Source organism: Niabella pedocola (assembly GCF_021044425.1).
Classification (GTDB): domain Bacteria; phylum Bacteroidota; class Bacteroidia; order Chitinophagales; family Chitinophagaceae; genus Niabella; species Niabella pedocola.
In genome coordinates, this window is sequence record NZ_JAJNEC010000005.1 from 807,399 (window position 1) to 1,038,084 (window position 230,686).

The window sequence follows — 230,686 nt, forward strand, 5'->3', positions numbered from 1 at the left end:
TTTACCTTTATGACGCTCCTGCACAAACCATTTACTTTGCGGCGTCTCCGGACAACGCCACACAAAACTACCTGTATAAGATCTCCCTCAGCAGCGGAAAGGCAAGCCGGGTAACCCCCGCCAACCTGAGTGGTACCAATAAATACACCATTTCACCCAATGGAAAAATTGCCCTCCTGAACCATAGCAGCGCCACTGAACTGGCCAACGGGGCCGTTGTAAGTCTTCCCGATCACCGGGAACTGGTGCAAGCCAAACGGACTATGACCGTTAACTCCGGCGATCCCAGGGCAGAATTTTTTAAGATCAAAACAGCCGACGGTGTGGAGCTGGATGGGTGGATGGTAAAACCCGTTCCGTTTGATCCTGCCAAAAAATACCCGGTCGTATTCTATGTATACGGGGAACCGGCATCCCAAACCGTGCTGGACAATTTTGGCGCCGGAAGAAACTTTCTTTATAACGGTAATATGGCCCGTGACGGCTATGTATATATTTCACTGGAAAACCGGGGCGCACCTGCTCCCAAAGGAAGTCAGTGGCGTAAGGCCATCTACCGCAATATCGGCCGTATCAATATCCGCGACCAGGCCATGGGAGCCAGAGAAATTTTAAAATGGAACTTTATCGACTCCAGCCGTGTAGCCGTATGGGGTTGGAGCGGCGGTGGTTCTTCTACCTTGAACCTGCTGTTCCAGTACCCGGAGATCTATAAAACCGGTATTGCCATTGCAGCCGTTACCAACCAGCTGCTGTACGATAATATTTACCAGGAGCGGTATATGGGGGTACCCGTTACCAGCAATGAAGATTTTGTAAAGGGCTCCCCCATCACCTATGCAAAAAACCTACGAGGCAATCTCCTTTACATTCATGGCACCGGTGATGACAATGTGCACTACCAGAACGCAGAGCTGTTGATCAACGAGCTCATCCGGCAGGGCAAACAGTTTCAGCTCATGAGCTATCCCAACCGCACCCATTCCATATCGGAAGGAGACGGTACCAGCGAGCATCTTTCGGCGCTTTATACCAATTATTTAAAATTGCATTGTCCGCCCGGGGGCCGGTAAGGGAAAAGTGGGCTGCATCAAGGGGATCTGGGTGACTTGTGGGACATGGCGCCGTATTCAAGCTTATTGGCCCTTGGTGCCTTAATGCCTTTGCGGCAAACACCGCACCACGTCACTGCTTCTTTGCGCCGTTTCGGGATTAAAGATCTTGGTGTTTCTTAGTACCCTGGAACCTTTGTGGTTAATTGCCAGGAAGATAAGGGAATGTCCAATATTCATGTTCCCATTGCGCCCCTTGCGGATCCATTGCGTTCATTGCGGTTAAAGCGAAGACCGGGCAGAAGCTTTAACGTTGGTCTTTGACAACTTGCATACACACTTGTATGCAAGTCCTGACCTTTTTTAACGGTTACTCATTTTATAAGCTAAATTTACCAGGACCAATAAGAGGAATGTTAATGCCACAAAGACATAAAGTCGCGAAGATGCACGAAGGGGTAGTACAGCTTTAAAAATCTTAGTGTTTCTTCGTGCCCTGGAGCCTTAGTGGTTAATTGCCAGAAAGATAAGGGAATGTCCAATATTCATGTTCCCATTGCGCCCCTTGCGGATCCATTGCGTTCATTGCGGTTAAAGCGAAGACCGGGCAGAAGCTTTAACGTTGGTCTTTGACAACGCACATACATACGTGTATACAAGTACAGATCCTTTTTTACGGTTACTCATTTTATAAGCCAAATTTACCAGGACCAATAAGAGGAATGTTAATGCCACAAAGACATAAAGTCGCGAAGATGCACGAAGGGGTAGTACAACTTTAAAAATCTTAGTGTTTCTTCGTGCCCGGGGCCTAGTCGTTAATTGCCACAAAGCATTTCCTGCCAGGAACTGAAGCATAATGGAATTATGTCTGACCGAACCGATGCTGATAGTCATTAAAAGTTGAGGATTTATTCGTCAGCCAGCATGCCCCTCCTGTTGCCGGTTCGGCTTTTGTCGTTTAGTTTCTGTAATTCATTTTTTGTAATCCAAAGTTCATGTCCAATTGTGTCGGTTATGTCGTTGTATCTAATTAGGTCGCCAAGTATTTTTGAATTGTCAAACTTTGCCGCTTTAATTACCGCAAACTTGTAAAAATGGTCTCCGGACCTGCCAGGTTGAACGTTGTCAAAATAAATAGTATCCTCAACAACTCTAAATGTTCCCTTGATTTCTGAAACACCAAAGCAGCCAATTCTTTCTCTGAAAGTAAAGTCGTCTTTAAGTTTAAGAGTTGTCAGGCAGTTTGCTGAACCTTCCCTTTCCGCGACCAGTACGTCATTACCTTCAAGCTTATCAAAGTCAACAAGTCCCAAAGGTTTGAAATATATCAATAGTAAAACGGTTGTCAATAGTCCGATTACCAGGAGCCGCTTTTTCTGTCTGAATTTTTCTTTGATTAAAAGATAGAGTTGCCGCAACAGCGCTATTGTAAGTCCTAAATACACGGCTACTAATAACAGAAACGCGGGAAAGGCAAATAGTCCAAGTTTGCCTTCCCAATAGTAGTTCGTGTTAACTAACAGAAAGAAAACAATTGTCGTTATAATTAATCCTCTATTTTTCAATGTGGTGTAAAATGCGGTTTAAGCTGACCGTTAACTCTTAAATATACGAAATTTTTATTCGCAAATTTTGCGTAAAACAAACTACATTGACGAAGTAAACCAATCGTCAACCGAACAACCCTGTATTATTGTCTTATATGAAAGCAGGTTTCTAGCTGTTGTGGTGCCGATATATTTTATAAGCTACATTTACCAGCACCAATAACGCTTCGTAAAACATTACCAAATTTCCTTTATATACTTCCGTACCTCCCTTATAGGTAATTACCGCATCCAGCATATCCAGCAGTTCCGTTTGAGCATAGGACCCGCGGAAAGTTTTACAGAATTGGTGAATGACCTGCTGCGGGTTTTTCTTTTCCCCGGCAGTCAGCAAAACCGGGGTATTCATTTTAGCGATCATTTTCCGCGCGTCTTTTGACAGCCCTTTTTGATGCTTTCGTTTTCTGCCCGCGTTTTTTTGTTCATTCAAGACATGGAAGGCCTCTATGAGCCGGAACAGCTGTTGAATAAAATCCATCAGGTCTTCCCGCGCTCCACCTTCGTCATACGCGCTATTATCGTTACATAAGGCCTGGCGTTGCCAGCATTGCAGTTCCTGCTTCAGCTCATCCGGGTGATAGGTATCAAAGACTTCCCATAGGATGCGCAACGGCCGTTTACCGGCCTGGCTCAAAAAGTGCCAGGGCTTGTAAAAACGTTTTCTGTTGGTGGTGCCGGTTTCCATAAATTGGGTGTTTTTATTGGAAAGTATTTTGTAGTTCAGGTTGCAACGGAGCATTTATTAATCGTTTTCCGGCATCGGATACTATTTCATGAACGCGCCGGATCTTGCCGGTAAGGATTAATAACTCTTCATCCGTAATTTTATAATCGTCTTTATACCGGGTGTCTATATAGGCTTTTTGCAAAAGATTAAACAGGCGCTTGTCCCGCTCCGTTTGCCGGGAAAATATTTCCGGCAGTTGATGCGCCACCAGGCTGCCATAGCGCAGCAGCCGGTCAATGCTGTGGGTATTGGCATGGTAGCCGGTTCCCGTCATCAGCAGCGCCCGCAACGCCTGTTCCGCCGATTGATGCAGCATAAAAGCAGCCATCTTGTGCTGCTTGCGCACGCGGTACAGTTCCGCCCCTGCCAAAAACTCTTTGGCTTTTAATAACCCCTCCTGCCATTGCTTAGCAGCCTCTTTATTGTTGATAGATGCTTTGATCTCCGGGAAATCCTCCCGGCAAATGCGCCCCGCATCAAACAGCACGGGGGCGTGTTGCCATACGGACAGGGCAAAGGGCAGACCGGCTTGCAGCCACTCCACAAAAGTGGGTGTAGCCAATACAAGTGTAGTAACCGGCAGGATGTTGCTGCAATGGTTTTCTATCTTATCCTGCCACTCGTGCAATTCCTTGTTGGCAAGGTTGGACAGCAAAATGAGGAGTGTACAATCAGACAATTGCTTGCAAGCAGGAGCCGATTGGTTAAATATACTCTCGCATCTGTTGCGGTGCAGTGTAGCGCCCAGCAAGAAGATCATGTCCGGGTCAGCAATTTTTACAATTACATCCGTAAGCTGTTGCTGGTAGAGGGCAATGGCCTCCCCGTTGGTAAAGGGCTTCATCGTAACTCCGTTTTAATTGGCTGACGCCTGGTTTTCCGAAACCATTTTTTAAACCACCAGTTTTGGTGTTGATCCCGCCATTGAGCGTAGCGGCCTACCATTTTACCGTTGCTTTCGCGTGGAAACAGCAGGCCAACGGCATCCATTTCCTTAAAAATTTCCCGGATGTCGGCTTCTGTATAATGCTCCTGCCCGTAACCATGTGCAATAAAATAATTGATGAGGTGTTCTTTTGCAGCATCCCGCCCCTCCCGGTTCCAGCAGCCGCAGGAAAGGTTATCCATAAAATCGATCAGTATCGTTTTAGGTGTAACATCTGCCAGTCGGCAAAGCAGTAAAAATTGATACGGTAGGGTAAATTGAACGTTAGCAAAGCGCTCCCAGGCCCCGGTTTGCCATTTTAGCTCGGGCTTGGGCTTGCGCCGTTTTTGTTTTCGGTTAGGTGTTTTTTGCATGGCGGAAAGCATTTAAAGGTGAAGAATATGCATACAGACCAACCGGCGGCGCATAAAAAAGACGTGGGTTGGTCCTTACCGTGCTGACGGGCTGCGACACCCTGACTACGTATAAGAACGCCCACGCCATAACGTGAGCGATTTACCTTATTTCCCGTAGTCGTTGAAAGGTCGCAGTTTTCAGCACGAGAATAAAGCAAACACGCTTATAGCTTTTTATAATTGTATTTGCAAAATAAGTGTTATCCGTTTATCCTGAAAGAAGAATTAAGTTATCAGTATACATAAATAAAATATTTAAAATGATCAAATATCAATCATAAAGATACAATGTTTGCTCTTAAAGAATAAATAATATTACAATATGAATAAATATCTCTGAAATTCAATAATGTAAGGTTTATTAGATTTGTTGTCACAGTCTAAATATTATAACTTAATGAACAAATCAACGAGCTTAAAGAACAACAAATTACCCATTTTGATAAATAGATTAGCTATTGTTTTAAAAGAAGAAAGAAGATCAAACAGATGGTTAGCTTCAGAAATTGGATTCACAGAAACTACGGTTTCGAAGTGGGTGAATAATGCCAAGCAACCTAACGTTTTTGTGTTTTATCTAATTGCTCTGATTTTGAGAAGAGATTTAAAAGATTTGTTTGTTTCATCGGAAGAAATAAGTGACAAGGAACGTGTAAGCCAAGTCAAAATACTTATGGGAATGGTTGAAAAAGGAAAACGGACGGGAAAGGATAAAAAGTAAAATAAAGATAACGGCCTACTGAAAAAAATATAACCCTAACTAAAACTAAGCTCAATGATTGCCAGTTTATATATTCAAAGCCATGAATATTTGATTGATACACCACAAACGATAAATTTCGGGGGCAAGTATTTATATGGCTATCATCCAGATGGCAAAAAATTAATTGTTTCGCGAAAGCCCAATCCAAAATTTATACCTGGTTTTTTCAAAATATCTCCCAGCAAATGTGAAGTGCAATTGCTCAGTGCCATTGTAGGGAAAAATGGTGTTGGTAAATCATCTATACTGGATTCAATCAGATCTGTTTTTGCAGATAATTCACATGCGATGCCCCTTAAGAAAATTACAATTTTGGTTGAAATCGAAGGTGAGACTAAATATATTACTTCTGAATATTCACAAATATTTTTAAAAGAGAATAGCAATAAAAATCTCTTGCCACTAGAAGAAGCAAATAAAACAGATTTTCAAACTATTTATTATTCACCGCATTTTGATTTAAAATATAATCCAAATTTTGATGATCCGGATAGCTATGATATTTCTTTAGACGCCTATACTAAAAAAGATCTAAGTGAAACTGAAAATAAGGGAGCTAACGAACATGGCGTCATGTATGATTTGCATGAAGAATTAGTGTATAAAAATGCTTTGCGACAAATTGAGTTCTTAAATTCTAATGAATTTGAAAAAAGTAGTTTTAGAGAAATATTTGATATTCCAGAATATAAAACAGGCATACTTTACATCCGGGATTTGGAGATTCCGTCTTTTCACAATACTCCGTATAATTTCAGGAATTTGTTGAGAAAAATATTAGATCGACTCGATAGTGAAGTAAAAGACTGGCTACGTACTTATCGCGACAACCCAGAAAAAAACAATAATAAAAGACAGTTAGATGTCGACAAATTTCAGCTTGAACGGTTTGTTTTGAAAGCTTTTATTTCTGTTGTTATCAATCAAATGGAGAGAGGGAATGATTGGTTGAATGAGGGATATTTTAAGAAAAATCTAGATGAGGAGAATATCAATAAACTATCAGCAAAGGAATTGTTCTTCCATTTTATAGAAAATTCATACCTGCAAGTGGGAATAAATGAAAAAAAAATATCTGAGGCTGAAGTAATTCAAAATTTATATACTAAAATAGTAGCGCTCATTGCTAATGAGAAAGATCATGACAATTTATCTGCAAAGAGTATTAGGCTAAATCTTGAAGATCTAAAAGAAGTGTTGACCTTTCATAGAAAGGCAATCACTAATATAATTCAATATTATCCAGCCTTAGACGGGATCTTGCCTAAAGGAAATTTCATTACAGGCTTTCTGGACTTTCGCCCAACAGATAGAAACATGAGTTCTGGCGAAACTGCTTTTCTTAACTTCTTTTCTAAATTATATGAGTTTATTCAAAATAATCTTATAGGGGAGCGTAAAGCATTTGAGGACAAAAACAATTACATTTTATTATTGGATGAAGCCGATCTTGGCTTCCATCCGGCGTGGAAAAGAAAATATATAACTGCACTCCTTAAAACCCTTCCTTACTTTTTTGAATCATTAAATGTCTTACCTAAACTTCAAATTATTATAACTACACACGATCCAATAACGTTGTCGGATATACCAGTAAACAATGTTGCATTTCTACACAAAAAAGGGAAGCACTTGGCTGTAAATGATGATGAAAATAAAATTCAAAGAACTTTTGGTGCCAACATTACAGATTTATTGGCGGACTCATTTTTCATAGAGGATGGTTTAATTGGACATTTTGCAAAATATAAGATTGAAGAGGTTATTACCTGGATAAAAAAGGAACAAGTAAAACAGCAACGTAATAGTAATTATCAGCCAAGCGAGAATGATCTCAAAAAAATGAAGACTACGATTAACTTGATCGATGAAAGAATTGTGAAAATAAAGCTGGCAGAAATGTTAACTGAGGTTTTCTCCGATAACATCTATTATAATAACGTGATCGATTCAGAAATTGAATATTTACAACGAAGGAAAAAATAATATGCAATACATAGATCTTACTCGTCCCAATATTATAGCTGCAAAAGATGTGCATTTTAGTTTCATGAGCTACATAATAAAGAAGAAACTCTTAGGAACAGGATATAGCGGGCTTCCACCAAAGTCTAATATGAATCAAATAAATAAGGTTTCTGGGGTTAAAGCAAGTATCCATAATTTTTTGATCAAAGATGATAATCTGAGAGATGTGCTAATTGGTTCGCCAGACGTGCTTGAAAAGATTAAGGATAAATTTAGTTCAAGGGGAGAAAAAAAGTCACTTAATCTTTTACTTAACTACGACTCGTGGTGTGTAACAAAATCAGATTCAACGTATAGATTTTACAACGCATATAATTTGGCTGAGAACCTGGACATTCCTACATGCATTTACTGTAACCGAATTTACACAAAAACTGTCACTTCTGAATTGGGGAAGAAAGTGACACGACCAACATTTGACCATTGGTTTCCCCAAAGCGAATATCCTTTATTAGCTTTATCATTTCATAATTTGATTCCGAGTTGTTCTGTTTGTAATAGTGGAGTTAAGGGAAGTGCCACCTTTAGTCTGAATACTCATTTTCACCCATATTATAAGTATCCTGGTGCCACTTTTGATTACAAGTTTAGTTATACACTCAACGCTTTAAGAAAGTATCAGTTTAGAATAAAAACTCCGAATAGTTTTTCAGAAAACTCTGTAAAAGCGTTCGCTCTTGAAGATATCTTTAAAGCACATGAGGACGAAATTTCTGATTTGATTAGAATAAAAGAGACTTATTCTGATAGATATATTCAAATTCTTGAAGATAGTGTTTTAAAAACGGTGCGAGTAAGCAAAAAGGAAGTTTATCGTTTGGCGTTTGGCGTTCACTTCCATGAAAAAGATTTTGACCGGCGCCCGTTAAGTAAAATGAAAAAAGATATTCTAACAGAATTAGGTGTTATATAATAAACATCAACAAAGAATTTGATATGATAGAATCAAATACTCACTTTCTATTACAACTAAGGTAGTCCTGAAAACGAATAGTCATATTCAAACTGCTCACCATCTACTCTATTTCAAAAAATCTACTTTTGAAGCCAGGGAACAAAATGTTACATAAATTGATTCCGGTAGAAGTAGACACTACACCTGCTTTCTATGTGAGAAATGTATCCTAAATGTAAGTACCCCCTTTTTCAGACAGCTATAAGTGTTAACCGATTTATGGGCATATTCAATCTATCGTACTTAATCCGGATCCTTAAAATCCCTTCGCCTCTCTTGCGTGATACGCTCTCTTTCGCCGACGATCTTCTTTTCAAAGAAGTGCTTATGCTCAGTATAGGCGCTTTGTCGTGGAAGACTGTTGATCATTGTTATTATTTGCTCATAAAACTTAATACGGTCAAGTAATTGGGGCACCCAACTGCCAATAGTACTACTAGTCCGGTAAAAATGGATCCGACTGACAAAATTCACATCTTTATTGAGTATCAAAAACCCTTTTAAGTGTTCAATAAAATCATTTCGGTAACTTTCAAAGACAAGTGTTAACAGAATTTGAATCATTCCGTTATTTTGAGCATAAAATTCGATCAGCTTTGATAAGGTTGCCTTTACTTTTTGAGTGGTTGCTTCGGGAAATGATTCTCGAAATGCAAACAGATTTTCGATATCACTAGTCTGAATATACACAGTATCCTTCTTAACAGCTACTTCCGCCATGATCTCCTCTATAACTTCCTGGTAGTTGTCCAGCTCCCAGACAGAATTCAGTGTCAGTCTATCGAAAGCTAAGGTTGCGGTATAATCAAAACCAATTTTACCGGACTTTAATGATCGAATCAAGAACTTCCAATCATACGATAAAAGTAACCCAAGCTCTTTCCCATTGTGATCATAATGTTGAACATAGCGCTTTTGACAGATGTAGATATCTTCGAGTAGCTGCATATGCTTACTAAAATGCACAATATTCTTCCTGCAAAAATCACGACCAAGATCCCAGGACATCTCTCCCCGTCTTGAGTAAACGATCTGGCTGAGATAGGTGATAATATTATGACCTTTTAATTTTCTTTGTCTGGGGTTATTCTTTTGAAGTTGCTCGAAAGAGAGTTGAAACTTTAAATAGGCGCTCATATCAAAACAGACAGACTGAGTAGTATCTGTTTGGAGTACAACAATCACACTCTCTAAGAGTTGAGTAAAAATATCTGGTTCCGCCACTGCGGAAGCCAGTTGCATGATCCAGGCATCCCGGTCTGCCAACTCACTATCCCGGATCAAGGCAAGTAATTTTCTAGCAGAAATCAACCGCTCCTGTAGAGAATACTGAAGCATTTGCTTATCCAACTTAAAGGATAGATCTTTTTTGAAATAGAGTTCTACTGCCTTTTTATAATGGGTCTTATTGATACCGCCTATAATTCCATACATATCTGACATCCCACGGTCAAGACTCCAATTTGATCCATTCTCCTGCAACGCCAATACTTCACTTACTCTCAGTATCCACATCTTTATCTCGAGCCATGTTTTGCTTTTAAGCGTACGTTTCAAATGACTCCATCTATATTTATTCTGCTTTTCAACGCTAATGTCCCTATCATATGGCTTACCATTTAAAAGGGCATGAATCATTAATACTTCAGATTGCTCAAATCGTTTGCTACCTCTAAGACCACTAACGTTTTTTTGTTTCAATCGTTCTTTGAGATCCATAACCCAAACGCAGCGATTAAATTGGAGTTCAGATAATTTTTTTAATATCAGGTTAAAAAAAGGAACCATTGCCCGATAAACTTCAGAATCCATGTCCCCACCGGGATAGACCAACACTTTCATGAGATCAGTAGCCAGAATTTTGTCCACATCAAAATGCTTAACACCAATTTTTAGCAGGCGTTCTCTTAAAGCCAATAACTCAGGTGTATTTGCCATTTTGAAATCCACCCAAGAAAGATGGATGCCTTTAGAGGCGCTATCATCCTTAAATTGCCATTTCAGCAATTTTGTAGCAACTACCAAAGCGACACCCGCTACAATCTGTTGTTGAAGCTCGCTATCGGCCGGGTCTTCCAATACGTCGAGCAACAAATTTTGGCGCCGGTAATCAGCAAATTCCGCTTCGGTAGCTCGGAAACTAAACAGTTCTTTTATCGCATACAAAAAGTAAGGCATTAATGCGGAGTCCTTCGCTACTAATTCGATAGCAAGCTCAATTGAGGCTTTGAGTGATTCATTCGGATGACACCAGAATGGAACCAGTAGCTCCAAATAAGGTTGAGGATTTTGGTGAACATTCTGCTCCATCCTAAAAGATAACTTGTGAACACCCTTAGATTCCTGTGCATTGATCCAGTCCTGAATAAACACCAGGGTTTCGTTTCTCCTGTAAAACCAGAACATTGAGTAAAATTCGTAGATGTCAGCGCTCTCGCTTAATTGCTGTCGAAGGTAGTCCAGGTGCGGCATACTAAGCTTTTGAATAAGCTCATCGCCAAAAGTGTTATTCACATCGATTAGGGCATGCTGTCCCTCACGGGCATATTGACTAAAGAAAGTAGTCATCCATTTACCTAAATCGATTAGCCCGCGACCACCCTCTAGGAAACATCTATAAAATGCGAAAGTCCCCAAAGGTTGATCTTGAGGCTTTGCAAGGTCGTTTTCAAAAAGATTGATCATTTCTGAGGAGTGAAGTTTTTCCAACATACTCCATAAGTCATTCTTTTCAATACCGAACTGTTCCTTTAATGTATTATGAATGTCGTCATCACGTTTTTCCAGTCGTTGGAAAAACCAGACGATAGCAATGGCTTGAATAGCGAGTGGTTCCTTGATCCAATGCAAATCACCAGCAGCTTTATTAAAATACTTCTGATAAAGTAGTACAGGGTTGTCCAAGAACTTTTGGGATCCACCCCTCTCTACTGCTTGAGTCGCCATCATCGCCAGGCGGGCGTTGCCTTTGGCTAACTCAACAACCCTCCGTTTAAAAGTATAAGACCTTTTCAACCAGGGTTGATCATTAGTTATGATCGTTTCTATATCTCCATCCTTCATTTCATTAACCGTCATACGCTGCCACTGTATTTCAGCATCTTCAAGGGTTTCTGTTACTTTTCCACTTGCATAATCCCTCGCTGTTACTATTACTTTGATGGTATTGATCCTTGGACGTTTTATATAGGAAAGAATAGACGACAAATCATCGATAGATCGATTTATATCATCTAGTAAAACGACATAACTACAAGTGCCTGAAAAAATGGAGTTCAAGTCATCATAGATGGGTATAGCGGAGGACTGGATCACAAGTGGGCAAAATCCTTCCTCTCGCATATTTTCCAGCAATTGAACCGCCAGCTTTGACTTGCCTACCCCTGATGGACCATAGATTGCCAGTACATCTGTCCGTGTCAGTAAATTTAGGCAAGTTTTTAATTCGTCCTTTCTAGCGACGAAGGAATTGATCAGTGACGGCTGATAACCTTGAGTCGATTTTGATAAATAATGTGGCAGGTCATAGATATCCGCTTTCAGCACTTGAATACCAAGGTAACATCCGAGCAATGTAGGATGCCGCTCAAGTTTGAGTGGTAGATTATCTATATTCAAGATCTCAAGCTCAATGGTTTTGCTGAAGCTCTTAGCATACAGAACCAGTTTTTTATGTTCAGCCACCGTGATCTTGCTGGTACAGGCGAGAATAATCCTCTTAATATTGCGTGCTTCAATGCCAGTAACTTTTTGATCAAAACAATGACAAATATCTCCTTTAAGTTTGTTAAAGAAAGTAATGCCAGTAGGCAATTTTTCCTTCGTAGTAGATTCAACAAAAATGTACCTATCGCCGTCTATAAAGAATGCATCTGGCCCACCTTTGCGGGTCTTATCCTTACCAACTACTAGCCCTGGAGCGCCCATAAACTTGTAGCCTTCCATATATAAGAGATAGGAGATCAACCTTTCAAACGTCGCTTGGTTAACTGCGGCTAACGCCGATTGGATGTGAATTGTATAGTTCATATTCGTATGCAAATTAATGAATAATGTCTTGATTATGCAGCTAGAAGCTTGCATTTTAAAGAGTTCCAAACTTGTTTACCAATTAATCCAATAGGCTGTTGGATTATTACCTCGGTTTCTATGTCAATTAAATCAACCACAAGCTTTACCGTCATTTCCATTTCTTCCGGCTCACTTTCAGCAATCATCAATTCAAGCGCCACTAGGGTTATCAGCGATCCGGTGGGAGCCAATGACTAGAATTATCTTGAGAGTATAAATTCAACCTTTCCAAACTACCGAGAAAAACTCAGGAATAATCGGTTTCTATAACTGGTCCCAGGTATTGCCGACCGACAAAAAGCAAATACTTTCCCCAGTTCTAGTATACCGCATACTGCCCCCTACCGATACAGCAACGATATACGAAGGATACAGCCAGGATATAGCCAGGATACAGAAACGATATACAAAGGATATACAAACGATACAGAAAGGATACAGAAAATAGGCGTTTTGCGGTCACAAGGGATCAGAAGGGGTCAGAAGAGATCAGGAAGGATCATAAGGGATCATAAGGGGTCAAAAGGGATCAAAAGGGATCAATAGGGATCAAAAAAATAAAACAGCCCTTTAATACCCCAATTTTATGTAAGCAAACATTCTTTTATTCATTTTTAAAAATTAAAACTATGGGAAGAGTCACCAATTCCATTTTAAGCGGCACCTCCGGCCGCACCGGGCGTATTATTATCGCCAACGTTCATGGTGTGGAAATAAGCCGCATCCGGCCTTTGAAGCGCAACACGATTACCGAACCGCAAATCGCTCACCGGGACCTGTTTCGCTTTGCAGTAGCCTTTTTAGGCCTGTACAAGTCCTTTGCACGCCTGTTCTTTGGCAAGCGCAAAGGGCTGGTAACACCCTATAACCAGGCACAGGCCAATGTAATGGAAAGCATCAGGCTTGGCAGCGGCGATGTAGTCATCAACTACAACAAAGTGCTTATTTCGAAGGGTACCCTGCTGGACATGATTCCCGGCAGTATCAGTGCAGGGGCGGCACAGGCCATTACGGTTACCTGGACCAATAATGCACCGCCGGCCAGCACTAATGAAAGCGACCTGTGCACCGTTTTTGTTTACGTGCCATCGCGCAGGGACGGACAGCTTTTTAGCGGGGTAGCAGCGCGCCTGGCAGGCACTGCTACGGTAAACCTGCTGCCCCTTTACGCAGGCGAGGAAGTGCATGTATGGGCGACCTTTACCGACGAGGGAGCCACTGAGGCCTGTAATTCCAAATACATGGGCTCCGTAACACTTACCTGATTCTTTTTTGAAAAAAAACCGTTGCCGGGGGTATTGTATATACCTCCGGCATTTTGCTGTATATCCATGCCCGGGTTAAAAACAATGATCACTTTACAAATTAAATAGGGCGCATTTCAATTTTTCGCTTTGACAAACTTTTTTTTAATCGTCATTTCGAGTTTTTAATTTACGTTGTAAAATCAATGAGCCTATGACATCATATTCTTTCGTCACCCTGACCGGAGTGGAAGGGTCTCTTATGCACGGACAGTCTGACATCAAAGAGATGCCTCGGCTCCACTTTGCTGCACCCGGCATGACGAAAGTATAATCGGTGTTCAATGTATAATTTAATCTGTCATTGGCAAGCGAGGCGGGAAATCTCACTCTTAAAGAAGAAGATTTCTCTCCCGCCGGGCGGGATCGAAATGACGATTGCGAAAATTTGAAATATATCCAACTAAACATATAACATTTTATTATAATTAAAAGTATGTATATTCATAGTAATGTTTCCTTTTGCTGATCGATGAATACCGTATCATTTATAAACAGAACGGAAACGCGGTGCGCCTGCTGGTTATTTGATCAACATGCTTTCACCATTTGCAGTGCCATCCTTATGGCCGGTGAAACAGTTTATTGAAGGAGCAGTACAACACGCACCCTGTAACTACCATGCCGGAACTGAAATGAGCAAACCGGCTTTCGCGGAAAGCCCTTTTATAACCCTTTCAAACATCCAACATGGCAACCAAGGTAAATCTGTCCGTACATCAATTAGAGCTGCTGCAAAAAAAGTATGAGGCGTCTGATGCCTTTGAGCTCGTTAACAATAAAGCAATGATGCGTATGTCGCATATTTCTAAAAGCACGCTCTACCGGCTACGCACAGAAATGAATATACCCTATGTTAGAGTAGGCCGGCAAATCTTTTATATACGGGGAATGGTGATACGGCAGTTGTTGCTGCAACATGACGCGCTACCCTCAAAGCGGTCGTAGTTACGGGAGGAACGAACCACGAAGACAGGAAGGCACCAAGAAACACAAAGAACAAAATCACCTTAGTGTTGCTTCGCGGATCTGCTGTCAGCGTCCCTTACAGGAGACGCCGACAGGAAGCAGGAAGAATAAAATCAACCTTACTGCTGCTTCGCGCCTTTGTGCCTTTGTGGCAAACACTCCGCCGCGTCTCTACCTCTTTGCGCCGTTGCGAGAAAACAAACCACAAGGACAGGAAGGCACTAAGAAACACAAAGAACAAAATCACCTTAGTGCTGCTTCGCGAATCTGCTGTCAGCGTCCCTTACAGCAGACGTCGACAGGAAGCAAAAAAATAAAATTGACCTTAGTGCTGCTTCGCGCCTTAGTGCCTTTGTGGCAAATACTCCGCCGCGTCTCTGCCTCTTTGCGCCGTTGCGAGAAAACGAACCACAAGGACAGGAAGCCACCAAGAAACACAAAGAACAAAATCACCTTAGCGTTGCTTCGCGAATCCTCTGTCAGCGCCCCTTACAGCAGACGCCGACAGGAAGCAAAAAAATAAAATCAACCTTAGTGCTGCTTCGCGCCTTAGTGCCTTTGTGGCAAACACTCCGCCGCGTCTCTGCTTCTTTGCGCCGTTGCGAGAAAAACGAACCACGAAGACGGGAAGGCAACAAGAAACACAAAGAACAAAATCACCTTAGTGTTGCTTCGCGGATCTGCTGTCAGCGTCCCTTCCAGGAGACGCCGACAGGAAGCAGGCTACGCATAGAAATGAATATACCCTATGTTAGAGTAGGCCGGCAAATCTTTTATATACGGGGACTGGTGATACGGCAGTTGTTGCTGCAACATGATGCGCTACCCACAAAGCGGTTGTAGTTCCGGGAGGAACGAACCACGAAGACAGGAAGGCACCAAGAAACACAAAGAATAAAATCAACCTTAGTGTTGCTTCGCGCCTTTGTGCCTTTGTGGCAAATACTCCGCCGCGTCTCTGCCTCTTTGCGCCGTTGCGAGAAAACGAACCACAAGGACAGGAAGACACCAAGAAACACAAAGAACAAAATCACCTTAGCGTTGCTTCGCGGATCTTCTGTCAGCGTCCCTTACAGGAGACGCCGACAGGAAGCACAATCACCTTAGTGCTGCTTCGCGTCTTTGTGCCTTTGTGGCCAATGACACACAACATTGCTCCGTATGAAAACTATTGACGAATGTCATTAATTTCTAAAATACAGCTGAATAGTTTTGCATCCTAAAATAAAACAAGATGAAAAAAATATTCAGTTATGCCGGTTATGGTTTTGTTTGTATTTCTGCATTAAGCCTTGCATGGGTCGCGGCAATGGCGTGGTACAATCCGCAGGCGGTTATGGACCTGGTGCATGTAACGCTGAACAATACCGATGCATTAAGTTCCATCAGGGGCGTATATGGCGGTGTGGGTTTTTCGGTGATCGCCGTATTGATCTACACCATGCGCAGGAACCTGCCTCTTGCATTGCTTTTCCTGAGCCTGTTCTGGCTGCTGTATGCATTGTCAAGGCTTGTTACAATCTGGGCCGACGGATCCCTGGGCAGCTTTGGCAGCAACTGGCTCACCATCGAAACTACATTTGGTATGATAGCGCTGGTGCTTTACCTGGGCAACAGGAAGCGGTCTCAAAAGACCGTTACAACATAGTGTCATCAGAACTGCCTCGGATCCGCATCAACGAACAGCCACACTCCATTCCCGGGCTGAAATCCATCCGGCATGCCCCAGCGCATACTGTCGTCCTGAGGATGTCATCCCGGACTTGTTCCGGGATCTATTCCTGTTTCAGGACCTGAAAAGACAGACATAACATCAATTCCGGGCGCAGCAATTTTTGAGACGTCCTGTTTTCTACCGCGTTTTGTTAAAATCCTTATAAATGATGCCTGTGCTAAAGATGCCGGACCTGCAGGCCCGGCATCTTTGTTAACTTCATGCTTCCAATTATGCTGAACCCCTAAATGCGCTTATGTATGAAATACCCGATTCTATTTAGCCTGGTATTATTTGTACTGTCCTGTAACATACCGGATCCCGCTCCTGCGGATCTGAATAACCGCCCTTCTGCTAAAGACACCCTGCACTTTTTTTCAAAAAATGTGAATGATTCTTTCACTGTTTACATAAATCTTCCGGCCGGCTACCGCTCAGACAGCAGCAAACATTTTCCGGTGGTGTATCTGCTCGATGCGAATCTCTATTTTGATATCATGGCCACCGTACTTAACAACTATACGGCAGTAGGACTTACACCGCCGGTGATACTGGCGGGCATCGGTTACAAAAACTTTCAGACGATGGACTCGCTCCGCAACAGGGATTATACATTTCCCACGGCAATTCCTGAATACGAAATGCCCGTGAGCGGCGGGGCACCGCAATTTATGGCTTTTATCAACAACGAACTGGCTCCGGCACTCGACCGGCAATTCCGGACAGACACATTACAACAAACACTGATGGGCCACTCACTGGGCGGCTATTTTACCTGTTATGCGTTGCAGCAGCGGCTGGCCGGCAAACAGCAGCGCTTCAGGAATTATATTGCAGCAAGTCCCTCTTTACATTACAACAACTACTTCCTGCTGAATGAGTTTAAAAAAGAGGTTCCGGTACACCACGACAGTCTTAATGTTTACATAACTTTTGGCGGCCTGGAAAAACAGGATAGCCTTTGCCGCCAACTTTCCTTATTACTTCCATCAGGCATCACAAAAAAGATCGACACCTATTCTGCCCTGGATCATATGGATACACAACTGCCGTCTTTTATTAAAGGGCTTCAATGGCAGGCAGCACCCGGGCAGCCGTAAAAAAAAATGTCCGCCCCTGAACGGCGGACATTTAAAATGAACAGTTCGTAGTTTAATAATCATCGTTGAGCGCAAACACTGGCTTGCGGTACATCCAGTCGCCCCCGGTAAAATCCGGAAATTCTACGGTTTGATGCCCCAGTGCGATCGATTGCTCGCTCAGCGGAGTGATGGCACTCCAGGTAGCGGCATCATACACATCCATCTGCGTAGGCTCCTTCCGTTTTGCAGACTCAATAAACGAATGGATCACAAAGAAGTCCATGCCACCATGACCGGCACCTTCCGCATCCTTGCCATATTTTTTCCACAATGGGTGATCGTATTTATCCAGCCACTCCTGGGCTTTATCCCAGGTATGTGGTTTTGATACCCCTTCCACATAAATGCCGCTGTTTACATCCATCCACAGGCCCTTGGTACCCTGAACCCGGAAGCCCAGTGAATAAGGACGCGGCAGGTTGGTATCATGCTGCAGGATCACGGTTTCGCCGTTTACACAACTGATTTGCGTGGTTACGATATCACCCAGTTTAAAATTCACTTTTGCATTCTTATGGGTAGGCCCGCCTACATCTACAATGTACTCATGCAGGCCGCGGGATTTTGTAGAAAATGCGTTGAGCGATACAAAACGGTTTCCGCGGTTGATATTGATATACTGGGCTACAGGCCCGATACCATGGGTGGGATAAAGATCCCCGTTACGCCACACGGAATGATCGGTACGCCACCGGGCTTCGGAATAGCCGTCGGTATGGCCAAATTCTGCCCCCCTTCCATAAGGCGTTTTACCATCATTGAATTTTACCCCGCGCAGATCATGCTGATAGCCTCCCTGCAAATGCACCAGCTCTCCAAATACGTTCTGGCGTACCATGTTCAGCACCGCCAGCACATCCCGGCGGTAGCAAACATTTTCCAGCATCATTACATGCCCGTTATACCGTTCGGCTGCACGTACCACATCCCAATGGTCCTGTAACGAAATACCGAGGATCACTTCCGTGCCAACATATTTGATACCCGATTCCAGGGCGCCAATGATCATGGGTTTATGCAATTCCCAGGGCGTTGCGATCACCACCGCTTCAATCCCCTTTTTTGCATACATATTTTTCCAGTCTTCCGGTCCGTTCGAATAGTATACCGGTGCTTTTTTGCCTGCTTTTGAAAACTTTTCTTTGGCAGCTTCTATGCAACGCGGGTCGATATCACAAACACCCACCACTTCCACATCATCGCGCTTTAATAAAAGATCCAGGTGCCAGATACCGCGTGCACCAACGCCCACGATCGCTACTTTTAATTTGGAAGCCGCCGTGGGTTTAAACACGGTTTCTGATGGCAGAATGGCAACCGAAGCCATTGCCAGCCCGGCGCTTTTTACAAAGTCTTTACGTTTCATCCGTATGTTATTTTTATGCCCGCCCCGCTGCCGCGGAGTCGAACGGGTTTTATATAATGCCTCGTCTTTATCGGCCGGGATACGGCCTGTTGCAATCATCGGGATCCGGCAACCAGGCACCTAAGATAGCCTGAATCACACAGATCAAAAAGGATCCGTACCTGTTTTTAAAGAGCAACCGTTTGCGCAGGATTCCGCTCCTGTTTTAACGGACAGGGCGTATCCAGTAGCTATAGGCATAGGTGCCCGGGGTGATCCAGTATTGCCTTAACGGCATGGCGCCCCAGCTGTCGATGCCCTGCAGCCCCAGCTGTTTCAGATCCATATGCATAAAGATCCTGCCGGCCGTTTCCAACTCACCGGAGTGAAATTGTTTCTTCTCCGGTGCGGGATCGAGCTGCTCCAGGCTATACGGCAATGCCGAAGCGGAAAGCACGCTGTCGGCCAGCTCAAACCGTACACCAAGCCCTTTGCCATTCAGCATACTGATCCAGCGAACATCGGTTTTGTTACCGCTTTCCTGCGGGCGGGCGTAGGAGAAGTACTGCTGGTCGATGGTTTGACTGTAGGTACCGATATTGCTGGCGGTATGACGATCCCAATAATTTTCCCAGGGACCGCGGCCATACCACCGGATCTTCGAAAATTCTTTTTCCAGCTCCAGGTCATTTCCAACCCGCATAACCGTTTTGTAATCGCCGGCCTTCAGTGTGTAATTATTTTTCACCAGGATGTTCCCGTCGCCATATACCGTAAACACCTGTTCCGTTGTTGCCGTTCCGCCTAAAATAGTTGCGGTAAAGGCAACCCGGTATTCACTCTTACTTACCTGCTCCGTTGTTGCCTGAACACCGGTTGCCGATTCGTAAGCATTGCGCCAGTTACGGAGCGACCGGTTTAAACCGGCACCAATATCGTTATCCGTAGGTGCCCGGTAAAATGCGGGGCGGGGACCTTTTGCAATTACGCGGGTGCCTTTTAAAGCATACTGCTCCAGGGTTCCCTTTGCCAGGTCAAACTCAACAGTAAAGCCGCTGCCCTTTAGCACCAGGTAATTCCCATCTTTTGTTGCCGTAACAGCCGCAGATGTTCCCTGGTAGTTGTAGGGCACCGGCGTTCCGTTATAAGCAAACTGTTCTGCAGCAACCTCATAATTTTTCTCCAGGAAGGGTTCTTCCTTCTTCAACCGGTAAAACACGTTGAGCAAATATTCTTTTCCTGCTTTGGGTTTTAATTTCACCGGCAATACCAGCTGTGCTTTTGATTGTGGTGCCACATTCAGCCCGGCAAGCGTACCCTTTGCCGCTACAGCGCCGTCTTCGGTAATTTCCCAGTCGAGCTGCACGTTAGAAAGATCTTTGAAGAAAAATCCATTGGTCACTTCAATTTCATTATTTCCCTTGTACGCGGTTTTAATATTCTGATGAACTTTCTTGATCTCAACGGCCATCGGTGTAAGGTTGCGGTAGGCTGTTACTACACCTTTTACACAAAAATCATTGTCGCTGAAGTTTTCATTTACCGGGCCACTCAGCGGAAAATCGCCGCCATAGGCAAGGATGCGTTTGCCGTTCTTTACGGTATCGATACCCTGATCGATCCATTCCCAGATATAACCGCCCTGGGTACCGGGGGTAGATTCGATCGTATCCCAGTACTCTTTAAAGTTGCCAAGACTGTTGCCCATGATATGTGCATACTCACTCATAATATAGGGCCGTCCATCCTTGGAATTTTTCTGCCAGGCCACCCCGTTGGGCGACGGATACTGCGGGCAGATGACATCCGTATTGTAATCATATTCTGCACGCTCGTATTGCACCGGGCGACTGTCTTTCTTTTTCAGCCAGTCGTACCCTTCATACATATTAATTCCGTTACCGGCTTCATTTCCGAGCGACCAGGTAATGATGGATGGATGATTTTTATCGCGCTCATACATGCGCTGGATCCGCGCCAGGTGCGGCATGCGCCATTGTTTATCATTAGCAAACGTATACTCCAGATCATAGTACCGGCCATGTGATTCGATGTTTGCTTCATCAATTACGTACAACCCGTATTCATCGCAAAGCTCCAGCCAGTAAGGGTCCGGCGGATAGTGTGAATGCCGTACCGCATTTACGTTCAGCTTTTTCATCATCTCCATATCCTTCCGCATATCGGCCCTTGTTAATGTATGACCCGTGCGGGCGTTGTGCTCATGCCGGTTTACGCCTTTGAAGAATACCCGCTTGCCGTTTACCAGGAAATCGCGTCCCTTGATTTCGATGGTACGGAAGCCCACCCGAGCGGGCACCACTTCCAGTATTTCGCCCTGTTTATTTTTGAGCGTCACCAACAAGGTGTACAGATTCGGTGTTTCAGCCGTCCAGGATTTTACGCCGGGTATGGTTGTTTTAAACGACACATCCGTTTTATAACGCCCCAGCACCGTAAATGCAGGCAGGGTTTCGCGGAATACCGGTTTCCCGTTGTCATCTACGAGCTCCAGCTCCACGGTGGCGGTATCTTTTTTTGAATGCAGGGTTTTCTTATCGGTTTTATAGCTGTTCACTTCTCCCTGAAACGTAAAAACGCCGTCTTTATAGTTGTTCTCCAATGTAGACCCGATCTTGAAATCCCGGAGGTCCAGCAGCGGTGTTGCGTAGAGATACACTTCCCGCTCAATGCCCGAAATCCGCCACATATCCTGGCACTCCAGGTAACTGCCGTCGCTCCAGCGGTATACTTCCAGCGCCACCAGGTTTTCGCCCGGTTTTACATATTTGGTGATGTCAAATTCGGCGGAGAGCTTGCTGTCTTCGCTATACCCTACTTTCTGTCCGTTTACCCAGATAAAAAAAGCCGACTTCACGGCGCCGAGGTGAATGAATACCTGGCGGCCATCCCAGTCCTGGGGAATGATCACTTTCTTGCGATACGAGCCTACGGGGTTATTATCTTCCGGGATATCAAACGGCGGGTTTAACCGGCTGCCGGTCTTTGCCCTGCCCGTAAATTCATAGGGATGATTTACATAAATCGGCAGCCCGTAGCCATTTACCTCCCAGTTGGCCGGCACCGGAAAGTTGTTCCATTTGCTATCGTCAAAATCTGTTTTGTAAAAATCCTTCGGACGTTTATTGGGGTCCTGCACCCAGTTGAAACGCCAGTTCCCGTTTAAGGAGATGAAGTACTTTGACCGTTCTTTTTCCCTTTTTTCAGCCAGGTCTTTTGTTTCAAAGGCAAAGGCGTTTGCCCGCATGGGCATCCGGTTTACCGAAACCACTTCCGGCGTTTGCAATTCAGAGGGAAGGGTTTGCCCGCATACAAAACCCGCAAGCAACAAGCTTCCCGTTAATGATAGTATCTGCTTCTTCATATTTATAAACAAGTATTGGTATCTCCGAAGGCGCTAATTTAGAGAAAGCAGGCAACATCCGGGTCTATTTGAGGCAATTTATACATGAACGGCAGGAGCCAGATTCATCATTTCGGAGCAGGCATAAATGACCAGAACCCTTTACCATCGGGCATTACAGACCGGGGGAGTCAAAAACCGGGGCATCGCGCAATCGATTGTGCAAGCAGTGGTAAAGGTTAACCGCAAGGGGCAAGGTGCAGCAAAGATTAAACGCAAGGGAGGCAAGGTTTTTCGCAAAGTGCGCGAAGGAATTGTAATATCAGTGCCTCCTGTTCTGTTGCGGTCCTCGCGGATGCTTTGCGCACATTGCGGTAAAAAACAAACCGCAAGGGGGCGCAAGGTTTTTCGCAAAGCACGCCAGGGATTTAATAACAACGCTTCCAATAGCAATCGTTGCGCCCCTCGCGGATTCCTTGCGACCATTGCGGTAAAAAAACAAACCGCGAGGGGCGCAAGGTTTTTCGCAAGGTACGCCAGGGATTTAATAACAGGTCTTCCAATGACAATCATTGCGATCCTTGCGGATGCTTTGCGCACATTGCGGTAAAAAAACAAACCGCAAGGGGCACAAGGTCTTTCGCAAGGTACGCAAGGGATTTAATAAGAACTCTTCTACTGACAATCGTTGCGGTCCTCGCGGATTCCTTGCGGCCATTGCGGTAAAAAACAAACCGCGAGGAATGCCGGGATAACAGTATCGGAAAATGCCAGGGGCCATACAATAAAAAAGGAATGACCATAACGGTCATTCCTTTACAAATCTTAGGGTTCAAAAAATATCGTACGCTATTTCTTTTCAGGTTGTAATACAGCCGTTACCACATTACCACTCGAAAAGATCTTCTTTGCCGCCGCTTGTACGGATGCCGGCGTTAACGCGTTGATATATTTTGCCGCATTCAGAAAGCGGTCCGGGTCTTTTTTCTCCAGTTTGGCGGCAAGCAGGTATTCGAGCCAGGAGCCGTTTTGCTCCATCGCTACTTTATTCTGCTCCAGCCATTGCTGCTTTACCTTATCCAGGTTCTCTTTAGTAGGACCTTTTGCCTCGATATTTTTAATTTCAGCATTCATGGCCTTTAACAGGGTATCTACTTTTGAGGGGCCTGTTGGCAGCTGTGTAAAAAAGCTATAATGTGCATAGGGCAACCGCTCAACGCTTACGGATGTACCACCGCCATAAATGCCCTGTATCTTTTCCCGGAGCTCCTCAATTACGCGGATATTCAACACCTCGCTTACCGCGCGCATATTCAAAGCCAGGTCCGGGTTATACACCAGGTCTCCGCTCACCAGGGAAAGGATCAGGCTTTTTTCGGCTTCCCCTTTATACACGGTAAGATCTACTTTGCCTTTTACCGGACGGACACCATTGTCTTTAAACGCAAATTTTCGTTTTGTAGCCGGCAGCCCCCCGATATAGGTTTCTACCAGCGGCTTTAACACGGCCTCATCAATGCTCCCTACAAAAGCGAACTGCATACCGCTGGCATCTCCAAAATGTTCCCTGTAGATCTGGAGCGCTCGGTTCATATTAATCTGGTCGAAGTATTCCGGGCGCGGCACGGCCACCGGTGCCAGCGGATTATTCCTGTAAAGGGTCTTGAACAAGGTGTCTACAAAAACGGTTTGGGGGTCGGAAAGCGCATACGCTATGCCCGCTTTATTTTTCTGTATAAAAGACCGGAACAAGGCGGTATCCACTCTGGGCGCCGTTGCTTTAAGGTATAACAGCTGCAGCATGGTTTCCAGGTCTTTTACACTCGAACTTCCGGAAAATCCGTCGGTAAGTCCGCCCAGTGACGGACTGGCCGATGCCGTTTTACCTGCCAGTGCTTTTTGCAGGTCGGTTGGAGAAAAGCTTCCGTATCCCATTGCCCCGGCCACACTCAGCGCATATTGGGCATTGAATTTATCCGCCACACCATAACCATTGGTACCTCCGTAACGGCGGGCACCCATCCGGATCTCGTCGTCTTTAAAATCCGTCTTCTTAAACGTTACCGTGGTTCCGTTGCTCAGCTCCCAGGTTTTGGTACCCAGTTTGGGGTCTGTTGTTTCCTTCAGGATCTTTCCGGGTTTGGGCCGGCTGGGGAGCAGGTCCGTTGCCACCAGCTTCTCTTCATCGGCACGGATATCGGTTCTTGCAATTACATTGTCCGTGGCACGCACCAGGTCCGCCGCCAGCGGCAATTCCGCAGATACGGGACCGGTAAGGGTAATAAAATAATTGGATTGCTGTTGCAGGCCCTGCGCAAAGGCATTTACTTCTTTCAAAGTGATTTGCGGCAGCAGCTCCCGGGTATACTCCCGTTCTTTTGAAATACCGGGGATGGGTTCACTCGTAAGAAAATTCCGGATATATTCATCCACATAATTGGCAGATTCCGTTTTTTCCCGTTCGTTATAGGCTTTGTCCATCCCTGCTTCAATCGTCTTTTTTACCCGGTCCAGTTCCGCCTGGGTAAAACCAAAACGCTTGGCTTTCTCAATTGCTTCTACCAGGGTTTCGAGCCCTTTCTTTGCATCTGCCGCAGTGGCTACTCCCGCCCCGGCATTGAACTGGTCGTAATTACGGGCATAGCTTCCAAAATAAGAATACCCATATAAAAAAGGAGGATTTGCCTGCTGCGTCAGATCACGCAGCCGCTGGTTCAGCATGCTGGAAAAAATGTTCTTAACCAGGTCCTGCCCGTATTCCCCAACGGTTTGGGCTTCTTTAGATGGAAAAGCGCTGTAAGCAATACCAACGGTATAGTTGGTGGCTTCTTTGTCGGTAACGACCATGCCTTCATTTACGGTATAGGGCTTTACATCCGCATAGGTTCTGGTACGCTGTGCTGCCGGGTTCACCAGACCCTCAAAATGTTTTTTGACCAACGCCGCTGCTGTGGCCGGCTCCACATCACCCACCACCACCACCGCCATCAGGTCCGGGCGATACCAATCCTTATAAAATTTACGGATCAGGTCCGGGTTATAGCTCCGGATGATGGAATCCAGTCCAATGGGCAGGCGGTTTGCATACCGGCTTCCGGCAAACAACCGGGGATAGATCTGGCGGAACATACGATCATCTGCCCCCTTGCCCAACCGGCTCTCTTCCAGGATCACATTCCGCTCTTCGTTGATATCATCTGTATTATAGGTAACATTATGCGCCCAGTCTTCCAGTATCTGAAATCCCTTTTCAAGGTTCCCGGGTTTATCGGTTGGAATGGGCAGCATATAAACGGTTTCATCAAAGGAGGTATAGGCATTCAGATCGTTTCCAAAGCCTACCCCGATGCTTTGCAGGAAACTTACGATATCATTCTTTTTAAAATTGCGGGTACCGTTAAAGGCCATATGTTCTGCCATATGTGCCAGCCCCTGCTGGTTGTCGTCTTCCAGGATAGAGCCTGCATTGAGCACCAGCCGCAGCTCCACTTTTTGCTCGGGTTTTTTATTCTGCCGGATATAGTAGGTGAGCCCGTTGGCTAATTTCCCGATGGTTATTTTTGAGTCTACCGGGATGGAGTCGGTCAGTTTTAACTGGGCAGTCAGGCCAAGGCCAGCTGATAAAAGAAACAATAGTGCTATGCCCCTTACCAGGATCGGTTTTTGTTTCATATAACGTCTTCGCGTTTTAAAATAAAAAGATTAAAAATAAACAGTTGTTAGCAAAAATAAGCAATGGATCGGTTCGTGTGCTATGTATCCATTCCTTTTACCACGATCACGATTTCCCCTTTTACCGTTTTTTGAGAGAAATAGGCAGCTACTTCGGCAAGGGTTCCCCTCTGGGTTTCTTCATACAGTTTGGTGAGCTCCCTGCTCACGCTGCATTCCCGGTCGGCACCAAAATACCCGGCCAGGTCATTTAGTGTTTTTACCAGCCGCATGGGCGATTCATAAAAAATCAGGGTACGTTCTTCCGTTTTCAGGCTTTCCAGCAAACTATGGCGGCCTTTTTTCAGGGGAAGAAATCCTTCAAAACAAAACCGGTTGGTGGGCAGCCCGCTGTTGACCAGGGCGGGAACAAATGCCGTTGCGCCCGGCAATGATTCTACTTTTACCCCCGCTTTTATACAGGCCCTTACCAGCAAAAAAGCCGGGTCGGAAATACCCGGGGTACCGGCATCCGTAACCAGGGCCATCCTGCGCCCCGCCACCAGCTGGTCTACCAGGTGAGCGGTTATTTTATGCTCATTATGCTGATGATACGGTGTAAGCGGCTTGCTGACCTGGTAGTGATTCAGCAAATGACCGGTATTGCGGGTATCCTCCGCAAGGATCACATCCACCTCCTTCAGCACCTCCAACGCCCGGAGCGTGATGTCCTTTAAATTACCGATGGGTGTGGGAACGAGGTAGAGCATCCGCGAATGTAAAATGCGAAATATAAAATTAAAAATGTAAAACAGGCGGCCGGGATTTCAGGAACCAGATCCTCCCCCGAAGTTGCGGGGCTGGATTCTCGATTCTCAATTCTCGATTCTGGATTCTCAATTCCCGATTCCCGACTACAGCACCGTTACCTCAAAGTATTCCATTACGGCGTTGGCCAGCAGTTTTTTAGCAGCTTCTTCGCCAATACGTTGTGCATCCTCTTTTGAGGCTGCATCCACCTGTAAGGTGATGTTTTTTCCAACGCGAACATCTGTAACAGCCCCAAGACCCAGGTTTTCCAATCCACCCAAAACAGCTTTACCCTGAGGATCTAATAATTCTTTTAACGGCATGATCACCACCTGTACTGTATAACTCATACGTTTTCTTTATTGCGCTTGTATGTATTTAAATATATTATGCGTGCCCCTGAAGCCCCTGAGGGGCTTTGTCGTGCCGGAAGTTATCCTTTCAGCATGAAAATCAGTCCTTGCGGTCTGGCTTAAAAATCAAAGATACAATAACATAGGCTACAAATACCACCGGAACGGCCATCCATTTAAAAAAGACGGCCGAAAGAACGGCAATCAGTACCAGCAATAGCTTATCCGTATTGGCTTTCAGGGTATAGGCCTTAAACTTAAGGCTGATGATGGGCAGGTTGCTCACCATTAAACCACTCACCACCAGGATCACGGCATACACTGCAACCGGGTTAAATACCCATGCATTGACGGCCGGCGTTCCGTAATAAGCAATCACGGGTAATGAAGCTACAGCAAGCCCGGCGGCCGGCGTTGGGATGCCTTTAAAATAGTACCGCTGCTCTTTATCCAGGTTGAACTTAGCCAGCCGCCAAACCGCCGCACAGGGAAAAATCAGGGCCGGCAGCAGCCACCACTGGTTAACCCCGGTGTTACCGGCCCAGCCCGTTTCCAGCAACCGGTACAGGATCATACCCGGTGCCACGCCGAAGCTTACGGCATCGGCCAGCGAATCCAACTGCTCCCCCATTGCTGAAGTCGCTTTAAATAAGCGGGCTACAAAGCCATCCAGGAAGTCTACAATCGCCGCGAGCAACAGGAAAAAGCTGCCCACAATCATTCCCGTAGTGGGGCCCTTGTCGCCGGTAGCAAAAAAAAGGGTCTCCGGCTGCAGGATGGCTTTTATGGCCAAACAGCCAAATACCAGGTTTAACAGCGTAAATAAATTAGGGATTTGTTTCATACTATTCAGGTTAACCGGGCCGCCAGCTGATCGTTTATCTTTTTATACAAATGATAGGGTTTATATACCCTCCAGTTATGAATCTCCATCAGCTCGATGAACTGGTTCAGCTTGGCCTGTTTAAAATCATACTGGGTTTGCGAAGGCATGTTCAGGCAAACGATCCAGCCTTCGGCATCGCTTAACTCTTCATGCAGTTCCTCATAATAATCCCGGTCGCCACTATGAAAATTCAGTACATTCTCGGCAATCAGGATGAATTTATAAATGCCTTCATTCATGAACACTTCCAGCACATCCCGCTTAAGGGTCATAATATCGTTTTCCACCGCATCATTCCACTCGCCGATCAGTTCCATAATGGCATATCCTTCTTCATAGTCGGCCATCAGTACCTTCAGGTACAGGGTACGGCTTCCGAAATAATCCCATTGCGGATGGATATAATAATTGTATACAGCGTCCTTATATTCGAACTGGGAATGTTCCACCCCGTAAAAAGGAGAACGTTCGTCTTCTTCACTCAGGTAAATATGCTGCCAGTTGTAGTAGGGTTCTATATCGTGCACAATACAAAATTACTGATTTTACCACAGAAACACGGAAGCCCGGAAGGTTTTACGTCGCCGGATTAATGCTTTAACCATGCATCAGGTAGGCTTTAAACGCCGCATAATCCGGTGCCATGGCGATGGCCTGTTTGGGTTGATGCATCAGTTCCTGCAATGCCGCGGGAATTTCAACATCCGCACCGGTGGCCTGTTTTACGGCATCGGGAAATTTTACAGGATGCGCGGTTTCCAGGATCAGTCCTTTTGCTGCCGGGTGCGCCTGCTGGTAATCTTCCAGGGCCTTATAAGCTACCGCTCCGTGCGGATCCAGGGTATACCCCGTTTCGCGATATACGTTTCCGATGGTAGCGATGGTATCTGCGTCGGAAATGCTTACGGCCGAAAGACGATCTTTCAATTTGGGAAACTGCTGGCCGAACAGTTCCATAATGCGTACAAAATTGCTGGGATCACCTACATCCATGGCATTGGAAAGCGTAGCCACCGCTTTCTGAGGTTTCCAGTTTTCGGTTTGCAGAAATGCAGGCACTACGTCATTGGCGTTGCAGGCAGCAATAAAATGCCCCAGGGGTAAGCCCGTTTCCCTGGCCAGCAACCCGGCGCAGATATTTCCAAAATTGCCGCTGGGCACCACCACTACCGGGGGAACGGATTTATCCTGCCATTGTTTATAGGCAAAGAAATAATAAAATTGCTGGGGCAGCCAGCGCGCCACGTTAATGGAGTTGGCCGAGGTAAGAAACCGTTTGGCATGTACCTCCGCATCTGTGAAGGCTTGTTTCACCATCCGCTGGCAATCGTCAAAACTGCCGGCCACTTCAAGTGCGGTAATGTTCTTCCCCATAGCCGTCAACTGCTTTTCCTGCACCGGGCTTACCCGGCCCTGCGGGTACAGGATCACCACGTTTACCCCTTCCACTCCATAAAAACCGCTGGCAACCGCACCACCGGTATCACCCGATGTAGCCACCAGCACCGTCACCTCTTTTTGCTGGTCTTTTAAAAAATACCCCAGGCAACGGCTCATAAAACGGGCACCCACATCCTTAAACGCCAACGTAGGACCGTGAAATAATTCCAGAGCTGCTATGTCAGCAGTAACCGGTTGCAGGGGAAAGGGAAAATTGACCGTTTGTGTTACGATATCAAACAATACAGCCTCCGGGATGGCATCGCCCACATAAGGGCGAATGACCCGGAAGGCCAGTTCTGCTTCGGAAAGCGTATCTATATTTTTTACCAGGTCTGCTTCCAGCTGTGGCAGTCTTTCGGGAAAATACAATCCCTTATCCGGAGCCTGTCCCATGATGGCGGCTTCTTTAAAGCTAACGTTTGGCGACTGGCGGTTTAAGCTATAGTATTGCATGCGATTTTAGAAATTAGATATGAGATTCAGATTTCAGATATGAGATTTCAGCTTCCAGATATGAGATTTCAAATATGAGATGCGCTGATGCGGATTACGGATTCAGATCGACGATTCACGATTGCCCGTTGACCATTGACCATTGACTATTGACTATTGACCACTCATCACCTCCGCTCCCCTGTTATTAATCGTCGTTACGTACACATAATGATCGATACCGATGCCGGAATAAATTGCCTTCATAATACCGGCTACATCCTGTGCCACCGCTTCCGTTTCACTCAGCATAAAGATCGACGGACCCGAACCGGAGATGCCTCCGCCGAGGGCCCCGGCTTCCTTGCACTGGCGTTTTACCTCATCAAAACCGGGAATTAGAATACTCCTTACCGGTTCAATAATCACATCCTCCAGCGAACGGCTGATCAGCGCTTTGTCGTTCCGCATAAAACCCGCCACCAGCCCGGCAATATTTCCCCATTGCTTAATCGCATCCTTTAGCAATACCTTTTGTTTCAGGATCTGCCGGGCGTCGGCCGTACGTACTTCTATCTGGGGATGGACCACGGTTACAAATAATTCCGGCGCAGCCAACGGTACAATGTCCATCGGATGAATGGAACGGATCAGCGTGATACCGCCCAGGATACAGGGCGTAATATTATCGGCATGTTTTACCCCGCTGGCCAGCTTTTCGCCAATCATGGCCAGTTGTACCAGTTCATCTGTGGTAAAACGGTTTCCCAGCAACAGGTTGGCGCCAACAGCGGCACCGGCGGCGCTGGCCGCACTGGATCCCAACCCGCTGCCCGGCTTGATCCGTTTTTCAATGGTTACTTCAAAACCTACATCTCCGCCGGCCTTTTCCATGGCGGCCAGCAGCACCACTCCCGCTACATTCTGCTCGGGATCGGTAGGTAAACCAAAATGATCTTTATTATGTATGATCACACGCGGCTCGTTAAGCAGCCGGAACTCCATGATATCATACGGATCATTTAGAGCGAGCCCCAGGATATCAAACCCACAAACGAGGTTGGCCACGGTACCGGGTGATTTTATTTTTACTTGTTTCATTGGGAGAAGTTGTTAGTGAGATGTTGTTAGTGAGCAGTGAATAATCAATGGTGAATAGTCAAATGACGCATCGTTCATCATTGCGCCGTTGCATCCTTTTGAAATTTCAACGGCATGGATTCCTATTCATTTACCGCACGCATAATATCGGCAAACACCCCGCTGGCGGTTACGTCTGCACCGGCACCGGCACCCTTTACTACCAGGGGTTGTTCGGGATAACGGGCGGTGTAAAACAGCACTACATTATCTTTCCCGTATAAATGATAGAGATCGTTTTCCGGTTTTACATGTTGCAGTCCAACAGCAGCCTTTCCTTCATTAAACGTGGCCACAAATTTCAGTTTGCTGTTTGCTGCCTGGGCGGCGCTCAGCAAATTTTTAAAATGGGCTTCTTCCTTCTCCATGGCTTTATAAAATGCGTCCACCGATCCTTCCATACAGGAAGCGGGCATAAAGGAATGGTTGGTAATATCATCCATTTCCATTTCATAGCCGGCTTCCCTTGCCAGGATGAGGATCTTGCGCATAACATCGGTACCGCTCAGGTCCAGGCGCGGATCGGGCTCTGTATACCCTTCCTCCTGGGCCTGTTTTACCACCGCTGCAAACGGGCGGGAGCCGTCGTAATGGTTAAACACAAAATTCAACGTACCACTCAGCACCGCTTCAATGCGTTTGATTTCATCACCGCTGCGGCGCAGGTCGTTTAAGGTACCAATTACCGGAAGCGCTGCACCCACATTGGTTTCAAACAGGAACCGGGCATTGAATACATGGGCCAGCTCCTTGAGTTTCTTATATTCTGAAAAAGAGGAGGCAGCAGCAATTTTGTTACAGGCCACCACGGAGATACTCTTCTGCAGCATCTTATCATATACCCGCGCCACTTCTTTATTGGCCGTAACATCAACAAAAATAGAATTCCGCATGTTCCGCTTAATTACCTCGCTTGCAAACTCGGTTATAGATGCGGGCTCACCACCGGCCAGGGATTCCTTCCAGCTGCTTAGGGAAATGCCCCGCTCTTTAAAGATCATCTTACGGCTGTTGCTGATGCCCACTACGCTTACATTCAGCTTCAGATGCTGGATAAGGAAGGCATGCTGCTGTTTTAATTGTTCCATCAGCTTGGCACCCACATTCCCCAGCCCTACTATAAACAGATTGAGCTGCTTCTGGATGGTTTCAAAAAATTCTTCGTGCAATACGTTGATGGCCTTACGCACATCATCGGTAGCAATCACTGTACTGATATTTTTTTCTGATGAGCCCTGGGCAATTGCACGGATATTGATCCCGTTGCGGCCCAGTGCCCCAAACATCCGGCCGCTGACCCCCGGAAGGCTTTTCATATTTTCACCCACCAGTGCAACAATGGAAAGATGGGTTTCTGCCTTCAGCGGCTCCACTTTATTGAGTGCGATCTCATCTGCAAAGGTTTTGTCGACTACCTTTTTGGCAGCCGGAAGGTACTTCTGATCAATGGCCACACATATAGAATGCTCGGAAGAGCTTTGCGTGATCAGCACCACATTGATCCGCTCCTTGCTCAGGGCTTCAAACAGGCGTTTGGAGAAGCCCGGGATACCGATCATACCACTGCCTTCAAGACTCAGCAATGCAATATTGTTTACACTGGAAATACCGCTTACAATATGCTCCCTTACCACCTTGGTATCCTTGGTTTTTCCGCCAACAACGGTTCCGGCCATTTCGGGGGCAAAGGTATTTTTTATATACAGCGGAATATTTTTATTCATCACCGGCTGTATGGTGGGCGGATACAACACTTTGGCACCAAAATGCGAAAGTTCCATGGCCTCACTGTATGAGATATGCTCAATTACTTTGGCATTTGCGGCCAGGCGCGGATCGGCCGTCATCATCCCGTTTACGTCCTTCCATACCTGGAGCGACTCCGCATCGATGGCCGCTGCAATCAGCGCGGCGGTGTAATCGGACCCGCCTCTTCCAAGGGTAGTAGTGATGCCTTGTTCATCGGCGCCAATAAACCCGGGGATCAGGAATACATTGCTTTTATTTTCTTTAAAGTATTTTTTTATTTCCTTCTCAGTAGCTTCAAGATGTACTTCTGCATGCGTATAATCGCTGTTGGTGAAAATGAACTGGCGGGCGTCCTTCCACTGTACAAATAACCCCAGGTGTTTAAATGCGTCTGCAATGATCTGCGAAGAAAGCCATTCGCCATAGGCGGCCAAACGGTCCTGGTTCTTGGGCGTAATCTCTCTTAACAGAAAAATACCGTTACAGATCTCCTCTATTTCATTCATCGTCTTTTTTACCAGGCTCAATAAAGAGCTTTGGGAGGCGATGGGAATAAGCTCTTTGATGGTTTCGAAATGCCGTTGCTCGATGGTTGCCACTTTTATCCGGAAATCCTCATTTCCTTCGGAGGCTTCCTTACCCGCCATTAAAAGTAGATCCGTAATACCGCCTAAAGCGGATACAACAACAACGATGGAATTTTTCTTTGCGGCATTGTCAACGATGGCCGCAACTTTTTTTATATTTTCAGCATTGGCTACAGAAGAGCCCCCAAACTTAAAGACCTGCATGAATTCGATTTAGTGATAATATGAAATAAGGAGTAAAACCCGGAAGGAAAACGGCAGAATGCCCGATGGATGATATAGCAGCGTACAACCCTCAAGGGGTTGTGGTAATAATGGTGGTTGTAGTTCCGTGGCCGAAACTTACAGCAGATTTAATATTTTGAAAATTGTACTGCATTTTGTTAGATACCACCGCAAGATAAGGAAGAATTATTAAAACAATACCAACCCTTCCGATTTTTTTTTGAAATATGTCTTTCCATGGCATTCCGTTAGCCATTTTTTTTTAGCTGCCGCAGATCCGCTGATGGCGCCTGTGATGCCCGCTGATTTAACAGCTTCCGGTTCACTTCCGGGGTTCAGATTTCGCGGATTAAATAGTCTGCGCATATCCGTAAAAACAAAAGATTTGATCACAATATCCTTTCGACAATCTGCCAGATTAACAATCCATAAACAAAACTTTGTTTTCATTTGCAACGGAACGGAGCCATCAAACGTCTTAATTTTCAGATAATTTGATGGCAGCCATTCTTTCTGAATAAGCATTATGATGTATTAAATGCGGACCTCACACAATTTAAATTGTAGCGCATTTTTTTGATTCAGGCATTCATTTTGTTATTATAGAAAGAGGCACCCTAAACTAACCGGTATTTAAAAGAATCAATTATGACGAATAGAGTATTTTATTGGCCCGTTGGGGCCGTTTTGATGGCATTGTTTTTTTCGGGATGTGTGAGCAATAAAAAGTTCACCACCCTGCAAACAGATTACCGGAACCTGAACGAGCGGTACCAGGCCAGCCAGGTGGATCTGGCCGAAAGCAAGGCTCGGGTTAAAAGTCTTGAAGAGCAGCTGGCACAGGAACGCGCCAACAATGCCTCTCTTAAAAAAGCACTGGCAGCATTACAGGCCACGCTGGATAATAGTATCAACCAGAATACGCAGGGCAATGTCAACATCTCCAAACTCGTAGATGAAATCAATGCCTCCAATAAATACATCCAGCATCTGGTAAATGCCAAAAACAAGAGTGATTCCCTGCTGATCGTATTAACCAATAACCTTACCCGTTCTTTAAGCCGGGACGAACTCCAGGATGTGGACGTAAAAGTGTTGAAAGGTGTGGTATACATCTCGCTTGCAGACAACATGCTGTATAAATCGGGCAGTTATGAAATTTCTGATCGTGCAGGAGATATTCTCAGCAAGATCGCCAAGATCATCCAGGATTACAAAGATTATGAGGTGCTGGTGGAAGGGAATACCGATAATGTCCCCATCAACCGCCCCAATATCCGCAACAACTGGGACCTGAGTTCCTTAAGGGCCGCATCTGTGGTGATGGCGCTGCAAACACAATACGGTATCGATCCCAAGCGTCTCACCGCCGGTGGACGCGGAGAGTATAATCCGGTAGCGGATAACAACACCGAGGATGGTAAATCCAAGAACCGCAGAACACAGATCATTATCACTCCGAAACTGGATCAGTTTATGGAATTGATCGACAAGGCTCCGGATAAAAGCAAAGACACTACACAAGCGGCAACGCCGTCTATGTAAAAACGAAGGATCTATTTTAAAAGCCCGGTGCGATTTAAGAATCGCACCGGGCTTTTTTTTCAACAATTGTCTTTCCGTCCGCTGCAGATCAGTATCTTTCTTTCCTTTCAGCGTCTCCTGAAAGGGACGCTGAAAGCGCTATCATTATGATTTCTAATAGTTATCCGGTTCAGATGATAACGATGCATTAGACTTTTCCTTCCCGCAACGTCCCCTGCGGGAGACGTCACGGGAAAGAGCATTCGGCCGCTGCAGGTCTTAAAACCTGGCGGAGCTCAATTCCTTTTCCTTTCAGCGTCTCCTGAAAGGGACGCTGAACGTGCTGTCATTACGATTTCTATGGCTATTCCGTTCAGATGATTATAACGATACATTAGACTTTTCCTTCCCGCAACGTCCCCTGCGGGAGACGTCACGGGAAAGCGCATTGGCGGAGCTCAATTCCAAAGCATGGTTTATATCAACATGTCTCCTTTTCCTTTCAGCGTCTCCTGAAAGGGACGCTGAAAGTGCTATCATTACGATTTCTAATAGTTATCCGGTTCAGATGACTATAACGATGCGTTAAACGTTTCCTTTCAGCGTCTCCTGAAAAGGACGCTGAAAGCGCTATCATTACGATTTCTAATAGTTTTCCGGTTCAGATGATTTTTCCTTTTAGCGTCTCCTGAAAGGGACGCTGAAAGCGCTATCATTACGATTTTTATGGCTATCCGGTTCAGATGATTATAACGATGCATTAGACTTTTCCTTCCCGCAACATCCCCTACGGGAGACCTCATGGGAAAGAGCATCCGGCCGCTGCAGGTCTTAAAACCTGGCGGGAGCTCAATTCCTTTTCCTTTCAGCGCCTCCTGAAAGGAACGCTGAACGTGCTATCATTACGATTTTTATGGCGATCCGGTTCAGATGATTATAACGGATGCGTTAGACTTTTCTTTCCCGCAACGTCCCCTGCGGGAGACGTCACGGGAAAGCGCATTGGCGGAGCTCAATTCCAAAGCATGGTTTATATCAACATGTCTCTTTTTCCTTTCAGCGTCTCCTGAAAGGGACGCTGAAAGTGCTATCATTACGATTTCTAATAGTTTTCCGGTTCAGATGATTATAACGATGCATTAGACTTTTCCTTCCGCAACATCCGCTACGGGCGACGTTACGGCAAAGAGCATTCGGCCGCTGCAGGTTAAAAACCAGACAAGGTTGAAATTCCCAACCGACGGTTTATATCAGCGGCGTTTTACCGGAGTTCCGGTAATAGTCGATTTTTGAAACAAACATTGCCGCCATTTTCCCGGCCCTCCATTTGGCCTCATCCGCCTTCGATCCCTGGAAGCAAGCATCGATGGTTTGCCTCCAGATCCCTAACCAGGTATCAAAATGCTGCTGCGTTACCGGCAGCTTGGCATGCGGAGGAAAGGGACTTCCGAAATACGTATGATTGTCCAGCAGCACGGTTTCCCAAAACCGGTACATCTTTTCCAGATGCTGCGGCCACTGGTCGCGGATGACGGCATCAAATATAGGCCCGATCTGTCCGTTTTCGCGAACCGATGTGTAAAACCGGTCAACCAGCAGCCGTATATCCGCTATTGTTGTAATATCGTTTTTCTGTTCTGTCATTGTTGATCATTGAAAGAGACGTGATCGCATCTTAGGTATTGCTGCCTGCAAAAACATGAACCATATCTACAGTGATAGGTTGTAGGATGTTGATGAACCGGATTAAAAACATTGCTAAAACCATAATCCCATCAAACCCCGTTCACATCCTTGCGCCGTAACACGTTCTTCGCTTCCCCTTTACTGAATTAATTATTCATAAAGAAGTCGCTCCGTTTCAGAAAGGTTTCATTACGGTCGAGCTTGTCGATGAACGCGCCCAACTTTGCATGCTCCAGCATAGCCTGTACTTCCTTCCGTACTTTTTTGAACTTAAAATGGATCGGACAGGGATTGGTTTCCGAGCATTGTTTCAACCCCAGGCCACATCCCAGGAACAACTGATCACCATCCACGGCTGTTACAATATCTGCCAGGGACAGGTTCAGCGATGCCTTTTCCAGGTAAAATCCGCCGGCAGGTCCTTTCATGGATGCTACCAGCCCTTTGCGGCTGAGTTCCTGGAGGATCTTGGCAATAAAATGCTCCGGAGCATCAATGCCTGTGGCGATCTGTTTAAATCCTACACGGCCTCCGTTGCGGGTGTGCTGCGCAATGTAGATCATCCCCCGTATTGCATATTCGCAGGTCTTTGAAAACATGTGACTGCAAAATTATCGCATTCTAATAAAAGATAAAAATATCTTTTATTATTTTTTGTACCTTTAAGCAGCCGGTAATATCACATTCCGGATGAAGATTGGCCGGCAGACGTTTTGCTGCCGCATAAAATAGAAAAATGCGTACCACCATTGCCATCAAAAGGATATATGCTCCCCCGTCCAAAAGCGACGGGCTGCGTATATTGGTGGATCGCCTCTGGCCGCGTGGCATCAAAAAAGAAAATGCAGCTGTTGATGAATGGCAGAAGGAACTCGCACCCTCCACTGACTTACGGAAATGGTTCAATCATGATCCAGCAAAATGGGCGGGGTTTCAAAAAAAGTACAAAGAAGAATTAAGGCAAAACCCGGCACTGGAAGCGTTTTTAAAGCACCATACCGGCGTGCAGAAGATCACCCTGTTATTTGGGGCACGGGATGAGGAGCATAACCAGGCGGTGGTGTTGCGGGAAGTGTTGGAGCAACGCTGAGCAGCACTGGCACTATTTATTGCTCTTGCTTGCTTGGGGAAACATGCAGACCGGGGAGACCATGGAATTGTTCCGGCGCTCAGATTTAACGTTACCGGTATACCCGCCGTCGCGGGTTGAATTTCGCTTCAAGCTTACAAGAGTTATAACCAACGCAGAATGCTAACGGCTGAAGACTGATAACTGAAAGCCTGCCACCTACTGAATTATTAATAGCCAGCCTTTATTCTTTGCAACAGGTATTTTTTCTCCCACCTTAAAGTTCCGGGCTTCCTGGAATTTTTTCACTGCCGGCGCTGTTATTGCCGCTTTTGCGGGATCGATGCCCAATTGTTTCCAATCGATATTCAGGGAAACTTCTGTATCGGCTCCATCCCAGCTGGCGATGGACACCAGCGCTTTACCATTCTTTTTGTACACCGTAGCCTTTACTTTTGCATTGTCGGTTTTTACCGGGTTATTACGCACCCAATACCCGACCATTTGCGCGCCCTGTATTCCAAAATCATCCCAAAGCTTCCAGATGCCGGTAGGATCTGCATTTTCCGTCCAGGGAATGCGACAGGTCATGCCGTATACCATTCCTCGCCAGGCATTGCCCCCGTCCTGCAACATCTCGCCCATCAGTCCGAAGGGAATCCCGCTTACTTCTGTTAAAAAGAAATCGGGACTGTTATTTTCATAATCGAAATATTCGCCAAACCAAAGCCGGTTCAGATAAGGGAAATGCTCCATATAAAGATTGGCGCTGTTGATAAAGCCGTCGCTCTTGTTGTACTGATTGGCCGAATGCAGGTCAATAATACCGGGATGCCCGTTGGCCGTTAGCACTCTTTTGATCCGCTTCATGGTAATGCGGTCAAAGGCCACATCATCCAGGTAAATGCCATCAATACCCACATTTTTCGTAAGCCAGTTCATCCCTTCTACATAATAATTGTGCCAGCGGCTCATACCACTGTTAATAATAGCGGCATCCTTTACTTCCGGAACAAACCAGGCAGCTATATAATCCGATCCCACATGTTCCTGCAGCCAGCGGAATCCGCCGCCTTTGCCCGGTGAGTACACTTCATGCCCCAGGCTTCGCAATGGAAACAGTTCATATGCATGGTTCGACAACTCCCGTACGGTATTGTATATTTTTACTTTTAATCCGTTCTGATGCGCCTGGTCGATATAGCTTTTCATTTTCTGCCATTCAATAAACGGATAATTGATCCAGGGATTGATGGCATTGCCATGATGGATATTTACAACCGTGGCGCCAATATCTTTTATTTTGCTGATGCTGTCATAGCGGTGATAGAAACGAGTAGCCCACTGAAAATCGGTATTCAGCTGGTGAAAAGGTGTGATCAGCAGGTTGAAATTAAAGTAGAGGACATCTCCTTTTTTCATACTGCGGGCACCGGTATAATTATCCGCCAGGATCGACTTCCCTTTTTGTGCGATGATGATTCCGCCTTTGTTTTCATTGCCCCATGAAGCCGGCAGCAACAAGGGTTTTTGTAAATAGAAATTGGTATTCAGCGGGCGTACATAATGCTCATCCCTGAGGGTATATTGCAAGCCGGCATTGACGGCACCTACCCAAACCCCATCCTGGTTTTTATGGGCTACATCCCATTTCCAGGAAAGACTGTCCGGGCGGGCCCGGCCCTTTTCTCCCAACCCCATCAGGTACAAGGATGCTTCCGGGGTAAACGGAATGTGCAGGGTAATATTTTTAAAATCCACATCCTGCAGCGCGGTTACCTTTACCTTGTATGAAAGGAAGCCGTCAAACTCCAGGGAGGCAGCCACATCCATTTGAAGCAGCGGATGTTTATTGGTGGTTTTCCAGGCAATGGTGCCGGGCGACTGTTCCGTATACTGCAGCATCCCGTTTTCAAATTTCAGGTCTTTACCATCGGAGCCGGTAAAATGAAAGTGGATGGGCTCGGTGATGATATTGTTCGGGGCCGCCTTTACACCCGTCATTTCTTCTGTAAAAAAGGTTTGGAGTTGCGCCGGAAAGCCAGAGGGGTCCACCGTTACGCGTCGTCCCAGCAGATCAATGGCATTATTCTTTAACACCAATGGTGTATAAGGGGCTATAACAGTATTCTCCTGTGCCAGGGAGGAATTCAGCCATTTTAAACGGGTCTGGTTCCAGGGAGCACCGGTATTCCCCTCTTTGGCCAGCGCCGGCAATACGGTTAGCTGCACCGGCACCTGGGTAGCTGCGGCACCTGCGGCAAGCACCTCCACGGTTCCTTTGTAAATGCCTGGCTTCGCATCGGCTGGGATATCTACTAAACACCAAAGGGGCTGCAGACTGTCCCGGGTTACATGTACGCTTTTTGTAAACCACTTCCCGGTATAATCCACGCCTTCGGTATTGATACAACTCATTCCGGAAGCCGGGATACGGTTTCCCTTTCCATCTTTCAGATCAGAGAAACGCAGTTTCACCTGATCCAGGTCCTTCAGCGCGTATACCGCCAGCTGAAAAGAATAATTTTCACCCCGCATTCCTTCGCCCTTAAACGTTTTTACCGCACCCCGCTGCACCCAGCGGTAAGGCAGCTCTGCGAACATCTTAACCGGGTATTGCCGGTCTTCGGGAAACACCACATAATCCGTCCGCTGATATTTAGCCAGCAGTGCGCGGGTTTCGGCGGCGGTAGCGGTAACCTCCATGGGGTAAAAACTGTTAAAGGCATCACTCGACTCGATGGCTACTACGGGTGCATTTACGGAAAGCCGGGCGGGAAGGGTATTGAGCCAGGTGTCTGCCGCAGTATTTTCCGGCTTCAGATAGGTTACCGTAGGATAGTTGGGAGACCCGGAATTTTTAGAAACGAGGTAATACAGGTAGTACTGGCCTTTGCCGGAAACCGGCTCAAAAAGAACCGTGCCTTTTTCATTGCTGACCGCTGCTACTTTTACATTGGTAATTTTTGCACCGGTCCGGGCATCCTGTACGATGATCCTTTTCGACGCGGGGTCTGCATCCCTTCTTCTCCACACTACCTCCGCTTTGGCTATGTTGCCGGATCCGTTAAACTGTACCACCACGCGGTGATCGCCCAGTGAATCGGTGTTCCAGCTACTGCTTCCGGATCTGTATTTAACCGGTTGAGCATTCAGCATATTTACAACAAGAACCGTCAGTATTAAAAGTACATATTTCATTTGCGTGACTTTGGTCAAACAAATCTAAAAAAAATGCCGTACCACCCACCGTTCTTTTTTGCGCAACCGATTGTATAGAAGCCACGGAGGTACTGGATGTTTATAATGCAGGCCACAAAGGCACAAAAACTCAAAGAGACACGAATCGCTTTTTGCAGTTATTTTTCAGGGAGCAGCGACGGGCTTCTTTATTGATATAATCGTTTGTAGGGAAGCCACTGAAGCATTGGTTTATAATACAGGCCGCAAAGGCGCCAGGCCTCAAAGAACTACAAAGAAATTCCTTCGTGTCTCTTCGAGCCTTCGCGCCTTCGTGGCATCCTCGCTTATTTTTTATTTACAAAATCCCGCAGGTAAGAGCAGCGTGTAAGGGTTTCCTTGTAAAACCGGGTACCACCATATTCTTTTTGATATTGCGCAAAAAGCGGATTTTTTTTGAATGCCTGGTAATAGGCTTTTACTTTTTGCTCGTACAGGTCATAGTTGTAATTAAAATCCTCGTATTGCGGTTTGCGTAACTCCTTCTGACGGCACCGGGCGGCCATAAACAGGCATTTTGCCCTCAGTTCTGCATCCGCCGCAAGTTGCCCGGCTTTTTCAAAATAGTTTTTAGCCTTAAAGCAGCCGTAATAATCTTTTTCAAATGCACCGGCTTTTGAAGGAACCAGGTAGCCATCGGAACCGCTTCTGAAATAGGTTGCCAGCTCCCATGCATAGCCATAATACGTGATATTATAGTAGCCAAGGCCCAACTGGTACAGCGCCTCCGCATCCCCCTGCTTCGCAAGCAGGGCTTTCATCTTCCGGGCGTAAGCGAGTTTTGTGGTGGTTACCTTATCTCCCGGCAACCGTTCCTCCCGGTCATACAACAGTTCCTTAAACGGATCTTTTTCAATGAGCTTATTCTCTTCCTTTTCGAACCAGCCGATGGCCTTGTCATAATCATAAGTTCGCAGGTATGCGGTACCGATATAGTCTGCCACATCCTTGCGGTCGAGCGTATTAATACCCAGGAGGAACGATTCAAAAGACGAGAACCCTTTACCGGTAAGAAACCCGTATAAAGCCGTTGCCTGCGGAATGCTAAAAGAATCCCGCACATAATTAATGGCGGTTGGGTATACCCAGTTGGTTTTATCGGCCGCTCCATATGCCAGCATCATCCGGTTTACATCGTTCTGCGCCGCATAACGTGCTGCCAATACATCAATCATTACATTTTTAAAAAAGCTGGTCCACTGGTCCTGCTCGGGATCGCTTTCCGAACGTTGTTGCGCGCCGTTTGCTTTTTTCCAAAGCCATTGCAGGGAGGGCAGTATCTTTTGCTCCGCGGCCGCATCCATGCGTGTACTTTCATTAATGGCCACCAGCAGGTTTGTCAGCATCCACTGGTCGTCCAGCCTCGGGGAACGCTTCATTTTTTTTGCCGCTGCCAGGAAACGGTTGGCATTCTTATAATCCTTCAGCATACAGGAAATATAAGCCGCGCCGATCGGGTACAACGCCTGCTCCCCGTATTGCCTATTACCCGAAAGGTCCTCCAGTATTTTTACAAAGGCATTTAAAGTTACTGTTTCTGCTTCCGGTAAAGTTCCCGGCGTGGCAAAGATACCGCTCTGTTTGGCAGGGGGCAGGCTCATTCCAAACCCATGCAGAAAGGCCATTTCAATCTTATTGATTTCGCGCACCACCAGCGTAGGCATGATATCCATACCGGGATTGAGCCGGTGGATCTCTGCCAACGTGGCCACATCCGGGTCGTCGTTCCCCAAACTGTACAGGGCCAGCATACCCGCTTTTTCCTGGTTGTTTTTACAAAGTGTGAGATACGCGCTCCTGAACCGGTCATCTCTTGGTACCGCCCATGCGAAGCTGTTAAAGTTTGCGATCTTCTTTATATTGGTTGCATTAAAAGCCTGGGAAAAGATATATGCCGCTTCCGGTTTTCGGTCAAGCTGGTAAAACGCGCCTGCCTTTAATCCCAGGCTCATTAGTTGCAGTACACCCGGCGTTGGGTTGCCGCTTACCAGCTCATCATAGTACCGTACCGCATCCGCATACTGATGATTGTAATGCGCCAGTCGCACTACCTGGTAACCATATTTCAATTGAAATAAGGGTGATTTTGCCGCTTTGTATAACTGCAATCCATTTTTTAGTAACCCGTTCATCTTTATACTATCCCTGGGGGTGGCATCCCAGCTGTTGTACTCCTTGGTAACATAAGGTTCCACCTGCTTTGCGTACATCAGGTACCCCAGCGCCTCCAGGTCTTTATGCTCCAGGAAAAAACGGGTCATTCCGTTGTTCTTCACCGAATCCGGTACAGCCAGGGGTTTTCCGTTTTCGAGGTGATAATACAAATTGACCAGGTCTTTCCGGTCGAATTGCATCACAAATGCATGGGCATCTTTTTGTGTGGCCTGCTCCTTTGTAAACAGGCTCCACTCCTTTACCAGGGCTTCAGCAGTAGTGGGCCATTCTTCATCATCTCTTAAAAACTGCAGATCGGCAAAATAGAAGGGTGCATATACCGGTGTTTCCGCCGCATATTTGTTAAAAAAAGATGTAAATGAACTATAGGCGTCCTCTACATCTGCGCAGCTAAAAATATTATTGGGAATGGCAAGGAATATACAGCTAATACAGGCTGTTATAGATGCTTTCCATTTCATAAAGTGAATATTTATTTAAAGTTACAGAATCCAGGTGATACAGGGCTACCCTTAAGCGGCTGTTGGGCAGCCTTTCAGACAGCAATGCGCCCACCTTTTTTACGGCAGAAATATCGCTGTGCTCCGGTCTTAAAAACTGACCGGCTTTTACCAGCCGTCCCTCCAGCATCGTATCCTTCTGCACCGAAAAGCCCGAACCGGTCCGTTTAAAGGCCGGTGTATGTTCCAACACCGCAGTGGTATTGCGGATGAGGCCTGCAAACCGCCCCTTATCGAAAATAACGATCCATGAAAAAAGTGGCAGGCCGGCATCCAGCGGCAGCGGATATGTTGAAAGGCGTTGAATATAGCGCTGAAATTCCTGTACATCGATGATCGAATTTTTTACATGCTCCTGTTGCAGATCACCCATATTATAACACATCAGCAGCCCTCTGTTAACCGGGGGCACACCCGAGGATTGTTTGTATTTTACCTGGTGCAACCGGATCGTGGCAGAAAGGGCGCGTTGGCTGTTTGCGGCTTTAACCGCCCGGAGCAATTGAAAATACCGGTCGCGGGTTGTTTCAGACCAGTCACAATCGAGCTGCAGTTCCGGGTAAGCGCCAAACCCGTTTTGTGCTGCAAGTTTATCCGCCAACCCGGTAATATTTTTGGCCAGTTGTGCTACCTGTGCGCTGTCCTGCTCATAAAAGCATTCGTTGGTAATAAATACAACGGGTATGATCTTTTTCTGCAATAACCAGGTGCTGTCTTTTACCAGCAGCTTGGCTGCAGGCTCGGGCATTTTTTTAACCGCGTTCCAAACCACATCAAACAGCCGGATATAAAGCGTGGTAACCCCCAGGCTGTCGGCACGCCGCTTCTCATAAGCCGTGGGCGCAAACACGGTTTTCCAGTAATAAAAGGCATGTTCTGTTTCCCGGGGTTTACGGTTGCCCTTACAGCCGGCAACACAAAGCACCAGCATGAAAACAAAAATTGCGGTTGATCGCTGCATTCAATTTCCAATTGCCGCAAATGTACCAGAAGTTTGGGATTTGAGAATCGAGATATGAGATTTCAGATATGAGAGATGGGATGTGTTTTGTGTTCTGAAGACGCCGCACTGATTTCCGGGTCCTCCATCTGGTTTCTCAAATCTGTATTCTCGCATCTAAGCCGATCTTTCCATTTATAACCAATAATCGCCATTTGCTGATTTTCGGCAGAAACCGCAGTTTAATTAATTAGTTTTGCGGTATGTTTTCGGGTAAACGTCGATACTGGTGGTTTCAGTTCATCGGATGGAGTGGTCTCTTTCTGATCCATTTGTTCTTTGCCTGGTTCTACGGCAAGTTTGATACACCGCAGGACCGAAGCCTGTTTTTTACAAGAGCCTTTAGCTTTGTGGTTATCGGTGTACTGCTAACGCACCTGATGCGCCTGTTTATCCTAAGGCTGCACCTGCTGGAACATAACTGGGGATTGCAGTTGCTGAACTTTCTCTTGCTCTCGATCATTACGGCCTCCCTCTGTGGTATCATCGAACAACAGGTTTACAAACAATTTGCGCTGTTTACCCAACGGGAAATTGATGTGCTGAAACGCAGGGGGATCTGGCTGGTTTCGTTTAACAACATGATCTCCTGGTTCATTTACATGTTTATCTGGAATGCCATTTATATTATTTACCACTATGCCCGGGATTACCAGCAGCAGCAGATCGATACCCTCCGCTTAAAATCGCTGGTGCGGGAGCTGGAGCTTAAGACCATTAAATCCAATATTAATCCGCATTTTATTTTCAACGCCTTAAACAGCATCCGGGCATTGGTAGATGAGAATCCCGGAAGGGCCCGCGAAGCGATCACCGAACTGAGCAATATCCTGCGCAGCAGCATTACCATGCATAAAACAGAGTCGGTGGCATTAAAAAATGAACTGGCCATTATCGAAGACTACCTTGCCCTGGAACAGGTACGCTTCGAAGACCGGCTGGCGGTGAGTTACCAGATCGACAGCCAGGCACTGGAAAAACAGATTCCGCCCATGATGCTGCAGATGCTGGTAGAAAACGCCATCAAACACGGTATCAGCCGGGAACTGCAGGGCGGCTCCGTATCCATTGCCGCCCGGTTAAAAAACAACCTGATTGAACTTTGTGTATGCAATACCGGCAAGCTTACCGGGGAAAAAGACGGCACCGGTTTTGGACTGAACAGCATCCGCGACCGGCTGAAGCTGCTTTACCCGGGTAAAAGTGGTTTTGAGATCCGGCAATTGAATGCCGAAACCGTTGAGGCAAGGATCGAACTGCCCGCATAAAAATAAACAGATCAAACAAAGCGCATGAAACATATACGCACTATCATTATAGACGACGAGCGGCTGGCCCGTTCAGAACTGAAAAAGCTGCTTCAGGGCTTTCCGGGCATTGCCATTATTGATGAAGCGGGGAACGCAGAAGAAGGTATGCGGAAGATCAATGCCCAGCAACCGGATCTTATTTTTCTCGATATCCAGATGCCGGGCCAATCAGGTTTTGAAATGCTGGAAACGCTGGAATACACACCACTCGTGATCTTTACCACGGCGTATGACGAATACGCATTAAAGGCCTTCCAGGTAAATGCGTTGGATTACCTGTTAAAACCCATCGACTCCAAGCGGCTGGAAGACACCATCAAAAAGCTCAACCTGCCGGATTATGAAGAAAGTGAAGCCGCTTCATTTACAAATCACGATGTGCTGAATGAGCACAGCCAGGTGTTTGTAAAGGATGGTGATCGCTGCTGGTTTGTAAAGCTCAGCGATATCCGTCTTTTTGAAAGCGTAGGTAATTATGCAAAAGTTTTTTTTGGTCCCAATAAACCACTGATCTTAAAATCGCTCAATGCGCTGGAAGAACGGCTGGATCCCAAAGCCTTTTTCCGGGCTAACCGGAAACATATCATTAACCTGCGCATGATCGAAAAAATTGAGCCATATTTTAATAACGGATTACTGATCGAGTTAAAAGACGGGGAAAAGATCGAAGTCAGCCGCCGGCAGGCAGTGCGTTTTAAGGAGATGATGAGTCTGTAAACGGTTTCAGGTTTGATGTTTCAGGTTCAAGGTTAGATTATCGTTCCATACATGTAGTGCTGTTTTCTATTCACCATTAACCATTGACTATTCACCACTGCCCTTCACTTTGTTCAATGCGGAACGCTAAAAGCTGACTGCTGATACCTGAAGGCTAATAACTACCGGCTTAAACCGCTTCCCGCTTTACCGAATGCACGGCATCGCTGATCTCCTTGATAAGTGACGGGGCTTTTTCGATGGCATTGCCCACTACGATCACGTCTGCACCGGCTTTACAATTCAGATAGGCTTTTTCCGGATCAGTGATACCGCCACCTACGATCAGGGGTACCTCAATATTCTGAGCCACCGCGCGGATCATCGATTCGGTGATAGGAATACGGGCACCGCTTCCGGCATCCATGTAAATCAGCCGCATCCCCAGCATTTCCCCCGCCATGGCCGTACAAACTGCAATATCATTTTTATCGGAGGGAACAGGCGCCGCATTGCTGATATAGGAAACGGTGGTAGGCGCTCCGCCATCTACCACAATATACCCGGTAGGCATCACTTCCAGTCCGCTCCGCTTTACAAAAGGCGCCGAAACCACATGCTGTCCGATCAACAGCTCGGGGTTTCTGCCGGAGATCAGTGAAAGATACAACAGTGCATCTGCAAACGGACTCACCTGTGAAGGGCTGCCGGGAAACAATACCACCGGGATACGGGTGCGTGATTTGATCTTCTCGATCACTTCATCCAGATGTGCAGAAAGCATCAGGCTTCCACCCACAAAAAAATAATCCACCCCGGCGGCTTCCGAAAGGTTTATCAGGCTTTGCAATGAAGAAGGCTCTACAGCATCCGGGTCTAGCAATACTGCAAAGGATTTTTGTGCGTTCAGCTTTTTTTCCACCAAGCCGCTATAAATATTCATCTTCATCAGGAAGGGAGGTTTCCTGCAAAAATGCAAAAGTTTTTCCAAAAAAAGCCAACGGGCTGCCGAAACACTGAATAGAAATGACCTATGAAGCCGCAAAGCATCCAATTTAGTGCTAAAATCGCAAAACACAGGCGCAGGTAAGCCAAATGCAACGGCCTGTTATGCATTTCTGTCCGATCCTGCATCTTAAGGATACTGGAACCAAATGATTGCAAATTTTAAACATATGATGAAACGATTCCTGACATGCATGGTACTATTATCGCTGATCACCGGCACCGTTACCGGCCAGAAAAAAGACATCCGGCACCTGGTACGGGCTGTAGTTGAAAAAGCCGTGCCGCCAGAATTCGCCTATTTTCACCTGGTGGATTCCAGCTTTATATCCCGCTATTCGACGGCTTATTTTGATCCGCTGGAATTTAAGACCTTCTACAAAGAAAATCCGCGTTTTGTCCTCGAAGCATTCAAGGCGGCAAATGCCAGAGCGAAAAAAATATATTGGGGGAAATTTAAAATTCCCAGGGCCAGGATCAACCCTTATGAAAACATACCTCATTATGAAGGCCAGTTTTCTGTTGTCACGCTGCTCCCCTGGAGTACACCCGACACCGTGCTGGAAGCAAAACGCCGCAATAACAAATATCCGGGGGTCATTTTAAAAATAAAAGAAACCTGGACGGAAGCCCAGCAAAAAGAGGCCATACAAAAAGAACGGGAACGCTATGCCAACAGTCTGCAACCGGAGGATAAAAAATATTTTGCCATTTCCTCCCCCATTTTTTCAAAAGACCGGCGTTATGTGATCATTGAGGTACGAACCGCCCTCGAGGGCTGGTGCCAGGTATACAAAAAAATAAAAGGCAAATGGGTTTACCAGGTCACGCTATCACACTGGATGGCGTAGCGCGGACGTAGTGACCAGCGTTCAGCAATCAGCTTTCAGCTTTCAGCATTTAGCATTCAGCATTTAGCGCTCAGCCTCAACCGGCATTTTCTCAAGATACTGTTCCAGTTCCCCCGGCTCTTTTATAACGATGATCTTTTCCCAGGGATCTTCATACAGGAAGCCTTCTTCATACATTTTCCGGATATGCATTAACAGGTGCGTATAATAATCATTTGTGTTGAGCACAAAGAGTACCTTATCATGGATGGCCAGGTTGTTCCAGGTGATCATTTCGAAAAACTCATCCAGGGTACCGTAACCTCCCGGCAGGATAACAGCCGCATCGCAAAGCTCGTACATCTTTCGCTTGCGGGTATGCATATCCCCTACTATTTCCAGCTGGGTGAGCCCCTTATGCGACCGCTCCCGGTCGGCCAACAGCTGCGGAATCACCCCGATGGCGGTTCCGCCACCAGCCAGTACCGCATTGGCAATAGTACCCATTAATCCTACATTTCCTCCACCGTAAACAAGCGTTAAACCGCGTGCCGCCATAATGGCTCCCAATTCCGCTGTATGTGCTGTAAACAGTGGATCCCGGCCTTCTTTTGACCCGCAAAAAACCGCAAGCGATTTTATCCCCATGATTCCCTACTTTTATTGCAAAAGGAACTCAAATTTTCCTATCTTCAAAAATTATTTTACTTGACAACCATCGTTTAATACAAACATAATATGTCTGCAGGTTTTTTATTTTCGATTGTAATCGCCTACTTTATATTGCTGCTGGTGGTGGCCTGGAAAACCAGCAAAAACAGCAACAATGAATCCTTCTTTATCGGCAACCGCAACAGTAACTGGATGCTGGTGGCCTTTGGTATGATCGGCACTTCACTAAGCGGCGTTACGTTTGTAAGCGTACCCGGTGCTGTAGGCAAGGACGGGTTTGGCTATATGCAGGTGGTGTTGGGTTATATGATCGGGTACCTGTTAATCGCTTATGTATTGCTGCCTTTATATTACCGGTTAAAACTGACCTCCATTTACGGGTATTTAAAAACCCGCATGGGCATGCTTTCCTATAAGACCGGCGCCTGGTTCTTTATCATCTCGCGCCTGGTAGGTGCCACGGCAAGGTTGTACCTGGTTGTACACATCCTGCAGATCACCATTCTCGACAGCTTTGGGATTCCTTTTTGGGTATCTACACTCATCATTCTTGTAATGATCATCCTGTATACTTTTGAAGGCGGCGTAAAAACCATTGTATGGACCGATACGCTGCAAACCACCTGTATGCTGCTGGGATTGATCATCTGTACCATTTACCTGCTCAACCATATGAATATGGGCGTGGGCGAAAGCCTGGAAGCCATGCGCAGCAGCGGGCTCTCACAAATATTTAAAACCGATCCATCGAAGAACGACTTCTTTATTAAACAGATCCTGGCCGGTGCCTTCATTACCCTGAGTATGACGGGCATTGACCAGGAAATGATGCAAAAAAGTATTTCGGTTACCAACCTGAAAGATTCGCAGAAGAACATGGTGTCACTGGCCTTTATCATGGTAGTGGTGATCGGGTTATTCCTGTACCTGGGTGGACTGCTGCACCTGTTTGCGGGTCAGGAACATTTGGCGGCCAAGGGAGATGCCCTGTTCCCGGATGTAGCGGTAAACCATATGCCGCCCTATATTTCCGTTATTTTTATCGTGGCATTGATATCGGCACTGTTTCCCAGTGCAGACGGGGCCATGACGGCACTTACTTCCTCTTTTTGCATCGATATCGCCGGATTGCAGCGACGCACCGATATGAATGAAACGCAAAAAAAACGCTTCCGCCAAAAAGTGCACCTGCTGGTGGCGTTTACATTCCTGCTGCTGGTAATGATGTTTTACTGGATCAATGACAACAGCATGATCGGCATTATCCTGAAACTGGCCGGGTATACCTATGGTCCGCTGCTGGGACTGTTTGCCTTTGGTATTTTCACCAAACGCCGTCCGCAAGACCGCCTGGTGCCTTATGTATGTTTTATTGCGCCCATTATCTGCTTTTTTATCGACCGGTACCAGCAGTCGATTTTCGGAGATTTCAAAATCGGGCTGGAACTGATCATCATTAATGCGGCATTAACGTTTATAGGACTGTTGATCATTTCAAAGCCCGTTTCAGATCTTTCGCAACTGGAACAGGATTCTGTTCATTAATAACGAGCAGCAAAAATGGAACTATTACCCGTTGATTTAGAGCAATTTGCTATCAACTTTTCTACCCCGCCCGATCCGTTACGGCAGGAAGTGGAGCTGTTCACTCAACAGCATCATGCCGAACCGCATATGCTGAGCGGCCCGGTTCAGGGAAAGTTGCTGGAAATGATCAGTTATATGATCCGTCCGCGGCGCATCCTGGAAATCGGCACTTTTACCGGCTACAGCGCCCTGTGTCTTGCAGAAGGGCTAACAAACGACGGTGAGTTGCATACCATTGAGTTCCGGGAAGAAACAGCAGCTATCGCCCACAATTTTTTCCGGAAATCAGCGTTATATCCAAGAATAAAACTGCATGTAGGTAACGCGCTGAATATCATTCCTACATTGAACGAAACCTGGGATCTGGTTTTTATTGACGCCGATAAGCCGGGTTATATGGACTATTTTAAGCTCGTTTTACCAGCAGTTAAAAAAAATGGCTTTATCTTAGCAGATAATATTTTTTTCCACGGACAGGTTTTTACCGAAAATCCCAGGGGAAAAAGCGCAAAAGCCATCAAGGCGTTTAACGATTTTGTTCAACATAGAGCAGATATTGACAAACTGGTTCTGACCATTAGAGACGGACTATATTTATTACGAAAATTGTAATTGTTATTGATGATAAGGAAATTGTTTTTGGCAACCGCCCTTTTTATAACGATGACTGCTACTGCCCAACAATCAGAAAAAGTTGTGGCCTATATTCAACAATACAGAGGCATTGCCATTAAGGAAATGCAACGGACCGGTGTTCCGGCGGCTATCAAGCTGGCCCAGGCCATACTGGAATCCAATGCAGGCGACGGAGACCTGGCGTTGCGCTCCAACAATCATTTTGGCATCAAATGCAAAACCGGCTATACCGGCCCTTATGTGTTGCATGATGATGACCGTCCGCAGGAGCGTTTTATAAAATACGAACAGCCCGAAGCTTCGTTCCAGGATCATTCTGATTTTTTAAAGGGCCGCGACCGGTATGCATTTCTTTTTCAGCTGGACCCTACCGACTATAAAGCATGGGCGAATGGTTTAAAGAAAGCAGGATATGCTACCAATCCTAAATATCCGCAACTCCTGATCGGTTTAATTGAGCGCTATAACCTGGAAGATTACACGTTGATCGCAATGGGTAAAAAAGAAATGCCGCAGGAGCTTACAGCATCCTTTGCGGTGGCAAAAGAAGAGCCCGAAGTGATCCCGGCCAAAAAGGTCAAACAGTACCCGCAGGGTGATTTTGTGATCAACCAGACCAAAGTAATTTTCGCAAAGCAAGGCACAGCGTTTGATGCCATTGCTGCCCGCTACAATATTCCCCTGAACCGTCTTTTTCTGTACAACGATCTGCAGGAAAACCAACCTCCCCAAAGCGATGCCCTGGTATTTTTACAACTGAAGCGCACCGAAAGTCCTAAAGCATTTCACGAAGTAGCTGCCGGAGAAACGCTTTATGAAATTGCACAGGAAGAAGGCGTTCGGCTGGAGTCGCTTCTGAAATACAATAATCTCACGAAATTTGCTTCCCCGGCAATCGGGTCTAAGCTATATTTGCAGGATATGGGTGCCGGAAAAAATTCCGTAGCACAAAATCCTTAAAATATGGCAGATATTACGGTACACGATAAACGCTTTTCGGTTTACCTGTCAGAAACAGCATTGCAAAAAAGAATTAAGGAACTGGCAGATGCCGTTAACGCAGATTATGCAGGGGAGAAAGTATACTTCCTGGCGATCCTGAACGGATCGTTTATGTTTGCGGCCGACTTTTTCAAATACCTGACCATCGACAGCGAGATCTGTTTTATTAAACTTGCCTCTTATAAAGGATTAAAATCTTCAGGCGCCGTTACCACCGCTATCGGGCTGGAGGAAGATCTGCACGGAAAACATGTGGTTATCCTTGAAGACATCATTGACACCGGCAAAACACTGCACTATTTTTTGCCACAGCTCCAACACCAGCAACCCCGCTCCCTGAAGATCGTTGCCCTCCTGCATAAAGCAGAAATGACCACATATGAAGTGCCGATCGATTATACGGGCTTCGTGATCCCCAACAAATTTGTGGTAGGCTATGGACTGGATTATGACGGGCTGGGCCGCAATTACAAGGATATTTACCAGCTGGCAGAAGGATCGTAAGTTTTTTTCCCCGCAGCGGCGCAAAGAAACGGCGAACGCGGTGCTTATTCTTCGTCTTTACCTATTTTTAGCCAATGCAATAGTTGCCCTGATCTTATTTATGTACACGGCTGCTCACCCTTTCGTATTCATCCCTTCCTTGCTCGGGATCTATCAGATTAAGGGATGGTTGTCCTACCCACATGCCCATCGCAATTGAGCATTTGATATAATAGGATCTGCCAAATTGTATCGTAAGCGGAACGATGGCCTTTGCCTCCGTTTTAGCCCATATTTTTTGTTTTCCCTCCTTGTATACCCGCAATTCATAACGGGAGTTATTTACGGCCCGCCATACCACGGAATCATCAAGGTTGATATTATACCCGACAGCCGATCCTGTGAAATTTTTTGGCCGGTAAAAATAAATCGTAGCATAGGTAGCCGTATCAGCGCCCGGGGCCGGAGGGGCAATCGTTGCAGCAGACACCGCCTGGCGTAAAGAATCGACGCCCTCAATAAATAAGATATTCCCTTTGATCCGGTAACAGCTGCTCCAAAGATCCGGTTGCTTCAGCTCCGTGATCTGTATCGCATTCCCACCTGCCTTCCTCGCTTTTTCCTGGGCTTTTTCAATCACCCGCTGGTACTGACAGTCTGTGGTAAACCCCCTTATCCCCAATCTTGAATGCCCCAATGGTTTTTGCTGTTGAAGGAATGCTTTTATTTACCTCGAATACCAGTATTTCGCCTGCGGTGTCCTTCACCTGCCAGACAACTCCGGCATTTAATGTTGTGGATAATACAGGCCCAACTAGCAGCAGCGTTATCAGCAAGCGCAATTTTGAGAGATCGATTCTCATAGTGTTCCGTTTTTTATATTTTAAATAGGTTGTGCTAATATACACCAATCACTCCACAAGTCTAAAAAATCAAACCCAAAGAAACGTTCCAGGATGTTTGTATCCTTCGCGCTTCTTTGGGTCTTTGTGTATTTGTGGCGGTACTGCCGTTATTTTTTCTGAGCCTGCTGCATCGGATTGGAGCCGGTACTTTGTCCGCGTGCGGCGCCGGTTTTTTGTGCAAAGGCTTTAAATCTTGTTGGTGCAGGCATTTGGTTCCATACGTTGTTGCTTTCATCGATATCGGCCGTTTCGCGGAACGGATCCAGCCGGATACCGGTGACCGCCTTGTTTTTTACAAAAACCTTGCTGGCCGTGTTTTCATTATGCCTCCAGATCTGGGCCGGAATCCGGTCGATCTGCCGGGTACCGTCGCTGAAGGTCCACTCAATAATGATCGGCATTACCATTCCGCCTTTATTGGAAAAATCCAGCTCATAAAAGTACTTGCCGGCAAACTGCTGTTTGGCGTCCGGGGTCAGCGCCTCCACACCCGGGGCCTGTTCAACCGTGAATGTTTTTGTTGAATCATATGGTTCCTGTCCCCGGGCGTACCGCCAGTAAAAATCACGCGCACCGGTATCCTCATCGGTATAAAAGGCAATCTTCCGGTCTTCCCGGTTGCGGATCTTCGAAAGATCATCAAACTCCGGTACCATTGGTGCATCTATTTTCCTCGTAACACTTTTTGCGGGTGGTATCATTCCGTTCACCTCTGCCGTTGCCACTTTTACAGAATCCAGGGAAATATCTACCGGGTTGATCCCGTAGAACCAACCTCTCCAGAACCAATCCAGGTCTTCTCCGCTGGCATCTTCCATCGTACGGAAAAGATCCGCCGGTGTGGGGTGCTTAAAGGCCCAGCGGCGGGCGTATTCTTTAAAGGCAAAATCAAAAAGATTCCGTCCCATGATCGTTTCTCTTAAAATATTTAAGCCGGTAGCCGGCTTTGCATACGCATTGGGTCCAAACTGCACGATATTTTCCGAGTTGGTCATAATCGGTTCCAGCTGGCTTTTAGGCAGTTTCATATAATCTACAATGGTCCAGGCGGGTCCGCGTTTGGAGGGAAATTTATTATCCCACAATTCCTCCGTAAGGTATTGCACAAAGGTATTCAGCCCTTCATCCATCCAGGTCCATTGCCGCTCATCGCTGTTTACAATCATCGGGAAGAAATTATGTCCTACTTCATGGATCACCACACCCAGCATCCCGTTCTTGGTAGCTTCGCTGTAGGTGCCGTCTTTTTCGGTGCGGCCATAATTAAAGCAGATCATCGGGTATTCCATTCCATTAGCGGCTTCCACACTTTGTGCAACCGGGTAAGGATACGGGATCGTAAATGCAGAGTACGTTTTGATGGTATGCGCCACCGCCCTGGTTGAAAATTTCCGGTACAGTCCATAGGCCTCCTTACCGTAAAAGCTCATGCACATTATTTTTTTACCATTGACCAGCTGTGGCATCCCGTCCCAGATATATTTCCGGGAAGAGGTCCAGGCAAAGTCGCGCACATTATCGGCTTTGAAATGCCAGGTTTTTGTTTTCGTGCTCTTGTTTTTTTCTGCTGCCGTTGCCTCCTCCAGGGTAACGATCTCCACCGGCTCCTTGGCGTTGGTTGCCTTCTGATACCGTGCCAGCTGCGCAGGGGTTAATACCTGGGCATAGTTCTGACATTCACCAGTGCTTCCCACAATATGGTCAGCCGGTACGGTCATCTGCACATCAAAATTGCCGAAGGTAAGTGCAAATTCACCCCTGCCGGTAAACTGATGGTTCTGCCATCCCTGGAAATCGCTGTACACGCATACCCGGGGATACCACTGGGTAATGGTATAAAGGCTGTTACCGTCTTCGGGAAAAAGCTCATATCCGCCCCGTCCGCCCAGTGTAACGCGATCTGGGATCTTATAGGACCAGTCGATCTTAAACTGGAAGCGCTGACCGGGTTTCAACGGTGTAAGCAAATCTACCCGCATCATGGTTTTATTAATGGTATACGGAAGCGCTTTACCACTTATATCGGTGATGGATCGGATCTTGTGGCCAAAACCATTATCCGGTCCGTTTTGATCTTCCATTTTTGCCAGGGTGCGGTCCGTCATCATGGCCGGCATTACATTCTGATCCTGGTAATTGGCATTGTCCTTATTGCTGTGCTCGTTCTCATCCAGCTGCAGCCATATATAGGTAAGCACATCCGGGGAATTATTAAAATAATTCAGGGTTTCACTACCGGTGAGTTTCTGCCCGTTCTCATCCAGGGTACACCGGATCACATAGTCGCAGCGCTGCTGCCAGTATTTGGGGCCCGGCGCACCGCTGGCCGTTCGGTATTCGTTGGGTGTGGGAAGAATCGTTCCCAGCTGCTCAAATTTATTTCCATGATTGCTGGCAGGATTGTTTTGAATATCCTGGGCATAACCCGTAACCGTAAGCAAACAGGCTACCACAAGTAAAAATTGTCTCATCAATGTTCTTTATGATAATGAAGGGATCCGCTCCAGCGCCATCTTTAATGAAAGCACGAACACTGCGGCAGATACCACGAAAATATAGATTCTTTGGGGAATTTTGATACCGCCCACCACCAGCTTTGTGATCAGCAGGATCGCCAGCACCACGATCACCTGCCCGGCCTCCAGCCCGAGGTTAAAGCCCAGGAGCCCCGTTCCAACGGATTCGTCACTGGCCAGCATCATCCGGATGGTATTGGCAAAGCCCAGCCCGTGGATCAGCCCAAAGAACAGTGCCAGGAAATAATTGGTACGGATCTGCCGGAATTGATTCCGGCGCAGCACATTCCAAAGGGCGGTGCAAACGATGGTAACCGGGATGAGGAATTCGACCCAGGAGGACGGGACCCGGATGAGATCAAATACGCTGAGCGCCAACGTTAAGGAATGCCCGATAGTAAAAGCCGTTACCAGGATCAGCACCTGCTTCCATTCTTTAAAGGTATAGATCACCGCCAGTGCGAGGATAAACAACTGGTGATCCAGCGCATCCAGGCTGATGATGTGCCGCCACCCTTCTACAAAATAAAACCAAAAACTGCTCATACGGTTTCTTTTTCCGTGGAGAAAGCGCCTGCCAGTGATTCACCGGTCGGTTCCGGTCATCTCCTTGGTGCACTCCTGCTTCCCCTGATTGTTGCGTTAATAAAAATACGGGCGCTCCTTGTTTGATGCCAACCATCAAATATAATTTACCGCCTTCATATAATATACCGTTATTTGTATCAATGGCGTGTAACCACTATAAAAGGAGCCTGCCTGTATGGCTGTTGGTATGTTTTTTACTATCCGGGTTTTCCCGGCCGGCATGGCATCCGTTTCATGTAAGTGCCTCCGAAATGGAGTATAACAGCAAAACGCAAAAGCTGGAGATCAGCACAAAAATTTTTACCGATGATTTTGAGTCCGTGCTCGCCCGCATTTATAAAACCCCGGTAGATTTCAGCAACAAATCCCGGAAGTCCGCACTGGATGAACTGGTTACAAAATACATCACAACCCACTTAAGTATCCGCAGTAACGGGCAGCTGCAGCGTTTAAAATTTTTTGGATGGGAAGTGGATCATGAAGCCGTTTATATTTATACCACGGCCGATGCCGCCGCTCTCAATCCCCGTAATATTACGGTGGAGAACACCATCCTCTATGAGCTGTTCCAGGACCAGATGAATATTGTGCATTTCATAGTAAATGGCACCCGTAAAAGCAGCAAACTGGCCTACCCGGAACGGAAGTTGCAGTTTAGTTTTTAGGGGATGAATTGAGAATCCAGAATCCAGAATCCAGAATTGAGAATTGAGCGTTTAGCTATCAGCTGAAGGCTGAACGCCGAAAGCTAAACGCTGAAGGCCGATTGCTGCCAGCTGATGGCTATTTGCCAAAAGCGTGGTACATTTGGGTTCTAAGTACGGTACATGAATGTAACACGCAATTCCGGTTTGTGGATGGCCCTCCTGGGCGGTATTTTGTTGTGGGCGGGCTGGCCTTCGTCTCCCCTTACCTTATTGCTTTTTGTGGCCTGGGTTCCATTGCTGTACCTGGCTGACACAACCGGTTCCTGGAAAAAGTTCTTCGGATGGTCGTATATAACCCTGCTTTTGTGGAATGTGCTTACCACCTGGTGGGTGGCAAAGGCCAGTGTTCCCGGCGGCATCGGCGCCTTCCTGGCCAATAGCCTGATCATGTGCCTTCCCTGGCTGGCGTACTTTTTTACCCGGGCTCATTTCAACCGGTTTCTTTCAGGGGTGGCCCTCATTGTATACTGGATGACCTTTGAGTGGATCCACCTCAACTGGGATCTGAGCTGGCCCTGGCTCACACTGGGGAATGCATTTGCCCTGCATCCCAACTGGGTGCAATGGTACGAATATACCGGCGCAGCTGGTGGTAGCCTCTGGATCCTGCTCAGCAATGTGCTGGTATACCACGTATTGCTCCGTTACCGGGAAGAGGGCCGGAGCACGGGCTATTTTAAGCTGGCCGCGGCCTGGGTACTTACATTGGGTACTCCAATTATACTTTCCGTATTTGTAAAGCAGCAGTTAACACTCCTCCATAATAAATACAATGTGGTTGTAGTGCAGCCCAACTATGATCCCTGGGATACCAAATTTGCTGCCGGCAAAGAGGAAATGCAGCTGCAGGAATTAATCAGCCTGTCGCAAAAACAGATCGATGCCGAAACCGCGCTGGTCGTATGGCCGGAAACAGCCATTCCTTATACGGTGCTGGAAGACCAGCTCCGGGAGAATCTTTTTCTTAAACCCCTGTGGGGCTTCCTGCAGCGCAACCCGCATGTAAACCTGCTGACCGGACTGGAAGGCCGCCGCTTGTTTCCTACGCGGGTGAGCCGGTTTGCTCAAAAGCTGCCGGACGGTGGTTTTGTAGAAGGTTATAACAGTGCCGCGCTTTTCGACAGCACATCGGTGCAGATCTATCACAAATCCAAACTTGTACCAGGACCGGAGGTATTGCCGGCATTTTTAAGTTTCATGGGGCCGGTATTTGAAAAATTCGGAGGCACCATGGGAGGCTATGCCCGCGATACTACGGAACGGGTATTGCATACCACCAATCATACATTTAACATTACCCCTGCCGTTTGTTATGAAAGTATTTATGGCGGTTATCTTTCCCGGTTTAACCGGAAAGACGCCGATCTTATCTGCATCGTTACCAACGACGGGTGGTGGGGCGATACGCAGGGGTACCGCCAGCATATGCAATACGCGCGCCTCCGGGCCATCGAAAGCCGGAAATGGGTAGCCCGCAGTGCCAACACAGGCATCAGCTGTTTTATTGATCCCTATGGTAATATTGCGCAGCAGCTATCCTGGAACAAACAAGGCACCCTCAAACAGACGCTTGCGGCATTTGTTTCGGAAACCTTTTACACCCGTTATGGCGACTGGCTTTTTTGCGCTGCCGCGGTATCAGCGCTGGCATTTTTACTGATCCTCCTTTATAAGGTAATCCTTTACAAAAAACGTCCACTTAAAAAATCTTCCTGATGGGTACAAAAACAATCAATATCAATAACAGCATTGTCCACTATACCGTTGAAGGTGTGGGACGCCCGGTGTTGCTGTTGCATGGCTTTGGCGAAGACAGCACCGTTTGGGAAAACCAGGTGGAGTACCTGCGGCACAATTACCAGGTGATTGTACCGGATATTCCCGGTAGCGGACAGTCGGAACTGATCAGCGACGTCAGCATGGAAGGCATTGCGGAGGTGATCAACCGTGTTGTGGAAGCGGAGGAGCTGGAATCCATCGTATTGATCGGCCACAGCATGGGAGGATATGCTACATTGGCATTTGCAGAACAATACCCGCATTTGCTGGATGGCTTCGGTTTGTTTCATTCTACCGCAGCAGCCGATACGGAGGAGAAAAAGGAAACCCGGCGCAAGGGCATTGCCTTTATCGAAAAGCACGGGGCCAATGAATTTTTGAAAACCACCATTCCCAATCTGTTTTCGGCGCATACAAAAGAAACGCATCCGGATCTGATCGAACGCTTTACGGCCAGTCTTCCTGTTTTCTCAAAGCCGGCCCTGAAAAGTTACTATGAAGCCATGATCAAACGCCCGGAACGGATCGACCTGTTTTCAAAAACCGACCTGCCGGTATTATTTATTATCGGGGAACAGGACACGGTGATTTCCTTTGAAGACATTTTAAAGCAAGCTTCAATGCCCCGGGTCTCCTATATTCATGTGTTGCATCAGTCTGGCCATATGGGTATGCTGGAGGAATCCGCAAAAGCAAATGCCGCCATTGAAGAATTTTTGATGGAACTGAAATAAGTGAATAGTGAACCAATGTCGTTTTCTCAAAGCCGCAGATGCACAGATCTGGTATCGGCTTTAACTACAACAATGTTACAGAAAAGTGCTGCAGGTGCAATCAGCGTATCTGCAGCAATCATAAAAATTGCTTAAGAAACGGCATTGAATAGTGAGCAGTGAATGGCATACAGGAGGGTGCGGGAGCTGTTTGATACCCCTATCAAAAGCATGGATAAACCAATTAAAATGAATAAAACCGTTTTTATAACAGGCGCAACAGCCGGATTCGGCCAAGCCTGCGCCAGGAAATTTGCAGCAAACAACTATAATGTGATCATCACCGGAAGAAGACAGGACCGGCTGGAACAACTGGCGGAAGTATTGACCCGCACCTATTCCGTTGCCGTATTACCGCTGGTGTTTGATGTACGTAACCGGGAACAGGTATCAGCAGCTGTAGACGGCCTGCCCGAAACATGGAAACAGATAGACGTGCTGGTAAATAATGCCGGACTTGCGGCCGGCAAGGACGATTTCGACCAGGCGAGCCTGGATGACTGGGATACCATGGTGGATACCAATATCAAGGGATTCGCCTATGTGGCCCAGGCCGTTTCCCGGCTGATGGTTGCCCGTAAAAGAGGACATATCATCAACCTGGGTTCCGTGGCGGCCAAGCAGGTATATGCACAGGGCAATATGTACTGTGCCACCAAACACGCGGTGGATGCGCTTTCCCAGGGCATGCGGATCGACCTGCTGCCCTATCATATTAAGGTAACTGCTATTCACCCGGGTGCAGCCAACACAGAATTCTCAACCGTTCGTTTCAAAGGCGACCGTATTGCTGCAGACAAAGTGTATGAAGGACTGATTCCACTGATCGCTGAAGATATTGCTGAAACCATTTTTTATTGTGCCACCCTTCCGGAGCATGTTTGCATCAACGACCTGGTGATTACCTGCACCCAGCAGGCGGATTGTTTTTACTATGACCGGGAGTAGGACTTGAGAATTGAGCAATCAGCCTTTAGCTTTCAGCATCGTTTATACATCCTGAGACCTGAAACTTGAAACCTGAAACTTAAAATAGTACCTTTGCTGAATAAATATTCATACTATTGGCAATCAAATTTGGTGTAGCAGGAAGCGGCAGCTGGGCCACAGCACTGGTAAAGATATTAACCGATAACGGGCACAAGGTTAACTGGTGTTTGCGCAGTGAAACCGCTATTGGCTTTATCAAACAGCGGCATCACAATCCCAAACATCTTACGGCAGCGGTACTCAATACCAAGCTGCTGCATTTATCAACCGACCTGAAGGCCGTTATAGAACGCTCAGAGGTATTGATCCTCGCCATGCCTTCTGCTTATGTGGCCGAAAGTCTGCAAGAGTTATCCCCCGCTGCTTTTAAAAACAAAAAGATCCTTTCTGCTATTAAAGGCATTCTTCCCGGTGACAATATTTTACTCAACGAATACCTGGAACGCCATTTTGATATCTCTTTAAAAAATTATTTCGCGGTGCTGGGCCCCTGTCATGCAGAAGAAGTAGCTGCAGAAAAGCTCTCCTATCTTACCTTTTCGGGTGTTGACGAACCCATGGCGGCTAAAATTGCGGAACATTTTCAGTCGCCCTTTATCAATACCGTTGTCAATACCGATATACTGGGGGTACAATACGCCGCAGTATTAAAGAATATTTACGCCTTGGGCGCCGGTATCGCACACGGACTGGATTACGGCGACAATTTCCAGAGTGTATATATCGCCAACAGTGCCGATGAAATGGCCGGTTTCCTGAGGAAGTTTGGCGCGGAACACATCGTGGTAGGTGAGCATACCGACCTGGATGAACCCGGGAAAAAATACGCTAACTACTCTGCATCTGTGTACCTGGGGGATCTGCTGGTAACCTGTTATTCGTTGCATAGCCGCAACCGTACGTTTGGCAATATGATCGGCAAAGGCTATAGTGTACAGGCGGCGCAACTGGAACTGCGTATGGTAGCAGAAGGCTATAACGCTGCTAAATGCATTTACAACACCAATAAATCGCTGAAGGCGGAAATGCCGATCGCTGAAACGATCTACCACATTCTCTGGGAGGGCTTACCCCCTGCAAAAGGGTTCGAAAAAATTGAAGGCTTCCTTATCTGACCGGCCTGCTACTAAAACACTGAGTTGCAGAACAGGGGCGCTAACGGCCAAACCGCTTCCGGCGCGCGTTTAACCCTGTCCCGAATCAATCACCGTGTTTCAGCAACGCGCCGCCACCTGGGGTCTTGGCTAACTGCGCTATTTTCATTATATTAGCCATGATTCAATTTTGTTATTTAATGTTTGCTTATGTCTATAACAGTATTTCCAAACGGTTTTGACTCCTGGCAGAAAACGCATTTTGAAGTGGTGGAAGCACTTTGTTACCTGCGGGATATTGAAGAGCCTCAGCTACAGAAAAGCTTCAGCGAAATGCTCAACCGGAGCGCCACCGACTCCATGTACCAGCTTGCACGGGAGCTGACGGATAAATTTGAAGAAGCCACGAAGGGCCAGCTTCGCGACCGGACCCTTTTTGAAGAAATCGAAGAGTTTGTAGCACGGGAAATAAAAGAACGGGCAGGCCAGTAAAATGCAATCTATCCAATAAGGAATACAGCAATAAAATGGGTTTGTTCTAAAATTTACTATTTGCATTTCCCAAAAAAATAAGCCCCGGCAGATAACTACCGGGGCCACAACTATAAACTATACACCCAAACTCCACCTGCCGTTGGCAGGATTTGAATTTTCACAGGAATCAGTCGGGTTTTTTACCATCCAGGAAGGTGTTAATGGTATTGATCTGACCCTGATTTTTATCATCGGAGCTTATTTCAAACTTACTGTAGTAGCTTTCGATATGATTAGAATTATCCTGTAATTCCATATTACGGCGTATGTATGCAGGAACGGTTTCATATTCATTGTTGGGATCACTTCCGTTTACATTGAACGAAAGATTCCGCAATTTTTGCAGCCGTTCTACCTGCTTTCTTTTTTGCAGCTGCATTTCTTCTTCCTGGCTTAACTGAGGTTGTTGCTGTACCGGCAGTTCCCGCTCAATATTGCTTTGGGGCATCTTTACCTCCTCCTTTGCCAGATCTACCTTCTCTACCAGTTCCATTTTTTCTTCGGGCACCGGATCGGGTACCGGCGCTTTCGCTACGGCCTCTTCCCGTTTTTGCTCTGCATAAATATTGGAAGGTTTTTCAAGATAGCTGCGTACGCCTACGCCGGCAGAAAGATCCTGTTCGTTGATTACCGGTTCTTCCATCACCCGGTTTTCTGCAGGCACCGAAGGTGAGTAAAAAGCCTCTTCTTCTGCAGCCACCACTTCTACAACTACTTCCGGAACAACTTCAGGCTCTGGCTCCGCATGCACACCAATCTTTTCATTATCCTCAGTAGACAGGCTATAGTGTACGGTAGCTGTTTCCTTGCCGTAGCCGAGGTCTGCCATATCTTCCAGGGTTGGCATCGGCGCATCCACAAATACCGGCTCGTCGATCAGCTTGGGCATCATCGGATCTACCTGCAATCCCAGGCTTTTTTCTGCTTCTTTCAGTTCGTGCTCGATCACTTCCGGCTTCTCAACCTTTGCTTCTATTTTTGGTGCTGTATTTTGCTGCGGTGTCAGGGTCATTACAATTTTGCCCTCATCCTGCTCTTCTTTTTTCAATACCGGCTTTACAAAGGGATCTTTATTTTCAAAACCGGTGGCAATAAGCGTAATACCGATTTCATCACCCAGTGAATTATCATAACCTAATCCAAGGATCACATCGGTATTTTCTCCGGCCTGGCTTAATAAATGCGCCTGGATCACTTCTACTTCATCCATGGTAAATTCCGAATCGCCTTCAGCAGAATTGATATTGATCAGGATCCACTTAGCCCCGCGGATATCATTATCGTTCAGCAACGGTGAATTCAGTGCCTCTTCAATGGCACGCTGGGCGCGGTTTTCACCGGAAGACGTAGCGCTACCCAGTATGGCCACACCACCGTTTTTCATTACCGTGCATACATCCGCAAAATCCACGTTGATCTGGCCGGTGCTGTTAATTACATCTGTGATACATTTAGCAGCCGTAGCCAGTACATTGTCTGCCTTCTCGAATGCTTCCCGCATTTTCAGGTTTCCAAACTGATGACGCAGCTTATCGTTGCTGATCACCAGCAGGGTATCTACATACTGTTTCAGGATCTTGATTCCTTCTTCGGCCTGTTTGTGCCGTTTTTTACCTTCATAGGCAAAGGGCATGGTAACAATACCCACGGTGAGCACGCCCAGATCCTTGCAGATCTTTGCAATGATGGGAGCGCCCCCGGTTCCGGTACCACCGCCCATACCTGCGGTAATAAATGCCATCTTGGTGTTTACTTCAACAATACGTTTGATCTCCTCCAGCGACTCTTCGGTAGCCTGGCGGCCGATTTCCGGGTTGGCGCCGGCACCCAGTCCGGATGTCAGCTGGGGTCCCAGCTGGATGCGGTTCGGGATCTGGCTGTTGGAAAGCGCCTGAGCATCGGTATTACAAATGATAAAGTTTACTCCATCGATGTTTTGACTGAACATATGATTAACAGCGTTGCCGCCGCCACCGCCCACTCCAATCACTTTAATGATGGAGGATTGTTCTTTAGGTAAATCAAAATGTATCATCTTTTAAAAATTTGTGGTTTCCCTTCCATGAAAACCTGTTTTGTAAATGGGTTAATTATAGTTGTTGTTAATATGTAGTGTTTACAGGTGGCCGTCTTCTTCCTCTTTAAAAATGTCGATGATGCCATTTTTAAATTTGTCCCAGAAATTTTTCAACGGCTGTCTTTTTTCAACCGAAGCGGTCGTATTGTCTTCCGCAACCAGTACCTCTTCCTGTACCGCTACCGGAACACTGGTTCTGATCAGATCCTGGGGAACAGGAATATTGATGAAACTTTTTTCAAACACCTTACGGTTGTTTTCAAAATCATCATATCCTTTCAGGATCAGGCCCAAACAGGTAGAGTAGGTTGGTTTGGCCAACTCTTCGATATGTCCTGCTGCCAGGTGCTCATTCGGCAGACCGATCCTGGCCGGCAGTCCGGTTACATATTCGGTAAGCTGGATCAGGTGCCGTAACTGAGAGCCGCCGCCGGTAAGTACGATGCCGCCGTTCAGATGCCGGTTATCCATACCGATCTGTTTCAGGTGATAGGTTACAAAATCCAGGATCTCGCTCATACGGGCCTGGATGATATTGGCCAGGTTCTTCACGCTGATCTCTTTTGCCGGCATACCGCGTAAACCGGGTATGGTAATATAGGCATTGGCTTTTGCTTCATTGGCCAGGGCACTTCCGAACTGCGTTTTCATTTGCTCTGCCTGGCTTTTTAATACCCCTAAACCGGTTTTGATATCATTGGTGATATTTTCCCCGGCAAAAGGAATAACCGCCGTATGCCGTAATACGCCATCCGCAAATACGGCCAGGTCGGTAGTACCGCCTCCGATATCCACAATGGCTACTCCTGCTTCCAGGTCTTCCTGTCCCATTACCGCTGCTGCAGAAGCCAATGGCTGCAATACGAGGTCCTTGGTATACAACCCTGCTTTTTCCACACTGCGGTTAATATTACGGATCGCATTTTTATCACCGGTGATGATATGAAAATTAGCACCCAGCTTTACACCGCTGTATCCGATCGGGCGTACGATATTGGGCATGTTGTCAATGGTATACTCCTGAGGAATTACATCAATGATCTGGTCGCCCGCGGGAATATAGGTTTTGTATTGCTTACTGATCAGCAGGTCTACTTCTGCCTGGGTGATCTCTTCCTCTTCACTTTCCCGAACAATATCGCCACGTGTCTGAAGGCTTTTTATATGATGCCCGGCAATACCCACATACACTTCGCCAATGTTCAGGTTTGGATTTAACGATAAACAATTTTCAAGTGCCAGTTTAATCGCCTTGATCGTTTCGTCGATATTCAATACCTGGCCATGCTTTACTCCATTGGAGTTTGCCTTGCCAAATCCAAGAATCTCCAGTTTTCCGAATTCGTTTTTACGTCCGGCAATAACAGCAATCTTGGTGGTTCCAATGTCCAGTCCTACGATAATGGGTTGTTCAGGATTCATATATTTCGTTTTTAGTTGTTCTTTTTAATGGGTGTTTTCTTTGTAGCCGTTTTCTTTTCTGTTGTCGTTTTCTTTGAAGGGGCCGGCTTTTTTGCATCCCTGGAAACTGTTTTTTTACTATCCGCGGGTTTTGTCAGCGGTTTTTTAGCCGTTTCTTTTTTTACCGGTTGTTTCGCTACGGCCTTTGCCACGGGTTTGGAAGCGGCCGGGTTTTTATGTACGCCATTCGTTGTTACAGGCCGGGCAACCGGTTTTTTTTCCCCTGTGGTCCGTTTTGTTTCCGGTTTCGTAACGGCCGTATGTTTCACCGGCTCCTTTTTTACCGGCGCTACGGCTTTTGCCGTAAGCGCTGCAGCTGCTGCCGGCTCCGGCTTTTCACCCGCCGGAAGCAGGTCCAGTGTATCCATATCTACTTCACCGGCCAGTCTTTCGTAAGGCAGCTTTGCGTCGGCCGCGGTATCGGGTTCCACCAGCGATGCACCCGGTACTACCTGAGCCACTTCGATCAGGTCATTGGCCTTGCGCGACTGCTGCAACAACTCCTCAATATTTTTCCGCAATTGCAGGGAATCCAGCTTTGAATAATCGCCTTTGATACCTACCACCTGACCATTGTATTGCACATCAATCCGTTTGTACTTGTCAAAACCGGTACGTTTTAATACCTGGTCATAAAACAGGTACAGCCGGTGGAATTTAGACGCGATATCGCTGCCGTCTCCCAGATCAACCCGGTGATTTCCAACTACCGGTACCATTTCCATATTCCAGCAATCCGCTCCGCATTTCCGGATATCAATCTGCGAGACCTGGGAAACCCAGAATGAATCGCTGCTGATAAATGATGCCGCCGTAATCATATTTTCCAATAACGCGCTGTCTGCTGCATGCATGATGCGGGCATTGGGGTAACCGGTAAACACGGGAACGTCCAGTGAAATCTTGTCAGAGAGCGGAATCTGTTTCCCGGCTTCATCGATATAAAAGGATTGACCGCCGTTGGTAAATACGCGGGCCAGCGGCTTCCGTTCTGTTACATTCACCCGGAGGATATCTTTATTGTCAAAATACAACTCGGCATTGTATACCCAGGAGCTCTGTTCCAGCAGGTCTTCTATACGTGGCAGGTTAAACGCCGTTTTACGTTGTCCTTTTACTTCCCCGCCCGATGCTTCCTTAAGGAGCTTTACGATCTGTGCTTCGGAGGTAAACAAACTTCCCCCGCCCTGTGCTCCGCGGATACGGATCTCGTATCCTTTACAGCTGCTTCCGTCCTGTGCCCGCATGGCGGCTGCAATGAGTGTAAACATACCAGCCCCTACACCCAGCCACATGAGTGTCAGCAACATTCTTTTTATCGCTCTTTTCCTGCCCACTTTATTTTAATAAACGGTCTTTTATTGGTCCTACTAATTTATCAATATCACCGGCGCCTGCGGTAACGATCACTTCTCCGAATTCTTTTTCCCGGTGCTGCGCAACATCATCTCCGATCCACGTTAACAATGCTTCCTTTGTCATCAATACAGGATCCCCCCCGTCCATCAACTCAGCAATAGTATTGCTTTCAATTCCGGGTATTGGTTGTTCCCGCGCAGGATAAACCGGCAATAAAATTGCCTTGTTTACCATGCTCAAAACAGCAGCAAAATCCTGGGCAAAATCCTTTGTACGGCTGTACAAATGCGGCTGGAAAATTAACGTACATTTCTTTTGAGGAAACAGGGTTTTTACACTATTTATCAACGCCTTCAGCTCTTCCGGATGATGTGCATAATCATCTATAAATACCAGGTCTTTTTGTTTAATCATATATTCAAAACGGCGCTTTACCCCTTTGAAAGAAGCAACGGCTGCTTTAATTTTTTCTGCATCGATATTCAAAGAGCTTGCCACAGCAACAGCGGCCACCATATTCTCAATATTGTGCATACCGCCCATGTTCAACTGAAGGCCTTCAATCTGCTGCGTGGGCAGTACAATATCAAACACATACCCACCGTCCTGTATCCGGATGTTGGCGGCATAAATATTAGCGCTGTCGTTCTGCAAACTATACTGCCACATCCGTTCTGCTTTCAGCTCCCGGCCGATACCCAGTTTCCGGATCAGCAACCCGCCCCTTTTTAACCGCTGCGCAAAATCGGCAAATGCCTGCCGTACCTGCTCCTCGGTTCCATAGATATCCAGGTGATCCGGATCAACAGCGGTTACCACCGCTACATCCGGACTGAGTTTTAAAAAACTACGATCATATTCATCCGCTTCAATCACACAAACGTCTTTCTCACTGCTCCAGAAATTGGTGTTATAATTGGCAGAGATCCCTCCCAGGAAGGCATTGCATCCATAGCCGCTGTCGCGCAGCAAGTGAGCGATCATGGTAGTGGTGGTGGTTTTACCGTGCGTACCCGCCACACAGATGTTAAAAGAACTTTCCGTAATCTGTTGCAACACCTCACTCCGCTTCATTACCGCGTATCCCTCCGCTCTGTAATAATCCAGTTCCTGGTGACCGGCGGGTATGGCCGGTGTATATACCACCCAGTCCGCATCCTTGGGCGCCAGTGTAAGGTTATCTTCATAATGAACCGGCATCCCTTCTGCCACCAGTGCCTTTGTTAACGCCGTTTCTGTTTTATCATACCCGCTTACTGCGATCCCCCTTGAGTGAAAATAACGTGCCAGGGCGCTCATCCCAATTCCCCCGATCCCGATAAAGTAGACCCGTTTTAAATCCCCTATTTTTTTTATCTGCACGTTATATTGTTTTTAAAATTTCGTTCGCAACCCGCTTATCCGCATCCGTAACAGACAGTCCGGCCAGCGTTTCGCTCATGTAACGGCGCGTTGCCGCATCCTTCGCCAGTGCAATCACCTTTTCAACCACCTGGTCTTTTGCATCACTATCTTTAACCATCCAGGCCGCGCCTTTATTGACCAGCTGCAGGGCATTTACGGTTTGATGATCCTCCGAGGCAAAGGGGTACGGTACAAAAATGACCGGCTTTTTTGCCACGCAGATCTCCGCCACCGTCATCGCTCCGGCCCTTGCCACGATCATATCCGCAGCAGCATAGGCGTACTGCATTTCCGTAATGAAGGGGTTGGCCCATACTTCCCGGTGTTCCACCGCAATTTCCATGGCCTCCTTCGAGAGGGTCTTTCCTGTTTGCCAGATGACCTGCAAACCGGCTTTAAGCAGATCCTCAATATGCGCGATCACCGCCTCATTGATGGAACGCGCGCCCAGGCTGCCGCCCACCACCAGTACGGTTAACTTATCCGGCGAAAGCGAAAAATACTGCAGTGCCTGCTCCCGGCCTGTATTCATGGCCCCAATGGCCTGCCGTACCGGGTTGCCGGTTACAAGGATTTTTTCCGCCGGGAAAAACCGCTCCATCCCATCGGTTGCCGTAAATACTTTTGTAGCATTTTTGCCCAGCATGATATTGGCTTTTCCGGCAAAGGAATTCGATTCATGTATGAAGGTGGGAATGCCCTTCGACTGTGCATATCGCAGCACCGGGAATGTGGAATATCCCCCTACTCCAATCACCGCATCCGGCCGGAAGGATTGAAAGATCTTCCGCACCTGGAAAAAACTTTTTATCAGTTTAAAAGGAAGGGTAATATTTTTTATCAAAGAGCTGCGGTTAAAACCCGCGATATCCAAACCTTTAATTTCATAGCCGGCCTCCGGTACTTTCTCCATTTCCATTTTTCCCCGGGCTCCTACAAACAGGATCTGTATCGACGGATCCCGTTGTTGAAGCGCATGGGCAATGGCAATGGCAGGAAAGATATGTCCTCCCGTTCCACCACCTGCTATGATCATTTTTTTACTCATCTGTTTTTTCAGCAATAGCCACCTCTACCACTTCTGCCGGTTCTTCCGCTTCTTCTGTTACCAGTTGCGGCTGCTCCATACTTTCCACGTTGCGGGAAACGCTCAGGATAATTCCGATAGCCAAACAGGTAAAGAGAAAACTGGATCCGCCCATACTCACCAGTGGCAGCGTAACGCCCGTTACCGGGAAAAGATTTACGGTTACCGCCATATTGGCCACCGCCTGGATGGCCAGGGTAAAGCTCAGTCCCAGCGCGAGAAATGCCCCAAAAGCAAACGGACATCTTTTAAAGATCCGGATGCAGCGGTAGAGAAATACGATATATATAAAAAGAATAAATGCACCGCCTATCAACCCATATTCTTCAATGATAATAGCGAAAATAAAATCATTATATGCCTGCGGAAGATAATCCCTCGTAGTGCTGTTACCCGGCCCCACGCCTACAAAACCGCCTTTTGCAATTGCGATCTTTGCCTGGTTCACCTGGTACATTTCATCATTGTCGGCTTCTTTACCGCCATAGATGAAATTCTCCACCCGCCCGATCCAGGTATCTACCCGGGTGGTCAATCCTCCCGTGGCTTTTTTCACCGCCAGTGTTGCCTCCGTGGTATCAATATCTTTCCCGCTTTTATGCCGTACCACGGCCGCCATAACCAGCATGATCAGGGGTATTAATGCCACACCCGCCACCAGCAAGAGATGTTTTACGCTTACGCGGCCAATGAACAACAGCATCATACAACTGGCACCCAGCAACAACGCTGTAGACAAATTAGCAGGCGCAATCAGCAAACAGGTAATCCCAATGGGAAGGATCACGGGCAAAAAGCCCTTCTTAAAATTCTTGATCACCTGTTGCTTCCGGCTCAGCAGGCGCGCCAGGTACATAAACAGCGCCAGTTTTGCCAGGTCGGAGGTTTGCATGGTCATATTGATAAGCGGCACCCGGATCCACCGGCTTCCCTCGTTCATTTTTACACCAAAGAACAGGGTATAGGCCAGCAACGGAATACTGAGTATAAACAGGATACGGGCTACTTTGGAATAGATCGTATAATTAACCCGGTGAGCAAAATAAACCACGGCAAAGCCCAGCAGAATAAAGATCACCTGCTTGAACAGGTATACTTCCGTATTCCCTTTATATTTTTTATAGGCCAAAGAGCCGGTAGCGCTGTAAACGGTGAGCAGGGATACCAGCGTCAGCAACACCACCAGTGCCCAGATCACTTTATCGCCCCGGGCATGCTGATCCAGCCCGCCTTTCCAGCGGCTGGTTTTTATGCGCTCTTCTCCTGTTTCTATTTCTGCTGTTGCTGCCATTTTCCGGATATACTTTTACAATTCAATTACCGCACGCTTAAACTGAGTACCGCGGTCTTCATAATTTTTAAACAGGTCAAAGCTGGCACAGGCCGGGCTCAGCAATACCACATCTCCTTTTTCTGCATGCGCAAATGCAGCGCCCACGGCCTCTGCTGCACTGGCGGTATCCACGATCACCGATACGCTGTTCTTAAACGCCTCATGGATTTTTGTATTGTCCAGGCCCAAACAAATAATGGCTTTTACCTTTTCCTTAACCATATCTTCCATCAGCGAATAATCGTTCCCCTTGTCTACACCGCCAAGGATCAGCACCGTGGGCTTTTCCATACTTTCCAGTGCATACCAGGTAGAGTTTACATTGGTGGCCTTGCTGTCGTTAATAAACTCAACGCCTCTGATGGTAGCCACATGCTCCATACGGTGCTCCAGGTTCTGAAACGTTTGAACCGCTTCACGGATCTTCTCCTTGCGGATGTCCATCGTTGCCGCTGTAACGGACGCTGCCATAGTGTTATACTGGTTGTGTTTACCTTTTAGTGTAAAGTCATAAATACTCATGTTCATGAAATCCTCGCCCGTTCTTACATACATATCGCCATCCTTGATAAAAGCCGCGTTATTTTCTCTTTCCATGCTAATCGGTAGTTGAATTGATTGAATATTGAATTTGTCTATTGATTCCTTGGTTACAGGGTCGTCTGCATTGTATATAAAATAATCCGTTGGCAATTGGTTCTTTACAATGCGGAACTTGCTCTTTATATAATTTTCGAATTTGTATTCGTAGCGATCCAGATGATCTTCTGTAAGATTCGTCAGCACGGCGATATGAGGCCGGAAGCGGTCAATATCATCCAGCTGAAAGCTGCTCACCTCCACCACGTATACCGGTTTGGGGTCTGTGGCCACCTGCTTTGCAAAGGAGGTTCCGATATTGCCCACCAGCGCTGCATCCAAACCTCCCACCACACAAATATGATGGATCAACGACGTGGTAGTGGTTTTGCCGTTGCTCCCCGTGATGGCAATGATCCGGCTGTTACCTGCAAAACGGTAGGCCAGCTCAATTTCGCTGATCACCGGTATTTGTTGCGCCCGTATCTTCTTTACCAGTTCATTCTTTTCAGGGATTCCGGGGCTTTTTACAATTTCATTTGCTTCCAGGATCTTTGCTTCCGTATGTCCCTCCTCCTCCCATTCAATGCCCGCCTGCTGAAGTTCGCTGCGATACATTTCCTTCAAAGAACCGCCGTCTGATAAGAAAACGGAATACCCCTGCTGTTTTGCCAGCAAGGCCGCGCCCACGCCACTTTCACCGCCTCCCAATATCACCAATCGCTTTTCCATTCCTTATCTCAGCTTTAAGGTTACAATACATATCACCACCAGCAGGATCTGCAGAATCCAGAACCGTGTTACGATCTTGGATTCATGATATCCTCTTTTCTGAAAATGATGGTGCAACGGACTCATCAAAAAGATCCGCCGTCCTTCCCCGTATTTTCTCTTGGTATATTTAAAATATGTTACCTGTAAGGTTACACTCAGGAGCTCTACAAAAAACACCCCGCAGAATATAGGGATCAACAGTTCCTTGTGCACAATGATCGCGATGGAGGCAATAATGCCTCCAAGGGTTAAGCTCCCCGTATCGCCCATAAACACCTGGGCGGGGTAAGAATTATACCATAGAAATCCCACACAGGCCCCGATCATTGCCGCCAGGAAAATTGACAATTCACCCAGGTTGGGAATGTACATGATATTGAGGTAATCGGCAAAATTGAAGTTACCGCTGGCATAGGCAAAGATCCCCAGCATCACCCCGATCAGGGCAGAGGTACCCGTGGCCAGCCCATCGAGTCCGTCGGTGATATTGGCCCCGTTTGACACGGCGGTAATAATAAACACTACGATCAGGATGTACAATACCCATGCGTACTGCTTCAGTGCTTTTGGCAGGAAAATAGAATAATCCAGCTCGTGGTTTTTTACAAAGGGAATGGTAGTGATCGGTGCCTTGGTGGCAACGAAATGCTTGGTACGGTTATTCACCGTTTTGGTAATCACTTCCGTTTCCGCGGCGTTGGGCGTACCAATGTATTCGCGCCAGATCTTTACGTTACTGTTAAAGTACAGTACCGAGCCTACCGTAATGCCCAATACCACCTGCCCGAAGATTTTAAACCATCCGGCCAGTCCGTCCTTATCCTGTTTTTTATACGCCTCTCCTTTTTCACGGGCAATGCGTTTTGCGCGGAGTTTCAGGTAATCATCCAGGAAGCCGATGGCGCCAAGCCAAACGGTGGCAAACAGCATCAGCAGGATATATACTGTATTTAACCGTGCAAAAAGCAAAGTGGGCACCAGGATCCCCAGGATGATGATGATCCCCCCCATTGTGGGTGTCCCCTTTTTTGCCTGCTCACCCGCCAGGCCCAGATCTCTTACCGCTTCACCTACCAGTTTGGCGCGCAGAATATTGATGAGCCGCTTACCAAATATTAAAGTGATCGTAAGCGCCAGCAATACGGCCATCATCACCCGGAACGTAATAAATTCCATAAGGTTACGGCCGGGAAAATTAATACCGTTCTGCTTAAACCACTCAAATAGATGATACAACATAATTATTGAATATGAAAATGTGCCGATTTGAAAATGAGCCTTCCTTTATATACTTCCACCCAACGCCAAATCCCAACCCTTACACGATTAAACCTTTGAACACTTTTATTTCCCCAACAACTCAAACACTTCCCGCAATACCTCGCGGTCATCGAAATGATTCCGTACGCCTTTTACCTCCTGGTACGTTTCATGTCCCTTGCCGGCCACCAACACGATATCGGATGGGTTGGCAAGACTGAGAGCTGTTTTAATTGCCTCCCTTCTGTCTGTAATCGACAGGCATTTTCTTCTGCTGCCCGCCGGCACCCCGGCCTCCATATCTTTTATAATTTCCTGCGGATCTTCATTCCTCGGGTTATCGCTGGTAAAGATGATCTTATCACTGTACTCACACGCAACCTCTGCCATCACCGGCCGTTTTGTTTTATCCCGGTTACCGCCGCAGCCTACCACGGTGATGATCTGTTCAAAACCCTTTCTCAATTTTTTAATGGTAGCCAGCACATTCAGCAATGCATCCGGCGTATGCGCATAGTCTACGATACCGATCACATTTTCATTCGGAGATATCAGGTATTCGAATCTTCCTGCTGCACCGTTCAACACACTCAATGCCTGCAGCACCATCACTTTTTCCTCACCCAGGCAAACCGCTGCACCGTACACCGCCAGCAGGTTGTAGGCATTAAACTCTCCAATTAAACGGAAATGCACTTCCTGTTCGTCTACCATCATATGCAGGCCCATGATATTATTATCCAGGATCTTTCCTTTGAAATCGCTGGTGGTCTTTAAGGAGTAGGTCTTGATCGCCGCGCGGGTATTCTGCACCATTACCATTCCCCGCCGGTCATCCATATTGGTTAAGGCAAATGCTTCCTTTGGCAGGTGATCAAAAAAAGCTTTCTTAACGCGGATATACTCATCAAATGTTTTATGATAATCGAGATGGTCGTGCGTAATATTGCTGAAGATGGCACCGGTGAACTGTAAACCGGCTATCCGGTGTTGGTGAATGGCATGTGAGCTCACTTCCATAAATGCATAGCTGCAGCCTTCATCCGCCATCTGCGCCAGCAGGCGGTTCAGACTTACCGCATCCGGCGTGGTGTGGGTAGCCTCCAATGTTGCTTCACCAATGCGGTTCTGTACCGTGCTGATCAGGCCGCATGTATAGCCCAGGCTGCTGAACAATTGATACAGGAGGGTTGCAATAGTGGTTTTGCCGTTGGTACCCGTTACGCCTACCAGCTTTAACCGGGTGGAGGGCTGACCGTAAAAATGATGCGCCATGATACCGGCCGCAGCCGCCGTGTCGGCTACCTGCACATACACCACATCTTCTTTTCTGCTTTCCGGAAGGGTTTCGCATACCACGGCTACCGCTCCGTTTTGAATCGCATTGTCAATGAACTGGTGCCCGTTTACTCCGCCTTTCACGGCCACAAAAACAGCACCGGGCTTTATATTACGGGAATCAATTGTCACGGCATTGATCTCAACCGCCGTACTTCCCTGTACCGCCAGCAATTGGGTCTTATATAAAATATCCTGTAACTGCACGTAACTGATTTATGCCAGATTTAAAATCACTGCCTGTCCTTTTGCAAAAGCGGCCCCGGGCGCAATAGATTGTCCCTGCACCTTTCCGCTTCCCTGCACTTTTATGCGTAGCCCCATGGGCTCCAGTAAACTGATCGCATCCCGGAGTCCCATTCCCTTTACACTGGGCATTACATTTGCCCGTACGGTATTACCGGTAATCACCGGCTTAAACTTTTTGGCGTACATGGTTGCCCACTGGTTTGCCTGCAGCGAATCCACAAACGGAATGTTCAGCATTCCCAGCACATTCTTTATCGCTGTGGCACTGCCCGCATAAAAGTAGCTGGTGCTATCTTTGGCGCCTTCATAGCTTTTTGGGGTTTTACGCTCCACATACATAGAGTACACTTTTGTAGCAATTTCCCGGAACACCGGCGCGCCGATCTGGCCGCCATAGTGCAGTGCCGCTCCGGGGGCTGTTCGCACCACCACGATACAGGTATACTGAGGACGATCAGCGGGGAAATACCCCACAAATGAAGCCTGGTATACATTATTGCCATACTTGATGGCTCCGTCTGAAACGTGCGCCGTACCAGTTTTTCCGGCCACTTTGAACGGCATATCCTTAAACGGTACGCGTCCTGTACCTTCGGTGATGGCCATTTCGAGGCTTTCCCGGGCAGCCTTTAATGTAGATGTTTTGGCAATGGATTCTATCATTACTTCCGGTTGAATATTTTCCACCACTACTCCCTGGTTGCGGATGCTGCTTACCAGGTAAGGCCGCATCATTTTGCCGCCGTTTGCCACGGCATTGTATAAGGTTAGCGTTTGCAGGGGACTTACGTTCAGTGCATAGCCAAAACTCATGGTGAGCATGTTCATCAACCCGCCATGATCCTTTTCAAGCGGCGCCATCCGCGGCTTGGGTACATGTGCCAGATCGATTGGTGAACGCTGGGCCATATGATATTTCCTCAGGTATTCGCCAAATTCAGAAGGATTGCTTCCAAAAGCCTTCAGGGCAATTTTAGCAAGCCCTACATTAGAACTGTGCGCCACGCATTCCTCTATAGAGAGCACGGGTTTGGGCGAGCGCTCCGCATCCGTAACCATACGTGGCCCTACCTGCATCCTGCCGGCCATGCCCACTTCCACCAGGTCGTTTGGCTTCGAAGTACCTTTATCCAGTGCTGCCAGCAGGGTCACCATTTTAATGGTGGAGCCCGGCTCCGTTACCCGCAAGGCATAATTATCATTCTCCCAGTAAGTGGTATCGCCCCGGTTACGGCCCAGGTTTGCAATGGCCTTTATTTTACCGGTGCCTGTTTCCATTACGATGGCGGTGCCATATTCGGCGCGGGTAGACTGCAACATCCGCAGCAGTGCGGTTTCTGTAATATCCTGCATGTTTACATCCAGCGTGGTGTAAATGTCTTTACCGTTTTCCGGTTCCACCTGGAACCCTTCCACCGGTACGGCTCCGCCGGAAATATACCGCACCACCCGTTGCCCGTTCTGCCCGTTGAGCAGGCTATCGTAGCTCATTTCCAGTCCCACGTTCATCTTCTTTACCTTGCCGTTACTGTTCACATATTCACGGCTCAGCCCAATGGTGCGGTTGGCCAGCAATCCAAAGGGAGCAATACGCCTGCTGGATTCCTCTACCACAATGCCGCTCTTATTTTTACCCAGCCGGATAAGCGGAAAATTGCGCAGCGCTTTAAACTCTTCAAACGAGATCTTCTTTTTTAACGCATAGTAACGGCTGCCTTTTTGATACGCCTCATCAAACTCCTTCCGGTATTGCTTCACTGTTTTATCCTTAAAATAATCGGCCATTGCCATCGCAAATGAGTCGATATTTTCCTTATACACTTTGCCGTTCTTCAAACGCAGCCCCTCTGCCATAAAATCCATATACACATCAAACTGCGGCAGGGAGGTGCTCAGCATCTGTCCGTCTTCACTAAAAATGGTTCCTCGGTCCGCATTGATCTCCACAATTTTCTGGTGCATGCTGTCGCCCATGCTTCTCCAGTGCTCGCCCTGTACGCGCTGGATAACGGTAGCCCGTCCCAGTACCAGTACACAAAGCAGCACGATCCCTATAAAACAGAGATACACTCTCCACAATATGTCTTTCTTGATCTCCACTGCCTCTTTAATATTTACGTGCGGTTTGCATATATTGTTCCAATGAGTCCTTTAATACATAAGGCGATTCCTGCAGTTCATTCAATCCCAGCGGCTGTAATGCTTTTGCCAGTTCACTGGGCTTACTGCGAAACATCACTTCACTTTTCAGGCTTTTGTACTCCCACTGTAACTCCTTCACCTCTTTTGCGGTTGCATTTATCTTGCGTACTGTTTTATCGGCCATATGCCCGTTATAAATGTAGATCACCGCCAAAAAAGCCAGGTAAAACAGGAAGGGAACCTGTTTTACAATGGACTGGTAGTTGAGTACTTTTTTCCAGTTCCACCTGAACTCTTTTTCTTTTTTCTCTGTCACTTTTTATTTTTTCTGCTTTTGTACTTCTATCGTCTTCCTTGTGTCACTCCCTTCAGCGCCGGGTCAGGAATCAGCAGTCAGAATCCAGACTTAAGATTTGAGAATCCAGATAAATCTCAAGTCTCGTTTCTCAAATCTGAATTCTCAAATCTCAAGTCTCAAGTCTGAATTCTCAAATTCAACCATCAAACCCGTTCTGCTACCCGTAGCTTGGCACTTCTTGATCTTGTATTCCTTTTCAACTCTTCTTCACCTGCGGTGACCGGCTTGCGGGTAATAACCGTAAATACTTTTTCCACCGTGTGCTGCACAAAGGGATTGTCGTCCTTTTCTTCAAAACTGCCTTCCCTGAAGAACTGTTTCACCAGCCGGTCTTCCAGCGAATGAAAGGTGATCACTGCAATACGTCCGCCGGGCTGCACTACCTCCTTGGCCTGTTCCAGTAATGCTTTCAGTGCCTCCAGCTCCTGGTTCACTTCAATGCGCAATGCCTGAAAAACCTGTGCGAAATACTTATTCGGATTACCTTTTACAACCGGCCGCAAGGCATTTTTAAATGCATCGATGGTTTTTAAAGACACGCGGTCCCTGGTTTCTACGATGGTTTTTGCAAGCGTTTTTGCATTGGTCACCTCTCCATATTTTTCAAACAACTTGTGCAATTGCAGTTCCGTATAGGTTTGCAGGATGTCGAAGGCCGTTACCGGCTGCCGGCGATCCATACGCATATCCATGTCTGCATTAAACCGGATACTGAATCCCCGCGTGGCCTCATCAAACTGATGGCTGCTTACCCCCAGGTCAGCCAGGATCCCGTCTACCTTTTGGATGCCATGCAACCGGAGAAAACGTTTCAGGTGACGGAAATTTTGGGGGATAAACAACACCCGCTCATCGCGGGGCAGGTTGTCTGCAGCATCGGCGTCCTGGTCAAACGCTATCAGCCGGCCATGCGCTCCCAATTGGGTTAAGATAGCGGCCGAATGTCCGCCCCCGCCAAACGTAGCATCCACGTAAACCCCGTCCGGCCGGATATTTAAGGCAGCAATGGTTTCATGAAGCAGTACCGGTACGTGGTACCCTTCCGGCTGAGCAGCTGCGGGGTCAACAAGTTTTTCTTTTTGTTTATCCTTTGCCATAACTGATCAACCTTTAAACTTTTAAATAGCTCCGTTAAAATGTTCCTGCTACAATCCGCCCATAACCTGACTGGCCAGGTCGCTGAATGCATCCGGTGAAAATGAATCAAAGAACTCCTTGTATTTAGTGGTATTCCAGATCTCCATCCGGTTACCTGCCGGTACCAGTACAATATCCTTTTCAAGCGCTGCATATTCTTTTAAACTGGCCGGTAATAACAATCTTCCGGCGGTATCGGGTTCCACAAGGGTAGCTCCATTTAAAAAATAGCGTTTGAACGCACGTACTTTAGGATCAAAATCATTCAACCCGTTTATTTTTTCCGCCAGCGGACTCCAGGTGCTCAGCGGGTAAAGGCTTAAGCATTTTTCAAACCCCCGGTTTATGACAAAGCGGTCCGCATCCTCCGGCTGCAGCTGTTTTCTAAAACCTGCTGGCAGAAGGAAGCGCCCTTTTGAGTCTACTGTTGCCTCGAATTCGCCGAGAAAACCTGTCATAAACCGGGATACTTTAAACTTTTACAAAACTTAACACAAAATAACACTTTTTCCCACTTATTGACCAAATTTAGCGCCACTTCATTTATCCACAAATTGGAACAGGCTGAAACGCAGTACTGTATTAGCTTTCATCGATTTTAACAAGTGTTCGGAAGTTTTTCATGTGGATATACTGTGCAAATATGTGCATAACTGCCATAAACCGCTCTAAAAAATGTGCAAAAAGGCTGGCCGATTCAGAATCCGCCCTTCCTTCCAACTCAATATCAATTGGTTATTCAAGGTTCCTCGGAAAGAAGACAACTGCAAAGGTTATCCACATTTTGTTAAAAACCGCGTTTTTTCGGGTCAGGAGGCAGCTGCTGGTCTTTGGTAACGGGTAGCCGGGTTCGGTTTTCTAATGAATCTATGCAAAATGCCCGGTCCTCTGACCATCCCCTAATCCCCGGTGATCTTCAAAATGAGCGCATGATGGGACAATGCTTCCCGGCATTTCCTAAATACGGCCGGCAGGCCGGTGCGGTAGCGTACAGATCCGCCCTCCGGCAACCCGGAAACGCATGCAAATCACTGAATTCGTCGTACTTTTGCCGACTAATGCAAGTACAATCCATGAAAGAATATAAGAGAACGTTAATTACAGCAGCCCTGCCATATGCCAACGGACCCGTGCACATCGGACACCTGGCGGGATGCTATATACCGGCCGATATTTATGCGCGTTATCTGAGAGCACAGAAGAAAGATGTAAAATTGATCGGGGGCAGTGATGAACATGGCGTGCCCATCACCATCCGGGCGATGAAGGAAGGGGTAAGTCCGCAGGACATCGTAGATAAATATCATGCGCAGATCAAAGAAAGCTTTGAGCAGATGGGCATTTCATTCGATATTTACTCCCGTACCTCCAACCCGGTTCACCATCAGACGGCTTCCGACTTTTTTAAGGTACTTTATGATAAAGGACTTTTTGAAGAGCGGGAAACAGAACAATACTACGATGAAAAGACCCAGACTTTTTTAGCAGACCGTTATATTACCGGCACCTGCCCGGTATGTGGTAATCCCGGTGCATTTGGCGATCAGTGCGAAAAATGCGGCAGCAGCCTGTCGCCGGAGCAATTGATCAACCCACGCAGCACGCTGAGTGACGCCATCCCGGTTAAGAAAAAAACCAGGCACTGGTACTTCCCCCTGCAGAACTATGAAGCCTGGCTGAAAGAATGGATCCTGGAAGACCATAAAGAGTGGAAAGCCAATGTATACGGCCAATGCAAAAGCTGGCTGGATAACGGGTTGCAACCCCGCGCCATGACCCGCGACAGCAACTGGGGCATTAAAGTACCTCTGCCGGATGCGGAGGGAAAGGTATTATATGTATGGTTCGATGCTCCTATCGGCTATATTTCTGCTACCAAAGAACTCACCGACCAGTGGGCCGACTACTGGTGCCAGGAAGATACCCGCCTTATTCATTTTATCGGGAAGGACAATATCGTGTTTCATTGCATCATCTTTCCTGCTATGTTAAAAGCGCATGGTAATTTTGTACTGCCGGATAATGTGCCGGCCAATGAGTTTTTAAACATCGAAGGCCAGAAAGTATCTACCAGCCGCAACTGGGCCGTTTGGGTACACGAATATGTAAAAGACTTCCCCGGCTGCGAAGATGCCCTGCGTTATGTGCTTTGCAGCAACGCACCGGAAACCAAAGACAACGACTTTACCTGGAAAGATTTCCAGGATCGCATCAATAATGAACTGGTATCTATTTTCGGAAACTTCGTAAACCGCACATTTGTGCTGATGCATAAATTGTGCGGCGGAAAGGTGCCCAAGCTCCATACAGAACTGCTGGACGATGCAGATAAAACCCTGATATCCGACATCCAGCAGGCCGAAGCCAAAGTGCAGACCGCCCTGGAAAACTTCCGCTTCCGCGATGCACTGTTTGAGGTGATTGACCTGAGCCGCAAAGGCAATAAGTATATGCAGGAAAAAGAGCCCTGGATCCTGGCCAAGCAAATGACTGCGGAAAACCCGGAAAGCGCCGTATTGCAGCAGCGGATCGATAACTGTTTGCATCTCTGCCTGCAGCTCACCGCAAACCTGGCGATCCTGATCAACCCCTTCCTTCCAGCAACAGCCAGGAAAATGCTGCACATGATGAAGGTGGTAGAACGGATGCTGGATTGGGAAAATGCCGGCAAAATCAACCTGCTGAGTGTGGGTTATACCTTAAGAGCGCCTGAATTATTGTTCCGTAAAATTGAAGATGCAGAAATAGAAGCGCAACTGCAGAAGCTGCGGGCGGGAAGCGAGCAGCCGGCGGTCAGCGGTCAGCAGTCAGCGGATTCCGAATCTCAAATCTCAAATCTCAAATCTCAAATAACGTTTGATGATTTTGCAAAGATCGATCTGCGTACCGGTACCATTGTCAGCGCCGAAAAAGTTCCAAAAGCAGATAAACTATTAAAGCTTGAGATTGACCTGGGTTTTGAAAAGCGTACCATTGTTTCGGGCATCGCCCTGCATTTTGCGCCGGAGGAATTGCCGGGTAAAAAAGTAGTGGTGGTCGCCAACCTGGCTCCCCGCAAAATGAGAGGCATTGAGAGCAATGGAATGATCCTGATGGCAGAAGATGCAGCGGGCAAACTCGTATTTGTTGCAGCTGATGAAAAAGCACCCAACGGGGTCGCTATCAGCTAAAAAATAAAGCTGCCGGAGCATAGGAATTTCAGTACACCTGTGCCCCGGCGGCTTATTCTAAGGAGCTACCTGCCGATAAAACGCAACTGCCCGTATCTTTCCTCCATATCTGCAACCCGCCCCCACGCATCCCTGTACGTTCCCGATTGCCACCGCTACATTCCCGAAAACATTGTTAATACATTGATATTTATACGTTTATTTAGTGGGCACATTCCGCATTTTTCACTATTTTTAAGTATAAACCAACAACATTGTGAAAACCAGGATTCGTCTGAAAGACCTACCACGTCTGAACCTTCGGTTCAGAAGAAGGCGACACCGCTTCTGGCTTATTGTTCTTGGTATTATTGCAACGGTAATAACAGCATTTAACTTTTGGTTTATTGATCATGCAGAAACGGCGCTGGAACAGATCGTGGAGCGGCAATCCAAAGGCCGGCTAAAGCTTAAGGTTGATAAGTTTAAATTTAACTGGATCAAAAACAGGATCGAGCTGCAGAACGCCCTTTTTTACTCAACCGACAGTACTGCAAAGTCGCTTTATACGGTTAACACCAAACGCATTACCATAAAGGCCCGCGGTTTCCTGCCCCTGTTATTCAGAAAGCAGATCCTGATCGATTCCATTCATCTTTATGCGCCGGCGGTAACCATCACCCGGCTGAACCCGCGCGTTCGGAAAGCCGACCGGAACAGAGGCTCACCGGCCAACAGCGCCGATGAAAAGTTTTCAGTAGCGCTGGAAATGGGGAAAGTATCCAACTCGATCAATGATGCCATTAATGAACTGAAGATCAACCGATTTATTTTAACCGACGGCAGTCTTTCACTGATTGATAATACCCGCCCCCAGGAAACGCCCTTCCTCGTGAACAAGATCGATATGCGGCTGGATGGTTTGCAGGTAGACAGTACCACGGCTCGAAAAAACAACAATTCGGGCGAAAAGATTCCGTTTACTGATGAGATCTATATCCGCTCACATGATCAGAACATTATTTTTCCCGGTAACCGGTACATGCTGAGCTTTAAGAATTTTAAATTCACCCTGCAGGATCAGCGCGTGGAGTTCGACAGCTGCACGATCCGCGGTACAAAAGATGACAGCTCCAAAACAGCCTTTAAGATCTACTTCGACAAATTAAGGCTTACCAATATCAACTTCGATACCCTGTACCATGAAGAAGTGGTACAGGCGGATTCCGTGTACAGCGCCAATCCCGATATCTTCCTGGATATCGACAGTGATCAGAAGATTTCGCGGCGGAATAATAAAAAAATACAAAAGATCGACGACCTTTTGCAACAACTGTTTGGAGATGTAATGCTGAACTATGTGGTTGTTCAAAATGGCGGTATCAACATCAATACCATCCGTAAGGGAAAGGTAAACACCTTCGCCTCCAATCATAACAATTTTGAATTGCAGGGGCTGATGATCCGGCAGGGAAATGAGCAGGTAGTGAAGGTAGATAAATTCCTGATGACCCTGCACAACTACGAAACCCGGCTGCAGGACGGAAGATATGCGCTGGCATTTGACAGCGTTCAATTCTTTAATGACGCCATCAACCTTACCAAGTTTTCTTTTAAAGAGTACAAGGGTAAAAAGATCATCAATAACGTACAGATGCCCCGCTTTGAGCTGAGAGGTCTTTCCTGGGAAGCACTATTGTATGATAACTTTTTCAGTGCCAACAGTGCGTTATTCCTGAATCCTGATATCGAGTACTCGCTTGCACCCCAGAAAACCAAAAAAGAAAAAAGTATTTTTCAAACACTGAGCAATATCGGTTCAATAATGAACCTGAACGCGCTGGGTATTCAGAACGGGAATATCCGGCTTAATCTCGGAAAAAACGCCACCTTACGTTTATCCGATGCCAATCTTTCGGTAATGCCGGATGAGCTGACGGCCTCCCGCAAGGTAAAGCATATCCGCCATTCCATAAAGGTGTTCAATTTCAGCAAGGGGTTGTTTCAGAAAGACGGGCTATCGGTGACCCTTAACCAGGCAGCGCTGGACAACAGGCAAGGCATTAAGGCTGCCAGTATTGTGGCGCGTGGCAATGGTATTCATGCCGATGTAAACAATGCCCGCATCGAAGACATTGTGCTGGATAGCTCCAACCAGCGCCTTTCCGTCTTTGGCATCCAGTGGCAAAGTGCCGACGTGCGTGTCAACAACCCTTCGTCTTCCGGGAAAACGCCTGCAAAAAAAGCGCTGAATAATTTCCTGATCAAAAACCTGGAGGGGAAAAACACGGCGCTGCAGTTTCATGATAACGGCAAAGATATCCGCTCCTATTTCCAATCGCTTGTTATAAAAGAGCTCCGTAAAAACAAACGCTCCGATATTGTTGTGGACGGGCTTGCCCTGACGGGGCGCGATTTTTTAATGACAGCACCGGAGCAGCGCATCGCAATTGAAAAGATCATATTAAATGATGCTGCGGGCAGCGTTCTCAATAATTTTATTTTTGAAAAAACAACCGGCACCGATTCCATTCATATAAAAATTCCACAGGTAGCTTTTATTCCTTATATCAACCAGATCATCAATGGTAACCTGCAACTACAAAAGATCGTACTTACGGATCCGGATATTACTGCTCATTTTGGGAAAAAAGACAGCAGCCAGGCCGCCGCTCAAAACCGGCCGCAGATCCGGCTGGGAGAAGTACTGCTGCAGCGCCCCAAACTGGAACTACGTTTTGTGAGTAAAAAAAATGAAGCCCAAACCATCCGCTGGGACGGTGTGCCTGAAAACAGTTACCTGCGCATCCGCGACCTTGTATCTACCCACCACCAGTTACTTGCGGTCAAAAACCTGCGGGCCTACCTCACCAATTTTGAGTTTTTAAATAATAGCAACGGGAAGCGCTTTGCAACAAATTATAACAAACTCAATATCGAACTGGATCAACTGAAAGCCGGCAAGAATGGAGACGACAAGCTGGACTGGAGCACACTGCTCAGTGTGCATTCCATGGACAAACTGGTATTTGACAGCCTGGGGAAAAAGAACGCAATCCTGCGGCTGGATACCGGCGAGATCCGCAATGTAGCCCTCAACTCCCGCGAGCTCCGGAACATCGGGGATGTGCTGAAAGCAAGTGACCATCTGTATATCGGTAATGCTACCGGCAGCTATGCCACGGAAAAGAATCATCTCCGCTGGTATAATTTTCAGTTTAAAGACGGATTCTTTAAAACCGATTCATTAAGTCTTACCCCAGTGCAAAGCATCGAAGATTATAGAAAAGCCAAGGCGTTTAATGAAGATTATCTGCAGCTGCAAACCGGCACCGTCAGCGGCGGCCGCTTTGACACCTATGCGTTTGGCAGCGAAAGCATGCTTAAGATCGGCCGGCTTCATGCAGATGCCGTACGGCTGCTTTCCTTTAAGGATAAAACACAACCCGATACAGCAAAAAAATATAAGGGGTTGCCGGTAGCGCAGATCCTGAACATACCCATCAAAATCAATATTGATACCGTAGGTCTTTCGCGGGGATATGTGGAATACTGGGAAATCAACCCGGTTACCAACCGGCTGGGGATTATTCCCGTGCACGACCTGAATGCACAGTTATACCCCGTACGTAATTATGACCTCGGGCCATCCGACAGCCTTTACATTGATGCACGGGCCCAGGTGATCGGCGCGATGGATACCCGCCTGGCCGTACAAGAATCCTATACGGACAGCCTGGGACGTTTTCGCATGCAGTTACAAACCGGTCCGCTGGACCTGAAAAAATGGAACCAGGCCCTGCTTCCGCTGGTAAGCGCAGAAGTGCTAAACGGGCAGCTCGACAGTCTGAGCATGAGCGGTATTGGGAATGAAGATTATTCCACCGGAACAATGCAGATGTATTATCATGGACTAAAACTACGCCTGGTGAACAGGGACGACCCAACCCAGCAAAGCTTTAAAAACCGGCTGATCAGCTGGCTGGCCAATGCATTGATCCTGCGGAAGAACAACCGGGGTAAGCATTCACGGCTTTTCTTTGAGCGGCTTAAGGATAAATCCCCCATCAACTTCCTCATCAAATCATCCCTGGAAGGCATCAAATCCAGCATCGGTGTGCCCGGGGTAAAGGGACGGGAACGGAGGTATATGCGAAAGATGCGGCATCGGTAGTGGAGATTTGAGAATCGAGGGTCGAGATTTGAGAAGTCAGCATTGCAGCTTCAAAACGCCCGGCGGAAATATAAAGCGGGATGCCCCGGCTATAACTTCATAGTCTTCTTCCTATGCACATACAGCATCAACATTCAAACACCATCGAACCTCGGCCTGGAATAAATACAGCAGCGTTTAGCATTCTGCGACGAGATTTCAGAATCGAGATTTGAGACGTCAGCATTGAACTTCAAAACGCTGCTCAACCTGAAACCTCAAACCCTGAACCTGAAACAAAAACTTATCGCTTCCGCTTCACCTGCGCGATCAATGCGGCAACCGAAGGCCGTTGCAACAGTCCGGGCTCTACTTCTACGATCTTCTTCAGCTGACGGGGTGCTTTCCGCAAACCTTCTTCCAGCTCAATGAGCGCCTGCTTCGACCGGCCCAAACCAAAATAGAATAACGCCTTATAATAATGGAACAACGGTTTATCAGCACCGATCTTTAAGATCGCCTGCTGAACCTGATCCAGTCCCTGTTCAAATTGCTCGGCTTTATAAAGGCCAATGATCAGCGCCTCCCAACCCATCAGTTGCTTTGGACGCAACCGTACTACATTTAAAAAATACTGTAGTGCTTCTTTATCCAATCCCAGCGCCAGCTTGCTCTGTCCCATCAGCAACAAGTATTCCGGGTGGTTGTTTTTGATCTTTAAGGCCGCTTCCAGCTGGCGGATACACAGTTCAAATTTATCCTCTTTATAATAGGTAAGCGCAATCTTATACAACAACGCCCCCTTATCATCATTCAGATGCGATGCTTTGCGGAAATAAAACCGGGCCTGGGCATAATTCTTCAGCTTCTCATAACAATAGCCGATCGCCTCATAGATCACATCCTCCGGTTTGGCCAGCTCCAGCACCCGCTCCAGGTACTCGATGGCATCCTTGTATTTCCGGAGCCGGATATAGGCATCCCCGATATTCCGGTAAGCATAGTCAAATTTTTCATCAATAACGATGGCATATTTATAGGCATCGATGGCCTTTTCATAAAGCTTGATACCCTGATAGGCGGCGCCAAGGTTAAACCAGGCCAGCTCAGAATAAGGAAATTCATTGATGATCTTCTGATGCAGCTCAATACTTTCGGCATTCCTTCCGGTATAATCCGTCCAGAAGCAGATCTTGTAAAGCGCCTCTTCGTTTGCCGGTTCCAGCTCCAGGATCCATTTCAGGCAGTCAAACACTTTATCGAAGCTTTCGTAATCATCGTATACATCAGCCAGTTCAAAAAGCAATTCGATCTTTTCATCGCCTTCGAACAGGTTCAGGGCTTCTTCCAGCAGGACCACCGCCTCTTCCTGCCGGTCCAGCGCCAGCAGCGCCTCCGTTTTCAGGATATAGATGTCGATATTATTCCCGTCAAAAATGGAAGCCTTATCCAGTAATTCGAGGGCGATATCATATGCCCGGTTATTTAAAACGAGATCGGCCTTCTTTATCAGTAAACCCGCAGAATAAGGAAACTGCTCAATGGCTGTTTCTGTGGCCTGCAGGGCCTTCTTAAACGCCTCCCTGGATTCAAAATAATTGATGATCCGTTCAAACTCTTCTTCTTCAAGGTAGGATGCGGATTGACCATTCTTCAGATTTTCATAGCGTTGTAATAATTCTTCTATGTCCTCCTTCCGCTCCTCGCTCTGATGCGAAAACTCTCTCATATCTGCTCTTTTTATCTATTATCAAAACCACAAAATCCACTAATTTGTTTCAATATAGCAAAATATTGCTATTCCTGCCGGTAATAAGTTTTCCTCCGGTGTGTAAAACTTTCTTATAAGAGGCTTCGGAGCAGCTTTCTGTTGCATGTAGCTTAAAAATCTGAAAACCAACATCTAAAACCCAAAAAATCAGAAAAACCGGATTGAAATTTTCTAAAATCCCGGTGAAAGGGGTATTTATTGTTCATATAACGGGAATAGAGGTTAAAAAAAAATTAAAATTTTCAAATCTTACAATTATATTATACCTTTGTATCAGTTTAAATCTTTAAAAAGAACAAAATGTTGAAAACCTTCTTACTCACTGTGCTCTTTGTCCTGGCTGTAGGGGGTGTTTCGTTTGCGACTGAAAATACCGTTACAGATGTGGATCATGGTAAAGACAAACCTAAAAACGGCTATGTGGCGGAGAATAAATTTGAAAAGGAACTTTCTTCTTTTTCCCTGAGGTCTGAATATCAGTACCGTGGGGACCGGGTGCTGACAAACACAAATACTACAAACGGCAATTATATCAACCTGAACACGTCTATTTCTTATCAGAAAGGAACCAATACCTATATTGTTCCTTACAAAAAGAAAGTGATCCTGAACCGGTTTACCTTTAACCCCAACGAACCACTGCGGAATCTCTACAGATAGTTCCAACAGGCAAAAGATATTCCATCGCTCCCAAACCGGGAGCGATTTTTTTGGAAGGCCGGTAAGTTATTCATGGTATTTACCTGGGAAACTGGCGCCCGTTGCGGTTTTTATTTAACCGCAATGAATGCGAGGGATACGCTAGGGACGCGGAGGGGCTCAGTAAATACTCATTTTTACCAGGAAGCCTTTGCACCTCTTTCGGTTTATTTGACCACAAAGCAGCTTTTATTTCCGGGATTCCCGCAGATACTTTTTCCGGATCAGCTCCTGTACATTCACACCGGACAATTTGCTTTCCAGCCAGCTGATCACATCCAGGTAAGCAAAGGCCCGGGCCTCCAGCCGGTTACTCTGGTATTTTTTTAGTTTCCCCAGTAGTTTTTCAAATTCCGGACGGATGGTTCTTGCGTTAAACTTGAATGCATTTCGCAGGAAGCGGAACATTTCTTCTTCCACCTTACTCAGGTTTTCCATCTTGGCCATATACCGGTAAACCGATTTAATCAGGTATTCCAGCAGATCGAAATTGCCCAGTTCGTAATGAGCAATCAGGTGCAGCAACCGCGAATAACATTGGAGATCGGTTCGCAGATCATCTTTCTGATGAATGATCCGGTTTAAATAATCGATGGTCATTTTATTGTTGCCGCTTCCAAAATATAAACAGGCGATCTTGTAATAGAATACCATTACCCGGTGCCGGTCCAGGTACCGCCCGTGTTCCACCAGCATCTCTTCCAGGTATGGCACCATCTTCAATCCCTTGTGGAACGTGCCTTCCAGGAAGTGCAGGTTAATCACCGCGGTGTACAGGTATACATAGCCGTTGATGCGGTTATTATTATTGTCCTGCACCAGCGGCGTTTGTACAAAATGTTTGAATTTTTTAATACAGGCCGCCAGTCCATCCCGGTTCATCAGGTCAAAATGTGCGCTCATCAGGTTATGCACGCCTTTGATGTACATGGTTGTTTCCATGGTGATCATATGCGGCTCGGCTTCAAAGGCATCCACCCATTTCTGACAATACCGGTAAAACATCAGGAAGTCCAGCTTTATAAAAGCATACCAGGCATAGCTCTGGTAATAATACTGCTTCTCATAAAAGCCGTCCAGCTGCGTTGCATTTTTGGGGAGGCTTTTTTCAAAAAAAAGCTTTACTGTTTTTACATCATTTTCATTGCGTGCATGTCCGTTCTGAATATACCAGCTGTAAAGCTGCAGGGCCAGGTTCGACAGGCTGTTGATGTGGGCGATCTTTTCCACGATCGCATCGGCCTCTTCGGCCAGTTCATCGGCTCGGTTCTGAATGCTTCGGGTAATGTAAAGCCCCTCGATCTTCTTTTCAAAAAACAACGCCTGCTGCAGGTAGGTAAGCTGGTGCCAGGTACGGGCAAATTCCTTGGTCTTATCCAACACTTTCAGGGTTTGCAGGTACAGGCCCTTGTTAAAAAGGATGCGCGCACTGTCCATCATTTCCCGCAGTTGCATATCCGCATTCTTATCTTCCCGTATAATGCGCAAACTGCCCAGTATCTGCTTGTACAACAGGGCCTTGGTATTGGAAAGCTGCTGCTTGCTTACGGTAGGCACCCGTTTCAGCAGCAGTTTTTCATCGTACTCGGTCAGTTTGTCTAGGGCATTAAACAGCTGCATGCTTTTCAGCGATTCTGCGCCCGAATTGCGCCCCGCAAAAAGCTTGAGATTCCGTTTTTCTGATTTTTCCAGTGATTTTATCAGTTGAAATAATGCGTCTGTCGACCTACTGGGCATCGTAATTTACTCCTTCTTTTAATATTGATTATCAACAAATTACAATTCATCAATTCCCTTTATTCAATGTAAGTAGTTCCACAAATTGGTTTCGGGGTTTTATAATATGAAGTTATTTTTAAGAATATTACAAGAAACCTCTTTCCGATGTTGCGGATCGGGTATTGAAAATAACAATTCTAAATTAAATAAACGAATTATGGCGGATAACAAGGTTTTTATTTTTGACACTACCTTAAGAGATGGTGAGCAGGTTCCCGGTTGTAAACTGAATACCGAAGAAAAAATCAAACTGGCGCTGAAACTTGAAGCTCTTGGCGTAGACGTTATTGAAGCCGGTTTTCCCATTTCCAGCCCGGGCGATTTTGCTTCGGTGGAGGAGATCTCAAAAGTGGTGAAAAACGCTACGGTATGCGGTCTTACCCGTGCCGTACAGAAAGACATTGAAGTAGCCGCTGCAGCGCTGAAGCCTGCCGTACGTCCCCGGATCCATACCGGTATCGGATCCTCTGATAATCATATAAAATACAAGTTCAATACCACCCGTGAAAATATTATCGAGCGGGCCATTGCCGCGGTAAAGCTCGCCCGGAACCTGGTTCCGGATGTGGAGTTCTTTGCTGAGGACGCCGGCCGTGCCGACCTGCAGTTCCTGGCCCAGCTGGTTGAAGCCGTGATCGGCGCCGGAGCAACCGTAGTAAACATCCCGGACACAACAGGCTCCTGCCTGCCACACCAGTACGCAGAAAAATTCAGCTACCTGCTGAATCATGTTTCCAATGCCGACAAGGCCATTTTCTCCTGCCATTGCCACAATGACCTGGGACTGGCCACCGCTAATTCCATCGCAGGCGCCATCGCCGGTGCCCGCCAGATCGAATGTACCATCAACGGTATCGGCGAACGGGCCGGTAATACCTCTCTGGAAGAAGTAGTGATGGCTATAAAGAAACATCCTGAACTCGATCTGTACACCGGTGTAGATACCACTCAGTTGCTGCCCATGAGTCATCTGGTGGCAGAAACTATGCGGATGGTCGTCCAGCCGAATAAAGCGGTCGTCGGAGACAATGCCTTCTCCCATTCATCGGGTATCCACCAGGATGGCTTTTTGAAAGAAGCCACCACCTACGAAATCATTGCCCCGCATGAAGTGGGTGCGGACACCTCCCGGATTGTGCTTACCGCACGCAGTGGCCGCAGTGCATTGGCATACCGGTTTAAAAATCTCGGATACGAGTTTGACCGTAACCAGGTAGATGAATTATATCAGCAATTCCTGAATGTAGCCGATGCCAAAAAGGAAGTAGGCGACAATGATCTTAAAGAAATGGCGGAAAAAGTAAAAACCACCGCTTAGTTTTTAAAGTCCGGTTACCGAACCTTACCCGGAAAATAGCAATGGAAGCGCACTGTAGCATCATATTAAAAAATGTAACGGTTAAACAAGCCGGCAAGCTTTTACTGGATCGCATCAGCTTTACATTAAAAGCGGATGAGCACCTTGCTATTTTTGGCGCCAGCGGCAGCGGAAAATCACTGCTGGCCAAGGCCCTTAAAGGTATATTACCGTACACCGGTACCATTGAATATAAAAAAGGAGCGCAAAACCAGCAACCGGTGATCGCTTATGTACCGGCAATGTATCCGCTCCGCAGCCAGCCGCATACGGCCGGCCATTATTATCAGCAACGGTACACCAGCACTTCTAACGAAGCCGTAACGGTTTCCGAATCCTTGCTGCATAAGGGGGATGCAACGGCGGTATTCCAATGGCTCGAAACCTTCCAGCTCACCCATCGCAGCCATACCCCGCTAACCCGTCTTTCGAGTGGCGAACTAAAAAAGGTGCAACTGATCGGTCACCTGCTTACCCGCCCCGGCATACTGATCCTCGACCGCGTGTTTACCGGGCTGGATGCCAGAAGCCGCAAAGTGCTGCATGCCGTGCTGAACCAGCTGGCCGCCGGCGGCACCCGTATCATTCTGATTACAGACAGCCATGAGCTGCCGGTATGCATTACCCATTTTGCGGAGATGTCTGAAGGAGCGCTGGTCAATTACGCGCCTGTTGAGCAGCTCGGTTTTATGAAATCCATGCCATCCCGCCGGGAGGCACCACTTCCCGAGCTCAAAAAAGCGTATCATATCGGACCGCTTATTTCAATGAAGCAGGTAAGCATCCGACATGGCAATACCACCGTGCTTAATAATATCAACTGGCAGGTCAATAACGGGGAGTGCTGGCTTATCAAAGGCTGCAACGGGGCCGGCAAATCGGCCTTGCTTAGTCTGATCAACGGAGACCATCCCCAGGCCTATGCCCAGCAGATCAGTTTATTTGGAAAACGGAGAGGAAGCGGCGAAAGTATCTGGGACATTAAGCGCCGGATCGGTTTTGTGGCTCCGGACCTGCAACAGTTTTTTGACCCAGGCATTACCCCGGCCCAGGTGGTGGGTTCCGGCTTTTTTGATGCCTTCGGCCTGTTTGGAAAACTGGATGAAGCGCAAACCCGTAAAGTAACCGCCTGGCTTCGTTTTTTCTCCCTGCAGGATAAGGCGGATCTCCCCTTCCGGTCGCTTTCCGGAGGCGAGCAACGGCTGGTGCTGATTGCCCGGGCCCTGATCAAAGACCCGTTACTGCTGGCGCTGGATGAGCCCTGCCAGGGTTTAGACAACAGCCAGTCGCGCATGGTGCTCCGGCTGCTGGAACGCATTCATTCCGAAACCGGCATGAGCTTTATTTTCATCAGTCATTATGAAGATGAAGTTCCTGCCTGCATCAAGCATGTTATTGAACTGGAGCAAGGCATTCCTACCCTTTATAAAAAGGCGATGCCCTCCACTATTGCTAAATCAACGAATCAACCATTGACCCTCGGGGTATCATAAAATGAAAAAGGAGATCACGATCATCAAAGAGGCAGGAGCAGCAGGAGAAGTAGCTGCACAAGCGGTAAAAGTGCTGAATGCCGTTGCGGAACAATATGATCATTACTTTAACCTGAATCCGGTTGCAGCAGCTATCGGGCAGCCGGCCGGCGACGCCACGTTGTTTAGTGGTATTGCTACCCAGCGTGCCATTGAAAAGGAGCTGCCCGTAATGGTAACGGTACAGCCGGTTACGGTTTATACTTCTTTGCAACATCTGTCGCCCCTGAAGCCCAAACACAGCGAAGGCCTCAACCTGTTGTTATACCAGGTACAAACGGCAGACCTGCACCATCAGGGCCGCATTATCCAGTCGGCACTACAACAGGCAGCCAACCGTAAAAAACAGATTACGGTTGTTGCAGATCCGGAAGATCCGGAACAGGCATCCTGGCGCGCAGCCCTGGAAAAGGCGGGGAAAGAGTACAAGGATATCCGGGTAGAACAGATAGCCGTACAGGAAGCCTGGGATCGCATGCTGCAGCAGCCTTCCGGATTTGACACCATCATTACCCATAAGGCGGCCGGGGATTACCTGTTTAGCCAGGCGGCGGCAATTACCGGTGCACGGTTCATGATCCCTTCGGTTCGGGTAGCCGGGCCGATGCCCTTTTTTGGTCCGGCCTATGCCTTTGACCAGCACGAGGAAAGTGCGCGGAATGTATCTAACCCGGTGGGCGCCATCCTTTCGATTGCCATGATGATGGATTATTTCAACCTGCACGAGGAGGCGCTTATTATACGGACGGCCGTTAACTGGACCCTGCTGCACGGGTTTGTAGCAAAAGATATGGACGCGGTGAATAATTATTCAACCAGCACCATCGGCGATCTGATCAGCGACTTTATCCGCGGCACGATACCCGGTTTTGCAAAAGGAGAAAATATGGCGTTGCAAAAATCAACGATCATTTAACCCGGCTTTGTAGTTCTTTTCATAGCAAAATACTTTCTTCCCCAGGGGAGAAAAATTTTGATCACAACAAATGAGGCTTTATATTCGCATAAAGCTCCTTCGTTTTATGATCAGCTATAATAATAACAATGTTTCTTTCTTCCACAATATTATTGTGGTAAATGTCATTGTCATTAGCTGCCGCTACGAAGGAGGGTTGATTGTATAAAACAAACGAATTTTAAACAGGACCCGCCTCTTATAAAAGGCGGGTTTTTTATTGAATTAATTATTAAATCTTAAGTAAATCGGCATGACAGAGTTAAACAAGTATTCCAAGACCATTACCCAGGATCCCACGCAGCCCGCGGCGCAGGCGCAGCTTTATGCGCTGGGTCTTACCGAAGCGGATTTAAAGAAAGCCCAGGTTGGGATCGCCAGCATGGGCTACGACGGCAATCCCTGCAACATGCACCTGAACGGCCTTGCCCAGCATGTAAAGGACGCGGTGTGGGAGCAGGACCTGGTAGGTTTAACCTTTCATACCATCGGCGTTAGTGACGGCATGAGCAATGGTACCGACGGAATGCGCTATTCACTTGTTAGCCGGGATGTGATCGCCGACTCGATCGAAACCGTGTGCGGCGCTCAATATTACGACGGACTGATCACCGTGCCCGGATGTGATAAAAATATGCCGGGGTCCATCATTGCTATGAGCCGGCTTAACCGCCCCTCGATCATGGTATACGGTGGCACCATCGCCCCCGGCCATTATAAAGGCCAGGATCTGAACATCGTTTCAGCATTTGAAGCCCTGGGCCAAAAGATTGCCGGACAGCTGGATGAAGCCGACTTTATGGGCATTGTAAAAAACAGCTGCCCCGGAGCAGGTGCCTGCGGCGGTATGTACACGGCCAATACCATGGCTTCTGCCATTGAGGCCATGGGTATGAGCCTTCCCTACTCCAGCAGTAACCCCGCATTAAGTGAAGAAAAAAAGCAGGAATGTGCCGCTGCAGGTAAAGCCATCCGCCTGCTGCTGGAAAAAGATATTAAGCCGAGCGATATCATGACCCGCCAGGCATTTGAAAATGCCATCGTGGTGATCATGGTACTGGGAGGCAGTACCAATGCCGTACTCCACCTGCTGGCCATGGCCCGCAGCATCAACGTATCGCTGACACAGGACGATTTCCAGGCCATCAGCGACCGCATACCGGTACTGGCCGATTTTAAACCCAGCGGTAAATACCTGATGGAAGACCTGCATAACAAAGGCGGTGTTCCAGCCGTAATGAAATACCTGCTGAAAAAAGGGTTGATCGATGGCAGCTGTTTAACGGTTACCGGTAAAACCATCGCCGAAAACCTGGAGAGCGTTCCGGATCTGGATTTCGAAACCCAGGATATTATTCATCCGCTCGAAAGCCCGCTGAAAGCCACCGGACATCTGCAGATCCTTTATGGTAACCTTGCTGAAAAAGGAAGCGTTGCCAAGATCAGTGGAAAAGAAGGCGAAAAATTCACAGGCCCCGCCCGTGTATTCGATGGAGAAAAGAACCTGATCGCCGGTATTTCGAGCGGCAAGGTAAAAGCAGGCGACGTGGTAGTGATCAAAAATGAAGGACCCAAGGGAGCCCCCGGCATGCCGGAAATGCTAAAGCCCACTTCCGCCATCATTGGTGCCGGATTGGGAAAAAGCGTGGCCCTGATCACCGACGGACGCTTCAGCGGCGGAACGCACGGGTTTGTAGTAGGACACGTAACGCCGGAAGCCTTTGAGGGCGGATTGATCGGGTTTGTACAAGATGAAGATATTATTGAAATAGACGCTGCTAACAATACACTTACGCTGAAGGTATCTGAAGCCGAAATTGCCAGGCGTAAAGAGGGCTGGCAGCAGCCGCCGTTAAAAGTGAAGAACGGTGTATTGTATAAATATGCAAAGCTGGTAAAAGACGCATCACAAGGATGTGTAACCGATGAAGATTAACGCGAGCCTGATCAACAAAAGATATCACAAACCGGAGACCGCGCAGCAATAATGGATAAAACATACTTTACAACATTAACAGCATTTAACCGGGCGAGTACCGCCCAGGTAAGCTCCTGGCTGCGCCAGATCAGCGATGTGCAATGGCAGCAACCCGTTGTAAGCAGTTTTAGCAGTATCCATGAAACGGTGTTGCATATGGTAAACGCAGAAAATGCCTGGCTTCAGCGGTTGAAAAATGAAACCGTGATCCGGGTAGACGAAACCTTTACCGGTTCCCGGCATGAACTCCTGGATCTCTGGGAGCAAACATCGCAGCAGCTCAGCGATTGGGTGGCCGGCTTTGATGAAACCCGGCTAAACCTATCCTTCAGTTACCGCCGTTTTAACGGGCAGGAGTATAGGTCCCGCTACTACCAGGTACTGGCACATGTCGTCAACCACGCCACGTACCACCGTGGCCAGATAGTAACCCTGCTGCGGCAGGCAGGCTTTACCGCCATACAATCGACCGACCTCATTGGGTTTTACCGCGAAGAAGTGTAAGGCCGGCTTTAATAACAATCAATCACAAACAAAATCAGGTGTATGGAAACGACCCAGATAAAAGATACAGAACAAAAAAACACAGCCATGGAGGCAAATACAACGATTCAACCCGGCGACACCATTTCCGGTAGTCAAGCGGTATTGGAAGCACTTATTGCAGAAGGGGTAGTCACTATTTTCGGATATCCCGGCGGAGCGATCATGCCCATTTACGATGCATTGTATGATTATAATGATAAGCTTGAACATGTACTGGTTCGCCATGAGCAGGGCGGCATCCACGCCGCTCAGGGGTTTGCCCGCACCAGCGGTAAAACCGGTGTGGTATTTGCCACCAGCGGACCCGGTGCCACCAACCTGGTAACCGGTTTAGCCGATGCGCAGATCGACTCTACGCCCCTGGTTTGTATTACCGGACAGGTTTTTGCCCATTTACTGGGAACGGATGCATTCCAGGAAACCGATGTAATCAATGTAACCATGCCGGTAACCAAGTGGAACTACCAGGTTACGGATGCTCATGAAATTCCGAATGTGCTGGCAAAAGCCTTCCACATTGCCCGCAGCGGCCGCCCCGGACCGGTGTTGGTAGACATCACCAAGAATGCACAACTACAGCAATTTGAATACCCAGGCTACCAGAAGTGCAACCATGTACGCAGCTACCGTCCCAAGCCGATCGTACGTAAAGAATATATTGCAGAAGCCGCAAAACTGATCAACAGCGCGCAAAAGCCGTTTGTGATCTTCGGCCAGGGCGTGATCCTGGGAGGAGCCGAAAACGAATTCAAAGCCTTTATTGAAAAAGGCAACCTGCCGGCCGCATGGACCATCATGGGCGAAAGCGCCCTGCCTACCGATCATCCGCTGGGTGTCGGCATGCTGGGCATGCACGGAAATTACGGGCCGAACGTACTCACCAACGAATGCGATGTGCTTATTGCGATAGGCATGCGGTTTGACGACCGGGTTACCGGCCGCCTGGATAAATATGCCAAGCAGGCCAAAGTGATCCACCTGGATATTGACCCGGCAGAAGTAGATAAAAATGTAAAGACCACGGTACCGGTTTGGGGCGATTGTAAAGAAACCCTACCCCTGCTTACCGCATTGATCGAGCAGAAGGACCATAGCAACTGGTTAAGCGAGTTTGCCAAATATGCTGCAGAAGAAGATAAGGAATGCATTCAGCCGGAAATGCATCCTGAAGGTGATGTAATGTCGATGGCTGAAGTAATGCAAGCCCTGAATGAGCTAACCAAGGGCGACGCAGTAATCGTAACCGATGTAGGTCAGCACCAGATGGTGGCCTGCCGGTATGCAAAATTTACACAAACAAGAAGCAACGTAACCTCCGGCGGATTGGGTACGATGGGCTTTGGTTTGCCTGCGGCGATTGGCGCCAAATACGGAGCGCCGGACCGCACAGTAGTGGCAATCATCGGTGACGGAGGATTTCAGATGACCTTACAGGAACTGGGTACGATCATGCAGTTTGGAGCAGCCGTAAAAATCCTGATCCTGAATAATGAATTCCTGGGAATGGTGCGCCAGTGGCAGCAGTTGTTCCACGACCGGCGCTACTCCTTTGTAAATATTACCAGTCCGGATTTTGTGATGCTGGCAAAATCTTACGGTATCGAAGGGCAAACGATCGATCAGCGGGCAGCGCTGAAGACCGCGCTGAAAACCATGCTGGATCATGACGGAGCTTATTTGCTTGAAGTAAAAGTGGGAAAAGAGAACAACGTATTCCCGATGGTACCGCAGGGCAGCAGCGTAGCCGAGATCCGCTTGAAGTAGTTAAGGATGAATACGCAAAAGAACATGGTAACTGAAATAGCCATATTGAATATTATCCCGGGAACGGAGCCTGCCTTTTTAGCTTCCTTCGAGAAAGCTAAAAGCATCATTTGTTCTATGAAAGGATATTTACAACATGAGTTGCTGAAGTCCGTGGCGGAAACAGATAAATATATATTGATCGTACGCTGGCAAACCCTGGAGGATCATACCGAAGGGTTCAGGAAAAGCACGGCATACCAGGAATGGAAGCAGCTCCTGCATCATTTTTATAACCCCTTCCCGGTTGTGGAGCACTATCAACGAACAGATAAAGCAGCATGACAGACAAGGTAACCATAAATATTCCCGTTCAATATGAGGCGATTGCGTTTAAAACAAAAGCGCTGGGCTTTGACATGCCTTCCGATCTGCAAACCGGAAGCCTGCTAAAAACCCTGGTGGCGTCAAAGCCCGGAGGCCGGATACTGGAACTGGGTACGGGCACCGGACTGGCAACGTCCTGGATACTGAGCGGAATGGACAACCATGCTTCACTGGTTTCTGTTGACAACAATGAGCTCCTGATCAATGTAGCTAAGGAACAACTAAAGGACAACCGGATCGAATTTATATGCGGAGATGGGTACGAATGGATCGCTGCATACAAAGGAGCCTCTTTTGATCTCATATTTGCCGATGCCATGCCAGGGAAATACGATCTTTTTGAAGAAACATTCGCTTTGTTAAAAACCGGGGGCATTTATTTCATTGACGACATGCTGCCCCAGCCAAACTGGCCGGAAGGGCATGCACAACGGGTAGAGGCCTTTATTACCATGCTTGAAAAAAGAACCGACCTCGTGCTTACCCCCTTAAATTGGTCTACCGGCATTATCATCGTTACAAAGACCTCAAATAAAATTTAAACATCAAACGTTAAAATGAAGCAACAATATACCATAACCGTTTACGCAGAAGACCAGATCGGTCTACTGGCCCGCATTACGATTATTTTTTCCCGTCGGAAAATCAATATCGACAGCCTCAATACTTCTTCCTCCGAAATCCCCGGCATTCACCGGTTCAATATTGTGATTGACGAAACAGAAGAAGTGGTAAAAAAATTATGCAAGCAGATCGAAAAACAGGTGGAGGTGCTGAAAGCATACTACAACCTCAACAGCGAGATCATCTGGCAGGAGCTGGCCCTGTATAAAGTGCCTACCAGCCAGGTAACCGATAAAATGATCGTAGAGCGTGTACTGCGGGAACACGGCGCCCGTGTGGTATCCATCAATAATGATTATACGGTTTTTGAATGTACCGGGCATCGCGAAGAAACCGATAAGCTGGTAAAGCTGTTTGAAGAATACGGGCTGATCGAATTTGTGCGCGGAGCAAGGGTGGCCATCATCAAAAGCAGTGAAGGCTTTCATAAAAAGATCAAGGAATTTGAAGCCCGCGAGCCGGGAGAAGAAGTGATCGAGAACGAATTCCTGAATGAGCAGGACTCTGTATTTAGCATGTAACAAATGACGGCAGAGAAAACCATACCCATACTGCGCATCTTTGACTACGCTAAAGCCATTGAGTTTTACGTAGACTGGCTGGGATTCTCCATCGTATGGGAGCACCGTTTTGAGGACAACACACCGGTTTACCTCGAAGTGGAAAAAGACGGCATCACCCTGCATCTCAGTGAACATCATGGGGACGGCACGCCCGGCACGCATGTTTTTGTATGGTGTACCGGTGTAAAAGCATTCCACAGCACGCTCCTCAACAAACAGTATAAATACAACCGCCCGGGTTTGGAAGAAACCTTTTATAACGCCTGGTGCGTTACCGTTATTGATCCTTTTAATAACCAGATATCTTTTAACGAACACATACCGGGCGATAAAAATTAAATAATGTACACACTCAATATTATAGACAGCATCCGGCAAAAAGCCATTGCACTTATAAAAGAAACGCCTCTCGAAGTGCTCAATCAAATACCTGCCGGCTTTAACAACAGCATCATCTGGAATTTTGGCCACCTGGTGGTAAGCGGCTACAGCCTTGTATTTAAAGCTACATCCGTAGACCCGGACTTTCTTATTCCCTTGCAGGACGTTTATAAAAAAGGCACCAAACCCAATGCTCCCGCTACCCAGCAGGAGATCGATGAGCTGATCGGATTGTCGAACACATTCACGCTGGCTGTAAAAGAAGCGCTCGATGCCAACCGTTTTCAGGAAATCACCGAGTATACTACCGCCACGTTCGGATTGCCCGTAACTACCATCGAAGAAATGCTGATCACGGTAGCCGCGCACGACACCCTGCACTGGCAATCGATGCGGGACTATAAACGGATGCTAAATCCGTAAATACTAAATCACAAATCCGAGATCTGAAACCTCAATTCTGAAATCTCGAATCTCGAATCTGAAATCTCAAAATCGTAAATACTAAATATCAAATAACAATGGCAAATTACTTTAACACACTACCCCTGAGAGAGCAGCTAAACCAACTGGGCGTTTGTGAATTCATGAGCAACGATGAGTTTCTGGACGGCGTGGATGCATTAAAAGGAAAAAAGATCGTAATCGTTGGTTGTGGCGCGCAAGGCCTGAACCAGGGTTTAAACTTAAGAGATAGTGGTCTGGATGTTTCTTATGCATTACGCAAAGAAGCCATCGAAGAAAAAAGAGCCAGCTGGAAAAACGCAACCGATAACAACTTTAATGTGGGTACATACGAGGAACTGATCCCCGGTGCAGACCTGGTGATCAACCTGACCCCCGACAAACAACATACCAGCGTTGTAAGCGCCGTGATGCCGTTGATGAAACAGGGTGCTACCCTTTCATATTCGCACGGTTTCAACATCGTTGAAGAAGGCATGCAGATCCGCAAAGATCTTACGGTAATTATGGTGGCTCCCAAAAGCCCCGGAAGCGAGGTGCGGGCCGAATACCTGCGTGGCTTTGGTGTTCCCACCCTTATTGCGGTACACCCCGAAAATGATCCCGAAGGAAAAGGCCTCGAGCAGGCAAAAGCGTACTGCGTAGGTACCGGCGGACATCGTGCCGGTGTGCTGCGGTCCTCTTTTGTAGCAGAAGTAAAATCAGACCTGATGGGTGAGCAAACCATTCTTTGCGGACTGCTGCAAACCGGTTCCATCCTGTCTTTCGACAAAATGATCGAAAAAGGTATCGACCCTGGTTATGCTTCCAAACTGGTACAATATGGTGTGGAAGTAATCACCGAAGCCCTCAAACACGGCGGTGTTACGGGTATGATGGACCGCCTGAGCAACCCGGCAAAGATCAAAGCGTTCCGCATCTCAGAAGAGCTGAAAACCATTATGCGCCCGTTGTTCCAGAAGCATCAGGACGATATCATGAGCGGCGAATTCAGCCGTATTATGATGGAAGACTGGGCCAATGGCGATGCCAACCTGCTGAAATGGAGAGCTGAAACCGGGGAAACCGCTTTTGAAAAAACACCCGCGGGTGATGTAAAGATCGGAGACCAGGAATATTTTGACAACTACACTTTAATGGCAGCCTTTATCAAAGCAGGTGTGGAACTGGCCTTTGAAACCATGGTGGAGGCCGGCATCAAACCAGAGTCTGCGTACTACGAGTCTTTACACGAAACACCGTTAATTGCCAATACCATTGCGCGTAAAAAACTGTTCGAAATGAACCGCGTTATTTCCGATACCGCCGAGTATGGCTGTTACCTGTTCGACCAGGCATGTAAGCCGTTACTGGCCGATTTCATGAAAACCGTAGATACCGACCTCGTGGGTAAGAACTTTAATGAAGGTAAAGATGGCGCAGTAGACAACCAGGAGCTGGTGGAGGTAAATGAAGCACTCCGCTCTCATCCTGTTGAGCAGGTGGGTACTGTACTACGTAAAGCAATGACCGCTATGAAAGCGATCAAAACGGCGTAACAACCGCAACGTTTAACGACCTAAAAAGACCTGCAGGGTTTTCCGCCACAGCGGACGGGTTAAACCTTGCAGGTCTTATTTATTTAAAAAATTTTGAACCTTGACCTTACTTAACATAGAAGACCTGTCCGTACACTATGGCCTCAAAACCGTTCTGCGCCACGTATCGTTTACGGTGCACCAGGGTGAAGGATGGGTGATAAGAGGGGTAAGCGGAAGCGGTAAAACAACCCTTGCAAGGGCCATCGCCGGTCCGGATAAATATACCGGTGGGCTGAACATCAGCTATGACACCCGCAGTAATTTGCCCGCAAAAACACTTTTTGTAGAAAGCTGGTACCGATTTACCAACCTGGAAGGCGACCGGAATTTTTATTACCAGCAACGGTACAATCACCAGCAAAGAAGAGATACCGTTACCATTGCAAGGGAACTGGAACTCTACGGACAAACATATGCGTTAGACCACACCCGGTTACAGGCGCTCATTACGGCACTGGATTATGACCGGGTGCTGGATGAACAGCTTTTTGAGATCTCCAGCGGTGAGCATAAAAAATTACAACTGATCAAGGCCTTGTGGCTGCGCCCGCAGTTGCTGATCATCGACCAGCCTTATACCGGGCTTGATGTAAAATCGCGCGGGCGGCTTAATGAACTGCTGAACGCATATGCCAGAGAGGGCGGCACCCTGATCCTCGTCAGCAATGATACCGAGCTTCCGGCCTGTATCCAGCACTTTGCAGTGATGAAGAATGGTGGCTTTGAGCTGGCAGATGCCGCGCTGGTTTTTGAAGAAAAGACCTTGAAGCCGCTCCCCGAGTTTTTAAAAGAGCCGCCGCAATACACTGCACCAACGCTGATTGATATGAAGCAGGTGCATGTACAATATGGCGACAAGCAGGTATTGAAAGATATCCACTGGCAGGTAAACGCCGGCGAGCGATGGCTGCTCCAGGGCCATAACGGCTCGGGAAAATCTACCCTGCTCAGTTTGATCACCGGCGACCATCCGCAGGCTTATGCCAATGATATCAAATTATTTGGTGTACAGCGCGGAGCCGGAGAAAGTATCTGGGACATCAAAAAAAGGATTGGCCTCATCTCCCCCGAGCTGCACTGGTACTTTGATGCGAACGCGACCGTACTCCAAAGCCTTGCCTCCGGATTCTTTGACAGCAATGGGCTGTACCGCCAGTTGCGTTATATGCAGAAGCAACAGCTAAACGAGCTGCTAAAGTTCCTGGATCTGTACGATGTAAAAGATGAACTCCTGACCACGCTTCCATTGGGCAAACAGCGGCTGGCTTTATTAGGCCGTACCATCATTAAAAATCCACAGCTCCTGGTGCTGGATGAACCCTGCCAGGGGCTGGATCAGCAGCAAACACAATACTTTAATAAGCTGGTTGACGAAATCAGTAAGAATGGCGTTACCATCATTTATGTGGGTCATTTTGAAACACAGCTGCCTGCTTGTATTACGCATAAACTGGTGTTGCAGGATGGCCGGGCGATAGAAAATACCCGGCAATAAAGGCTGTGGGTGTGGGTATCAAAGCATTCAACAGAAAGTGGTTCATTCAAACGTCCATACCGTGCCGATCCGCTGGTGATGTGCGACAAAATCCGCCATCAGGGTTTTGTCAAATGCGGTACCGTCGGCATCCCGCAGCTCACAAAGCATACAGGACATATAGATGAGCCGGATATTATAGTAAACCGAATTGTTCCAGGAATATTTTTCAATGATCGCGCCCTTGTTCTTTGGATCTTTTTTCATTTCTGTTATGCGCACCTGCAGCCATACCGGGAGGTCTTTAGGTGGCGGGTTGCCTTGATCGTTTTTTTTGGAGCAGGCCGCAAAAACAATCAATAAAAGTATTACTAAAACATTTTTTTTCATAACCAGGTGATTTTGATATTCGTTTTAAGACAACCGCGTTTCTAAGTTACAGAAAAAACAGCGCATCCTTATGCTAAAGAACGCAAATAGCCCAATAAGTGCAACAGCCCGTTTCCGGTATAGCTCCGGAAGCTACCTGATGTCAGCGGAATATCCGGCTGCTCGGGGTGATTGCCGGACCGGATATATCAAAAAGCCGCACGGCATTGATATAAGGTAATGCGCCACCGGAGCAATATGCGCCTCAATAGTGTACCTTTACTTACTCATAAAAGCAAGATCGGATATATGCAAGCAACATCGATACATCTCAATTTTTCAGAAGCCGCTGCACGCATTAAAGATGTAGTAACCCATACACCTTTACAGCTCAACATCAACCTTTCCAGGAAATATGCCTGCAACGTCTATTTAAAAAGAGAGGATCTGCAAATCGTTCGCTCCTATAAGTTGCGTGGAGCCTTTAACATGATCCAGGCCCTGAGCCAGGAGGAACTGAAAAAAGGGATTGTTTGCGCCAGTGCCGGCAATCACGCTCAGGGCGTAGCCTACAGCTGCAACCGGCTGAACGTAAAAGGGGTGATCTTTATGCCCAGCATAACGCCCAACCAGAAGATCGAACAAACAAAAATGTTTGGTGATGCGAATATCGAGATCATTTTAACCGGCGATACCTTTGACGATTGTGCCGCAGCAGCGAAGATCTATACAGAAGAAAACGGGATGATCTTTATTCCGCCCTTTGATCACGAGCGCATCATTGAGGGTCAGGGAACCGTAGGCGTGGAAATATGGAATGACCTGAAAAAGATCGATCACATTATTATTCCCAATGGCGGCGGTGGCCTGAGCGCCGGTGTGAGTACCTATATCAAATCGGTAAGTCCGCATACCAAAATCACGGCGGCAGAGCCCGAAGGAGCTCCGTCCATGACCCTGGCATTCAAGAGCGGCGGACCGGTGGAATTAAAAACCATCGACCGTTTTGTAGATGGTGCCGCTGTTAAAAAAGTGGGCCAGCTTACCTATGAGCTTTGTAAGGCCCACCTGGATGAAATACGCCTGGTGCCCGAGGGCAAGATCTGCAGCACCATTTTACAATTGTATAATAAAGATGCCATCGTAGCAGAACCCGCCGGGGCGTTGTCTATTGCCGCGCTGGATTTTATGCAGGAAGAAATTAAAGGTAAGAATGTTGTGTGTATCGTAAGCGGTAGTAACAACGATATCGACCGGATGCAGGAAATAAAAGAGCGCAGCCTGCAATACGAGGGACTGAAACACTATTTTCTTGTAAATTTTGCCCAGCGCCCGGGTGCCTTAAAAGAATTTGTAAATCATGTACTGGGGCCACACGATGATATCACCCGCTTTGAATACATGCAAAAAACCAATAAGGAAAGCGGGCCCGCACTGATCGGGATCGAACTGAAGCACCGGGAAGACTATCATCCCCTGATCCAAAACCTGGAAAGGACGCAGATCGAATTCACCGAACTCAACAAGGATAATACCCTGTTCAGCTACCTCGTATAATCATGACACGCTAAGAGAGAAACTACGGCGTCCATGTATTGTTTGCGATACACGTAGCAACACATGTTGCTGAAGCAAAGGCGCCATTCATCGATACTGGTAGGGGTTGTTATTAGCCATTGATTTCAGCAGCCAAACGGACGCTGATTTTCACTGGCGCTATCAACAGCCACTTACTGTTTCTTCATTTCCTTTAAATTGCCATCCGGATCAAAATCCAGCCGCAGGTCGGAGCGTGCACCCTGGATCTGCAGGTACCAGCCGGCATCGGTCTTATTAAGCCGTTTGATGCGCATACAATTAAAATAGATAAACCCGTTTGTTTTTCCGCCGGGGATGTCTTTTATTTTTTCGTTGGCCACATCATTGATCTTTTTGGCCGTGGCAAAACGGATCCGGCTCAGCGGCATTAAAAAATCCACCTCCTGCTGCAATTGCCCGAAGGTTTTTACCGGTGTGGGCTCCTGCCATTTTCCATTGGCATATACATACTGGTCGATGTTTTCTGTAGTATCCGGGTTCTGGATATTGATCGTAATCCTTCCGCCCTGGAAATCGTAAAAATGGAGCGACTGGTACAACATCAGTTCCTTTCCCCGGAACTGCGGCAGCTGCTCCAATTCCGATTGGATGCGATCGAGCGTGGCCGCATCTTCAAAAATACTCCGGTTGCCGGATTGATCTCCGGAACCCGATCCAACAATGGTAGTAGTGCTACTACTGCTGCTACTGGTACTATGCGACTCCGTTTCCGTATGCATAGCTGCATCGGTTTTTTCCGGGCGGGGATTCCGGGTTTGCTCAAAGCTCCGGTTGATCTGTTCACAGGAACAAAACATCAGCAATGCAGCCATAACCATGAAGGTAGTTGCCAATAATATCGGTTTCATGTTAATCAAGGGGTTGAATTTGATCCGGTTGTTCCGGATCGTATAAAATAGTAAGGGTTTTACCCGGAGCAATATCCGGTATCTTCAGCAAGTCTACCACCTGCTTAAAAGAAGCCTGGTGCATACGGCCGCGGCTTCCCTCAAATTCGATGGTAAACCGCACCTGTGGCTGCTCGTTGATATAAAGCCCGGTTTGCGCGGTATTGATAATGGTTGCCGTGGCCGGTTTCCCATATAAAAGAAGCCTGGAGGCTTTTCGTTTTGTTCCGGCCCATTTCCGGATCACCGTATAAACGACCAGCTCAAGGCCAAGAATAAACGGGATCAGTACAAACGGATGGCCAAAACCCAGGTAGCGCCACCCGTATCCCCGGCTTTCCTGCATATATGAATAGATCAGTAAGCCAGGGGCCAGGGTTAATAAAATCAGCAGCACCAATGTAATCAGGGTCATTACCGGCCGGTTCCACTGAAATCCTTTGCCCTGGATCATTACCGGCGGATCGCCCATATCAGGATCCAGTAGCAGGGACACCGTTTTACCCACGGCAAAACGATTCTGCAACGGTTCTGAGTCTACAATACTAAGGTAGGTTTCCACCTCGGCATCCACCAGGTTCCTGAATGCCACCTTCAGTGTCAGCAGCTCTCCCCTTCCGCCTGCCTGCAGCACCTGCTTTTGAACGACCGATCCGCGGGCATGCCGACCGTTTTGAAGCAGCCGCTCCAGCAGCCGTTTTTTGCGAAACTGTGAAAGAATAAAATTATTAATAAAAAGAATGAGTACGAGTATCCATAAAAAGCAGCCGATACCCAGCCAGGTAAATGCCGCTGTGGCGGACTGATCCGGCGCCGTCATCTTCCATTCACCACCCGCGTAGTGTATGATCAGCGGCAACCCGGCCGTCATAAACAACGTAAACAGCACAAAAAAGAAAAGGAGCAATTGTAGTCCGCCCAGGCCGGTCCGGTTTCTATCTGAAGAAGGCGTCATAGTAATAAATTTAGCTTTTTGCTTTAACAGCATCCTACTATTTGTCAAATTACGGATAAGATACAGTACCGTCAAAAAAAATAAAAAAGAATGTCGTTCCTCCTGACAAACTGTTGTCACTCCCCCATTTTAGCTTTGTATCATTCAATTAAAAAATACAAATATGACAACAGCAACCGCACAAGCCACTGTTATTGGCAAAGAACAATTATTAAAGCACTGGCAGGGACACCGCAACCTGACGCGCAGGGTTATTGAAGCATTCCCCGAGAAAGATCTGTTTGAATTTTCTGTTGCCGGCATGCGTCCTTTTTCAGACCTGGCCATTGAGCTTCTGTCTATTGGCGGGCCTGCATTAAGAGCGATTGTAGACCGGGCAGCTACTCCTTATAGCGAAGAAGGTATTGCTCCCAAAACCAAGGAAGCGCTGCTGAAATTATGGGATGCTGAAACCGAAACCATCAACACCTATTTTGAGCGGATCCCCGAGGAAGATTTTTCGCAAACCTTCAACCTTTTTGGCCAGTACGAGTTTCCCATTTACCAGAATATTTTTTACTTTATCGATAATGAGATTCACCACCGCGGGCAGGGTTATGTTTACCTCCGGGCATTGAACATTCAGCCGCCTTTCTTCTGGGAGCGTTAAGCATAAGAGAACCCGGTGTGTTGGGTTTGGCCTCTTATGTACATTATCATTCCGGAAATAAACACCACAGGTTGCACTGAAGACGGGTTAACGGTCTTCGGTGCTTCTTTGATTTACCCCTTATTGCGCCTTCAGGTTTTCCATCTGCTTTTCTATAATAGAACGGATGCTGTCTTTTAACGATACCGGCTCCAGGATCTTTGCATGATCGCCAAAACCCAAAAACCACCGTGCAAAATCACTTTCGGGGTAGCCACACATAAAAGTCATTTCAATGCCTTCGCTGGTTTCTTTTTCTTCTGTAAACCCATGGTACTGGCGGTTCCATTGCAGGTAAGCAGCAACTTTAGGTTCTACAACGATCCGTACCTTGGTGCGGGGCACTTCTTTTCGCTGGTTCAAAAATTCCTGCAGCTCCGGATGCTCCTTTATAAAAGGCACTGCCGTTTTGACGATCCCCTGGATCCGGTCTGTACGGAAACGCCGGTAGTCTTTCCGCAAATGACAATAGGCCATGATGTACCAGAAATCATTTTCATGAAATACGCCCACCGGCTCTATTTTCCGTATCTCCGGTGTACTGGAGGCTATTTTTTTATACCGGATTTCTACCTGTACTTTCTGGGCAAGACTGTCGAATAACACGGACAAGGCCTCGGGAACTTTTTCGTTAAAAATGCTTTGGGCACTGCGTACCTGTACCTGTGATTCGATACTGGAGATCCAGTCTTTATCCGCCATACGCAATACGGCTTTCATCTTTGCAATAGCCGATGCAAAATGATCGCCCAGCCGTTTATCGATAAATTTTTGCATCAGTTTCTCGGCGGCTACAAAGCTGGACGCTTCCTCCCTTGTAAACATAACTGGTGGCAACCGGTAGCCTTCCACCAGTTCATAGCCGATGCCGGCTTCACTGGCAATGGGCACACCGGCCGTTTGCAGGCTCCGGATATCACGGTAAATGGTACGTAAACTTACATCAAACCGGTCGGCCAGGTCCTGCGCTTTTACGATACGTTTCGACTGCAACTGGATGAGGATGGCCACAATGCGGTCGAATTTATTCATTTGCTCAAAAGACATACTACTATATTCTAAAATGACGAATGAGAATAGCCGAGAATTTTCATTACCTCCGGGCAATGCTGGTTAAAAAAGCGGTGCATTGCAGATGCGGATTCAGGTTTCCTTTCAGCAACCCTATGCGATCGCCAAACAACGTCCAGATTCCACTGCCGGTCAGGCGTGCAAGACCTCGTGTATATGTTTCCGCATATTGTGCACGATCTGCTCCAGCGGCAGGTCATCCGGATCTGTGCCAAAGGGATTTTCTATCGATTCAGCAATCAGCTCCAGCGATGCCAGTACATAAAAGACAAAAGGTACCGCTGCGATCACAAAATATCCCATAGAAAATACAAACCCGATCGGCAGCGTGAATACATATACCACGATAAATTTTTTAATAAACGAACTGTACGAATAGGGAATGGGCGTGTTTTTAATACGCTCGCAGGCGCCGGCCACATCCGTAAGCGACTGCAACTCGTTATTGAGTACGATGAGCTGATCGCCCGATATTTTCCCGGTTTGGTACAGTTCCGTTACATAGCGAAAGATCATGGAAGCCACCTGGTTGGGACCATGCTTTTTTTCCAGATCTAACCCCGGATGCTCCACCGTATCCAGCATGAACGTGGTATAATCCGAGCGCAAAAAACTGAACAGGGTTTGCGAAAACAGCGGGATCGATTTCCGGAAAAAATGCCGGCTTGCTTTATCCTCCCTGGGAAGAAATGCATCCAGCTTGATCGCCAGCGAGCGGCATACATTGGTAAGCGTTCCCCACTGCCTGCGCGCCTCCCACCAACGATCGTAGGCCGTATTGGTACGGAACACGAGCAAGAGGGATAAAGCAAAACCCAGCAGGTTATGCACCATATTAATATTGCGCAGCCAGCTTTTTTCAGACAATTTCAGGTATTCGAGTTCCAGGTAGGCAATGCCCCAGGATAACAGGGCCATCAGCACCAGGTAAGGTACCAGCTTCCGGAAGGTATCCGATTTATGAACAAAGAAAACCGATTTGAACCACTCTTTGGAATTGTAGATTGTCATATGATTATGAAAAACGAAGGATCAGCATGATTAAATGTTAACAATGGAATGTAAAAATAAGGCCTCTGCTTTTCCCTTCCATGTTTTTTGCGGTGAATCTCAAATGATCATAAACCTATCCGGGCAACGGTTTGTACGGCGAAAGCCAGAACCTGCCTGTGGCTGTTGTACCCGTAAAAGCAAATTGGGGATCTTACCCGATCGGGCCTTTTTTCCGGTGCACCATCAGTAACATGCTGCAGCCCAGCAACGCGGCAAGAACTGAAGCTACCAGTATCGCCAGCTTTGCCTCTGCTACCAGCAGCGGGTCGTTAAAGGAAAGCAGGCTGATAAAGATCGACATGGTAAACCCGATGCCCGCCAGCAGCCCCAGCCCCACCATATGCATCCAGCCTGCCTGTCGTGGCAATTTACCGATGCCCAGCCGCACGCCCGCCCAGGTAGATAAAAGAATACCGGCACATTTCCCCGCAATCAGCCCGATGATAATACCCATCCCCAGCGGAGCGGTGAGGCCATTTACCATCGATGCTTCAAACCGGATATTCGTATTCGCCAGTGCAAAAAGCGGTATGATAAAAAAATTCACAGGCTTTGCTAAGGCATGCTCCAGTTTTTCAAGCGGCGACAGGGTCGCATCTGGTGTAGTAGGTAAGGTCATGGCCACCAATACACCGGCAATGGTGGCATGTATCCCCGAATGATGAATAAAATACCAGACAAAAAGTCCCGGCACCAGGTAAAACCAAAGCCCTTTTACTTTCAGCCGGTTAAAGATGATCAGCAGGATCATTACCGCGCCGGCATACAGGAGATAATTAAAATGGATCTCCGAAGAGTAAAACAGCGCAATCACCAGGATGGCGATCAGGTCATCCACGATGGCCAGCGCTGCCAGGAACACTTTCAGGCTACCCGGCACTTTCTTACCCAGCAGGGTAATGGCCGCCAGGGCAAAGGCAATATCTGTAGCCATCGGGATACCCCAGCCGGAAACCGTAGCCGTTCCCTTATTCAACAGCACAAAAATAAGCGCGGGCAATAGGGCGCCTCCAAAAGCAGCAATCACCGGGAGCATGGCCTTACTGGGTGTGGACAGTTCGCCTTCTACCATTTCCCGTTTGATCTCCAACCCTACCAGCAGGAAAAAAATTGCCATCAACCCGTCATTGATCCAGTGCAGGATCGAAAACCGCAAGCCGATGCTGCCGCTTTCCCAGCCCACATACCTGCCCAACCAGTCTTCAAAGGCGCGGCCGGCCGGAAGATTGGCAATCACCAGGGAAAGCAATACACATCCGATCAGGATGATACCGCCAACCGAGTTCGAATTGACATATTTCCGGAAGGTGTCTAAATTGATTCGTTTCAGCATAGCCCTTAAAATTACGGATTGCATTTTAATTCCTTAATTCTCATTTCTTATTTATCATTTCAATCCTAACTTTGAAAGATGTTCGATTTCAGATTACAGGTATTTCATACCGTAGCCCGGCGGTTAAATTTTACGCGTGCCGCAGAAGAGCTGTTTATTTCCCAGCCCGCAGCAACCAAGCATGTGCAGGAGATTGAGCAATATTTTAAAACCAAATTATTTGAACGGCACGGCTCAAAGATCTCCCTGACTGAAGCAGGAAAAATATTGCTGCGTCATACCGAAGAGCTATTCAGCATTTACCGGAAAATGGAACTGGAGCTGCATTCTTTTGCGGCGCAACACAAAGGCACGCTGCGGATCGGCGCCAGCACCACCATTGCCGAATACCTGCTGCCGCCCGCATTGGCCGCTTTTAAAAGCCGGTTCAAAGATATTTCTGTAATCCTCACCAGTGGCAACACCGAGCATATTGAACAATTATTACAAAAAAGTGAGATCGATTTTGGTATGATTGAAGGGCAGCCCAAGAACAGCCTGTTCAAATACACGCCCTTTATAAAAGATGAAATCGTGCTGGTGGCATCCGGGAAAAATCCCATCACTAAAAAGCAAAAGATCTCCTTAAAAGAATTACAGCAACTGCCCATGGCATTGCGGGAACCCGGCTCAGGAACGCTGGAAGTGATCACCAAGCACCTGAAAGCAAAAGGAATCCGGCTTTCGCAGCTCAACCGGGAAATACAGCTGGCCAGTTCAGAGAGCATCAAATCCTATATTTCCAATTCCATGGCCGTTTCCTTTCTTTCCATTCATACCGTGCTGGGCGAGCTTAATAATAATGAACTGGCCATTGTAGATGTACAGGCGCTGGATATTGAGCGTTATTTCCAGTTTGTGCAGTTACACAGCGGGGCAGCCGCCATTCCCGACTATTTTATGAAATTCATCAATCATTACAATTTCAAGTAAACCGCATACGTTCAGGTGGGGTTTCCGTTATACCAACCACGCTGCAGGGAATACATAGGTTTCTTCGCTTAATGCTCCGGCCGGGCATCCCGGGGTGTTATCCGGTTTACACAAATATAAAGTGCCACGGCCACTACCAGCAGGATGATGCCGGTACCGGCCCACAAGGTATTAAAACCATAATCGCTGGCCACTCTTGTGCCCAGGAACGGGGTAATGATAAAAGAGATCGAAACCGCCATTCCGTTTAGTCCCATATAAGAGCCCTTGTTTCCTTTTCCGGACCGCATGGCGGTTATGGCCGACATAAAGGGCAGTACCAGTATTTCCGCCAGGCTTAATACCGTTATGGACAGAACGATGAGCCAAACACTATGACCGGCAATAAGCATGGCATAGGAAACAGCCGTGCCAAGCGCACCCACCAAAAGCGTGGTAGCAGGGGTCAGTTTTTTTTCAGCAAGATTTACCAGCAGCATTTCCATTACCACGATCACAAAACCACTGTACCCTAGTATATAGCCGATGGATGTTTGATTAAGGCCTGCTTCATCGCGGTAGAATAAAGGCAGCGTATTGAAGAACTGGAAAAAGCAAAGCGCGAAGATGCCACAGAACACCGAGTATACCACAAACGGTGTATCGCGGTAAGCCGACCGCTCGTGCAATTCACCGGCATCTTTTATGGCTTCTTTCCGTGCACGCTCTTTTTTGCGGAACAGGATGGAACGTTTTCTGAAAAACCGTACGTATACGATACCGGCGGCCAATGCTCCCAACGCGTTTACCGCAAACAGGAAATTGTATGATACGGCAGCAAGGATGCCGCCCAGGGCCGGACCAATGGAAAAGCCCAGGTTGATCGCCATCCGGTTCAGCGAAAAGGCCCGGGTAAGGTTTTCCGGTGCCGCATACTTGGTAATAGCCACGGAATTAGCGGGCCGGAATGATTCGCTGATAACGCTTTGAACAAAGATGATTGCCGCCAGCCCCTGCAACGTGGTAAAGAACGGGATCACGGCAAATAGCGGTGCGCTTAAAAACAAACTGGCCCACTGCACCCTGAATTCGCCGATACGATCCGTAATATATCCGCCCAGCCAGGAGCCCACCACCGAACCGATTCCAAAAAAACTAAGCACAATTCCGGATTCCTTTAAACCAAAATGAAGATGATCCGTCATATATACTCCCAGGAAAGGCAGCACCATCGAGCCGGATCGGTTGATGAGCATCACCACCGCAAGCATCCAGGCTTCCTTTGACAGGCCTTTGAAAGAATTGATATAGATGCGCAGAATTCCCATAGGATATGAAAAAGCGGCAAAGGTACCGCAAAAAAAGAATAATCCAGTACATTTGAAAATGGGCGCATTCCATTTTCATTACCGCAATAAACCGGAGCAGCGAATATTTTGCAACTGCATGCTGTTATGGCCTTGCAGAACGTTCATTGCACGCAATATCCTGGCGGTAAAACATGAAGCTTTATAAAACGTGCTGCCCCGGTAAACCAGTAGTTGTTATATGCAGACCTCCCATCCCTTCCGGCCCGGATTTGCGCATAAACTGCGCGCCATCGACCGGGTGTACCTGTCGCTTATCGCAGGCAGTATTGCCGCCGCTGCGCTCTACATGCTCCAACTTCCTCCAATGATGACCATCCTTTCCGGCTGGCTGGCATTTTGTATCTGTTACCTCATTCTTTGCTGGCAGGTTATTTATACCACCCCGCTGGAATACATTGTAAAAAGGGCTGCTGTAGAAGACGGAAGCCGGGCGTTTGTTTTTTTATTTATTGTACTGGCCTGTTTTGCCTGTATGGGTGCCGTGTTGAGTATTGTGATCAACTCCAGGGCAAACGCTGCCAGTCATTTTTTATGGCTGCCCCTGTCGGTATCTGCAATGATCGCTTCCTGGTTATTGGTACATACCATTTATACCTTCCATTATGCCCACCTCTATTACCAGGACGGCGCCAAAGGAAGCGGCCTGCATTTCCCGGGAGAGGAAAAACCCGATTACCGCGATTTTGCGTATTATGCCCTTTGCATGGGTTGCACGTTCCAGGTTTCAGATGTAGATACCACCTCAAAAAAACTACGGATGGTGACCATGTATCACGGGCTGATCTCCTTTGCATTAAATACCTTCCTGGTGGCTCTTACCATTAATATCGTTTCGGGATTGGTACATTAGGATTCAGCTGTCAGCTTTTAGCTCAGGTTAAAAAGCCGAATGCCGAGGGCTGAGTGCTAACCGCTGAAGGCCGAATGCTGGCCGCTAATTCTCCTGAGCAGACAGGTTCCGTTTGTCTTTCCGGAAATAGACCGGCTCGGGGATCTCGGAAGGATTAAAGGGATTGAAGAAATAGATACCGGCATCCCGGTAAAGCGGCAACTGTTTTTTCAAGCGCCCGGTAAAGTCTTCGTAATTTTTCAATTCGTCTCTTGTCCAGGCCGCTTCCGCCAATGCGGCAATGCGCGGAAACGTCAGGTAATCCATCCGGGTTGTATTGGGCACCGTTTCTGTCCATAAATTTGCCTGCAGCCCCTGTACCTGTTTTTGGTGCCGGGCATCTACCAGCGCAGACAGGTTAAAGGAATATACATCTTTCAACGGGCTGAAGCCCTTGCCCCATTTGCGGCCCATGCGGTGCGCGCTGTCCTGAACAAAATCGAAATAATACGGCAGGCGCGGACATACCACCACATCATAGCCCCTGTCCAATGCCATTTTCAATTGTGCCGGTTTATCGTGCCGCCACCAGAAAATGATGGTCTTTTCCCTGGGCAGGTTTACTTCGGCCATTTCGTCCCAAACCAGCAGTTTTGCATTCATGCCATATACGGAGTCTGCCATACGTTCCATAAAATAACGTTCCACTGCTTTCAGGTCTTTTAGCGAATGTTGTTCCATTAGCTTCCGGATACCGTCGTTCTTCAGCCATTGATCCGTACCAAAACTTACTTCGTCACCACCAAGATGGATCATCTCAGCGGGGAACAGCATATTCACCTCTCGGAGAATATTGGTCAGGTATCCGTAGGTATGTTCATTGCCCGGATCAAATGTAAAGTCCGGATGCTGCGCATTACCACCACCGCTGTATTGCGGGTAGGCGCGATTGGCTGCCGTTGCATGACCCGGCATATCAATCTCGGGGATCACGGTAATATTGCGTTGCGCCGCATAATGAACCACCTCGGCGATCTGCTGCTGGGTGTAGTAGGCCGCCGGAGCCTCGGGGTTGGTAAAACTTCCGGCCCCGCCGATCAGGGTCAGCCGGGGATATCGCCGGATTTCCAGGCGCCATGCCGGTTCATCGGTCAGGTGCCAGTGAAACCGGTTCAGCTTATAAAAGGCCATCCAGTCCAGCAATTGCAGCACTTTTTCCTTACCCATAAAATGCCGCGATTCATCCAGCATAAACCCGCGCCAGCGATAGCGCGGCGCATCAGTGATCTGCCAGCCATCGATCGCAATATTGCCGTTATTGTTCTTCTGAAGACGAACCAGTTGCAACAGGCTGGAGATGCCGTTGACCACTCCGCCGGCTGAGTTGCCGCTTAACTGTATCTGTTTGTCCGTAATACTAAGCCGGTATCCCTCATCCGCTGCTGCGGCTTTTTTATCCAAAGAAAGAAGAATGGCATTGCCTTGCGGCACCTGGCCGGTTACCGCAAGCGGAAGCAATTCTTTTTTGATGAGCTCCTGCTGGAGATAAACCGCTGCATCTTTCAATAATTCATTTCCAACATAAATCCGGGTGTACTTATTAAGCACGAAGGAGCTGTTGGAGACAGTTGCCTTCACCGGCGCCGGGATCACCGGACAGGGAGTTTGAGCATTCGTTAAAACGACTATTGTCAAAAACAGCAAAGCAGCACATACTTTTTTCATCATAAGGTATTTGACGGAAAGATATGATTTTTAGCAGATCCCCTCATTGCCCGCTGTATATTGCCATTGAGTCATAGAAAAATCAGCGGGCTGCATTTCCATATTTTCAGTGGCAACTACATTTTTGCATCCATTAATTTGCCTGCCTTTTTTGCCGGTGCTCCCAGCTCCATGCGGATTACAAATGCTCTTGAAGATTGAAAGGAGGATGGTAACAGGATATCGTAATAGGTATTTTTATCGAGGTCCAGTCCCATATCCGCAGGTTTTACATCCAGCCTGCCGCCGGTTTCCAACAGCAGTGCCGAAACCGGTACCTGTTTAAAATTCTTTGGAACCGAAATCCGTAGAATATTATTTACCGGCCGGTTGAATACGGTAAGATACAGGGTGCTGTCCTTTTGCGTAAAATACCCGTAGTTGCTGGCCGGGAAACCGGAATGCCGGCTTTCATAAACTGCCGCTGCATTGCGCCGCACCCATGCACCGGTTTCTGCCGCAATCCGGTCTTCTTCCGGTCGCATATGGCCATTGCCATCTGGTCCGAAATTGATCACAAAGTTGCCATTCATAGAGCGGCAGCGCATCAGCATATCCAGCAGGTCATCGGTTGTTTTAGTATAGATCCCCGACCAGTCTTTCATATATCCCCAACCGTTCGGCGGAATGGTCATCACACAATCCCAGTCGTTTCCATCAAGCCATTCATAGCTTCCGGGCATCTTCCGCTCCCATCCCTGCTCATAATCGCCCAGCAGGCGACCGTTACTATCGAAATGCCGTGCACCAAATTCATCATTACGGAATCTTGAACCAATGATCAGCCCCGGGTGTTTGTCGCGCAGTTCTTTCTCCAGTTTATAGGTAAAATCATAGGCGCTTTTCCAGGAAGCGTCCCAGGTTCCGTCGAACCAGAGCCCTTTGATCTGCGGATAGTTGGTCACCAACTCCAGCAGCTGATTGCGGGTATATTGCAAAAACCGGTCGAACCGTTTTTTTTCATCAGCGGTCTTTGGCGTACCGCCCATATAATCCGGGTTATTCCATTCCAGCACCGAAAAATACAGGTAAACATCAATCCCCTCCGCGGTGTAAGCATCTACTACCTGCTTTACAATATCTTTTTTATACGGTGTTTTTGCAATGTTATAATCGGAATATTTTGTAGGCCATAGCGCAAACCCATCGTGATGTTTGGTGGTAAAGATCACATACCGGGCGCCCATATCTTTTGCCTGCTTCGCCCAGCGCTTTGCATCAAAATCTTTTGGATTGAACTGTTTGTATAAATTATCGTAAATATTTTTCCAGTCCTTGGGAGCGGTGGGCCCTCCCCAGGCACGGATCCACTCCGATGCAGCGGCGCCGCCTCTTGCGCTTACTCCGTTCCATTCATTACCGGGAATGGCATACAGGCCCCAGTGAATGAACTGACCCAGGCCATAGCTGCGAAAGGCCTCCATCTGCGGGTCTGTACGGTGTGCCGGCGTAATCGGTCCGTACTGAATCGTTCGTAAACTATCCGGTTTCCGCTTGGGCCCTGTCCATTGTGCATTTACAAACGGTGTAAAAATCATCATCCCCAGAAAAAGAAGCACACTTGCTTTTTTACTATTTTTCATTTGCAATTCTTTTAACCTTTATTTTCAAATTCTCAAATAATCAAATTTTCAAATTCCTATTGTAAAGTCCACGTCATCTTATCCCTCAATACACTACCATTTACCAAACCCGTTGCCTCAATTTCATTCATGCCTTTTTTCAGTAGTACATTTTCAAATACCCAATGTTTTTTATTTACACCATGATGCCCCTTTACTTCCTTTCCGTTTACAAAAAGCCGTACCTGTGCCAGGTTCGAAAAAGCCTGTACGGTGGTGGTGGCCTGGGTACGCATGCTGTCTCTCCTGTTCGCCAGGTAAATCATCGGCTCCGGGTTCCAGTTGGCCTTGTACCAGTAAAACGCGTCCTTCTTCCGTTTACGGTCGAAGCTCACCAGTCCTTTCAGGTTACGGGCGTTCACACCTCCCCGGTTCCACAGCGGCACTGCAAATTCAAAGGTATTCCATAAATAAGAGGCCAGGATATAAGGATGCTTTTCAATAATGGCCCATTGGCGGATATGGGTTTCCGTCTGGTAATTTTCCGGGTAGAATTGCCCGCTTACCGGATTGATCTTCGAAGGGTCCGGCAACGTTTCTGATGACTGATCCATATTGCCGTCAGCGCCGTATTCTGTTAACATCACATTATAGCCCGGATAGTTTTTCTCCAGCCCCGAAGCCCATTTCTCCAGGTCGCCGATCCGTCCCTCATACCAGCCATAATAGCGGTTCATACCCTGTACATCCGCAGCCAGGTTCGCCGGCCGGTTCATTTCACCAAAACCGGAAACCGCCACCGTATACCGGTCCGGATCATCGGTTTTTGCAATATCGTTCAACTCCCTTGTAAGCACCGGCACATGTTCATCCGGTGTTTTTGAATATACCTCGTTATGCATGCCCCAGATATAGATGGAAGGATGATTCCGGTTTTGCCGCACCAGTTCTGTCATTTGCTGTTTTGCATTCTCGCTTTCCTGATAAGAGGTGGTATTTACAAAAGGGATCTCCGCCCAGATCAGCAGGCCCATTTTATCTGCCAGTGCGTACATATCTTCTGCCTGCTGATAATGCGCCAGCCGGATGGTTGTGGCTCCCATTTCCCGGATGATCTTCATATCTTCTTCATGCTGTGCATGCGAAAGCGCGTTCCCGTACTGCCAGCGATCCTGATGCCTTGTAACCCCATACATTGGATATTTAACACCGTTCAGGTACATGCCATCGCCGGCCCTCAGCTCAAACCGGCGAATGCCGAGTGGCTGGGTAACGGCGTCCAGCTCCTGCCCGTTCCGGATGAGGGAGGTGGTCAGGCTATAGAGATACGGATCTTTGATGCCATTCCAAAGATGCGGATTGTTTACCGGGAACACCTGCTCTATGTAGGTGGTGCCCTGGGGACTTATCAGCACATTTTTGCGTGCCTGGGCCACTGTCTTTCCTGCGGCATCTTTTACAACTGTTTGCAGGATCACCGGCTGCGCGTTCATTTCTTTATTCTCCAGTTTTGCCTTCACCTGGATATCTGCTTTTTTTGCCGATACATTTTTTTGTGCAATGTAAATCCCGGGCGATGCATAGTCTGTAACCGTTATATTTACAGGTGCTGTAACGATCATGCTTACCGGCCGGTAGATGCCCCCATAAATGGGAAACAAAAAATGATTCACCGGTATCACATCTTTTCGTGCTTCGTTATTGGTTTTAACAAGGATCTGATTTTCCGCTCCATACTTTACCGAGTTGGTAATTTCAAATGAGAAGGCGGCATAACTTCCTTTGTGTTCAGTAAGGTAACGGCCATTGATATAGATCGTGGCTACGGAACCTACGCCCTCAAAACGCAGAAAGATCCGCTTTCCTTTCAAATCACTTTTAATCAAAAATTTCTTTTTATAAAAAGCGTCTCCTGTATAAAAGTTTTTATCCAGCTGCATATCCGTACGGTTATAGGTATGCGGCACCGCTATTTTTTCCCATTCCTGGTTCATATAGCTGGTATCCTTTCCAAAATCACCCGGACCTTTTTTAAACTCCCAGTTATCATTAAAGCCAACCACCGCCCGGCCGTTCTGTGCAGCCGCTGTAAGAACGGTTCCCCAACACATAACCGCAGCCAACACACTCCAAATACCCCTTTTAAAAAAACGGGCAACATAAGATTTCATTTCCATAATTTATAATAGATACTCCATTTTAAAACTTCCATGACGGACCTCAGGATCCCCTACAGCAAACGAGCGTTTCAGCACGCTTAAGCGTTTGCAAATATACCCCGCCCTCTTCTAAAACCCTGCGCTCCCCGGTTGCTTTCCGCTGCCCTCCCCATCTTTTCCTGCATGCAACCGATTGTCCTTTTTATATTTTACCGGTAGCCCGATATAAAAATTTTGCACCCGGAACTACCGCGATTTTTAAAAAAAGGTCACGCCATGGAAATGGCGCGACGAGAGATTGATTGTTTGTCGAAAATCGTTTGTTTCCAGCACCCTTACCCGGATAAAGACTATTTATATAAGGCCGTTTGTTTTCAAAAAAATAAATGCCACCACTACCACGATCAATACTACAACAGCCGCATTCTTAACAAACGTTGATCTCATATCCGGGTGTGCCTGTGATTTATTTTATAAACTCCGTTTCATACTTCGATAGCCACTCCTTGCTTTCAAACCCCCAGGAAGTAAGCGGATTGAGGCCTACCCAATAAAAAAGATTCGGCGCGATATCGGTATTTGTTGTTAAAAAGTTGTCGGGTGTATTGCAATTCGTAGCGGACAGCAGTGACCATGCCGGTGTAAAATTCATCACCAGGTCTTTGCCGGCAGCCAGCGGACTTTTATTGTGATACACATTCCCCAACGCCTCGTTGCCTGGCCAGTAGCCGATCAGATTGCTATAAAAATCATCCGTGCTGGTGATACCGCTCTTACAGGGGTAACTTTTAATATAGTCTTCAGACACGGCCTTGTTCCAGATACCCAGCTCTATCGCCCGGAACGGCATATTACCGGTAGCAGCGGTTATATTTCCAATGATGAGCGGACTTCCCGGACTCGACAGATCCGGATAAGCGGTCATATCATACGTAGAATCTTTAACCCCGTTTGTATACACGCTGGCGTATCGCTTCCCGTCTGTCTTTGTTTGTACCACCAGCGCAATCGTTACCCATCCGGAATTTACAGCAGGCAACGGCTGCTTGCTATGAAGAAAATATCGGGGCGTGGTTCCTCCTCCGCCCTCGCCGATACAGATCCTGAAATTATTGACGCCATTGGTCATCAGCTCCCATCCCCGGATGTTTGTATAAGGATGACTTACTTTGGAAACCAGCACGGAATTCCCCGAAAAATTACCGGTACGCATCACCTTTACCATCATGGTAAACTCGCCTCCGCCCACGGCAGGAATATCATATCCCATACCTGTAATACTTGCAGCCGGAAGAACGGCCTGTGTAGCAATCGCCGTATGATTTACAGCGTTTGTTAACGCCGGCGCTATAAATTGCTTTTTTACGAAACTGGGATTATTGTAGATCGTAAAAATTTTTCGCTGAAGGATGGTAGGATCCCCATAACGGTTTCCTTCTCCCCCGTGGTTGGATGTTACAATGATCAGCCAATCTTCCTGCTGATAATTGCTTCTTTTGGCTACGGCATCCAAAAGCTCCTTAATATAACCATCCGCTTTTAATACCGCATTCTTATAAGCAGGCTCATCTGCAGAAAATGCCGAAGCCCGGCCGGCAAGATTAATGCCATTAAAGTTTACCAGCATCAAACCAAGCTTATCATCTGCCAGGTTGCGGAGGGCACTGTCCCGCACGGCTGCATCATCGGCCGCGTTAACTACACTGGCTGCAAATTTTAATCCACGATCTGCAAGTGTGTTCCAGGGAGTAATGGCCACGGTTTTGGGAAGATAGCCCGAAATCAGCAGGCGCTGAAAGAAATTACTGAATACCGGAATTTCTTCATGCTCATCTTCGGGATCAAATCCCGGCGACAGGGTACTATCTGTAATATCGGAAGCCGCTGCCGTTTTACCACTAAGAATATTGGCCCAGGACGGACCGTCGGCTGTTTGTGCATCACCAAAACCTTCCCAGGTATATTTTGCATGTTCGGTAAGACCCATAATAGCGGGCGGTGCAATTTTCTTTACCTCCAGTCCTGCGGCTCCATCCAGTACAATCAGCAACACCTTTCTTTTTTTTGAAAAGGGTTTTTCAACTGCGGTTTCAAATACCGGCGGCGGATCGTTATACTTGGAGCAGGCGGCAATCAATAGCAGTCCACCGGCGAGTATTGTGCCCAAGAAAATGTTCCTATATATTGAGTAATTCATAATGATACCTGTTATGATTCGCGATTAATATTTGAAAGCGCCTAATTCTGCGAAAGCGGAATTATTATTTGTATCGGCCGGCTTGGGCCATGTAAATTTGAAATAGCGGAATGTTTTAGCTGCGGGCAGCTCAATGTACTGTTTGGGGTATGCATCCGTCCGGTTGCCAAAAATCAGCGGATAATTGGACACTACATTTTCCCAGGTGGTGCCGTCCATACTTACGGCAATCGTAACCGACTGCAAATGGTTGTTATAATTAGAACCGCCCGCCTGCCGTTGTACGATGTAAAAGCCATCAGCTGTTACCGGATCCGTACCCGTTTGTACCACGGCATCAAACGGATACAGCGCCGCAGAAGTGCTTCCGTTATTGGGTGCAGGGCCTGTGCTGCTGGTTCCGGAATAGCATCCGTTAAAGCAACTGTGCCAGATCGTATTCAGATCTCCGTCCAGCAGGTTTGCGGGATCATACGCCGCGTTATAGGTACCATTGGTACCGCCGCGAACATTGGTAATACGGGTAACCGTCCAGCCCAGGCTGGGCCCGGGTTTGCCGGCACCGAATTCTATTTTCGGAGCGATGGTTTGGTCGCCACCCGTTCTCGTATAGGGGTTGTACATCCACAAATTGGTTCTTAGCTTGGGGTATCCTTTGGCGGCAATTATGTTTTTGGAGGTTTGACTTACTGTAAGTCCCCATTCGCGCATAAACCGGTACATGTCTGTTTGGGTAAACTCGCAAAGCCGCTCATAGTAAAAATCAACTTTAGACTGTTCGTCAATTGCTGTAAACCGGGCATTGCGGGCCGCTGTACATAAATACGTCATAAACTCATACCCGTATTTTTCGAAGATCTGGGTATAGAAACTCATCTTAGCGTCGTCGGTGGGGTTGGTGGGTGCTGCTGTGCCACCAGGCCATAAAGCGGTACCATCCCATCGTTTGGAAAGCGTATCCTTTTGTACATATGGAAGAGCGGCATTCCAGGAACGCAGTTCATTTGAATGGCGCACATTATTCAGCTGTGCGTTTTTAAAGTTAAACAGGTTATTGCTCACTTCACCATTCCCTCCAAAGGTCCAGGTGCTGTGCATTTGCATGTTATGTCCCAATTCATGAAAAGTACCCCAGTTCTGGGTTTTCACTTCATCCGGTACCACGGCCTGCCGGAAATAGTTCATGGTATTCATTGCCACTACCGGGAAACCGCTGTGCTGGGCACCCACCGAAGGTTGTATGTCATGCACGATCCGCCATTGATTAAAGGGCGCCCGGTTCTTTACGTCCGGGTTGCCTTCTACCAGCCCGTACCAGTTCCAGTATACCTCCTTGATCGTATTGTCCCAAAGCCGCATCAGTTCATCCGGACTGTTGATGGATACCTGTGCCAGCTTGGCTGTTTCAAGGGTAAAAACGATCCGCTTTCCAACCAGTTCAAAAAAAGGAACGGTGGTTTTCCGTACCAGTTCTTTCCATTCTGTATCGGTGGTTTTGCCCAGGAAAAAGCTGGCCGACCTGGCCACACCGCTAAAGGACAGCGGCACTATAGCGCCCGTGGGTTTTGACGGAATGATATAAATAAGCCCGCCATAGAGATTGCGCAAATAGTTCTTACCAGGAAACAGTTGCCTGCGGTTATAGATCAGCGGGTCGCGCTTCAAATCCGGTTTACCGGTAAGATTATCGGTATGCGAACCAATCTGCGCTTCCAGTCCGTAAATCCCCTCGGGCACTTCTACGGTAACCAGTTCTCCGGCCGGCGCCCACACACCGGTGCTCAGCCAGTTACCGGGAGCCACACTGATGCGCAGCGCCGAAGCCGGCACATCTACATAATTCAGATCGATGTTTACCACGTAGTTCTGTAAACGGGGTTCATCGGGACTGATCAAACCTGGAAATACGCTTGCCTGTATATACTTGGATTTATCAACCTTTACCGATGTATCAATGTCCACGTTCAGGGTATCGGGGAAATCGGTACCCGTGTATCCGTTGTCGAACTTTAAACCATAATTTTTATTACATCCGGCCAGCCAGGCGAAAACGAACCCGCAAATTATAAGAAGATAGTAATTATTCTTTTTCATACAGAGATCCTTTTATTCAGTTATTTCGTGGTGTTAAAGAGCGGCAGCCACGGCCTGCTGTCCAGTTGAAGTCCCGTAATATCCGGTACGCCTAACCAGCTGTAAATAAACAGCGGCACATCTACCGGCTGCGGAACATTTTTTTGAATATCGTAGGGAAGGGTTGGACATATGGTAGCCGACGGGGCGAGGGAAGCAGCCGTCCAGCCCAGCGACTGGGGAAATTGTATATCTGTTTTTGAAACACTCTGATCCACAAACCGGTGCAGGTCACGCTCGGCCGATTTCAATCCAAGTCCGGGCCAATAACCGATCAGGTTATTGTAATAGGGACCACCCGGATTTTCCAATGTGCTGCAATAATTGGTTTGGATATACGCATCCGGCAACGCAACGTTATAGAACCGGATATCCGCTACATTGAAGCGGGGCGAAAAACGGCCATAAGATCCGGGTATACCGCCAATGCGAAGCGGCGCTCTTTCGGATCCGTTCTTCCCGGTAATATCTGCCACACCGTTACCGGGCACGCCATTGGTATAAGTACGCATCCACCTTTTGGCGGCACCGTTAACCGCACTGTCCCAAATGCGAATGGTAAACGTGTTCCAGGTATTGAGTTCAAAATCGGAAGAAGAATGCGAAGTCCCCTGTATCCGGAAATCCCAGTTCTTCCGTCCATCGGCATGTAAGATGAGGGTCCAACCGGTAGTTGGACTGGCATTAGCGGTGGCCGCTGATTTTGCCATGATCCCCGGCAAAAAGCCAGAGGTTCCCCTGTTCGTAATAAACACTTTTAACTGGATCGTGAAATTACCGGTAGTACCTAGGTTGTATTTTTCTGCCATGTCGGCATCGATCACTCCCGTAGCCGCTTCAGATCCGATCATGTTGGCGGCACCGGCATCGCCAATTAAATACCCTTCCTGCTGATAATTTTTTATATCGGGTTTGGCAATATAGCGTACGGCAAACTGGTCGCTGGCAAAAAGTACAAAGGCATTCCGTGCCGGCTCCGAAAATACGCTGTTGTCGTATTCCTCCGGGTACAGCGCATATTGCCCTCCCTGGTTAGATGCAATAATGATCAGCCAGTTCTCGGAACTATAGGCCGGGCGGCTGCGCAGTGCCGTTAAGAGTTTGCCCATAAACTGATCAAAAGCCTGCACGGCTTCAACATACCGGGGAGAGCGCGGGCCGTAACCGTATTGCTTTCCCGCATCATAAAGCCCCTGGTATTGTGCCAGCACCACATCCGAAGCGGTATTTTTTAATGCGGTTGCTGCGGCCGATTGTACTTCCGCATCCGAATTCAATTGTTGCTTTTGATCGGCGCCGCCCAGCAGGTTATCCAGTATATAGGCATCGCGTACAAAAGCTGCAGTGCGCAAACCTGCGTTATTCTTTTTAAGTACCTGAAAAAACGGCGGGTACAAGTCCAGCGCGTTATTGCCCGATGCGTTCACCTTATGTTTGCCTACCAGTACCCCGGTCAGCATATCTGCATAGGACGTAGGCAAATAGGAATTGCTATCGGCCACGCTGCTACCGGAGTAGAGCGCTTTGCGACTTAGTGCATACAGATTCGGGTTCTTATCATCCTTTTGAGCTTCCGCTTCCAGCACGGAGCCCACGCCACCGTCCACCATTATATACAACACTTTATTGGCATTCTGGAACTGGTGTGCCGTGGTGTCCGCATCTTCTTTAAACTGCAGCCTGTTGTCAAAATCGCGGTTGCAGGAAACCAGCACCACTCCTCCAAGTAAAACGCCAAGCAGTCCGATTCGTCCGATGCTATTTTTTAAACTCTTCATATCCAAAAATTGTAACGATCAATTGTTAAGTACTAATTTCATGATGCATCCCATTGGCTGTCCCTCAAATGTGTTGATTACACCGCCCAAAAGCACCGCAGGCATACTACCCACGCCGGATTTGGTTTCAACCATATCTCTTATCAGTGCGTTTAATTTTCCGGTAGCATTATATCCACCGGCCAGCGTGCCATCTGTATTCAGCACCAGCAAGCCCTGGCGGGTTATCGTATTGTATTTTTCAAAAGACCCGGTAACCACAATAAGTCCGTTACTTAGCTGCAGCGCCAGTGTGGGTGCCCCGCCACTGAATCCTCCGCTTTTAAAGCCGGTATCCAGGTTGCCGTTTGCATCCAGTACCGCAATTCCTGCTGCATCCTGGTCATTAAATTTGCTGAACTCCCCGGTGATCACTATTTTTTTTGTAGTTGTATTATAACGGATTGAAAAAATGGCTCCGTTTGCCCCGGTGCCGGCCTGAAATGATCCGTCTACTGTTCCGTCTGTATTTAAACGCACGATCCGGTTTGCCTGCTTTCCGCGGAAAGTGGTGAAGGCACCGGTCAATATTAATTTTCCATCCTCCTGCATAAGCCCATCACTCAGGTTACCGTTACCTGCGGGCAAGGGCGTTTTTGCGGTTGTATTGTAACTATAGGCTGAATCCAGATTCCCGTCCGCATCCATACGGACTACCTGGGAATTGGCGATATAATCGAATAGCCTATTGTCCTTGGTGGACCGCTCATAAAAATACGTGCCAAACCCACTGATACCGCCGACAGCCGTAACCTGGTTGTTGTAATAAAACAGTTTTCCAACCCCTCCTAAAAGATTGCCGTTAAAATAAGATACCGTATCACTGGCCATTGTTGGATCGGATACGCCGGGGCTTACATACAGTTCCACGATACGGGTTTTAAGCGAAGCATCCGCATTTAGCCGCACCATTCCATTGATGCCCTTTTTACCGTTATAAGAACTCAGGACACCACCGGCCAGGAAGTCGCCCGAGGGCAGGCGCAGCAAGCTGGATATGGAACCCATATCGGCCGCCGTACCCGTATTTAATGTGCTTCCCAGGCCTCCTGTAGGTGTCATTTGCACCAGATCACGCAACACTTTCCCCTGGAAGGCATAGATATTTCCGGCCAGCATAAAATTGCCATTCGGCAATGGTACGATCTGGTTTACGAGGTTCACAGAACCGCTGTTGCTTCCCGGGTTAAACGTAGGATCCAGGCCCAGCTTTCCTCTTATCATAAAGGCCGGCCCCAGAAACACCTGGCCATCTACCCGCAGTGAAGCACCACCGGAGCTAACATTGTCCGGCAACACGATGGTAATGGTGCTGTCTGTAAAACCGGATATAGCGGCCGGCATACCGTTGGCCATGAACGCAATTTTATCCTTCATTTCCGGCTTCAGTCCCTTAACAGAAAAGGTCATTGATTGCCCGGGTTCTCCATTGGCGGGAACCGGAGGCGTATTTAAAAAATCAATTTCGATCACGTTCTGACCACCGCCATACGGATCGTCATAAATTTCGGAAGACTTATTACAGGATGCAGCAGTTGCCAGGCCTACTGTGAGCAATGCAATATAAAAACAATGTCGCGCCATCAGGGTTGATAATTTTTATGTAGATTAATGATAGTCGATCCCCTTTTCTCTCGCTACCTGTATAAAACGGTAGGGATCGAAGCCAAATGTATGTGTCATGTAACGCAGCCGGTGCACCCGGCCGTTGGTGGGCGCTATATCAGCAGCCGAAACCACGGCATTGACCCAAAAGGAATACGGATGTGCCTGATCCGGCACATAGGAAAGCATCAGCTGCCGGTAGCCCTGGTACTTTAATATGGTGGCCCCGCCCACGCTGTTGGGATCGCCACTGATGGCATCATTAAAAACAACGCCTATATTCATGGGTGTGCTGCTTACCGATTCAAACAATGCACCTTTATATGTATCCAGGGCAAGGGTATCTACCTGCGTATAATCCTTTAATCCCCTGTTGCCCGGGAAAAGATACATTTGTAAAAATTGTTTCCAAACTACCGGGTTGATCTGCTCAAACCGGGTAACGCTATCGGCCCCTACCCGCAGCTGGTAATCATTTACGATATCAAGTATTTTTTTGAAACAGGGGTCGGGTGGCGCAAAAAAAGTGAGCTGCTCTTTACTGAGCGTTTCCTCCAGCCCTGCATATTTTACAATGCGTACCAGTGTATCATAATAAAGTGTATCGGATTTAATATAATCCATAATGGTTCCATTAAACCTGGGATCATTAATACCTGTATCCTGATAGTAACTGTTTTTTTTGCAGGCCGCCAATACGATGGTTGCTAAAACTGCCAGGGTAAATATTCGTTTCATCGTTTTTTATTTCGCTCCGGAAACGCAGTGCGTTGCCGGATTTTATTAAATGCTTCCGTTAATTATTTCCCCAATAAGTGTTCAGGGTCATATAGGGATTATTTACTAATGCCTTTGCATTAATAGGCCAGGTCCACGCCCCTCTTACAAAGTTGCCATACAGAATTGGGCGATCGCAGTATTTGGGATCGTACACCTTGCGGGTGCGCACCATGTCATAATAAGCATGCCCTTCGCCGATCAGCTCCCGGCGCTCTTCCCAGAAAATGGCATCACCCAGTTCATTTTCTACATCGGCGCCTGCATTACCCCCTATAAAGGCATCGGCTCCGGCCCGGGTCCGCACTTCATTCAATAATGTTTTGGCCTTGCTGCTTCCCTTATCGAGGTTCGCCAGTGCCTCTGCCTGTAGCAATAAGGTGCCGGCATATCTGAAAATAATAAAGTAGTTACTTAAAGATGCCGTTGTATTATTTTCTCCAAGCGCCAGGTTAAAGAACTTAAAGCATTGCATGGTTCCATCCTCATTATAGATGTTTTTGTCAAACCACTTTGTTTTGCGGCCATCGGTAACATCGTCCGGATATAGTTTTTTTAAATACCCGTTTGTATAGGTAAGCTCCGACTTGCTGCTGTTTTCATTCAACTGTATATAGGGATAATGCAGCACGGCACCGGTAAACGTACGGCGGATATTGCCCAATACATCGCCATAGTTTACGTTCTGCGGCACCTCAAACAAACCTTCTTCTGAGCGGCCCGCAAATACCAGGGCAATATCAGACAGTGGCAGCAGCCGGTAAGCGCCACTGCTTCTCAGCTCATCGCCCAAACGGTCGGTTTCTTCATAATAACTTTTTGCATTTGCGGGATCGATGCCCGCCAGCCACATATTGAAATACATTTCCAATGCCAGTGCGCTCCCCCGCATGGCTCTTACCGCGCGGTTTGCCGGGTCATCGGGTGTCCAGGGCAGATATTCCTTATAGGCCTCCAGTTCTGCAAGACAGGCTTTTGCCACTTCCACATCTCTGGTACGGGGCAACGGTGCATCGTTATACGCATCGGTATAGTAAGGTACATCGCCAAACAGCCGGATCATAAAGAAGTAGCTTACACATCGCATAAATACGGCTTCTGCCTGGTACCTCTTTACCATTGCGTCTGTAATGGAAGCATCGGATGCTTTTACCGATGGAGCTTTATCAAAAAGGATATTGGCCGACTGAACGACTTTGTAGATCGGGGACCAGTCGCCGATATAATCCCAGGCGCCGTGCAATTGCCAATAAGTGTCTACATTATTCTGTTCTCTTTTGGTGGTCACCAGCGTTTTTATCTGGTTATTGGCCAGCAGGCTGAAATCTCCCCTGGGAGGATACGCGCCGGGCCCCACGGGCATACAGCGCAGGTCTCCGACCATGATAAGCCCCGAACGGATGGCCACCCCTTCCCGGAACAGCCGGTATACCTCCCGGGTAAAGCTTTCCATATCCTGGCGGGTTTTCCAGAAGTTATTCCCGGAAAGACTATCCAGAGAATCTACATTCAAAAACTTTTTACATCCACTGCCCAGCGCGATGAAAAAAACAGCTGCTATTATAAAAATCTTTTTCATTCCTGCCATTTTAAAATTGAATATTCACACCCAGCGTATAACTTCTGCGGTTGGGATAGCCGTCGGACCGGTCCTTACCCAGATCGGTAACCAGTTCCGGATCGGGTCCGCTGTAGTTGGAAAAGGTATACACATTATTCGCCGTAGCATATACCTGGAGCCTCGTCATTTTATAACGGGTTGTAAATGATTTTGGCAGCATGTATGCCAGCGTTACGGTATTAATTTTGAAGTAGGAACCGTCTTCCATAAACAGGGTCTGATCAAACCGGAAGGGGTTATACATGGATGTATACAGGTAATTGTAGGGATTTGGAATGGTGCCATCCGGATTGGCGGGCGACCAGAATCTTGTATCACCTACAGGGATCAGACTGGCATCCTTCTGAATATTAAACGGAGTGCTATAGGCCGCCAAACGCTGTGCCAGGGCGTTATTGAGGATATCGCGCCCATACAGGTAGGACATGGCCACGCTTAAGGACCAACCGCCGTATTTTACCAACGACTGGAGCCCGCCGGAGATCTTGGTTGCCGCACTTCCGGCAATGACACGGTCGTAGGCATTTGAAATATAGTTTCCGTCCAGATCGGTCCAGTAGGGATCACCGGCCTGGAAATAATAAACACCCTTATCTGTCTGCACGCGGTAAGGAAGCCCCGTAGCCGGGTCAACCGGTACATCTTTATCCGATTTAAAAACACCCCTGTAATTATACAGGATGTAGCTCAGGTTGCTGCGCCCCAGCCGGTATACGATATCCTGTGCATTGTCTGCATCCGCTTTTATAATCAGGCGGCTGTTGCCGGGCAGGCCGGTCATTACGTTCTTATTGATCGACCCGTTCATGTTTACATTCCATTGCCATTTGGAGCTGGCCGGCAAAGGCGAAAGCGATAGCGTAAGCTCGTAACCGTAGTTAACCTGATTAAGGCTGTTGACTTTTATTTTGCCATACGCGTTATGGTCTGCCAGCGCATAATCATATATTTCGTTATCTACCTGGTTGTAATAGGTTTCAAACGTTGCGGTATACCGGTTATTCAGAACACCCAGGTCTACACCAAAGTTGTACTTTGTGGTCATCTTAGGCTCCAGGTTGGGGTTGGGGATATAGTCCCACACTGTACCAATGGTATTATTGTTATTATAACGGCCGGTATATAAATATTTACCATTTGCATCAAAAACAGATCCCTGCGGTATGGTGCTTCTTCCCCAGTCGAACCGCACGCCACCCAGGCTTAGCCAGTTGAGGTCCTCCATAAAGCGTTCCTTGTAAAAGTTCCAACGGCCGGCAATGGTAGGGTTCTTTGCAAACGGGCGGTTGGGACCGTTGGAGGAGGTTCCGTTCACACTATAGGTAACGTCTACCATGTATTTATCCTGGTAGTTATAGCTAAGGCTTCCACCATTGGTAAGCAGCCGTTCTCCGGGTGTAAAGTTGTCGATAATACCCCATAAGGCAGCGCCGGCATTGATGCCTGATGGTCCTTCGTACTGATCATTGGGAAACCCGGAGTACATCATGGCCTTGGGATAATAGTTACGTACAGTTATTTCATTAAATACATACGAAGTGATCCGGTGTTTGCCCAGCTCCTTGTTAAACTCCAGCATGGCACGGTTGTTTAACTCCTGCGTCCGGTCGTCGTATACATAAAACTCCGCTACATTATTGTTAATGGCTGCCGGTCTGAAATTACTTTCGCGCCCGGCCTTGTATGAATAACTGAATACATCCCGCGCCGACAGGTCTTTTAAAAACCGGTACCAGATATTCAGGTTCGCCTGCATGCTGTTTGATTTATTTTCATTGCGCGTAGAAAGGTTCCCCAGGGCCGTGGTATTTCCGCCAAAAAAAGAAGGTCGTGGCAGCAGTGAAGAAGCGCTGGTAGCATTTGCCACCCCCGTTTGAGAAACACCGTTCCCGTTTCCTTTCTGTTGTTCACCCAGCGCCGCTGAAAGTGATGTATTCACTTTAAAATTGTCGGTGGGCTGGTAATCGGCATTCATAGACAGGTTGTAGCGCGTAAAACCGGTATTTTTAATGATCCCCTGGTCTTTAGCATATCCCATGTTTACTTTGTAGTTAAACTTCTGGTCGCCTCCCGATGCCGAAATATTGTGCGACATATTGTAGGTAGGTCCGTAAAAAACCGATTGCCAGTTGGTGGAGTTGTTATAGTACGGATTTAAATAGTCGGACAGGGCCGGGTTCATATCAATTTTATCACGCCCGCTGTACAGGCTGGTATCATTTGCCAGTATCTCCTGTATCCGCAGTTCCCGTTCCATGGCACCGCCGATAACTGTTTTTAATTTGGGAACAGCATTCATATAAAACTTCCCCGCATAACTTACGATGGGCACTTTTGATTTTCCTCTTTTGGTATTTACAAGTACCACTCCATAAGCAGCCCTAGAGCCGTACAATGCGGTGGCTGCCGCACTTTTCAGGAAGCTGATCTCCGCAATGTCTTCCGGGGGAATCAATGCCAGGGGGCTGGTGCCCGGACCGCTTTGATCAAACCCGTACTCATACCCTGAGTTTACATCTACCGGTACCCCGTCAATTACAAAAAGCGGCGATGTGGGCGATAAAAATGCATCGTTGCCCGAGCCGGAAACAGAACCGGAAGATAGCCCCCGCAAGTTCATCGTGGTTCTTGCCCCTGGCATACCGGTCGTATTTTGTACATTCACCCCCGCTACCCTTCCCTGCAGCAACTCAGTAAAGTTGGACACCGGTACATTTTGAATATCCTCCCCGCTGATGGTAACGGTAGACCCGGTGGCCGTAATCTTCGAACGCCGCTGAAACCCCTGTACGACTACGCCCTGCATGGCATCGCTGGAAATTTCCATCATTATTTCCAGATCCGATTTGCCCTTTATCGAAACCACTTTATTCTTAAACCCGATATTGGAAAAATGGAGTGCCGTTGCCTTTGCCGGAACAATGGCCGTAAAGTTTCCGTTTTCATCCGTTGCAGCCAGTGCATGGGATGAGTCGGACAAGCTTACGGTTACCCCGATCAAGGGTTGCTTATTGGAATTATCCAGTACTTTGCCGGTGATCCTGCGGGTATCCTGCGCCTGCAGGGTCATACCTGAGATCAATACCAGAAGTATCAAAAGAACATAGCGCATGTTGCTGAAATTCATATCTGCTTAAAAAATTAATCGTTACTAAACTTGGGCGTTTCTTTTTTGAAAGCGAAAATAATTTCCCAGGTTCCGGATGTGTAAATGCCAAAGTCGAACCGCATATTCGCTACCTGCCGTATGCCGCCAAAGCCCAGGCGTTCGTACTCAAATGTTAAATGTGCATAGCTTCCATCTTCATTGGTATAGGCGGTAGGACGTTTTACTAGTGGAATGGGGTAGGCTACATCATATTTCACATAAGTGCTGGTTTGCTGCATATTAAAACCATGCACCAGGGTGGCCCACTTGGTCAGGTTAAATTTTGCAGGGTTAATAAGCTGGTTGTTTGCATCCAAAAAACGGAAGGTCAAAGAAGAACCCGTATTGGAAGCCTTATGAAATGTAATATCGATGTCTCCGGAATTGATGGCGCTTTCAGTAGAATCACCAATCATCCCCGAAACGGATAACGGATGCAGTGCTTCATTGGTAACATTGCCGGTAATGATATCCGCTTTATTGGGTTCATATTCCAGTTCGCGGAAGGGAAGCAACCGCAATCCTTCTACGATTTTACGCCCCCCTTTGTTACTCACTTCCACATCAAATACATAACCCGAATCCGGCTGCGCCCGAACGATATTTGAAGTGGCGCTTTGCCACATGATAAATTCACCGGAATGATCTCTTATTTCAAATACCGGATGCTCCTCCATTTTACGCTTCGCTTCAATTTCGGCCAGCGAGGTTTCCTTTCCGGTATAAGGTTCTGTCCAAACCAGCACGGGGAAAGGCTTTTGCAGCTCCGGGGCAGCTCCCCCATCGTAGGTACGGATATTGAATATCCGGAAATTCAGGGGTTTTGATGAAAATTCGTCTTTAAAATTATTTTGAAACAGGGTGGTTCTTCCCAAAAACGGCTGATACACGGTAGTGGTAAACTGAGAACTCAGGTCGAACGCATCCCTATCGGTAGGAAGGTACTTTTTATAGCAGCCCTGCAGGCCTGCCACAGACAACAGCAGCATGGCCTTTAAACAAAAACGTTTCATGGTATATGTATTTATCTGCACTATTGATTCCATCGTTTGATTACCTGGTCGAAGCCAAATTCATTTGCGTAGGCCAGCACGTGCACCGTGCCGTTGCTGGTTCTGATATTCACCACCTGTGTAGATGCTACATTCCAGTTTGCAGAAAAACCGGAACCGTTTGTATAGGCAAAACTTACATTTACAGGGCCGCCGTTTACAATACCCTGGGCGCCGTCTATTAAACGCTGGGCATGCAGGGAATCGTTGTACCGGAGCGATTTCAGGTATAATCCGTCCACATACAGCATGCTATCCGTAGGATAATTGCCCCGTACGGCGTAGAAATCGACGAGGGTATCCATCTGTGCGCCGCTTACCGTAGCAAGATCCAGCAGCGGTTTGCCGGCTCCGCGCCGTACCACATTTAAATTTTGCAGCGCAACTTTGAAATTATTATTCACGGGCGCAAAAACGGTATAAGCACCTGCCGTATTGTTTAAGCTGTCGCGCATCCAGGAGCTCCGTTCCATTACTTTTAACAAGGAATCAAACACGCCGGGCTTGGATTTCAGGTATTCATAGATGGTACCGTCAAATCTATTTTCCCTGTTGGTAAAATCGTAATATCCATCGGGTTGCTTCTTACAGGAAACACACCAGGCAACGGCCAGGCAAAGACTTATGGCTATTATATATTTCTTTTTCATTTTAATCGGTTTTATCTGCACCCGGCTATTTCCAATACGTGGTTTGCGCAATCAACGGATTCCGGTCGATCACATCCTGGCTCACCGGCCAGTAAATGCCTCCGGTTTGCCGTAACGCATTAAATGCAGGATCATCGTTTTTAATTTGCTTGTACCGTATAAGATCGTACCATGCCCAGGCCTCGCCCATGAGTTCTCTTTGCCGCTCATGAAATACATTTTCGAGGAGATGATCTGTAGTGGTTAAAAGCTTCAGGTTACGGGCGTTTCTCAGGCCGTTGAGCAGATCCAGCGCATCATCCAGCTGCCCCAGCACGGCAAGCGCTTCTGCCTTTAATAATTTGAGTTCTTCCAGCCGGGTAAACACGATCGGAGAACTATAAGTGGTGATTACATTGGTATTTTGACCGGCGGTATTCTGCTGTACCCCTCCTGTACCAATGACTTTTATTTTGCTAAATATGAGCAGGTTTGACGCCGATTTTGAAAAGTAAAAAGAATGCGTCTTCCCCGTACTGTCTACATAAAAACGTTCATCACCGCTCTCATTAAAAATATCAACAACACGGGTGTCCGGAATATACACCAGCGGGTTAGCCCGCGGAATGAGCGGATTAGCCAGCGTGAGGTTCTCAATATGGCCGGTGGGGGTAGACTCGGCATCCGACGCCGAAAAGCCGAGCGAGAAAACCTGGTTCGAATTCTGGTTCAAAAAGAATCCGTCTGAGCGGGTAAGATTGTTGGTTGTGGAAGCATTAATGCCGGACAATCCTGCATTATTGATCACAAAGTCGGCATACACCGAAGCATCCAGGTAGCGGTTATCCCATGCCGCAATATGCGCCAGGTAGGCATATGCTGCATTACGTGTAACCAGGGCTCCGGCCCATTTACTCAGGTCGCCGCCGTAGTATTTCCCGGGAAAATAACCGGCTAAAACATCCCCATACACATAAGGCAAAACCGGTGCCGCTGCCTTCAGTTGTTCTTCTGCATATTTCAGTACGGCCTTGGCCTGTGAGCGCGGCAGCCTGGGGAAAGTGCCATCATAGGACTGGGTTACCAGCGGCACATCGCCCCAGATACGCACCATATAAAAATAAGTGATGCCAATGATCGCTTTCATTTGCGCGATATCGACCTCATTATTCAGTTTCGTATACTGGGGATCCTTTTGCAGCACGGCTCCCGAACGTTCAATAAACAGGTTTGCGGCGTTGATGACGGCATAGAACTTGCGCCAGTTGGAAACTTCATTTAAAAGATTGTAGGACTGTTTGAGCTTTCCGTCGATCACAGCCTGCAGGTCGGGCCGGTTCAGGGCCTTATATACATCCCCTCTCAGTTCCCCGTACAACCAGTTGGCTTCATTTTCGGCCAGCGCCGTACGCAATAAACCGTAGGTTCCTAATAGTGCAGCGCGTGCGTCGTTCAAAGAGGTCCAGGCATTTTCTTCATTAATGAGATTGCTGGCCTCCACATTTAATATTTTTCGGCAGCCGGTACCGGTTAATACTGCAAGCAGTAATACGGTTACCAGGTTTACAATTTTATTTCTAATACGCATGGTCATACTGTTGCTGTTTTTAGAGATCCACTTTTACACCCAGGATAAAGCTTTGGGGCAAACGCAGCCCATACCCGGTATCATATCCGTTGTATTCAATCAGTTCCGGGTCTCGCCCTTTATAAGGGCTAATGGTCAGTAAGTTGGTACCGGTAACATACAGATAGGTCCGTTGCACTTTTTGTGTATGCTGCTTTTTACGCAGCTCATATCCCAGGCTTACCGTTCTTAGTTTGAGGTATGCAGCATTTTCCATGAAAATGCTTTGATTTACCTGGTACGGATGCACATCACTCCACTGGTTATAAATTTCATACATACCGGGGTCTACCTGTTTTTCCCAATAAGTAATTTCCTTCATACTTTCCAGGGTATTGGCATTGTCCCGGTCGATGAATCCATAATAATTAGCAGCTACCTGGTTCATTGCATATTTCTTTAATGCAAAGACCAGTTGAAAGCTGAGGTCAAATTTTTTATACACCAACTGGTTGGTGAAGCCGCCACTGATGCGTGGCAGGTAATTACCGGTTAATACCCGGTCTTTATCATCAATATTATAATCACCGTTTACATCCTGCCACCTGGGATCGCCTGCCTTTTGGGTAATGCCCCGGTACGTCATCGCCTGACCGGTTTGAGGATTTACGGGTACTTCTGCATCTGCATTATAGATACCGTTGTTTTGCAGGATCCAGAACTGATCGACGGGCTTTCCTACTTCCAGCAGGCGGTCGTTTGAAACAAGCGTGTTTCCTTCGGGCAGGGCCTTTAGCTTATTCCTGTTCATTCCCAGGTTCAGGCTACCGTTCCAGGCCAGGGTTTGCGCGTTTCCGATACCCGCGTCGAGCGTAGCTTCTACACCGGTGTTATTGACCACCATCCCCGGCTTCCATTCATACCTGTAGCCCGACTCTGCGGTTACGGCCGCCGGGAATACAATATTTTTATTATCCTTGCTATACCACTCTACCCGCAGGCTTAGGGCGTTTTTCAACACCGCAACGGAAGCTCCTGCATTCAATTGTGTGCTGTATGCCCAGGGGATATCATAACCAACCCATCCATAATTATACGGCCTCGAATACACTCCATAGGAGTTATAGGAACCCAATGCCGGATAATCGGCCCAGCCGGCCTGCGGCTGATACTGCGGGCCTGCACCGATATTCTGATCTAACCGCAGGTTCCCGATCCGTCCCCAGGAAGCAAACAGATCCAGTTGGGAAAAGATCCCGGACTGCAACAAAGGCTGTAAATGATAGGTGGCATCAAAGGCGGAGGAAACAAACCAGCGGCTGTCCGGCTGCATGGCCGAAGCGCCATCACCGCGCACCAGGGCACCGAGGTCCAGGTTCTGTACCGGGTTAAAGTCTGCCTGCCCGTAAAACGACATTACGCGCTGCTGCATTTTATCGGTAAAGCCAAACACATTAAACCCATTCGATTTAAGATATTTGGACGGGTTCTTTTTATCCCCGCTTACCACATTTACTTTAATATAGTCATTGGGGCCGTTATACCCGATACCATAGTTATACCGCTGGATGTCACCTGTGTAACGGATGCCGCCCTTCAGGTTTAATGTACGCCCGCCGGAAAAAGCCTTGCGGTATCCCAATGTATTGTCGAGGATCAGCCGTTGGTTAAATCCAAAATAATTGGAGGCGTAATTGGTACCGTCGAACAGGTTGCTGTTCCAAAACAGGTCCCTGCGGCCTTCATTGTAATCGAACGCAATGCGGGCATCGTAATTAAGGTCTTTTGCCAGTTTCAGGTTTATATTCCAGTATCCCTGGATAGCGGTGGTACCATTTTTATCAATCGTGTTATCATATAATTGCAGGAATGCATTATAATTTGTGAGGTTGGGTGCCAGGGGCTCCCGTGTATTGGGCAAATAGCGCATTTCGGCAAAACGGTCAATAAAACTCCGGTTACGCCCCCGGTCCAGCACACTTGCGTTAACCATACTGGAAAGCGTCAGCCATTTTGTGGGCATCATATTGATAAAGAAGGATCCGGTAAACCGGTCGAACCGTGTGGCATCCTGGCCGGCTACAGAGCGGGTATAGTCGCCAAAAAAGCGAAAGTTCGCCCGCTCGGATCCGCCCGTTAAACTGGCGTTTACCGAATATTGCGGGGTATTTTTATAATACTGATCGGACCAGTTGGAGGGGCCGTAGTAACTGGCATTGGAGGAGTCGCTTAAATAAGCCGGCATAGAAACCAGGTTTGCTGCCGAGCCATATTTGGCATAGAACGGCATCCTGAAATTCTTTTCATACTCCGCGTTAATGGTAGTGATACCAGGCTCCTGAACATAGCCCATATAACTATTGATGCTCACCCTGTTCTCTCCGGCCGAAGCCGTTTTGGTAGTGATGAAGATTGCACCGTTGGAAGCCCAGGGGCCCAGCAGCGCAGCATCTTTATAGTCTTTCACCAGGCGGATCTGCTCAATATTATCCAAACTAAGGGCAGACAGTAAGCTGGTGGCTGGTCCTGCAGGATTTACGGTATAAGATTGTATATTGTATACGAACGGGTTATCCTGTATTAAAGGGATCCCGTTTACATACACAGCCGGTTGTACTTCATATACATCTTTTAAGGAAAGAACCGGTTTGGAAAGCCCTCTTAGATACATAAACTGTCTCCAGCTACCGGGCTCTCCCGTATTTTCCTGTACATAAAGCCCGGCAGCGCTCCCCTTTACATACTGGGGCACGGTGATCAGGGGCATTTTCTGCTGCAGCCCGATGGCTATCGAATCGCCTCTTGAAGCCAGCTCGTAGGCCACCGGTTTTAAAAAATCTTCGTCGTATAACCGGATATCCTGTGCTACAGTGTCCCCAGCGGGAATAGTATCGCCGGGTAACTGATCCGGCAAGGTATCCTGCAACAGGTTACCGGGCAATTTGCTGGCCCAACTGCAGGTTGCTGCCCGGGCACTATTGGCACAAATGCTTCCAAAAGCAAATGCAATGAATAGCAATTTTCTCATTCTTAAAATAGATCGTTTTTGCTTTTAATAACAACCAGTATCGTGGTAATTAAAACATCAGAACAGGCAATGGCAAACCGGGTTGGTTTTGCAATCAAATGGCTCTCTCAGCATTTTTTTTGTTCAATTCTCTACGTGTGCAGCTATTTTCTGCTCTGTTGGGCTAAAGGTGTAACCGTTTTATCATGGATATGGGTGATAATTCCGCCAAAAAGGGGGGAAAAATCGGTTTAGTTTCAGAACTTTTTTTTAACGTTTGATTATCAAATATTTAAGCCGGCGTGTATTAAAAATCAAACGGGATCCTCATACATTTCGCACTCAAAATACCCTTACATTTGTGCTCTGCGCCGGTTCAGGAAGCGATCATACCCTCCAAAATGGTTGCGGATCCGCAAAATGCCTGTTTTCCCGGAATAAAAAACGGAGGAATCCACTGTTTTTGAGGTACAGAATACATGTATTGCCATTATAAATATTATGGTTGGGTCATTGCCCTGTTTTGCTGTTGCACCATTGCGGCCGGGCAACGCGCTTCGTTTACCAGCCTCAACTCCGAACAGGGGCTTTCACAAAATACGGTGCTGAGCATTGCCCAGGATCAGACGGGCTTTATCTGGCTGGGCACCCGGCATGGTCTGAACCGGTACGACGGCTATCGCGTGATGACCTATACCCATAACCCCGCCGACAGTACGTCTATTTCTAATAATTATATTAATGCTATTTCCTATCACCCCGCTTCGGGCCTCTGGATCGGCACCGAAAAGGGGCTGAACAAATTCAATCCGCAGAAAAACCGGTTCGAAAGGATCCGATTAGGTGCCGACTCCGCCGCTTTTTACCCGGTTGTGGACTGGATCCTTAATGACCAGGATAAGATCTGGGTAGGCAGCTTTAAAGGGTTGTATCTCCTTACCGATGTGCGGAACAACCGGTTTACCAGCGCAGTGCAGCTGGGTATTTTAAGTAAAAGCGAAAACAGGCGGGCACGCCGGGTATTTAAAGATTCCCGCGGCTATCTCTGGCTCTGCGGTGATGGCGCACCAGGTGCCCTCCGCATCAATCTGCGATCCGGTAAATACGAAAAAACACTATTTCAGGCCCGGGAAGGTGATCCGGGCAGCATCAGCGATAACTTTGTAACCACCTTTTATGAGGATGCAACGGGCGCCGTATGGGTGGGTACGCTAAACGGACTCAATCGCTTTGATCCCGTATCGGAACGGTTCATCCGTTTTTATTCCAATGCAGCTAATCCTTCTTCTATTGCGCACAACAGCATCCGGGCACTGGAGGGCGATCCGGCGGGCAATGTGTGGGTTGGTACCCAGGACGGTATCAGCATCATGAATCCCTACACTTACGGCTGTACCACCTACCGCTATGATGCCGGCGATCCGCAAAGCCTGAGCCAGAACTCCATACAGAGCCTGTTCCGCGATGCCAGGGGCTCTATGTGGGCCGGTACTTTTTATGGCGGTGTAAATATTGCCTATAATCCCGCCCTGAATGCATCGGCCTGGCAGCAACTGTATTCCTACCCGTCTATCAGCAGCAATATTGTAAGCTCTATAGCCGTTGACAACAACCAGCAGATCTGGGTAGGCACCGAAGGCGGCGGTTTGAATGCCATTAATAATACCACCGGACAGATCCGGGTGTATAAACATGAAGCCGCAGAGGGCCTGGGTTCTAACCTGATCAAAACGGTGTATATCGATCGCGACCAAAACCTCTGGGTGGGTACGCACGGCGGCAAACTCAACCGCTTCGATCCTCAAAGCGGCCGGTTTACCCGTTGCCTGGACGAGATCAGCGCGTTGAATTACCGCCAGGCGGAAATTCCTTCAATACTGGAAGACCGGCAGGGCCTTTTTTGGGTAGGCACCAGCAACGGGTTATTCCTGTTCGACCGGCACGGCACCCAGCTGCAGCTATCGTCCCGGCAGCCGGCATTGCGGTCGCTGGCAGGGCAGTACATTACTTCCCTGCAGGAAGATGCCCAGCAGCAAATATGGATCGGCACACTGAAAGGTGTTTGGCGGTACAGCCACGAAACGGGATCCGTTACCGAAGTCCGTTTTACCCATACAGCCGAACCGCAAAAGATCAATTGCATCACGATGGACAGCCGCGGGCAGATATGGCTGGGTTTGTATTATGGCGGACTGGCGGCCTATGACCCGCAGCAGCACCGCATCTACATCCATCCCATTACCCCGCACCTGCCCAATAACAATGTTGTGGGCATCCTTGCAGACCGCCAGCACAACCTCTGGCTGAGCACCGGGAACGGCCTGGTAAAATATACGCCTTCAAAAAACGCGATCCGTACCTATACGGTAAGCGACGGGCTTCCCGGCAATGAATTTAACAAGGGCGCCTGCCTGAGCACGCCTTCGGGCCACCTGTTCTTTGGCGGTATGAAAGGGTTTATCGGCTTTCAGCCGGAACAGATCCCTGAAAATACGGACCCCGGGGGCCTCGTGTTTACCGGGCTGAAGGTGCTCAACGAAACGGTGTTTGCGGAAGACGCCTCCGGCATTCTCGAAGAGGATATCAACCACACCCGCCAATTGGTACTCCCCTACCGGGATAATACCTTTACCATTGAATTTGCCCTGCTGAATTTTATAAAGCCGGGAAAGAACGTGTATGCCTACAAGCTGCAGGAAGTACATAAAGACTGGATCTCCGCTGCGGCCCCTGTTGCCACCTTTACCAATCTGTCGCCCGGCACCTATACGCTGGCCATTAAAGGAGCCAATAATGATGGAGTGTGGAGCCCGCCCCGCTTTTTAAAAATACGGGTGCTGCCGCCGTTCTGGGCCTCCTGGTGGGCCTACCTGCTATACGCTGCAATTGCGTGCACGTTTTTCTTCTTTATTGCCCGGTTCTTTTACCTGCGTGCGTTGCTGGCCAGGGATCACACCCTGCACGAAATGAAACTGAATTTCTTTACCAATATCTCGCACGAGATCCGCACCCATCTCACCCTGATGCAGGCCCCCATCGAACAGATGGAACAGGAAAACCGGCAATACCCGGGGCTGATACGCCAGCTGCTGCACCTGAAAACAAATGCCCACCGCCTGCTGCAACTGGTAAACGAACTGATGGATTTCCGCAAGGCGGAAACCGCTGAAATGCAATTACACCTTGGGCAACATGACCTGGTCCGTTTTTTGGCCAGCATCCACGAATCCTTTGAAGAATTATCGCTAAAAAAACAGATCCAGCTACAACTGATACATGACCAGCCGGAAATGCTTTTGTACTTCGATGCCGCACAAATGGAAAAGGTGCTGTTCAACCTGCTCAACAATGCCTTTAAATTTACGCCCGAAGGCGGTCGCATAGAGATCTATGCCCAGGATGGCCCCGAAAATGTGATGATCCATATCACTGATAACGGTAAGGGTATTGCACCGGAGTACCTTCATAAGATTTTTGCCAACTATTTCCAGGTTGAAAACCGGCCCGATCAGAATACCGGCTACGGTATTGGCCTGGCCCTTTCAAAATCCATTGTTACACTTCATGATGGAACCCTTACGGCGGCCAGCACGCTTGCCGATAAAACAACCCCGGGATACACCCGCTTTACCATTTCCCTGTTGAAAGGACGTGCACATTTTGCGGATACTAAAATGGAAACAATACCGCCTCCCTATCATGCGCCCTCCGCCTCCGGTATGCCGGCAACCCCGCTGCTGCCAGCCGAACCTGTTGCAGATGGTGACCGCCCGAACCTGGTGGTAGTGGAAGACAATGAATTATTGCGCACGCTGATCAAGGAATCGCTCCAAAGCAACTACAATATACAACTCTGTGAAAACGGCGCCCGGGGCTGGGAAATGGCTACCACCCAGATCCCTGACCTGGTGATCAGTGATGTAATGATGCCGGAACTGGACGGACTGGCCCTTTGCGACCGGCTGAAGAAAGATGACCGCACCAGTCATATCCCTGTGATCCTTTTAACGGCCAAGAGCGCGCAAACCGACCAGATTGCGGGACTGAGTAAAGGCGCCGATGTTTACCTTACCAAACCCTTCAGCGTACAGGTACTGCAGCTTACGGTTAGCAATCTGCTGACGGCCCGCGAAAAAATGCGCCGGAAATTCAGTAATGAGTTTACCATTGCCCCCGCCAATATGGTCATTCAATCGGCCGATAAGGAATTTATTGACAGGCTCGTACATATTATCGAAGAGCATCTCGACAACCCGGATTTTGGAGTAGAGGTACTCTCCGTTAAAATTGCCATGAGCCAATCGGTGCTTTATAAAAAACTGCGGGCCCTTACGGATATGTCGGTCAACGATTTCATAAAATCCATTCGCCTGAAAAAAGCCGCGCAGCTGCTGCTGTTAAAAAGCTATTCAGTAAATGAAATCAGTCTGATGGTAGGTTTCCTGGACCGCAAATATTTTAGCAAGGAATTTAAAAAACAGTTCGGCGTCACGCCGCGGGAATATGCCAAAGATGGCCAAACAGCGCCCTAACAGCGCACCCACATTTCCGGTGCTGCCGTAAACAGCGTCATACTTTGTCGTACAGTTGAAATATATTTGCAGGTGTTCCGTTTATTTAAAAACCGGCAACCCGTCCTGTTATGAAAGAGCGATCTTCCAATCCATGGTTAAAGTACCTGGGACTTACCGCCCAGCTGCTGGTAATGCTTGGTGTAGCTGTTTATGCGGCCATCTGGCTGGATAAAAAACTCGGCGTTTCTCCATTGTTTTTAATCCTGTTACCTTTGCTCGTTTTAGGAACAACCTTTTATCAACTTTACAAAGAAACCACCCGGAAAAAAAATGACTCAGTTTAGTGCAAAAGCCGCTATCAAAACCCCGATCAGGATTATGATCATCCTGTTTGTGATCATCAGCGGCCTTTTTATATTTGGGAAAACCACCCTGCAGCAACAGAATATTGATACTACAGTGGTGCTGGCCGGCAACCTTTTGTTATTCCTGATCAGTTTGCTGAACCTGGTGCGTTCTGCAAACGCTGTCGACAATCCCAACCCGCAGGTATTTGTACGCACTTTTTACAGCGGGTTTGTGATCCGGTTGTTTGCCTGCGCCATTGCTGCCTTTATTTATATTTATACGCAGCAGGGCCGCATCAACAAGGCGGCGCTGTTCATCTGCCTGGGTATTTATATTGTTTACTCGCTAATTGAAACCACCACCCTGAAAAAAATATTCAACAGCAAAAAAAACAATGCCTAAGAAACAGGTTCCAATGGGACAGCTGGCCGCATACCTGCCCGACGATACCTACGAGGCGGTGCTGGCCTACCTGGATCACTACAAGGTACACCTGACCATTGCCAAAAGCCGTTCTTCGGTACTGGGCGATTACCGGCACCGGCTGGCCGCGGAACACCATCGCATCAGCGTAAATGGCAATCTGAATAAATATGCCTTTCTGATCACCCTGCTGCATGAACTGGCCCACCTGGTAACCTTTGAGCAGTTTGGAAATAAGGTAGCTGCTCATGGCCGCGAATGGAAGCAACACTATGGACAATTGCTGGCGCAGTTTCTTCAGAAAAAGGTATTCCCCGTCGATATTGCGGCCGAACTGCAACGCTCCCTGCATAACCCGGGTGCGTCTACCTGCGCAGAGGAAGGCTTGCAGCGGATCCTATACCGATACGACGATCGCAAAAAACATTATTACCTGGTAGAAGAGTTGCCACCGGGCGCCCTGTTTGTACTCCCGGATGGGCGCGTTTTTAAAAAAGGAAAGAAACGGACCAAACGGTTTGAATGTCTTGAAATGAAAACCGGCAAACTGTATTTATTCAGCCCGGTATATGAGGTATATGCGCCGCAGGATTAAGTATGGGATTGAGATACGAGATTTGAGATTTGAGAATCCAGATTTGAGAATCCAGAATCCAGAATTGAGCATTCAGATTTATTCGTCAGGATTTAAGCAGTAAGCTATGAGCTTCTGATGCCGGATTCCCGTTCCTGGTTCCTCAACTCCTGACTCTGAAATCTCGTATCTGGATTCTCGAATCTCGACTCTCGAATCTGGATCCTGTCACTCCACGATCAGCTTTTGTAATTTCTTCCGGTCGCCTACGATCCATACAATATCGCCCCATTCCAGCACGGTAGATGACTCCGGATTCAGGAGCCGGTCTTTTTCTTTTTCAATACCTACTACCAGTCCGTTGGTCCGCTCCCTGAGCCCCGATCCATGTATGGTTTGTCCTCTTAGTTTGGTATGCTCATCTACAAGTACTTTCTGCAACACGATATCATCGATGCTGACATCCTCATCGCTGATCACCTCCCGGGCATCAAAAACGGGTTTAAAAACGGCCAGCTGATCATCCGTAGCCAGGATGCCCACCCGGTCAAAAGGAAGCAGGCGATTCTGCCTTCCCGGCGTATGAATGATCTTTTCTCCTCTTTTTATATAAACGATATTAATGCCAAATTTTTCCCGCCACTGCAGGTCCATCAGCACCCGGCCAATTGCCGTTGCCTGCGGGTTCACTTCCATTTCTACGATATGTGCATCCCAGGCTTCCAGGTTCGTTCGCATTTCGTTGTTCTTTTCCTTCAGGTTGTTCTCCACTGCATTGGCTTCAGCAGCCACCAGCTCGCGTTCATTCAGGTTGCGCATAAACCGCTTCTCCATCCGCTGGTAAAACTTTTGTATCCGGCTGGAAAACAGCACCAGTACCAGTATGGTAATGGGAATGCCCACCAGTAATGCGATCCGTGCCGGCACCAGGGTATTTACAAAGATGGCCATAAACAGGATGCCCATGGCTACCCGTAGCAGTTCTACGATAAAGAGGGGACCGCGGTTGTATTTTTTATCCACCCACAATTCTTTATAGGCCTGGTTCTTGGGCTTACCGGCCATAAAGGCCCAGAAGAAAGGCGCCGCAGCTGCCAGCGAAATCACCAGGGTAATGGCATTGCGCAGGTAACTGTTCTGTACCCGGCTGTCTATAAATGGGTGCAGGAAGTTTTTGCTTACCAGCAATAGGGCCACCAGGATGATGGTATTGGTTACCAGGATCCGCAGATAGGTTTTGAGGACGATCTTCCAGTCGCTCTCCGCCTGGATCTGCTGGGTACTGGAAGAATACCGGTTCAGCCGGTTCACCCATTTCTCCGGCAGCACTTTTACCAATGCATTATAGATCGGTTCCGAAAATTTGATCAGATACGGGGTGGTGAACGTGGTAATGGCGGAAGCCCCCACTGCGATGGGAAAAAGAAATTCGGAGATCACGCCCAGCGAAAGTCCAAGCGTGGCTACGATAAATGCAAATTCACCGATCTGTGCCATGCTCATTCCTACCTGTACCGACTGTTTTAACGGTTGCCCGGAGATCAGGGCACCGATGGTGGTGCTGATCATTTTTCCAAACAGGGTGAGCAGGGTGATCCAGAAGATCGGACCGGCATAAGTGGCCATGGCCTTGGGATCGATCATCATACCTACAGACACAAAGAATACAGCACCAAACAGGTCCTTCACAGGTTTGATCAGGTGCTCTACTTTTTCTGCCAGCGTGGTTTCTGCAATAATGGATCCCATTACAAAAGCACCCAGCTCAGCAGAAAAGCCCACCTGTGTGGCCAGTACCACCATGCCCAGACAAAGTCCCAGGGCCAGTATCAGCAGGGTTTCTTCATCCAGCAGTTTGCGGGCCACCCGTAAAAAGGTGGGCAATAAAAAAATGCCCACAATAAACCACATCCCCAGGAAAAATAACAGCTTTAACACCGTAAAAAGGATCTGGCCGCCTTCAAAGTTCTTGGTAACCGCTACGGTCGACAGCAATACCATCAACAGTATCACCACAATATCTTCTACCACCAGTACCCCGAAAACGATGCGGGCAAATTGTTTGGTCTTTACGCCCAGCTCATCAAAAGCCCGCAGGATAATGGTGGTGGAAGAACTGGCCAGCATCCCGCCCAGGAACAGGCTGTCCATCGTGCTCCAGCCCATCAGCTTCCCTGCAAAATAGCCGCCCACGGTGATAAAGATGATCTCGGTAAATGCCGTAATGGATGCCGTGCCTCCCACCCGCACCAGTTTTTTAAAACTGAATTCCAATCCGAGGCTGAAGAGCAGGAAGATCACCCCGATCTCCGCCAGCGTTTTCACATTCTCCTGATCTACTACGTTGGGTGTAAAAATAAAATGCGGACTCACCAAAAAACCGGCAATGATATAACCCAGCACCAGCGGTTGCTTTATTTTTCGAAACAATAAAGTCACAATGGCTCCGGCCATCAGTATCAATGCCAGGTCTTCGATCAATTTTGGTAAATGCCCCATATATGTATATTACGCGCTTGTGGTTTGCGGAAAATATAAGCATTTTTGGGCAGAAATGGAAAGGTTTAACGAAAAAATAAAGAAGGTATTCGTGATGATCTGACACAACGCATCGTACCCTATCCGATGCATATCACGGGCGGTGCCGCAGATTATAGCTGCAATTATTATATTACCAATGTCCGTTGCACCAGCTTTATATCTCCCTAAAGTGCCCGTAGATCATTCTTCTGCACCGGCCCTTCCTGTGCTGTATGCTTAAAAGCAAAACACTGCTTCTTGAGATCCGATGTCCTTTAAAACAAAAGAGCAACCCGTAGCGGTTGCTCTTTGCCGATCATCGTTTTTTTAGTTTTATTTTTTCAGTTCTTTGATCTTTAAGGAGCGGTAAGACACTTCATCACCATGGTCCTGCAACAGCAAATGTCCCTTGGGTGCCATACCGAAATTGGGCCAGTTCTTATACTTGCTCATGGCCACCAGTTTTAAAAACTCCGGAGAGCCCCGTTCATACTCCACCATTTTCCAGCCGTTGAGCCAGTGTTCTACTTTATTGTTGGGATATACGATCACCATACCCTTATTCCATTCACCGATCGGCTTACGGGCCCGCTTTTCACGGTTGGATGTAATGAGATCGTACAGTGAGGAAAGGGTGCGGTTTCCATCCCGTCCTAATTTTGCATCGGGGTGCACCGCATCATCCAGGATCTGGTACTCCAGCCCGATCGCAGAACCGCTGTTCTTCTCGTGCTCCGTTACAAAATATTTTACGCCGCTGTTGGCCCCTTTTGTGAGTTTAAAATCAAATTCAAGAATAAAGGCGCTGTATTCCTTCTGAGTCACAATATCCCCACCGTTGGCTGATTCTTTTCCCTGGGATGATTGCACCGTTAATACACCATTGTTTACCATCCAGCCCTTCGACGGGAATGCCGGTTTGTATGCACCTCTCCAACCGTTTGTAGTGTTTCCATCAAACAATAACTGGAAGCCGTTTTTCTTTTCCGCCGCAGACAGGTTATTCGGGATTATGTTCACTACAAAAGTTCCATCGAGCGGAGCGGGTTTCAGGCCGGTGGTACGGATGCGGATATTCCGCCAGCGGATCTGCCGTCCTTCATCCTTTTTGTTACCGATACCATGTACCTGCAGGGCTATAAAGCCTTTCGGCGTCAGATCATCTACCAGGTACGCGCAAGGAACCCCGTTCAGCCAGGTACGTATATTATTACCGATGCATTCCAGTTTGATCTTATTCCACTGGCCCTGACGAAATGCTTTTTTTGCACCAGGATTCAAATCCAGCGGATACAGCCAGTCGCGCCGGGCCTCATCATAAATACCGCCGGACCAGGCCCTGGGTGACGGATCAATTTCAAACTGGTAGCCATGTACCCGACCGTTGTTATAATCCGGTTTGCTTTCACTGCGGAATTGCACACCCGAGTTCATCGTACTGTCTACCTTGAATTCCAGCTCCAGCATAAAATCACCATAATCCTGCTCGGTTACCATAAAAGAATTGGGCTGCCCATACACTGTAGTACCTACAATTTCTCCGTTCTCCACGGTATATGTTGCTTTACCATTCAATTGCTTCCAGCCGGTAAAGTCCTTACCGTTGAAAAGATTTTTCCACCCCGAACCCTGGGCAGCAGCAGCAAGCACCAACAGGGCACTTCCGGCAAGCATCATTATTTTTTTCATTGCCTTTGTTTTAAAAGAATACCGGCTAAATTAACAGCTTTCCGCTAAACAGCAGAAATTAACTATTCAAACGTTTTCGTAAATAGCGTTTTGATAAATGGCCTATATTCGTCAATATTACATTCATACAACAATTGCCAGATGAGTACAAACAGAAGAGTTTTTATCCGGAATTCCGGATTGGCTGCAGTTGCAGCGGGCCTCGGCGCCATGGTTCCGCTGGAACTTTTAGCCGCGGTTAAAAAAGCCGTATCGCCCAACGACAAGATCGGTATTGGTGTAATCGGTGTAAAAGGCATGGGATGGTCCGACCTTTCTTCAATGCTGAAAGTACCGGAAACACAATGTGTGGCGCTTTGTGATATTGACGATACCATTATCCGGCAACGGCTTGCGGATCTTGAAAAAATCAGTCCGCTAAAACCTACGGTATATAAAGATTACCGGAAGCTTTTACAAAACAAAGATGTAGATGTAGTAATTGTAGGTACGCCGGACCACTGGCATTGTTTACAAATGATTGATGCCTGTGCCGCCGGTAAAGATGTGTATTGTGAAAAGCCGCTGGCCAATTCTATTTTTGAAGTACAGCTGATGGTGAAAGCCGCGGCAAAATATAACCGCATGGTTCAGGTGGGTCAATGGCAGCGGAGCCAGCAGCATTTTAAAGACGCCATCGCCTATGTGCAATCCGGAAAACTGGGGCGCATTGCTTCTACAAAAACCTGGATGTACCGGGGAGGATCCACGCCGTTACCGGTGGTGCCCAACAGCCCCGTACCCGCAGGTGTTGATTATAACATGTGGCTGGGGCCTGCAAAGAAGCGGCCGTTTAACAAGAACCGTTTCCACTATGAATTCCGCTGGTTCTGGGATTATGCAGGCGGCCTGATGACCGACTGGGGTGTGCACCTGATCGATATGGTACTGATGGGTATGCAGGCCGAAGCACCAAAATCAGTAATGGCAACGGGCGGCAAATTTGTATTTCCGGATGATGCCCGGGAAACCCCCGACCTGCAAACGACCCTGTATGATTTTGGTTCCTTCCAGATGAGCTGGGAACACAACCTGGCAACCGGGGTGGGCCTGTACAATATGCAGCACGGTATTGCCTTCATCGGAGAGAATGGCACTTTGCTCCTGAACCGGGGCGGATGGGAAGTGCGGCCGGAGAAAGACAAGATTGCTGCTGTGGCCTGGACAAAATCGGTAGACAATGGATTGAACCTGCATACGGCAAACTTTATTGACGTGGTAAAATCACGGGAAAAAGCAAACCTGCATTGTCCCGTGGAAGCAGCCGCCACAGTGGCCATAGCCAGTCATATGGGGAATATTGCGGTACGTACCGGACAAAAGATCTATTGGGATAAAACCAGGAACCAGTTCAACACCCCGGCGGCCACGCAACTGGTAAAACCGGTTTATCAAAATGGATGGAAGCTGCCCGCCCTATAGGTTGTATCTTTGTAAAAAGATCTACTTGTGAAATACGTTTTCTGGTTAGGCATGATACTGTTTGTTACAGGTTGTGCAAAACATACGGCTCCGGTCATCGATGCCACCGGCACCACATTAAGCCTCGCGCTTCATGAAAAAAAATCATATGGCAACCTGGCGATTACCGTATCCCGGATACAGGAAAGCCGGTGCCCCATGAATGCCCGTTGCATCCGGGCAGGGGAAGCCATTGCCGACCTTGCGATCAGTGATGATCACAGCAGCACCACGGTTTCGTTGTGTACCGGTGCCGATTGCGGTATGCAAAAAAAAGAAGCCCAGGCTACCGGGATATTGGGCGCCCATCAGTACCAGCTCAGCCTGGTGGATATTGTACCCAATCCTACCAAGACCCTGGAAAAGGGCACGCAGAAAGTAACCTTCTCCATCCGGAAAATAAAATAGTATGCAGGTGCCGGCACCGGTCATATTATTTGATGGCGTATGTAATTTATGCAACCGGGCGGTACTGTTTATCATAAAACATGACCCAAGGGACCGGTTCCGCTTTGCGGCGCTGCAGTCTGCTGCGGGCATACAGCTTACCCAACAGTATGGCATTCCTCAAAGCTATGGTTCTGTCGTGCTGATCGAAAACGGCAGGGCCTATCTCAGGTCTGCCGCAGCATTGAGGATCGCGCGAAGGTTAAACGGGGCCTGGCCGTTGTTATATATATGCATGTTGGTTCCGGCATTTATCCGGGACCGGTTGTACAACTGGGTGGCCCGTAACCGGTATCGCTGGTTTGGCAGCGCCGGTCAATGCATGCGGCCCACGGCCCGGCTACAGGCAAAGTTTCTTGAGTAAAATGAAACGATCGTTCTTTGGGGTACTTCACGCACTTTGTGTTTTAATTTTACTGCGAAGTTTACGCAGCATCCGCAAAGGCCGCAGTAGGAATTGTAATGACAAATATCCTGGCGAACCTCGCGAAAAGCCTGCCGTTCTTTGCGTTTACATTTTTACCACCCGGCACGCTAAGATATCCATCAGCATGTTCCTCAGTGCGTACTTCGCGGCAAAATTAAAACCGGAAGAAGCCGCTCGCTACCGCTATTTCATCGAGGTGAGCCACCAAACATTTCCAAACGGATCCCTTACACCACCGCTGTACCCGTAATCGCGCTGTGCCAGTTCATCAATCACTGTGCACCCGTTGTTTACGGCCTTGCGGATGGTTTCGGCAGCATCCTCCACATAAATAAACAGGTTCGCCGGAGCCGGATCATAGCCTTCCGTTACATCTGCAAACAGGATATTGCAGCCGTTGATCTGTACTTCCGCATGCATGATCTCTTTGCTGTCTGCATCGCGGTAGCTTTTAAATAGCTCCCGGGCATCAAATACCCGCTGTGTAAAACCGATAAAGTCTTCTGCGTGAAGCAGGATCAGGTAAGGCATTAACGGCTGATGCCCTTTTGCTATTTTCATATGATTTGTTTTTACAACAACAACCGTCGTGGTTATTTTGTTGGCCCTTCGAAGAACGATTTTAATGCTACTCGCAGCGGCTCCGGCATGGCGGCCCGTTTCATGGTCCGGGCTTCCATAAAATAAAGCACCACATGGCCCTTTGCCAGCAGCTCATTTTTTTCATTGTAGGCCTCCTGGTGAAAAGTGATCCGGTGTCCTTCCGGAAGTTCATGCAGGTTCGCCGTAACCGTAATAAGGTCGTCATATGTGGCCGGCCGAATATATTTACAGTGCACTTCTATTACGGGCATAATGATACCCGCTGCTTCCATCTGGGCATAGGTAATCCCCAGGTTGCGGATCGATTCGGTACGTGCTACTTCAAAATAATCAATATAATTGCTGTGATAGACCACGCCCATCTTATCCGTGTCTGCATAACGTACGCGAAGCTGTGTTGCGGAAGTAAACATATATACTTATTTGCCGATTGCTTTATCCACGCTGTATTTACCGGGCCCTACCAGCAACAGCACAAGGAATACGGCAAGAAAAATGCCCGCAAGTTCGCCCTGACCGAAGAAATCACCATTATGTGCTACAAATAAAGCAATGCACATGGCGATGATCAGCGGAATGGTTGCCAAACGGGTCAGCAATCCCAGCACAATCAGCAATGCGCAAAAGAATTCAGCAAAGATGGTCATGCTCAGCGATGCTTTTACACCCACGTGAAACGGGTCTGAAAAACCTTTCGCTGCTATTTCCGAAAAACCGGTTAGTTTTTTATATCCATGGTTTATGGCCATTGCACTACCGGCAACCACGCGAAGCACCAGCAATGCCAGGGCTACACCTGAGTCTTTATATTTTGTATTGAGCAATTTCATGCAGATGTTATTAGAAAACAAACATAGGGATTATTTTCTTTTTCTCCTTGCCGATATCGGTCACGGAGCACCACCTTTTTTTAACACATATTACCGGGCAGTGCTCACGGGCCATTAAGCAGAACAAAGCCCGGAACTGGTGATAGCGCATCACCCGAGGTATTTGCACACAGATTTCGAAGCCGTGCATCCATTGTTTATCATTAGGCTTAAACCATTCTATGCCAGGCGGTATCCGCCAGGTCGAAAATAAAAAAGCGCATATGGCCCCAACTATTTCCTGATGCGCAATATGCGGGGTGATTTTCTTTTTCGCACATACGCGGGGAATTGTATATTCGTTCCCGTAAAACAATCCATCATGTTCCCTTTACTGTCCGCCTATTTATACCAGGAAAAAAAATTAACCGTTCCCGGGATCGGTCTTTTTCAGCTGATTCCCGTACATGCTGCTACCGGTTTTGAAACGGTGGAAGCCCCGGGATGGGAGATCCGGTTCACAGAAAACAGGGAGGCTTCAAGCAACGAAAACCCGGATGCATTGTATGCATTCCTGGCCGGGAAAGAACAGATGAGTACGGTAGAAGCATTGGAACAATTTGAGGAATTTGCCCGGAATGTACTGGTTCGGTTAAACGACCAGGAAACGGTTGTCTGGGAAGATGTGGGCACCCTGGAAAAGCCCGATTTCCGCATTGCCTTTATACCGCAAGCAGTTACGCTCTCCCCCTTTACGGGCATCGCTGCCCAGAAAGTGATCCGGGAACATGCCAATGTGCCGCTGCGGGTGGGCGAAAAAGAAACCAGTTCGGAAGCTATTAAAGAAGCGCAGCAAAAAGAACAAGCCGAGCAATCCAGGTCCCGGAAAATCACCTGGATGGTACTGGCAGCAGCCGTCGTGATCGCTGCTGCCTTCTTACTAAAGAACGGATGCAGTCTTCAATCTGCAGGAAACCAGCAAAAAGCATCCATCCAAAAAACGGAGGCTACTTATCAGCAAAACTAGGGGCTTACCGCTTCCCTGCTTTTACGCCTCGCAAAAGCAGGTAGACCCCTACAGGAATGATATTAAAGACCAGTATTACAATAATGCCCAGCACTTTCAGATGCGGGGGCAATACCTTGTCTGCAAGAAGTGCCCGGATACCGAAGGCAACTACAAGCACATACACAATAATCAATATAAGGATACCGCCCTGGTTCATTTTGCAGCCCCTAAAGGTAATGCAACCGGTTTTAAAAGCAATAGCCCACACCAACCCGCGCTCCGTAAACACCGGTTAGCCTGCGAGCATACCCGTTGTCTGTCCAGGTTTTATTATGTTTTCCCGGGTGGATCACCCCCCCGATATAAAACTGACCGTTTAAGCTGCAATGCGAGCTGATGCTTCCCAGCAGTTTTCCGGAAAATGAAAGAGAAGAAGCGCGCAATGTGCTTTCCCCCAGGGATTGCTGCATCCGGCTATACTCCGGCCCAAAACCAAACTGGAGCCGCCGGTCTCCTGGCGAATACAATCTTGGTGCTACCGTAATTCCCCAGCATCTTTCATTGAAACCGATATAAGGAGCCGCCTCAATACCGATCATACGGTTTAGAAACCACCGTTCATAGGAAACATACAACCCGGAAACCAGCGACGGCTCTCTTTTTCCCGTGGTGTATACTTTTGAAAAAGGGTCGCCAAAAAACTGGTGAACCCCATAACCGGCCGAAACAATGGAGTGCGTTTGAGCCAGGTACAGGTTATTTCCTTTCATTGCTTCTGCGGTTAATCTCCGGTATCGTTCCCTCACTCTTAGATAGCGTATTGTTTTGCCATTTTCATAAACAACAGAATCCAAAAGAACGCGGTTCATTTTTTGGGGATGGCCGGTGGTATTCCATGGCCGGTACCGGATATGAACCGCAGAATGGCCCAGGATCTTAACCGGGATGGGCGCCGCTGTTCCTTTTTGATAGATCCGGTCCTGCGCAAGAACGCTGCCATGTATCACCATCACCCATACTAAAGTGAGTAAGATTTTCATAATTGCAATTGTTTCAAGATAAGGACCCGGGTTATTTATCTGCCATCGCGGGCAGGATTATGAAGCAGGCAACTTTTAAAAACGGATCCCCACGCCCAGCCCCGCATTGTAGTATACATTGTCCATATCTTTCCGCCAGCTTTCCGGATGTTTATGGGATGCCAGTCCGCCGATAATACCCCCAACACCTGCATTCGCTGCCAGGCATAAAACCTTGTTTACATTTACTGTTATTTTACCGGTAAACGCCAGCGAAGAGAACCTTGCCTTTTCCTTTACAAATACGCTGGACGCATAATAAAAGGGAATGTTGCTATTATCATTGGTAACCAGGTACTGGGCGACTGCTTTCTTTACAGACAATATATACTGCGGCCCCATACCTACCCGCACCCGGCCCTTGTTTTTAGGATAAAAACGCATGGCAAAGCCAAACCCATATGCGCCGTCATTCAGCCCCACAAATGGCGCCACATCCAGCCCCAAGCGGTTGTTCAGCACCGTACGCTCATATGAAAGCTGAAAAATTGCAGAAGGACGGTTGCGCATATTGGCCGGGGCATTGAGTTCCAGCTCCGGGCTGGCCAGGTCAAAGATCCCACCGGAAGCCACCACCGTATTCGGGCCCAGCTGATCATACTCCTTCAACCGCATCGCTTTTTCACGGCTGATCGGCCGGTGCTGCCGTCCCGTGGAAAAATAATCAGCGGTGCCATTGGAATAAACGATCGAATCTACATATTTCCGTGGATAGGTATATACCGGTCCATCCGGGTTGGAGGGTTTGCGGTACTTTATAAACTCAATATCTACTTCTGTTACCTGGGCCTCTATCATCCCTTTTGCCCGTTTGGTATAGATCCGGTCCTGTGCCTCAGCAGGCAAGAGCGCTATAGCAAACAACAGGACCAATAGTATCTTTCTCATACATTTTTTTTTAGGTTTTAATGACCGGTAATTACATGACCGGGCGCTTAGTTATGAATGGCTCCGATTTTTTGAGGATCCTCGGGGTTGGCGATATTATAAAGAATAAATCCGCCTTTAACATAGGCAATCAGTGTATGATCATAAGGAATCACATCGATAAAATCCGTACCGTCTGACAATACTTTCTTGCTGACCGGTTTGGTTTTATCAGTTACATCGATCACATTCAAACCGTTTGTACCCATACATACGTAAAGGATATTGTTTGTAAGCCCCAGCCCCTGTGGTGCAGGCATCATAAGGGTAGCTACCTGTTTCGGGCTGAGTACATTGATGCCCTGTATATCGTAAATGTTCAGCTGGTTCAGGGTTCCGCCGCAGCCGTTGTTATTGCTGCGCAGGGTTACATAAGCAAAATTTTCGTCTGCTACCACCGGGTCACAGGACCGCAGATGTTGTGCCTGCCCCTGCAGCTGCGGCTTTTTGGGATTGCTGTTATCAAATACAAACATGCCGGTTTGCGAACCAATAAACAGTTTATCCCGGTAGGGGAAAATCGTTTCAATATTCCAGCCTACATTCTGTGTATTCAGCAAGAGCGTTTGCGCCGGATCGGAAATATCATAGGTGTGCAGCTTAGAATGATCCACCAGGTACAGGTAATTGCCGGAGATGGTCATGCGTGCCGTAGACCCGCCTTTACCGGATTCGGAGACGGTCATGGTATCTCCTTTTTTACATCCGGGTACCAGCAATATACAGCTGGTCATTATCATAAGAAATTGTTTCAGTTTCATCTGGAAGTTTTTAATGGGTTAATAAGAGCAGGCAGGATTGATCAGTGTTTTCTTTTGCCAGCCGATCACGATCCCCTTTGACCGGTCGGGGCATTCAAAGGGGCCCCGCTCCGGCGGCAGCGCCGGGGAAGACAGCTGACCAAAAGCCGCCGGCAGCCGCTTAACAACCTGCAGCTTGTTATTCTCAATTTTCAGGATCACCAGGTCGTTCTGGCTATTGGTATAAATCAACCCGTTTTTTACAGCCACTTCCTGTGCACCGCCCGCTTTAATAAAACCCTTCTGTACCGGTGCCGCCGGATCAGCAATATCCGTGATATGAATCCCCTTTCCGGTTTCCACCTGATAAAGCAGATCACCCCACACGTATACTTTTCCTCCGTTTTCAACGGTCCGGGCAGGCTCCAGTGATACCCCCGTCATCTCCGAAAGATCTCCGTAAACCGGTGCATAACCGGTTACTTCATTTTTTCTGTTTGAGCAGGACAATAAAAGCAGTGTGCCCATAAGCATTAATGTTACATTTTTCATGGCTTGGTTTTAATCCGTTTTAATGATCGTTTCAGTTGTTCATATAACCTGGCTACAAACCAGGTTAACCGTTCGTTTAATACCGGTCATCCGTGGGGTATCCGGCTGCAGCTGTTTGTTTAACTCAGCAACGCTGTTGTTTATGAAAACGTGCTCCATTGTAAAAGCGCAACAACAGGCGGTTGTTTTTTTGTATTCATCGGGGTATTGCAACGGAATGCCCGGGCTAAAGTCATAAGCCACCCGTACCAAAAGACAGCCACCGCTGTTTCCGTTAGCGGGGTAATGCATCAATTCAAAAAATGTATACAGGAAAACGTATGTTAAGCAACCGGTACCGCACGGGAGCATTCATTGAAAAAGCGGGCTGCTGCCCGGTATGGCAAAAAAAAGAGGTTGCCCTGTCTTGCAGAACAACCTCCCGTATACGGTACAAAAAGCCTAGATAATATCCATAGCTTTTACAAAAAAAGTAGTCACAAAAGGCAGAACCAGCGTCAGCCAGGGGTTGTGGCTAAAAATCAAGAACAGAAAAAATGCCGTGGAAAGGAAAAACAAGATCCACATTAATCCTTTATTTTTTGATGCTGCTGCCATTTTTTGAAATTTTGCACAAAAATAAGGGAACCTGGCTATATTAAAAAACGATGCGTACATACATTTTTAATTTTTGCGGCTGCAGACCCGGCCGGCGACGTGTTTTTTAAATTTCCTTCGTATAGCTGACCGATTTTCCAGGTATCCGGCAGGTCAGTCGCCTGGTGTAAGGGACCCTTACAGCAACTCGTTCCGGTGCCTTTTAATACAGGCCGGCACAATAATAAAAAAGCACAGGTGTTCACAACAGTCCCGGGAAAACCCGGCGCACCGGCATTCAAAAAAAACAAGCGCTTTTTTTGAATGTGTATCAAATACACATTATCTTTATAAAAAAAGATCAGCGATTATTCAAGAAAACCCCGTTACTTGCCGGTTTCACAGAAAAAAACGTATAATGAAAGTTCAGTTCAATATCAGGTTCCATACAAAGTATGGGGAAAGTTTATGGCTATGCGGTGCAGAAAATACCTGGGGAAACGAACAGGGCGCGAACGGCATCCTGATGAAGTACCTTAATTATGATTACTGGACGCTGGAGCTGGAGCTGGATCCGGAGATCTTTCAACAACCCCTCGCCTATTATTATACGTTTCAAACCGCGGATGGGGAACGGGTACCCGAATACAAGACCACGCGCCGGCTGCAGCTTCCCCTCCAGTTGGAAAATCCGCTGGTTATTTACGATACCTGGATTGCCACCGATGCAATCGAAAATGTATTTTATACCGCTCCATTTGAAGAAGTATTGCTGCCTGCGGCGCCCGCAGCACCGCTTGTGCCGGTAGCGGATGCCAACTACATTTTTATGGTAAAAGCCCCCTTGCTGGAGGCCCACCAGGCGGTTTGCCTGCTGGGCAATACCGATGCCCTTTCCAACTGGAATACGGCAGCCCCGGTGCTGCTGCAACGGACGGGAGCTTACTGGATGGTACAGCTTTCAATAAAACCGGAGCCGCTTTCACTGGAATATAAATACGGTGTTTATGATACCAGCCAGCAACGTCTTATAGCTTACGAGGAAAAGGAAAACCGGGTGCAGGATTGGCCCGCAACGGAAAATGGAACCACTGTTTTACAGGATGGTTTTATCAGATGCGCCAACCATACCTGGCGCGGAGCGGGAATGGCGATTCCTGTATTCAGTCTCAGAACCGAAAACGGGCTGGGAATCGGAGAATTTAACGACCTTAAACAACTGGCCGACTGGGCGCAACAAACCGGTTTGAAGCTGATCCAGATCCTGCCGGTGAACGATACCACCGCCACATTTACCTGGCGCGATTCCTATCCTTATGCAGCCATTTCAGCCTTTGCCCTCAACCCGATCTACCTGAACCTGGAAACGGTAGCGGGAGATAAGGCACAGGACCTGGTGAGCAGCCTCGGTCCGGACAAGGAGCGGCTGAATGCGCTTTCCCAGATCGATTATGAAGCTGTATTGCAGATAAAGATCCAGACCCTTAAAAAATTATTTGACCGGCTGGGCAAGGAACAGCTGCAATCAAAAAGCTATAAGCGCTTCTTTGAAACCAACCGCTACTGGCTGCAGCCCTATGCCGTATTCTGCTACCTGCGGGACCAGTACAAAACGGTAGATTATTCCAAATGGACAGCGAACCGCGCGTATGATCCGGGGGCGGTTGCCGCGCTTTTCCGGAATAATCCCGTGGTTAGTTTTTATTGCTTTTTACAATACCACCTGCACCTGCAGTTAGAAGACGCGGTTGCCCATGCACATAAAAAAGGCATTGTGATCAAAGGTGATATTCCGATTGGTGTATACCGGTATGGCAGCGATACCTGGGTGGCACCGGAACTTTACCATATGGAGCTTCAGGCGGGTGCCCCTCCGGATGATTTTGCTGTGTACGGGCAAAACTGGGGCTTCCCCACTTACAACTGGCCCCGCATGCAGGAAGACCATTTTAGCTGGTGGCGGAACCGGTTTGAGCAAATGAGTCATTATTTTGACGCATTCCGCATTGACCATATCCTTGGCTTTTTCAGAATATGGAGCATTCCCCTGGATGGCGTACAGGGGATCATGGGCTATTTTGACCCCAGCATGGAGCTGAAAGCCGACGAATTTCATGAACGGGGGATCCAGTTCAGCGAAGACCGCTTTTGTACGCCGTTCGTAAACACTATTGTGCTGAACCAGGTATTCGGCAAGCAGGCGGCGCTGGTTAAAAAACAATTCCTGGCAACGGAGAACGGATTTGATTATTTTTTTCTTCCGGATTTTGATACACAACGCAAACTTGAAAATTGGTTCACCTGCAACGGCGATGCGGAGGGACTAAAACCGGGGCTGTTCCAGCTCCTGGCCAATGTACTGCTGCTGAAACAGGAGGCCGGTGGTTTTACCAGTTATCATCCCCGCTTTAGCCTGGATCAAACCCTTTCGTTCCAATCCTTGCCTCATGATCAGCAGGTGAAACTAAAAGCCCTCTATAATGATTACTTTTTCAAAAGGCAGGATGCTTTCTGGAAAAAAGAATCGATGAAAAAACTCCCTGAATTAAAAGCATCGACCAATATGCTGATTTGTGGGGAGGACCTGGGGCTGGTGCCATCCTGTGTTCCGGAGGTAATGCAGGAGCTGGGCATCCTCAGCCTGGAGATTCAGCGGATGCCCAAACAGCCGGGGATCCGTTTCTTCAATCCCGCCCATGCGCCCTATCTTTCCGTAGTGTCTCCGTCAACCCATGATATGAGCACGATCCGTGGCTGGTGGGAAGAAAACCGGGAGCTGACACAAACCTTCTACAATGAAATGCTGCAGCTACAGGGTGAAGCGCCCCGCTATTGTGAAGACTGGATCAACCGGGAAATCATCCGGCAACATCTTGCAGCGCCCGCCATGTGGTGCATTTGCCAGCTGCAGGATTTCCTGGGTATGGATGCACATATCCGGAGAAAAGATCCCGCAGAGGAGCGCATCAACATCCCCGCAGATCCGCATCATTACTGGCGGTACCGTATGCACCTGACGCTTACGGAACTCATCGAAAACAAAGCATTTACCCACCTGCTGAAAACAATGATCGTAAATAGCGGACGGTAGACCGGTGTTTGGTTTCAGGTTTGAGGTTTAAAGTTCGAGGTTCGATTCCGTTCTAAATCCTGATGTGTTCCATCACCGATGCCTGACAGCTGCATACCAAAAGCCGATCGCTGATCCAAAGGAAGAAGTATACCTTTGCGGCATGAACACAGTTACCATCAGACCGGTTGAAGCAGGGGATAACAACAGCCTCGCCCGCATCATCCGCGCGGCATTTTTAGAATTCAGGGCTCCTACAAAAAATACCGTTTTTGAAGATCCGACTACCGACCACCTGTTTGAGTTGTTCCAAACCGCCAATGCCGTGCTATGGGTTGCCGAACTGGATGGTGAGCTGCTGGGCTGCTGCGGTATCTACCCCACCGAAGGGCTGCCGGAAGGCTGCACTGAGCTGGTGAAATTTTATCTTTCCGATGCTGCCAGGGGCAAAGGCGTGGGAAAGGCATTATTCCTGAAAAGCCTGGAATCCGCATCCCGTTTGAATTATAAAGAAGTATACCTCGAAAGCCTGCCCCAGTTTGCCACCGCCGTTGGGATGTATGAAAAAATGGGGTTCCGGAAGCTGGATCATGCGCTGGGCAATTCCGGTCATACCGGTTGCACCATCTGGATGCTGAAAACACTGTAAACCTAACGGTCACCAACAACCACCGTTGTAGTGTATGCATGCCGTTTATGGACGACCAGGGAAGAAATTGCAATTTTTCCGGCATTGTCCTATCTTCACCTGCCAATTGCGTACCCTTGTTTGGCAGTATCCGGAAACCAGTGCTGTTAGCAGGTGGTGGGCGTTGATCAAAAAACGATAAATAACCAATCCGGCCTGACAAGCAATAACCGCTGTTCATAAGCAGTTCCTATTCGTTTGTTAGCGCACGCAATTAACGACATGCGATATGTATAAAAACCAAACGCAACAAGCAATAAAAACCGGTGTACTATTTTGTTTACTTGCAGCGCTTCTTTTGGCGGGTTGTAAAAAAAATGCGGGGGATCTTATTTCCACAGCGGATACCGATGCGCTCCGTACCGAGGGAAAACCGGGGAACCCGCTGGTGCCGGGCATCAACAAACCCCTGGGCACCTGGTGGTGGAGTGTAAACAAAAAAGACTGGGATACCTATTTAAATTTTGCCCAGCAAAACGGGGTTACGGAGATCTATTTCTCTACCGTTGATTTCTCTGAAACAACCGGTGGGTTCATCGAAAAAGCTGCAGGTAAGGGTATCCGGGTATTCCTGCTGGCCGGCAGTTATGTATGGATCTCCGATCGTACAGGTTTTATTAACCTCATGAACAAATACACCCAATATCAAAATACCGCGGTCGGCACCAAACGCTTTGCAGGCATCCACCTGGATGTGGAACCGCACCAGGATCCGACGTTTGCCCAACGCCGCGCCGTTATTATGCAACAGTACATCGATTTTGTTACCTGGGTTACCAGTCAATATTCCGCCGCCGGCAATATCGATTTCGACATCCCTTTCTGGCTGGATGACACCGTGCTGTATAAAGGCCAGAACCGCCTGTTGTACGAAGCGGTGATCAGCGAGGCGACCCGTGTATTTATTATGTCGTACCGCGATACCGCTGCAAAGATGTATGATGTATCAAAAGAAGAGATCGCTTTTGCCTCGTCCTTAAACAAACAGCTCTTCCTGGGAGCAGAAACCGCTCCTTCGAGCGAAGGCGATGCTGTTTCTTATGCCGAAGAAGGCAAAGCGTATATGTACAGTGAGTTTAAAAAACTAAGTATACTTTGCGGCAACGCCGATTATGGCGTGTCCGTACACCATATCAGCACCTGGTACAAACTCAAGAACTGACGGGAACCTTGCAGCTGTCAGCTTTCGGTTATCAGTCTTCAGCTTTCAGCTGATCAGGTCCGGGATTGGGGATCTACACATCGTATGAACCGTTAAACGGGTGATCAATCTTAAACGTTGATACGGCCCTGCTTTAATCCATCAGCCGCCCGTCTTTAGGAACCCGCTATCAGCTGGTTAGCTCCGGGATCCGGCACCCTGTATCTTTAGCGGCGCGCCGCTTTCTTCTTTTCGACATAGTACTCGTTCAGGATCGTGCTGATCAGCGGCCGGTAAAAGCTCCAGAAAAAACTTTTCCGTTGTGTTTTATCCATCCGGTTCATAAAGAGGAACTTAAACTTTTCAATCCCTTTAAAATAGGATGTATTAAACGATATGGGATTATCACAAAAGTCACCGGAAAAATACCAGAACTGGTAATCTGCTCCTTTGTGCGACAGTACCGCGGGAAAGGAAGCAGGAATGCTGTACTGCTGTAATATCTTTTTACCCGATGCGGTAAGATCGAAGGAAAACCGGGCATGCACGCGGTTCACCAGGGTATCCGGAACCACGATATCAAACCAGTAAGAGTAATTGACCTTTTTGGGTAACCGGTAGTGATCGCGGAAGGCCTCTTCGGTAACCATATACGGCAGGGGCGACGCCAGGTCTTTCCCTGCTTCCAATACCACGATGGTGTTTCCCTCACCTACAAAAACAATTCCTTCATTCTTAAATGGCCAGCGGTTGTTGTGCCGGCTCATGTATCCTTTTACCAGCCAGCGGGGAATATCTTTGTTTTTAGCCGTATCCAGTTCATCAAAATACCGCCCGATCCATCCCGTCCATTTAAGCCCAAATAATTGCTCAAAACGGTACCGTTCCGTAAGCGCCGAAGGAGAGCCGATGGTATTAAATTCCGCCAGAACCAGTTTATGCCGCTGCTTCATTTTTTCCATAAAATCCACGTCCGCTGCACTCAGCCCGCCATATACCATACCGGAGCGTTCTGCAACCTGCTTTTTCAAATACCATTCATTTGCATATATACCATAGGTATCCGTATAATAAGCAAGGTCTGCATCATTGCTCAGTTTATCCAAAAGCGATGCATCAAATCGCTCCAGGCCTTTTAAACGGAATTTTTCGTGGGGCTTTGGAAAAAAGCCAAAATAATCGCTGCTTACCTGGTACAGATGGTGCGCATCTTTGGTAAACCGGTAATGATTTAAGATCCAGGTCAGCGAAATATGCTCCTGCCCTTTTGTGGTTAATGCCGTTTTATCGATAATGGCCACCACCAGCTGCTTTTTAGGAGTCAGCAACCAGCATACCCACATGGTAAGCGGTATCAGCAGTAACACCCAGGGAAAGAAATATGCATACCTGCGATTTATTTTCATAACGGGTCTTCTTTAAAAGCGCCGGATGTATCCGATACCGGCCTGGATCTGGTTTCCCCTTGTATCCGGCATATACTCCTGATTGATAAGGGAACCACCTAATGTAACAATGTTCAATTTGAACGCATGCCGGAAATCAACATTGACCTTATAGGTTTTCAGCGAATAGGCGGCATTCAGCTGCGGGGTCAGATAACGTTCATCCGGCGAGATACCGGTTCCGATATTCAGCCCGATATAATCATCCGCGCCACCAAAATAATAGCGGCCAAGAAGGTTATAGGATGCGGAGTTTTTGGTGGTTTTGGACGGTACAAAATAAGCCCGCGCGCCAAATAAAAAGCTGCTGTAATATTTGCCGATATACGCGGTATAAATATTGGTTGTAGTGGTAAAGTACAGATGCCTGATGCCCAGCTCGGCTTCAAAGCTCTTGGGCAGGTTGGCGTACACAGAAAGCCCCATGCGCCAGCGGGGAAAAACGCCTACATTATTGGAGTAACCGGCATTCACATACAGGTAAAATGTATTGGAGATCCGGGGATACGCATCCACTTCAAACTGCACCCCGTTTTCGCGGAACCGGTTGGCATAATTGACGCGGCCGATCACCGTTCCGATCCCCGTCCGGCGTCCATAGTCGATGCTCGCCAGGTGCCAGGCATCCTCAAACTGTTTGTCAAAATACACATAGTCATATGATATACCGATCCGGTTCTGGGACCGCTCATCTTTTATCCGGTTTCCCAGGGCCAGCGCTTCCGTGTTTTTTTGATTCCTTTTCAGCAGGGTGTCCACCACATTCCCTGCTTCTTCGTAACGGCGCAGGGCGGCCAGTATCCGGGCTTTCCGGAGCAGCAGATCCGCCGAAGCCGGATGATACCGGAGACCTGCAGTTACCTTTTCCAGTGCTGCTTCATTCCGGTCGCTCCAAAATTCCAGATCCGCATATGCTATCGCGGCATCTTCATAATCCGGCTGCTCGTTCAGCACATAATCAAAACAAGCCCGCGCGCTGTCGGGTTGTTTATCCCAGGTATACAGGCGTCCCAGGAACACCCGGATATCGGCATACTTCGGACTTAACGCCAATGCTTTTATCGCATATCGTTTTGCCAACGCATAATCCTTGTTCTCAAAAGCTGCATGCCGCGCAGCCTGGAACAGCCCGTCAGACGTGGTCGTATCTGCCTGGGCAAACAGCCGTACACTGCTCAGGAGCAGGATCCATAACAGACAAGGTTTTACTGGCATAGTTGATCATTTTTAATATTCATACAGATGTATGCTGCCTTGCAGCCATTATTTTTTTGTTGTATATCGCTGGTAAATGGAATCAGGTATCAAACCGGCCCCATTAATGAGCTGCTGATTCTTTCGCTTAAACCGGTCAAAGCTCCCGCTCACCCGGTTCAGTATCTCTTTTGAATCGTCCGGTATCAAACTCAGCCGGGGGTCTACTTCAAACAATGTGTTCATATTGACCATATACGTCCCCTCTATAAAATCAACCAGGTCATTTTTATCCTGCATCATCGGGTATGCATGTACGTTCCGGAAAACCCTTGATGTATCCAAACCTGCGCCCATCCAGCTTACCAGCGAAGGCACCTGCATAGGATAGTTCTTTTTCAGGAAGGCCAGCAGGGATGGCGTTACATCAAAATGCGAAACAATGGATGAAAAGGTGGCCGTTCGCTTTAATAACGGTGAATAGATCAGCAGCGGCACATGGTACCGGTCTATTTTACTGTTCAGCGGCAGCTCCGGCATCTGATGGTCACCGGTTACCAGGAACACCGTATGCGCAAAATCACTTCTTTTTCCATAGGCTGTAAAGAAATCCCTTAATGCGTCATCTGCATATAAAATACTGGCGTACTGATCCCGGTAGTTGCGGGCAACCTGCTTTTCGGATTCCGGCAACTGCAGCTCCGTCAGGCGCTGTTCAAACTTTTTAAAATAAGCCTCCTGGTCATTTACCAAAAAGGGACTATGCGTGGCCACGGTAAGCAAAACAGAAACCCTGGGCGCAGGCGATGCCGGGTCCTGCGAAGCCAGGTACCAGCGGAACAGCTCTTTATCTCCGTATCCCCAGGAAAAACCCGTGCTGGCGGCCGGTAATTTCTGATACCCTGCAGGAAAGCTTTTTATATCCTTAATGGCGCCGATCTGATTCTTTTGCAGAAAAAGATCCATATTATCAAAATGTGCATCTCCTCCGTAATAAAAAGCCGTCTGGTATCCATTGTGCTTTAACAATGAAAGTAAACTGACATGCGGAGGCATAGAGGCTCCCAGCTCCGCAAAGCCGCTCCGGGCGAAGGGTAACGAGGCCAGCAGGCTGGGCAATACCGAAAAGGTTCTCCCCGATGTACTCAGCGCGTTCTCCCAGTACAAACCAGCCCGGGACAACGAATCTAAAAACGGGGTAAAATTACCCAACCGGGCGCCGCTGTTTGCAAATGCCCTTCCAAGTCCTTCCACAATGACCACTACAATATCGGGCGGGCGGGTTGCCTGGTTAAAGAAAGGGGAAAGCAGGTCGGGCGTATCCTCCGCACGCAGAAAAGGATAGCGGGCCTCATCTACATAGTGAAAGGCCCGGAGTGAATCTGCCACGATGGTACCCGTATCATAATCCCCGGAATAAAAATCACTGTAGATATCTGTTTGCAATGCCTTTGGACTGAAATAACCGATGGTACCGGTATAAAAATAGTAGGACTTATTTACCGACAAGTTATTGGCATATTCATTTCCGGGGCGCAGCCCTGATGCCTGTAAAGCCGGATGGAACGGTACCAGCAAGGCCAGGAAAATGACCACTCCGTAAGCGGCTCCTGCCGGCAGCTTTATTTTACGGGGCAGGATGGCCAGGCAGGATACGATCAACGCCAGCACCACCGCCAGTACCACAAAGATCCCTATGTTAACACCGGCCGCTCCTACCGTTTGCCGGATATCTGAAAGTTTATACTGCCAGAGATCTCCCCCCAGCAAATTGAATGAAAACTGGAAATAAAAAGCCAGCGCCAGCTGTATGAGGCATAAGAGGCTTCCGAGCACTATAAAAACAATACGGGCCCATTTCCGGCTGAAAAGGTAACATACAAAATACACCAGGTACAACAGGAAGCCCGTGCCGGCCACAAAAGCCAGGTCTTTTAACAAACCGGTAAAAAGAACCTTCCAGAAAAATGCATTAAAACGGTGGCGGTATACATCGTACCCCATCTCAAAAAGACGCAATACCAGGAACAGCGCGGTCAGCATCAGCAGTTGCGGCACAAAATCCTTGCAGGAACTTTTTAAGCTCCGCCTGAAGAACGATTCCTTGTTAACGGGTTTATAGGGCTGCTTCATCTTATGCTTTCTTTTTATCAAATCCCTCCCGGGCCATATCGCCCCAGCTATGCTGGTTCCTCAAAATATCCACAAGTCCGCGAATGCTGCTCCATACTACAAACGGATGAAAATTAAACGGCTCACTTAAGCTGGTCAGCAACAATTTTGCGATATCGGTTTTCCGCCGGTACTGGTTGTAGGTTTTCACCTCCATATAAACCGCAAATACAGAGTACAGGTAATTGAACCCGATTACTACTGCAAACAGCGCAAAGAAGAGTTCCCAGTCTACAAGTCCGGCAAACACCATCACCAGGAAGGCGATAAATCCGAGGAATTCGATAACCGGTGCCAGCAGTTCAAAAAAGAACCAGTAGGGATAACTCACCATCCCCAGCAGTCGGTAGCGTGGATTAAAAAACATCACCTTATGAAATTTCAAGGTTTCATAGGTGCCCCGGATCCACCGGTTCCGCTGCCTTCCCAGTACTTTATAGGACGCGGGCGCTTCCGTCCAGCACAAGGGATCGGGAATATAGGTAACCTTGTATGGCTCTTTCCGCTCTTCCATATAGCGGCGCATCCGCACTACCAGCTCCATGTCTTCCCCAACCGTATTGCGGTTGTAACCGCCGCATTTTATAACGATCTCCTTATCGAAGGCCCCAAAAGCCCCCGAAATCAGCAACAGGCCATTGAGCCGGCTCCAGGCCATCCTTCCAAGCAAAAAGGCACGAATGTATTCCAGCGTCTGCATGCGCGGAAGATAGTCCTTCGGCAGCTTCACTTTTACAAGGCTCCCATGTTCCACAAGAGATGAATTTGCAATACGGATCACCCCGCCGGAAGCAATCACCCGTTGGGTAGTGGCTTCCATAAACGGCTTTACCATTTTCAAAATGGCATCCTGCTCCAGCACACAATCTACATCAATACAAATGATATAATCATTACAGGCAATATTTACCCCTACATTCAGGGCGTCGGCCTTTCCCCCGTTTACCTTATCCACTACCACAACCTTCCGCAGCACAGGGTTGCGGCTTTTATATACCCCCCTTACCTCTTTTGTGGGGATCTGGTCCGGAACAAAAAAGTCGATCTTCTCCAGCTGGTAGGCGTCGATCAGCTTCTGCAAACTATTGTCCTTGCTGCCATCGTTTACAATGATCACCTCCAGGTTATAATAATAAATGGAGAGCAGGGACCGCACGTTGTCTACAATTGTGAGGCCTTCATTATATGCCGGTGCAATAATGCTTACGGAAGGTGCATGCAGGGAGGAAGCAATTCTCCGGTAATCGGTTACACGGTTCTGATGAATATACTTACGGGTTTCCCCTATGGAGAACACACCGATAAATACATAAAAAGCAAAAAGTACAATGGAATATAAAAATATCCCAAACGCAAATATTTCCAGTATCAGGAACCCCCAATTCATTTTTTCAGTTCAAACCTTAGATGATTATAAATTTTTTGAAAAGGCGATGGCTGTTCCTGGGCCTTCGCACTCAATATGGCCCATCCGTTACTGCAGCAGGTTGCAATTACACGGGCGGCTCCCAGTTTTAAAAATGCATTCTCGTTGTCCAGCTCTTTCGTTAAAAAGGGTTGCTGGGCATCGCCGGCAATAACCGCAAGACTGTTCAACACCACGATCTGGTTTCTTAGGGTTTCAGCAGTATACTGCTTACAAAGGATCTCCGCGGTAGAATCATCAGCGATCTCTTTCAGCGTTTTTGCGGCCTGGGATCTTACGGCTTCGTTCGCATGGGTTAAACAATGCACCACATCCGCATGCACTTCAAAACATTGATAAATCTCCGCAAGTCTTAAAGCAAAGATCACCACTGTATCATTATCTGAATGCAGCCATCCGCTTAAACCCGGGATCGGCTCCGGATCCAGCGGTCGAAGCTGCTCAATTAAATTCAGCTGCTGCCAGTCTGAAATAGCATGGGTCAATACGTTGAGGAACCGCAGCCCTTTAAATCCATAGAAATTGAACATGGCAGACTGTGCCTCTCTCCGGATGTATATATTCCGGTTATTGGTCAGTTTAAAGATCCGGGCATTCATATCTTCCTGCTGCATTACCGACAGTTCATTAATGCCTTTTACTTTCTGATGCCATACAACACTGTTCAGCTTTTTCAGGGAATCTTCTTTAAAACCCAGCTCCAGGTACAGGGCCACCACTTTGTCGCCCACCGCACCGGCCACGCTCTTTTTTAATTCGATAAGACTATTCAGTGCAAACTGGCGGTTATTGGGCCGCTTCAGATGTTTGGTAAACTTTGAGGGAACGCGGATGGTATCTATATCCTGCAGCTCCTCCAGGATCCATTTGCTTACCCAAAGTTCAAACCCCATGCGGAACGACTGCGGCTGAAAAAACGCCACTTTCCGCTCATAAAGATTCCAGTAAATCAGCACAAGCAACAACACAATAAGAACGGCAAAGACCGCCGCCGTTGCATAAAAAAAACCAGGTTTAAAGAGGTCGAATATTGAAAGCAAAGACAATGTCATTAAAAAATAAAAATCGGTACCGGAACATCAGGATTGTATGTCGGCGTTAAGTGCTCCCAGTAACCTTTTGATTCGCATTTCCAGCTCTTTCAGTCCAAAGGGTTTTACCACGTAATCATCCGCCCCCAGCAAAAAGGCTTCTTCCACTGCATTTTCCTGCCCCATGGCAGAAAATACGATTACCGGCGTCCTTTTATTTTTTGCCTTTGCGGCATTTAACACTTCCAGGCCCGATACAAAGGGCAACATGATATCCGTGATCACCAGGTCGGGCGTAAAGGACTCAAGCTCCTCCAGTGCCTGGCGGCCATCTGCACAGGGGTACACTTCGTACCCGATCTTTTTCAATTTCAGTTCAATGGCACGCAACAATGCTGTTGCATCTTCAACAAGTAAAATTTTCATAGTTTAGTTTTTCTGAATATAAACAAAACCAATGCGCGATATGTGATAACAATAATAAAGAAGCCAGTACCGAGGTAACAATTTAAAGGGCCGTTACTGGGTAATAACTATGAAAACAAAGATAAACAAAACCCGCTTTACTTGAACAAAGGAAACCTTATACTTCTGAAGGCAGCAATATCATTCAGGGTTTAGAAAAACGCTCGCAGATCCATGTACTTTAACGGTTGGCGCGCCGCATCTATCAGTCCATAGTAACTGGGCAGCTAGGGGCCGGATAAAGGCCGCAGCCGGATGCTAAAACCCGGGGAGGTGTAAGTATATTTCAGCGATCTGCTAGTGTTTAATGCGCATACGCCTTAAACGAGGTGCACACTAATAATTTCCGCTGCCTTTCTCTCCGTTTACAATAGCCACTCCGGCACTGCAGCCCAGGCGTGTGGCGCCGGCATCTACCAGTTCTTTTGCAAAAGCATAGTCCCGGATACCACCGCTCGCTTTTATTTGTACATGTGGGGGCAGGTGTTCCTTAAATAACTGTACAGCGTGTACGCTGGCGCCTTTTTCCGCATAACCCGTTGAGGTTTTTAGGTAATCGATACCGGCAGCGCCATACAATTCGCAGCATTTTATGATTTCATCATCGGTTAGTACACCGCTTTCAATAATGATCTTGATCACTTTGCCCTTTTCTTTAATCACCGGCATCAGGTGGTTAATTTCGTTGGCCAGGTATTGCCAGTCGTTATTCTTTAACGCAATGAGGTTGATCACAATATCCAGTTCATCCACCCCGTCTACCAGGGCCAGCAGCACTTCCGCCAGCTTTGCTTCAATGGCCGAATAGCCAAACGGAAACCCGATCACTGTGGCTGTTTTCACCTCTGATCCTTCCAGCAGCGCCTTTGCCTTTTTAACAAAGGGAGGCGGCACACAAACGGCCGCAAAACCATATTGTTTGGCCTCACTGCAAAGTTTTTCAATATCACTTACCAGGGTGGTAGGTTTCAGAATGGTATGATCGATGTATTTAGCGATGTCCATTGTTGTTGTTTTAGAGTGCAAACCTACTGATTTCCGGCAGCATTGAGCCTTCAGCGGCCAGCTTTTAGTATTCCGGTTCAAATCCCGGAACCGGAATCCAATCTCAATTCCCAAAGCAATATCCTATACTTAAGCATTTTTTTATAATTGCCGCAGCGGCACTGATTGCGCCCGCGACGCTTTCGCCGCGATATTTTTACCTCTTGTAAAAGCCGGTACCAGATCTGCGCATCTGCGGCCCTAACTAAACGACATTGGTTCCCGATGCTGAATCCGGATACTCCATTCCCGATTCTAAAGCCTGTCAAGGCTGGCAGATGGAACTTTAAACCTCAAAGGTCCGGCGCGAAACCACCCCCCAGCCCTTATCTTTGCGGAAATTTTGAAGCATGTTTCGTACACAAACCTGCGGTGAACTAAGAATCGCAGATGTTAATAAGGAAGTGACCCTGGCGGGATGGGTACAAACCGTTCGTAAGTTTGGCAGTATTACCTTTGTAGATCTCCGCGACCGTTATGGCATTACCCAGTTGCTGTTTTCTGAAGCGCTGAACAGCCAGCTGGATGCCAACCCCCTGGGCCGGGAATTTGTGCTGCAGATCACCGGTAAGGTGAGCGAGCGCAGCAATAAAAATAAAAATATCCCCACGGGAGATATCGAGATCCTGGTGGATCGCTTTTCCGTGCTGAATAAAAGCATTACCCCTCCCTTTACCATCCAGGATGATACCGATGGCGGAGATGACCTGCGGATGAAATACCGTTTCCTGGATCTACGGCGTAATGCGGTAAAGAAAAACCTGGAATTACGGTATGCCGTAAACCGCGCCACCCGCAATTACCTGCACGAGCAGGGTTTTATGGATATCGAAACCCCGTTCCTGATCAAATCCACACCGGAAGGCGCACGTGACTTTGTGGTACCCTCCCGTATGAATCCCGGCGAATTTTATGCCCTGCCGCAGTCGCCCCAAACCTTTAAGCAATTGCTGATGGTAAGCGGGTACGACCGGTATTACCAGATCGTAAAATGTTTCCGGGATGAGGATCTGCGCGCAGACCGCCAGCCGGAATTCACCCAGATCGACTGTGAAATGGCCTTTGTAGAGCAGGAAGACATTCTCCATATGTTCGAGCGCCTGATCAAGCATATTTTCAAAGCCGTAAAAGGGATCGACTACACAGAAACCGTGGAACGCATGAGCTGGGAAGAAGCAATGTGGCAATACGGCAATGATAAACCCGATATCCGTTTTGGCATGCAACTGCTGAACCTGAAATATCCCTCCCATGTATTTGGTGGAAAACCAAACAACAGTCACCTGATCGCAGACGCCGGTTTTGGCGTGTTTGACGATGCGGAAACCGTGCTGGCCATTGCCGTACCGGGCTGCAGCGAATATACCCGCAAGCAAACGGATGAGCTTACAGAATGGGTAAAACGTCCCCAGATCGGGATGAAGGGCCTGGTATTTATCAAATGCAATGCCGATGGCAGTTTCAAAAGCAGCGTAGATAAATTTTACAGCGAAGACCGGTTAAAAGCCATTGCAGCAGCAACAGGTGCCCAGCCGGGCGACCTGATCCTGGTACTTGCCGGCGCTGAAGAACGTACCCGCAAAGCCATGAGCGAGCTGCGTCTTGAAATGGGCAAACGGCTGGGACTGCGCAAGGAGAACGAATTTAAATTGCTGTGGGTACTCGATTTCCCGCTATTTGAATATGCAGAGGAAGAGAATCGCTGGGTAGCGCGGCACCACCCGTTCACCTCACCCAAACCATCGGATATTGAAACCATGATCGGCAATAACCCGAAAATTGAAAATCCAGCAGAATACCTCAAACATCCTTACGCGCATATCAAGGCCAATGCCTATGATATGATCCTGAACGGGAACGAAATCGGAGGCGGCAGCATCCGGATCTACCAGAAAGAACTGCAGCAAAAAATGTTTGAAGCCTTGGGTATGGATGATGCCGAACAACAGCATAAATTCGGGTTCCTCCTGGGCGCATTTGAATATGGCGCCCCCCCGCATGGCGGTATTGCCTTTGGATTCGACCGGTTGTGTTCCATCCTCGGCGGCAGCGAAAGCATCCGCGATTTTATCGCCTTTCCTAAAAATAACAGCGGCAGGGATATCATGCTGGATGCCCCGGCGACCATCGACAACAAACAGCTGGATGAGCTTAGCATCCGCCTGGAGCTGAAATAATTGACCGGTAGCTTTTTAAAAGGATATTTTCCGGACCGGCAGCGATCCCTGATACGGAATCACTGCCGGTCTTTTTTATTACAACCTTTAATAGCCCCGTTCTGCCGCTTTTTTGTACTTTTAAGACCAAATATCGAACCATGCTGCAAACATTACCCGGGAATATACCACAGCTGATCATTTTAGGAAGCCTGTTTTATTACCTGGTCCGGAAAAAGAACACACTCAGCATACTCCTTTTTTTCAGTTATCTCGCCTGCTTCATCATCGGCCAGTTTCAAATCTATCAGTCGATTTCATTCCGGGGCGATTTCGGTGAAAAGGCACGGGTCATGCAATTATTGGGTGCCCTGTCTTTGCTGGTTTATACGGTTTTTGCCATTACTTTTTTAATGCTGATCATCAATATTCTTAAGCCTGTGGCACAAACATATCAGTTCCTTGATGACTCCCAACAAAGTAATGAGCATCCGCAAATGCCCGGCTGAGCGATGGATCAACGCCAAAAATACCCTTATCAATCATTATTGACCATTCACCTTAACATTAAACCCACCATAATGAAACGGATTCTTTTATACACGCTTTGTTTATCCATCTTTATCACAGCCTGTAACAAGGACGATGATTTTAAACCGGATGAGCCCAAGGTTACCACGGAGGCCCAAACGCTAAAGGACGTTGCCTATGGTGGCGACAACCTGCAGCGGATGGATATTTACCTGCCCGCAAACCGGTCCACAGCCACCACCAAAGTGTTTATTTTTATACATGGCGGCGCATGGGCTGAGGGCGATAAGGCAGATGAAGCCCATGCCCCGTTAATTGACTCCCTAAGAAGACGCCTGCCGGATTGGGCGATCTTTAACCTAAATTACCGGCTGGCCAGCCTCAACGGCATTTCCGTAAAAAATAAATTCCCGGCCCAGGAAGAAGATATCAAAACGGCCATCCAGTATATTTACGACCGGCGGCAGACCTTTACAATTTCCGACAAATGGGTATTTGCCGGCGCCAGTGCCGGGGCACAACTGGCATTGTTGCAGGGGTATAAGAATAATGGCACTATCAAACCCAAAGCGGTGATCGATCTTTTCGGTCCCAATGATATGGCCGCTTTGTACAATTCCTATACCAGTTCCGACCCCGGTGAAGCATTCCTGATCAACTTATTACTGAGTGGCACCCCCACCAGCAACGCAACCATGTATCATGACAGCAGCCCTATTAACTACGTAACGGCTCAATCGCCCCCTACCATTATTTTTCATGGTGGTTTGGATGATGTGGTTCCCAAAGAACAGTCCTATACGCTGGAAGCCAGGCTCAACAGTGTGGGTGCTAAAAACCAGTTCGTTTATTATGCCAACCAAACGCATGGCTGGTCAGACCCTGCGATCTGGTATGATTGCCTGAACAAGGCTCAAAGTTTCCTTACGGCAAATGTGCAGTAAGTTGTATTTACATTGCTGTATTTTTAAATCACTGTTCAATCAGCTCAAAGCTATTTTCCAGGTTGGACAGCCCGTTGCTATATACCGCTTTGGAGCCCGTGGCATACCCGCCGGTATTATATAATTGTGTACGGGTTTCAGAATAGCTGGTGCCCGAAGGCAGGGTTTTGGTTGTTACGCCTGCTATGGCATGCTGGCTGCAAAAGCCGGCACTCAATACTTGCATTGTCCGTTCGGGCGCTACATCATACTCGCTTCTTTTACTGGTATAGGTAAAGGTTTTCTCCTGTGTTTGTGTTCCGGATGCATCATAACTCTTTTGTAACGCGATATCCTTTTTGTCGGCCGTAAATTGATACACCTCTTTCCCGGTGAGTGTACCCGATGAATTGTAACGGGCCGCTTCATAACCTGTAGCGGTGAAGCTATAAATGGTATAGGTATAGAGTGCACCGCTGGGCAGACTATACAAATTAGCCCGGGAAAGATTTCCGTTTGCATCATATGTATAGGTTCTGTAGCCATAAGACGCGTTGTCAAAGTCGGCCCGGACAATCCTCCCGCTATTATCCCACTGTGCTGTTAATACATAATTACTCAGATCCCCTCTGGATATCGACTGGGTTATTTTTCCATTAGCATCGAAGGTATATTCAATGCTCCATGATGAACTGCCCTGCACATGGCTGCGTTTTTTTAACAGGTAGGTTTTATCGGGTACGGCTTTGGCATCTTTGTCCTTGTTGCAGGCGGGCAAAACAGCAGCCAGCAGCAGTACGGTAAATAGTTTTTTCATTTCCAGATGGTTTTAATTTTATTGAAACAAAAATACCAGGCAGCATGGCCGGTATACAAAACCAACCGACGAACGGAAGCAAAAAATCGATAAAAGAAAATCAGCAGGTATATGGATGTTGAACTTTCGGATATGAGCGATCAGTCAGTGTCAAAAGATCGCAGATCGTTTTAGCGCTACATTTTAGACACCAGGGTACCAGACATGCTCCCGCAATGCATTTGCACCGGTATATAACGGCTGTTGTCTAAAACGGCAGCACTGCATTCACGGTTTTCTTTTCGCCGCTTTGTGTAAAAAGGACCAGGTCTTTAATCGTTACCGCTCTGTCAGCCACCGTAATCGTTCCGGTAGATTTTTTGCTGCCCGTAAATTCCTCGTTATTAAAGCCTGCTCCGATGCCGCTTAACGCCACGGCCACAATACCCGGTTCCGGCTCCGTCATAGGGAGCGTACTGCCGCCATCATAGATCTTTAAAGCAGGATTGGTAGTGGCATCTTTTTCATTCACAAACGTAACCTGTAACAGCTGGAAGTTAGGATTTGTGGCATCGCCCTCATTATGCTGACATAATACAGAAAAACCGGACCGCTCTTTATCATTGCCAAAATACTGGGTGGTAACCGCTGCATGGACTTCTTTTCCATCAACGCTAAACCGGCCGGGTTTATCTGCATCACTGCCGGTTTCAATTCCGCTGGCTGCAGCGGCTTCCTTTACTGTATGATCGGCCTTCTTATCCATATTGCTGTTGCCGCAGGATACCAGCAACAAGGAAAAAACGAGTGCAGGAAAAATGGTTTGCTTCATTGTTTGATTTTTTATAGTAGTTGATTTTTATTGTGAAAGAATCCCCGGCTATCATCATTGAAACCCCGCTGCATATGATCCGCGCAAATCAGGAAATCATAGCTTCATATACGCACCATAGACCGAGCTACATTTATGCATACATACACTCCTGGAGGACGGCGTATGCTTATCCTTTACAGGAAAGCTCAACAATGACCAGCAGCAGGACCAAAGCCATTTCCATTCGCATCATTTTACTTCTTTTATTTTGCATCAAACGATCAATACCAAAATAAAATACCGCAGCAGCCATTTGGAAATTTTACCGATGGACGGCGGCAAATAATCGATGAACGGAAATGTAGCGTAAGGAGATGTCAGACGTCAGATTTCAGACATCAGATTCCTGGCATTAAGTACTCGTGACATAAATATGTCTTTCACTAGAGGAACAAATTAGAAAGCAATAACAGGGCATCACTTTTGCATTCAATACCTGCCGTTGAGGAAAGATGATTAACCCGGTAATAGAAATCCTGGCTTTTACATTTTCTATTTCACCGATATTTAAAGTGCTCCGGGGGGCGCTTTATCTTGCGTCCGATTTCAGGCATGCGGGCTCAGTCCTATATTTTCAAATTCCCGGATCGTTCAATTCAAACTCCAGGCAAGACCAGGTATACACTCCGTCATAATGAAAAGACACCTTAACATGGATCTTCTGGCTCAGTTCATCTACCAGTCTTAAACCCAGGCCAGACAGCGATGCAGCACTTTGTTCCTGGCTGATCAGTTGTTCGTATTGCTGTTGTGTAAATGGCGCGCCCTGGTTTTTGATCACCAGCTCCGTTTTATCATGCGCCTGTTTTGCCTCAATTTGTATTACGGTACCATCGGGCGCGGCTTTAATAGCATTTTGCAAGAGGTTCCGGATGATCGTTTGCAAATAGTTGGCATCGGTTTGCACGAGCAATGTTTCAGGCATCTCGGTTTTATATACAAGGTTCCGGGCATCGCTGTTCAGCTGCAACAGGCGTTGACAATCGCCCACAACCGCTGTTATATTGACCGGCTGCAATTGCGCCTCAAAAGCATTCATTTGTGTTTTACTCCACAGCAACAGGTCTTCCATCGTTTCCAAAAGAGACCCGGTGGCACTTTGAATTTTGCTGTTCAACGCCGCTTTTTGATCCTCACTTAGCGCATCGGGATTGAGCTGTTGCAATTTCAAAAACTGGTATACCTGGTTAATGGGACTTCGCAGGTCGTGACTGATGATGCCAAACAATTTGGCCTTTGTTTTATTGGCCGCTTCCAGCGCTGCATTCAGCGTTTCCAATGCATCGGCATTCCGTTTCTTGTTCCGGTAAAACAAAAACAACATTCCGGCCAACAGCAAAAGAGCGCCGATGCCGCCCATCAGCCACCAACGCTGCTGCTGCGCAAAAGACAGCGCTGCTTTCTGGGTTTCTATTTCCTTTGCCTTTTCTTTATTCTGAAAGCGGGCTTCCGCATTGGCCATACTTTGCTTTGCGGCCCGGGCATCCAGTGAATCACGAAGCGGCAGGTATTTTGCATAATACAGATCGGCATCCTGCCACTTTCCCATTCCCTGGTAACAGTCGGCCAGCGCTCTTAACACTTTGGCATACAGATCGGCACTCAAACCCTGCTTTACCGTTTCTGCCTTCACCAGGTACGGCAATGCAGCGCTGTATTTTTTTTGAACGGATAGGGCCCGGCCCATCATATAATTAAAGGATCCGGTTTCCAGGGCATCTGTTATTTTACTGCCGATCAGTTTTTCTGCCGCTGCAAGGTATGGCATAGCCGTCGCGATATTTTGCCGGTCAAGGTAATATTCTGCGTTGGAGAGATAGGTATTGAACAATACAGACCATCCATCAGTAATGTTATAGGTGCGCTGCACCATATTTTCTAATGAATCTGAATACTGCGCAGCACGGCTTGTATCGCCCAGTCTTATATAAGAGGTGCTCATACCCTTGAAATAGGCACAGATACCGGCTTTATAGTTCCACAGCAAGGGGCGGGCCTGGCGGTAAAATTCCAGAGCCTTGGTGTAATGATCCATTTTTTCATACAGGTCACCGATATTAAAATAGGCAACGCCTACATTAACAGAGTCAACACCGGTGTCCTTATAGCGTCCCTGCTCCATTTCTGTTTTCACCAATCCAAGCACCTGAAGCCGGTAATTTAGCTCCTGCTCCCGCCAGCCGATCACGCCATAATAATCGGCCAGCTTTATATAACATTCGTTTTTCAGCGAAGCATTGGTGGTCGTATCGATCACCCGGTTTAACTCCGCAGCCGTTTTATCCCGCTCCGTGGTATAGCCATCCGTATAATTATACAGATACATCAGCTCACGCAATGCATTTACAATCCGCTTATTGTTCCGGGCAAGACGTGCATAACGGAGTGATTTTTCATAATAGAAAATCGCTGAATCAGCCTGCACGCCCTGGTAGCCAACACCAATATAGAAATTGAACAGGGATTGTCGCGCATCGTCTCCCGGTTCAATCAGGGCAAGGGTTTCACGCGCCAATGCCTGCGCCTGCCGGTATTCCTCAACCACATTTAATGAATCGCACATTTCAGCAATGCGCTGCAATTGCTCTTTCTTCGTTTTGAACTGGCTAAGCGCCGGAATAGCCACCTGCGCCCCCGCAACCGACCATGCAAGCAGTAAGAAACCTGTAAAAAGCAGTTTGGGTATCAATATAATTTCATTTGTGATACAATCGGCCGGTATGTTTTGCCAATGGGTATTTCCGTATTTCCACAAACCAGTTTATCCGCATGCTGTTCCCGTACCTTCTGTACCGCAACAGCATAACTCCGGTGCACCCGCAGAAACTTTTTCCCCGGAAGCCGTTCCAGCAGCCCGGTAAAGGTAGCAAGCGTCATATAATTTTTGTGCTCGGTTACCACTTTGGTATAATCCTGCATCGCTTCCAGGTAAATAATATCATGCTGCGGCAGTTTGATATGGCGGTGGCCATCCTTAATCACCAGGCTTTCTTTTTCCACCAGTACTTCATAGGCCGCAGCCTTTTTCCGGATCTCCAGGTATTCGTTGATCTTGCGGATACATACGGCCAGCCGCTCTGCTGTAAGCGGTTTTAGAATATAATCCAATGCAGCATGTTTAAAGCCATCCAGTGCAAATTCCGCATGCGAAGTAATAAAAACACAGGCCGGCACCCGGTCTTTTACCTGGGCGATAATATCAATGCCGTTAAGCCCGGGCATATCAATATCCAGGAACGCAATATCCGGAGGGTGCGCTTTTATAAAAGCCAGTCCTTCCGACGAATCGGTAAAATAGCCACAAGGTTTCAGCGCCGGGTAAGCAGCTATATATTCGCGAAACACCAGCTGGTCAACCAGGTCATCTTCCAATACAGCAAACTGAAAACCTTCTGTCATAAACAAGTTAATGTACTCAAAGATAATCTATTTACGGAAGTCCCCCGGGCCTGCCAGCCAGCGTATGGCCCGTACTTCCGCTCCCATACCTCCGAAATAAAACCAGCCGCAGCAAAACAAACCTGTAGCGCATATGAGGCGCTATCCCCCCATAAACGGTATTTTATACCGGCGGCGCGCCTACCACCATCATTTTTAATTACATTTGATACAGCAATGAACAAAGAACACTGCTTAAACGCAACGATCACATTTGAAACAGAACGGCTGTTGCTGCGTCCTACCAACGAGGCGGACGCGCCCTTTCTTTTTTATCTGATGAATGCCCCCAAATGGCTCAAATACATCGGCAACCGCGACATCACTTCGGTTGAAAAAGCCCGCAACTATATTTTACAGCGGATCAAACCACAGCAGGATCAGCTGGGTTTCGGCAGCTTTACGGTGATCCGTAAAACGGACCAGAAAAAAATGGGTACCTGCGGACTTTACCGGAGGGCCGTATTGCCGGCGCCAGACATCGGCTTTGCCTTCCTGCCAAGGTTCGAGCACAAAGGCTATGCATTTGAAGCAGCCCAAACAATCCTCGAAGCAGGGTTCAACACCTTTCACCTGGAGCAGATCTTTGCCATCACTACCCCCAACAATGCCTCCTCCCAAAAGCTCCTGATGAAGCTGGGGCTGAAACCAACGGGTACCATCCGGCTTCCGGGCGATGAGGTGACCTGTTGTCTTTTCGGGCTTCAAAATCCACTTCACCTGTCGCGGCAGGCTCCGGACAGCCTCCCCTATGGGCCATAAAAAAGCGGGGTGCCCCCGCAGGTTGGTTCTTTTCTTACTTATGGGTTTTCTTTCTTAAGCCGTTTTTTACAATGTCCCTTACAGTTTTACCCATGCAAAAGAACAACCGCGCCTTTAGGTGTTGGCCAATACCGGCCGGGAACGCGAGCCGGCGATGCTTTTAGAAAAAATCGAATAAACCGCCATTACCTGCCAGTCATTTTAAAAATATTCGAACCGGAACGGGCATTTTACTATTTTTACAGAAACGATCTCAATACATTACTATGAAGTTAAAATTAATTGCTTGTGCAGCCGCCGCCATGCTGCTCGGCCTTCATACAAAGGCACAGCAAAAGAATTACCAGTGGGCTGCGGGCACCACCGATGGCATTCCTTACAAATATGTAAGTAACGACCCCATGAAAACCCGTTTTTATACCTTGAAAAACGGGTTAACGGTTATCCTCACGGAAAATAAAAAAGAACCAAGGATCACTGCGAAGATCGCCGTAAGAGCCGGAAGCAATACCGACCCAAAAGACCATACCGGGCTGGCGCATTACCTGGAGCACCTGTTGTTTAAAGGAACCGGCGAAATGGGTACGACTAATTTTGCAAAAGAAAAGCCCTACCTGGATCAGATCGAATCCTTATACGAAGAGTACAATACTACTACCGATACAGCAAAACGCAGGGCCATTTACAAAACCATCGACCAGGTATCAGGGGAGGCGGCCAAAATTTCCATTGCCAATGAGTATACGAAGCTGATGGCCACCATGGGCTCCCAGGGCACCAATGCACATACCTGGGTAGAGGAAACCGTTTACGAGGAAAACATCCCGTCTACATCACTGAACAAATTCCTGAAAGTACAGGCCGACCGCTTCCGTGACCCCGTTTTCCGGATCTTCCATACCGAGCTGGAAGCCGTTTACGAGGAAAAGAACCGTACAATGGACAATGACGCCTGGAAGGTTATGGAAGCCATGCACCGCAACCTGTTTCCAACCTCCAATTACGGACAGCAAACAACTATCGGTACTATTGAGCATTTAAAAAACCCGTCCCTGAAAGCCATCCGGGAATACTTTAATAAGTATTATGTACCCAATAATATCGCCATTATCCTGTCGGGGGATTTCAATACCGAGGCCGCTATCAAACAGATCAACCAGCAGTTTGCCTATATGCAGCCCAGGCCAGTAAGCAGCTATGAGCATGCGCCGGAGCCTGAAATAAAAGGCCCGGTGGTAACCGAAATCCTTGGACCCAGTGCAGAGAATGTGCAGATCGGTTTCCGCGGTGGACCCGAAGGCAGCCGGGAAGCGATGATGGCCGACCTCCTTTCCTCCATCCTTGCAAACGGAAAGGCCGGCTTAATTGACCTCAACCTGAACCAGCAGCAGAAGATCCTTTCGGGTGGCGCCTATTTAAGACAGTACAAAGATTACGGGGTCTTTGATATTTATGCCACCGCCAAGCAGGATCAATCGCTTGAAAATGTAAAAGACCTGTTGTTCGAGCAGATCGATATCATCCGTAAAGGTACTTTTGACGATAATCTTTTAAAAGCCATTATTGCCAATTATAAATTGGATGAGATCCGCGGGCTTTCCAGCAACGACAACCGGGCGAGCCAGCTGATGCAGTCTTTTATTGCCAATAAAGGTGAAGGCTGGATCAAAAATGTATCCTACCTGCAGGCACTTTCAAAGATCACCAAAAAAGACGTGGTGGATTTTGCCAACAAGTTCTTTAAAGACGATAACTATACCGTTATTTATAAACGCAAAGGCGAAGACAAGAGCATTGTAAAAGTAGAAAAGCCGGCGATCACACCCGTGGCTACCAACGACAACCTCGAATCCGACTATGTAAAAAAAGTGAATGCCCTGCCGGCCACACCGGTAAAGCCGCTTTGGATCGACTATAACAAAGCCATCCAGAAAGGCAAAGCGGGCAATGCCGAATTGCTGTATGTTCCCAATAAGGAAAATGAGCTCTTCAGCCTGTACTACCGGTTCGACATGGGATCCTGGAACAACAAGATCCTGCCGGTTGCCGCCAATTATCTTTCCTATATTGGCACGGATAAAAGTACAGCGGAAGCCATCAACAAAGCCTTTTACAATATCGCCTGTAACTATTCTGTAAATGTGGGTACGGAAAATACAACGGTTACCATCAGCGGACTGCAGGAGAATTTTGAAAAAGCGGTGCGCCTTTTTGAGGACCTGCTGTTAAACTGCAAGGCCGATGATGCCGCCCTGAGTGCATTAAAGGGAAGACTGGCTAAAGCAAGAGCCAACCGTAAACTGGACAAAAGCTCCATCATGCAGGGCTTAAACGCCTACGCCGCTTACGGCGATAAAAACCCCTTTAATTATACCCTTACCGATGAAGAGCTGAAAAGTCTCGACAGCAAAACCCTGGTCGATGCGCTCCATCAGCTGAATGGTTATAAGCATACCGTTATGTATTTCGGCCCCGCTGCAATAGCCGATGCATCCAGGAAAATAAGTACCCTGCATCAGACACCCGCCCGGTTCAATGCATACCCCGAAGGACGCACGTTTAGCCGCACGTCTCAAACCGCCAACCAGGTGCTGTTTACCAATTATGACATGGTACAGTCGGAGATCCGGTGGGTACGCAATACCGATTCGTACACGCCCGCAAAAGAGCTGACGGTAGATGTGTTCAATAACTATTTCGGAGGTGGTATGGGCGGCATTGTTTTCCAAACCATCCGGGAATCAAAAGCGCTGGCCTACTCTACCTACGCCTTGTACCTGACCCCGGCCAAAAAAGAAGACAGCTATAGCTTTATGGGTTACGTAGGAAGCCAGGCCGACAAAATGAATGACGCAGTTGCCGGTATGAATGAGCTTATCACTACCTTACCCAGATCCGATAAAAGCTTTGAAAGTGCCAAGGCCAGTCTGAAAAACGACCTGGAAACCGACCGTATCACCGATGACGGCATCCTCTTCAGCTACCTGGCAGCTCAACGCAAAGGGCTGGATTATGACATTCGCAAACAAAAATATGATCAGCTGGGCAAAGTGAGCTTTAGCGATATACAGACCTTCCACCAGCAGGAATTGTCGGGCAAGCCATACACCTATTGTGTACTGGCCTCCGATAAAAAAGTAAAGATGGAAGACCTTCAAAAGATCGGGCAGGTAAAAACCCTCACCCTCGAAGAAATCTTTGGGTATTGATCATGCATCACATTCTTAAAAAAGCCGGGCGATCGTCCCGGTTTTTTTTGTCCTTTTAAAAACCGGCGCAGGTGTTTAAGGAATGGGGTTATGGCTTACCCGTCTGTTGCACTCCTATCCGCTTTACTTGCGTCGCACCCTTCAGCTTCAGTACTGCTATCGGCATTGAGTGACCGGCTATTTTTCCGATGCAACCGGAAAATAGTTAATTTCATCCTGTAAAAAACAATAACAATGAAACCAGGCCGCTTATTGCTTCTGATCTGCCCGCTCCTGATCTCCGGTATGCTGTATGCGCAATCTGCTGTTCCAAAGGCGAAGGTAGACTATGATGCTTTTGCGCAGCTTGTAAAGGATGTAAAAGAGCACCGGAAAAAAAGATTGGTGTCCCTGGATGCATTTTTAAAATTAAGTAAGGAGAACGGGGTAGTGATCCTCGATACCCGATCTGATGAAATGTACAACCGCAAACATATCAAGGGCGCCCTTCATTTGAATTTCGCCGATTTTACGCAGGCGAATCTGGCCAAAGTCATCCCTTCCTTCGATACAAGGGTATTGATCTATTGCAATAATAATTTCGATGGAGATCAGCAGTCTTTTGCCACAAAGGCAGTGGTTCCGGCGGCAGCACTCAAAAAAAGTAAACCCATTACACTGGCATTAAATATTCCAACCTATATTAACCTGTACGGATACGGATACCGCAACGTTTATGAGCTCTCCGAGCTGGTAAATATCAGCGATCCCAGGCTCAGGTTTGAGGGAACGGAGGTTCCGCAACCCGAACTACCGCCGGCCGGTGTTACGTTAATGTCGAAACGATAAGAAAACCGCTGCGGGGAATGTAAAATCAATATCGTTTAATTAGGTGCTTTTTTTATCATTGCCGCAGATACCCCGATGGCGGCTGCAGCACCGTCGCCGCAATATTTTTGAGTATTATTATAAAGTCTGTACCAGATCTGCACATCTGCGACCTTAACGAAAGGACATTGCCTATAAAATAGTAAATGTAAAAGTAAGCTGCCGTTACGGCTCAATAATCTCATTTTCTGAAAAAGATCGCAGTGGAACATCTCACATCAGCAGAAACAAAAACAAACCTGGAACGTTGAACCCGGAGCGCTCCCTGCAGGGGAAAGCCATTACGGGCGAAGCAATACCGCTACATTTTAAATTGGATATGCTGCATTTTCCCCGGGCTATCCGCCGCTTTTCTTCACCTGGGTATAGCCGTTCTTCTGAAACCATTGAAGCAGCTTGTCCCGGTGATCTCCCTGGATGATGATTTCCCCATCCTTAGCATTGCCACCCGTTCCGCAAAATGACTTCAGCTTCTTCGCAAGCTCCTGCAGGTCGTCGTCGGTCCCAATAAATCCCAGGATCACGCTGGCCGTTTTACCACCCCGGTGTTTGGTTTCCAGCTGTATCCGCAGCCGTTGCTGTGCCGGTGGCAGGGTTTCCTGGTTCCCTGCGTCCTGATCAAATTTAAAATCGGGATTGGTACTGTATACAAACCCGTGCTGATCTGATTTATTCTTTGCCACTTTTTTCTTTTGTTTAAAGTTCCAGGTTCAATGTTTTAAATTGAGTTCCCGGTTAAAATTGGATATTGCCGCTTTAATGGCTAATGGCTGATAACTGATAGCGAACTGCTGACTACTGCATATTGTTTCAGATCTGTCCTATGAGACGTTTAAGATTGTTTAGCTTATACCACATCAATGGTTACCAATATCAGGCAGAATACACGCCCAACCTGAAACGTTGAACATTAAACCTGAAACTTATATCACCGCCTTCAAACTCAGGTCAAGACTTTGTGCCTGATGAATCAATCCGCCCACACTCACAAAATCAACACCGGTGGCTGCATAGGATTCGATCGTATCCAAATGAATACCGCCGCTGGCCTCTGTTTCAAAAGCCCCGTCGATAATGGAAAGCGCCGCTGTTATCTGTGCAGGTGTAAAATTATCCAGCATCACCCGGAATACTTTTCCCTGCCCCACATCCATAACCGTTTTTACGTCTTCCAATGTGCGGGTTTCAACTTCGATCTGTATCGGCAACTGGTTTTGCTGCACATAAGCATATGCTTTTTCAATAGCATTTTTAATCCCTCCGGCATAATCAATATGATTGTCTTTCAGCATGATCATATCATACAAACCAAACCGGTGATTCACACCGCCGCCGATGCGCACGGCTTCTTTTTCCAGTAACCGGAAATTCGGTGTTGTTTTACGGGTGTCCAGCAGTCTTGTTCGATAGCCCTGTAACTTGTCGGTATATTTTTTTGTAAGCGTGGCAATACCGCTCATGCGTTGCATGCAGTTCAGCAGCAACCGCTCACATTGAAGAATGGTATGTTCCAGTGCCTTTACTTCAAAAGCAATATCCCCCGGCTTCATGGCAGCGCCATCATGCATGAAACAGGTTACCACACTGTCCGGCTCTTTAAATTTTAAGATCTTTTCCGCCACCTGCAGTCCGGCCAGTATGCCTTCCTGTTTTACTTTCAACGCAGCGCTTCCCTTCGTAGCCGGGTCTATACAACATAAAGTAGAATAATCCCCGGATCCGATATCCTCCTGAAGTGCCTCCCGGATCAGGTGTTCAAGTTTTTCCTGAAATACGTCCATAGCTGTAAAAATAAACAGCCTCTCATTAGGAGAGGCCGTTTTATCACTAAATTTTCACAGAATTCTTATTCAATCAGCTGAAAGCGCAGTTCCTTAATCACTTCCCCGCTTTTTTCTTTGCGCATAAAGATGTTTACCCGGTAATTTCCACCGGCGGTTTGCAAGGTTCCGATGGCATAGTTACCATTTGGAGAACTGCCTTTGTGTTTCAGCTCAAATCCTTTTACCGCATTCTTGCCAAAAAAGTCTTTCAAAGCCTGCTCTGCCTGCGATTTGCTATAGGTATTGCTTTTATCGGCGATCTTTAATTCCATATTTTCACCAACATTGGCTACCAGTTGGGCAGCATTGCCGGTTTTAAGACTGGTAATCACACCATCCACGCTCTGCGCGTGCAAACCGGTGATCAGTAAGCTGGTTGCAAAAGCAATTAAGGACAATCGTAAAAAATGTTTCATTGTATTCATCATTTTTGTTATGATCCGTTGTTCAAGGTGGTACGAATATATTAAAAAAACATGCTTCGCCCTCCTTTCATGAAAATGTATGTAAATAGAACTCTTTTTAGTCACTTATTCTTCAAACATTCTTTTTAATTTTACGGCTTCGGCCGCAGTACCCGGTATCCTTCTGATTCCGCGGCTTCTAATTTTTAACTAAAAGCAAGTTCAATGTCACAAAAAAGAGCAATTTTACTAATAATGGACGGCTGGGGACTCGGGAAAGTTGCATCCGCAGATGCCATCCAGAATGCTAACGTGCCTTTTACCAACTCACTATACAGTAAATACCCCAACACCACACTCACCACTTTTGGTGAATTGGTAGGATTACCGGAAGGGCAAATGGGTAATTCTGAAGTAGGCCACCTCAACCTGGGAGCCGGACGCATTGTATATCAGGAGCTTCAGCGCATTAACGTGGCCATTAAAACCGGTGAGCTGGCGACCAATAAAGCCTTGCTGCGTGCGCTTACGCATGCTAAAGGAAACAGTAAACCGCTGCACCTGTTAGGACTGGTAAGTGATGGCGGCGTGCACTCGCATATCAATCACCTCAAAGCACTAATAAACATTTGTAAGGATAACGGTCTGCAGGAAGTCTATATTCATGCATTTACAGACGGAAGGGATACCGATCCTAAAAGCGGACTTGGATTTATTGAAGACCTGCAGCAACACCTGGATCAGACCGGTGTGGGCCGGATTGCAACCGTAGATGGCCGTTATTACGCCATGGACCGGGATAAGCGTTGGGAGCGTGTAGCGCTGGCTTATGAAGCGATGGTAAATGGCAGGGGCGAAACCGCTGCATCGGCTATTGAAGCAGTTCAAAACAGTTATGCCAACAACATCACGGATGAATTCATTAAACCTACCGTGATCATCAATGCGGAAAACCAGCCCGTAGCCACCATTAAAAACGGGGATGTGGTCCTTTGCTTCAACTTCCGTACAGACCGTTGCCGGGAGATTACTGAAGTGCTGACCCAGCAGGATCATCCCGAGCAGCAAATGCATACACTGGACCTGGATTATACCACCATGACCGTGTACGATCATTCGTTTAAAAATGTACATGTTTTGTTTTACAACGAAGATCTTACCCAAACCATCGGCGAAGTGATCGAAGCCAACCATCTGAAACAGATCCGTATGGCTGAAACGGAAAAATACCCGCACGTGACCTTCTTTTTCAGCGGCGGGCGCGAAAAACCTTTTGAAGGAGAGCGCCGTATCTTAAAGCCTTCTCCCAAGGTAGCCACTTATGACCTGCAGCCGGAGATGAGTGCCCGGGAACTTACCGAAGCCATTCTTCCGGAAATTCATAATAAAACAGCTGACTTTATTTGCCTGAACTTTGCAAATGCAGATATGGTGGGCCATACCGGTGTATTTTCTGCAGCTGTAAAAGCCGTGGAAACGGTGGATCAATGCGTCGGGCAGATCGTAACCGAAGCGTTGAAACAGGATTATGTGATCTTCCTCACCGCCGATCATGGCAACTCGGATTACCTGGTGAATGAAGATGGCAGTCCGAATACCGCGCACAGCATGAACCCCGTTCCCCTGTTCATTATCGACAACAACTGGAAGGGCACGATAAAAGAAGGCAAACTGGGCGATATTGCACCAACCATTCTTACATTTATGAAATTGCCGATACCGAAGGAAATGACCGGGGATATACTGGTGGATAAGGTATAACATGAATGCATCCGGAAATCGTTCAGGAGGCTGGGTCAAAGACGTGAAGACTTTTGATGCAGCCTCTTTTTATTTTACAACTAACAGCTTATATCTACAATGAACCCCCATTTTCAAATAACCTATGAACAAACTGAAGAAGACGTTGCAGCCTTGTACGTCTATTACTATCTGAAAAGCTCCGTTCACAGGAAAAAAAGGTTTCTAAAAACCTGGTGGCCGCTGTTATTTGGAATTGGCCTGGTTCTGGTATTTAAAGGATTCGACGTTCACCGATATCAATGGAGCGATTTTCTGTTTATTTTATTTGTCCTCTGCCTCTTAATTTTTCGAAAACCGCTGGATCAATGGTATTTAAAAAAACAAGCGAAGAAGCTGCTCAAAAGAGGAAAAAACACAGATCTTACAGGGAGCAGGACCCTGATATTTCTTGACGAAACACTTGTAACAATAACAGATTCCACCAAATCGGAAACACGTTGGTCTGCTTTTGAATGCCTGGCGGAAACCGAGCTGTATTTTTTCCTGTTTGTTCATGTAAACAGCGGCATTATTATTCCCAAACACATATTAAAAACGCCACAGGAGGTCATTGCCTTCAGATCTTTTCTGAAAGAACGCATCGCTTAATTAACGGCCTCCTCCAATGACATTTTTTAAAATAACATTTACCGGCTAATTTTGTACGTTTCCAAACACCTTTAGCAACAATTGACACAGGAACAGTTTTCAAATATTGCATCTACCATTCCGCATCAGCCGGGCATCTATAAGTATTTTGATGAAACCGGGAAGATCCTTTATGTGGGGAAGGCAAAGGACCTGCGCAAGCGGGTAAGCTCCTATTTTAATAAAACCTTTACCAATTACAAAACCCATGAGCTGGTACAGCGCATACATCACCTGGAGTTTACCATTGTAAACAGCGAGCCGGATGCCTTCTTCCTGGAAAACTCACTAATCAAACAGTTTCAGCCCAAGTACAACATCAACCTGAAGGATAGTAAATCCTATCCTTATATCGTGATCAAAAACGAACCCTTTCCACGCATTTACCTCACAAGGCAACCGGTAGATGACGGATCGGAATACCTGGGCCCCTATACTTCTGTGTTTAAGGTGCGGGAACTGCTGGAGTTTATTAAGCGTACCATCCCGATGCGTACCTGCAGCCTTAATCTCACCCAGAAAAATATCGAAAAGGGGAAATTCAAGGTTTGCCTGGAATACCACCTGGGCAACTGTAAAGGCCCCTGCGAGGGATTACAGACCCGTGCAGACTATGATGAAAATATCGGGCAGATACGCGATCTGCTGAAAGGCAACCTGCGGCCGGTGATCCGTCATTTCAAAGAAGAGATGAAGACCTATGCCGAAGCCCTGGCGTTTGAGAAAGCAGAGCAGGTACGCAAAAAGATCGAATACCTGGAGGATTATTATCAGTCCAAATCGGTGATCACGGGCATTAAAGGCGGCGATAAAGATGTGTTCTCTATCATTAAAGACCAATCGATCGCCTATGTTAACTACCTGATGATCCGGAACGGAACTGTGGTGCAAACACAAACCAACAAACTGGAAACCCACCTGGACGAGCCCGTGGAAGAAATCCTGGTATATGCCATCAGCCAGCTGCGCATGACCTTCAACAGTCATGTACCAGAAATCGTAGTACCTTTTGAGATCGATTACCCGGAGGCCAATGTTGAAGTTGTGGTACCCAAGGCCGGAGACCGCAAAAAGCTGCTGGAACTTTCAGAAAAGAATGCCGGCTATTTTATTGAAGAACTAAAGAATAAGGAACGCATAAAGATCAACCGGAATGTAGACCATGTAAAAGTACTGGAGCAGTTACAGATCGATCTACAGCTTCAGGAGCTCCCCGTTCATATTGAGTGCTTTGATAACTCGAATTTCCAGGGCAGCTACCCTGTGTCGGCGATGGTTTGCTTTAAGAACGGCGTACCCAGCAAAAAAGATTACCGCCACTTTAATGTAAAAACCGTGGAAGGCATTAATGACTTCGCCAGCATGAAGGAAGCGGTTTACCGGCGTTACCGGCGCCTTACGGAAGAAGGTGAACCCCTGCCGCAGTTAGTGATCATTGACGGCGGAAAGGGCCAATTGAGCGCCGCGCTGGAAGCTATTGAAGCACTGGAACTGCAGGGCAGTATTACATTGGTTGGATTGGCGAAGAATGTGGAAGAGATCTTTTTTGCGGGAGATAAGGATTCGCTGAAACTGCCCTACAACAGCGCCAGCCTGAAACTGATCCGGTTTATCCGCGACCAGGTGCACCGCTTTGGCATTACCTTTCACCGGCAAAAAAGAAGCAAAGGCACGTTTAAGAACGAACTGGAATCTATAAAAGGCATCGGAAAAAATACAGCAGAGGAACTCTTAAAAGCATTCCGGTCGGTAAAAAACGTCCGGGAACAGTCGCTGGACGAACTGACCGCCGTAATCGGCAAGGCGAAGGCACAGCTGGTGATCGATCATTTTGCATCTTAGATGCACCGATATGTGCATGTGGGCATTTGAAAATCCCCTTCAGGAATATAACCGATCCAATGAAAATATTATTCTAAACCTGGAGATACGGGTGCTCAATAATCTTACCGCTGTAAAAGACAAGAGATCGGAAAATGGAGCATTTCTCTCAAGTCCTAAACGAAAACCCAACCTGAAACATTGAACGTTGAACCTGAAACAGCTCCCTAATCCTCATCCATTTCTTCGCGCAGCTCTTCACTGATATGCACCAGCACCTTGTCAATCCGGTGACCGTCCATATCAATGATCTCAAAATCGAATCCGTTCCAGTCGAGTTTATCACCGGTTGACGGGATCTGTTTCACCCGGTGCAGGATAAATCCCGCCAGGGTATCAAATTCCTGTTCGCCTTCGTTCATCCACTCGGCTTTATCGAAATAGGAAAGGAAATCATAGAACGGGATCTGCGCATCTACCAGGAAGGAGTCATCCTCCCTGCGGATAATTTCATAGTCGTCCTGGTCTTCTTCCGGCATATCGCCGATAATGGCTTCCAGGATATCATTGAGCGTGATCATACCCAGTACACTTCCGTATTCATCCACAATAAAGCAGGAATGTAACTGGGATTCCTTAAACTTTTCCATTACCCGGAATGCCGTATTGTTTTCCGGTACAAAAAGCGCCGGGCGCATCAGTTCTTTAAATGGAACGGTATCCTTATTCGTATACAGGTCCTTTAAAGAGATCACTCCTTTGATATTATCAATTTCCTCATCACAGATCGGGTAAATGGAATGCGGCTCTTTCAATATCTTTTCACGGATCATTTCCTCCGTATCATCTACCTTAAACCATACGATATCACTGCGGTGGGTCATCAGCGAGGTAATATTCCGGTCGCTCAGGTGAAATACCCGTTCAATGATCTCCTGCTCGGTTTCTTCCAGTGTACCCTGTTCGGTGCCTTCACTGATAATGGCCTTGATCTCCTCCTCGGTAACCTGGTTGTTCTCGCTTTTAATATTAAAAAGCTTCCCGATCAACCCACTCGATTTTGTAAGTAACCAGATAAACGGATACGTGATCAGCGAAACCCATCGCATCGGCTGCGCCACGAATTTGGCTATTTTTTCAGGGCGTGAAAGTCCGATGCGTTTAGGCACCAGCTCTCCAAAAATCAGTGTAAAATACGTGATAATGATCACTACGGTAGTCGTAGCAATACCCTTGCTGTAGGGTGCCACCGCCGGAAACTGTTCCATAAAGGACGCAATATGTCCCGTGATTTTATCCCCGGAATAGATACCGGTTAAGATACCAATAAGGGTGATACCGATCTGAACGGTAGATAAAAATACATCGGGGTGATTGGCCAGTTTCAGTGCTGCCTCCGCGCGTTTATCGCCTTTATTTGCCTGTGCTTCTAATCTTGCTTTCCTGGCTGATACGAGAGCTATTTCTGCCATTGAGAATAGTCCATTGAGTAAAATCAATAAGGCTATTATGAATACTTCCATTAATTTATTTCGGTTGATTCCTTATCGAAGATATGAAATCCGATCCTTTTATTAAATAAGTTTGCCCAAAACAGCCCAATTAAAATTCCCAGGGTTGCCCCCGCCAAAACGTCCAACGGATAATGTACGCCCACGTATACCTGCGCCAGGCCGATCATACCCGCCCACACCAATGGAACCCAGGTATATGGGAAAAAACGCCGGAATGTTGTAAAAAAGAACATGCTGATGCCAAAATGATTGATGGCATGGTTAGACACAAAACTAAAGCCGCCGGAACAACGTCCCAGCACCATCCGTACATGGCCTTCCATTTCCGGGTCATTGCAGGGCCGCAGCCGCTCAAAAATATTTTTAAACAAATGTGCACCGATCAAATCGGTACTGGCAGCCGTACAAAGGAACAGCAGCAACCAGATCCCCCCTTGCTTTTTAAAATTGATCAGTACAAACGCCACTACAAACAGGTAAAGCGGCCCCCATAGATATGGATTCCGAAAAAGCGGGAACACCGTATCCAGAACCGGGCCGGCGCTTTTTATATTGATCAGCTCAAACAGCCATCGATCGGCCTTTACCAGCCAATCCGGGAACGGGATGTATAAAAATGAGGTCATTGGACAAATTTAACAAATGTGCTAATTTGAATTGTGAAAATATCCATCCCGGTGGATCGGGTGTGGAAATGCTGCCCCACCATTACGCCCCCCAGTGATCCTCATCGGAAAGACATCTGTGATTACTACGCCGGAGGAACCGATCTTCCGGAACAAAACCTGGAAACCCAAAAAGGACTTTACGCCTGAAACCAGATCCCATGCGGAACTTTAAACCTCAAACGTGAAACTTTTAACTAAGTTTGCACCCTTATGTTGTCAAGGCTGAAAATACCAAAAACGATCCTTTGGGTCATTAACACCGGATTGGTACTTTTTGCCTTATTTTTTATTTTCCGGCTGATCACATTTTTTGCATTCAACCCGCCCGGGATCTCTTTTGCAGACTGCCTGCCTTCATTTGTACTGGGAGCGCAGTATGATCTCCGCTGGATTTCTATCTTTTTGCTACCCGTGATCCTTTTCAGTTATCACCGTTCTTTTTCCCCGTTTTATTCAGCACGCAGTAAACGCATCTGGACCTGGTACCTGGCGGTGATCACCTTTCTGTTGTTCCTGTTTTTTATCGCCGATATGGTGAGCTTTTCCTACAACCGCACCCGGCTGGATGCCGGAGCGATGAACTTTGTGGAAGACCCCGGCATCTCCCTGAATATGATCTGGCAAACCTACCCGCTGATCTGGATCCTGGTAGGCCTTATTGCAGCCGTTATCTGCTTTAAATGGGCATTGAACAAAAGCCACTGGCAGGTGATCAATCTTACAGACGGGAAGGCTATTATGCACCGCAAAATGCCTTTTGTAATAGCGGCACTGTTGCTGGGACTTTTTATTTACGGCCGGATCGATGACAAGCCCCTAAAATGGAAGGATTCTTTTGCGCTAAAGGACAGTTTTAAAACCTACCTGGCGCTAAACCCCTTGCAGAATTTCTTTTCCACCATGCAATTCCGCAAGCCCGTCATCAATGAAAAGGGCGCCCGTGAAGCGTTTCCGCTGATGGCGGAGTTTTTACAGTTCCCCCAAAAAGCGCCTTTTGGTTTTAAACGCACTGTGGCGCCGCACAGTGCCGGTCTTGAAAGCAAGCCGAATGTGGTATTGGTCATCTGCGAATCGTACAGCATGTATAAAAGCAGCATGAGCGGCAACCTGCTCAACGCTTCTCCCTATTTTGACTCGCTGAGCAAAAAAGGTATCTTTTTTGAGCGCTGCTTCACTCCACATTTCTCCACTGCCCGCGGGCTCTTTGCCATTTTAACAGGAACGCCGGATGTACAACTGTTTAAGTTCTCTACGCGCAACCCGGAGGCGATCGATCAAAACACCATTATCAATAATTTCACCGATTATTCGAAACATTATTTCCTGGGCGGGGATCCGGGCTTCAATAATTTTGAAGGGTTGCTGATGAACATCAGCAACCTCCAACTGCATACCGAACAAACGATCGACGCACCACGGATCAACGTTTGGGGCATTAGTGACAAAGACCTGTTCCTGGCGGCAAACACGGTTTTCAAAAAGGAGCGGCAACCCTTTTTTGCGATCATTCAAACCTCCGATAATCACCGTCCTTATACCATACCGGAAACCGACCACGATTTTCAAAAGAAGATCATTTCAAAAGACAGCCTGGAAGCCAATGGCTTCGAATCGCTGGAGGAATACAATACATTCCGGTATGCCGACTATTCCATCCAGAAATTTATAGAGACCGCTGTGCAGGAAGACTACTTTCACAACACCATATTTGTATTTATCGGCGATCATGGGGTTGCCGGCAATGCCACCAGCGTATATCCATCCGTGTGGACCACGCACCGGCTTTCGGATGAGCATGTTCCGTTCCTGATCTATGCGCCCTATCTTGTTGCGCCGCAGCAACGGAAAGAAACCGTTTCCCAGGTTGATGTGCTGCCTACGATTGCAGGCTTGTTACAACGTCCCTACGACAATTTCACCCTGGGTCGAGATCTGCTGGCTCCGGATAAAAAAGGCAACCTTGCTTTTATTACCAATACCGCCGGCAAGATCGGCATCGTAGACGACCGTTTCTACTACGTAAAAAGCCTCGATTTTGCAGAAGAGGACCTTGTGCCCATTGATACCACCATCGTTTATCCCCGCCGGGTACTGGACTCGGTACGAACAAAAATGAGTGCACTAACGAACGCCTATTATCAAACCGCACAGTACCTGCTGCTTAACAATAGGAAAACACCTTAAAACGGCCGTTTCAGAGGCTTTACGGTCAAAATTTCAAGGATTCCCGGTTCCCGTCTCTGAAAAACAGCTTTTCCCTGCAATGGGCTGCCAGCAAGGGGCGCTTTATGAGCGAAAGGATATCCCCGTTTCCATAAAAGTAATGTTATAACTAAAAGAATGTCGCTGAAGGAGCGTACTTTTGCAAGTTCAAGAAGCACGTTGAAGTGCAACGGAGGTCCTTGAACCCTAACATTTAAACAGCATATTGTGTCGCTTATAAAAAGTATATCCGGAATCCGGGGAACCATTGGTGGAAAGACCGGGGAAACGCTTTCTCCCGTTGATGTGGTAAAATTTACAGCCGCCTATGGCTCTATTCTGAAGCAGGCAGCACCTTCCCGGAAACTCAAAGTAGTAGTAGGGCGAGACGGGCGCATCAGCGGACCGCTGGTTAGCAGCCTGGTTACCGCAACCCTTAGTGCATTGGGAATCGACGTAATCGATCTAGGTCCCAGTACAACCCCAACGGTAGAGATAGCGGTACCGATGGAAAAGGCAGACGGAGGTATTATTCTTACCGCCAGCCATAACCCCAAAGAATGGAACGCATTGAAGCTGCTGAACAAAGACGGGGAATTCATTTCAGCGGAACTGGGCAAGCAGCTATTGGATATTGCGGCTGCGGAAAATTTTGAATTTGCGCCGGTGGATAAACTCGGTAAAATTCAGCAGAACGATACCTATATGCAAAAGCATATCGATGCGATCCTGGCCTATCCGCTGGTTGATAAAGAAGCCATCGCAAAGAAAAAATTAAAAGTAGTAGTAGATGCCATTAATTCTACCGGAGCTGTTTTTGTGCCGGCTTTGCTGAAGGCTTTGGGTGTCGAAGACGTGCTTGTATTAAACAGTGAAGTAACCGGTAATTTTGCGCATAACCCGGAGCCCCTGCCCGACCACCTGTCGGAACTTTCCAGTGTGGTGGTTAAAGAGAAAGCGGATCTTGGCATTGCCGTTGATCCGGATGTAGACCGTCTTTGTTTTGTAAATGAAGATGGCAGTATGTTTGGCGAAGAATATACACTTGTGGCAGTTGCTGATTATATCCTTTCAAAACGCAAGGGTAACGCTGTAAGTAACATGAGCAGCACCAAGGCATTGAAAGAGGTTACGTTGAAACATGGCGGCGCCTATTACCCTTCTGCCGTAGGAGAAGTAAATGTGGTATCAAAAATGAAGGCGGTCAACGCGGTGATCGGAGGTGAGGGTAACGGAGGCATTATTGTGCCCGACTTTCATTATGGCCGCGATGCACTGATCGGTATCGCCTTGTTCTTAAGCCATTTGGCGCACCATAAAGGAAGCATCAAATCGCTGCGCGGTGTGTATCCGGATTATTTCATCAGTAAGAACAAAATTGAGTTAGATAAAAGTACCGACCTTCCCTCTATTTTTGCCCGCATCAAAGAGAAGTACAGCAAACTTCCCCTTAACGATGAGGACGGCCTCAAAATAGAATTTGATGAAGATTGGGTACATTTAAGAATGTCGAATACAGAACCCATTATCCGTATTTATTCCGAAAGCGATTTTGAGGTAAAAGCCAAGAATATCGCGCAGAAACTGATGCAGGATATCAAGGAGAATATGGGCTAAAACAGGGCACTACCCTTGCTCCAGGTTTAATATCCAACTTAAAGGCAAGATTCCCGGCCGGTGCTTCATATCGCCCCCCTGGATCTTACACATGAAGGGTTAAACCTTGCACGTACATCCCCGTAGTCTACAAAATCCATATGCGATTGCTTCATTAACTTTGCGATCATTTTCGCCGGGAGGAGACATACCGGATAAATAGGAAGAAGCGTTCATGGAAAAAATATATTTAGACAATGCCGCAACCACTTGCCTCGACAAGGAAGTACTGGATGCGATGTTACCTTATATGACCTCAGGGTTTGGCAACCCCTCTTCTGTGTATTCTTACGGAAGAGAGACCCGGCTGGCAGTGGAAACTGCCCGTAAAACGGTGGCGAAACACCTGAATGTAAAACCAGGTGAAATTTTCTTTACCTCCGGGGGAACCGAAAGCAACAATACGGCGATCAATGCGGCGATCCGGGATCTCGGTTGTACACATATCATCACTTCCGGCATTGAGCACCATGCGGTACTACATACCGTAGAACATTACAGCAATGGCAATGGGGTTACCTTTAGCCTGGTAAAATTGCTGCATGACGGACACGTTGACCTGAAGGACCTGGAGGAACAGCTTGCTGCACAGGACCGGAAATGTTTGGTAACCCTGATGCATGCCAATAATGAGATCGGGAACCTGCTGGCCATTAATGCGGTCAGCGCGCTATGCCGCAAATACGGGGCTGTTTTTCATTCGGACTGTGTACAAACTGTTGGGCATTACCCCATTGATCTGCAACGCATTGATATCGACTTTATTTCTGCTTCCGGTCATAAATTTCATGGGCCCAAGGGTTCGGGTATCCTGTATGTGAACAGCAGCCTGGAGATCAAACCCTTTATTTTTGGTGGTGGCCAGGAACGCAATATGCGGGCGGGAACAGAAAACGTATACGGCATTGTGGGCTTTGCCAAGGCACTGGACCTTGCCATGGCGAACTATGAAAACGAAGCGGCCTATATCCGCGGGCTCAAACAGTATATGGCGGAACAGCTTCAAAGCAGGATCCCATCCGTTACCTTTAACGGCGATGCTTTCGGCAGCTGCCTGTACACGGTATTAAGTGCCTCTTTTCCGCAGACGGAGCGCTCGGAAATGCTGCTCTTCAACCTGGACATTCACAATATTTGTGTATCAGGCGGAAGCGCCTGCAGCAGTGGCGCCAGCCAGGGATCGCATGTGATTTCAGCCTTGAACAGCGATCCGGACCGGGTTCCCATTCGCTTTTCATTCAGTAAATACAATACAAAAGAAGAAATCGACCGCACCATCGATACGCTGAAGGCGTTGATCTGATGCTTGTGAGTTACACATATTATTTATAGTAAAGGGCCGGCAGCGGCCCTTTATGCATTCACAACGCTCCCAAATGATTGACCCTTCTGAGCCCCCCACAAAAGGGCACCAAAAAAGCAGCCCGGTTCAAAGCGCTCGGCTCTAAACTGGACTGCTTAGTTAATATGTTTCCGGTGGTTTTTCGTCCCTCCAGGATACTGCTCATTGACGTTCCCGGCAGCATCCATTACGGCTGCTAATGTGATAGCCATTGAACGTCACTGCGATCACTCCGATAAATGCATGTTCCGAAATACCGAACTGGGCTCCGTTATTGGATCTCCACAAATTGTTCGGAGCCTCCATCTTCTGAGTAAAACACCGAGTTGCCATCGCGGGTAAGCTTAATCGTGCCATTGCTGTACACGCCCTGCTTAATACCCTTGGCCTCTGTTTGCGGCAATCTCACCGGCGTTGCATTTCCCCTTTGCAGAATGGCAACTCCCAAAGAGTTATCCGCTTTATAACCAAATACAACTGCAAGCTGCTCACCCCCGCCTACGGCCTTATATAAAACCTTTGTCCGGGCGGAATACGTTGAATCCTTTAAATCGATATCCTTAACGGAAACTGTTGACTTATCCGTTAAGTATGCTTCAACGATTGTAGAATCCTTATCCTTGTAATTCTTTTTTATGTCATCAATAGATTCGATGGGTGTTTCGCCTTCCTGGTTTTTATCCTCGTCCTTGCAGGACACAACAGCTACTACAGCCATTAAACAGATTGGAAACAGTAGTTTTATTCTCATACCTGAATTAAATTTTTGCAAAGGTAAAGCAAAATCCAAATAAAAATCCAATACCGTGGCTTTATAACATTTCTATAGAAATCAGGCCCGATCGCTCTAAATAGCACTTTCTTTATATCAAACTACATACTTATAACCCATTCCCAGGCAATTATCAAGCGCTCCAATTCCAGATTACCGTTGCACTTTCCCTGCCCATTATTAATCGGTCACCTCAGCCTTAAACGAAAGTATATGCCCTGTGTGCGGCTTCGTATTGGCGTTTACAAAGATCTGCTTCATATGGGTAGCCACTGGTTGAACCTGCGTATGAAACACGGCCTTGATCGTTCCTTTTTTACCCGGCATTACCGGTTCCTTTGGCCATTCCGGAACCGTACAGCCACAGCTGGGTTCTACACCCGAAATCAGTAAGGGTTTTGTTCCGGTATTAACAAAACTGTATTTCATCACGGCGGAATCACCACGTTTTATTTTCTTCAGGTCGCGGAATGTAGAATCCTCCCATTGGATTGTAGTAAAGTTCGCCGAGTCTGCCTGGGGCATTTTTGCAGCATTACTGTCCGGCCTTGTTTCGTTAGCGGCAGGCTGTGTTACACCAGGTTCCGTCTTGCTTTTGCAACTATTGCCGGCTACAGCAATCAATATTATAAGGGCACTTTGTTTGAGTATCCGATTCATGTGTATAACAATAAATGACTAAAAGTAAAGAGGCTACCCATGGGTAGCCTCTTTATTATCGATAAAGCAATTGAATTACTTTACTTGTTGACCTTGAGCTTTCATGATGATAGCACCATCATCAGGATTGTTAGACGGGATAGTCTGAATTTTTAATTTCACTAACACATCGTCTGTTCTCTTGTTCACGTTCGGGATGAACTTACCGCTGAAGTAGAAACCTTCGCAAGCACGGTTCTGGTTGCTAGGCCAAGGACCATCATAGTAGCTTCCGTGAACGGGGTTGCTGCCATTTGGTGCCAGGTATCCTTTAGGACCAGTCCAGCTATACTCATAGTTACCCAGGTAAGGATAGTTCGGGTTGAACGGACCTCTTACTGTAGCGCGAGCTGTTGTACCACCATTGTAGATGCGATAGTTTACTTTCACATAACCGTTGTACAAATAGATACCATCCCACTGATAAGTTGAAGTATTTGTAGGCTCTGCTACATCATAAGTACCATAGTTAGGATCTGCCACTGTAAAGGTTCTTGTACCGTTGTAGGCAACGAAAGGTCCAAACAGGTAAGGAGGAGGAGTCAGGTCATAAGAGCTACCATTTGCTCCATTCTCACGGCTGTAGTCATTTGCCGCACCGCTTCCGCTCTGAGAACCAGAGTTACCACCAGGAGTACCATCAACACCATGGTCATTCAGGCTGAACCAGGTATTGTACCAGTTTTGCAGGTTCAGTGTAGAACTTCCACCAGGTTTAGGCTCTGTAGGCCCAGGGATTGGGTTACCAGCATCACGTGATGTGTAGTAAGTTCTTGCAAAAGCCGCACCGTCTACTTCAGAAGGAACGATGATCGGGTGAATGCTGCTCTGAGAAGCGCGACCACCAGTGTTAGCATACCCGCTAGGAGTACCAAACATGTAATGGAAGTCGATAGAACCAGTTGCACGTGCTGCTCTCCAGGCTGCACCCAGATTGTTATCAGCAACTTGCTCCAGATCGATCGTTTTTCTCAGTGTGTAATCTTCACCTGTTCCGGTGTTCACCTGAGGAGCTTTTTTCCACATTGGCCAGAAATCAACCAGGTCGCCAATAGTCCAGCCGGTTTGCTGACCGCCCGGAGAACGTCCGGCTTCAGCATACTGCCAGTAGCAAAGTGGGTTGTTAGTGCTGCCTGTCGGGAAAGAAGACGCGTTCTGAGACAGACGATCGTAATCTTCCTGAGAGAATGTGTAGATATTGGTTGGGCTTACACCAACAGGAGCGATCTGAGGTGCACCTTTACCATATCTTAAACCACCACCAGTTGCTTGCTGACCAGGAAGGCCTGCAGGGTTCCAAGGAGCTGGGTTTGTAGAGAATGCGCCGGTAAGCGGGTTCGGAGGATTGTTGGTTCCACCACCCTGAGCGCCTACAGAAATACCAGCAGCAACACCGGCTGCTCTTACAGCGGCTACGAAAGCAGCGTTCTTAGGATCTTTAGTGTAGATGAACTGACGTCCAACAACGTTCTGCTGAAGCAGCAGGTTTTGCAGATCGGTAGTTCTTGTCGGGATCATATACAGTTGCTCAGGAGCAGTCAGCGCCGCGTCAATGAACATGATTTCACGACCGTTAAAAGTATACCAGTCCGGATATTCAGCAATACGCTGCTCAACATCCACACGGTTCAACGTGTAAGAAGAGTTGATCTTGATATTTTTATCAACGATCAGGGCAGTATCATGGTAAGTGCTGATCTGAGAACCGTTGATCATCGCTTTGTCCTTCAGCGTGATATCGATGAAGAATACACGAGGAGTAGCAGTTACGCCGATAGCGATACCGTTTGCAGGCCAAGCACCACCAGCTTTAGGTCCAAACAGTTTGGAATCTGTGGTATTGAACCAGTAGTCTCCGTTTGCACCGTTAGCTGCAGTAGGATTACCAGGACCAGCCAGGAAGTTGGTACCGTTTGCTCCAGCAGCACCTGTTGCTCCAGTTGCACCTGTTGCTCCGGTTGCGCCAGTAGCACCTGTGTTACCAGTTGCACCTGTATTACCAGTTGCACCTGTGTTACCAGTTGCACCAGTTGTACCGTTTGCTCCAGCTAAAGAAACACCAGCAGGCCAGGTTCCGTCAGCTTTTTTAGGACCATACAGTAACTTTCCAGTTACGTCAAAATAAAAATCGTTGGTTTTTGCATTGGGTGCAGTTGTTGCAGTTGGGGCTCCGCTACCACTGTAGATCATTGTTCCATCAGCACCTTTGGCACCGGCAGTACCGGCAGCACCAGCAGGGCCGGCAGGACCAGCAGGACCAGCAGGGCCCGCAGGACCGGTGTCTCCTTTCTTACAGGAATCCAAACCTGTAAGCAGGGAGGCTAGAACTAGGACGGATAAGAATGTACGTCTCATAAAAGTTTAATTTAATTTTATTTACTAGTTAATGATTAAATAATGCCTACTCTAGAAACTGCTTTTCGGCTTACGCAGGGTTGATTTTTTTATTATGCCACAAGAATACGATGTTCTGTATTTACTTTTACTAACAAAGGACATAAAGTGATTTTTAAAGGACGAAACGACATCAAAAAACAATACGTCCTTCATTTTTACGGTTACTGGAGACGATTTTATATAAGCGGCTCATGCCAATTTTGCTAAGCGATTTGTTAATTTCATTTCCGTTGGTCAATTTTAACTTACACTCTTTATTAAATACATCACTATCAAGGTATACAATTTTTGAAATGTTAATGATGGTGCTTTTATCGATCCGGACCAGCTCCTTTAAATGAATGCGCTGGTCGATAAACGTGATGTTTTCATTCACCGTTTTCTGACTGCCATCCTTAAAAGTGATCTCGCAAATGTTGCGGTTGGATTCCACAAAAAGGATATCGCGCTGGTTCACATATAGCAGCGAGCGGTTTGCCTTTAGCGTGATAAAATGGTCTTCGATTATATCCCTAGCCTCTTCCTGAAGCAACCCGATTACCCGGCTGATCGATTTCCGTAGATCATTGGAATTGATCGGCTTCATGATCAGCGAAGTAACACCTATATCAATGATATTCTGCAGCTGGTTTAATTGGTTGGATGAGGCCACAACAATGATCTTAACCCTGAAAACCTTTTGGTTAATAAGGCTTTCAATGATTTCAAATTCTTTGTTTTTCAATAGCTTAAGGTCAAATATCAGGATATCGGGCCGGTGCATAAAAATAGCGCCAATGGCTTGTTCCATAGTGGAGCAGTAATCCAGGAATTGCAATTGGCTATCGGTTACGCTTTCTATTTTAAACTTCAGCAAATTCCATGATACCTTGTCCTCATCAACAATCTGAATTTTAAAACTCATAGATAAGTACAGCTTGTTTAATTTTTTGGTTTTTCGCAGTTATGTTTTACAAATGACACGTCAAATCCCCTAGCCTCCCATACCGAAAAAAACGTATTGGTAGGTGCAATATATATTAACTTTTAAAAAAATATTAACTTTTTTTCATTATTTTTTTCCACATTATGTCCCAATACATTGATATTCAACAAAATGAGAAATTGTTTAATAAAAAAATAATTTTGGAAACATGGTTTCCACTGCCGCCGCAAAAGCAAACGGTTATTTGTTCCTTACAGGCCGGGGAACAATAAAAGCAGTCTCTTAAGAAGGAACAGTGTCGTAAGCTTCCTTCTTACGTTCCCCGATCTGCTGCCGCCACATGGCATAGTAAAGTCCCTTTTGCTGCAGCAGCGCGGCATGATCGCCGGTTTCAACAACCTCTCCTTTTTCCAACACGTAAATCCTGTCAGCATGCAGTATGGTACTCAACCGGTGAGCGATCAATACCGTGATCTGATTTTTCTTTGAAGACACCAGCTTGATCGTTTTGGTAATTTCCTCCTCGGTAATCGAATCCAGAGCAGAAGTGGCCTCATCAAAAATCAACAGATGCGGATGCCGCAACAATGCCCGGGCAATAGCAATACGCTGCTTTTCCCCGCCGCTTAGTTTCAATCCGCCTTCACCGATAACGGTATCCAGTCCCTTCTCCGCACGCGCCAGTAAACCGGTACAGCTGGCCTTTTCAAGTGCGTCCTGCAGATCGCCGTCGGTGGCCCCGGGATTTACAAACAACAGGTTCTCCTTAATGGTGCCGGCAAACAGCTGTGTGTCCTGCGTTACAAAACCGATCTGTACCCGCAGTTGATCAAAGTCGATTGCGTCTCCATCAACACCGTCATAATAAATTGTTCCCTTTGCCGGGCGGTAAAGCCCTACAAGCAATTTAACCAGGGTACTTTTGCCGGAACCGCTGGGCCCTACAAACGCAATCGTTTCTCCTTTTTTTACCGTAAAGGAAATATCGTTCAGCGCATTAAAATGTGCCGTCTGATGACGGAAAACGATATTGCGGAACTCCAGCAATTCAATCATCCCGATCTGCCGTGGATTTGCCGGGCGCGGCTCTGCTTTCCGCTGCATGAGCTTATGGAAATTATTCAGCGAAGCCTCGGCTTCACGATAGGAAATGATGATGTTCCCGATCTCCTGCATGGGACCAAAAATAAAGAACCCATAAAACGAAAGGGAAAGGTACTGACCGGGCGAAATGGCATCCTTAAAGATCAGCCATAACAAAGTGAAAGCGATCACCTGTTGCAAGAAGTTCACCATGGTACCCTGGATAAAACTGAGTGCACGGATGCTTTTTACCTTCTTAAGCTCCAGCCCCAGGATCTTAAACGTATTGTTATTGAGCCGCTGCACCTCCTGCTCCGTAAGCCCCAGGCTCTTCACAATTTCAATATTGCGCAGACTTTCGGTGGTGGTACCGGCCAGCGCTGTTGTTTCCTTTACAATATTTTTTTGAATGACCTTGATGCGCCTGCTGAGCAGGCTGGTAACAAAGGCGATGGCAAAAATACCTACTGCATATACCGGCATGATGGACCAGTGCAGCTGGAAGGCATAAACCGACACAAAGACAATACTGACAATAATGACAAAAAACACATTAATAAAACTGGTAATGAATTTTTCGGTATCTGTTCGCACTTTGGTAAGGATGGAAAGGGTTTCGCCGCTTCGCTGGTCCTCAAAATCCTGGTAAGGCAAGCGCATGGAATGCTTCAGCCCGTCGGTAAAAATGGTGGCGCCAAATTTTTGAATCACCACATTTACAAAATAATCCTGGAAGGCCTTGGCGATGCGGCTTACCATTGCAGTACCAATAAGCAACATTAAAAAGAACAGCAGCCCATGATATCCGTTTCCGCCAAAGAGGTATTCGTGCTCCGACCGCGGTGCGGTTTTGGCATGATCAAAATGATGCGGGTGGGTAGCAAAAAGATCCAGCAGTTTTCCGCTGATCAGCGGCGCAAAAAGTGAAAATATCTGGTTTATGGCTGCCAGGAACAAAGCCAGCACCACCAACCAGCGATAAGGTTTGATATATCGGAGAAGGATACGCATACAATTACGGTATATTTTTTAAAACGACCTCAAAGTATAAATTTCCTGTCTATCAGGAAATTTTTTATTTACACAAACAATAAAAACCGCCAATGGTTGGACGCTCAGCATTTTGTTATAAAAAGTAATTTCCCGGATCGCCACGCAAAACTGCTTCTTTTATGACACCTCCGGGGTAACACAATTTCTTCTTCCCACATAAAAAACAGATCAATTTATTACAGAGAGCTTATTTTTGGTCCCCCGTGATACCGACCGGGTCTTAAAAATTTGAGGCTGCAAAAAGTTCACGATCAACCGCGGTTTCGATAACGTTGTATAATTAAAATGACTTCAGCTAAAGAGCACACATTTGTAGTACCGGCATACAGGGATTCGCCGCATTTGGAGCGCTGTATCCAAAGCCTGTTGGAGCAAACCGTTCCGACCCAAATCCTGATCGCGACCTCCACCCCTTCCGATTATTTAAAAAACATGGCGGACCGGTACCGGATCCCCTATTTCGTTTCGGATGCGGCCAGTTCCATTGCGGGTGACTGGAATTTTGCGATGGAGCAGGCCACCACGCGGTATATTACCATCGCCCACCAGGACGACATTTACAACCCGGATTTTACAAAGGAAGTACTAATAAAACTGGAACAGTTCCAAAACAAAAAGCCCCTGATGGTGTTTACGAATTACGGGGACCTGGTAAACGGCAGGGAGCGCAAACGTTCGCTGAATGCTTTTGTAAAAGACGCCCTGCTTTTTCCGTTTCATCTTAAACGTACGATTCAAAGCAAATTCATTAAAAAGGCGGTGCTGTCCCTCGGTAATTCTATTTGCTGTCCCTCGGTAACCCTCGACCGGGAGCACATTGGCGGCATGCAGTTCTCGCCGGCATATACCTGTGTTTTAGACTGGGTGGCCTGGCTGACGCTGGCCAAACAGGAAGGCGCGTTTATCTTTATTAATAAAAAACTAGTACAGCACCGGATCCATATCGATTCGGAAACCACTAACCAGATCAAAATAGGAAAGCGCCAGCAGGAGGAACAGGCGGTATTACAATCCGTTTGGGGCCGCACATTGGGGCGGTTTATTTCCAGGCTTTACAGCAAGGGGCTTACCGATAACGAGGTTTAAGCGCCTACAGCTTTTGCTCAATTGCCCATCTTAAATTAGCCGGTGCATTCGGATGCTGCGGGTCCAACTGCAACGCTTTTTGACAGGCTTCCCGCGCCTTATCCCATTCCTTCAGCATATTGTAAGCCGCACAGATATTGTTGTATGCATCGGCATTGTTCGGATCCAGCGCCAGTACCTGCTTGCAGGTATTGATACAGTCTTCATACTTCCCGTTATTATACTGTTCAAGGCTGATGTTGATGTAATTCAATACAGAAACGGCATTCGCAACATCTTTCGCAAGCGGGGCCAGCGCTTTCCGCTGCTGGGCGGCCTGCAGGTATTGCAGTGCTTTAGGGTCCCCAGGGTTCAACTGGAGTGCTGCACTAGCTGTTTGTTTTAATGTATCCCAACTGTTTAAACCCTGCAATGCTCCCATCAGTACCTCGTAAGCCATATATGACCGGTTATTGATCGCCAAGGCCTTTTCCGCCATATTTTTAGCATCCTCAAACCGGTTCTGCTCCAGGAAATAACGGGCAAAATAGCTGTAGCCGGCATCGTCTCCCGGTGCCAGTCTCAACGCCATTGAAAAATTTCCAATCGCTTTACTATGCTCCTTCAAACCACCATAGGCAATGCCCAGGTTGATGTATACCGTGCTATATCCAGGGTTAAGATCCCGCGCCTTGGTAAAGATCTTAACCGCTTGTTTGTAATCGCCTTTCGACATCTGCGTAAGCCCATAGTTCATCCATCCCCTTCCATTATCGGGGCTCTTTTCGGTTACATCTTTCCATAGCGTTTCTTCAGTATCCCAAACCTGGTTACGCTTATACACCCCAAATGCGTTGGCCGCGATAATTAAAAACGCACCGGCGATCAGGTACCGGTAATGCTGCTTCATGGTAAAAAAAGATTCCCGCTTAATGATCAGAAGTCCCAGGGCTGTTACCACGCTTAAACTGAGACCTGCAAAGGCAAAATACATCCGGTGGTCGTTCATTACCTCTGCGAACGGCACCAGGGAAGTGGGTAGTAAAGAAGCAGCAAACCAGATCAGTCCAAAGGCAATGGGCCGGGTTGCACGCTGCCGGGAAGTTTTGAAAATGGTAATGATCAACGCAATGACAAATACGACGCCTACTATAATGCGCCAATCGAGGGGATTGGAGATTACGCCCAGATCCGTATCAGCACTCAGGTCGAACGGCAAAAAGAACGAGCGGAAATAATGGAACCAAACGTAGGTCTGCGTAAGCCAGCTATAGCCCAGCGGGTTCGACATTCCATGCGAAGCTGAAGCCTGCGACATCCGGGAGAGTGTATAGAGCTGGGTGCCCGCCACCGCCACCGCCAGCGGCAACAGGGACCAGATGCTACCCAACACCTTTTTAATGTTGGAACGTCTGAAAACCGCATACAATGACAATTCCTTTTCAAAAAGCAGCACATAGAAGAACAACAGGATCGGCAGTACCGGAACCGTTTCTTTGGCAAAGACCCCGATCACGGCTAACAGAATATACAATCCATATTTTCTTTTTTGAGGGTAGGCTACATACATTAAAAAAGAGGCTACAATAAAGAACGTCGATTGTACATCCGATCTCGAAATGATATAATTCACCGTTTCAGCAGCCACCGTATGCAGGCCAAACCATCCGGCCCCCATCAGCGCAATAAATGGCACCCACCTATGGGTACTGACCTTGCCGATCAATTGCCGGTACATAAAAAACAACATAATACAGAGGCCAATATGCCAAAGAAAGGTAGAAAGCTGAAACACAAACGGATGCAACCCTCCTGCCAGCCAGTAATCAATCGCCAACGAGGTTGTTACCAATGGGCGAAGTCCCCGGTGATTAGTGCTGGCGCTGAACATATCCGCATTGGTAAAAAACTCCGGAATATTGCTGAGCTTGCGGATGGCCACGTTTTCCTGGATGGTATGACTGTCATCAAAATGAAAACCATTGTCGAAATGGTTGGCATAAGCCAGTATTAACAGGATCAGCAATACCAGACCGGCGATAATCAAACTTTTATGTTGCTTCATTTTAAACGGATCTCCAATTATTTTGGTGTAGTCATCTTTTTTTTCCTGCTTTTGTGCGTTACCCGCACCGGATTCAATGATTGACAGACTGAAATTAATGGCGGCAAAATTAACCCAAACGGCACAATCTTGTACAGATCGCCTAATTTTGTATATAAAATAAAACTAATCGCGGATGTCTTTAAACAATTCCATATGCGTGGTGATTCCTACATTTAATGAAGCGGGAGTCATCAGGGAAACGCTCAGCAGCCTGTTTGCATATGGATACACCATTGTACTCGTGGATGACGGATCATCTGACAATACCCGGGAGATTGTAAAAGACCTTCCCATCTACTATCTTCGTCATGCAGTAAACCTGGGTCAGGGCGCCGCCATTCAAACGGGGTTAAACTTTGCAAGAACCCTTACACAGTGTAATTATTTTGTAACCTTTGATGCAGACGGGCAGCACCCGGCGGAAAAAATCGGGCCCATGACCGAATTCCTGATTGCCGGAAACCTGGATGTTGTACTGGGATCGCGGTTCCTGGGAACCAAGGCACTCAACATGACCAAAACCCGGAGCTTCCTTTTAAAAATAGCCCGGGTTGTTAATTACTTTTTTTCCGGACTTTTTCTTACCGATGCACACAACGGGTTCCGCGTAATGAACCGGAAGGCGGCTTACGCCATTCATCTCAATGAAAATGGAATGGCGCACGCCACAGAAATCCTGATACAGATCAAAACGCATAAACTGAGCTATGCTGAATTTCCGGTAGTAATCACCTATACCAGTTATTCGCTTCAAAAAGGGCAACAAAGCCTGGACAGTGTTAAAGTCCTGCGGCAGATATTGATCAATAAATTCTTTAAATAATGAACAGTATTCAAATCATATTGATCGTTTGTGTTTCGCTGATGACCTTATATATCACCAGTATTTTCAAGCCCAATAAATTACTCATCCTATTTCTTTTCCTGGCCTGTGTATTCATCATTGTATTTCCAGATGAGCTTACAGGCCTTGCACACCTGGTTGGTGTAAACCGGGGGGTAGACCTGCTCTTTTACTTTACCTTTCTTTTCTTGTTTCTTACCATCATTGTTTTGTATAAAAAGATCCGGGATCTTCAAAAAAAGATCACCAAGCTCATCCGGAATGATGCGGTAGGCAATGCGCAGCGGCTGTCTGAAACCAGTTCGCCGGCAGATGGGCAACCGCATACGGAGGAGCACTGATCATTTTTAATCATTATAGATACCCAGTTGATTCAGCATCCCTTCCGGGTTGTTAAGGAAGGCCTTATAAACCGCATAGTGTTCCGTATCCGTAAACCTTACCGTTCTTGGCTCCGGCAATGAAAGCTCGATGATCTTGGCATGAGGATATGCAAGAATCATCGGAGCATGCGTGGCAATGACCAGCTGGCTTTGGGCACCAACCAATTCATGCATCCGTACTAAAAACGACAATTGCCGTTGTGGTGAAAGCGCCGCCTCCGGTTCGTCCAGGATGTAAAACCCGCGTCCCGAAAACCGGTGCATGAACAGGGAAAAGAAAGATTCGCCATGCGATTGCTGATGTAATGATTTATTGCCGTAATGTCCCAGTAATCCTGGCTTTTCTGCTTCCAGATCATCCACATAGGATGCGGTATTATAAAAGGATTCAGCCCTTAAGAAAAAGCCATCCCGGGCTCTTAATCCTCCTCTTCCGATCCGTAACACATCGGACAGGGGCGAATGGGTTCTTTTTGTTGCAAAACTAAAATTCCTGGAGCCCCCCTCCGCATTAAATCCGTATTGTATCGCAAGTGCTTCCAGCAACGTCGACTTGCCCGATCCGTTCTCCCCGATGATAAACGTTACTTTTGGATGCAGGGTCACCTTTTGCAGGCGCTGAATAGCCGGGATATTGAACGGATATACAGATGCATCTGCTATATGCTCCTTAACAATCTCAAAGTAGTTGATATATTGCTGATCGATCATCTGCGCTTTATAAAACAAGTATTTTCAATCCGCATCACGAACTGTTCACGTTACGCGGCAGCTCAGCCCGCCCAGTTTTCCCGGTCGAGGCTGCGATATTGAATGGCTTCAGCCAGGAACTCGGGCCGTATTTCCGGCACCCCCTCAAGATCCGCTATGGTACGCGATACTTTTAAAATGCGGTCATACGCTCTGGCCGAAAGCCCCAGCTTTTCCATAGCCCGTTTCAGCAATACCTGTCCTACCTGATCAATGACACAGATCTCTTTCAGTTGTTTGCTGCTCATTTGTGCGTTACAGTAAATGCCGGGTGATTCCTCAAAACGGGCCAACTGAATTTCACGGGCGCGGATCACCGCCTCCCGGATGGCCCCGGAAGTTTTTTCATTGCGTACAGACGATAGTTCGCTGAATGCCACCGGTGTTACCTCCACATGCAGATCGATGCGGTCCAGCAAAGGCCCCGAAATCTTATTGAGGTATTTTTGTACCGCCCCCGGAGGACAGGTACAGGCGCGCTCGGGGTGATTATGAAATCCACAGGGACAGGGATTCATTGATGCCACCAGCATAAAACTTGCCGGAAAATCAACCGCTATCCGGGCACGGGAGATCGTTACCTTCCGCTCTTCTATCGGCTGGCGCATCACTTCCAAAACAGCGCGTTTAAATTCCGGCAGCTCGTCCAGGAACAAGACCCCGTTGTGTGCCAGCGAAATTTCGCCCGGTTGTGGTGTACCGCCGCCACCCACCAGCGCTACATCTGATATGGTATGATGCGGCGACCGGAAGGGCCGTTTTGAGATCAACGTGGCGTTCTCCGGCAACTTTCCGGCAACGGAATGAATTTTTGTTGTTTCCAGCGCTTCCTGTAGTGTCAATGGCGGCAGGATCGTAGGCAGCCGCTTGGCCAGCATGGTCTTTCCCGCTCCGGGCGGGCCGATGAGCAACGCATTGTGTCCGCCCGCCGCCGCAATTTCCAATGCCCTTTTTATATTTTCCTGTCCCTTTACATCTGAAAAATCAATATCAAAATCGTATTGTGAATTAAAAAACGCATCCCGGGTATTTACAACAACCGGGTCTAAACCCTGTTCCCCGTTTTCAAAAAAATCCACCACTTCCTGTATATGCTCCACACCGTATACATTCAGGTTGTTGACCATACCCGCTTCCCGGGCATTTACTTTGGGAACAATCAATCCTTTAAAGCCCTGCTTACGCGCCTGGATCGCAATCGGCAACGCGCCCTTCACCGTACGCAGGGCTCCGTCCAGGCTCAGCTCTCCCATAATTACATAACCGGCTAATGCAGCACTATTCTTTAGTTGCTCTGTGGCGGCCAGCAACCCGATGGCAATCGGCAGGTCAAAAGCAGCACCGCTTTTTTTTATATCGGCAGGTGCCAGGTTTACCACAACCTTGGTACGGGGCATTTCATAGCCGTTGGTTTTGATCGTGCTTTCTACCCGTTGCCAGCTTTCTTTTACAGCATTATCCGGAAGACCAACAATCATAGGGTCTTTACCAGAAGGCATCCAGTTAACTTCTATAATGATGGGGATGGCCTCCACTCCATAAACAGCACTGCCATTGATTTTCACCAACATGAAATGAAGTTAGTGCATTTTACCCTCATTTATACTACCGAGGTACAGGAAGATTTTCCAGGTTCGTGCTGCCGCTGGTGCAACCTCAGGAAGATGCACATAGAAGCTGCTTCCCTGCGTTTTCGTTTGTAACAGATTTACAGCGAGATGGCGTGAAATGCCCTGCTATTTAAACTAAAAAGAGAGACGCCCCGGCAACCATTCCGTTGCCCCGAGCCCTCTCCCTTTGTCAGCTGCCGTCTACTTTCCGGCCATTTCTTTCTTCAGCTTCATCAGTTCGGCCTTTAACCCTTCGATCTCCTCCTGTTGCTGTTTAATAGAAGCCACCAGCACCGGTATCAGGCCCGCTTCGTCAACAGTGCTCACCCGGGCATCCCGGTATGCATTTTTGCCAAACATATACGACACCTTTTTTTCTTTTACAAGATGCGGGAAAACCGCTTTTACATTATCCGCCATAAAGCCATATTGCGCGCCTTCATCGAGCTTCAGGTATTTAAAATCCTTCGCTTTGTATTCGAACTGTTTGGGCTCCAGCCGCACAATTTTCTGCAACGGATTTTCAATTTCAGCCACCTTCGTTTTAAGTTCTTTATCGGTTAAATTTTGTGCTCCGGCAACAAATGCCATTGAAGAAAAAATAAACGCACCCAGCGCTGCCACAACAATTTTGCTGTTCATCATTATTATTAAATTATAAGGAAATAAAAAAATAGACCGGGTATGGAACCCGTGGGAATAAAAATCAAACGTTAAGCAGTCGCCCGCGGAGGCGGTGTAGGAATACGGTCATAACGCATATGCATATAAGGTTGCCGGAAAGCGGCAAACATCTTTATAAAAGAAATGTCTGGCTGCGGGAGCAGGAATCCGCAGGTATCGACAAACACTTCTTCGGGCAGCAACTCTTTTACTTCACAGGTCTTTTTGCCCATTCCAGCATCGGCCGCCAGGGCAATATCTTCCTTATTTACAGATTTTTCATACATCAGTGCGATGTGCGGTGAAAAAGCTGCAAACACAATCACCAGCCCTAAAAAGCCGGCAATAATGTATCGTATCGGCCCCAACATGAATGCTGCAAAGATAACAGAACCGGCTGTGGCAGGCAAATGATCACTCTGGAATTAACAAATCGGAAGACAGCGTAGACGATGATCCTGAATGCGGAACCTGCCGCAATCGGGCATTGTAACAGGAACCGGCATATCAGCACTTCATCTAAAATATACTAATTTGCAACCATGGAAATTAACATTCGAAGAGCCGTTGCGGCAGACTGTAAGCGGATACTGGAACTGGTACAGGAACTGGCTGATTATGAAAAAGCGCCACAGGAGGTTACGGTTACCGTGGAGCATTTCAGGGAAAGCGGCTTTGGGCCCAATCCTGTTTGGTGGGCCTTTGTGGCAGAAAATGAAACCGGCATCGTAGCCTTTGCCCTGTATTATATCCGCTTCTCTACCTGGAAAGGACAGGCCATGTACCTGGAAGACATCCTGGTAACCGAGGACATGCGCGGTCATAAGATCGGCGCCCGGCTGTTTGACCGGCTATTTGAGGAAGCGAAGGAAAGGGGATTGAAACGGATCTGCTGGCAGGTACTCGACTGGAATGAACCGGCCATTAATTTTTATAAAAAGTATCAGGCGCAATTCGATGGAGCCTGGATCAATTGTTCGGTAGATATATAACCCGGAGGCCGTATTTTTTTAATCAAAAGTTCGACTTTGAAAGAAGCGATCCATAATCTTTTTTTTTCGATCTGATAAAAGGCCGGTATGATGCCAGCCTTTTGTCAGAAATACCAACAGGAACGACCGTAGTTTACATATCATCCCTCAAACAAAAAGCCCCGTTTGCAACGGGGCTTGGATAACCAGCAGTAATGGTCCCTATCAGAAAGAATATACGGCAGCAAGTAAGAAGGTGCCGGTGCTTTTGGTTCCGTCTCCGGAATTTTTTGTAAAAATGGGGTCCTTCGCGCTGTCGATCCGGAATTCAGGAATGATCATCAAACCAGTTGCCGGTTTGAAATTGAAGGAAAGCGTGCCCTGGACAACAGACGTTCCCAATAAAGGACTACCATCTGCATTAGTGATCACCCCCTTTTTATCATCGAAATATTCGCCCCGCAGCGTAATGCCAAACTTATCGGTAGGATCTACATTTACATACAATGCAGAACCCCACCAGGCCTGTGAAGACACATCGGGCGCTTTCACGAATTTTACAGTGCCATCGTAACCCAGCGAAAACTTATCAGTAATTTTTGCAGTGGCGGTTAAACCCAGCTGACTGGATGCAATTTCCGCGGTATCCTTACCACCCACATAGTTCAAATACAGGTTTACTTTTTCAGATGTTTTGCTGATTTGCCCGATAACAAACTTCTTGTTCCAGGGAGCCGAAAGATAATCGGTAGGATTGGTAACTCCCGCCATAATGCCAAAGCCCTCTCCCAGCGTAAAATCGGCTTTTAAACCCGTATGCGAAAAAGGGCCGTAAGAAAACATATAGCTCATGCTGTAATTCCGGTTGAGCTGCGGATCCAGCAGTTCGTATCCAACATGCGTACCCCATTTTCCCGCAGATAATTTAACATGTTCCGAAGGTGCATAAGTAATATATGCCTGCTTTATAGCCTGTGTAACGCCGGTTTCGTTATAGGAAAATTCCCTTGCCCGGGTACCAAAGCCAAGATCGACTACCACCCCGGCCTTTCCTTTGGTATAACTTGCCTTTAAAGATGCCATGCCCAGTTCAAATGAATTGTGGGAGTTGGTGAAACTGGTAAAATTATTCGCCTGCTGAACCGATTTCGCATGATTGAAGTTGAAACGGTAGTAGGCATCTACGGACCCGTTAATCTGCAGATCGCCTTTTTCTTCTGCTTCCGGCGTAGTTGCGTCTTGTGCCAGTAGTGCGCCTGAAATAAAAATCGTCTTTGTGAGCAATAGCATTTTCCTCATTCAATAAAATTTTAATTTGTTTTAAAGTGGGTTTGTTGTTTTTCAATAGCAGGTACGTTCTGGTGATTTTCAGGCATTTTCACAGAAAGTAATGGTTCAGATAGCAAATTGATATTAATATATTTATTTTTACATATATGATATTTACAATCAAAATAAAACAGAAAACACATTAAATACTATTTTAAATTCACATTTTATGTGATAAAAATACAAAATGAATCATTTTTTCCTAATTATTTTTCATATATATTTATAAATAATATATAAAATGGCATTTTATTCCGATCAGTTTGCGGGATATTTTTCAGGAAGGCTGTTTGCGAACTTATCTGCAACTGCTATCTTTGCCGCCTCAAAAAAAATTACATGGCAAATACAGCAGACATCAGCCGCGGCATGATCTTAAAGCTCGATGGCAATCTTTACTCAGTAGTAGAATTTGGCGAAAACAAAACTGCACGTGCGGCAGCAAAGGTTTGGGCTAAATTAAAAGGTGTGGATAACACCCGTACGATTGAGAAAACATGGAATTCCGGCGATACCATCCATCCTGTTCGTGTTGAAAAACGCGCCTACCAGTACCTGTACCAGGATGAAACCGGCTACAATTTCATGGATAATGAGACGTTTGAACAAATGAGCGTTGCCGAAAACCTGATCGACGCACCACAATTCCTGAAAGAGGGACAGGAAGTTGCCATTGCAATCAATACAGAAACGGAACTTCCTGTTAACGTGGAACTGCCTGATAAAATAGTAATGCTGGTTACCTACACAGAACCCGGACTGAAAGGCGATACTGCAACCCGTACCCTGAAACCGGCCACTGTTGAAACCGGTGCTACCGTAAGCGTACCTTTATTTGTAAATGAAGGAGAGCTCATCCGCGTAAACACAAAAACGGGTGAGTATGTAGAACGCGTAAAAGAGTAACACAAAATAACGTTGAAAAATGGCTTAAATCTCCCGATTCTAAGCCATTTTTCGTATAAATCGTGGCATTTTTCTTAAAACATCACGGAATTGCTATTGAATTCTTTACCTTAGCTTTTCACATTTTTATGTCGCTTTTCCGTTAAACAGTTAAAAAAAAACTGACCCAAACTATTTTAAATCTTGAAGAATTATGGACTTTAAACAAATCCAGGAGTTGATCAAAATGATCAACAAATCGAATATTGGCGAACTGAGTATTGAACAAAAAGATTTCAAGATCACGATCCGCCAAAAAGAAGAGCAGGTAACCCAGGTGGTTACAGCAGCACCCGTACAGCTTCAGCAAGCGCAGGTGCCTGCACTGCCTACACAAGCCGCTCCAGCCACTCCAGCAGCACCCAAAGCTGCAGAAGTACCTTCCAATACCATTACCATCAAAAGCCCGATGATCGGTACTTTTTACCGCAAACCGGCACCCGACAAGCCCAATTTTGTAGAAGAAGGCGATGTACTGAGCCCCGGCAAAGTGATCTGCGTAATTGAAGCCATGAAACTCTTCAATGAAATTGAAAGCGAAATAAGCGGTAAGGTGGTTAAAGTGCTGGTAGACGATGCTTCTCCCGTAGAATTTGACCAACCGTTGTTCCTTGTTGAACCCTGATTTAATTTGATAATTAACCAATTTGTCCGGAGGACTCCCTAAAAGAGTGCTTCGCACCTTTGGAGAAGATGTGAAAACAGGCAGCTGTTTGCACAACACTTTTAATTGGTTTTTTATTTTCAGATTGGCCTATTTTCAAATTATCAAATCAGAAACATGTTTAAAAAAATATTAATTGCAAACAGGGGTGAAATTGCCCTGCGTGTTATCCGCACCTGCAGGGAAATGGGTATCCAAACGGTGGCTGTTTATTCTACCGCCGACAGCGAGAGCCTGCACGTAAAATTTGCAGACGAGGCGGTTTGTATCGGAAGACCGGCCAGTGTGGATTCGTATTTAAATGTGCCCAATATTATGGCGGCAGTGGAAATTACCAATGCAGATGCCGTGCATCCGGGTTATGGGTTCCTCGCCGAAAATGCCAAGTTTTCAAATATTTGCAACGAGAACGGTATCAAATTTATAGGCCCTACTGCTGAAATGATCAACAAGATGGGTGATAAGGTTACGGCAAAAGAAACCATGATCAAGGCAGGAGTACCCGTAGTTCCGGGTGGCGAAGGGTTGCTGCAAAGCCTCAGTCATGCCAAAGGTGTTGCAAAGGAGATCGGATACCCGGTTATCCTGAAAGCTACTGCAGGCGGTGGCGGAAAAGGCATGCGCATTGTTTGGGAAGAGGCGGAAATGGAGCGTGCTTATGATACCGCAAAAGCCGAAGCCGCTGCTGCTTTCAAAAATGACGGGATCTATATGGAAAAGTTTGTGGAAGAACCCCGTCACATCGAGATCCAGGTAGCTGGTGACCAGTATGGTACCATATGCCATTTGAGCGAACGGGATTGTTCGATTCAGCGCCGCCATCAGAAACTGGTAGAGGAATCTCCCTCTCCGTTTATGACGGATGAATTGCGTCATGCAATGGGTGAGGCTGCAAAAAAAGCGGCCGGAGCCATTGGCTATGAAAGTGTGGGCACTATCGAATTTCTGGTAGACAAGCACCGGAACTTCTACTTTATGGAAATGAATACCCGTATACAGGTAGAGCATTGCGTAACAGAAGAAGTGATCAATTTTGACCTGATCAAAGAACAGATCAAAATAGCCATGGGCGAAAAAGTTTCCGGAGCCGATTATCTTCCCCAAATGCACGCAATCGAGTGCCGTATCAATGCGGAAGATCCCTACAATGATTTCCGTCCCTCACCGGGAAAGATCACCAACCTGCATGTACCCGGTGGCCATGGCGTTCGGGTAGACAGCCATGTATACGCCGGCTATACCATCCCGCCCTATTACGATTCCATGATCGGTAAGCTGATCACGGTGGCACGTACCCGGGATGAAGCCATCAATACCATGTACCGTGCACTGAGTGAATATGTGATCGAAGGCATTAAAACCACCATCCCCTTCCATTTACAGCTGATGCAAAATGAAGACTTCCGTTCCGGAAACTTCAATACCAAGTTTATGGAAAGTTTTGTGATGAAAAAATAACAGATTCAATCCTGTTGAATACAACCCCGGCATAGCCGGGGTTTTTTATGCGCATCCCTTCCACCTGCGCTTGTTACTTCGTTTCTAAAACGCTTGCAGTTTTTTTAACGCAAAAAAACGCGAAGAGATTACGAAAATCCTCTATTGCGAACCTTGCGGATGCCTTGCGTACATTGCGGTTTCTTTTTTACCGCAAAGGCCGCGAGAGATACGCGAAGGCCGCTGAGAGATTACAACAGTCCGCCTATATTGCGAACCTTGCGGATGCATTGCGCACATTGCGGTTTCTTTTTTGCCACAAAGAACGCGAGAAATACGCGAGGCCGCTGAGAGATTACAACAGTCCGCCTATATTGCGAACCTTGCGGATGCATTGCGCACATTGCGGTTTCTTTTTTGCCGCAAAGGCCGCGAGAGATACGCGAAGGCCGCTGAGAGATTACAACAGTCCGCCTATATTGCGAACCTTGCGGATGCATTGCGCACATTGCGGTTTCTTTTTTGCCGCAAAGGCGAGGAATACGCGAAGGCCGCGAAGGAAATACAACAATCTTGCGTACATTGCGGTTAATCATTCAAAAGCATCCATATAAATTCATATACCGAGGTTGGATCAACGGTATTATGGCCTTTCCCGAGGCATCATATACATACCTTTCGTCTACTGCATTGTCAGTTTATCTACGAAAAAGCACAGTTCATACGCCTGCTGACTTATCACACTGTTTATAGGAGTACTTTTACGCTCAACGAGAAGTTTTTCAACAACCATAAAAAAATAACATGCGTACATTATTTTTACTGGCTGCTTATGCAACAGCCACTTTATGTTTTTCATGCAAGCAGGCTGACAATACCGGTGCATCCGATGCCGGCAAACCCACAACCACAGACTCCGCTGCAATGGTAACACGTGGTGAATACCTGGTAACCATCGCTGGATGTAACGATTGTCATTCACCTAAAAAAATGGGACCCAACGGCCCCGAACTGGTTCCCGAAACGCTGTTATCAGGCTACCCCTCCAACCGGCCGGTCAGCAGCTTCGACAGTGCATTGGCGCAGCGAGGCATTGCCCAGTTTAACGAAGACATGACCGCTGCTGCGGGTCCCTGGGGCATCAGCTTTGCATCGAACTTAACCAGTGATGATAGTGGCGCAGGAAGTTGGCCCCTCGAAAACTTTAAGAATGCCCTGAGACATGGAAAGTTTAAAGGCATGGATGCCGCCCGTCCCCTGCTGCCCCCGATGCCCTGGTTCAATTTAGCCAAGCTCACAGACGAAGACATTGCCGCTATTCACGCATATCTTAAAACCACCAGACCTGTTAAAAATGTAGCTCCTGCACCCATGCAGTTTAAAGACATGGTAAAATAACCATCTCGTAAAACAACAGGCTGAACAGCGGAAATTATTTTTAACAATGCGGCCCCGGCTATTTAAACAGAACAAAAAATATTGCCGGTACACGGATGCCAAAAAAATCAAAAAGGTCCTGCCCACTTAAATAAAAGGCGGGATCTTTTTTGCCTGCCTACAGAACATGCGATAGGCACCATCCCATTAAGGTAGTCGGCCGATGTATAACAGGCAGGCCAATTGCTGGATGCGCTGCAGGAATTGCCGGTTTCGCTGCACCGGTTGCATACAGCTATCATTTTTTTACGGTAGATTTGTTTTTTCAAACCGAACTTTTGATCAAACGACTGTTGTGTTTCATTTTACTGGTTGGGTGCTTTTCAGCAAATGCGCAGCAAAACTACCTGTTCGCGCACCTCGGCCTGCGCGACGGCCTTTCCAGTAATACCGTCAGCAAGGTGCAGCAGGATGCTAAAGGTTATATCTGGATGGCCACACCTACCTGTCTTCAACGTTATGACGGGTACCGTTTTCTGAACTTTCTTACGGATGGCAGGCAACTTCCCCAGGGAGCACTGAACGATCTGTATATCGACCGCAAAAACCGCGTTTGGATGATCATCGCCGACTCTGTACTGGGTTACCTTAACACAACAGATTTCAAATGGCATCCCGTAAAGGTGCATCGCCCTGCTCATATCCGGCCCCGGAATGCCAGTTTGTATGTAGACCAGGATGAACACATTTTAATGGTATACCGGCTACAGGGATTTATGACCCTCAATGCTGCAGCAACAGAGGTAAGTGAGCGCCACAATTGGTTTCAGTTACCTGCCGGGTGGCTTCCCACCCAGTTTTACCAGGATGCCAACCGGAATTACTGGATCGGCACTGCAAACGGTTTGGTGAAATATAACCCGTTTCATCGCCAGCTTTCTTATGCCGGCTCCAATACAGGAAACGATCCGTGTATTGAAGCCTTTGGCAATTTAAAAATGGTGAACTTTTTTTATGTAGATGCCGAGCAAAGAAAATGGATCGGGGCATGGCCCGAAACGGGACTGATCATACAGAGTATGGATGCTTCCGGACGCATCGAACGGTGGGATGATGTGATCCTGCAGGCACTGAAAAACGAATACTTTACCGCATACGGCGTTATCGAAACCGAAGGTGCCATATGGATGGCCGGCGATAATCTTTTTGCCAAGCTGAACCCGGCAAAGCACCGCGTAGAGCTGATTGAAAAAAACGGCCCCGGCACCTACAGTTTACGGTATGATGTGGTGCATCATATTTTAGAGGACCGGGAGAAAAACATCTGGCTGGCCACCAATAAGGGCCTTTATCATTTTAACCCGCCGCAACACCTGTTTAACTTTATTAATAACCGTGTAGCGGGCAACGACGCCCCTTTTAAACAGGATGTAACGGATATCCTGGAAACCCGTACCGGGGAAATTCTTGTAAGCACATGGGGGCATGGAATTTTTTCCTATAACCAGCAATTGCAGCCATTGGCACCTGGTTTCTTTCCCGGGGATGCAGGGCTGAAAGAAGGAATGGTGTGGTGCCTGGAAGAAACCCATAAGGGGGATATCGTGTGGGGTATCCAAAATGGTGGCGTGGGATTTTACAACAGGTCAACACAAGCCATCACCCATGTTTACCCCCCGGTTTTCCAACGCACCACCGTACGGCAGGTAGCAGCGGATAAAAACGGCAATCTTTGGTTTGGCACACAAGGCGGTCATATTGTAAAATACCATCCGGAAACGCAAACCTGGAAGCTGATTGAAAAAACAAACTCTCCGGTCTGCCGCCTGCTCATCAGTAAACAAAATGAAGTATGGGCGGGCACTATCTGGGATGGGTTATACCGGATTGATGCAGTAAAAGAACAGCGAACCGGCCATTATACGCCCAGTCTGCCGGAGGGAAAGAGCATCCTGGGCTTATCGGTGCCGGATATAGCAACCGCCAACGACAGTACCCTGGTCTTTAGTTCGGATGGGCTGAACATCCTGGATACAAAAACAGGAACGTTCCGGTACCAGAAAAAAAAAGCCCCCCTTGCCAACCTGGCGGTTGATCGTAGCGGGGTTATATGGACCAGCAGCCCCACCGGCATCACGGCCCAGTGGCCGGATAAAAATGTCGGTGAATATGCATTTGATGAGCGGAATGGCCTCGACGACCTCAGCTATAATTATGCAGCGGCAGCAAATCTCAGGGATGGCCGGATCATTTTTGGCACCAATCACGGGATCGTGATCTTTAACCCCACGGCTATCATGAGCCGTATTAAAAACCATACACCGCCGGTACAGCTTGCCGAACTGTATATCAATGATGTTGCTGTTCCTGTAGATTCCATCCTGGCTTTAAAAAAACTAAGGCTTGGCCCGGGAAGAATCGACATCAAAGCCCGGTTCACCACCAATACCTTCCATACTGTTTACCCGGTTTATTTTCAGTTTGAAGGCATGGATAAAAACTGGAAGCCGGCCACTGCTACCGGTGAAGTGCTGCTGAACTACCTGCCGTCCGGCAAATACACCCTGAGCACGGCCTTTCTGAATGAGGAGCATTCCCTGGTAGGCATACTTAGCATCCCCATTGAAATAGCGGCCCCTTTTTACAAAACGCTTTGGTTTTACATACTGCTGGCCCTTCTTGCCCTGTTCTTGCTATATATATTTGACCACTACCGGATGAAACGGCGGGAGGAAATGGAGAAGCTGCGTACTAATATCGGGAGCAGGCTCCATAATGATGTAAGCACTACCCTCGAGAATATTAATATCCTGAGTGAAATGGCCGTGTTAAAACACATGTCGGACCCCAAGAAATCGCAGGAGTTCCTGGAACAGATACGGTTCAGAAGCTCGGAGATGATATCGGCTATGCAGGATATGCTTTGGGCCATTTCGCCGGAGAACGACAATACCGAGCAATTGCTGCGCCGCCTTCACAAGTATGTAGGTATATTGAATAACCGGTACCGTACCCATATCGACCTGGCGCATGATCCGAAAGTAGCACTTCTGAAAATGAATGTTCAGCTGCGGTACGAGATCCTGCTGCTCTTCAAACGCAGTATCAAGGCACTGCTTAATGCAGGAGCCGAAAACATCTGCATTCATTTTGGCAGTGATAAAAACCGGCTGTTATATACCCTGCAGTTCTCGCACCAGCATTGCGACAAAGAACAACTGCAGCATTTCCTTACCAACCGGGAATTTGTCAGTCGTGTAAAAAATATTAACGGCTGGATCTATTCTTCTATACATACCAACCAGGCCGAAATTGAGTGCCGCATTCAATTATAGTCAGCAGTTATGCGCATGTACTTAGCCACATACCCCCGGAAGCGTTATAAAACCATTGCGTTTATCTGTATACTTATAACACTGTTCGTAAACAGTATTTACTTCGACCGGTCCTATTACAGCAGCCCGCTCATTTTTGGGGCAGCAACCGGTATCACATTTACGGAGCTGATGCTTGTTTCGCTCATCTGCACATTTATATCCATGCGGCTCAGGAAACGGTTTCCCAAAGAGGAGCAGGTCATTAAAAAGTTAAGCCTGCTGATCCTCACCTTCATCCTGGTCAGTATTTTTTTTAAATACCTGCTTTTCAAAACCTATGCAGCCATTCCTTTTTTTGAAACGGAATTCAATGAGAACCGGTTGGCCTGGGTCTATCTTTCCGTATCCATTATTACTATTTTTCTAACCTTTCTGATGGAGAGTATTCATCGTTTTCAGGCCTGGAAGACGGCATTACAGGAAACAGACCAGTTGACTACTGCTTACAAACAAAGTCAACTGAATGCGTTAAAGAACCAGGTCAATCCGCACTTTCTTTTTAACTGTCTCAACTCCCTCAGCAGCCTGATTGAAGAAGACGAGGAGAAAGCAGAAGATTTTCTGAATGAGCTAAGCCGGGTATACCGTTACCTGTTGCGCAATGATCATGAACAGCTGGTGACCTTGCATACGGAACTTGATTTTCTAAATGCCTATATCCATTTGCTCCGTGAGCGCTTTGGTGAGGGTCTGCGGATCCATCTTTCAATGGATGAAGGCGACCACAAAAAGTTATTACCGCCACTGCTACTGCAGGTACTTATCGAAAATGCCTGCGCCCAAAACATTGTGAGCAAACAACAGCCGCTGATCATCAGTATTGCATCTGCCGGTTATCATGTGTTGCAGGCCACTTACAACCTGCAGCCCAAAACCTTCCCGAGAGATATGGATCATGACAGTTCCCTGGACATTATGGTCAAAAAATACAAATTACTGGGGCTGGAACTGATCATTACCAAAAACCGGAAGGGGCAGCAACTGATCCTGATCCCTTTAATAAGCGATAAAAAAGAGGAGGAACAATGATGCTACTTAAATGGCCCAAACTGCGGTTATATTCATTCCTGTTTTCGATGCCTTTTATTACGGCGATGCTGCACCTCATCATGTTTGAAGATCGCATCTGGAAAGAACCGCTCATCTGGCTGTTATCCACCCCACTGATCTTCGGGTTGGGGATGGTATCCATGGATGCACATACCCGCTACGACACCTGGATCGAAAAAAAATATCCTGCGCTCAGCCAAACCCGGCAACGCATCATGGGAAAAGCGCTCGTAACCCTTTTTGTAATGACGCCCTCCGTATATATCATTTTTTTCATCTATCACGGGCTCCATATTTTTAGCTATCAGCTTCAAACACAACATCTCTGGCAGGGCGCATTGGTAGGGCTCTGCGTAAACCTGGTGTTTGAACCCCTCTATGAAACCGACTATATTTTCAAAAAATACAAAGAAAGCGCCACCGGAAAGGAAATGCTACACCAGCTTTCACTGAAACAGGAGTTTAATGCATTAAAGGACCAGGTAAACCCGCATTTTCTCTTCAACTGTTTCAATACCCTGTCTTCCCTGATCGGTCTTGAAAAAGAGCGGGCCGTCCGGTTCCTGGATGAGCTGAGTAATGTGTACCGTTATCTTTTAAAAAACAACCGGGAAACACTCAGCACCCTGACGGACGAACTCCAATTCATCCGGTCCTATTTTAAACTCCTGCAAACCCGGTACGAAAATGCTATCGAACTACATATCAGTATCGACCACCAGTACTATGCGTATTTCATTCCTTCCCTTACCCTGCAACTAACGGTAGAAAATGCTGTAAAGCACAACACCATCTCCAAAAGCAGCCCGCTGGTCATCGAGATCTTTACTGCCGGGGAAAATAAACTGGTTGTAAACAACAACCTGCAACGGAAAACCACGTTCGTTCCTAGCAACGGTATCGGTCTTCAAAATATCCGGGCCAAATACCTGCTGCTTCAGCAACCGGGCTTCCAGGTATTGGAGGGACATAAGAACTTCACCGTTGTTTTACCGCTGCTTTGGCGGGTATAGGCTATAAATAACGCACTATAATGGCAGTTCATACGCGTATAAAAACAGTTAATACACGTAAAAACATTATTCCAGGGGTATTTATTTAATTTTATTTGTCAAATGTTTTTTTATGAAAGTGCTGATCATCGAAGACGAAGAACTGGCGGTTAAAAAGCTGGAAAAAACCCTGGCAGCTGTAGATCCTTCTATTGAAGTAACGGGTGTGGCAGATAGCATTAAAAGCGCTGTAGACTGGCTGGAAAGCCATCAGGACCCCGATCTGATATTGATGGACATTGAACTCAGCGATGGCCAGAGTTTTGAAATATTTAACCTTACAGCGGTAAAAGTGCCGGTGATCTTTACCACTTCCTATGATGAATTTGCACTCAAGGCCTTCAAGGTAAACAGTGTCGATTACCTGCTGAAACCGGTTCAAAAAGACGAGCTGAAGACAGCGCTGGAAAAATTCCGGCAAAACTTTTCAAAACGGGATGCCCCGCTGGGCTTTGAGCACCTGGTAAAGGAACTCCAGCAAAAACTGCAGGTTAAAGAGTATCGCAGGCGTTTTCTTGTAAAAAGCGGCAGCCGCTTAGTAAGCGTGGATATTGATGAGATCGCTTATTTCTATAGTGATGGCCGGTTGATCTTTTTTAAAACAAAAGACCAGCGGAAGTTTATTGTAGATTATACCATGGAAGACCTGGAAAGCATGCTCAACCCGGACCAATACTTCCGGATCAGCCGCTCTTTTTTTATATCGATCGGATGTATTGAAAAGATTGATGACTATTTTGGCAACCGGCTGATTTTGCAGTTAAACCCCGCTGTAGAAAAGGAGGCGCTGGTGAGCCGCGAGCGGGTGGCCGATTTCAAGATCTGGATGGGAAAATAGCCCTACTTCTCATAGACCAGGTTTTTTAACAACACATCGATCCGTTTATTGGAAAGCAGGTCCGTCAGTAAGATTCCTTTTTCCTTGTTTGTATCCAGCAGGGTTACATCGTGATCATAACCCAGTTTGAAGAAAACGCGGTCATCGATGATCCAGCCCTGCACGCCGAATTTATACCCTTTATACGAGAGTCCTTTCCGCGCTGTTTGCAGATCTTCATCCAGTACGACATCCACGATGTCTCCATCCTGAAAATTACGGATCCGGCCCAGTACATGCGCCATCACATACTCTTCCCGGACCACGGTTTCTTTTTTGTTGGCATTTTTTGCCACCTCCTTTTCAATTTCCTGCAACACATCCGGGTCATTGACCACCTTCAGGTCTTTAGAACCGGGCATATTTTTGGGCCCTGATTTGGGATTGAAAATATTATACCCGAATTTAGAGTTATAAAGTTCGGGGTACTCAAACAGTTCTTTTACCGCAATGATCTTATATACATACAATGCCGTTTCCGGATTCAGTTTCATGGTAAAGTAATTATAACCCTGCGCTTTTACGGCTTTTACAATATTGCCAATTCCGAAGTTATAGGCAGCAATGGTCAGCGGCCAATTGGTTCTGCCCACAAAACGGATCAGCATATTGTAATTATCTTTTATAAGGGTACAGGCCAAACGGGTGGCCTTATCAAAATTCTCCCGCTCATCCCGGGTTTCATCAATCACCAACCCGTAGCTCCGTGCCGTTGCGGGCATGATCTGCCAGATGCCTTTTGCCCCTACGGCCGATTCCTCTTCTGTAAGAAAACCACTTTCCACAATCGGAAGGTATTTTAAATCCCGGTGAAGCCCATACGCAGCCAGGTAACGCTCTACCAGTGGAAAGTATGCAAAAGCCCTTCTGCGGAGTGCCGGAAAATTGACCACATTTACCTGTTTACGGATGGTATTGATCAGCTTATCCTGTATAAACTGCTGATCCATGGGAACCGGTTCTCCGCAAAAGGAAACCACATGCTGGGCATTTCCCTGGATCGATATGAACGCCAGGAAGATTCCTATAATCCGGTATTTGTTACATATGTTCAAAGCTCCGGGGTTTACTCGGGTGAGGGCCATTCGTTCTCCAATGTATTGCTACCTGTATTTGTATGGGTTATTTTTTCGAACGTTTTTTTGTACGGGCGTCATTACCGGTAGAAGGAGCGGCAGGCCTGCCGGGTGCGGAAGATCCTACTTTCACCTGTACGTTCGCCAGCGCCTTGTTATATGCGGCTCCGGGAATCACAATACTGGCCGTTCCTTTTTCTTTCCTCCGTTCATCTACAAACAATACCAGGCTTTCATCATTTACGACGTTGGGAGAGCGTGTTACAAATACAACATACTGCGTGGTCTTCGGCCGTACGAACGGGAAAAACCCGATATACGTAAGATAGCTCCCCTTTACCATCATCTTTGCCTGTTCGGCCCCATCATACCAATACATATAGGTGCGGCCCATCAGGAAATCCTCATCCGTATTATTTTCAATTTTCAGCTTATAATACGTATGTACATCTTTAAATACAATATTCTCCAGTGAAATCCTCACCCCTTTATTAATGGGTTTATCCGCAGCGATATTGAGTTTCTCAGGAACGTCGGTATGGATCAGGGAGTCGGAGATCCGGAAATTTCTCAACGTATCCCGCACTACATAAAAATCGGAGTTTACCGTAGGCACCTGGTTTCTCGGGAAGTTATAGAGGTCAATGCCTTTCTTTCCATACCGCTGCCAGATACCTCCTTCCGAATAAGCCTTTTCTGCTTCTTTCTTTTTATTCTCGGCTTCAAGTCTGGCTAGCCGTTCCTGTGCTTCCTTCCGCGCTGCTTCCTTGCGGGCCAGCTCCTCGGCCGCTTTTTTCCGTTGTTCCTCTTCCTGCTTTTTCTTCTGCGCCCATTGTTCCTGTTGCCGCTGCTCTTTTTCGGCTGCCTCTTTTTGCGCACGGGCCAATGCTGCAGCATCCTGTTTTTCCTTTAATTCCTTTTGCTTTTTTTCATCCTGTTCTTTTTGTAATGCCAGCTGTGCGGCTTCTTTCCGGGCGTGTTCCTCTGCCGCTTTTTGAGCCATCGCTTCCTTTTCAGCGGCCAGTTGCAACTGCCGTTCCTTTTCTTTTGCTTCCCTGCGTGCCAGCTCCAATTCGGCCTCCTTTTGCCTGCGCTCTGATGCACTTTCCTCCGCCGGGGCCGTCGTCTTTGTTACCGCTGCCTCCTCCGATTTTTTCTGCGCGGCCAATGCTTCTTCCCTGCGTGCAGCTGCTTCCTTTTTTTGCCGCTCCTTTTCCTTTGCCAATTCATCGCCGGCAGTTGTTTCTGCCGGATCTTTCTGATTCTTTACAAAAGTTTTCAGCTCTTTTAAATTGGAATGATCGTACCACAGCGGTGGCCGGCTATCGTCATTAATATCATATGTTGAATCAAAAAGCAACCGGAACATATGACTGCGTCCGCCTTCATTTACCAGTAAGCCGGTCACCGGTCCGCTCGTCTTGTCTTTATTAAACTGGATAGAGATGGACCGCTCTTCCCTTCGCTTCGGTATATAGTAATCATATGCCGCTTCATCAGAAAAATTGATGTTCACTACTTTGTCGGGAAAATTTATGATCGTGATGCTTTC

Annotated in this window: 182 protein-coding genes (2 of these 182 only partly in view); 79 read left to right on the forward strand and 103 right to left on the reverse strand. The window is 47.3% G+C overall.

Translation table 11 applies throughout. From position 1 onward, the window contains the following. Positions 1–1,073, forward strand: the 3' portion of a protein-coding gene (locus tag LQ567_RS11005) for a S9 family peptidase (protein ID WP_231004554.1). The gene continues 1,102 nt to the left of window position 1, outside the view; only the last 1,073 of its 2,175 coding nucleotides appear in the window; the start codon falls outside the window, past its left edge; it ends in the stop codon at positions 1,071–1,073. 890 nt (positions 1,074–1,963) lie between these two features. Here LQ567_RS11005 and LQ567_RS11010 read toward each other — a convergent pair. From LQ567_RS11010 to LQ567_RS11025, 4 genes are all read right to left on the reverse strand, one after another. Next, positions 1,964–2,620: a hypothetical protein gene (locus tag LQ567_RS11010; protein ID WP_231004555.1), complete on the reverse strand. Its 657-nt coding sequence runs from the start codon at positions 2,618–2,620 to the stop codon at positions 1,964–1,966. Positions 2,621–2,771: 151 nt separating this feature from the next. Next, the gene (locus tag LQ567_RS11015; RefSeq protein WP_231004556.1) at positions 2,772–3,401 is read right to left on the reverse strand and encodes a hypothetical protein; all 630 of its coding nucleotides are present in this window, start codon (positions 3,399–3,401) and stop codon (positions 2,772–2,774) included. Beyond that, positions 3,361–4,233, reverse strand: a complete 873-nt coding sequence (locus tag LQ567_RS11020; protein ID WP_231004557.1) for a HEPN domain-containing protein — start codon at positions 4,231–4,233, stop codon at positions 3,361–3,363. Before LQ567_RS11020 ends, LQ567_RS11015 begins: the two co-directional genes overlap by 41 nt. Beyond that, positions 4,230–4,688, reverse strand: a complete 459-nt coding sequence (locus LQ567_RS11025; protein WP_231004558.1) for a hypothetical protein — start codon at positions 4,686–4,688, stop codon at positions 4,230–4,232. The genes LQ567_RS11020 and LQ567_RS11025 overlap by 4 nt, the downstream gene beginning before the upstream one ends. Before the next feature lie 439 nt (positions 4,689–5,127). Here LQ567_RS11025 and LQ567_RS11030 point away from each other — a divergent pair, with 439 nt between their 5' ends. Genes LQ567_RS11030 through LQ567_RS11040 form a run of 3 tightly spaced genes read left to right on the forward strand, consistent with a single transcriptional unit; the run spans position 5,128 to position 8,434 of the window. Beyond that, complete coding sequence (locus tag LQ567_RS11030; RefSeq protein WP_231004559.1) at positions 5,128–5,451, forward strand: hypothetical protein; 324 nt, start codon at positions 5,128–5,130, stop codon at positions 5,449–5,451. Positions 5,452–5,505: 54 nt separating this feature from the next. Next, positions 5,506–7,479, forward strand: coding sequence for an AAA family ATPase (locus LQ567_RS11035; protein WP_231004560.1), 1,974 nt, complete (start codon positions 5,506–5,508; stop codon positions 7,477–7,479). A 1-nt stretch (position 7,480) separates the two neighbouring features. Then, positions 7,481–8,434 (forward strand): hypothetical protein, encoded by a 954-nt coding sequence (locus tag LQ567_RS11040; RefSeq protein ID WP_231004561.1) that lies wholly within the window; start codon positions 7,481–7,483, stop codon positions 8,432–8,434. A gap of 285 nt (positions 8,435–8,719) precedes the next feature. On the opposite strand, the gene LQ567_RS11045 is transcribed toward LQ567_RS11040, so the two are convergent. Both LQ567_RS11045 and LQ567_RS11050 read right to left on the reverse strand, forming a co-directional pair. Then, positions 8,720–12,505, reverse strand: a complete 3,786-nt coding sequence (locus tag LQ567_RS11045) for an ATP-binding protein (protein ID WP_231004562.1) — start codon at positions 12,503–12,505, stop codon at positions 8,720–8,722. Between the two features lie 32 nt (positions 12,506–12,537). Then, positions 12,538–12,738: a hypothetical protein gene (locus tag LQ567_RS11050; protein WP_231004563.1), complete on the reverse strand. Its 201-nt coding sequence runs from the start codon at positions 12,736–12,738 to the stop codon at positions 12,538–12,540. 438 nt (positions 12,739–13,176) lie between these two features. Here LQ567_RS11050 and LQ567_RS11055 point away from each other — a divergent pair, with 438 nt between their 5' ends. The 4 genes from LQ567_RS11055 to LQ567_RS11070 all read left to right on the forward strand — a co-directional run bounded on the left by LQ567_RS11055 (position 13,177) and on the right by LQ567_RS11070 (position 17,634). Next, on the forward strand, positions 13,177–13,812 hold the full coding sequence (locus LQ567_RS11055) for a DUF6266 family protein (protein WP_231004564.1): 636 nt from the start codon (positions 13,177–13,179) through the stop codon (positions 13,810–13,812). A gap of 729 nt (positions 13,813–14,541) precedes the next feature. Continuing rightward, on the forward strand, positions 14,542–14,799 hold the full coding sequence (locus LQ567_RS11060) for a helix-turn-helix domain-containing protein (protein WP_231004565.1): 258 nt from the start codon (positions 14,542–14,544) through the stop codon (positions 14,797–14,799). A gap of 1,255 nt (positions 14,800–16,054) precedes the next feature. After that, the gene (locus LQ567_RS11065; protein WP_231004566.1) at positions 16,055–16,468 is read left to right on the forward strand and encodes a DUF4345 domain-containing protein; all 414 of its coding nucleotides are present in this window, start codon (positions 16,055–16,057) and stop codon (positions 16,466–16,468) included. Between the two features lie 326 nt (positions 16,469–16,794). Next, entirely contained in the window at positions 16,795–17,634 is an 840-nt protein-coding gene (locus LQ567_RS11070) for an alpha/beta hydrolase (RefSeq protein WP_231004567.1), read from the forward strand. 52 nt (positions 17,635–17,686) lie between these two features. On the opposite strand, the gene LQ567_RS11075 is transcribed toward LQ567_RS11070, so the two are convergent. From LQ567_RS11075 to thrA, 10 genes are all read right to left on the reverse strand, one after another. Then, positions 17,687–19,042: a Gfo/Idh/MocA family protein gene (locus LQ567_RS11075; RefSeq protein WP_231004568.1), complete on the reverse strand. Its 1,356-nt coding sequence runs from the start codon at positions 19,040–19,042 to the stop codon at positions 17,687–17,689. 205 nt (positions 19,043–19,247) lie between these two features. Beyond that, positions 19,248–22,406 (reverse strand): glycoside hydrolase family 2 TIM barrel-domain containing protein, encoded by a 3,159-nt coding sequence (locus LQ567_RS11080; protein ID WP_231004569.1) that lies wholly within the window; start codon positions 22,404–22,406, stop codon positions 19,248–19,250. Between the two features lie 828 nt (positions 22,407–23,234). After that, the gene (locus LQ567_RS11085) at positions 23,235–26,057 is read right to left on the reverse strand and encodes a M16 family metallopeptidase (protein ID WP_231004570.1); all 2,823 of its coding nucleotides are present in this window, start codon (positions 26,055–26,057) and stop codon (positions 23,235–23,237) included. An 80-nt stretch (positions 26,058–26,137) separates the two neighbouring features. Next, positions 26,138–26,806, reverse strand: coding sequence for a 16S rRNA (cytidine(1402)-2'-O)-methyltransferase (gene rsmI, locus LQ567_RS11090; protein ID WP_231004571.1), 669 nt, complete (start codon positions 26,804–26,806; stop codon positions 26,138–26,140). Between the two features lie 144 nt (positions 26,807–26,950). Next, entirely contained in the window at positions 26,951–27,196 is a 246-nt protein-coding gene (gene purS / locus LQ567_RS11095) for a phosphoribosylformylglycinamidine synthase subunit PurS (protein WP_231004572.1), read from the reverse strand. Positions 27,197–27,299: 103 nt separating this feature from the next. Next, complete coding sequence (locus LQ567_RS11100; protein WP_231004573.1) at positions 27,300–28,043, reverse strand: CDP-alcohol phosphatidyltransferase family protein; 744 nt, start codon at positions 28,041–28,043, stop codon at positions 27,300–27,302. Positions 28,044–28,048: 5 nt separating this feature from the next. After that, complete coding sequence (locus LQ567_RS11105; protein ID WP_231004574.1) at positions 28,049–28,612, reverse strand: hypothetical protein; 564 nt, start codon at positions 28,610–28,612, stop codon at positions 28,049–28,051. Positions 28,613–28,682: 70 nt separating this feature from the next. Then, positions 28,683–29,981, reverse strand: a complete 1,299-nt coding sequence (gene thrC, locus LQ567_RS11110) for a threonine synthase (RefSeq protein WP_231004575.1) — start codon at positions 29,979–29,981, stop codon at positions 28,683–28,685. Between the two features lie 153 nt (positions 29,982–30,134). After that, a complete protein-coding gene (locus LQ567_RS11115) occupies positions 30,135–31,061 on the reverse strand; it encodes a homoserine kinase (RefSeq protein WP_231004576.1) in 927 nt (308 codons plus the stop codon). Between the two features lie 122 nt (positions 31,062–31,183). Beyond that, positions 31,184–33,640 (reverse strand): bifunctional aspartate kinase/homoserine dehydrogenase I, encoded by a 2,457-nt coding sequence (gene thrA, locus LQ567_RS11120; protein ID WP_231004577.1) that lies wholly within the window; start codon positions 33,638–33,640, stop codon positions 31,184–31,186. A gap of 669 nt (positions 33,641–34,309) precedes the next feature. Between thrA and LQ567_RS11125 the strand changes: the two genes are divergently transcribed. Next, a complete protein-coding gene (locus LQ567_RS11125) occupies positions 34,310–35,206 on the forward strand; it encodes an OmpA/MotB family protein (RefSeq protein ID WP_231004578.1) in 897 nt (298 codons plus the stop codon). A gap of 1,224 nt (positions 35,207–36,430) precedes the next feature. Here LQ567_RS11125 and LQ567_RS11130 read toward each other — a convergent pair. Together LQ567_RS11130 and LQ567_RS11135 are read right to left on the reverse strand one after the other, a co-directional pair. Further along, positions 36,431–36,829 carry a group III truncated hemoglobin gene (locus tag LQ567_RS11130; RefSeq protein WP_231004579.1) on the reverse strand — a complete coding sequence of 133 codons (399 nt, stop codon included), beginning with the start codon at positions 36,827–36,829 and terminating at the stop codon, positions 36,431–36,433. A 188-nt stretch (positions 36,830–37,017) separates the two neighbouring features. Continuing rightward, positions 37,018–37,470 carry an RrF2 family transcriptional regulator gene (locus tag LQ567_RS11135; protein WP_231004580.1) on the reverse strand — a complete coding sequence of 151 codons (453 nt, stop codon included), beginning with the start codon at positions 37,468–37,470 and terminating at the stop codon, positions 37,018–37,020. 137 nt (positions 37,471–37,607) lie between these two features. Between LQ567_RS11135 and LQ567_RS11140 the strand changes: the two genes are divergently transcribed. Next, positions 37,608–37,961, forward strand: a complete 354-nt coding sequence (locus LQ567_RS11140; protein ID WP_231004581.1) for a DUF488 domain-containing protein — start codon at positions 37,608–37,610, stop codon at positions 37,959–37,961. Positions 37,962–38,159: 198 nt separating this feature from the next. Here LQ567_RS11140 and LQ567_RS11145 read toward each other — a convergent pair whose 3' ends face one another. The 3 genes from LQ567_RS11145 to LQ567_RS11155 all read right to left on the reverse strand — a co-directional run bounded on the left by LQ567_RS11145 (position 38,160) and on the right by LQ567_RS11155 (position 44,816). Further along, positions 38,160–41,141, reverse strand: coding sequence for a glycoside hydrolase domain-containing protein (locus tag LQ567_RS11145; protein ID WP_231004582.1), 2,982 nt, complete (start codon positions 41,139–41,141; stop codon positions 38,160–38,162). A gap of 326 nt (positions 41,142–41,467) precedes the next feature. Beyond that, positions 41,468–43,816 carry a hypothetical protein gene (locus LQ567_RS11150; RefSeq protein WP_231004583.1) on the reverse strand — a complete coding sequence of 783 codons (2,349 nt, stop codon included), beginning with the start codon at positions 43,814–43,816 and terminating at the stop codon, positions 41,468–41,470. Continuing rightward, entirely contained in the window at positions 43,782–44,816 is a 1,035-nt protein-coding gene (locus tag LQ567_RS11155) for a hypothetical protein (RefSeq protein WP_231004584.1), read from the reverse strand. Before LQ567_RS11155 ends, LQ567_RS11150 begins: the two co-directional genes overlap by 35 nt. Before the next feature lie 242 nt (positions 44,817–45,058). On the opposite strand from LQ567_RS11155, the gene LQ567_RS11160 reads away from it, so the two are divergent. After that, positions 45,059–46,123, forward strand: coding sequence for a sensor histidine kinase (locus tag LQ567_RS11160; protein ID WP_231004585.1), 1,065 nt, complete (start codon positions 45,059–45,061; stop codon positions 46,121–46,123). 24 nt (positions 46,124–46,147) lie between these two features. Then, complete coding sequence (locus LQ567_RS11165; RefSeq protein ID WP_231004586.1) at positions 46,148–46,882, forward strand: LytR/AlgR family response regulator transcription factor; 735 nt, start codon at positions 46,148–46,150, stop codon at positions 46,880–46,882. 169 nt (positions 46,883–47,051) lie between these two features. On the opposite strand, the gene LQ567_RS11170 is transcribed toward LQ567_RS11165, so the two are convergent. Further along, positions 47,052–47,810: a geranylgeranylglyceryl/heptaprenylglyceryl phosphate synthase gene (locus LQ567_RS11170; protein WP_231004587.1), complete on the reverse strand. Its 759-nt coding sequence runs from the start codon at positions 47,808–47,810 to the stop codon at positions 47,052–47,054. Between the two features lie 226 nt (positions 47,811–48,036). Between LQ567_RS11170 and LQ567_RS11175 the strand changes: the two genes are divergently transcribed. Then, positions 48,037–48,717, forward strand: coding sequence for a hypothetical protein (locus tag LQ567_RS11175; protein ID WP_231004588.1), 681 nt, complete (start codon positions 48,037–48,039; stop codon positions 48,715–48,717). Between the two features lie 63 nt (positions 48,718–48,780). On the opposite strand, the gene LQ567_RS11180 is transcribed toward LQ567_RS11175, so the two are convergent. Continuing rightward, complete coding sequence (locus LQ567_RS11180) at positions 48,781–49,344, reverse strand: LOG family protein (protein WP_231004589.1); 564 nt, start codon at positions 49,342–49,344, stop codon at positions 48,781–48,783. 90 nt (positions 49,345–49,434) lie between these two features. On the opposite strand from LQ567_RS11180, the gene LQ567_RS11185 reads away from it, so the two are divergent. The 4 genes from LQ567_RS11185 to hpt are packed head-to-tail and all read left to right on the forward strand — an operon-like array spanning position 49,435 to position 53,097. After that, complete coding sequence (locus LQ567_RS11185) at positions 49,435–50,913, forward strand: sodium:solute symporter (protein WP_231004590.1); 1,479 nt, start codon at positions 49,435–49,437, stop codon at positions 50,911–50,913. Positions 50,914–50,928: 15 nt separating this feature from the next. Beyond that, positions 50,929–51,567, forward strand: coding sequence for an O-methyltransferase (locus tag LQ567_RS11190; RefSeq protein WP_231004591.1), 639 nt, complete (start codon positions 50,929–50,931; stop codon positions 51,565–51,567). A 9-nt stretch (positions 51,568–51,576) separates the two neighbouring features. Continuing rightward, positions 51,577–52,551, forward strand: coding sequence for a glucosaminidase domain-containing protein (locus LQ567_RS11195; protein ID WP_231004592.1), 975 nt, complete (start codon positions 51,577–51,579; stop codon positions 52,549–52,551). A 3-nt stretch (positions 52,552–52,554) separates the two neighbouring features. Beyond that, entirely contained in the window at positions 52,555–53,097 is a 543-nt protein-coding gene (gene hpt / locus LQ567_RS11200) for a hypoxanthine phosphoribosyltransferase (RefSeq protein ID WP_231004593.1), read from the forward strand. A gap of 94 nt (positions 53,098–53,191) precedes the next feature. Here hpt and LQ567_RS11205 read toward each other — a convergent pair whose 3' ends face one another. The 3 genes from LQ567_RS11205 to LQ567_RS11215 all read right to left on the reverse strand — a co-directional run bounded on the left by LQ567_RS11205 (position 53,192) and on the right by LQ567_RS11215 (position 57,043). Continuing rightward, on the reverse strand, positions 53,192–53,773 hold the full coding sequence (locus tag LQ567_RS11205) for a DUF2846 domain-containing protein (protein WP_231004594.1): 582 nt from the start codon (positions 53,771–53,773) through the stop codon (positions 53,192–53,194). A 315-nt stretch (positions 53,774–54,088) separates the two neighbouring features. Continuing rightward, the gene (locus LQ567_RS11210) at positions 54,089–56,452 is read right to left on the reverse strand and encodes a M1 family metallopeptidase (protein ID WP_231004595.1); all 2,364 of its coding nucleotides are present in this window, start codon (positions 56,450–56,452) and stop codon (positions 54,089–54,091) included. A gap of 9 nt (positions 56,453–56,461) precedes the next feature. Beyond that, the gene (locus LQ567_RS11215) at positions 56,462–57,043 is read right to left on the reverse strand and encodes a HupE/UreJ family protein (RefSeq protein ID WP_231004596.1); all 582 of its coding nucleotides are present in this window, start codon (positions 57,041–57,043) and stop codon (positions 56,462–56,464) included. Positions 57,044–57,225: 182 nt separating this feature from the next. Between LQ567_RS11215 and LQ567_RS11220 the strand changes: the two genes are divergently transcribed. The 6 genes from LQ567_RS11220 to LQ567_RS11245 all read left to right on the forward strand — a co-directional run bounded on the left by LQ567_RS11220 (position 57,226) and on the right by LQ567_RS11245 (position 62,920). Beyond that, complete coding sequence (locus tag LQ567_RS11220) at positions 57,226–57,750, forward strand: DUF6702 family protein (protein ID WP_231004597.1); 525 nt, start codon at positions 57,226–57,228, stop codon at positions 57,748–57,750. A 162-nt stretch (positions 57,751–57,912) separates the two neighbouring features. Beyond that, positions 57,913–59,508 carry an apolipoprotein N-acyltransferase gene (gene lnt / locus LQ567_RS11225; protein ID WP_231004598.1) on the forward strand — a complete coding sequence of 532 codons (1,596 nt, stop codon included), beginning with the start codon at positions 57,913–57,915 and terminating at the stop codon, positions 59,506–59,508. Beyond that, positions 59,508–60,305 carry an alpha/beta fold hydrolase gene (locus LQ567_RS11230; RefSeq protein ID WP_231004599.1) on the forward strand — a complete coding sequence of 266 codons (798 nt, stop codon included), beginning with the start codon at positions 59,508–59,510 and terminating at the stop codon, positions 60,303–60,305. The genes lnt and LQ567_RS11230 overlap by 1 nt, the downstream gene beginning before the upstream one ends. 228 nt (positions 60,306–60,533) lie before the next feature. Then, entirely contained in the window at positions 60,534–61,292 is a 759-nt protein-coding gene (locus LQ567_RS11235; RefSeq protein ID WP_231004600.1) for an SDR family NAD(P)-dependent oxidoreductase, read from the forward strand. Positions 61,293–61,408: 116 nt separating this feature from the next. Beyond that, positions 61,409–62,449: an NAD(P)H-dependent glycerol-3-phosphate dehydrogenase gene (locus LQ567_RS11240; protein ID WP_231004601.1), complete on the forward strand. Its 1,041-nt coding sequence runs from the start codon at positions 61,409–61,411 to the stop codon at positions 62,447–62,449. Between the two features lie 189 nt (positions 62,450–62,638). Continuing rightward, positions 62,639–62,920: a hypothetical protein gene (locus tag LQ567_RS11245; RefSeq protein WP_231004602.1), complete on the forward strand. Its 282-nt coding sequence runs from the start codon at positions 62,639–62,641 to the stop codon at positions 62,918–62,920. A 169-nt stretch (positions 62,921–63,089) separates the two neighbouring features. Here LQ567_RS11245 and ftsZ read toward each other — a convergent pair whose 3' ends face one another. The 13 genes from ftsZ to mraZ form a co-directional block, all read right to left on the reverse strand. Further along, a complete protein-coding gene (gene ftsZ / locus LQ567_RS11250) occupies positions 63,090–64,997 on the reverse strand; it encodes a cell division protein FtsZ (protein WP_231004603.1) in 1,908 nt (635 codons plus the stop codon). Positions 64,998–65,078: 81 nt separating this feature from the next. Then, the gene (ftsA, locus tag LQ567_RS11255) at positions 65,079–66,461 is read right to left on the reverse strand and encodes a cell division protein FtsA (protein WP_231004604.1); all 1,383 of its coding nucleotides are present in this window, start codon (positions 66,459–66,461) and stop codon (positions 65,079–65,081) included. A gap of 11 nt (positions 66,462–66,472) precedes the next feature. Next, positions 66,473–67,810 carry a cell division protein FtsQ/DivIB gene (locus LQ567_RS11260; RefSeq protein ID WP_231004605.1) on the reverse strand — a complete coding sequence of 446 codons (1,338 nt, stop codon included), beginning with the start codon at positions 67,808–67,810 and terminating at the stop codon, positions 66,473–66,475. A gap of 28 nt (positions 67,811–67,838) precedes the next feature. Further along, positions 67,839–69,221, reverse strand: coding sequence for a UDP-N-acetylmuramate--L-alanine ligase (gene murC / locus LQ567_RS11265; RefSeq protein ID WP_231004606.1), 1,383 nt, complete (start codon positions 69,219–69,221; stop codon positions 67,839–67,841). A 1-nt stretch (position 69,222) separates the two neighbouring features. Beyond that, on the reverse strand, positions 69,223–70,311 hold the full coding sequence (murG, locus tag LQ567_RS11270) for an undecaprenyldiphospho-muramoylpentapeptide beta-N-acetylglucosaminyltransferase (RefSeq protein ID WP_231004607.1): 1,089 nt from the start codon (positions 70,309–70,311) through the stop codon (positions 69,223–69,225). Beyond that, the gene (locus LQ567_RS11275; RefSeq protein ID WP_231004608.1) at positions 70,304–71,641 is read right to left on the reverse strand and encodes an FtsW/RodA/SpoVE family cell cycle protein; all 1,338 of its coding nucleotides are present in this window, start codon (positions 71,639–71,641) and stop codon (positions 70,304–70,306) included. The genes murG and LQ567_RS11275 overlap by 8 nt, the downstream gene beginning before the upstream one ends. Before the next feature lie 15 nt (positions 71,642–71,656). After that, positions 71,657–72,994 carry a UDP-N-acetylmuramoyl-L-alanine--D-glutamate ligase gene (gene murD, locus LQ567_RS11280; RefSeq protein WP_231004609.1) on the reverse strand — a complete coding sequence of 446 codons (1,338 nt, stop codon included), beginning with the start codon at positions 72,992–72,994 and terminating at the stop codon, positions 71,657–71,659. 3 nt (positions 72,995–72,997) lie between these two features. Beyond that, on the reverse strand, positions 72,998–74,275 hold the full coding sequence (gene mraY, locus LQ567_RS11285; protein WP_231004610.1) for a phospho-N-acetylmuramoyl-pentapeptide-transferase: 1,278 nt from the start codon (positions 74,273–74,275) through the stop codon (positions 72,998–73,000). A gap of 105 nt (positions 74,276–74,380) precedes the next feature. Further along, on the reverse strand, positions 74,381–75,841 hold the full coding sequence (locus LQ567_RS11290) for a UDP-N-acetylmuramoyl-L-alanyl-D-glutamate--2,6-diaminopimelate ligase (protein ID WP_231004611.1): 1,461 nt from the start codon (positions 75,839–75,841) through the stop codon (positions 74,381–74,383). Between the two features lie 9 nt (positions 75,842–75,850). Beyond that, positions 75,851–77,983, reverse strand: a complete 2,133-nt coding sequence (locus LQ567_RS11295; protein ID WP_231004612.1) for a penicillin-binding protein — start codon at positions 77,981–77,983, stop codon at positions 75,851–75,853. A 7-nt stretch (positions 77,984–77,990) separates the two neighbouring features. Next, positions 77,991–78,341 carry an FtsL-like putative cell division protein gene (locus tag LQ567_RS11300; protein ID WP_231004613.1) on the reverse strand — a complete coding sequence of 117 codons (351 nt, stop codon included), beginning with the start codon at positions 78,339–78,341 and terminating at the stop codon, positions 77,991–77,993. Positions 78,342–78,526: 185 nt separating this feature from the next. Further along, positions 78,527–79,480: a 16S rRNA (cytosine(1402)-N(4))-methyltransferase RsmH gene (gene rsmH / locus LQ567_RS11305; RefSeq protein WP_231004614.1), complete on the reverse strand. Its 954-nt coding sequence runs from the start codon at positions 79,478–79,480 to the stop codon at positions 78,527–78,529. Positions 79,481–79,528: 48 nt separating this feature from the next. After that, positions 79,529–79,978 (reverse strand): division/cell wall cluster transcriptional repressor MraZ, encoded by a 450-nt coding sequence (gene mraZ / locus LQ567_RS11310; protein WP_231004615.1) that lies wholly within the window; start codon positions 79,976–79,978, stop codon positions 79,529–79,531. A 615-nt stretch (positions 79,979–80,593) separates the two neighbouring features. Here mraZ and metG point away from each other — a divergent pair. Both metG and LQ567_RS11320 read left to right on the forward strand, forming a co-directional pair. Next, entirely contained in the window at positions 80,594–82,690 is a 2,097-nt protein-coding gene (gene metG, locus LQ567_RS11315; protein WP_231004616.1) for a methionine--tRNA ligase, read from the forward strand. 256 nt (positions 82,691–82,946) lie between these two features. Then, entirely contained in the window at positions 82,947–86,843 is a 3,897-nt protein-coding gene (locus tag LQ567_RS11320) for an AsmA family protein (RefSeq protein WP_231004617.1), read from the forward strand. 283 nt (positions 86,844–87,126) lie between these two features. Here LQ567_RS11320 and LQ567_RS11325 read toward each other — a convergent pair whose 3' ends face one another. Beyond that, positions 87,127–88,551, reverse strand: a complete 1,425-nt coding sequence (locus LQ567_RS11325) for a tetratricopeptide repeat protein (RefSeq protein WP_231004618.1) — start codon at positions 88,549–88,551, stop codon at positions 87,127–87,129. A 342-nt stretch (positions 88,552–88,893) separates the two neighbouring features. On the opposite strand from LQ567_RS11325, the gene LQ567_RS11330 reads away from it, so the two are divergent. Continuing rightward, positions 88,894–89,253 (forward strand): hypothetical protein, encoded by a 360-nt coding sequence (locus LQ567_RS11330; protein WP_231004619.1) that lies wholly within the window; start codon positions 88,894–88,896, stop codon positions 89,251–89,253. Between the two features lie 228 nt (positions 89,254–89,481). Here the strand turns inward: LQ567_RS11330 and LQ567_RS11335 are convergent, their stop codons facing one another. Then, the gene (locus LQ567_RS11335) at positions 89,482–91,029 is read right to left on the reverse strand and encodes a hypothetical protein (protein ID WP_231004620.1); all 1,548 of its coding nucleotides are present in this window, start codon (positions 91,027–91,029) and stop codon (positions 89,482–89,484) included. 199 nt (positions 91,030–91,228) lie between these two features. On the opposite strand from LQ567_RS11335, the gene LQ567_RS11340 reads away from it, so the two are divergent. From LQ567_RS11340 to LQ567_RS11400, 13 genes are all read left to right on the forward strand, one after another. Beyond that, on the forward strand, positions 91,229–92,389 hold the full coding sequence (locus tag LQ567_RS11340) for a 2-isopropylmalate synthase (RefSeq protein WP_231004621.1): 1,161 nt from the start codon (positions 91,229–91,231) through the stop codon (positions 92,387–92,389). Between the two features lie 41 nt (positions 92,390–92,430). Further along, positions 92,431–93,921, forward strand: a complete 1,491-nt coding sequence (locus LQ567_RS11345) for an ATP-binding cassette domain-containing protein (protein WP_231004622.1) — start codon at positions 92,431–92,433, stop codon at positions 93,919–93,921. A 1-nt stretch (position 93,922) separates the two neighbouring features. After that, positions 93,923–94,876 (forward strand): isocitrate/isopropylmalate family dehydrogenase, encoded by a 954-nt coding sequence (locus LQ567_RS11350; RefSeq protein ID WP_231004623.1) that lies wholly within the window; start codon positions 93,923–93,925, stop codon positions 94,874–94,876. Positions 94,877–95,168: 292 nt separating this feature from the next. After that, positions 95,169–96,851, forward strand: coding sequence for a dihydroxy-acid dehydratase (ilvD, locus tag LQ567_RS11355; protein WP_231004624.1), 1,683 nt, complete (start codon positions 95,169–95,171; stop codon positions 96,849–96,851). Positions 96,852–96,902: 51 nt separating this feature from the next. Then, on the forward strand, positions 96,903–97,397 hold the full coding sequence (locus LQ567_RS11360; RefSeq protein ID WP_231004625.1) for a DinB family protein: 495 nt from the start codon (positions 96,903–96,905) through the stop codon (positions 97,395–97,397). A 42-nt stretch (positions 97,398–97,439) separates the two neighbouring features. After that, positions 97,440–99,203 (forward strand): biosynthetic-type acetolactate synthase large subunit, encoded by a 1,764-nt coding sequence (ilvB, locus tag LQ567_RS11365; RefSeq protein ID WP_231004626.1) that lies wholly within the window; start codon positions 97,440–97,442, stop codon positions 99,201–99,203. A 24-nt stretch (positions 99,204–99,227) separates the two neighbouring features. Continuing rightward, the gene (locus LQ567_RS11370; RefSeq protein ID WP_231007320.1) at positions 99,228–99,527 is read left to right on the forward strand and encodes an antibiotic biosynthesis monooxygenase family protein; all 300 of its coding nucleotides are present in this window, start codon (positions 99,228–99,230) and stop codon (positions 99,525–99,527) included. Continuing rightward, positions 99,524–100,111, forward strand: a complete 588-nt coding sequence (locus LQ567_RS11375) for an O-methyltransferase (RefSeq protein ID WP_231004627.1) — start codon at positions 99,524–99,526, stop codon at positions 100,109–100,111. The genes LQ567_RS11370 and LQ567_RS11375 overlap by 4 nt, the downstream gene beginning before the upstream one ends. A gap of 15 nt (positions 100,112–100,126) precedes the next feature. Continuing rightward, positions 100,127–100,714 (forward strand): acetolactate synthase small subunit, encoded by a 588-nt coding sequence (gene ilvN, locus LQ567_RS11380; protein WP_231004628.1) that lies wholly within the window; start codon positions 100,127–100,129, stop codon positions 100,712–100,714. A 3-nt stretch (positions 100,715–100,717) separates the two neighbouring features. Next, on the forward strand, positions 100,718–101,095 hold the full coding sequence (locus LQ567_RS11385; protein ID WP_231004629.1) for a glyoxalase superfamily protein: 378 nt from the start codon (positions 100,718–100,720) through the stop codon (positions 101,093–101,095). Between the two features lie 3 nt (positions 101,096–101,098). Beyond that, positions 101,099–101,560, forward strand: a complete 462-nt coding sequence (locus tag LQ567_RS11390; protein WP_231004630.1) for a DinB family protein — start codon at positions 101,099–101,101, stop codon at positions 101,558–101,560. Positions 101,561–101,658: 98 nt separating this feature from the next. Continuing rightward, positions 101,659–103,140, forward strand: coding sequence for a ketol-acid reductoisomerase (gene ilvC, locus LQ567_RS11395; RefSeq protein ID WP_231004631.1), 1,482 nt, complete (start codon positions 101,659–101,661; stop codon positions 103,138–103,140). A 100-nt stretch (positions 103,141–103,240) separates the two neighbouring features. After that, on the forward strand, positions 103,241–104,677 hold the full coding sequence (locus LQ567_RS11400; protein WP_231004632.1) for an ATP-binding cassette domain-containing protein: 1,437 nt from the start codon (positions 103,241–103,243) through the stop codon (positions 104,675–104,677). 42 nt (positions 104,678–104,719) lie between these two features. On the opposite strand, the gene LQ567_RS11405 is transcribed toward LQ567_RS11400, so the two are convergent. Then, the gene (locus LQ567_RS11405) at positions 104,720–105,046 is read right to left on the reverse strand and encodes a hypothetical protein (protein WP_231004633.1); all 327 of its coding nucleotides are present in this window, start codon (positions 105,044–105,046) and stop codon (positions 104,720–104,722) included. A 288-nt stretch (positions 105,047–105,334) separates the two neighbouring features. Between LQ567_RS11405 and ilvA the strand changes: the two genes are divergently transcribed. After that, complete coding sequence (gene ilvA / locus LQ567_RS11410; protein WP_231004634.1) at positions 105,335–106,582, forward strand: threonine ammonia-lyase IlvA; 1,248 nt, start codon at positions 105,335–105,337, stop codon at positions 106,580–106,582. 173 nt (positions 106,583–106,755) lie between these two features. Here the strand turns inward: ilvA and LQ567_RS11415 are convergent, their stop codons facing one another. Then, positions 106,756–107,472 (reverse strand): hypothetical protein, encoded by a 717-nt coding sequence (locus LQ567_RS11415; protein WP_231004635.1) that lies wholly within the window; start codon positions 107,470–107,472, stop codon positions 106,756–106,758. A 1-nt stretch (position 107,473) separates the two neighbouring features. Further along, a complete protein-coding gene (locus LQ567_RS11420; RefSeq protein WP_231004636.1) occupies positions 107,474–108,466 on the reverse strand; it encodes a hypothetical protein in 993 nt (330 codons plus the stop codon). A 163-nt stretch (positions 108,467–108,629) separates the two neighbouring features. Between LQ567_RS11420 and LQ567_RS11425 the strand changes: the two genes are divergently transcribed. After that, a complete protein-coding gene (locus tag LQ567_RS11425) occupies positions 108,630–109,115 on the forward strand; it encodes a DinB family protein (RefSeq protein ID WP_231004637.1) in 486 nt (161 codons plus the stop codon). Positions 109,116–109,235: 120 nt separating this feature from the next. On the opposite strand, the gene LQ567_RS11430 is transcribed toward LQ567_RS11425, so the two are convergent. The 3 genes from LQ567_RS11430 to nhaA all read right to left on the reverse strand — a co-directional run bounded on the left by LQ567_RS11430 (position 109,236) and on the right by nhaA (position 112,611). Then, positions 109,236–110,201, reverse strand: a complete 966-nt coding sequence (locus LQ567_RS11430) for a helix-turn-helix transcriptional regulator (RefSeq protein ID WP_231004638.1) — start codon at positions 110,199–110,201, stop codon at positions 109,236–109,238. Positions 110,202–110,357: 156 nt separating this feature from the next. Then, complete coding sequence (locus tag LQ567_RS11435) at positions 110,358–111,236, reverse strand: bestrophin family protein (RefSeq protein WP_231004639.1); 879 nt, start codon at positions 111,234–111,236, stop codon at positions 110,358–110,360. A 193-nt stretch (positions 111,237–111,429) separates the two neighbouring features. Then, positions 111,430–112,611, reverse strand: coding sequence for a Na+/H+ antiporter NhaA (gene nhaA, locus LQ567_RS11440; RefSeq protein ID WP_231004640.1), 1,182 nt, complete (start codon positions 112,609–112,611; stop codon positions 111,430–111,432). A 78-nt stretch (positions 112,612–112,689) separates the two neighbouring features. Between nhaA and LQ567_RS11445 the strand changes: the two genes are divergently transcribed. Beyond that, on the forward strand, positions 112,690–113,583 hold the full coding sequence (locus LQ567_RS11445; protein ID WP_231004641.1) for a LysR family transcriptional regulator: 894 nt from the start codon (positions 112,690–112,692) through the stop codon (positions 113,581–113,583). 68 nt (positions 113,584–113,651) lie between these two features. Here the strand turns inward: LQ567_RS11445 and LQ567_RS11450 are convergent, their stop codons facing one another. After that, positions 113,652–114,890, reverse strand: coding sequence for an MFS transporter (locus LQ567_RS11450; protein ID WP_231004642.1), 1,239 nt, complete (start codon positions 114,888–114,890; stop codon positions 113,652–113,654). Positions 114,891–115,110: 220 nt separating this feature from the next. On the opposite strand from LQ567_RS11450, the gene LQ567_RS11455 reads away from it, so the two are divergent. Beyond that, on the forward strand, positions 115,111–115,782 hold the full coding sequence (locus LQ567_RS11455; RefSeq protein WP_231004643.1) for a DUF1345 domain-containing protein: 672 nt from the start codon (positions 115,111–115,113) through the stop codon (positions 115,780–115,782). A gap of 84 nt (positions 115,783–115,866) precedes the next feature. Here the strand turns inward: LQ567_RS11455 and LQ567_RS11460 are convergent, their stop codons facing one another. The 14 genes from LQ567_RS11460 to LQ567_RS11525 all read right to left on the reverse strand — a co-directional run bounded on the left by LQ567_RS11460 (position 115,867) and on the right by LQ567_RS11525 (position 140,820). Then, positions 115,867–117,489, reverse strand: coding sequence for a beta-N-acetylhexosaminidase (locus tag LQ567_RS11460; RefSeq protein WP_231004644.1), 1,623 nt, complete (start codon positions 117,487–117,489; stop codon positions 115,867–115,869). A gap of 113 nt (positions 117,490–117,602) precedes the next feature. After that, a complete protein-coding gene (locus LQ567_RS11465) occupies positions 117,603–119,108 on the reverse strand; it encodes an alpha-L-fucosidase (RefSeq protein ID WP_231004645.1) in 1,506 nt (501 codons plus the stop codon). 56 nt (positions 119,109–119,164) lie between these two features. Continuing rightward, the gene (locus LQ567_RS11470; protein WP_231004646.1) at positions 119,165–121,258 is read right to left on the reverse strand and encodes a glycoside hydrolase family 2 protein; all 2,094 of its coding nucleotides are present in this window, start codon (positions 121,256–121,258) and stop codon (positions 119,165–119,167) included. Between the two features lie 454 nt (positions 121,259–121,712). Further along, positions 121,713–123,443 carry a LamG-like jellyroll fold domain-containing protein gene (locus LQ567_RS11475; protein WP_231004647.1) on the reverse strand — a complete coding sequence of 577 codons (1,731 nt, stop codon included), beginning with the start codon at positions 123,441–123,443 and terminating at the stop codon, positions 121,713–121,715. Between the two features lie 24 nt (positions 123,444–123,467). Next, positions 123,468–125,537 carry a M60 family metallopeptidase gene (locus LQ567_RS11480; RefSeq protein ID WP_231004648.1) on the reverse strand — a complete coding sequence of 690 codons (2,070 nt, stop codon included), beginning with the start codon at positions 125,535–125,537 and terminating at the stop codon, positions 123,468–123,470. A 20-nt stretch (positions 125,538–125,557) separates the two neighbouring features. Then, positions 125,558–127,354: a DUF4983 domain-containing protein gene (locus tag LQ567_RS11485; protein WP_231004649.1), complete on the reverse strand. Its 1,797-nt coding sequence runs from the start codon at positions 127,352–127,354 to the stop codon at positions 125,558–125,560. Between the two features lie 18 nt (positions 127,355–127,372). Beyond that, positions 127,373–128,977 (reverse strand): DUF5008 domain-containing protein, encoded by a 1,605-nt coding sequence (locus tag LQ567_RS11490; RefSeq protein ID WP_231004650.1) that lies wholly within the window; start codon positions 128,975–128,977, stop codon positions 127,373–127,375. Positions 128,978–129,001: 24 nt separating this feature from the next. After that, complete coding sequence (locus LQ567_RS11495; RefSeq protein ID WP_231004651.1) at positions 129,002–129,736, reverse strand: fasciclin domain-containing protein; 735 nt, start codon at positions 129,734–129,736, stop codon at positions 129,002–129,004. A gap of 58 nt (positions 129,737–129,794) precedes the next feature. Beyond that, positions 129,795–131,354, reverse strand: a complete 1,560-nt coding sequence (locus tag LQ567_RS11500) for a RagB/SusD family nutrient uptake outer membrane protein (RefSeq protein WP_231004652.1) — start codon at positions 131,352–131,354, stop codon at positions 129,795–129,797. A 10-nt stretch (positions 131,355–131,364) separates the two neighbouring features. Beyond that, a complete protein-coding gene (locus LQ567_RS11505; protein WP_231004653.1) occupies positions 131,365–134,508 on the reverse strand; it encodes a SusC/RagA family TonB-linked outer membrane protein in 3,144 nt (1,047 codons plus the stop codon). A gap of 29 nt (positions 134,509–134,537) precedes the next feature. Then, positions 134,538–135,557, reverse strand: a complete 1,020-nt coding sequence (locus LQ567_RS11510; RefSeq protein ID WP_231004654.1) for a DUF5007 domain-containing protein — start codon at positions 135,555–135,557, stop codon at positions 134,538–134,540. A 20-nt stretch (positions 135,558–135,577) separates the two neighbouring features. Next, positions 135,578–136,246 (reverse strand): fasciclin domain-containing protein, encoded by a 669-nt coding sequence (locus LQ567_RS11515; protein ID WP_231004655.1) that lies wholly within the window; start codon positions 136,244–136,246, stop codon positions 135,578–135,580. 25 nt (positions 136,247–136,271) lie between these two features. Further along, positions 136,272–137,819, reverse strand: coding sequence for a RagB/SusD family nutrient uptake outer membrane protein (locus LQ567_RS11520; RefSeq protein WP_231004656.1), 1,548 nt, complete (start codon positions 137,817–137,819; stop codon positions 136,272–136,274). A gap of 13 nt (positions 137,820–137,832) precedes the next feature. Continuing rightward, positions 137,833–140,820 (reverse strand): TonB-dependent receptor, encoded by a 2,988-nt coding sequence (locus LQ567_RS11525; protein WP_231004657.1) that lies wholly within the window; start codon positions 140,818–140,820, stop codon positions 137,833–137,835. 458 nt (positions 140,821–141,278) lie between these two features. Here LQ567_RS11525 and LQ567_RS11530 point away from each other — a divergent pair, with 458 nt between their 5' ends. The 4 genes from LQ567_RS11530 to LQ567_RS11545 all read left to right on the forward strand — a co-directional run bounded on the left by LQ567_RS11530 (position 141,279) and on the right by LQ567_RS11545 (position 146,679). After that, complete coding sequence (locus tag LQ567_RS11530) at positions 141,279–145,331, forward strand: hybrid sensor histidine kinase/response regulator transcription factor (protein ID WP_231004658.1); 4,053 nt, start codon at positions 141,279–141,281, stop codon at positions 145,329–145,331. Between the two features lie 110 nt (positions 145,332–145,441). Then, the gene (locus LQ567_RS11535) at positions 145,442–145,657 is read left to right on the forward strand and encodes an AtpZ/AtpI family protein (protein ID WP_231004659.1); all 216 of its coding nucleotides are present in this window, start codon (positions 145,442–145,444) and stop codon (positions 145,655–145,657) included. Beyond that, positions 145,644–146,063, forward strand: coding sequence for a hypothetical protein (locus LQ567_RS11540; RefSeq protein WP_231004660.1), 420 nt, complete (start codon positions 145,644–145,646; stop codon positions 146,061–146,063). Before LQ567_RS11535 ends, LQ567_RS11540 begins: the two co-directional genes overlap by 14 nt. Next, entirely contained in the window at positions 146,056–146,679 is a 624-nt protein-coding gene (locus LQ567_RS11545; protein WP_231004661.1) for a SprT-like domain-containing protein, read from the forward strand. The genes LQ567_RS11540 and LQ567_RS11545 overlap by 8 nt, the downstream gene beginning before the upstream one ends. Before the next feature lie 207 nt (positions 146,680–146,886). Here the strand turns inward: LQ567_RS11545 and LQ567_RS11550 are convergent, their stop codons facing one another. Beyond that, positions 146,887–149,157 (reverse strand): cation:proton antiporter domain-containing protein, encoded by a 2,271-nt coding sequence (locus tag LQ567_RS11550; protein WP_231004662.1) that lies wholly within the window; start codon positions 149,155–149,157, stop codon positions 146,887–146,889. A 354-nt stretch (positions 149,158–149,511) separates the two neighbouring features. Next, entirely contained in the window at positions 149,512–150,867 is a 1,356-nt protein-coding gene (locus tag LQ567_RS11555) for a 3-keto-disaccharide hydrolase (RefSeq protein ID WP_231004663.1), read from the reverse strand. 141 nt (positions 150,868–151,008) lie between these two features. Between LQ567_RS11555 and LQ567_RS11560 the strand changes: the two genes are divergently transcribed. From LQ567_RS11560 to LQ567_RS11570, 3 genes are read left to right on the forward strand one after another with little or no spacing between them, the layout of a single operon-like run. Then, on the forward strand, positions 151,009–152,328 hold the full coding sequence (locus LQ567_RS11560) for a Gfo/Idh/MocA family protein (protein ID WP_231004664.1): 1,320 nt from the start codon (positions 151,009–151,011) through the stop codon (positions 152,326–152,328). A 27-nt stretch (positions 152,329–152,355) separates the two neighbouring features. Then, positions 152,356–152,775 carry a hypothetical protein gene (locus LQ567_RS11565; protein ID WP_231004665.1) on the forward strand — a complete coding sequence of 140 codons (420 nt, stop codon included), beginning with the start codon at positions 152,356–152,358 and terminating at the stop codon, positions 152,773–152,775. A 1-nt stretch (position 152,776) separates the two neighbouring features. Next, positions 152,777–153,178 (forward strand): thiol-disulfide oxidoreductase DCC family protein, encoded by a 402-nt coding sequence (locus LQ567_RS11570; protein ID WP_231004666.1) that lies wholly within the window; start codon positions 152,777–152,779, stop codon positions 153,176–153,178. Between the two features lie 246 nt (positions 153,179–153,424). Here the strand turns inward: LQ567_RS11570 and LQ567_RS11575 are convergent, their stop codons facing one another. Genes LQ567_RS11575 through LQ567_RS11585 form a run of 3 tightly spaced genes read right to left on the reverse strand, consistent with a single transcriptional unit; the run spans position 153,425 to position 154,674 of the window. Further along, positions 153,425–153,802 (reverse strand): VOC family protein, encoded by a 378-nt coding sequence (locus LQ567_RS11575; protein WP_231004667.1) that lies wholly within the window; start codon positions 153,800–153,802, stop codon positions 153,425–153,427. Positions 153,803–153,834: 32 nt separating this feature from the next. Further along, a complete protein-coding gene (locus LQ567_RS11580; protein ID WP_231004668.1) occupies positions 153,835–154,257 on the reverse strand; it encodes an acyl-CoA thioesterase in 423 nt (140 codons plus the stop codon). Between the two features lie 6 nt (positions 154,258–154,263). Further along, positions 154,264–154,674 carry a DoxX family protein gene (locus LQ567_RS11585; RefSeq protein WP_231004669.1) on the reverse strand — a complete coding sequence of 137 codons (411 nt, stop codon included), beginning with the start codon at positions 154,672–154,674 and terminating at the stop codon, positions 154,264–154,266. 361 nt (positions 154,675–155,035) lie between these two features. On the opposite strand from LQ567_RS11585, the gene LQ567_RS11590 reads away from it, so the two are divergent. Continuing rightward, entirely contained in the window at positions 155,036–155,680 is a 645-nt protein-coding gene (locus LQ567_RS11590; RefSeq protein ID WP_231004670.1) for a hypothetical protein, read from the forward strand. A gap of 4 nt (positions 155,681–155,684) precedes the next feature. On the opposite strand, the gene LQ567_RS11595 is transcribed toward LQ567_RS11590, so the two are convergent. The 6 genes from LQ567_RS11595 to LQ567_RS11620 all read right to left on the reverse strand — a co-directional run bounded on the left by LQ567_RS11595 (position 155,685) and on the right by LQ567_RS11620 (position 159,557). Then, positions 155,685–155,879, reverse strand: a complete 195-nt coding sequence (locus tag LQ567_RS11595) for a hypothetical protein (protein WP_231004671.1) — start codon at positions 155,877–155,879, stop codon at positions 155,685–155,687. Positions 155,880–155,910: 31 nt separating this feature from the next. Continuing rightward, a complete protein-coding gene (locus LQ567_RS11600; RefSeq protein WP_231004672.1) occupies positions 155,911–156,702 on the reverse strand; it encodes a hypothetical protein in 792 nt (263 codons plus the stop codon). A gap of 75 nt (positions 156,703–156,777) precedes the next feature. Beyond that, the gene (locus LQ567_RS11605; RefSeq protein WP_231004673.1) at positions 156,778–157,629 is read right to left on the reverse strand and encodes a hypothetical protein; all 852 of its coding nucleotides are present in this window, start codon (positions 157,627–157,629) and stop codon (positions 156,778–156,780) included. A gap of 47 nt (positions 157,630–157,676) precedes the next feature. Continuing rightward, the gene (locus tag LQ567_RS11610; RefSeq protein ID WP_231004674.1) at positions 157,677–158,429 is read right to left on the reverse strand and encodes an LVIVD repeat-containing protein; all 753 of its coding nucleotides are present in this window, start codon (positions 158,427–158,429) and stop codon (positions 157,677–157,679) included. Between the two features lie 18 nt (positions 158,430–158,447). Then, positions 158,448–158,960: an LVIVD repeat-containing protein gene (locus LQ567_RS11615; protein WP_231004675.1), complete on the reverse strand. Its 513-nt coding sequence runs from the start codon at positions 158,958–158,960 to the stop codon at positions 158,448–158,450. A 441-nt stretch (positions 158,961–159,401) separates the two neighbouring features. Next, positions 159,402–159,557, reverse strand: coding sequence for a hypothetical protein (locus tag LQ567_RS11620; RefSeq protein WP_231004676.1), 156 nt, complete (start codon positions 159,555–159,557; stop codon positions 159,402–159,404). A 397-nt stretch (positions 159,558–159,954) separates the two neighbouring features. On the opposite strand from LQ567_RS11620, the gene LQ567_RS11625 reads away from it, so the two are divergent. The 3 genes from LQ567_RS11625 (at position 159,955) to LQ567_RS11635 (ending at position 164,456) form a co-directional block, all read left to right on the forward strand. After that, a complete protein-coding gene (locus LQ567_RS11625; protein ID WP_231004677.1) occupies positions 159,955–162,627 on the forward strand; it encodes a 4-alpha-glucanotransferase in 2,673 nt (890 codons plus the stop codon). Between the two features lie 142 nt (positions 162,628–162,769). Beyond that, positions 162,770–163,255 (forward strand): GNAT family N-acetyltransferase, encoded by a 486-nt coding sequence (locus tag LQ567_RS11630; RefSeq protein ID WP_231004678.1) that lies wholly within the window; start codon positions 162,770–162,772, stop codon positions 163,253–163,255. Between the two features lie 268 nt (positions 163,256–163,523). Beyond that, positions 163,524–164,456, forward strand: a complete 933-nt coding sequence (locus LQ567_RS11635; protein WP_231004679.1) for a hypothetical protein — start codon at positions 163,524–163,526, stop codon at positions 164,454–164,456. Positions 164,457–164,662: 206 nt separating this feature from the next. On the opposite strand, the gene LQ567_RS11640 is transcribed toward LQ567_RS11635, so the two are convergent. The 7 genes from LQ567_RS11640 to deoC all read right to left on the reverse strand — a co-directional run bounded on the left by LQ567_RS11640 (position 164,663) and on the right by deoC (position 173,173). After that, positions 164,663–165,841 carry a hypothetical protein gene (locus tag LQ567_RS11640; RefSeq protein ID WP_231004680.1) on the reverse strand — a complete coding sequence of 393 codons (1,179 nt, stop codon included), beginning with the start codon at positions 165,839–165,841 and terminating at the stop codon, positions 164,663–164,665. Between the two features lie 12 nt (positions 165,842–165,853). Further along, the gene (locus tag LQ567_RS11645; protein ID WP_231004681.1) at positions 165,854–167,095 is read right to left on the reverse strand and encodes a YaiO family outer membrane beta-barrel protein; all 1,242 of its coding nucleotides are present in this window, start codon (positions 167,093–167,095) and stop codon (positions 165,854–165,856) included. 48 nt (positions 167,096–167,143) lie between these two features. Beyond that, positions 167,144–169,207 (reverse strand): LTA synthase family protein, encoded by a 2,064-nt coding sequence (locus tag LQ567_RS11650; RefSeq protein WP_231004682.1) that lies wholly within the window; start codon positions 169,205–169,207, stop codon positions 167,144–167,146. 1 nt (position 169,208) lies between these two features. Further along, positions 169,209–170,633: a glycosyltransferase family 2 protein gene (locus LQ567_RS11655; RefSeq protein ID WP_231004683.1), complete on the reverse strand. Its 1,425-nt coding sequence runs from the start codon at positions 170,631–170,633 to the stop codon at positions 169,209–169,211. Continuing rightward, positions 170,630–171,724 (reverse strand): HEAT repeat domain-containing protein, encoded by a 1,095-nt coding sequence (locus tag LQ567_RS11660; protein ID WP_231004684.1) that lies wholly within the window; start codon positions 171,722–171,724, stop codon positions 170,630–170,632. The genes LQ567_RS11655 and LQ567_RS11660 overlap by 4 nt, the downstream gene beginning before the upstream one ends. 27 nt (positions 171,725–171,751) lie before the next feature. Continuing rightward, positions 171,752–172,129 (reverse strand): response regulator transcription factor, encoded by a 378-nt coding sequence (locus LQ567_RS11665; RefSeq protein ID WP_231004685.1) that lies wholly within the window; start codon positions 172,127–172,129, stop codon positions 171,752–171,754. 375 nt (positions 172,130–172,504) lie between these two features. Then, positions 172,505–173,173 (reverse strand): deoxyribose-phosphate aldolase, encoded by a 669-nt coding sequence (deoC, locus tag LQ567_RS11670; protein WP_231004686.1) that lies wholly within the window; start codon positions 173,171–173,173, stop codon positions 172,505–172,507. A 389-nt stretch (positions 173,174–173,562) separates the two neighbouring features. On the opposite strand from deoC, the gene aspS reads away from it, so the two are divergent. The 3 genes from aspS (at position 173,563) to LQ567_RS11685 (ending at position 176,843) form a co-directional block, all read left to right on the forward strand. Further along, positions 173,563–175,389 (forward strand): aspartate--tRNA ligase, encoded by a 1,827-nt coding sequence (gene aspS / locus LQ567_RS11675; RefSeq protein ID WP_231004687.1) that lies wholly within the window; start codon positions 173,563–173,565, stop codon positions 175,387–175,389. A gap of 140 nt (positions 175,390–175,529) precedes the next feature. Continuing rightward, the gene (locus tag LQ567_RS11680; RefSeq protein ID WP_231004688.1) at positions 175,530–175,877 is read left to right on the forward strand and encodes a hypothetical protein; all 348 of its coding nucleotides are present in this window, start codon (positions 175,530–175,532) and stop codon (positions 175,875–175,877) included. 72 nt (positions 175,878–175,949) lie between these two features. Further along, on the forward strand, positions 175,950–176,843 hold the full coding sequence (locus tag LQ567_RS11685; protein WP_231004689.1) for an alpha/beta hydrolase: 894 nt from the start codon (positions 175,950–175,952) through the stop codon (positions 176,841–176,843). Between the two features lie 28 nt (positions 176,844–176,871). On the opposite strand, the gene LQ567_RS11690 is transcribed toward LQ567_RS11685, so the two are convergent. From LQ567_RS11690 to LQ567_RS11705, 5 genes are all read right to left on the reverse strand, one after another. Then, positions 176,872–177,639 (reverse strand): hypothetical protein, encoded by a 768-nt coding sequence (locus LQ567_RS11690; RefSeq protein WP_231004690.1) that lies wholly within the window; start codon positions 177,637–177,639, stop codon positions 176,872–176,874. 247 nt (positions 177,640–177,886) lie between these two features. Beyond that, positions 177,887–178,450 (reverse strand): hypothetical protein, encoded by a 564-nt coding sequence (locus tag LQ567_RS11695; RefSeq protein ID WP_231004691.1) that lies wholly within the window; start codon positions 178,448–178,450, stop codon positions 177,887–177,889. A 169-nt stretch (positions 178,451–178,619) separates the two neighbouring features. After that, positions 178,620–178,745 carry a hypothetical protein gene (locus LQ567_RS26030; protein WP_262909595.1) on the reverse strand — a complete coding sequence of 42 codons (126 nt, stop codon included), beginning with the start codon at positions 178,743–178,745 and terminating at the stop codon, positions 178,620–178,622. Between the two features lie 321 nt (positions 178,746–179,066). Then, complete coding sequence (locus LQ567_RS11700; protein WP_231004692.1) at positions 179,067–181,181, reverse strand: tetratricopeptide repeat-containing sensor histidine kinase; 2,115 nt, start codon at positions 181,179–181,181, stop codon at positions 179,067–179,069. Then, positions 181,178–181,891 carry a LytR/AlgR family response regulator transcription factor gene (locus tag LQ567_RS11705; protein WP_231004693.1) on the reverse strand — a complete coding sequence of 238 codons (714 nt, stop codon included), beginning with the start codon at positions 181,889–181,891 and terminating at the stop codon, positions 181,178–181,180. Before LQ567_RS11705 ends, LQ567_RS11700 begins: the two co-directional genes overlap by 4 nt. A gap of 216 nt (positions 181,892–182,107) precedes the next feature. On the opposite strand from LQ567_RS11705, the gene LQ567_RS11710 reads away from it, so the two are divergent. From LQ567_RS11710 to LQ567_RS11720, 3 genes are all read left to right on the forward strand, one after another. After that, complete coding sequence (locus LQ567_RS11710; RefSeq protein WP_231004694.1) at positions 182,108–182,692, forward strand: GNAT family N-acetyltransferase; 585 nt, start codon at positions 182,108–182,110, stop codon at positions 182,690–182,692. 266 nt (positions 182,693–182,958) lie between these two features. Continuing rightward, positions 182,959–185,901, forward strand: a complete 2,943-nt coding sequence (locus tag LQ567_RS11715) for a M16 family metallopeptidase (protein ID WP_231004695.1) — start codon at positions 182,959–182,961, stop codon at positions 185,899–185,901. Between the two features lie 234 nt (positions 185,902–186,135). Then, positions 186,136–186,729, forward strand: a complete 594-nt coding sequence (locus LQ567_RS11720; protein ID WP_231004696.1) for a rhodanese-like domain-containing protein — start codon at positions 186,136–186,138, stop codon at positions 186,727–186,729. Positions 186,730–187,106: 377 nt separating this feature from the next. Here LQ567_RS11720 and LQ567_RS11725 read toward each other — a convergent pair whose 3' ends face one another. From LQ567_RS11725 to LQ567_RS11735, 3 genes are all read right to left on the reverse strand, one after another. Next, positions 187,107–187,451: a translation initiation factor gene (locus LQ567_RS11725; RefSeq protein WP_231004697.1), complete on the reverse strand. Its 345-nt coding sequence runs from the start codon at positions 187,449–187,451 to the stop codon at positions 187,107–187,109. A 240-nt stretch (positions 187,452–187,691) separates the two neighbouring features. Next, on the reverse strand, positions 187,692–188,549 hold the full coding sequence (nadC, locus tag LQ567_RS11730; protein WP_231004698.1) for a carboxylating nicotinate-nucleotide diphosphorylase: 858 nt from the start codon (positions 188,547–188,549) through the stop codon (positions 187,692–187,694). A 65-nt stretch (positions 188,550–188,614) separates the two neighbouring features. Next, positions 188,615–189,007 carry a DUF4783 domain-containing protein gene (locus LQ567_RS11735; protein WP_231004699.1) on the reverse strand — a complete coding sequence of 131 codons (393 nt, stop codon included), beginning with the start codon at positions 189,005–189,007 and terminating at the stop codon, positions 188,615–188,617. Between the two features lie 213 nt (positions 189,008–189,220). On the opposite strand from LQ567_RS11735, the gene gpmI reads away from it, so the two are divergent. From gpmI to uvrC, 3 genes are all read left to right on the forward strand, one after another. Then, a complete protein-coding gene (gene gpmI, locus LQ567_RS11740) occupies positions 189,221–190,756 on the forward strand; it encodes a 2,3-bisphosphoglycerate-independent phosphoglycerate mutase (protein ID WP_231004700.1) in 1,536 nt (511 codons plus the stop codon). A gap of 99 nt (positions 190,757–190,855) precedes the next feature. Next, positions 190,856–191,386: a YcxB family protein gene (locus LQ567_RS26270; protein WP_394800369.1), complete on the forward strand. Its 531-nt coding sequence runs from the start codon at positions 190,856–190,858 to the stop codon at positions 191,384–191,386. Between the two features lie 81 nt (positions 191,387–191,467). Continuing rightward, the gene (gene uvrC / locus LQ567_RS11745) at positions 191,468–193,267 is read left to right on the forward strand and encodes an excinuclease ABC subunit UvrC (RefSeq protein ID WP_231004701.1); all 1,800 of its coding nucleotides are present in this window, start codon (positions 191,468–191,470) and stop codon (positions 193,265–193,267) included. A 206-nt stretch (positions 193,268–193,473) separates the two neighbouring features. On the opposite strand, the gene LQ567_RS11750 is transcribed toward uvrC, so the two are convergent. Together LQ567_RS11750 and LQ567_RS11755 are read right to left on the reverse strand one after the other, a co-directional pair. Further along, positions 193,474–194,769, reverse strand: a complete 1,296-nt coding sequence (locus LQ567_RS11750) for a hemolysin family protein (RefSeq protein ID WP_262909596.1) — start codon at positions 194,767–194,769, stop codon at positions 193,474–193,476. Then, positions 194,769–195,386, reverse strand: coding sequence for a phosphatase PAP2 family protein (locus tag LQ567_RS11755; protein WP_231004703.1), 618 nt, complete (start codon positions 195,384–195,386; stop codon positions 194,769–194,771). The genes LQ567_RS11750 and LQ567_RS11755 overlap by 1 nt, the downstream gene beginning before the upstream one ends. Before the next feature lie 33 nt (positions 195,387–195,419). Between LQ567_RS11755 and LQ567_RS11760 the strand changes: the two genes are divergently transcribed. From LQ567_RS11760 to LQ567_RS11775, 4 genes are all read left to right on the forward strand, one after another. Beyond that, positions 195,420–195,575, forward strand: coding sequence for a hypothetical protein (locus tag LQ567_RS11760; protein WP_231004704.1), 156 nt, complete (start codon positions 195,420–195,422; stop codon positions 195,573–195,575). Positions 195,576–195,638: 63 nt separating this feature from the next. Next, the gene (locus LQ567_RS11765) at positions 195,639–197,612 is read left to right on the forward strand and encodes an LTA synthase family protein (RefSeq protein ID WP_231004705.1); all 1,974 of its coding nucleotides are present in this window, start codon (positions 195,639–195,641) and stop codon (positions 197,610–197,612) included. 246 nt (positions 197,613–197,858) lie between these two features. Continuing rightward, positions 197,859–199,247: a phosphoglucosamine mutase gene (glmM, locus tag LQ567_RS11770; protein WP_231004706.1), complete on the forward strand. Its 1,389-nt coding sequence runs from the start codon at positions 197,859–197,861 to the stop codon at positions 199,245–199,247. A gap of 214 nt (positions 199,248–199,461) precedes the next feature. Then, the gene (locus tag LQ567_RS11775; RefSeq protein ID WP_231004707.1) at positions 199,462–200,589 is read left to right on the forward strand and encodes a cysteine desulfurase family protein; all 1,128 of its coding nucleotides are present in this window, start codon (positions 199,462–199,464) and stop codon (positions 200,587–200,589) included. A 310-nt stretch (positions 200,590–200,899) separates the two neighbouring features. Here LQ567_RS11775 and LQ567_RS11780 read toward each other — a convergent pair whose 3' ends face one another. The 5 genes from LQ567_RS11780 to LQ567_RS11800 form a co-directional block, all read right to left on the reverse strand. Then, entirely contained in the window at positions 200,900–201,379 is a 480-nt protein-coding gene (locus LQ567_RS11780) for a hypothetical protein (protein ID WP_231004708.1), read from the reverse strand. Between the two features lie 201 nt (positions 201,380–201,580). Further along, positions 201,581–202,060, reverse strand: a complete 480-nt coding sequence (locus LQ567_RS11785) for a DUF1573 domain-containing protein (protein ID WP_231004709.1) — start codon at positions 202,058–202,060, stop codon at positions 201,581–201,583. A gap of 75 nt (positions 202,061–202,135) precedes the next feature. Next, a complete protein-coding gene (locus tag LQ567_RS11790; protein ID WP_231004710.1) occupies positions 202,136–204,454 on the reverse strand; it encodes a hypothetical protein in 2,319 nt (772 codons plus the stop codon). A 172-nt stretch (positions 204,455–204,626) separates the two neighbouring features. After that, positions 204,627–205,400: a LytR/AlgR family response regulator transcription factor gene (locus LQ567_RS11795; protein ID WP_231004711.1), complete on the reverse strand. Its 774-nt coding sequence runs from the start codon at positions 205,398–205,400 to the stop codon at positions 204,627–204,629. A 303-nt stretch (positions 205,401–205,703) separates the two neighbouring features. Then, positions 205,704–207,515: an ABC transporter ATP-binding protein gene (locus LQ567_RS11800; protein ID WP_231004712.1), complete on the reverse strand. Its 1,812-nt coding sequence runs from the start codon at positions 207,513–207,515 to the stop codon at positions 205,704–205,706. 327 nt (positions 207,516–207,842) lie between these two features. Between LQ567_RS11800 and LQ567_RS11805 the strand changes: the two genes are divergently transcribed. Beyond that, the gene (locus tag LQ567_RS11805; RefSeq protein WP_231004713.1) at positions 207,843–208,643 is read left to right on the forward strand and encodes a glycosyltransferase family 2 protein; all 801 of its coding nucleotides are present in this window, start codon (positions 207,843–207,845) and stop codon (positions 208,641–208,643) included. Between the two features lie 4 nt (positions 208,644–208,647). Here the strand turns inward: LQ567_RS11805 and LQ567_RS11810 are convergent, their stop codons facing one another. Continuing rightward, positions 208,648–210,687: a tetratricopeptide repeat protein gene (locus tag LQ567_RS11810; RefSeq protein ID WP_231004714.1), complete on the reverse strand. Its 2,040-nt coding sequence runs from the start codon at positions 210,685–210,687 to the stop codon at positions 208,648–208,650. Between the two features lie 175 nt (positions 210,688–210,862). On the opposite strand from LQ567_RS11810, the gene LQ567_RS11815 reads away from it, so the two are divergent. Both LQ567_RS11815 and LQ567_RS11820 read left to right on the forward strand, forming a co-directional pair. Further along, positions 210,863–211,552, forward strand: coding sequence for a glycosyltransferase family 2 protein (locus tag LQ567_RS11815; protein ID WP_231004715.1), 690 nt, complete (start codon positions 210,863–210,865; stop codon positions 211,550–211,552). Continuing rightward, the gene (locus LQ567_RS11820) at positions 211,552–211,914 is read left to right on the forward strand and encodes a DUF2304 domain-containing protein (RefSeq protein ID WP_231004716.1); all 363 of its coding nucleotides are present in this window, start codon (positions 211,552–211,554) and stop codon (positions 211,912–211,914) included. Before LQ567_RS11815 ends, LQ567_RS11820 begins: the two co-directional genes overlap by 1 nt. A gap of 6 nt (positions 211,915–211,920) precedes the next feature. On the opposite strand, the gene LQ567_RS11825 is transcribed toward LQ567_RS11820, so the two are convergent. The 4 genes from LQ567_RS11825 to LQ567_RS11840 all read right to left on the reverse strand — a co-directional run bounded on the left by LQ567_RS11825 (position 211,921) and on the right by LQ567_RS11840 (position 215,350). Then, a complete protein-coding gene (locus LQ567_RS11825; protein WP_231004717.1) occupies positions 211,921–212,667 on the reverse strand; it encodes an AAA family ATPase in 747 nt (248 codons plus the stop codon). A 62-nt stretch (positions 212,668–212,729) separates the two neighbouring features. After that, on the reverse strand, positions 212,730–214,277 hold the full coding sequence (locus tag LQ567_RS11830) for a YifB family Mg chelatase-like AAA ATPase (protein ID WP_231004718.1): 1,548 nt from the start codon (positions 214,275–214,277) through the stop codon (positions 212,730–212,732). A gap of 240 nt (positions 214,278–214,517) precedes the next feature. Beyond that, positions 214,518–214,961 carry a tail fiber domain-containing protein gene (locus LQ567_RS11835; protein ID WP_231004719.1) on the reverse strand — a complete coding sequence of 148 codons (444 nt, stop codon included), beginning with the start codon at positions 214,959–214,961 and terminating at the stop codon, positions 214,518–214,520. Between the two features lie 68 nt (positions 214,962–215,029). After that, the gene (locus tag LQ567_RS11840; protein WP_231004720.1) at positions 215,030–215,350 is read right to left on the reverse strand and encodes a hypothetical protein; all 321 of its coding nucleotides are present in this window, start codon (positions 215,348–215,350) and stop codon (positions 215,030–215,032) included. 171 nt (positions 215,351–215,521) lie between these two features. Here LQ567_RS11840 and LQ567_RS11845 point away from each other — a divergent pair, with 171 nt between their 5' ends. After that, a complete protein-coding gene (locus LQ567_RS11845) occupies positions 215,522–215,971 on the forward strand; it encodes a GNAT family N-acetyltransferase (RefSeq protein WP_231004721.1) in 450 nt (149 codons plus the stop codon). A 204-nt stretch (positions 215,972–216,175) separates the two neighbouring features. Here the strand turns inward: LQ567_RS11845 and LQ567_RS11850 are convergent, their stop codons facing one another. Beyond that, positions 216,176–217,249 carry a porin gene (locus tag LQ567_RS11850; RefSeq protein WP_231004722.1) on the reverse strand — a complete coding sequence of 358 codons (1,074 nt, stop codon included), beginning with the start codon at positions 217,247–217,249 and terminating at the stop codon, positions 216,176–216,178. A 369-nt stretch (positions 217,250–217,618) separates the two neighbouring features. Between LQ567_RS11850 and efp the strand changes: the two genes are divergently transcribed. The 8 genes from efp to LQ567_RS11890 all read left to right on the forward strand — a co-directional run bounded on the left by efp (position 217,619) and on the right by LQ567_RS11890 (position 228,019). Beyond that, on the forward strand, positions 217,619–218,185 hold the full coding sequence (gene efp / locus LQ567_RS11855; RefSeq protein ID WP_231004723.1) for an elongation factor P: 567 nt from the start codon (positions 217,619–217,621) through the stop codon (positions 218,183–218,185). 193 nt (positions 218,186–218,378) lie between these two features. Beyond that, complete coding sequence (gene accB, locus LQ567_RS11860; RefSeq protein ID WP_231004724.1) at positions 218,379–218,849, forward strand: acetyl-CoA carboxylase biotin carboxyl carrier protein; 471 nt, start codon at positions 218,379–218,381, stop codon at positions 218,847–218,849. Between the two features lie 156 nt (positions 218,850–219,005). Then, positions 219,006–220,346 (forward strand): acetyl-CoA carboxylase biotin carboxylase subunit, encoded by a 1,341-nt coding sequence (gene accC, locus LQ567_RS11865; protein WP_231004725.1) that lies wholly within the window; start codon positions 219,006–219,008, stop codon positions 220,344–220,346. Between the two features lie 783 nt (positions 220,347–221,129). Next, positions 221,130–221,723, forward strand: coding sequence for a c-type cytochrome (locus LQ567_RS11870; RefSeq protein ID WP_231004726.1), 594 nt, complete (start codon positions 221,130–221,132; stop codon positions 221,721–221,723). A 317-nt stretch (positions 221,724–222,040) separates the two neighbouring features. Then, the gene (locus tag LQ567_RS11875; RefSeq protein WP_231004727.1) at positions 222,041–225,037 is read left to right on the forward strand and encodes a ligand-binding sensor domain-containing protein; all 2,997 of its coding nucleotides are present in this window, start codon (positions 222,041–222,043) and stop codon (positions 225,035–225,037) included. 9 nt (positions 225,038–225,046) lie between these two features. Further along, positions 225,047–226,108, forward strand: a complete 1,062-nt coding sequence (locus LQ567_RS11880; RefSeq protein ID WP_231004728.1) for a sensor histidine kinase — start codon at positions 225,047–225,049, stop codon at positions 226,106–226,108. Next, a complete protein-coding gene (locus LQ567_RS11885; protein WP_231004729.1) occupies positions 226,105–227,142 on the forward strand; it encodes a sensor histidine kinase in 1,038 nt (345 codons plus the stop codon). Before LQ567_RS11880 ends, LQ567_RS11885 begins: the two co-directional genes overlap by 4 nt. Before the next feature lie 112 nt (positions 227,143–227,254). Next, positions 227,255–228,019 carry a LytR/AlgR family response regulator transcription factor gene (locus LQ567_RS11890; RefSeq protein WP_231004730.1) on the forward strand — a complete coding sequence of 255 codons (765 nt, stop codon included), beginning with the start codon at positions 227,255–227,257 and terminating at the stop codon, positions 228,017–228,019. Between the two features lie 2 nt (positions 228,020–228,021). Here the strand turns inward: LQ567_RS11890 and LQ567_RS11895 are convergent, their stop codons facing one another. After that, positions 228,022–229,113 carry a lytic transglycosylase domain-containing protein gene (locus LQ567_RS11895; protein WP_231004731.1) on the reverse strand — a complete coding sequence of 364 codons (1,092 nt, stop codon included), beginning with the start codon at positions 229,111–229,113 and terminating at the stop codon, positions 228,022–228,024. 67 nt (positions 229,114–229,180) lie between these two features. Continuing rightward, a protein-coding gene (locus tag LQ567_RS11900) for a cell envelope integrity protein TolA (protein WP_231004732.1) crosses the window boundary here: on the reverse strand, positions 229,181–230,686 show its 3' portion. Its footprint extends 114 nt past the window's final position; the window shows 1,506 of its 1,620 coding nt (coding positions 115–1,620); the start codon falls outside the window, past its right edge; the stop codon is at positions 229,181–229,183.

What these genes read in the sequence shown, in the direction of transcription:
- LQ567_RS11635 (WP_231004679.1), top strand. Translation starts at nt 163,524, where the DNA reads ATGTATAAAAACCAAACGCAACAAGCAATAAAAACCGGTGTACTATTT.
- LQ567_RS11750 (WP_262909596.1), bottom strand. Translation starts at nt 194,769, where the DNA reads ATGGAAGTATTCATAATAGCCTTATTGATTTTACTCAATGGACTATTC.
- LQ567_RS11495 (WP_231004651.1), bottom strand. Translation starts at nt 129,736, where the DNA reads ATGAAACGAATATTTACCCTGGCAGTTTTAGCAACCATCGTATTGGCG.
- thrC (WP_231004575.1), bottom strand. Translation starts at nt 29,981, where the DNA reads ATGCAATACTATAGCTTAAACCGCCAGTCGCCAAACGTTAGCTTTAAA.
- LQ567_RS11795 (WP_231004711.1), bottom strand. Translation starts at nt 205,400, where the DNA reads ATGAGTTTTAAAATTCAGATTGTTGATGAGGACAAGGTATCATGGAAT.
- LQ567_RS11070 (WP_231004567.1), top strand. Translation starts at nt 16,795, where the DNA reads ATGAAATACCCGATTCTATTTAGCCTGGTATTATTTGTACTGTCCTGT.
- LQ567_RS11035 (WP_231004560.1), top strand. Translation starts at nt 5,506, where the DNA reads ATGATTGCCAGTTTATATATTCAAAGCCATGAATATTTGATTGATACA.
- LQ567_RS11210 (WP_231004595.1), bottom strand. Translation starts at nt 56,452, where the DNA reads ATGAGACAATTTTTACTTGTGGTAGCCTGTTTGCTTACGGTTACGGGT.
- rsmH (WP_231004614.1), bottom strand. Translation starts at nt 79,480, where the DNA reads ATGGCAAAGGATAAACAAAAAGAAAAACTTGTTGACCCCGCAGCTGCT.
- LQ567_RS11430 (WP_231004638.1), bottom strand. Translation starts at nt 110,201, where the DNA reads ATGTCTTTTGAGCAAATGAATAAATTCGACCGCATTGTGGCCATCCTC.
- LQ567_RS11610 (WP_231004674.1), bottom strand. Translation starts at nt 158,429, where the DNA reads ATGAAACTGAAACAATTTCTTATGATAATGACCAGCTGTATATTGCTG.
- LQ567_RS11350 (WP_231004623.1), top strand. Translation starts at nt 93,923, where the DNA reads ATGAAAAAGGAGATCACGATCATCAAAGAGGCAGGAGCAGCAGGAGAA.
- LQ567_RS11480 (WP_231004648.1), bottom strand. Translation starts at nt 125,537, where the DNA reads ATGAAAAAGAATAATTACTATCTTCTTATAATTTGCGGGTTCGTTTTC.
- LQ567_RS11655 (WP_231004683.1), bottom strand. Translation starts at nt 170,633, where the DNA reads ATGAATTGGGGGTTCCTGATACTGGAAATATTTGCGTTTGGGATATTT.
- LQ567_RS11475 (WP_231004647.1), bottom strand. Translation starts at nt 123,443, where the DNA reads ATGAATTACTCAATATATAGGAACATTTTCTTGGGCACAATACTCGCC.
- ilvB (WP_231004626.1), top strand. Translation starts at nt 97,440, where the DNA reads ATGGAAACGACCCAGATAAAAGATACAGAACAAAAAAACACAGCCATG.
- LQ567_RS11230 (WP_231004599.1), top strand. Translation starts at nt 59,508, where the DNA reads ATGGGTACAAAAACAATCAATATCAATAACAGCATTGTCCACTATACC.
- LQ567_RS11040 (WP_231004561.1), top strand. Translation starts at nt 7,481, where the DNA reads ATGCAATACATAGATCTTACTCGTCCCAATATTATAGCTGCAAAAGAT.
- LQ567_RS11715 (WP_231004695.1), top strand. Translation starts at nt 182,959, where the DNA reads ATGAAGTTAAAATTAATTGCTTGTGCAGCCGCCGCCATGCTGCTCGGC.
- ilvA (WP_231004634.1), top strand. Translation starts at nt 105,335, where the DNA reads ATGCAAGCAACATCGATACATCTCAATTTTTCAGAAGCCGCTGCACGC.
- LQ567_RS11020 (WP_231004557.1), bottom strand. Translation starts at nt 4,233, where the DNA reads ATGAAGCCCTTTACCAACGGGGAGGCCATTGCCCTCTACCAGCAACAG.
- ilvN (WP_231004628.1), top strand. Translation starts at nt 100,127, where the DNA reads ATGAAGCAACAATATACCATAACCGTTTACGCAGAAGACCAGATCGGT.
- LQ567_RS11080 (WP_231004569.1), bottom strand. Translation starts at nt 22,406, where the DNA reads ATGAAGAAGCAGATACTATCATTAACGGGAAGCTTGTTGCTTGCGGGT.
- ftsZ (WP_231004603.1), bottom strand. Translation starts at nt 64,997, where the DNA reads ATGATACATTTTGATTTACCTAAAGAACAATCCTCCATCATTAAAGTG.
- LQ567_RS11845 (WP_231004721.1), top strand. Translation starts at nt 215,522, where the DNA reads ATGGAAATTAACATTCGAAGAGCCGTTGCGGCAGACTGTAAGCGGATA.
- LQ567_RS11275 (WP_231004608.1), bottom strand. Translation starts at nt 71,641, where the DNA reads ATGGCAGCAACAGCAGAAATAGAAACAGGAGAAGAGCGCATAAAAACC.
- LQ567_RS11450 (WP_231004642.1), bottom strand. Translation starts at nt 114,890, where the DNA reads ATGGGAATTCTGCGCATCTATATCAATTCTTTCAAAGGCCTGTCAAAG.
- LQ567_RS11885 (WP_231004729.1), top strand. Translation starts at nt 226,105, where the DNA reads ATGATGCTACTTAAATGGCCCAAACTGCGGTTATATTCATTCCTGTTT.
- LQ567_RS11330 (WP_231004619.1), top strand. Translation starts at nt 88,894, where the DNA reads ATGTTGAAAACCTTCTTACTCACTGTGCTCTTTGTCCTGGCTGTAGGG.
- LQ567_RS11340 (WP_231004621.1), top strand. Translation starts at nt 91,229, where the DNA reads ATGGCGGATAACAAGGTTTTTATTTTTGACACTACCTTAAGAGATGGT.
- LQ567_RS11825 (WP_231004717.1), bottom strand. Translation starts at nt 212,667, where the DNA reads ATGATCGATCAGCAATATATCAACTACTTTGAGATTGTTAAGGAGCAT.
- LQ567_RS11130 (WP_231004579.1), bottom strand. Translation starts at nt 36,829, where the DNA reads ATGACAGAACAGAAAAACGATATTACAACAATAGCGGATATACGGCTG.
- LQ567_RS11180 (WP_231004589.1), bottom strand. Translation starts at nt 49,344, where the DNA reads ATGGGGATAAAATCGCTTGCGGTTTTTTGCGGGTCAAAAGAAGGCCGG.
- LQ567_RS11575 (WP_231004667.1), bottom strand. Translation starts at nt 153,802, where the DNA reads ATGAAAATAGCAAAAGGGCATCAGCCGTTAATGCCTTACCTGATCCTG.
- LQ567_RS11425 (WP_231004637.1), top strand. Translation starts at nt 108,630, where the DNA reads ATGACAACAGCAACCGCACAAGCCACTGTTATTGGCAAAGAACAATTA.
- LQ567_RS11605 (WP_231004673.1), bottom strand. Translation starts at nt 157,629, where the DNA reads ATGAGAAAGATACTATTGGTCCTGTTGTTTGCTATAGCGCTCTTGCCT.
- LQ567_RS11335 (WP_231004620.1), bottom strand. Translation starts at nt 91,029, where the DNA reads ATGCCCAGTAGGTCGACAGACGCATTATTTCAACTGATAAAATCACTG.
- LQ567_RS11790 (WP_231004710.1), bottom strand. Translation starts at nt 204,454, where the DNA reads ATGAGACGTACATTCTTATCCGTCCTAGTTCTAGCCTCCCTGCTTACA.
- LQ567_RS11175 (WP_231004588.1), top strand. Translation starts at nt 48,037, where the DNA reads ATGATGAAACGATTCCTGACATGCATGGTACTATTATCGCTGATCACC.
- LQ567_RS11560 (WP_231004664.1), top strand. Translation starts at nt 151,009, where the DNA reads ATGAGTACAAACAGAAGAGTTTTTATCCGGAATTCCGGATTGGCTGCA.
- LQ567_RS11695 (WP_231004691.1), bottom strand. Translation starts at nt 178,450, where the DNA reads ATGAAGCAAACCATTTTTCCTGCACTCGTTTTTTCCTTGTTGCTGGTA.
- LQ567_RS11720 (WP_231004696.1), top strand. Translation starts at nt 186,136, where the DNA reads ATGAAACCAGGCCGCTTATTGCTTCTGATCTGCCCGCTCCTGATCTCC.
- LQ567_RS11235 (WP_231004600.1), top strand. Translation starts at nt 60,534, where the DNA reads ATGAATAAAACCGTTTTTATAACAGGCGCAACAGCCGGATTCGGCCAA.
- LQ567_RS11455 (WP_231004643.1), top strand. Translation starts at nt 115,111, where the DNA reads ATGCAGACCTCCCATCCCTTCCGGCCCGGATTTGCGCATAAACTGCGC.
- LQ567_RS11590 (WP_231004670.1), top strand. Translation starts at nt 155,036, where the DNA reads ATGTTCCCTTTACTGTCCGCCTATTTATACCAGGAAAAAAAATTAACC.
- LQ567_RS11735 (WP_231004699.1), bottom strand. Translation starts at nt 189,007, where the DNA reads ATGAAACATTTTTTACGATTGTCCTTAATTGCTTTTGCAACCAGCTTA.
- LQ567_RS11515 (WP_231004655.1), bottom strand. Translation starts at nt 136,246, where the DNA reads ATGAAAAAGAAATATATAATAGCCATAAGTCTTTGCCTGGCCGTTGCC.
- LQ567_RS11045 (WP_231004562.1), bottom strand. Translation starts at nt 12,505, where the DNA reads ATGAACTATACAATTCACATCCAATCGGCGTTAGCCGCAGTTAACCAA.
- LQ567_RS11585 (WP_231004669.1), bottom strand. Translation starts at nt 154,674, where the DNA reads ATGAAATTGCTCAATACAAAATATAAAGACTCAGGTGTAGCCCTGGCA.
- LQ567_RS11100 (WP_231004573.1), bottom strand. Translation starts at nt 28,043, where the DNA reads ATGAAACAAATCCCTAATTTATTTACGCTGTTAAACCTGGTATTTGGC.
- LQ567_RS11890 (WP_231004730.1), top strand. Translation starts at nt 227,255, where the DNA reads ATGAAAGTGCTGATCATCGAAGACGAAGAACTGGCGGTTAAAAAGCTG.
- LQ567_RS11150 (WP_231004583.1), bottom strand. Translation starts at nt 43,816, where the DNA reads ATGAAATGGAAAGCATCTATAACAGCCTGTATTAGCTGTATATTCCTT.
- LQ567_RS11520 (WP_231004656.1), bottom strand. Translation starts at nt 137,819, where the DNA reads ATGACCATGCGTATTAGAAATAAAATTGTAAACCTGGTAACCGTATTA.
- LQ567_RS11580 (WP_231004668.1), bottom strand. Translation starts at nt 154,257, where the DNA reads ATGTTTACTTCCGCAACACAGCTTCGCGTACGTTATGCAGACACGGAT.
- LQ567_RS11620 (WP_231004676.1), bottom strand. Translation starts at nt 159,557, where the DNA reads ATGGCAGCAGCATCAAAAAATAAAGGATTAATGTGGATCTTGTTTTTC.
- LQ567_RS11545 (WP_231004661.1), top strand. Translation starts at nt 146,056, where the DNA reads ATGCCTAAGAAACAGGTTCCAATGGGACAGCTGGCCGCATACCTGCCC.
- LQ567_RS11405 (WP_231004633.1), bottom strand. Translation starts at nt 105,046, where the DNA reads ATGAAAAAAAATGTTTTAGTAATACTTTTATTGATTGTTTTTGCGGCC.
- LQ567_RS11550 (WP_231004662.1), bottom strand. Translation starts at nt 149,157, where the DNA reads ATGGGGCATTTACCAAAATTGATCGAAGACCTGGCATTGATACTGATG.
- LQ567_RS11385 (WP_231004629.1), top strand. Translation starts at nt 100,718, where the DNA reads ATGACGGCAGAGAAAACCATACCCATACTGCGCATCTTTGACTACGCT.
- LQ567_RS11260 (WP_231004605.1), bottom strand. Translation starts at nt 67,810, where the DNA reads ATGTTGCTGACACTCATGTGGCTGGGTGTAGGGGCTGGTATGTTTACA.
- LQ567_RS11570 (WP_231004666.1), top strand. Translation starts at nt 152,777, where the DNA reads ATGCAGGTGCCGGCACCGGTCATATTATTTGATGGCGTATGTAATTTA.
- LQ567_RS11390 (WP_231004630.1), top strand. Translation starts at nt 101,099, where the DNA reads ATGTACACACTCAATATTATAGACAGCATCCGGCAAAAAGCCATTGCA.
- murD (WP_231004609.1), bottom strand. Translation starts at nt 72,994, where the DNA reads ATGGAAAAGCGATTGGTGATATTGGGAGGCGGTGAAAGTGGCGTGGGC.
- ftsA (WP_231004604.1), bottom strand. Translation starts at nt 66,461, where the DNA reads ATGAATCCTGAACAACCCATTATCGTAGGACTGGACATTGGAACCACC.
- LQ567_RS11345 (WP_231004622.1), top strand. Translation starts at nt 92,431, where the DNA reads ATGGAAGCGCACTGTAGCATCATATTAAAAAATGTAACGGTTAAACAA.
- LQ567_RS11065 (WP_231004566.1), top strand. Translation starts at nt 16,055, where the DNA reads ATGAAAAAAATATTCAGTTATGCCGGTTATGGTTTTGTTTGTATTTCT.
- LQ567_RS11245 (WP_231004602.1), top strand. Translation starts at nt 62,639, where the DNA reads ATGTCTATAACAGTATTTCCAAACGGTTTTGACTCCTGGCAGAAAACG.
- LQ567_RS11375 (WP_231004627.1), top strand. Translation starts at nt 99,524, where the DNA reads ATGACAGACAAGGTAACCATAAATATTCCCGTTCAATATGAGGCGATT.
- aspS (WP_231004687.1), top strand. Translation starts at nt 173,563, where the DNA reads ATGTTTCGTACACAAACCTGCGGTGAACTAAGAATCGCAGATGTTAAT.
- LQ567_RS11805 (WP_231004713.1), top strand. Translation starts at nt 207,843, where the DNA reads ATGACTTCAGCTAAAGAGCACACATTTGTAGTACCGGCATACAGGGAT.
- LQ567_RS11800 (WP_231004712.1), bottom strand. Translation starts at nt 207,515, where the DNA reads ATGCGTATCCTTCTCCGATATATCAAACCTTATCGCTGGTTGGTGGTG.
- LQ567_RS11880 (WP_231004728.1), top strand. Translation starts at nt 225,047, where the DNA reads ATGCGCATGTACTTAGCCACATACCCCCGGAAGCGTTATAAAACCATT.
- ilvC (WP_231004631.1), top strand. Translation starts at nt 101,659, where the DNA reads ATGGCAAATTACTTTAACACACTACCCCTGAGAGAGCAGCTAAACCAA.
- LQ567_RS11785 (WP_231004709.1), bottom strand. Translation starts at nt 202,060, where the DNA reads ATGAATCGGATACTCAAACAAAGTGCCCTTATAATATTGATTGCTGTA.
- LQ567_RS11815 (WP_231004715.1), top strand. Translation starts at nt 210,863, where the DNA reads ATGTCTTTAAACAATTCCATATGCGTGGTGATTCCTACATTTAATGAA.
- LQ567_RS11145 (WP_231004582.1), bottom strand. Translation starts at nt 41,141, where the DNA reads ATGAAATATGTACTTTTAATACTGACGGTTCTTGTTGTAAATATGCTG.
- LQ567_RS11490 (WP_231004650.1), bottom strand. Translation starts at nt 128,977, where the DNA reads ATGGCGCGACATTGTTTTTATATTGCATTGCTCACAGTAGGCCTGGCA.
- LQ567_RS11505 (WP_231004653.1), bottom strand. Translation starts at nt 134,508, where the DNA reads ATGCGCTATGTTCTTTTGATACTTCTGGTATTGATCTCAGGTATGACC.
- LQ567_RS11685 (WP_231004689.1), top strand. Translation starts at nt 175,950, where the DNA reads ATGAAACGGATTCTTTTATACACGCTTTGTTTATCCATCTTTATCACA.
- LQ567_RS11030 (WP_231004559.1), top strand. Translation starts at nt 5,128, where the DNA reads ATGAACAAATCAACGAGCTTAAAGAACAACAAATTACCCATTTTGATA.
- LQ567_RS11140 (WP_231004581.1), top strand. Translation starts at nt 37,608, where the DNA reads ATGCGTACCACCATTGCCATCAAAAGGATATATGCTCCCCCGTCCAAA.
- LQ567_RS11690 (WP_231004690.1), bottom strand. Translation starts at nt 177,639, where the DNA reads ATGAAAAAACTATTTACCGTACTGCTGCTGGCTGCTGTTTTGCCCGCC.
- LQ567_RS11710 (WP_231004694.1), top strand. Translation starts at nt 182,108, where the DNA reads ATGAACAAAGAACACTGCTTAAACGCAACGATCACATTTGAAACAGAA.
- LQ567_RS11465 (WP_231004645.1), bottom strand. Translation starts at nt 119,108, where the DNA reads ATGAAAAATAGTAAAAAAGCAAGTGTGCTTCTTTTTCTGGGGATGATG.
- LQ567_RS11870 (WP_231004726.1), top strand. Translation starts at nt 221,130, where the DNA reads ATGCGTACATTATTTTTACTGGCTGCTTATGCAACAGCCACTTTATGT.
- LQ567_RS11185 (WP_231004590.1), top strand. Translation starts at nt 49,435, where the DNA reads ATGTCTGCAGGTTTTTTATTTTCGATTGTAATCGCCTACTTTATATTG.
- LQ567_RS11155 (WP_231004584.1), bottom strand. Translation starts at nt 44,816, where the DNA reads ATGCAGCGATCAACCGCAATTTTTGTTTTCATGCTGGTGCTTTGTGTT.
- accB (WP_231004724.1), top strand. Translation starts at nt 218,379, where the DNA reads ATGGACTTTAAACAAATCCAGGAGTTGATCAAAATGATCAACAAATCG.
- LQ567_RS11415 (WP_231004635.1), bottom strand. Translation starts at nt 107,472, where the DNA reads ATGAAACCGATATTATTGGCAACTACCTTCATGGTTATGGCTGCATTG.
- LQ567_RS11810 (WP_231004714.1), bottom strand. Translation starts at nt 210,687, where the DNA reads ATGAAGCAACATAAAAGTTTGATTATCGCCGGTCTGGTATTGCTGATC.
- LQ567_RS11840 (WP_231004720.1), bottom strand. Translation starts at nt 215,350, where the DNA reads ATGTTGGGGCCGATACGATACATTATTGCCGGCTTTTTAGGGCTGGTG.
- LQ567_RS11780 (WP_231004708.1), bottom strand. Translation starts at nt 201,379, where the DNA reads ATGAGAATAAAACTACTGTTTCCAATCTGTTTAATGGCTGTAGTAGCT.
- LQ567_RS11360 (WP_231004625.1), top strand. Translation starts at nt 96,903, where the DNA reads ATGGATAAAACATACTTTACAACATTAACAGCATTTAACCGGGCGAGT.
- murG (WP_231004607.1), bottom strand. Translation starts at nt 70,311, where the DNA reads ATGAGTAAAAAAATGATCATAGCAGGTGGTGGAACGGGAGGACATATC.
- LQ567_RS11755 (WP_231004703.1), bottom strand. Translation starts at nt 195,386, where the DNA reads ATGACCTCATTTTTATACATCCCGTTCCCGGATTGGCTGGTAAAGGCC.
- deoC (WP_231004686.1), bottom strand. Translation starts at nt 173,173, where the DNA reads ATGGACATCGCTAAATACATCGATCATACCATTCTGAAACCTACCACC.
- LQ567_RS11535 (WP_231004659.1), top strand. Translation starts at nt 145,442, where the DNA reads ATGAAAGAGCGATCTTCCAATCCATGGTTAAAGTACCTGGGACTTACC.
- LQ567_RS11650 (WP_231004682.1), bottom strand. Translation starts at nt 169,207, where the DNA reads ATGAAGCAGCCCTATAAACCCGTTAACAAGGAATCGTTCTTCAGGCGG.
- thrA (WP_231004577.1), bottom strand. Translation starts at nt 33,640, where the DNA reads ATGCAGGTCTTTAAGTTTGGGGGCTCTTCTGTAGCCAATGCTGAAAAT.
- LQ567_RS11075 (WP_231004568.1), bottom strand. Translation starts at nt 19,042, where the DNA reads ATGAAACGTAAAGACTTTGTAAAAAGCGCCGGGCTGGCAATGGCTTCG.
- LQ567_RS11325 (WP_231004618.1), bottom strand. Translation starts at nt 88,551, where the DNA reads ATGAGAGAGTTTTCGCATCAGAGCGAGGAGCGGAAGGAGGACATAGAA.
- LQ567_RS26270 (WP_394800369.1), top strand. Translation starts at nt 190,856, where the DNA reads ATGAACCCCCATTTTCAAATAACCTATGAACAAACTGAAGAAGACGTT.
- rsmI (WP_231004571.1), bottom strand. Translation starts at nt 26,806, where the DNA reads ATGCTCTACCTCGTTCCCACACCCATCGGTAATTTAAAGGACATCACG.
- LQ567_RS11215 (WP_231004596.1), bottom strand. Translation starts at nt 57,043, where the DNA reads ATGAGCAGTTTTTGGTTTTATTTTGTAGAAGGGTGGCGGCACATCATC.
- LQ567_RS11115 (WP_231004576.1), bottom strand. Translation starts at nt 31,061, where the DNA reads ATGAAACAAGTAAAAATAAAATCACCCGGTACCGTGGCCAACCTCGTT.
- LQ567_RS11015 (WP_231004556.1), bottom strand. Translation starts at nt 3,401, where the DNA reads ATGCTCCGTTGCAACCTGAACTACAAAATACTTTCCAATAAAAACACC.
- LQ567_RS11765 (WP_231004705.1), top strand. Translation starts at nt 195,639, where the DNA reads ATGTTGTCAAGGCTGAAAATACCAAAAACGATCCTTTGGGTCATTAAC.
- LQ567_RS11510 (WP_231004654.1), bottom strand. Translation starts at nt 135,557, where the DNA reads ATGAAACGTTTTTGTTTAAAGGCCATGCTGCTGTTGTCTGTGGCAGGC.
- efp (WP_231004723.1), top strand. Translation starts at nt 217,619, where the DNA reads ATGGCAAATACAGCAGACATCAGCCGCGGCATGATCTTAAAGCTCGAT.
- LQ567_RS11500 (WP_231004652.1), bottom strand. Translation starts at nt 131,354, where the DNA reads ATGAAAAAGATTTTTATAATAGCAGCTGTTTTTTTCATCGCGCTGGGC.
- nadC (WP_231004698.1), bottom strand. Translation starts at nt 188,549, where the DNA reads ATGGACGTATTTCAGGAAAAACTTGAACACCTGATCCGGGAGGCACTT.
- hpt (WP_231004593.1), top strand. Translation starts at nt 52,555, where the DNA reads ATGGCAGATATTACGGTACACGATAAACGCTTTTCGGTTTACCTGTCA.
- mraY (WP_231004610.1), bottom strand. Translation starts at nt 74,275, where the DNA reads ATGTTGTATCATCTATTTGAGTGGTTTAAGCAGAACGGTATTAATTTT.
- mraZ (WP_231004615.1), bottom strand. Translation starts at nt 79,978, where the DNA reads ATGACAGGTTTTCTCGGCGAATTCGAGGCAACAGTAGACTCAAAAGGG.
- LQ567_RS11160 (WP_231004585.1), top strand. Translation starts at nt 45,059, where the DNA reads ATGTTTTCGGGTAAACGTCGATACTGGTGGTTTCAGTTCATCGGATGG.
- LQ567_RS11820 (WP_231004716.1), top strand. Translation starts at nt 211,552, where the DNA reads ATGAACAGTATTCAAATCATATTGATCGTTTGTGTTTCGCTGATGACC.
- LQ567_RS11370 (WP_231007320.1), top strand. Translation starts at nt 99,228, where the DNA reads ATGGTAACTGAAATAGCCATATTGAATATTATCCCGGGAACGGAGCCT.
- LQ567_RS11170 (WP_231004587.1), bottom strand. Translation starts at nt 47,810, where the DNA reads ATGAAGATGAATATTTATAGCGGCTTGGTGGAAAAAAAGCTGAACGCA.
- LQ567_RS11125 (WP_231004578.1), top strand. Translation starts at nt 34,310, where the DNA reads ATGACGAATAGAGTATTTTATTGGCCCGTTGGGGCCGTTTTGATGGCA.
- LQ567_RS11775 (WP_231004707.1), top strand. Translation starts at nt 199,462, where the DNA reads ATGGAAAAAATATATTTAGACAATGCCGCAACCACTTGCCTCGACAAG.
- LQ567_RS11460 (WP_231004644.1), bottom strand. Translation starts at nt 117,489, where the DNA reads ATGATGAAAAAAGTATGTGCTGCTTTGCTGTTTTTGACAATAGTCGTT.
- LQ567_RS11025 (WP_231004558.1), bottom strand. Translation starts at nt 4,688, where the DNA reads ATGCAAAAAACACCTAACCGAAAACAAAAACGGCGCAAGCCCAAGCCC.
- LQ567_RS11595 (WP_231004671.1), bottom strand. Translation starts at nt 155,879, where the DNA reads ATGAACCAGGGCGGTATCCTTATATTGATTATTGTGTATGTGCTTGTA.
- lnt (WP_231004598.1), top strand. Translation starts at nt 57,913, where the DNA reads ATGAATGTAACACGCAATTCCGGTTTGTGGATGGCCCTCCTGGGCGGT.
- LQ567_RS11165 (WP_231004586.1), top strand. Translation starts at nt 46,148, where the DNA reads ATGAAACATATACGCACTATCATTATAGACGACGAGCGGCTGGCCCGT.
- metG (WP_231004616.1), top strand. Translation starts at nt 80,594, where the DNA reads ATGAAAGAATATAAGAGAACGTTAATTACAGCAGCCCTGCCATATGCC.
- LQ567_RS26030 (WP_262909595.1), bottom strand. Translation starts at nt 178,745, where the DNA reads ATGGCTGCTGCGGTATTTTATTTTGGTATTGATCGTTTGATGCAAAAT.
- LQ567_RS11435 (WP_231004639.1), bottom strand. Translation starts at nt 111,236, where the DNA reads ATGACAATCTACAATTCCAAAGAGTGGTTCAAATCGGTTTTCTTTGTT.
- LQ567_RS11555 (WP_231004663.1), bottom strand. Translation starts at nt 150,867, where the DNA reads ATGAAAAAAATAATGATGCTTGCCGGAAGTGCCCTGTTGGTGCTTGCT.
- LQ567_RS11220 (WP_231004597.1), top strand. Translation starts at nt 57,226, where the DNA reads ATGGCGTGTAACCACTATAAAAGGAGCCTGCCTGTATGGCTGTTGGTA.
- LQ567_RS11640 (WP_231004680.1), bottom strand. Translation starts at nt 165,841, where the DNA reads ATGAAAATAAATCGCAGGTATGCATATTTCTTTCCCTGGGTGTTACTG.
- LQ567_RS11615 (WP_231004675.1), bottom strand. Translation starts at nt 158,960, where the DNA reads ATGAAAAATGTAACATTAATGCTTATGGGCACACTGCTTTTATTGTCC.
- LQ567_RS11055 (WP_231004564.1), top strand. Translation starts at nt 13,177, where the DNA reads ATGGGAAGAGTCACCAATTCCATTTTAAGCGGCACCTCCGGCCGCACC.
- accC (WP_231004725.1), top strand. Translation starts at nt 219,006, where the DNA reads ATGTTTAAAAAAATATTAATTGCAAACAGGGGTGAAATTGCCCTGCGT.
- gpmI (WP_231004700.1), top strand. Translation starts at nt 189,221, where the DNA reads ATGTCACAAAAAAGAGCAATTTTACTAATAATGGACGGCTGGGGACTC.
- LQ567_RS11085 (WP_231004570.1), bottom strand. Translation starts at nt 26,057, where the DNA reads ATGAAACAAAAACCGATCCTGGTAAGGGGCATAGCACTATTGTTTCTT.
- LQ567_RS11420 (WP_231004636.1), bottom strand. Translation starts at nt 108,466, where the DNA reads ATGACGCCTTCTTCAGATAGAAACCGGACCGGCCTGGGCGGACTACAA.
- LQ567_RS11485 (WP_231004649.1), bottom strand. Translation starts at nt 127,354, where the DNA reads ATGAAGAGTTTAAAAAATAGCATCGGACGAATCGGACTGCTTGGCGTT.
- LQ567_RS11525 (WP_231004657.1), bottom strand. Translation starts at nt 140,820, where the DNA reads ATGAGAAAATTGCTATTCATTGCATTTGCTTTTGGAAGCATTTGTGCC.
- LQ567_RS11660 (WP_231004684.1), bottom strand. Translation starts at nt 171,724, where the DNA reads ATGACATTGTCTTTGCTTTCAATATTCGACCTCTTTAAACCTGGTTTT.
- LQ567_RS11470 (WP_231004646.1), bottom strand. Translation starts at nt 121,258, where the DNA reads ATGAAATCTTATGTTGCCCGTTTTTTTAAAAGGGGTATTTGGAGTGTG.
- LQ567_RS11835 (WP_231004719.1), bottom strand. Translation starts at nt 214,961, where the DNA reads ATGATGAACAGCAAAATTGTTGTGGCAGCGCTGGGTGCGTTTATTTTT.
- LQ567_RS11850 (WP_231004722.1), bottom strand. Translation starts at nt 217,249, where the DNA reads ATGAGGAAAATGCTATTGCTCACAAAGACGATTTTTATTTCAGGCGCA.
- ilvD (WP_231004624.1), top strand. Translation starts at nt 95,169, where the DNA reads ATGACAGAGTTAAACAAGTATTCCAAGACCATTACCCAGGATCCCACG.
- LQ567_RS11680 (WP_231004688.1), top strand. Translation starts at nt 175,530, where the DNA reads ATGCTGCAAACATTACCCGGGAATATACCACAGCTGATCATTTTAGGA.
- LQ567_RS11135 (WP_231004580.1), bottom strand. Translation starts at nt 37,470, where the DNA reads ATGTTTTCAAAGACCTGCGAATATGCAATACGGGGGATGATCTACATT.
- LQ567_RS11060 (WP_231004565.1), top strand. Translation starts at nt 14,542, where the DNA reads ATGGCAACCAAGGTAAATCTGTCCGTACATCAATTAGAGCTGCTGCAA.
- nhaA (WP_231004640.1), bottom strand. Translation starts at nt 112,611, where the DNA reads ATGCTGAAACGAATCAATTTAGACACCTTCCGGAAATATGTCAATTCG.
- purS (WP_231004572.1), bottom strand. Translation starts at nt 27,196, where the DNA reads ATGAGTTATACAGTACAGGTGGTGATCATGCCGTTAAAAGAATTATTA.
- LQ567_RS11665 (WP_231004685.1), bottom strand. Translation starts at nt 172,129, where the DNA reads ATGAAAATTTTACTTGTTGAAGATGCAACAGCATTGTTGCGTGCCATT.
- LQ567_RS11830 (WP_231004718.1), bottom strand. Translation starts at nt 214,277, where the DNA reads ATGTTGGTGAAAATCAATGGCAGTGCTGTTTATGGAGTGGAGGCCATC.
- LQ567_RS11625 (WP_231004677.1), top strand. Translation starts at nt 159,955, where the DNA reads ATGAAAGTTCAGTTCAATATCAGGTTCCATACAAAGTATGGGGAAAGT.
- LQ567_RS11600 (WP_231004672.1), bottom strand. Translation starts at nt 156,702, where the DNA reads ATGAAAATCTTACTCACTTTAGTATGGGTGATGGTGATACATGGCAGC.
- LQ567_RS11445 (WP_231004641.1), top strand. Translation starts at nt 112,690, where the DNA reads ATGTTCGATTTCAGATTACAGGTATTTCATACCGTAGCCCGGCGGTTA.
- LQ567_RS11540 (WP_231004660.1), top strand. Translation starts at nt 145,644, where the DNA reads ATGACTCAGTTTAGTGCAAAAGCCGCTATCAAAACCCCGATCAGGATT.
- LQ567_RS11705 (WP_231004693.1), bottom strand. Translation starts at nt 181,891, where the DNA reads ATGACAGAAGGTTTTCAGTTTGCTGTATTGGAAGATGACCTGGTTGAC.
- LQ567_RS11645 (WP_231004681.1), bottom strand. Translation starts at nt 167,095, where the DNA reads ATGCCAGTAAAACCTTGTCTGTTATGGATCCTGCTCCTGAGCAGTGTA.
- LQ567_RS11195 (WP_231004592.1), top strand. Translation starts at nt 51,577, where the DNA reads ATGATAAGGAAATTGTTTTTGGCAACCGCCCTTTTTATAACGATGACT.
- LQ567_RS11190 (WP_231004591.1), top strand. Translation starts at nt 50,929, where the DNA reads ATGGAACTATTACCCGTTGATTTAGAGCAATTTGCTATCAACTTTTCT.
- LQ567_RS11630 (WP_231004678.1), top strand. Translation starts at nt 162,770, where the DNA reads ATGAACACAGTTACCATCAGACCGGTTGAAGCAGGGGATAACAACAGC.
- LQ567_RS11530 (WP_231004658.1), top strand. Translation starts at nt 141,279, where the DNA reads ATGTATTGCCATTATAAATATTATGGTTGGGTCATTGCCCTGTTTTGC.